Source organism: Mesorhizobium atlanticum (genome assembly GCF_003289965.1).
Taxonomy (GTDB): domain Bacteria; phylum Pseudomonadota; class Alphaproteobacteria; order Rhizobiales; family Rhizobiaceae; genus Mesorhizobium; species Mesorhizobium atlanticum.
In genome coordinates this window covers 677011-900380 of record NZ_QMBQ01000002.1, presented here as the reverse complement: position 1 = coordinate 900380, position 223370 = coordinate 677011, and the positions used below count along the sequence as shown (strand labels likewise).

Genomic DNA, 223370 nt, shown 5'->3' with positions numbered 1-223370 from the left:
GTCGCGTCATAGGTGCGCCAGCTCTTCTCGTCCGGTCCGAGATATTTTTCGAACGCCGGGCGCGACCAGCCGGCCGTGGAGGGTTGCACGATCGGCGCGAAAGCCGAGCAGCTTTTGAACCGCTCAGGATTCTGCAGCGCGATCGTCAGCGCGCCATGCCCGCCCATCGAATGGCCGAAGATGGCCTGGCGCGACATGTCGACGGGAAAATTGGCGGCAACGAGCGCCGGCAATTCCTCGGCGATGTAGGAATACATCCGGTAGTTCTTCGTATAAGGCTCTTGCGTCGCATCGAGGTAGAAGCCGGCGCCGCAGCCGAATTGCCAATTGTCCTTCTCGTCCGGAACGTCCGGTCCACGCGGACTGGTGTCGGGACATACGACGACGAGCCCAAGCTCGGATGCCAGGCGCCGGTACTCGCCTTTGTCCATGACGTTGGCGTGCGTGCAGGTCAGGCCCGACAGATACCAGACGACCGGCAGCGGCCGGTCCTTGGCCTGCGGTGGCACGAACACCGCGAAGGTCATGTCGCAGGCGCAGACCTCCGAAACGTGTGAATAGACGCCCTGGATGCCGCCATGCGATCTGGAGGTGGAAACGACCTTCATCGGCTGCCTCTTGTCTGGAAAATCCCGGACCGGCATAGCCGCCGGCTAGGGCTCGCGCAACCTCGCGTTTCGCAAAGCTGGACGGATGGCCAACGGAGTCGTGCCGGTGCCGGTCAACCCGACGGAGCGATCAAGTCCGGGCCAATCTCTTGGAAACTCGGCACCCCGGAAAGCTTCAGACCCGTCGCGATCTCGTCGAGCAAAATATCCAGCACCTGCTCGACACCGGCCTGTCCCATCACCGCGCCGAACAGGGCGGCGCGGCCGACGGCGGAGGCTATCGCGCCACGCGCTTTTGCCTTGATGACGTCCATGCCCGTGCGGATGCCGGAATCGATCAGGACCGGAACCCCATCGCCAACGGCTGCATGCACGGGCCCGATGGCGTCGATGCTCGCGACCGCGCCGTCGAGCTGGCGGCCGCCATGGTTGGACACCCAGATCCCGTCCGCGCCCTCCTCGATCAATCTCGCGGCATCGTCCAGATGCAGGACGCCCTTGACGATCAGCGGTCCTTTCCACCAGTGGCGGATCGTCCGGAAGTCGTCCCAGTCGAAACCCGCATGGAGGTTGCGGCCGACGCGCGCCGCGATCGTGAGCCCGGCGCTGGTGTCGCCGAGATAGCCACGGACATTCTCGAATTGCGGCAAGCCGCCGCGAAGCAGGCGAAACGACCATCCCGGATGCGCGATCCCTTCGATCATGTGTCGCAGCGAAGGCCTGAGCGGAATCGAAATTCCGTTCCTGAGATCCTTCTCCCGCTTGCCGCCCGTCTGCAGGTCGACGGTGACGACGAGCGCCGAATAGCCAAACTCTTCCGCCTGCCGCACCAGCCGGCGATTGAAATCGAAATCCTTCAGCACATAGAGCTGGAACCAGAGCGGGCCCTCGACCGCCCTTGCCATCCACTCGATGCCGGTCGTCGCCATGGTCGACAGCGTGTAGGGAATGCCGCGCGCCGCCGCCGCTTTGGCGATCGCGATGTCGGCGCCAGGCCGCACTAGCGCGCAGGAACCCATCGGGCTAATCACCAGCGGCGTCGGATGGGTCTTGGACCATAGCGTCGTGGTCAGGTCCGGCCGGGATACGTCGGTCAGAACACGCGGCAGCAGCCGGATGCGTTCGAAGCCGGCACGGTTGTCGCGCAAGGTCAGTTCCTGGCCCGCCCCGCCATCCACGAATTCGAAGACCGATTTCGGCAGCCGGCTGCGCGCCTGCTGGCGAAAATCCTCCACCGAAACGCAGCGATCGAGCCGCCCCATCGCCTCAGGCCGCGAGCCGGTCGCAGACGTTCCCGGTGATCTCGGCGGTCGATGATTTTCCCTTCAGATCTGCGCTGAGCAGCCCATTCGCTAGGCAAGCCTCCGTCACGCGACGGATCTGTTCGGCGGCCCGCGGCAGCCTTTCGTCGCCATGTCCGCGGCCGAGCCAGTCGAGCATGGCCGCCGCCGACAGGATCGTCCCGTAGGGATTGGCGATCCCCTTGCCGGCAATATCCGGCGCCGATCCGTGCGCCGCCTGGAAGAAGCCATTCGCGTCGCCGACCTCCGCCGACGGCGCCATGCCCATTCCGCCGACCGTCGCCGCCGCCAGGTCCGACAAAATGTCGCCGAACATGTTCTCGCTGACGATGACGTTGAAATGGCCGGGCTTCAGCACGAGGTGCATGGCCATGGCGTCGATCAGCGCATGTTCCGTCGCGATGTCGGGATAGTCTTTCGCCACCTCGTCGAAGACGGAGCGGAAAAACGCATAGCTGCGCAGCACATTGGCCTTGTCGCAGCAGGTCACCCGCCGCACGCCGTCGCGCGGCGCGCCGCTCGACTGGCGCGCCAGCTCGAAGGCCTTGCGCACGATCCGCTCGATGCCGGCGCGCGTCTGCACGAGCGTGTCGACCGCCACCTCGCCGCGCAGCAGCGCCCCTGCCCCGCGCGCGGCGTAAAGCCCTTCGCTGTTCTCGCGCAGGATGACATAGTCGATGTCGCCGGCCTTCACCCCGGCGAGCGGGCTCGTCACCCCTTCGAAGAGCCTGATCGGGCGGATGTTGGCGTAGAGGTCGAGCTCGAAACGGAGCCTCAGCGTGAAGTCGAGCCCGGCCTCCGTGCCGTCCGGATAGACCACGCCCGGCAGGCCGCCGGCGCCGTGCAGGATCGCATCCGCCGCGCGGCAGGCTTCGAAGGTCGGCTGGGGAAAGCTCTGCCCCGTCTTCAGAAAATGCTCGGCGCCGGCCGGATATTCGGTGAAGCGCAAGGGGCAGCCCGGCCCGAGTGCTGCCTTCACCACCTCAACGGCAGCAGCGCACACTTCGGGGCCGATGCCGTCGCCGTGCACGACCGCGATCTGGTAGACATCCTTCATCGCCAATCCCTCAGGAACCGCAAATATTCAGATGCATTTGCCGCCGTCGACATTGAGGTCGACGCCGGTGATCATGCTGGCTTCGTCGGAGCACAGGAACGCCGCGGCGTTGCCCATGTCCTGCGGCGTCGACAGCCGGCCGATCGGAATGGTGGCGACGACGCGGGCACGGTTTTCCTCGCCGGAGCCGATGAAGGTGGACAGAAGCGGCGTGTCGCCGGCGACCGGGTTGATCGCGTTGACGCGGATGCCGAAAGGCGCGAGTTCCACGGCCATGGCGCGGGTGGCGGCGATCGCCCAGCCCTTCGAGGCGTTGTACCAGGTGAGGTTCGGGCGCGGCGAGACACCGCCCGTGGAAGCGACATTGAGGATGGCGCCGGATTTGATCGATTTGAAATGCGGCACCACGGCCCGGGCGCCATTGTAGATCGAGCGCATATTGACGTTGGCGATGCGGTCGAACAGGCCTTCGTCCATCGTCTCGAGCGGCAACGGCGGCTGCGCGACGCCGGCATTGTTGACCAGTATGTCGAGCCCGCCGAAGGCCGAGCGCGCTAGGTCGGCGGCCGCGACAAAGCTCTCCAGCGTCGAGACGTCGCCCGTGATCGGCCGCACCTTGTCGCCGGCCTCGCCAGCAACACGCGAAGCCGCGGCTTCGTCACGGTCCATCAGCACGACCGATGCGCCTTCCTCGACGAATCTCCTGACGATGCCTTCGCCAAATCCCGACCCGCCACCGGTGATGATGGCGATCTTGCCAGCAAGTCTCATATCTGTTCCTCCGTTGCCGGCACCATCGGGGAAGACGCGCGCGTTGCACAGTCCAATTATCTGAACGCCCTTTTAGCTTTCCTTGTTTGAGGTCGCCCGAGGCGGGAGTAATAGTCGCGTCGGAATTCGTGAGGAGGAGACGATGACGCTGAACTTCGACCCGAGGGCGAAGGCCACGACACTCTACCATGGCGAATTCCGGCCGATGTTCATCGGCGGCAAGTGGGTCGCGGCGCAGTCCGGCGAGGTCATGCAGGCGCTGAACCCGGCGACCGGCGAGGTGCTGGCGACTGTGCCGCGCGGCGGAGTCGCGGATATCGACGCGGCGGTGGCCGCTGCGCGGGCCGCGTTCGAGGGGCCTTGGTCCAAGTTTTCGCCCTACGAGCGGCAATGCGTGCTGCTCAGGATCGCCGACCTCTTCGAAAAACATTGGGAAGAGCTCAGCGTTTCCGACACGCTCGACATGGGGCTGCCGATCACGCGCACGCTCGCCAATCGGCGCCGGGTCATCGGCATGCTGCGTTTCTATGGCGGCATGGCGACAGCGCTGCATGGCGAGGCGATCGACAATTCGATCCCCGGCGAGATCGTCACCTTCACCCGGCGCGAGCCCATCGGCGTCGTCGGCGCGATCATTCCCTGGAATGCGCCGACCGCCGCCTCGATCTGGAAGATCGCGCCGGCTCTCGCCACCGGCTGCACCATCGTGCTGAAGCCGTCTGAGGATGCGTCGCTGACGCCGCTCCTGATCGCGAAGCTGATGCAGGAAGCCGGCGTGCCCGACGGCGTCGTCAACATCGTCACCGGGACCGGCGCCGAGGCCGGCGCGCGGCTGGCCGAACACCCGGACGTGAACAAGATCGTCTTCACCGGCTCGACGTTGACCGGCCAGGCGATCGCCCGGGCTGGTGTGACCAACCTCAAGCGCGTCTCGCTGGAGCTCGGCGGCAAGTCGCCGATCATCGTCTGCCGCGATGCCGACATCGACAAAGCCGTGCCGGTCGCGGCGATGGCGGTGTTCGTGCACTCCGGCCAGATCTGCATTGCCGGCTCGCGTCTGTTCGTGGCGCGCGAGATCCATGACGAATTCGTGCGCCAGGTCGCCGACTTCGCCGGCAAGCTGCGCATCGGCCACGGCATTGAGGCTGAGACCGAGATCGGGCCGCTGATCAACGCCAGGCAGGCCGGCAAGGTGGAAGGCTACATCAAGGCCGGCAGCGACGAAGGCGCCAAGCTTGTTGCCGGCGGCTCGAGGCTGACGGGCGCGCTTTATGACGGCGGCAACTTCATCGCGCCGACCGTCTTCGGCGCGGTCTCGGACAAGATGACGATCGCGCGCGAAGAAATCTTCGGGCCGGTGATCTCGGCAATGCCCTTCGACACGCTGGACGAGGCCGTCGCGCGCGCCAACGCGACGCCCTATGGCCTGGCGGCAGGCATCTTCACCACCAATCTCGGCACCGCGCACAAGCTGGCGCGCCGCGTCAAGGCCGGCTCGGTCTGGGTCAACATGTACCACGCCATCGATCCGGCCGTGCCGTTCGGCGGCATGAAGATGTCCGGCTATGGCCGCGAAGGCGGCGTCGAGCACCTGCACGAATATCTGGAGACCAAGGCGGTCTGGATCCAGACAGATTGATATTCAGGTGAGGCCGGCCTGACCTGAAGCTCGACGTAGCCCGGCACCGGTTAGAGCAATTCCAGGAAAAGTGTGAGCGGTTTTCCGTCCGGAATTGCTTCAAAAACAAAGAGTTAGAGCGGTTCGCCGTTTCCGTGAAACGTTGAAACGTCTAAGTCAGTGAGCCAGCTCGCGCAGATTGGTGCGGATAAGGTTCATCAACTGTTCGGAAAACGAGTGGTGCACGTAGCCGCGCGCGGTGATGATGCCGACGGCGCGGTGGGCGTCGCGATGGTCGATCGGCACTACCCGCATGCGCTCGTCATTGCGCGAGATGGCGATGCCGGGCACGACGCAGACGCCCAGCCCCGACGACACAAGCGCGACCGCCGTCTGCGCGCTTTCGACCTCGTATTGCGGCTTGAGCTCGATCCCTTCCGCCGTCGTCAGCCGGTCGAGCAGGCCGCGCACCGCCGTCTTGCGGTTGAGCAGGATCAGCGGGAAGCGCTTGAGGTCGGACAGATTGAGCTTCTTCTCGCCGCCATAGGTCTCCACCGGGATACAGGCCATCAGCGGATCGTCGAGGATCGACTCGAACTGGAAGTCGTTGAGGTTCGGCAGTTCGGGCCCGATGTAGAACTCGACCTCCTGCTGCTGCAACAGCGCAAGCGCTGCCTGCGGCGGGGTCTCGATGACCTCGACGATCGAGCGCGGATAGCGCAATTTGAACGTCGCCAATATGTCGCCCAGCCGGCTCGCCGCCAACGTCGGCGCGCAGGCGATCTGCACCTTGCCCTTGCGCCGCGCGGCGATCTCGGTCAGCCGGTCGAGGCTGGTCTGCACCTGCGACATCGCATTGGCGATCTCCTCGAACAGCACCTGGCCTTCCGGCGTCAGGCTGGCGCGCTGCGCGGTGCGGATGAAGAGCGAGATGCCTATCTGCTCCTCGAGGTCGCGTATCTGCATGGAGACGGCGGACGGCGAACGGTTGCTCTCTTCGGCCGCGCGCCGGAAGCTGCCGTTTTCGGCGGCCAGCAGGAACGTCTGCAGAAGTTTGAGGTTGATGCTGGACATGTCCGCTCGGGCAGGTGATCTGAACCTCCTGACCTATTCAGACGCGGAAGTGTTTGCAAGGCAATAGGGCCGTTCCAGGCGCCGGTCGGGTTCAGCCAGCAAATCTGTTCCTGTTCAGTGGACTGCGGCGAACATGACGCGTTCCTCGGTTGCGTCAGACAGCATCATCTCCTCGACCACGCGGCCGCGTTTCACGACCAGGATGCGATCGGAAACCGCAAGGATCTCCGGCAGATAGGACGAGATGACGACTACGGCCATGCCCTGATCGGCAAGGTCGCTGATGAGCTGGTGGATCTCGACGATCGCGCCGACATCGACGCCGCGCGTCGGCTCGTCGAAGATCACCAGCTTGGGCTTTTGGATGAGCGACTTGGCGATCACGACCTTTTGCTGGTTGCCGCCGGAAAGCTCGATCATCCGGGCGCGGTCGCTGATCGACTTCAGCCTCAGCCGCTCGCCCCATTGCTTGGCGAGTTCCCTGGCGCGGGCCAGGGACACGATCGACACCGGGTTGGACTTATCCGTCAGTTCGCCGATCTGCAGGTTCTCGCCGGCCGTCATCGTCTCGAAGAAGCCGTCGAACTTGCGATCCTCCGTCACATAGACGATGCCGTCGCGCACCGCCGGCCGGGGCACGCGATAGCGCACCGACCTGCCGAGCAGGCGGACTTCGCCGCCATGGAAGATGTTGCGCTTCAACAGGCCGGCAACGACCTTGGCCATCTCGGTGCGGCCGGCGCCGACCAGGCCGAACATGCCGGTGACCTGCCCCGAAAAGACAGAGAAGGACGAATTGCGCACCAGGCCGGCGCAGGAGAGGTTCTCGACCGAAAGCACCTTGTCGCCATAGGGGCGCGCGGTGCGTTTGACCTCGCCATGCAGCGTTTCGGTGAGCGTGCGGCCGACCATGGCCTGCACGATCGAGGCGCGGGTGAAGCCCTTGGCCTCGCCCGAAGCCACGATCTCGCCGTCCCGCATCACGGTGATGCGGTCGGCGACGGCGAGCGCCTCTTCGAGCGCATGGGTGATGAAGATGATGGCGATGCCTTCCTTCACCAGCCGCTGCAAGAGGTTGAAGAAATGGCGCTTCTCTTCCGGCGTCAACGTCGCGGTCGGCTCGTCGAAGATGATGACGCGGGCCTTGTGATGGACGGCGCGCGCGATCTCCACCATCTGCTTGTGCGCGGCGCCGAGCGTGCTCACCTGCGCGGTCGGATCGACCTGGAACCCCATGCCGGCGAGGAACTGGCGCGCCTGGATGTAGAGGCCGCGCAGCCGGTTGAACATCTTCTCTTCGCCAAGATAGAGGTTCTGCGCAACCGTCATGGCCGGCACCAGATTGGTCTCCTGGAACACCATGGCGATGCCGGCGCGCAGCGCCTCGGCAGGCGTTGCGAAAGACATCTCCTTGCCGTCGAAGAACAGCTCGCCCTCGGTCAGCTTGAACACGCCGGCCATGACCTTGGTCAGCGTCGATTTGCCGGCGCCGTTTTCGCCCAGCAGCGCGTGGATCTCGCCCCTGCGCAGGTCGAAATTGACGTTCTTGAAGGCCGGGATGCGCGAGAACGCCTTGGTCGCGTCCTTCAGTTCGATGATGTTTTCCGACATCGCTTAACCCCGCTTGCCGCTGGCGGCCTTCGCCACGCGCACGATCCGCGACCCGCCGCGCGAGGCGACGAGCAGGTCGTCGTCGACCTCGCAGGCGCTGATCGTGCCGTGCACCGTGCCGTCGGCGCGCGAATGGAAGCTCGACAGCGGCTTCATGTTCTGGTCGCAGTGGACAACCAGCCCGTAGGACCGGGTGACCGCGTAAGGTTTGAGCACATTCATCTGCTTGAGCTGGCTGCCCTGCATCGGCTCGCGATAGTCGCGCCAAGAGCCGAGTGACGGCGCCATCCAATAAGCCTCCGGCACCTCCGCCAGCATGCGCTTGCGATAGGTCTCCTCGCGCAGGATGAACTCCACCAGCTGGTTGCGCACGGAATAGAAGGTCAGCCAGTAGCCGGCGTTGAACGCGGGTGCGATGCGCGCCGGATAGGCCGGCAGATGTTCCAGCACCGGCAATGTCGCCTTGCTGGCGAGGTCGATCGCCAGAACGCGATGGCGCCAGGCTTCGGTGACATAGACGCGGTTCGAACCCGTAGTGGCGATGCCGGCCGGCCAGGAGAGGCTGTCGCGGATCAGTTCCAGCCGGCCGCTTTTCAGGTCGAGGCGCCAGAGCGAGCCCGAAGCGTTCTTCTGCATCAGGTCGCGGCGCCAGGCGCTCGCCGGCAGGGAGGCCGAGCCGTTGGCCACCAGCAGAGTGTTGCTGTCCAGGAAGGTGAGAGCGGTGACGCAGGACAGCCTGCGGGCCTCGTCGCCCGTCGCCTCCCGCCCGTCATGCAGGCCCCCTCGGATGACCACGCCCTTGCCGTCGATGGCCAGCGCGGTCATGCCGCGGGCATGGGCGAGCGCGGTGATCTCGCCCGGGAATTCCTGCAGGACCTCGGCCTTGCCGTCGGCGTCGAACCGCATCAGCCGGTTCGCGCTGCTCGCCAGCATGCCCTTTTCGGTCCGCACCAGATTGTCGGCGTCGGCGAGGCCGGCGAAAGCCTCCGCCTCCTCCAGCTCCTGGTTCGGCAGCAGCGGTCCGTCGAGCGTCGGCACGGTCACCGCCCAGTCGCCACGGCCGAGGAAGCGATCGAAAAGCCGGCTCACGGCGCTCATGGCTTTTTGCCCCAATAGGAATCCGAGCTGAACCAGCTGGGATCGGCGCCCTTGAGCGGCAGCGTTCCCATGCGGTTGTTGAAGATGCCGCAAAGATAGAGGACGCCCTTGTGCTCCCGCATCGAGGTGATCATCGGGTGCTTCTCCCCGCCCTGGTCCCACAGGCTCTCGAGGATCTGGCCCTTCTCGTCGAAGCGCAGCACGCAGCCGGTGTTGAGGTTAGGCATCAGCCAGGCGTCTTCCGACACGCGCCGCGCCATGCGGCGGCGGAAGCCAGGCATTTCCAGCGACAGGTCGAGCGCCGGCGTGCGCATGCCCATCAGCGCCAGCCAGTAAGTGCCGTCGGAGGCGCGGTTGATGTTGTCGGGATAGCCGGGCAGTCCCTCGATGACTCCCTCCACCTTGCCCTTCTTCGGCCCGTCGAAATAGTAGCGGCTGATGCGGCAGGCCCAGCTTTCCGCGAACAGCACCGACTGGCCGTCGAAGGCCGTGCAGATGCCATTCGGAAACACCAGGTTCGACAGCAGCGTGCGCGTCGAACCGGATTTGGGATCATGGACGATGATGCGCCCATTGCCGCGGCTCTCCAGCGCGTCCGCGTACCAGTCGTGCATCTCGAAACGCACCGTGGCCTCGGAAAAGACGATGCGGCCGTCTGGGAGGATGTCGCAGTCGTCGGCGAGCTTCATGGTCGAGTCGTCGACCACCGATGTCAGCGAGCGGTTGGTCTCGGCGGTGAGCAGCTTCACCTCGCCGTCCGGCGAGACTTGGTAGAGACCCATGCCGGCGACGCAGATGACGAGATTGTCGTTGCGGTCGAAGGCCATGCCGAGCGGCGAGCCGCCGATATGGGCGAACACCTCGCTCTGCGTGTAGTGCGGCGGCTGGAAGCGCAATATGTCGCCTTGGCGGCTGCCGGTATAAAGCCGGTCCTGCCGGTCGAAGATCACGTCCTCGGCGCCGTCGAGGAAGCCAAGGCCGATGACGCCGACGTCTTTCAGCCGATCGTTCACCGCCATCGGCGCGCCGGGCGCGGTCGAGATCGACTGCGGCATCTTGGCGAAGGTCGGAGAGATATAGACGCCGCGCAGGATCTTGTGGCGGTTCTTCACCCAGCGCACATCGAGCAGCACCGACAACAGCAGCACGAGGCCGAGGATCAGATAATTGACCGGGCCGGGCACGGCGAGTGCAAGCAGGCTGTTCGACAGAACGAGCACGAAGAGCGTGCCCATCAGAGCCTTGGCGACAGAGCCGCGTCCGCCGCCGAGCGAGATGCCGCCGAGCACGGTGGCGGTCAGCACCTGCAATTCGAGCCCGGTGCCGATGTCGGAGGCGGCGCTGCCGATGCGGGCCGAGAAGAAGAAACCTGAGAGCGCGACCAGCACCGAACAGAGAACATAGGCGCTGAACAGGGTGAAGCGCACGTTGATGCCGGCATTGTAGGCGGAACGGCGCGCGCCGCCGACCGCGAACAGCCGCCAGCCATAGCGGGCGCGCGACAGCACCAGGTGGATCACGATCGCGATGACCACGAACACCGCGAAGGACGTCGGAACGCCCCAGACCGTGCCGAAGCCGAGAAAATCATAGGCCGGCGAATCCGGGCCGCTGGTGACGATCGCCGTCGAGACATGCGGGAAGATGATGTCGAAGGTGGACCGGTAGATGATGAGCGTGACCAGCGTGGTGAGGAACGCCCGCATGCGCAGGAAGCCGACCAGGAAGCCATTGATGGCGCCGCAGACGACGCCGAGACCCAGGCAGGCCAGCAGGCCGGTCCCAAAGCTCCACTGCTCGACATTCATGCCGTAGAGCGTGACGAGCACCGCCAGCGCGAAGGTCGAGCCGACCGAGAGATCGATGCCGCCTGACACCATCACGATGGTCATGCCGAGCACGACCAGGCCGAGCTCGGCGGTCTGGCCGCTGAGATTGGTCAGCGTCGTCACGTCGAAGAAGCCCGGCACGATCGAGCCGAAGATCGCGCACAGGATCACCAGCGCGGTGAAGGGAATGACGCTGTCGATCCATTTCTTGGTCAGGATCTCCCCGACCACATGGTCGGGGAGCAGACGATAGCGCCAGCGCACAAGGCTTTCGGCCATGCTCATCGGAAAGTCCGTTTACTTGATGTCTTCGGGCTTCCAGCAGTTCCGGCCGGTCGCATTGGTCTTGTCGACGCGGGTGATCGGGCCGAAGAAGATGGTCTTCTCGCTGCCGGCCTTGCGATCAGGGTGCTGCAGCAGCTCGGAGATCTGCTGCGCGGCGATCTCGCCCTGGATCGGGGCATTGAAGTTGAAGATCACGTCGAGCAGCCCGTTCTTGATGCTCTCGCAACCCGTGGCGGCGCCAGCACCATTGGTGACGATGGTGACCTGGTCCTGCTTGCCGGCGGCCGCGACGGCCGCGCCCGCGCCGACTTCGGCATTGTCCCAGATGCCCATGATGCCGCAGAGATCGGGATGCTGCTGCAGCACCGTCTCGGTGATCTGGCGGGCCTTTTCGCTGATGTAGTCGGCCGGCTGGTCGGAGACGAGCTGCAGCTCGGGATTGGCCTTCAGCACCTCGTCGATGCCGGTGCGCATATAGATGTTGGCGGCGCCCGTCTGGACGCCGGCGAGCCACACCACCTTGTGCGAGACGGCGTTCGGTCCGGTGCAGTGCTTGGCCAGTTCGCCCATCTCCAGGCGGCCCATCTCGATCCAGTCATTGCCGACATAGGAGTCGGTCTGGGTCGCCGACTGCATGTTGACCTGCAGCACCTTGATGCCGGCGGCCTGCGCCTGCTTCAAGAGGCGCGCATAGGTCTGCACGTCCGGATTCTGCACGATGATCAGGTCCGGCTTCTCGGCGATGGCGCCCTGCATGGCGCGGATGCCGGCATTGGTGTCACCGTTGGGATCGCGCACCTCGAGGGTGAAGCCGTAGCGGGCGGCGTGTCGCTGCCAAACCATCACCCAGGCCTGGTTGAGGTCCATGCCCTGCGAGATCGGCACGAAGATGACCTTCTTGCCCTTGACGCCGTCGATATAGGCGGCCCGGCCGACCTGGTCGGTTTCCTGCGCGCTCGCAACCTGCGCGGCGCCTAGAAACGCGAGCGCGGTCATGCCCGCCAACAGGCATTTCTTGAATAGTTTCATAGGTTTCCTCCCTGATTTGATGGTTCGGGTTCTTTTTTCAGATGTCGCCGCTCTGCGAGGTCTGCTCGTCGCGCGGATTGATGATGGCGTCGATGGCAAGGGCGCCGAGCAGGATCACACTCTTGATCAGGTTCTGGCTGGTGTAGGAGAAGTTGAGGATCGTCATGCCGTTGGTAAGGATACCGACCAGGATGGTGCCGGCGATCACGTTGCGCACGCCGCCCTGCCCGCCCGACAGGCCGATGCCGCCCAGCACGACCACCAAAAGCACGTCGTAGATCAGGCTCGAATTGTAGAGGCGCGTGTCGATGCCTGTGACCAGACCGGTCATGATGATGCCGGCGGTAAACGCGATGAGCGCGCTGATGACATATTGCGTCACGATGATCGGACGCGTCGGCAGGCCGGTGGTGCGGGCAGCGTTCGGATTGTCACCGGTCGCATAGACCAGTCGGCCGAAGCGCGTCTTTCGCAGGAAGAGCCCCATCAGGGCCGCCACCGCGCCGAAGATGACGACGGACATCGGTATGCCGAGCACGCTGCCATTGCCGACGAATTTCAGCCAGGCGATGTCCGGCGGCGCATAGAGCACGTCCGAGGCGAAGACGATGCGCCCCGAGCCGTAGACCGAGGAGGCGATGGCCAAAGTCGCGAAGATCGGCGGCACTTCGGCGATCGCCACCATGACGCCGGTGAACAGGCCGATGGCCGCGACCAGTATGGCGCCGCAGATCACTGCAAGCGTGAAATCGATGCCCCAGGTGGAAATCCAGATGCTGAAGGCGACGCCGACGACCATTACCGCCACCATGGTGAGGTCGATGCCGCGGCCGACGACGACGAAGCCCATGCCGACGGCAAGCGTGCCGAGGATCGACACGTTCTTGAGAATGGCGATGATGTTGCCCTGGCTCAGGAAGTTGTTGAGTGTCGCCGAGAAGACGACGAACAGCACGACCGAGATCGCGACGACGACGACTTCCTGCGACGCCTTCAAGCCAAGGCGCCTGTCGTTCGATTGGCCCGAACCAGGCATGTTCCTCCTCCCAGGCGGCCGGTGGTCAGCGCCTTGCTCAGGCGACCAGCTGCTCCGGAATCCTCCCAAGAAACCCAGCCGTTCGCCTGGTTCGGACAATTACGGCTGGAGCGTCGGCGGACAATTTCGTTTTTCTGATACGCTGTGCAGTTTGCCTCCGAGGTCTCAGGCCCGCGGCGGCTCGCCGGCATAGGCACGCGCGATAAGGGCGCGGATCGGTTCCCGTTCCAGCGCCCGCGGATTCCAGTAGGGATTGGCCAGCGCGCGATCCGTCGCGATATCGATCCCGTCGGACGGCATGCCGATCTCGGACAGCGCCCGTTTTGCGCCGATCCGGCCGGCGAGATCGTAGAGCGCCATGGCAGGATCGTCCGTCTTCAGCACGGCCCGCAGGGTTTGCATGACGGCCGGAACGGCGGGGGCGTTGTAGGCCAGCGCATGCGGCAGCACGATCGTATGGGTCTCCGCATGCGGCAGATCGAAACTGCCGCCCAGCGTGTGGCAAAGCTTGTGGTGCAGCGCCATGCCGACGGAGCCGAGGCAGATGCCGCAGAGCCAGGCGCCGTAAAGCGCCTCGGAGCGCGCATCACGGTCATGTGGGCTCCCGGCAATGACCGGCAGGGCGCTCACCAACGCGCCGATGGCTTCGGTCGCCATCAGGTTTATCACCGGGTTGCTTTCCCTGGCATAGAGCGCCTCGACGGCATGGGCGATGGCGTTCATGCCGCTTGTTCCCGACAGGGAAGCTGGAAGCGTCATCGTCAGGTCGACGTCGTAGATCACCACTTCCGGCAGCACCTTCGGGCTCGATTGGGTGACCTTCACGCCATCCTTCGTCTCGCCGAGGATCGGCGTCATTTCCGAGCCGGCATAGGTCGTCGGCATCACGATCTGGGGCAGGTCGGTGCGCAATGCGATCGCCTTGGCGAGACCCGTCGTGGAGCCGCCACCGACCGCAACCAGCCCGTCGGCCTGAAGCTCCGCCACGACCCGCAGCGCGTCCTCGGTCACCGACACGGGCGTGTGCATCGTCGCGCCGGCATAGACCCCGGCTGCCCTGCCGCCGAGCGACCCGGCGAGACGCCGGGCATCGGCCTCTCGCGGCGGCGTTGCGAGCACGAGCACGCGTTTCAGCCCCAGCCGGTCGATCTCTTCCGGAAGCCCTGCGATCGTGCCCGATCCGAAGACGACGCGTGCCGGCTGGCCGTTGTAGACGAAGCTTTTCATGCGAGCCTCTCCCGTCAGCCGCGACTATATGCCCTCGGCATGAAAGTTAGCGACGAAGAGGCGCGCGCGTAAGTGCGCTTGCCGACGATATTCGGCAGCCGAGATCTATTCGCCGTCGGAAGCGGTATCAGTTAATTGCGCCGGGCCCATCGGCGCTGCTGAGGATCGCGGTGGCGTTAGGCGATCCTCTGCTCGAACTGCATCACGCTCGCGCTCTTGCGCAATCCCGTCGCGACGACCGACACACGGAACTTGCCGGCCAATGCCTGATCGAAGATGGCGCCGACGATGATGTCGGCATCGGCGTCGACCTCTTCGCGTATCCTCGTCGCGGCCTCATCGACCTCGAACAACGTCATGTCCATGCCGCCGCTGATCGACACAAGCAGGCCCCTGGCGCCCGTCATCGACGCTTCGTCCAGCAGCGGATTGGCGATCGCCGCCTCTGCTGCCGTCCTTGCACGTCCCTCACCTGAGGCCTCGCCCGTTCCCATCATCGCCGGGCCCATGTCCCGCATCACCGACTTCACGTCAGCGAAATCGAGATTGATCAGCCCTTCCTTGACGATGAGATCGGTAATGCAGCCGACACCAGCGTAGAGAACGCGGTCCGCCATGGCGAAGGCGTCGGCGAAGGTGGTCTTGGCGTCGGCGACCCTGAAGAGGTTCTGGTTCGGGATGACGATCACGGTGTCGGCGCTCTCGCGCAGGCGTTCTATCCCCTCCTCCGCGGCCTGCGTCCTGCGCTTGCCTTCAAAGACGAAAGGCTTGGTGACGACGGCCACCGTCAAAATGCCGGCATCGCGCGCGGCACGCGCAATCACGGGCGCCGCACCCGTCCCGGTGCCGCCCCCCATGCCGGCGGTGATGAAGCACATATGCGTTCCCGCCAGATGATCCATGATCTCATCGATGGATTCCTCCGCGGCCGCACTTCCGACCTGGGGCAGCGATCCCGCGCCCAGACCCTCGGTCACATGAGCGCCCAATTGGATCAGCCGCGACGACTTCGACATGGTGAGGGCCTGAGCGTCGGTGTTGGCGACGACGAACTCGACGCCCTGCAGCCCCTCGGCGATCATGTTGTTGACGGCGTTGCCGCCGGCGCCGCCGACGCCGACGACGGTGATCTTGGGTCTCATCTCCAGGATTTCCGGCTTGGCGGTCATTTTTTCATCTTTCTACGATAGCGCCTGCTGCTCCGCCGCACGGCGATGCGAACCGGAGCAACGAGCACACGAATCAGGTGATCCCCACCACCTGCAGGGAATCAGAGCGGGCGCCTCCCTGCAAGGTCCGCCGAACATATGCAAGCGCGATGCCCTGCGTTCGAACAGAAAGCTTCCGGTGCCTGAGTGCTCCAGGCGAGGCCGTTGCAGGACGTTCTACTGCTTCACAGAGGTCGAGGTGCCCCATGTGTCCGACAGCACGTAGCCTTGCGGATACGGATCCGTCGGATCGAGATAGTAATTGTGCTCGCCCGTGATCCAGGCGCGGCCGGCGATTTGCGGCACGATCGCCTTGCGCCCGGCGACATCGGTGAGTTCGAGGATCTTGCCGGTGAAGCGCGAGCCGATGATCGATTCATGGATCAGGACGTCGCCGACGCTCATCAGGCCACGCGCCTGCAGCACGGCCATGCGTGCCGAGGTGCCGGTTCCCGTCGGGCTGCGATCGGAGCGCCCGGGCGAGACGATGCAGGTGTTGCGCGTGACCTTGCCCGGTCCCTGGAACGGCATGGCGAACTGCACGATCGACACGCCGCGCACATTGTCAAACTCAGGATGAACGACATCGAGCTGCTCGCGCGCGGCGCGGCGCACCTTCTCGCCGGCCACGGCAATCTCCCGGGCCTCGTCGGGCGTGACCGAGAAGCCGAGCGCCTTGGCGTCGACGATCGCGTAGAACATGCCGCCATAGGCGATATCGACCTTCAGAGTTCCCAGCCCCTCGACCTCGATAGCCGCGTCGAGGCGTTCGGCGAAGGCGGGAGCGTTGCGGAAGGTGATCGACAGGCATTTGCCGTCTCGGCATTCGGCACGCACCTCGATGACGCCGCCCGGCATATCCAACTTGAAGCGTGTCTCCGGCTCCTGCATCGGCACCATGCCGGTCTCGAGCAGCACGGTGGCGACGCAGATCGTGTTGGAGCCGGACATGGGCGGGTATTCCGTCGGCTCCATGATGATCGCGCCGGCGGCGCAATCCTCACGCGTCGAGGGCACCAGGAGATTGACATGCCGGGCAACGCTGCCGCGCGGTTCGCAGATCAGCATGCGCCTTACGTGATCGTGGTCGCGCTCCATCGTGATCATCTTTTCCATCATCGTGCGGCCTGCCGGCGGCAGCACGCCGCCGACGATGACGTCGCCGATCTCACCCTCGGCATGGCAGCCGACGACACGAATGCTGGCTTTGGTACGCATGATCACTCCCTGTGGCCGCGACTATCCGCTTGGCAAGCGGTTCTTTGCGGGACAAACTGGCCAATGTGCGTGCCAGCCTCAAGGAGAATCCGAAATGACCGCCAATGTTTTTTCCGGCTGCATGCCGGCGCTGATGACGCCTTGCACCAGTGACCGGCTTCCCGACTTCGACGCGCTGGTGCGCAAGGGTAAGGAACTGATCGCCGCTGGCATGTCGGCCGTGGTCTATTGCGGCTCGATGGGCGACTGGCCACTGCTGACCGACGAGCAGCGCATGCAAGGCGTCGAGCGCCTGGTGAAGGCCGGCGTGCCGGTGATCGTCGGCACCGGTGCCGTCAACACGGCCAGCGCCGTGGCCCATGCCGCGCATGCCCAGAAGGTCGGCGCGCGCGGCCTGATGGTGATCCCGCGCGTTCTGTCGCGCGGTCCGTCGGTCACGGCGCAGCGCCATCATTTCAAGGCGATCCTTGCCGCCGCGCCCGACCTGCCGGCGGTTATCTACAACAGCCCCTATTACGGCTTTGCCACGCGCGCCGACCTCTTCTTCGCGCTGCGCGCCGAACATCCGAACCTGGTCGGCTTCAAGGAATTCGGCGGCCCGTCGGATCTGCGCTACGCGGCGGAAAACATCACCAGCCGCGACGACGAGGTCGCGCTGATGATCGGCGTCGACACCGCCGTCTTCCACGGTTTCGTCAATTGCGGTGCTTCAGGCGCCATCACCGGCATTGGCAATGTGCTGCCCAAGGAAGTGCTGCATCTGGTAGGGCTCAGCCAGGCGGCGGCGAAGGGCGACGCCGAGGCGCGCCGGTTGGCGCAGGAGCTCGATGCCGCGCTCGCAGTGCTGTCCTCCTTCGACGAGGGTCCGGACCTGGTGCTCTATTTCAAGCACATGATGGTGCTCAAGGGCAGCCCGGAATACAGGCTGCACTTCAACGAGACCGATGCCTTGACCGACAGCCAGCGCGGCTTTGCCGAGGCGCAGCTCAAGCTCTTCGACACCTGGTACGCCCAGTGGTCGAGACAGCCGGTGATGGCGAGATACGCGGCCTGAACTCGCGGACCTGAGGCCGCCAGCCAAATCCAAATCTGGCGGCCCCTACTTAGATCACCGCTTCTTCGAGGAACGGCTCATTGCGTGGCACGCGCTCGTAGCAGAAGGGCGACAGATCGAGCGTCTGGAAGGCGCCGTGGACGATGAGTTCCGACACCGCCCTGCCGACCGCCGGCGACTGCTGCAGGCCGTGGCCTGAGAAGCCGTTGGCAAACATGAAGTTTCTCACCTCCGGGTGGAAGCCGACGATGCCGTTGTGGTCGAGCATGTTGTATTCGTAGTGGCCGGTCCAGCTTGTCTGAACTTTCAGCGCGTCGAAGGCCGGGATGCGGTGCCAGAGCGCCGGCCAGATATAGTCGTCGAATTCCTCGAAATGCATCTCGAAGTCGTCATAGTCGGCCGGTCCGTCGCCCTGCGGCGTATTGCCCGTGAGGAAGAGCTCGCCTTCCGGACGCACGAATGTCCCGGAGAGATCGATGACGTTCGGCATGCGGCCCGGGATCGGATTGGCGCTGGCGAAGACGAAGCTGTAGCGCTTGTAGGGCGCGACCGGGATGGAGAGACCGGCCATGGCCGCGACCTGCTGCGCACGCGGGCCGGCAGCGTTGACCAGCGTGCCGCAGGCCACCGTCTCGCCGGTCGCCAGCCGCACCGAGACGACCCGCCCGTCGGCTAGATCCAATCCCGTCACGGCATTGTCGATATATTCGGCGCCGCTGGCGCGTGCCGCGCGGCGGAAGCCGTTCAGCAACCCCATGGAATCGAACCAGCCTTCGTCCCGCGAACCCCACGAGCCGCCGCCGAGGTCGTCGACATTGAGCCAGGGGAAGCGTTCCTTCAGCGGGCCCGGCTTGAGGAACACCGTGTGTGCGCCGAGGCTGCGCTGCAACTCGACCCGTTCACGCGCCGCTTCCACGCCCTCGGGCGAGCAGCAATAGAGATATCCGTGCTCCTTGAAGCCGAGATCGGGGGCTGGCTCGTTCGCGTAGAACGGGGCCATCCGCTCCCGAAAACCGCGGATGATCTCGATGCCGAACTGGCTGATCTTCACATTGATCGGATTGGAATATTGCTGGCGGATCGCGCTGGTGGAAAGCGCGGTCGAAGAGAACTGGTAGCTTGAATCACGCTCGACCACGAGGATCGAGGCGCGATTGCCCAGCGCCTGGCTCAACCAATAGGCTGTCGAGGAGCCGATGACCGCGCCGCCGACGATGACGATGTCATAGGCGTTGCGCGACGGTGCTTTGTAAAAGGGGATTGCCATGACTTTTCCTACCGGTTGAACGAGGCGATCAGCGCGTCCGAACCCCGCGCCAGCAGGCCGAGATCGGAGCCGACGGCGACCATGGTGAAGCCGTCGGCGAGGTAGCGGTGCGCGTCGGCCTTCACGGGAGCCAGAATTCCGCTTGCCCTGCCCGCCGAGGCGGCAGCCTTGCGCACCGCCGATATCGCTTCCTGCACATGTGTGGCGCCGGGATTGCCCATCGCGCCCATATTCGTGGAAAGGTCGCCCGGCCCCACGAAGAGAACGTCTACACCATCCACCGCCGCTATTTCGGCGGCATTGGTGACACCGGTCCCGTCCTCGACCTGAACGGCAAGCAGCTGCTGCTCGCGCGCCGTGGCGTGATAGCCGGCGATCCGACCGAAGGCGTTGGCGCGGTGGCCGACCGAGAAGCCGCGAAACCCGCCCGGTGCATAGGTCATCGCGGCGACGATGGCGCGTGCCTGCTCGGCCGTGCGCACATTCGGGATCATCAGGCTGCGGGCGCCGACGTCCAGCGCCTGCTTGATGAGATTCGCGTCGTCCGATGGCAGTCGCACCACGGCTTCGCAAGGAAACGCCGCCGCGACCTGGAGCTGCGCCATGATGCTGCGCAGGTCGTTAGGGCTGTGCTCGCCGTCGATCAGCAGCCAGCCCGCCCCCGAGCCTGCTACGACTTCGGTGGTAAGCGCCGAGGCCAGCGAACACCAGAGGCCGATATGAGCCCGGCCGGCCTGGATGGTCGCCTTCAGCGAATTGACGCGCTCCTGCATTTGCGATCGCTCTCCAGTTCGGAAGGATGACACGTTGAAATTTGTATGATGTCCTATATCATACGCCTTACTTGGGCTGCAAGGCGCTCCGACGGCGCACGGGAGTTTGCCTATGAAAATTGGTTTCATCGGACTTGGCGTCATGGGCGCGCCGATGGCGCGGCATCTCGCCGACGCTGGCCACGAGATCGTCACGGTGCTCAATCGCTCGCCCCTTCCGAAATATCTGAAGGCATCGGTGGTCGCCTCCCCTGCCGAGGTCGCGCGGGCATCCGAGATCGTCATCACCATGTTGCCCGACACGCCCGACGTCGGGCGCGTCCTGATCGGCCCGGGCGGCGTGCTCGAAGGGATCTCAACCGGCAAGCTGGTCGTCGACATGAGCTCGATCAGCCCGATCGCCACGGCCGAATTCGCAGCGAAGTTCAGGGCGGCCGGCGTCGGCTATCTCGACGCGCCGGTCTCCGGCGGCGAGGTCGGCGCCAAGGCGGCTAGCCTCACCATCATGGTCGGCGGTCCGGGCGCCGAGTTCGAGCGCGCGATGCCGATCTTCGAGAAGCTCGGCAAGAACATCACCCTCATCGGCGAAAACAACGGTGCCGGCCAGACCTGCAAGATTGCCAATCAGATCATCGTGGCGCTCAACATCGAAGCCGTCGCCGAAGCGCTTGTTTTTGCAAGCAAAGCGGGCTGCGACCCGGCGCGGGTGCGTGCAGCGCTGATGGGCGGCTTCGCCTCGTCCCGCGTGCTTGACGTGCATGGCGAGCGCATGATCGCCCGCACCTTCGCGCCGGGTTTTCGCGTCCGGCTGCATCAGAAGGATCTCAATCTCGCGCTGGAAAGCGCCCGCACGCTCGGCGTTGCGCTGCCGGGCACGGCAACGGCCCAACAGCTGATGAATGCCTGTTCCGCCCGCCCAGGCGGCGCGGAGGCTGACCACTCATCGCTCGTTCGGGCTCTCGAAATCCTCAGCGACCATGAACTGTCAAATGGAAAGGAATAGACCGATGCGCGGAACCGGCAAGGCCGATGTGTTCGTCATGCTGGCCCATCCCGTGGGTCATGCCAAAAGCCCTGGCATCTTCAACGAGATCTTCGAGCAGAAAGGGCTCGACAGCCTGATGGTGCCGCTGAGCTGCCGTCCGGAGGATTTCGACACGTTCTGGGCCGGCATCACGGCGGCGGAGAACATCAGGGGCGTGATCATCTCGGTGCCCTACAAGGTCCCGGTCTTCCACAAATGCGCCGCCGCCCATGATCGGGCCGCGCGCGTGCAGAGCGCAAACTCGGTGCGCCGACAGGTGGACGGCACCTGGTATGCCGACAATTTTGACGGCGTCGGCTTCATCGAGGGGCTGAAGGCGGGCGGACACCAGATCGCGGGCAAGCGCATCCTCCAGGTCGGCGCCGGCGGCGCGGGCGCCTCGCTGACCTATTGCCTTGCCGAGGCAGGCGCGGCGGAAATCCGTCTGGCCGATCTCGACAAGGAACGCGCGCAAAGACTGGCTTCGCTGGTCAGCAGGACTTTTCCCAGCTGCCGCATCGAGGTCGGAGAACCCGATCCGTCGGGCATGGATATGGCGATCAACGCCACGCCGTCCGGCCTCAAACCCGGCGATCCGCTGCCGATGGATGTGAGCAAGCTGACGCCGGAGATGACCGTGGTCGACATCATCATGGAGCCGGCCGAGACGGCGCTGCTTAAGGCGGCCAAGGCGATCGGCTGCCGCATCCAGCCCGGGCGCCCGATGATGGATTTCCAGGTCGAGGCGATGGCCGAATTCTTCGACATCGAGCGGAAGGATCGCCGCAATGGCTGACGCCAAGACCGCGGTCGTCATCGGCGGCACGTCCGGCATCGGGCGCGCGATCGCCGAACGCTTCGCGGAGGACGGCTATCAGGTGGTCGTCGCCGGTCGCGATGCTGTTCGGGGCAAGGAAGCGGCCGGCGCCTGCGAGAGCGCCGGCGCGCCGCGCGCGCTCTTCGTGCAGACCGACGTCGCCGCCCCCTCTTCCGTCGAGGCTCTGGCCGCCGAAGTCGTAAGCGCGTTCGGCACGCCGCATGTCGCGGTCAACTGTGCCGGGATCCTGCAGAGCGGCAAGCATGTGCTCGACCAGGATCTCGACGAAGACGAGCGGATGTGGCGCATCAACTATCGCGGCACGCTGCTTGGCTGCCAGGTGTTCGGCCGGCTGATGTCGGCGGCCCAGCGGGGCGCAATCCTCAATGTCGGCTCGCTTGCCTCTTTCGCGCCGCTCTCGCTGCCGGCCTACACGCCGGGCAAGCATGCGGTGCTGGCGCTGACGCAAATGCTGGCTGCCGAGCTCGGGCCGCATGGCATTCGCGTCAACGCCGTGGCGCCCGGCTACACGCTGTCGGACGGATTGAAGGCGAAGATCGCCAAGGGCGAGCGCAACCCCGATGCGATCCAGGCCACGACCGCGCTGCGCCGCTTCGTCGAACCGCGCGATGTCGCGGAGGCGGCCCTGTTCCTCTGTTCCGACCGCGCCGCTTCGATCACCGGCGTCACGCTTCCGGTCGATGCCGGTTGGCTCGTCCAGGCGCCCTACGCGCAATATTTGCAAGGCAATCCCATCCGGCAGACGCCGGCAATTTGAGAGAGAGACAGTGAGCGAGATCCAGCGCTTCGACTTCGACACCCGCATCCATCACGGCGTCATCCACAACGGGACGCTCTACCTGACCGGCCAGGTCGCGCGGCCGGGCCAGTCCGCGGCAGACCAGATGCGCGAGGTGCTCGGCAAGATCGACGCGCTGCTCGCCAAGGCAGGCACGGACAAGACCCGCATTCTCCACGTCCAGATGTGGCTGGACGACGTGCGCGATTTTGACGAGGTCAACACGGTCTGGGACAGCTGGATGCCGAAGGAGCACGCACCGGCGCGGTCCTCTGGCGAAGGCCGCATGGCCAAGCCCGGAATGCTGGTGGAGTTGATCGTCACCGCTGCGGTTTGAATGGTCCTGCCGGTTCGGGCATCATCCCGAATCTGAACTCGAACGGAAGCCCTGAATGACGAAGCGCAAGCCGCTTTCCACCATTGTGGCTGAGAGCCTGTCCGAAAAGATCCGCTCCGGATCGCTGCTCCCCGGCGCGCAACTGCCGACCGAGGCGGAGCTTTGCGCCGAATACGATGTCAGCCGCACGGTCGTGCGCGAAGCAGTTGCGCGATTGCGCTCCGAAGGCATGGTGGTGCCGCAGCAGGGGCGCGGCATGTTCGTCAGCGAGACGCCGACACCGCGCAATTTTTCGATACCGGACGAGACGCTCAGGACGCTGCCCGAAACCATTGCCCTGCTGGAACTGAGGCTGAGTGTCGAAGTCGAATCCGCCGGTCTCTGCGCGGAACGGCGAACCGACAAGGAGGCGCGCGACATCCGCGCCATGATGGATGAGATCGACGCCCGGCACCCGGATCCCGCCGCCGTCCAGATCCACTACGACTACGACTTCCACCTCGCGATCGCCAAGGCCGCGCGCAATGAATTCATCCACGGCTTCTTGAGCTATCTCGGCCCGATGATCGTGCCGCGATTCCAGCTCGGCTATGTCGTCGCGCCCGCGCTCAAGGACAGTTATTACGCGCGCATCCACGGCGAGCACAAAGCCATCGTCGACGCTATCGAAAGGCAGGACGGAGGCAAGGCCCGCCAGGCCATGCGCAAGCATCTGCAGAACAGCTTGGGACGCGTGCGCGCGCTGGCCAAAGCCTCGGGCATCGAGGCGACCGAAGCAGAACAGAAAGCCGCCGCCGCCTCGCTTTTCACCGAGCTGAAGAAGCCCTTGCCGACAGTGGGATAGGTCCGCCGGCTTCAATGGCGTTCGCCTGCGCCGCCCCGCCCGCCGCCGGCCGTTTGCGAAAGCCGTGTTTTTTCTCAATCTGCGGCCGAGAACCCCTTCTCGCGCGCTGAACGCGTTGTTTTCCTTGGGCCCGGCCGCGTTCGCTGGCGCACGGGCATGCCGGAATATTCCAACCGGCCGCAAGGCTTTCGAAAGTTTATCTTTCCTTTTTGCTGGTTTTCTTGGTTTCGCGACGCCGGCCCGCGCCGCACACTGAAATCCAGGCAAATGGGGAAGCCGCAAATGGGAAAGCCCAAGTGACGACAGCCTTCATCACCGGAGCGACGAGCGGCATAGGACGGGCGATGGCGATCGCGCTCAGCGACGCCGGCTACGACGTCTATGCGGTCGGCCGCAGCCAGGCCGCGCTCAAGGAGTTGCAAGCCGAGCGTCCGGGCATCCTGCCGATTGCCGTCGACGTCACCGACCGCGAGGCGCTGGAATCGGTGCTGGCGGATCTCACCATCGATGTGCTGATCAACAATGCCGGCATCATGCCGCCGCTCGGCAATTTCGCCGACATGAAGATCGCCGACATCGACGCTGCGCTGGAGGTGAACCTCAGCGCCGCGATCCTGCTCACCCGCCTCGTCGTGCCGCAGATGCGCGAACGGCAGTCGGGTCACATCTTGTTCACCGGCTCCATCGCGGGCCACGCGGCATTCTCCAACATTGCCGTCTACGCGGCCACCAAGGCCGCGATCTCCGGCTTTGCCGGCGCACTGCGCGCCGACCTTTCCCCGTCCGGCATACGCGTCACCGAGATCGTCGCCGGCCGTGTCGAGACGCAGCTCTACCAGGACATCCTCGACGCCAAGGCGCGCGCAGCCATGTACGCCAGCAAAGTGGTGCAACCCGATGACGTGGCCAGAATGGTCGTCGCCGTGCTCGCGCTGCCGGCATGGGCCGACGTCACCCGTTTCGACATCATGCCGACATGGCCGACCTCGCCGAGCGGCACCAAGTAAGGGATATTGGAATGAAGGATCTTTCCGTTCTGATCGTTGGCGGCGGCGCCGGCCTCGGCGCGCTCCTGGCCAAGATGGCTGTCGAGGCCGGGGCGGCAAAGATCGGCATCATCGACATCAATCAGGAAGCGGCGGAGAGCGCGCTCGAGGCGGCAAAGGCCAAAGGCCTGCCGACAGCGGCTGCCGCATGCGACATCCAAGTGGGCCCGCAATGCCACGCCGCCTTCGATGCCATCGTGGCCAAGCTCGGGCGCGTCGACACGCTGATCAATTGCGCCGCTATCTATCCGCGCCGCCCGCTCCTCGAGATCACCGATACCGAGTGGGACGCCTCGAACGGCATCAACATCAAAGGCACCTACCACATGATGGTGGCGGCCGTCCGGCATATGCAGGCACAGGAACCGAAAGCCCAGGTGCGCGGCCGCATCGTCAATCTGACCTCGGTCGACGCCTTCAAGGCGCATCCCCAGAACGCCCATTATGCCGCGACCAAGGCAGCCGTCGTCAGCCTGACGCGGTCCTTCGCGCATCACGTCGCCAGGGACGGCATCCTGGTGAACTCCGTGGCGCCGGCCGGCATGGCTACCGAGAAGGCAAAGGCCCTTGGCTTCCTGGAGGAACTGGCCAAGGCAAGCCCGCTCGGTCGCGGCGCCGAGCCGACCGAGATTGCCGAATGGGTGCTGATGACCGGAGGTCCGAAGAACACCTATATGACCGGCGAAAACGTAATTGTTTCAGGTGGTTACATCTACGCCTAGAATCGTTGCGGCAGCCAGCGGCTGTTGAGGTTCGGCAGTGCATGATCAACGGCGTCTCGAACGGAAGGGAGGCGGATTTACGATGAGCGGCAAGCTTCGCCTTCCTTCGCTCAATGCGCTTCGCGTCTTCCACGCCGTCGCGCAGCACAAGAGTTTCAGGCAGGCGGCCGACGAGCTTCTGGTCACGCCGCAGGCCGTCGGCCAGCAGATCAAGCTTCTGGAAGACACGCTGCAGGTGACGCTGTTCGAGCGCAAGGGCCGCTCGATCGAACTGACCGAGTCGGCGATCCTTCTTTCGCACTACGTCAAAGCCGGCTTCGACGAATTTTCCGAGGGCGTTCGCCGCGTCACCAAGTCGAACTACCGGGACCGCATCAACCTCAACGCCAGTCCATACTTCGCCACGCATTACCTGCTGCCGAGGCTGTCGCTCTTCCGCGAGATACTGCCAGGCGCCGATCTGCGCCTGACGACGATGGTCGACCTACCCGACTTCGGTCGCGACGACATCGATATGACGGTGCAGTGGGGCTACGGCAACTGGCCCGACTACGAGGTGACACTCCTGGTGCCGGACCCGAAGATCATCTGCTGCACGCCGGCGATCGGCGAGAAGATCAAATCGGCGCAGGACCTGACACGCTTCACGCTGCTCGACACCGTAAAGTCGAAGCGACTGTGGCCGGACATATTGCGGCACCTGGGCGTGGAGCTGACCGACGGCGACCGCAGCGTCAGCTTCGACGACGCGGCGACGATGCGCCGGGCGACCCTGCAAGGCATCGGCGTGGGCCTGGTCTCCGTGATCGACGCCGAGGAGGACTTCCGCTCCGGCGCGCTGGTCGCGCCGATCGGCCGCGACGCCATTGCCGATATGAGGCCGGAGGAAGTCCCCGGCTTCTACCTTGTGGTCCCGCGGGGACATCTGCGCGTCAAGGCCGTGGCCGCGCTTCATCGATGGCTGGCCCAGCAAGACTGGCGAAGCGACCTCAAGATTTCCCTGCCGAAACCGACCCCGCTTTCCGACTGAGAAGCGGCTTCGAGACCGGGTCCCGAAAGCCATCCTGCGGGGCTCCAACAACAAGAAACGGAACAACCTCAACAGTGGAGACGATAAACATGAAAATGATCAAATGGGGGGCCGCCGCCATGGCCCTGGGTTTCGTGCATCTGGCTGCGCCGGCGCAGGCTGCCGGCGGCAAGACGCTCGAAGCCGTCAAGGCGCGCGGCGTGCTCAACTGCACCGGTCATGACGGCTCCTATCTCGGCTTTGCCGAGGTGGACGACAAGGGCAACTGGAAGGGGATGGACATCGACCTTTGCAAGGCGGTGGCGACCGCCGTGTTCGGCGACCCGGCGAAGCTGAAGGTCGTGCCGATCAGCTGGGCGCAGCGCTGGCCCTCGCTTCAGTCGGGCGATATCGACATCATCATCAAGGCCTCGGGCGGCACGCTCGGCCGCGACACCGAGCTCGGCCTGCAATTCTCCAATTCCTACTACCTCGGCACGACCAAGGTGATGGCGCATAAGGAGCTCAATCTGAAGTCGCTCAAGGACGCCAATGGCGGCACGATCTGCATCCCCGCCGGCACCTCGCAGGAGCAGCAGGTTGCCGCCTACGCGCAGAAGCTCGGCATCAAGCTCGAGCCGGTGCTGATCGAAAAGACCGAGGAGCTCGAACAGGCCTATTTCTCCGGCCGCTGCGACCTCTATGCGCAGTGGGGTCCGACGCTGGCCATCGCCCGCATCGCCAAGAGCAAGGTCGAGGACCATGTGATCCTGCCCGACGTGCTGGCGGTCGAGCCCGAAGTGATGATCATGCGCCAGGGCGACGACAATTGGGTCGACATCGCCAACTGGACGCTGAGCACCCTGGTCTTCGCCGAGCAGGAAGGCATCACCTCCAAGAATGTCGACGAGATCAAGGCCAAGCCGACCTCGCCGCAGGTGGCGAAGTTCCTCGGCGTCACGCCCGGCATGGGCAAGGGTCTCGGGCTCTCCGACGACTGGGCCTACAACGTCATCAAGAAGGTCGGCAACTACGGCGAGATCTTCGATCGCGATCTCGGCAAGGACTCGCCCTACAAGATGGATCGCGAGCTCACCAATCTGTGGAACAATGGCGGCGTCCTGTTCCCGCTGGTGATCGACTGACCCACATCCAAAGGTAACCACCCTGGGCTCCGCCTGGCTTGCGCCGGGCGGAGCCGGCGGCAATTCGAGAAAGATCGGTCGATGGTCAGCCTGCTGAGAAATCAGAAGGTCCGCAACGCGCTGTTGCAGGTCCTCTATGTCGGTTCGCTCGCCGCCCTTGTGCTGGCCGGCATCGTCATCGCGCGGCGCAACCTCGCGGAGCAAGGGATCACCTCGGGCTTCGACTTCCTCTACAAATCGACGGGCTGGGACGTGAACTTCTCGCTGCTCCCCGCCACGGCCAACGATCCCTATTGGTGGTTCTTCCTCATCGGCATCATCAACACGCTGTTCCTGGGCAGCGTCGGGTTGGTGCTGGCGACGCTCGTCGGAACCATCGTCGGCCTGGCGCGCACTTCGTCGAACGAACTGGCGCAACTTCTCGGCCGCACCTATGTCGACATCTTCCGCAACATCCCGCTGATCCTGCAGGTCTTCTTCTGGTACGCCATCATCACGCACCTTCCGACGCCGCGCGCCGCGCATGAAGCCTTAGGCATGTTCTTGACCAGCCGCGGCCTCTACGTCCCGTTCCCCAATGTCGGGGGCATAGCCTTCGCGGCGGCGATACTTGCCGTGATCGCGGCAATCGCGCTTCCGATCTGGATAGGCCGGACCTCGCGCCTTAGCCAACCATTCGGCGAGCGGCTCGGCATTCAACTGGCCGCCGCGGCGACGGCGCTGACCACGGCCGCCGTCATCCTGGCGCTTGGCCGCTTGCCGGATTTGCCGCTGCTCGACTTCCCTGCCTTGCAGGGCCTCAATCTGAAGGGCGGCCTGCGCATCCCGCCGGAGTTTTCCGCGCTGGCGATCGCCATCGCCATCTATGGCGGTTCCTACATCGCCGAGATCGTGCGTGGCGGCTTCAAGGCGGTCGGCAAGGGCCAGATGGAGGCAGCCCTTTCGCTGGGCTTGAGCCCCTGGCGCGTTTTCACCCTGGTCAGGCTGCCGCTGGCGCTGCGCGCCATGCTGCCTATCCTCGCCAACCAGTATGTCTGGCTGATGAAGGCAACCACGATGGGCATTGCCGTCGGCTTCACCGATTTCTTCATGATCGTGGCGCTGACGATCAACCATTCCGGCCAGACGCTGGAAGCGATCGGCATCCTGATGGCAGGCTTCCTCGCCATCAATCTCAGCCTCGCCGCGGTGTTCAACCGCATCAACAAAGCCATCGCGCTCAAGGGCAACCAGCTGAGGGGATGAGAGATGGAGATGGTCGTTGTCGCTCCCCCTGCCCCGGGCAGGCTCGAGAACCTCAAGCGCCGCTTCTTCGCAACGCCGCTTCAGGCGTTGCTGTCGCTGATCTCCCTGGCGATCATGGCTTTCATCGTCTGGAAGCTACTCGACTGGGCTGTCTTCTCGGCCGTGTTCACAACGAGCGGCGGACCCGAGGCGTGCCAGGCGGCGGCCGGTGCCTGCTGGTCGGTCATCGCGGCAAGGTGGCGCATCATCCTCTTCGGCCTTTATCCCTTCGAGGAGCAGTGGCGCTCGGCGCTGGCATGCGTCGCCGTCGTTGTGATGACGGCGCTGAGCTGCATTCCCGCCTTCTGGACCGGTCGCCGCATCGCGCTCGTCTGGGGCGCCGGGACTACCCTCTACTACCTGCTGATGAAGGGCGGCGTGCTCGGTCTGCTCTATGTCGGCGAGGAAGCCTGGGGTGGCCTGGCGCTCACCCTCTTCATATTCATCACCACCTGTTTGATCGGCTTCCCCTTGGCGATCTGCCTGGCCCTGCTTCGCCGCTCGGAACTGCCGTGGATATCGCGAACCACCGGCATCGTCATCGATGGGGTCCGCTCCCTGCCGCTGATCTCGATCCTGTTCACCTTTGCCATCGTCCTGCCATTCGCGCTGCCGCAATGGCTGGTCGGCGACAAGCTATACAGGGTGATCTTTGGATCGGCGCTGTTCTTCTCCGCCTATCAGGCGGAGATCGTGCGCGGCGGCATGCAGGGCGTACCGGCGGGACAGGAAGAGGCCGCCATGGCGCTCGGCATGAGCTATTGGCAGCGCATCGGCCGCATCCTGTTGCCGCAGGCCATGCGCAATGCCTTGCCGGCGACGATCAACCAGTTCGTGATCTCATTCAAGGAAACCTCGCTGGTGGTCATCGTCGGCTTCTTCGAGATCCTGGCCTCCGGCAACGCCGCCTACGGCACCGGCGAATGGCGCTTTGCCTATGTCGAGGTCTATGCCTTCATCGCTTTCATCTATTTCGTCTTCGTCTTCAGCCTGTCCCGCTACGGCGCCTTCCTCGAGCGCCGCATGGCCGTCGGCGAACGGTAGGGAGACGCACATGACAGCCAATTCCACCAAACCGCACAGGCCTGCCGTCCGCCTCGAAAACCTCGACAAATATTACGGAACGTTCCACGCGCTGCGGAAGGTGAACCTGTCCGTCGAGCGCGGCGAAAGGATCGTCGTTTGCGGTCCCTCCGGCTCGGGCAAATCGACCATGATCCGCTGCATCAACCGGCTCGAGCAGCACAATGGCGGCAAGATCACCGTGCTCGGCACCGAGCTCAACGACGATGTCGCCAACATCGAGGGGATCAGGCGCGAAGTCGGCATGGTCTTCCAGCACTTCAACCTGTTCCCGCATATGACGGTGATGGAGAACTGCATGATTGCCCCCATGATCGTGCGCAAGCGACCGCGCGCGGAAGCCGAGGCGACCGCACGACAATATCTGCAGAAGGTCCGCATTCCCGAGCAGGCGATGAAGTTTCCCGGCCAGCTCTCCGGCGGCCAGCAACAGAGAGTCGCGATCGCGCGTGCGCTCTGCATGCGGCCGCAGGTCATGCTGTTCGACGAGCCGACCTCGGCGCTCGATCCGGAAATGATCTCTGAGGTGCTGGACGTCATGGTGACGCTTGCCTCCGAAGGCATGACGATGATCTGCGTCACCCATGAGATGGGCTTTGCCCGCCGGGTCGCCGACCGGGTGATCTTCATGGACGGCGGCGAGATCGTCGAGGAAGCGCCGCCGGAGGAATTCTTCACCGCCTCCCGCAACGAGCGCACGCGGCAGTTCCTGTCGCAGGTGCTCGGCCATTGAGCCGAACGCCGCTACTGTCTATACGCGGTTCATCCGGGCATTTCAGGTACCCCATGGCAGATCCCGTTAGTGCGTTGCAGGCAATTCTCGGATCGAAAGGCTGGCTTTCGGGCGCCGACGCTGAACCCTACCAGCGCGACTGGCTGAACCGCTATGGCGTCGCGCCTCTGGGTGTCGCCCGGCCTGCGAACACGGCCGAAGTCGCCGCGCTGGTGCTGGCATGCCGGGAGGCGGGAGTGGCGGTGATCCCGCAAGGCGGCAACACCGGGCTCTGCGGCGGCGCTGTCGCCGGGCAGCCGAACGCGGTGATCGTCTCGCTCTCACGAATGACGGCGATCGGCGAGCCGGATCTGGACAGCGGCTCCATTGCCGTGGAAGCAGGCGTCGTGCTCGCCGCGCTGCATGAGGCGCTGGAACCGCATGGCCTGATGTTTCCGATGCATCTCGGCGCCGAAGGCAGCGCCAGGATCGGCGGCCTGATCGGCACCAATGCCGGCGGCAGCCATGCGTTCCGGTATGGCATGATGCAGGATCTGGTGCTCGGCCTCGAAGTCGTGATGCCGGACGGCACGGTATGGGACGGCCTCCGCGCGGTGCAGAAGGACAATGCCGGCTATCAGCTGCGCAAGCTGTTCTGCGGTTCGGAAGGCACACTCGGCATCGTGACGCGCGCGATCCTCAGGCTCTATCCCACGCCAAGACAGCAGGCGAGCGCGCTGCTCGTGATGTCCGACTTCGCCGGCGCCGTTTGGTTCGGCGCCTTCCTGCGCGGCGAAGCCGGAGAATTCCTGGCCGGCCTCGAATTCTTTTCGGACGTCGGCCTCGGGCTGGCGCTCAAGCATGTGCCAGACCTAGCCTATCAATTGGAGACGCGAGGCGATGTCTATCTGCTTGTGGAACTGACATCGGGCTCGCAACGCGTTCCCCTCGACGACATCCTGGCTTCAGCGCTGGAATGGGGCATGGAGCACGGCCTTGTCGTGGACGGCGCGCTGGCTACGTCGGGTGCGCAACGGGCACAGTTCTGGCGCCTGCGCGAGGAGCAGCCGGAAGGCCAGCGGCTGGAAGGCGAGCAGCTCAAGCACGATATCTCCGTGCCGCCAGGCGCCATCGCGCGCTTCATCGAAGCCGGCGCAGAACTCTGCCACGACATTTTGCCCGGCACGCGGATCAATCCGTTCGGGCATCTCGGCGACGGCAACATCCACTACAATCTCTCGCCGCCTGAGGGCCGCGCCGATTTCGACGGCAAGGCGGGAGCGTTCGCCGACGCGCTGTCGGCTCTTGCCACGGAAATGGGCGGCAGCTTCGCCGCCGAGCATGGGCTTGGCCGCGCCAAGATCGCCATGGCGGACCGCAATCGTGGCCCGGTGGAGCGAGAACTGATGGCGCGGTTGAAGAATGCGCTGGATCCATCTGGCACGATGAACCCCGGCGTTCTGGTGCGCTTGTCACAGTAAAGAAAAACTTTCGAATGGACCGCATTTCTTGATTTCGCCTCGACCGGCCACAGTGCAGGTATAGTTGCGAAGGGCAGGCTCGGTCCGCTTGCCGCAATTGCAAGAGGATGTCGAAGCATGGTCCGCAATGGCGGTCGCCTTCTTGTCGAGTGCCTGATCGCTCTCGGCGCGGCCAAGAGCTTCGGCGTTCCGGGCGAAAGCTATCTCGCCGTGCTCGATGCGCTGCACGACACCCGCGGCAAGCTCGACTACGTGCTCTGCCGCAATGAAGGCGGCGCGGCCTTCATGGCCTCCGCCTATGGCAAGCTGACCGGCACGCCCGGCATCTGCTTCGTCACGCGCGGCCCCGGCGTGACAAATGCCAGCATCGGCGTGCATACGGCGATGCAGGACTCCTCGCCGATGATCCTGTTCGTCGGCCAGGTCGGCACCGACATGAAGGGCCGCGAGGCCTTCCAGGAAATCGACTACCGCGCAGTCTACGGAACGGTCGCCAAATGGGCGGTCGAGATCGACGATGTTTCGCGCCTTCCCGAGATCGTGGCGCGGGCGTGGACCACGGCCGTGACCGGAAGGCCTGGCCCCGTCGTCGTCGCGCTGCCCGAAGACATGCTGACCACGGTGACCGAAGCCGAACCGCTCAGCGGTCCGGCGACGATTTTCGAACCGGCGCCAACTGCGGATGCGGTCGCTTCGGCACACAAGCTGCTGGCGGGTGCGGAGCGGCCGGTCCTGCTGATCGGCGGCGCCAACTGGACGGCGGATGGACGCGCGGCGCTCCAGACCTTCGCGGAGGCCTCCGATATCCCGGTCGTCGCGGCGTTCCGCTATCAGGACCAGTTCGACAACCACTCGCCGGTCTTCGTCGGCGAGGCCGGCGTCGGCATGGTCGCGCATGTCAAGAAGCTGATCGGCGATGCGGACGTGATCCTGGCCGTCAATGTCCGTTTCGGCGAGATGACGACGGACGGTTACACGCTGCTCGACGTTCCGATGCCGCGCCAGAAGCTGATCCATGTGCACGGCTCCGACCGCGAGATCGGCAAGATCTATGTGCCCACGATCGGCATCCATGCCGGCCCGAACGCCTTCGCCAAGGCCCTGACTCCAGTGAAGGCCGCTTGGGCCGACTGGCGCACGGCGGCGCGCAAGGCCTATGAAGGAACGTTCGCCGCGCCGGTGCAGCCCGGTCCGGTCGACATGGTCGCGGTCAGCGCCTGGCTGCGCGAGACCTTGCCCGCCGACGTCATCCTGACCAACGGCGCCGGCAATTTCACCGTATGGCCGAACAAGTTCTTCAAGTTCGGGCCGCAGGCGCGGCTGCTCGCCCCGCAATCCGGCGCCATGGGCTATGGCCTGCCGGCGGCAATCGCCGCGAAAGTCGCTTATCCCGGCCGTACGGTGGTCTGCTTTGCCGGCGACGGCGACTTTCAGATGAATTGCCAGGAGCTCGGCACGGCCATGCAGGCCGGCGCGCAGCCGATCGTGCTGATCATCAACAACGGCATCTATGGCACGATCCGCGCGCATCAGGAGCGCAATTATCCGGCCCGCGTCTCCGGCACCTCGCTGGAAAACCCGGACTTCGTGGCGCTGGCGAAAGCTTACGGCTTCCATGCCGAGCGGGTCGAGTCGACCGAAGATTTCGCCGCGGCGTTCCAGCGGGCGCTGAACTCCGCAACCGGCGCCGTTCTCGACATCGCCATCTCGCCCGAAGCGCTCACGCCCCGGCAGACGCTCTCCCAGATGCGCGACGCAGCGCTCGCTTCGCAGAAGGCCAAGGCATGACCTCCAGATCAGACGACATCCGCCTCGGCGCGGACATCGGCGGCACCTTCACCGACATCGCGCTCGATGTCAGGGGAGAGATGTTTTCGACCAAGGTGCTGACCAATTATGCCGCGCCCGAGCAGGCGATCCTCGACGGCATCGACGTGGTCATCCGCGATGCCGGAATTTCAGCGGCGGACATCGGCATCATCATCCACGGCACGACGCTTGCCACCAACGCGCTGATCGAGCGGCGCGGCGCCAGGACCGCGCTTGTCACGACCGAAGGTTTTCGCGATGTGATTGAGATGCGGACGGAAAACCGCTTCGAGCAATATGATCTCAACCTGCAACTGCCGACGCCGCTGATCCCGCGCGAGGACCGTTTTACCGTCAAGGGTCGCATCGGCGCCGAGGGCCAGGAGCTGCAGCCGCTCGACGAAGCCGGCCTCGAAGTGATCGCCGACCGGATCGCGGCGGGCAATTTCGGCTCGGTGGCGATCGGTTTCATCCATGCCTACGCCAACCCGGACCACGAACGCCGGGCGCGCGAAATCCTCTCGCGAAAACTCAGCATCCCGATCTCGATCAGCGCCGAGGTCTCGCCGCAGATGCGCGAGTTCGAGCGCTTCAACACCGTCTGCGCCAACGCCTATGTGCGGCCGCAAATGGCCGACTATCTTGCGCGCTTGCAGACACGACTGAAGGACATGGGGGCCGAATGCCCGGTCTTCATGATCCATTCGGGCGGCGGCCTGATCTCGGTGGAGACCGCTTCGGAATTTCCGGTTCGCCTGGTCGAGTCCGGCCCGGCGGGAGGTGCCATCTTCGCCGCCGACATCGCCCGTCGCTTCGGCCTGGAAAAGGTCGTCTCCTACGACATGGGCGGCACCACCGCAAAAATCTGCCTGATCGAGGATTTCGCGCCGCGCACGGCGCGGACCTTCGAGGTGGCGCGCACCTATCGCTTCTCGAAAGGCTCGGGCATGCCGATCTCCATTCCGGTGATCGAGATGATCGAGATCGGCGCCGGCGGCGGCTCCATCGCCTGGGTCGACGCCATGGGCCGCATCCAGACCGGGCCGGAGAGCGCCGGCTCGGAACCCGGTCCTGCTTGCTACGGCCGCGGCGGCAAACGCCCGGCAATCACCGACGCCGACCTGGTGCTCGGCAAGCTCGACCCCGACAATTTTGCCGGCGGCGCGATCAAGCTCGACACCTCCGCGTCCGAACAGGCGATCCTGCGCGACGTCGGCGAGCGCCTGTCGCTGAATGCCATGGCGACCGCCTTCGGCATCTGCGAGGTGGTGGATGAGAACATGGCGAACGCCGCCCGCGTCCACGCCGTCGAGAACGGCAAGAACATTTCCGACAATCTGATGATCGCCTTCGGCGGCGCGGCACCACTGCATGCCGCAAGGCTCTGCGAAAAGCTCGGCATCGACCAGTGCATCGTGCCCAAGGGCGCGGGCGTCGGCTCGGCGATCGGCTTCCTGAAAGCGCCGTTCGGCTACGAGGCGCTGGCGTCGAAGCTGACGCGCCTGTCCCGGTTCAATCCGGCCGAGGTCAACGCACTGCTCGCCGACCTCAAAGCCTCGGCCGAAGGTTTCGTGCGCACCGGCGCCAGCGGCAATATCGTGTGCGAGATCACCGCTTTCATGCGCTATGCCGGCCAGGGCTGGGAAATCCCCGTGCCGCTGTCGGACGAGCCGTTCGGCGACGATGCGGTGGCAAAACTCAAGGCGCTGTTCGAAGAAAACTACCAGCGCTTCTTCGGCCGCGCCATCGAGGGGCTCGACGGGCTGGAGATCGAGATCGTCACCTGGTCGGTCAAGGCGACGGACGTTCGTCCGGCCGTGACGCGGCATGAACTCACCACCGGCAGCAAGACGAGCGAACCGACAACGACCCGCGCCGTGTTCGATCCGGCGACCGGCGCGCAACAAACCTATGGCATCGTCGAACGCGACGCGCTTCGTGCCGGCGACAGGGTGGCAGGCCCCGCGGTCATCGTCGAGCGCGAGACATCGACCGTCGTCACCACCAGCTTCGACGCCGTCATCCAGAGCGACGGCGCCATCCTCCTGATCCGCAAAGGCAGCCAGGCATGAGCGACATCAGCGAAATCCGCATGCAGGTCATGTGGAACCGGTTGATCTCGGTGGTCGAGGAGCAGGCGCTGACCTTGCTGCGCACCGCCTTCTCGACGTCGGTGCGAGAATCCGGCGACCTGTCTGCGGGCGTGTTCGATCCGCGCGGCCAGATGCTGGCGCAGGCGGTGACCGGCACGCCAGGCCACGTCAACACCATGGCCGAAGCCGTGCTGCATTTCATGAACGCAATCCCGCGCGAGGAGATGTTCGAGGGGGACACTTACGTCACCAACGATCCGTGGCTCGGCACCGGTCACCTGCATGACATCACCATGGTGTCGCCGTCCTTCCTCAACGGGGAGCTCGTCGCCTTCTTCGCCTGCACGGCGCATGTCGTCGATGTCGGCGGCCGCGGCTTCGGCGCCGATGGCAAGTCGGTCTATGAGGAAGGCATCCAGATCCCGATCATGAAGTTCGCGGAAAAGGGCAAGGTCAATCTCGACCTCGTCCGCATCCTGCGCGCCAATGTCCGCGAGCCGAACCAGGTCGTCGGCGATTTCTATTCTTTGGCCGCCTGCAACGAGGTCGGCCATCGCCGCCTTGTCGACATGATGAGGGAAACCGACCTCACTTCGCTCGACGGTCTCCGCGACTTCATCTTCTCTCGCACCCGCGACGCCATGCTCGAACGCATCAAGGCGCTGCCCAAGGGAAGCTGGTCCAACGAGCTGGTGACCGACGGCTACGACGCGCCGGTGAAACTGGCGGCGACTGTTTCGGTCCGCGACGACCACGTCGAGGTCGATTTCACCGGCACCGACCCGATGAGCCGCTGGGGCATCAACTGCCCGATCATCTACAGCAAGGCCTATGCCTGCTATGCGCTGAAATGCATGGTGGCGCCTGATATCCCCAACAACGCGGCATCGCTTGCCTTCTTCACCGTCTCGTCGCCGATCAACATCCTGAACGCGGTGCGTCCGGCGCCGGTGGCGCTCAGGCATATTTTCGGCCACATGGTGCCCGACCTGGTGCTCGGCGCCTTCTCCAAGGCGCTGCCCGGAAAAATCCTCGCCGAAGGCGCCGGCGCGCTGTGGAACATCCACATCTCGGCGCGGCCCGCCGCAGGTGGCCAAGGCCGCCGTGCCGAAGTGTTGATGTTCAACTCCGGCGGCATGGGCGCCCGCCCCGAACTCGACGGCCTGTCGGCGACGGCCTTCCCATCCGGCGTGCACACGATGCCGATCGAGGCGACCGAGCATACCGGTCCGATCGTCATCTGGCGCAAGGAGCTGCGGCCCAATTCCGGCGGCGACGGCGAATTCCGCGGCGGCCTGGGACAGATCATCGAGATCGCCGCCACCGACGGCCACGAATTCGACTTCTCGGCGATGTTCGACCGCGTCAATCATCCGGCGCACGGCCGCGAAGGCGGCAAGCCGGGCGTTGCCGGCGTGGTCAAGCTCGATGACGGCACGAAGATGCGCCCGAAAGGCTGGCAGCATGTGCCGGCCGGGCGACGGCTGATCCTGGAACTGCCGGGCGGCGGCGGCTATGGCGATCCGACCAGGCGCAGCGCCGCCGCGCGAGCCAATGACCGATCCAAGGGTTACATCACGGAGGACGACCGATGAGCTATGTTGCCTCGCGCCTATCGGTGGTGAAGCCCTCCGCATCGATGGCAGCTTCGCAGGCCGCCAAGGCGCTGCGCGCGAAGGGCGTCGACGTGATCGACCTCGGCCTGGGCGAGCCCGATTTCCCGACCCCGCTGCACATCATCGACGCAGCGCATTTCGCCGCGAAGGCCGGACAGACGCTCTATACGGCCGCTGCCGGCACGCCTGAAGTGCGAGAAGCGATCGCGGGAAAATTCCGCCGCGAGAACGGGCTGGACTACACAGCCGACGACATCGTCGTGGCCAACGGCGCCAAGCAGATCATCTTCAACGCGCTGATGGCGACGCTGGAAACCGGCGACGAGGCGATCCTGCCGGCGCCCTACTTCGTCTCTTACCCGGAAATGGTGAAGCTGCTCGGCGGCGTGCCGGTCGTCGTCGAATGCCCTGAGACCACCGGCTTCCGGCTGACGCCGGTGCTCTTGGAAAAGGCAATCACGCCGCGGACGAAGTGGCTCTTCCTGAACATGCCGGGCAACCCGTCCGGCGCCGTCTATTCCGAATCCGATCTGGAGGCGCTCGGCGCGGTGCTGGCAAGGCATCCCCAGGTGCTCGTCCTTTCCGACGAGATCTACGAGCACATCCTCTTCGACGGGCGCGAATTCGTCTCTTTCGGCAAGGCCTGCCCCGAGCTCAAGGGCCGCACGCTGATCGTCAACGGCGTCTCGAAATCCTATGCGATGACCGGCTGGCGCGTCGGCTATGCGGCAGGGCCGGCGCCGCTCCTCAAGGCCATGTCGACGGTCCAGAGCCAGTCCTGCACCTCCGTGTGTTCGATCGCCCAGGCTGCGACCGTCGCCGCGCTCAACGGCCCGCAGGACGAGGTCGCGCGTTTTCGCCAGGCTTTCGAGAGGCGCCGCGATCTGGTCGTCGACGGGATCAGGAAGATCAACGGGCTGACGCTGTCGCCGCCGGAAGGCGCCTTCTATGCCTATATCGGCTGCGCCAGCCTGATCGGGCGCAAGACGCCCAAGGGCGTCGTGCTTGAGGACGATACAGCCGTATCGAATTATCTTCTCAACGAAGGCAGGGTGGCGTCGGTGCCCGGCGTCGCCTATGGACTGTCACCCTATTTCCGCATCTCGACCGCGACCAGCGAAGAAGTGCTGACCGAGGCGATCGCGCGGATCAACGCCGCCGTCGCGCAAGTGGAGTAAAGCATGCCGCAATACGAACGTATCCTGATCACGGGCGCCGCCGGCCGGCTCGGCTCGCAGTTGCGCAAGGGGCTGGTGCCGCTCGCCAAGACGATCCGCCTGGCGGGTCGCGAGCCCTTCGGCGATCTTGCGCCGCACGAGGAAGAAGCGGTCTTCGATCTCGCCGACATGGAGGCGACGATCGCGGCCACCAAGGACTGCGACGCGATCGTGCATTTCGGCGGCGCGCCCCTCGAATGCGAATGGCAGACCATCTTGGATTCCAGCATCCGCGGCTCCTATCACATCTATGAAGGCGCCCGGAAACACGGCGTGAAGCGCGTCATCTACGCCTCGTCCGTGCACGCCATCGGCTATCACGAGATCGAGGCGCATATCGGCGTCGACGCGCCGGTGCGGCCGGACAGCCTCTATGGCGTTTCGAAGAATTTCGTCGAGAGCCTGAGCCGGCTCTATTGGGACAAATTCGGTATCGAGACCGTGTGTCTGCGCATCTTTTCGTCCTTCCCCGAACCGGCCGATCGCCGCATGCTGTGGTCGTATCTCTCCTTCGCCGACTGCGTGCGCCTGGTCGAGGCTTCGCTTACCGCGCCGCGCGTCGGCCACACGATCTCGTTCGGTATATCCGACAACAAGCTGAAGATGGTCGACAACAGCGGCGCCGACCATCTCGGCTTCATCCCGCAGGACAGTGCCGAGCCGTTCCGCGCCGCCGTCGAGGCGAAGACCCCTGTTCCCGATCCGAAGAGGCCCTCGGTGAAATATCTCGGCGGCTGGTTCTGCGAGCTTGGCCACCCGGACGACAAGCCGGCAGAATAGCGAGCCATTCAGCCAGCAGGAGGCAGGCTGGCCTGAATGAAGCGATGCCAGGCGCCGCCGAGCACGAGGGATGTTCCCGTCTCGTCGAAGCCCGCCGCGAGCAGGCCTTGCGAAAGCCCTGGAAAATCGAGGTTCGATCCGAACCAGGACGGCTGAGCCGGAAAGCTTGCAGCGGCCTGGGCCTCGCGAGTCCAGCGGCCCTCGCGCATCCAGCGCACGACGCCGTCGGGCTGGCCCTGGCAGAGATCCGAGCCGATGCCGAGATGCTCCGCCCCCATGATTTCAGCCGCTTCCCTGGCCATCTTGCCAAATTGATCGAGTGTCGTGTCCGAGCCATTTGGAAGATGCAGCGGATAAAGCGAGAGGCCGAGCAGCCCTTCCCTTTCGCGCAGTGCCTGCAAAACGTGCTTGGACACATTGCGATTGCTGTCGCGCAGCCAGCGCGGGTTGGCGTGGCTGATGACCACCGGGCGCTCTGAGAGCGCGATCGCCTCCAGCGCGGTCCGCTCGCCCGCATGCGACAGGTCGATGATCATGCCGAGCCGGTTCATCTCGGCGATCGCTTCGCGTCCCATGCGCGTCACGCCGCTGTCCTCCTTTTCCATCCAGCCGCAACCGAGCAAGGACTGGTTATTGTAGGTGAGCTGCATGAAGCGGATGCCGAGATCGAAGAGCATTTCGATCAGGCCGATATCGTCTTCCATCGGCATCGGGTTTTGCAGCCCGAGGAAGATCGCCGTCCGGTTCGTGGCTTGCGCCCGCTTGATGTCGCCGGCGTCGCGCGCCAGAAGGATCAGGTCCTCATTGTCGCGGAAGCGGGTACGCCAATCGACGAGATGCCGCACCGTCTCGCGAAAACCTTCATGGTAGCCGACCGTGGCGTGGACGGCGGTCAGCCCGCCCCGGCGCATCTCCTCGAAAATTTCGCGCGACCAGTTGCAGTATTGCAGCCCGTCGATGAGAACTTGCGGCGCGTCGCTGGTCATTCGGCCGCGCCCGCGTGGATGTATGACGTCTTGACCTGGGTGTAGAACTCGACCGCCGAACGTCCCTGCTCGCGCGGGCCGTAGCTCGAGGCGCGAACGCCGCCGAACGGCACGTGATAGTCGGTGCCGGCGGTGGCCAGGTTGACCATGACGCAGCCCGAACGGGACGCGTGGCGGAATTTCGTGGCGCGCGCCAGCGAGCGCGTGGCGATGCCGGCCGTCAGCCCATAGGGCGTGTCGTTGGCAAGGAAAATCGCCTCGTCGAGATCGTCGGCCGGAATGACGCAGGTGATCGGCGCGAACATCTCCTCCTGGTTGATGCGCATGCGCGAACGGCCGTTGAGGAACACGGCCGGCGCCATGTAGTGGCCGCGATGCGCCAGGTCGAGCGCTTCGCCGCCGGTCGCAAGCTCGGCGCCCTCGCTGATGCCCAACGTCACATAATCGAGATTGGCCGAGAGCTGCTCGGCGCTCACCACCGGTCCCATCTGGACGCCGGCCTCAAGCGCATGGCCGACCTTCAGGGCCCCGGCTTTCGCCAGCAGCTTCTCGACGAAGGCATCATGGATCGGCCGATGCACGATCAGGCGCGACGAGGCTGTGCATTTCTGCCCGGTGCCGCCAAAGGCACCGTTCACGGCAAGATCGACGGCGCGATCGATGTCGGCGTCATCCATGATTACGAACGGATTCTTCGACCCCATTTCGAGCTGCAGCTTCACGAAGCGTGCCGCCGCCAGCGCCGCGATGCCGGAGCCGACATCGCCGGAGCCGGTGAAGCTCAGGCCTTGTATGTCCGCATTGGCGGCAAGCTCGCGGCCGATCGTCGACCCCGATCCCATGACAAGGTTGAACAGGCCTTTCGGGATCGCCTGCCGGCTGATGATCTCGGTCAGCGCCCAGGCGCTGGCCGGCGTGATGCTGGCCGGTTTCCAGACCACGGCATTGCCGAAGGCCAGCGCCGGCGCGATCTTCCAGGACGCGGTGGCGATGGGGAAATTCCAAGGGGAAATGATCGCGACGACGCCGAGCGGCTCGCGCTCGGTCAGGACATCCACGCCGGTCCGGACCGAGTCGGCGGACGCGCCGAGATTGCGCAGCGCTTCGGCGGCGAAATAGGTGAAGAACTGCCCGGCGCGATAGACCTCGCCGACACCCTCGGGAAGGGTCTTGCCCTCCTCGCGCGAAAGCAGTTCGCCAAGCTCCTTCGAGCGGGCCATCAACTCGCGCCCGATGGCGTCGAGAACAGCGGCTCGCGCTTCGAGGCCCGCCGCTGCCCATTCGCGCTGCGCGCCTTGCGCCGCCGCAACGGCGTCATGGATGTCGGACGGCCGCGCCTGGACAAAGCGCCCGACGACATCGGTCACGTCGGATGGATTGATATCCTCGATCCAGTCGGCGCCGTCGCGCCATTCGCCTGCAACAAAGTTCCGACCGTTCAGCATCGTGTTCGACCTGCATCAATTCGGTTGACAACGACCTAACCAATGCTGTGAACTTCAATCAAGCTCAATTTTTGGCACAAATGTTCAGGCAAGCTTAACAGTGACCAAAACCATCAGCCTGACAGGCATGCGCAGCTTCGTCGCGGTCTGCGAGACCGGCGGCGTGCGCGCCGCCGCCGATCAGATCGGCCGAACGCCCTCAGCCGTGTCGATGACCCTGAAGCAACTGGAAGACGATATCGGCGCCCCACTGTTCGAGAGCGAGCGCAAGGGCGCGCTTTCGCCGGTCGGCCGCATCGTGCTCGACGAGGCGCGCGCCATGATCGCGCACTACGATCGCGCCTGTCTGGCGATGACCAGCTACGCCGCGGACCGGAAGGGCCGCTGCGACGTGGCAAGCGTTCCTTCGGTCGCGGTGACCCTGCTGCCGCGCGCGATCGCCCAGCTTCGCGCCGAGGGCAGCCGGTTCGACATCCACGTCCGCGACAGCGATTCCAGTGCTATCGTTGAGGCGGTCGAAAACGGCATGGTGGAGGTGGGCCTCTGCGTGCTTGCCGCCAGGCGACCGCAGCTCAGTTTCGAGCCGCTGTTCCACGAGCCGCTCGATTTCGTCTGTCCGGTCGACCATCCGCTGGCGAAATCGAAGCGTCCGTTGAAATGGGCGCAGCTGGAAGGCGAGAACTTCATCCGCAATGGCGCGGCCGAAGCACTCGGGCTTGCCGAGATCGAGGCGCTTGCCGCCGGCTCGAAGCTCACCGCGACCAATGTGAGCTCCAATCTGGCGATGGTGGAGGCCGGGCTGGGCGTCACCATCCTGCCCCGGCTCTGCCGCTGGAAGTGCGGCCATGCCGTGCGCTTCGTTCCGCTTGCCGATCCACGCTCGAGCCGGACGGTCGGCTGGATCGCCAAGGAAGGCCGGAACCTGCAGCCCGCGTCGCTGCGCTTCATCGAATGCATTCGCCAGCAGACCCAGACGAGCGAGGGAGAGTTCGGCTATGCCGCGGCATGATTGGTGGTTGACCGGATGACACGCCTGACGCAAGCCCGCATCGAAACGCTCGCCCGGGAAGCACTGACGCGGCATGGCGCAAGCGAGCGGCAGGCCGAGGCGCTGGCTGCAGCCATCGCGGCGGCGGAACGCGACGGATTGAAGTCGCACGGGCTGATGTATCTGCCGACCTATTGCGAGCACTTGACCTGCGGCAAAGTGCTGGGACTGGCCGAGCCGCGCCTGACCCGGCCGGCGCCGGCCGTTGTCGCCGTCGATGCCGGCAACGGCTTTGCCCATGCGGCCATCGCCGCCGGCCTGCCGCCGCTGATCGAAGCGGCCCGCTCGCAAGGCGTGGCAGCGCTCGCCATCCGCAATTCCTACAATTGCGGGGCGTTGGGCTATCATACCGAGCGGATCGCCCAGGCCGGCCTGGTCGGGCTGGGTTTCACCAACGCGCCGGCCTCGATCGCGCCCTGGGGCGGCGGCAAGGCGGCCGTGGGCACCAATCCCTGGTCGCTCGCGGTCCCGGATGGACAGGGCGGCGCGCGCTTCGTCATCGATCAGAGCGCAAGCGTCGTCGCCAAGAGCGAGGTCATCAAGCGCGCCCGCGCCGGCGAGCCGATCCCGCCCGGCTGGGCTTTCGACGCGAGCGGCGAGACGACCACCGATGCCGGCGAAGCGTTGAAGGGCACCATGGCGCCGGCGGGCGGCTACAAGGGCGTCGGGGCGGCGCTTTTGGTGGAGGTCTTTGCCGCATGCCTGACAGGGGCGAATCCAGGACTTGTCGCGAGCCCGTTCTCCGGCACGACCGGAGGGCCACCCGGAACCGGCCAGTTCTTCCTGGCGGTCTCGCCCGACGCCACGTCGGGTGGGCTGTTTGCGGGCAATCTGGAAACCGTCGCCGGCGCCTTCATCGGCGAGGCGAGGCTCCCGGGCACAAGGCGTTTCGGCGCGCGCGAGAACAATGTCCAAGGCATCGAGGTGGCTGCCGAGACGCTCGCCACGCTGGAAAAACTTTCCGGGACCGCCGCATGACGGCGATCGCGCTGCGCCCGCCGGAGGTCGTCATGCGCCTGCAGCGGCTTGGCGCGGCGCATCCGACGCGGCTCAGCTTCCTACGCCAGTTGATCCGCCGCGCCACCAGGGAGAGATGGCGTGTCCGCAAGCACCTGTTCGACCTGGACGACCATGGGTTCGGGCGCGTGGTCTATGCGGTCGAGACGCCGGCGAGGACCTACAGCCTGGTGGCGTTCTCGACGCCGCTCGACGACGAGAAGCGCTCGGACCGGGTGATCGCGCAGGCCTGGGACACGAGCTACGTGCTCTACGACGGCTTGCCGGACGCCGCCGACATCGCCCGGCTGGAGGCAAATGCGCCGCTGCAGGAGGCGGGCCGCTACACCAGCCGCGAACTGGTGCTGGCGCGCGCGAACAAGAGTGTCAGGCTCTTTGAGGACGTCGCCACGGCGCTGGCGCAGGGACAACAGCCGGATGAGGAGCAACTGCTCGGCGTCGGCTATCTGCTTCGCACCACGGCGGTCTACGGCAACGGCAAGTTCGGCATCGCCGATCGCGACGAGATCGCCGCGCGTCCGGAGCTTGCCGGATCCTTCCAGGCCGAAATGCTCACCGTCTGGCTGATCCGGTCCTTCACCCTCGATCTTGTTGATCATATCGCCCATTGCCGCAATCCGGCCGGCGCGGCAAGGCTGGCGCCGGATTTGCGCCGGGCGCTCGGGGTGGGCAATGCGACGGGGCTCGGCATGGCGCCCTTCCTCGTGCGCCATCCGCTCCTGACGCATAGCTGGTTCCTGGCCCGCGAAACCGCGCTGGCGCGGGTGCGCGCCGAACCACAGGCCGGCGAGGCGGAACGAGACGCCTTCTCGAACGCGCTGACCGATCTGCGCCGACGCGTCGCCCGCTGGCACAGCGACGACAGCCGCCAGGCCGCCGCGACCCGGCTGCTTGCCGACGATCTCGACACGCTGACGGAAAGTCTCGATCAGCTTCTGGCGAAGCCGCGCCCATGGGATGCGCTCTATCGCTTCGCTGAAGATCACTTCTCGCTGGAGGCACAGGAAGCCTGCGTCTCCCTTATCCTCGAACCGCATGGCGCCTTGATCGACGAACTCGGCGACACGATGAAGGCCGACGAGACGCCGGGCCATACCGTCGACGGCGGCATGAACTGCGGCTCGCTGCGCCACGCGCTCCTCGACTGCTATTCCTGGGCGGCGGATATCGACTTCGCCCACCCGGCCGCCAATGCGCGCTTCTGGTATGTCTCGGCGGAAAAGCTCGAGCCTAGGCTTGGCGAGCGCTTCGAGGAGGACGGCGCCGAGCTCGAACAGCCTTTGGCCACCGCGCGCGACGCGCTCGGCCTGGCGGCCGCGCTGGCTCAGGAGCCGTCCTCGGCCAGTGTCGCCGATTTCCTGCTGCGCCGGCCGGAATGGCGCCATGCGGTGCGACGCGCCCAGATCGTCGCGAAGTTTCCCTATGCGGAGATCCACGACAATATGATCGGCGCCGAATTGCGGCCCGTCGACATATTGCGCGCCAAGCTGGCGTTCTTCGGCGCGCGCAGCTTCGATCCGCGCTCCGACCGCTGGCTGCGCATCGCGCTGTTCAGCGGCGAGCCGCTGATCGAGGATGTCGCCACGATGGCAGGGGAGCCCGCGTGATCGACCTTTCGCTCAACGAGGTGGAAACACTGTGCGCCAAGGCGGCGCGGGGCGCCGGATTTTCATGGGGATTGGCCGAGGATATCGGCCGCGCGGCGCGCCGGATCGCGGTCGAAGCCGACAATTGGGGCCTGGCCATGCTGAGCCTTGCCGAACACGCGCAATCCTTCGAGCTGCCCGATGCTGCCCGCGCGGCGCGCTGGCGGAGCGGCGAGGTCGACCAGCGCACCGGAAGGCCGCTCTGTCCGATCCGAACCGCGGCTCTGCTGCTCGATGAACCGCTTCCAGCGCACGCTATGCCGCTGGCGATCCTTGATGTCGGCCTGCCGATCTGGCTCGACGCCATGCTGCGCCGCTCGGTGATGGGCGTGGCGCGGCCCGTGGGGCCGGCGACGCGCGCCGATGTCGTCATCGAACGCCGCGCCGAAACCGAGCTGCCGGCAACAAGGCGGCGCGGCGCGATCGACGAGCCAACGCTTGCGGCGCTCAATTCCTTCGCCGCCAGGACCTATGTGCCGGAAAGCGAAAGGTCGCGTGCGCGCGGCGCCGGCGGCGGCCGTGTGGACGATGAATAACAAGGGGAAAAGAAAATGAGCGCAGCCGACGGCCAGAAGATCGCCATGCGCGGGGCGGGTTATTATTCGGCCAACACCGTCGGCGCCAAATACGTCATCGACAAGGTCGGCGATCTCGTCGTCGAGGCTGTCGCCAGGATGCCCCGACTGGCCGACGGCCTGCCCTTCGCGATCGCCGATTTCGGCGCCGCCGATGGGGGCACTTCGATGGATATGATGCGGCGGCTGGTCGGCGCCGTTCGGGAGGCGGAACCGGACCGAGCGATAACGATCACCTACACCGACCTGCCCCATAATGATTTCTCGACTCTATTCCGGCTGAGCCAGGGACTGCTGGGAACCTCCACGGACGTCCCGCTGGCCGAGACGCCCGGCCTCTACATCTTCGGCAGCGGCACCAGCTTCTATCGACAGATCCTGCCGGACGATTCGCTCTCGTTCGGCTTCTCCGCGACGGCGATGCACTGGATCAGCAAGCGGCCGTGCATGATCGCCGATCACGTCCAGGCAGTCGGTGCAAGCAATGCCGAGCGCGAGCAGTTCCGTGCGCAGGCGCTGCGCGACTGGGAGACGATCCTGCTTGCCAGGGCGCGCGAATTGCGATCGGGCGGGCGGCTTGCGCTGGCCAATTTCTGCGTCGACGAGGATGGCCGCTATCTCGGACATACGACGGGCACCGACATGTTCGACAGCTTCGCGCGCCATTGGCGCGACCTGCTGCGGGCTGGGCGGATCAACGAGACGGAATACGTCAACGCGACGTTCCAGCAGTTCTACAAGACACCTGAGGAGTTTGCCGCGCCTTTCCGCGATCCCGCTTCGCTGGTGTCGCAAGCCGGACTTAGGCTGGAGACGATGTTCACCATGGTGACGCCTTGCCCCTATGCCGAAGCCTTCCGCACCCACCGCAATGCGCAGGATTTCGCCAGAGCGTATGTGCCGACTCTGCGCTCCTGGTCCGAGACCGTTTTCGCCAACGCGCTCGATCCCTCGCGACCACCAAGCGAACGCTCCGCGATCATCGACGATTTCTACGGCGCCTATGAAGCCGACGTCGCACGGGCTCCCGAAGGCCATCGCATGGACTACGTCCACTGCGTGACGGAAATCGTCAAGTCTTGACGGGACCGGCCGGTTTTGTCGTTGCGGGTCCGTTATCGGCGCGATGTCTCCCGATGCCGCCGATTGATCGGACAATGATCGGACGCATCATTTTGCGATGCCACGCCGCGCTGCCGCCCGCTCCAGGTCTTGACGAAAACAGGCGCGCCTGTTTCAGACTCGGGATCAAGGGGGGAGACATTCGCTCCCGAGGAGATGAGCAGGCGGTGAGCAAGCTTTGAAGCGCGTTTTTCGATGGCTTGCCGCTGCGATCATGGCGTCCGGCGTGACCGGATGCACCAGCATTTCCTACTATGCGCAGTCTTTGGAGGGCCATGTGCAGATCATGGCGGCGCGCAAGAATGTCGCGAAGCTGATCCGTGATCCATCGACGCCGGCGCCATTGCGCGCCAAGCTGACGTCGGCCAGCGCCATCCGCCGCTTTGCCACGGAAGAACTGGCGCTGCCCGACAACAGCAGCTACCGCAGCTATGTCGACGTCGGCCGCAACGATGTGACCTTGGCGGTCTTTGCCGCGCCGCAATTCTCGCTCGCGCCGATAACATGGTGCTTTCCGGTGTTCGGCTGCGTTCCCTACAAGGGTTACTTTTCGCGCAAGGACGCGCTCGAAAATGCCACCGCGCTGCAGCGGCAAGGGCTGGACGTCTATGTGACAGGCATCACGGCCTATTCCACGCTGGGCTGGTTCAGCGACCCGCTGCTCAGCACCATGCTGCGCCAGAACGACACCTATCTCGCCAGCCTTGTCTTCCATGAGCTGGCGCATCAGAAAGTCTATGTGAACGGCGACTCCGCGTTCAACGAGGCCTTCGCGGTTGCCGTCGAAACCACCGGCACGAGGAAATGGCTGCGCGCCACCGGCAACCGCGCCGGATTGCGCAGCTACGAAGCCGATCGCAAGCGCAAGGCGGATTTTCTCGGACTGATCTCGAAGACCCGGGACGAACTGAAACAGGTCTATGGAAGTCCCCGCACCCCGGCGCAGATGGCGGCCGCCAAGGTCGCTACGATCGACAGGCTGCGGGCGCGCTACCGGCAGATGCGCGACAAGCGCTGGGCCGGATACCGGGGATACGACGCCTGGTTCGACAGCCCGATCAACAACGCGAAGCTCGCCGCCACTGCCGTCTACGGCGAACAGGTCCCGGCGTTTCTTCGCTTGTTCGACCTGTGCTCAGGCGACTATCCGAAGTTCTACGCCTCTGTTCGACGGATCGGAAATTTGCCCGCGTCTTCCCGTGCCGAGGCGCTCAAGGCTGCGGCTACGTGTGATTGAGGCGACCAATCGGAGATCGCTGGCGGCCGGAGTTGCGCAAAAACAAAGAGAGCGGTTCGCGTGCCCGTGACGCGGTGAACCGCCCTATTCAGCCGCCAGCGCCGTCACCTCACGCCGGAAGGGCAAGGCATCGCCGATATCGGCTTCGTCCAGCTCGCGGGCAAAGCGGTGACCGGCATAGGTGGCCCAGGCGATGGGCCCTGGCGCCTCGGCATCGCCGATGACCTTGATCGAACGGATGCCGTTGCCGGCCCACTCGCTCTCCCGGGCTTTCAGCTCGCGCCAGACCGCGTCGTCCTGATTGCGCGACGTGACGAGAACGATGGCATCGGCCGCCAGTTCCTGCCGCGCTCCGGTATAGGCGCAGGCCGTGACGACGCCGCCCGACACGATGCTCGTGACGGTCCTGTTGAGAACGATATCGACGCCCAGCTCCGCCAGACGGCGGTGGATGGCCCCCTGCTCCAGCGTGTTGCGGGTCCAGTCCGAGACATAGGCCGACGGCGTCACCAGGGTCACCTTCGCGCCCTGCCGCGCCATCAGCTCGGCCAGCACGCCGCCCATGTAATAGTGGTCATCGTCGAACAGCACGACATTGCCGGAAGGCACCTTGCCGTCCATCAGATCGTCGGGCGTGTAGACCGGCATGGCGGCATCGATCGGCATCGGCACGACATGGGCGCGCGCCACCCCATCGCGTCGCCAGGTCGACCCGGTCGCAATGGCGACGTGCTGGAAGCCGAAGGACAGGATGTCGTCCGCCGACAACCGGCTTTCGAAATAGATGTCGACATTCGGCATCTGGCTGAGCTGGTATTGGCGATAGTCTCGCACCCTGCCCCAGGCCGAGAGGCCCGGCAGCTGGCACTCGCGCGCCACGCGGCCGCCAAGTGCGGTGCCGGCTTCCGCTATCGCCACCTGGTAGCCGCGCAGGCCGAGCGCGCGGGCAGCTTCCAGCCCGGCGGGCCCGGCGCCGACGATCAACACGCTGTCGCTGTCGCCCTTGGCCTGCATGCGCTCCGGGTGCCAGCCCTTGCGCCATTCCTCCATGAAGGTCGGGTTCTGCGTGCAGCGCGAGATCGACATCGTCATGTCGCCGGTGATGCAGATGTTGCAGCCGATGCATTCGCGGATGTCCTCGATGCGGCCCTCCTCGACCTTCCTCGGCAGAAAGGGATCGGCGATCGACGGGCGCGCGCAGCCGATGAAGTCGAGCGTGCCCGACTTGATCATCCGCACCATCACGTCGGGCGAGGTGAAGCGGCCGACGCCGACGACCGGCTTCGAGGTCAGCTTCTTGATTCCGGAGACGAGGCTCTCCTGCGCCGCCTCTTCCTTGAAGCGCGAGGGCCCCGAGCAATCCTCCCAGGCGCCATGGGCGAGATCCCAGAGATCGGGCAGGTCGGCGTGCATCTCGATCATGTCGCGGACTTCCGAATTGGCGAAGCCAAGCTCGCCGATCATCTCGTCCAGCGACAGCCTGAGCGTCAGGCCGCAGGTGTGACCGATCGCGTCGCGCCCTTCCTCGATCAGCTCGCGCATCAGCCGCGAACGGTTTTCCAGCGAGCCGCCGTATTCGTCGCTGCGCTGGTTGGTGGCGGTGGACAGGAAATGCTGGATGATGCCGAAGCCATGCGCGCCGTAGAGACAGACCAAATCGAAACCTGCCTGCTTCGCGCGCTTGAAGGCATTGCGGTGCCAGCGGCGCAGGTCGCGTATGTCCTGCTTGTCCATGGCGCGAGCCTGCACCGGATCGTTGGTGAAGGTGCGGATCGGCAGGGCCGACGGCCCGCGCGGAACCTCCTTGGTGTAGAGATTGGGACCGTTGATGCCGGAATAGGCGAGCTGGATGCCGGCGAGCGCGCCATGTTCATGCATGGCTTTCGCCATCTTGGCCAGGGCCGGAATGTCGGCGTCGTCCCACAGCCTGAGCTCGATGAAGGGCGTGATCTCCGAAGTGTGGTGCATCTCCGTCTGCTCGGTGAAGATGACGCCCCATCCGCCTTCGGATTTCATCCGCCGCATCTCTGCCGCGGCCGAAGGATCGCGGTAGCCGCCGCCATTGCAATGCGGAACCTGATAGAAGCGGTTCTTGGCGGTCACCGGACCGATCTTCATCGGCTCGAACAGAATGTCGTAGCGTGGGTCGCGCATTGATAGCTTCCTTCATGCAGGCTCGGTCCTGCCGATCCCGCCGAGATTACTCATAAGTTGGCGCCGGCACGGGAAAACTACGGAATTCTTCTGTGCGGATTAGGATGCGCCTAATCGCGTATCCGGGGATTAGCCTGCGATGAACCGGGGCTGAGCCAAATGCGACTTCAGCGCCGCCGCGCCGCGATGCTACACACCCGGTTGCGGCAATGGGAAAAGAAAAATGGGCAGCATCAGGATCCTCGAACGGCTGATCGCCTTCCCGACGGTGAGCAGTGACTCGAACCTCGACCTCATCGGTTATGCGGTGGACCTGCTCGAAGGGAGCGGCATCGCCAGCCAGATCATCCGCAGCGCGGATGGACATAAAGCCAATCTCTTTGCCACGATCGGCCCGGCCGACAAGCCCGGCATCATGCTGTCCGGCCACACCGATGTCGTCCCGGTCGACGGCCAGAACTGGACGCTGCCGCCATTCGAAATGACCGCGCGCGACGGCAAGCTTTATGGGCGCGGCGCGGCGGACATGAAGGGCTTCGTCGCCTCAGCGCTCGCCGCTTGCCTCAAGGCCTCGAAAATGCCGCTGCGCACCCCCTTGCATCTCGCGCTCTCCTATGACGAGGAGGTCGGCTGCCTCGGCGTGCGTGACCTGATTGAAATGCTGAGCGCCGTACCGCAACGCCCGCTGCTCTGCATCGTCGGCGAGCCGACCAACATGCAGGTGGCGACGGGGCACAAGGGCAAGCTCGCGGCACGCGCCGTCTGCAAGGGACGCGAAGGCCATTCGGCGCTTGCTCCGCTGGCGCTCAACGCCATCCATCTCGGCTGTGATTTCGTGCGCGCCTTGCGCGACGAGCAGGACCGGCTGGCCCGCGACGGCGCCCGCGACGGCGACTACGACATTCCCTATACGACGGTGCATGTCGGCAAGATCAATGCCGGCGTAGCGCTCAACATCGTGCCCAACCTTTGCGAGGTGGAATTCGAGATCCGCAATGTCGCCGCGGACAACGCCGCCGGCATTCTCGACAGGCTTCGCGCTGCCGCGGCTCGCATTGCCTCTGACGCCGCTTCGATCGCCTCCGAAGCCGCAATCGACATCGAGATCACCAACACCTATCCCGGGCTCGACACGCCGGCCGCTTCGGAAGCGGTCGCCTTCGTCAAATCGCTGACCGGCGCCAACGACACCATGAAGGTCGCCTTCGGCACGGAAGGCGGATTGTTCAGCCGCGATCTCGGCACGCCTTCCGTCGTGTGCGGTCCGGGCTCGATGGCGCAGGGCCATAAGCCGGACGAATTTGTCAGCATCGAGCAATTGCGGCGCTGCGACGAGATGCTGGAGCGGCTGCTGTCGCGGCTCGCCGACGGCTGGCCGTGAATCTTACTTGACGATGCGTTCGGTGCCGAAGACGCCTTGCTCGACCACGAAGCGGCGGCAGTGGTCGATGAAGGCCTGCACCGTCAGCGTGCGGTGCTCAGCATTGGGCAGCGCAATGCCCATGGTCAGCGGCCTGATGTCGCCCAGCAGGGGAACGAAGACCAGCAATTTACCGTCCGGCGACATGGCGTTGAGCGGCCGCATATTGGCGATGCCGTAGCCGAAGCCGTTGGCGACCATCGAGCGCATCACGGCGATGTCGCCGGTGCGCTCGGCGATCCTGGGCCGAAGCCCCTGGAACGCTGAGAGGAAGTATTCCCGGCTGTAGGGCAGATCGAGCAGCACCATCGGCTCGTCGACCAGCTCCTCGGGCGTGATCCCCGCTCTCCCCGCCAGCTGATGCGCGGCCGGCAGCATCACATAGGCCGGCAACTGCATCAGCGGTTCGAACGTCATGTCCTGCGACAATTCGAGATCGTAGGTAAGCGCTGCATCTATTTCGCCACGCTGCAGCATCTCGAACAATTGCCCCTGGTTGCGCTCGAACTGGCGGACCCGCACATCCGGATAGGCGTCCTCGAACTTTCTGCGCAGCGCCGGCAGCACGATTTGCGCGAAAGTCAGCAGGCAGCCGACCGCCAGCGGTCCGCGCACCTTCTCGGCGATATCGCCGGCAATGTCGTGCAGCGCGTCGGCATCGTTGAGCAGGCGCGCGGCCTCCTTGAGGAACAGGCGCCCGCCCGCCGTCAGCGCCAGCGCATGCGAATGCTTGCGCACGAAGAGCTGGACGCCGAACTCCGCTTCGAGCTGCGCGATCGATGCCGAGATCGAGGGCGGCGAGACATTCACCTGCTCGGCCGCCTTGGCGATCGAACCGGCTTCGCCAACGGCGACGAAATATTCGAGCTGTCTGAGCGTGAAGCGGAGCGGCATGGGCGTCTATGATGCCCGTTTGGTCGCTGCAATCAAGTCGGGGCCGCTCCTCAGTACTTGATCCAGGTGGTCTTGAGCGCCGTGTATTTGTCGAGCGCGTGCAACGACAGGTCGCGGCCGAAGCCGGACTGCTTGAAGCCGCCGAAGGGTGTCATCGGGCTCAACGCATCGACGGTGTTCACCGAGACCGTGCCCACGCGCAGTCGTTCCGCTATGCGGTGCGCCCGCGACAGGCTGTCGGTCCACAGCGAAGCCGCAAGGCCGTAGACGCTGTCATTGGCAATCCGCACCGCCTCCTCTTCGCTATCGAAGGCGATCACCGACAGGACCGGGCCGAAAATCTCGTCGCGGGCGAGCGGATCGTCGGGCGAAACATTGTCGAAGATGGTGGGCTGCACGAAGCTGCCGCGTCCATCGACGGCGACCCGGTCGCCGCCGGTCACAAGCCGGGCCGACTTCCTGCCGCCATCGATGAAGCGCATCACGGTCGCGGCGTGCCGCGCATCCACCATCGCGCCCATCCTGGATTGAGGGTCGAGGGGGTCGCCCGGCTGCGACGCCGCCGCGCGCTCCGCCAGTTTCTCCACCAGCGCGTCCTTGATGCCGCGCTCCACCAGCAGCCGGGAATTGGCGGAGCAGACCTGCCCCTGGTTGAAGAAGATGCCGAAGGCGGCCATATCGGCGGCCGCATCGAGATCGGCGCAATCCGCGAACACCAGATTGGGGCTTTTTCCCCCGGTCTCCAGCCAGACCTGTTTCATGTTCGACTGGCCGGAATATTGCAGGAACATCTTGCCGACGGCGGTCGACCCGGTGAAGGCAAGGCAATCGACATCCATATGCCGGCCAAGCGCCTGGCCGGCGGTCTCGCCGAGACCTGGCACGACGTTGAGCACGCCGGCGGGCAGGCCCGCTTCCATGGCGAGCTCTGCCAGCCTGAGCGCCGAGAAAGGCGATTGCTCGGCCGGCTTCAGCACCACCGAATTGCCGGCCGCCAGCGCGGGCGCGCATTTCCAGGTCGCCATGTCGAGCGGGAAATTCCACGGCACCACGGCGCCCACCACGCCAAGCGGCTCGCGCCGCACCAGAGCGAGATCGCCCTGCCCGGTCGGCGCCACCTCGTCATAGACCTTGTCGATCGCCTCGGCATACCACTGGAAGATCGCCGCCGAGCCCGGCACGTCGATGGTGGCCGCGTCCTTGACCAGCTTGCCCATATCGAGCGATTCCAGCAGCGCAAGTTCCGGCAGGTTCTCGCGCAGCAGCTCCGCCAGCCGCAGCAGCACCTGCTTGCGATGCGCGGGGGCCGCTCGCGACCAGACGCCAGCCTCGAAGCTGCGCCGGGCTGCGGCAACCGCAAGATCGATGTCCTCTTCCCCGCAGGAGGCAACCTCGGCAAGCGTCGCTCCCGTGGCTGGATTGATGCTGGCGAAAGTCCGCCCGGAGCGCGCCGGTACTGCCTTGCCGTCGATGAACGCCTTGTCGCGGAAACGGATCGCGGACGCCTTGCCGATCCAGTCCTTATGACTGAGTTCGCTCATGCTGGCTCCAGACTGCCGGTATTACTCGTCACCGGGCACGCCGTAGCTCGGCGCGTCGGACGGGTTGAGGGCGCGGGTGACATAGGCATCGAGCTGGGGCTTGTAGATGTCCCACAGCGCAGCCAGCTGCTCGATCGGGCAATCCTCGGTCCAGTCGCAGCGCAGGTCGGCGACCGGCCACGAGACATCGCGCACCAGCTTCATGCCCGCGGAGTGGACAGGCCCCCCTTCGCCGCCGGCTTTGAGCGCGGCGCGCATTGTGAAGATCAGCCGGTCGCCGAGGTCGCCCTCGGACGCGAGAAAGGCATCGACCATGGCTTGCGGAATGCCGCCATTTGCGAGCAGGTTGCCGCCGCAGGCGACGTCCTCGCCGCGCGCCTCGGCCCAGATGCCGAGCGCCTTCGGTCCAGAATGGATTGCGCTGCCGCCGGCCGTGTCGACCGCCAGCACCTGACGGTATTCACTGAAGGCTGTGCGCTTGATGATCGCGACGGCCTCGGTGGCGGAGGCGCCGCGCGCCATCAGCTCCAGCGCCCGGACCCCGAGCGTCGGGTCGGTGACGTTCTGACTGGCGACCGCGCCGACGCCGGCCTGCGCATAGGCGCAGCGTGCCGCGACCGCGGGGGACGACGAGGACACCGCCACCCCGAACATGCCCGTGCGCCGGCAGCGCGCGACGATGGAAAAGGTCATGACGCTCAGTCCGGAATGACGGCGGTGCCGTCGATTTCGACCAGCCATTCCGGCCGCGCCAGCGCCGACACCACCAGCCCGGTCGAAACCGGATGCACGCCCTTGATGTACTCGCCCATCGTCCGATAGACCGCCTCGCGGTGGCGGACGTCGGTGATGTAGACCACCACCTTCACCAGATGCTCCATCGTGCCGCCGCACTCCTCGATGAGCTGCCTGATGTTCTGCATGACCTTATGCGTCTGCTCGGCCGGATCGTGGCTGTCGATGTTCTTTGCCGTGTCGAGATCCTGCGGGCACTGGCCGCGCAGATAGACGGTGCGGCCGCCGCGCGTGACGACGGCCTGGCAGAGATCATTGTCGAGCTTCTGCTCGGGATAGGTTTCCTTGGTGTTGAATTTGCGGATTCGCGTATGCGCCATCTTGGTCTCCATGAGGGTCGGGCTCGCAGCTTGGGTCAGGCGTCCACGGGCTCGCGCTTCGCGGCGGCGTGGTAGGCCAGATATTTGCGCTGCGTCGAAATACGGTCCGCCACATGCTTGGCATCGTGCCAGACGCCCCAGATGAAGCTCGACCCCCTGCGCGACTGCCAAGGCAGTCCCAGGAAATAGATCCCCGGCTCGGTCGAGACGCCGCGCTGATGCCTTGGCCGGCCCTTCTCGTCGAAGGCATCGACCTTCAGCCAGCTATAGTCAACGGCGAAGCCCGTCGCCCAGATGATCGTCGTCACGCCGGCTCCGGCAAGATCGAGATTGAGGATCGGATTGGTCACGCAGTCCGGATCGGGGTCGATCTTGCGGAGAGCGGGTTCTTCCGGAAGGTCGAGGCCGTTGCGCACGACATAGGCGTCGGCTTCGTCCAGCAGCGACATCAAATTGGCGTCGCCTCGGGCAATGTTCTTTGCAAGATCCGGCGCGAAACTCAATACGCCATCCTGGTACGCCTTCGCCATACCGACCAGCGTAAGCCCCTGCGCGGCCAGGCGACGGAAATCGATCGTCTCGCCGCCGCGCGCGCCGCTTACAGCGATCGTGACATGTTCCGTGCCGGGCCCTGGTGTTTCGAGGTCCCATTTGCCGAGAACGCCGAGCCACCAGCAGAAGTCGCGCCCGCGATAGGAACGCGGCGGACGATCATGTGGGCCGACCGAGAGATAAACGCGCCTTCCGGCGCGCTGGAGCTCATCGGCAATTTGCACGCCCGAAGATCCCGCTCCGACCACCAGCACCGCGCCCTTTGGCAATTGCGCCGGATTGCGGTACGCGCTGGAGTGGATTTGCAGGAGGCCGGCATCAGCAGGAACGAGAGAGGGGATGACGGGGACCTGGAAAGGTCCGGTCGCGGCGACGACACTGTTGGCCTCGATCACGCCATCCGACGTCTCGACGCGAAATCCCGGACGGCCGACATTCCTCTGCACGAGCTTGACCTCGACGCCGCAGCGGATCGGCGCGTTGATCTGCTTTGCATAGGCGACGAAATAGTCGGCGACCTCCTCCTTCGAGGGAAAGCCGTCGGAACCCGTCACGGGAAACTCCATGCCCGGGAAACGGTCATGCCAGGCCGGACCGTTGGCGACCAGGGAGTCCCATCGCTGCGAGCGCCAGCGCTCGGCGATCCGGCCGCGCTCGAGGACGAGATGGGGCACCCCGCATTTGCTTAGGTGCTCGCTCATGGCCACCCCGGCCTGGCCGCCGCCGACGACGAGCGTGTCTATCTTCTCAACCGACATATCCACGTCTCTTCCGATGGGGCTTTCGCCGCTGCGATGAAGGTCCGGTTTGCTTTTAGTGACGGGCCGCAGGAGCGAAAATTATGATTTCATGTGTCAGTGCTTAGCTTATCCCTAAACGCTGAGACGGGATCGCGGAGCGGAGTCCCACGACAAGCCGATGGCACCACCTGCGAACATCGAGCAGGCTTAGGCAAACCCTAAGCACAGCTACCGGAAAAAGTTATTCTTCCGCCCGGGATTTGATGGTTCCTTGCCCTCATCACCCGCATGAGAGCGACGACCGCAGAAAGTCAAATGGCGAGAGAGACCCTTTACGCAAACGGCGCGCTCTATACGGTCGATGCGGCGAACCCTCGCGCCGAGGCGATGCTTGTTCGAGGCGACCGGATCGCCGCCGTCGGCCCCTGGTCATCCGTCAGATTGCAGGCCTCATCGGATGCCGAAATCGTCGATCTTCAAGGCCGGTTCGCGATGCCGGCCTTCATCGATTCCCACCTCCATTTTGCCTGGGGAAGCAAATATCTCGATGAAGTTCGCTTGCGTGAAGCAAAGACCTTCGGCGAAGTCCTCGCCCGCTTGAAGGCCTATGCGCAAGCGCATCCCGACCGGGCGTGGATCGTGGGCAGCGAGTTCAGCTACGGCTATCCCGATCTTCCGGAAGGCGGCTTCCACAAATCGCTTCTCGATCAGGTTGTGGCCGATCGCCCCGTCTTCTTCCGCTCCGGCATGGCGCATGCGGCCTGGGTGAACAGCAAGGCGCTGGACCTTGCCGGCATCACCCGGGACACGCCCGACCCCGAAGGCGGCGAGATCGTCAGGGACGCGAGCGGCGAGCCGACCGGATGGCTGAAGGAGAAAGCTTGGTCCGGGCTCGAAGAACTGGTCCCTCAGCCCTCGACGTCGGATTTGCGAGCAGCACTACTCCGCGCCATCAGGGAAGCCAACCGCCTCGGATTGTCGCGGGTTCAAAGCGCCGGGATGGATGACGAAGCGGTCCCCTTGCTGGCTGAGATATTCGCGAATGGCGAGCTCAGCCTGCGCTTCACGCTTTCGAGCATCGTCAATCCGGGTTCGAACCTCGACGAGGTGATTGCGCGCGTCTCCGGGTGGCGGAACGACCTCGACCCCGATTTTCTCGACGGGCGCGTCATCAAGTTCTTCCTGGATGGCGTCCTGGAATCCCACACCGGCTTCATGCCCCAGGGCTACGCCGACAAGCCGCGCGAAACCGGAACCTGCCTGTGGAAGGCGTCGGCCTACGACGCGGCCGTCAGCCGTGCCCAGCAGGAAGGCTTTCAGGTCTGGACGCACGCAATCGGCACGGGCGCCATCGAAATGGCCCTTGACGCCTATGCCGCGGATGGAGACCGCTCGCGGCAGCGCCGGCCGCGGGTGGAGCATTGCGAAATACCCACCTCGCGCGACATCGAGCGTTTTGGCGAGATAGGAGCGATAGCGAGCTTCCAGCCCGCCATGATCTACCCACGCGACCAATGGCTTGGAATGGAAGGGCTTTGGGAAGTGCGGGTCGGCTCCGAATCCTTGCCGCGAGCCTTTCCCGTCCGCTCCATCCTGGAAGCCGGCGGCCCCGTCGCGTTCGGAACCGATTGGCCAATCGTCGATCTCAATCCGCTCATCGGCATACGCAATGCGGTGCTGCGCCAAAGCCGGGACCACCAGCCGAAAGACGGCTGGGTCCCGCGGCAGAGGATCAGCGTCGCGCAGGCGCTCCATGCCTATACGCTGGGCGCAGCCTTTGCTGGCCACCGTGAAAACGATGAGGGCAGCCTGGCGGCGGGGAAGCTCGCCGACTTCATCGTCCTTTCCGACGATCCGCTGCAGGTCGAGCCGGACAAGATCGCGGATATCAAGGTGCTGAAAACAGTGGTCGGCGGACAGTCGGTTTGGGAAGAGCCCGCGATCTAGCATCGCGTCTTTTGGGGGTTGGCATGGAAGCGCCGGTATATGATTACATCGTCGTCGGCGCGGGTTCGGCCGGTTGCGTGGTCGCCAATCGGCTGAGCGCCGATCCATCGGTGAAAGTGTGCCTGATCGAGGCCGGCGGCAGTGACGACAGCCTGCGGGTCAAGGTGCCGGCCGGCATCCTGTCGCTCTATGGCAATCCGAACTACGACTATTGTTTCGTCGGCGTGCCGCAACCGCAGCTCAACAACCGCAGGATTCCGGTCAACCGCGGCAAGGCGCTGGGCGGCTCGAGCTCGATCAACTCGATGGTCTATATTCGCGGCGCGGCCGAGGACTATGACGAGTGGGCAGAGCTCGGCTGCGCCGGCTGGGCCTATAGTGACGTGCTGCCGGTGTTCAGGAAACTGGAGCGCAATCTGCTTGCCCAGGATCCGCGCTATCATGGTGCCGACGGTGAGCTGCTGGTCGACAATCCGCGCGATCCGAACGTGCTTTCAAGCATGTTCGTCAAGGCCGGGAAAAACGCCGGCCTGCCCGCCAATACCGACTTCAATGCCGAGAGCCAGTTCGGCCTCGGCATCTACAACGTCACGCAGGATCGCGGGCAGCGCTTCAGCAGCTTCAGCGCCTTCATGCGTCCGGTGCTTCATCGCAGGAACCTGACGCTGCTCAGCCAATGCGAGGTGATCGATCTTGTCATCGCCGACGGGCGCGCCACGGGGCTGCGCGTGCTGCATGACGGCCGACAAAAGACACTCTCGGCCAGCCGCGAGATCGTGCTGTCGGCCGGCGCCATCAACTCGCCCAGGATCCTGATGGCCTCGGGGATCGGTCCCGCTGCGGAACTCCAAGCGATCGGCATCGCGCCGGTCCTCGACCTGCCGGGCGTCGGCAAGAACCTGCAGGACCATGTCGACGGCATGATCACCGTGCGCTCCAAAAGCACCAGGACGCTCGGCCTGTCGCTTGCCAATCTGCCGCGCATCGCCGCCGCGCCCTTCCAGTATTTCGCGCGCCGCAGGGGCATGCTCACCACCAACTATGTCGAGGCCGGCGGCTTCGCCAAGACCAGGCACGCGAACGGGCTTCCCGACATCCAGTTCCACTTCGTGCCGGGCTATCGCAGCCATCGCGGCAGGCTGATCGAATACGGCCATGGCTATGCCATTCACACATGCGTGCTCAGGCCGAAAAGCGCAGGCGAGATCAAGCTGTCGCGGAACAGTGCTCGCCGGGATGTTCTGATCGACCACCGTTTCTTCACGCATGAAGACGACGCCATGGTGCTGGTCGAAGGCATCAAGATCGCGCGCCGGATTTTTGCCTCATCCGAATTCGACGCGATACGAGGCAAGGAGATGCTTCCGGGCAAGGATGTCCGCAGCGACGACGAGATCCTCGCCTATCTGCGCGCCGAGGCGCTGACCGTCTATCACCCGGTCGGGACCTGCAAGATGGGAACGGACGACATGGCCGTCGTCGATCCGGCAACGCTGAAGGTGCGGGGCGTCGAAGGGCTTCGCGTCGCGGATGCTTCGGTCATGCCGAAGCTGATCGGCGGCAACACCAATGCGCCAAGCATGATGATCGGGCAGAAAGCTTCCGAGATGATCCTTGACTCGGCGCGCAACGGCCAAAGGTAGGTATCCTCCGCTTTCAAACGTTGAGGGCAGTTCAACGTTTTGCCCGCCGAACTGCCCTCAACTGTTTCCTTGAGGTCGCTCTCAGTGATCCTCGTCGATCTCGTCGTGCAGGAGGCCGAGGATGCGGCGCTTGAGCGCGATGAAGTCGGGTTCGAGGATCACGTCCATCGAGCGCGGCCGCGGGATGTCGACCTTGATCTCGGCCTTGATCTTGCCGGGTCGCGCCGTCATCACCAGGACGCGATCGCCCAGCACCAGCGCCTCGTCGATGTCGTGAGTGACGAAAAGCACCGTCTTCTGCTGCCGCTCCCAGACACGCAGCAGCAGCTTCTGCATGGTGCCGCGCGTCTGGCTGTCGAGCGCGCCGAACGGCTCGTCCATCAGCAGCACGGCCGGATCGTTGGCAAGGGCGCGCGCGATCGCCACGCGCTGCTTCATGCCGCCGGAAAGCTGCGCGGGATAGTGATCCGCGAAGGGCGCGAGGCCGACCTCGTCGAGATACTGGTCGACGATCTGCTTGCGCTGTTCCGCCGGCAGGCCCTTGCGCTTGGGTCCATATTCGATGTTGGCGCGCACCGTGAGCCAGGGAAACAAGGTGTAGCTCTGGAACACCATGCCCCTGTCGGGACCCGGTTCGATCACTTCCCTGCCGTCCACCCTGATGCTGCCGGAGGTCGCGTCGTTGAGACCGGCCGCGAGATAGAGCAGGCTGGATTTGCCGCACCCCGAAGGGCCGACGATGACGCAGAATTCGTTCTTGGCGACCTTCAGCGACACATCGTCCAGCGCCAGCACGCCGTTGGCGTCGCCATAGCGCAATGTCACGTCCTCGATGGCCATCGTGGTGCCCGCCGAACGCTGGTCGCCGGCTGCATGGGCAATGCCGTCCGGATTGTTCGCCTTGATGGTTTCGGTCATCACTACCCTTGATCCGGCTGCGGTTTGCGAGGATGCGTTCATGATCAAGGTGCCCATGGCGCGACCCTTGCCCTCAGAATGCGGAATGCCGTGTCGGTGATGAGGCCCAGAAGCCCGATCGCCGCGATCGCCATGAAGATCACATCGACCTGGAAGCCGCGCATCGCCTTGAGGCTGATATAGCCGAGGCCGCTCGAAGCCGCCACGAGTTCGGCCACGACGAGGTATGTCCAGGCCCAGCCCATGGTGACGCGAAGCGTGTCGAGGATCGCCGGAAGCGCGGCTGGGAAAATGACGTGCCACACCGCTTCCGAGCGTTTGGTGCCCAAAGTATAGGAGGCGTTGACCAGGTCCCGCGAGACGCTGCGCGCGCAGTCGGAGATCATCACCAGCTGCTGGAAGAAGGTGCCGAAGAAGATGACCGCGATACGCTGCTCGATACCGATGCCGATCCACAGGATGAACAGCGGCACGAAGGAGGTCACCGGCAGGTAGCGGATGAAGTTGACCAGCGGCTCGAGCGGCGCCTGCACCGCCCGGTAGGTGCCCATCCACAGCCCCAGCGGCACCGCGATCAGCGAGGATACGATGAAGCCGAGGATCACCACCTTTGCGCTGGTGAAAGTGTGATAGAAAAGACTGCCGTCGAGCGACATGCGATAGGCAGTTTGCAGCACGGTTCCGGGCGTCGGCAGGAACATGTTCGGCACGACGCGCCCGTAGGACAGAAGGGCCCATCCGCCGATCACGGCTATCCACATCGCTAGTGCGAGCGTGGTTGCGGTGGTGGCGGGAATGTTGGCGAAGGGGGTCGTCAGGCGTGTCCACGCCGTCCGCCTCTGTGCCATAGGATGGCCTCCGTTGATTTAAGCGCGAAACTCTGGCTTTCGAGAAAACAGGGCCGGCCCCGAGGGGACCGACCCTGTCAGTTTCGAAGGCTCACTGTTCCTTGATGAAATCGGTGTCGAGGATGGTCTTCGCGTCGATCGTCATCTTGAGCTTGCCGGCCTTGCCCCAGATGTCCTGGGCGAAGTTCACCAGGTCGGACGCCTCGCTCTTTTCCGGCGTGCCGAAGAATTCCAGGTTGCGGGCGCGGTCGTAGTAGCGCACGCCCTGGGCGCCGGCCGCAAAATCCTCGGGCTTCTCGAGATAGCCGCCGATGCCCTTGGCCATGACCTCGTAGGCCTTTTCCGGATTGGTCTTGATGTATTCGACCGCCTTGTAATAGGCCTTGATCAAAGCCTTCACATCTTCGGGATGCTTCTCGATCAGGTCGCATTTGAGCGCGATCACGTCGACGATCAGGCCAGGCGTCGTCGTGGAGTCGATCAGCACCTTGCCCTTGCCGCCCTTGCGGACTTCGGTCAGGTGCGGCTCCCAGGTCACGGCGGCCGGAACCTGGCCGGCGATGAAGGCCGTCGCGGCATCGTCGGCGGTCATGTTGGTGACGCTGACATCGTCCTCTGTCATGCCTTCCTTTTTCAGGAGCACGTTGAACCAGAATTCGGAAACGGAGCCCTCGTTCAGGGCGACGGGCTGGCCCTTCAAATCCTTGAGCGACTTGACGTCGGCCTGCGTGACGACGCCGTCGCCGCCGTGGCTGTCGTCAAGCGCCACGACATATTTGAAGCAGAGGTCGTCGGAGCGGTACTTCATCAGTTCGTCGACTGTGGATGCCGCGCCATCGAGATCGCCGCCGGCGACCGCCGCCATATAGAGCGCCGATTCTTCGATCACTTTCAGATCGACATCGACGCCGGCCTCCTTGAAGTAGCCGAGGTCGCGGGCAAGAAACAGCGGCCCGTAGCCCACCCAGGTGGTCATGCCGAGGCGAATGGCGCCGGCGTCGGCAGGAGCGGCAAGCCCCAAGCCCAGCAGGCCCGCGCTGACCGCGGTCATCAGGCAATTTCGGAATGTCTTCATTGTCGTGGTTCCCCATGGCTGTTGCTGCTGGCATCGGCCCATTCAAGTGGCCTAAGCCAGGCGGTGTTTCGCAGCCGCTCTCTTGTTATGCGTCGCCTCCCAGGCGGGCCTAGCGTGTTCTAGGTCCCGCAAAAAAGCATCCGGACCGGGTTCGCCAAAAGAAGTCTTTTTCTGTCCTTTGCTTCGCCGAAACCGAAGCAGCAGCCCTTTCCTTGCCGATGAACTCGAATTGACGGCGCCAGGCGATTGCGGTTCCGGCGGATATCCAACGACCGCGGCCGGTGCCGCCCTGAAGACGCAAAATGGCGACAGGGATCGGTCTGCTCGGCATTTCCGCCGCGCAAACGGCGGCCGGCATATCGCTCAAGGACATCCCGGACAGCGTGATGATGGCCCGCGCCTGCGGCTGGGCATTCGTCAACCCTGCGCGCAAGCTGGGGTGCAACATGAGGATCACCGCCGCTTCGGCGGATGTCGCCGTATTCCTGATCAGAGACAAACTCAGCTGCAAGGCGGAATGTCGTTGGCTGCCTCAAAGGCAGCCTGAGCAACTTCAGCTACGTCGTCGTCGGAAATTTTCGGTCTCGGCGGCTAGTGCGTCTCACCGTTTCACGGAAACGGTGAGACGCACTAGCTACTTGTTTTTGCGCAATTCCGGACGGAAAACCGCTCACACTTTTCCTGGAATTGCTTTAGTGCCTGACCATCCCGGCGTCGACATTCAGCGTCTGGCCGGTGATCCAGCGAGCGTCCTCGCTCGCCAGGAACGATACGACGTCGGCGATATGCTCGGGCTGGCCCTTGCCCTTCACCGCCTGCAGCATCTCGACGAAGCCGAACGCCTCGTTGTGCCGGCTCGCCTTGACGCCATCGCTGCGGCACCGCCGTATGACTATTCGGCGGCCACCCTGGCACCCGATTTATCGGCAAGCAGAACGGCGATCCCATCGACGGCCTGCGCCGCCCGCTTCAGGATAAGATCGGACCGGAGCACGCCATCAGTAAAATCCTTATCGGTGGCATAGACAGCCGTCGGCAGCGTGAAGGCTTCGAAGAAGCCGAACAGCGGCCGCAGTTGGTGCTCCACGACCAGGGCATGTCGCTCACCGCCTCCGGTCGCGGTCAGCAGCACGGGCTTGCCCCTCAGCGCCGACGGATCGATCAGGTCGAAGAAATGCTTGAACAGCCCGGTATAGCTGCCTTTGTAGGTCGGCGAGCCGACCACGAGCACGTCGGCTGCAATGACCTGCGTCAGGATCGCCTGCCCCCGGTCATCGAGATCGCGCGACCATTTGGCTGCGCCTAGCGACGGGCCGACATCGTCGATGTCATAGGTGTGCCCCGTCAGGCCATGGCGCGTGGCGATGTCCTGGACGACGAGATCGACGAAGCTGCGCGTCTTTGACGGTCGGGTGATGTTGCCAGAAAAGCCGACGATTGCTGGGCTGGACATGGAACGGACCTCCAAGGGTGCTCCGGATTGACATTTGGGCGGCCCTGCCGGCCGCCGCTTGGCGAAAGCGTGGCCGAGGCCTGCCGGCCTCGGCGGGCCGGCGCGATCAGCTCCAGGCGTGCAACGGCGGGTTCTCGCCGTTGAGGAAATACTTGCCGAGGATCGAATATTTCCAGCGCACCGGATCGTGCAGCGTGTGGGTGCGCGCATTGCGCCAGTGGCGGTCGAGATTGTGCTCGGCGAGCGTCGAGCGCGTGCCCGCCAGTTCGAACAGCTTGTTGGTCGCCGCGATCGCGATCTCGGTCGACAGGATCTTCGCTTCCGCAGTGACGATCTGCGCATGCGCGACGCTCTCGGCTGTCGGCTCGGCGACTGCGCGGTCGATGGCGTGGCCGGCCTTTTCCAGCAGCGCCTGGGCCGCATGCAGCCGGAGCGTCAGGTCGCCGATGGCCTGGATCGTGTAGGGATCGTCCCAGGCATTGTCGACGCCGCTGTCGATCCAGGCGCGGCTCCTGGTCCTGACGAAGTTGACCGTCTCGTCGATCGCCGCCTGTGCTATGCCGGTGTCCACCGCCACCTGGATAATCTGGAAGATGGCGCCGTCTGCGGTCGGCTTGTCGTAACCCTTGTAGCCCGGAACGAGATGCGTCTTCGGCACCTTGACGTTGTCGATGATGACGGTGCCCGACAGCGTCGTGCGCTGGCCGAAGCTCGACCAGTCGTCGATCACCGTCAGTCCCGGCGCGCCACGATCGGCGATCGCGTACCAGGCGCGGCCCTCGTCGTCGAGCGCCACGATCGGCACCAGATGGGCAAGCAGCGCGCCGGAGGAATAGAATTTCTGGCCGTTGACGATGACATGGTCGCCGGCGTCGGTGAACTTGGTCTCGAAATCGGCGGCGCGCTTGGAGCCGAATTCGGAAAAGGCGTTGCCGAACCGCGTCCCCTTCAGCACTTCGGCGAACAGCAGCGCCTGCTGGTCTTTGTCGGAGACGGTGCGGATGGCCGCGACGACACCGAGGTGGTTCTGTGCGATCTGGCCGATCGAGGAATCGGCCGCGGAGATGATCTCGACCACCTTGGCCAGGGTCGCATAGGACACTTCGGGGCCGCCGAACGCCTTCGGCACATTGATCGACCACAGACCGCTCTGCGAGAACTGGTCGAGCTCGGCCACCGGCCAGATCCGCTCGCGATCGCGCTTGGAGGAATCCTTGACAAACTCGGCCGCAAGGCGATGCGCGACCGCGATCGCTTCGGCGTCGTCCTTTATGATATGCGCGGCGGTAGCCGGACGCGGCACCGGTGGAACGGCGGCCGCTGCTTTGTCGGTCTTGACGTTTGACACAGTCATTTCATGGCTCCTTGGGATTTCGGTTCACACGACGGCGTGGAGATGGGTTGGTTGGGCGGGCGAAGGCTGTTGTCCGAGATAGAAGGCGCGCACATCCTCGCGCTGGCGCAGGCTGGCGGCGGCGCCGGAGAGAACCGAGACCCCGTTCTCGAGCACCGTCGCATGGTCGGCATAGCCAAGCGCGACCGCCGAATTCTGCTCGGCGACCAGAATCGACAGGCCGGCCTCTCGGTTCAGCTTTCTAAGCGTCTGGAAGATGTCCTGGACGATGAGCGGGGCAAGCCCCATCGACGGTTCATCGAGGACAAGCAGGCGCGGTCGCGACATCAGCGCCCGGCCGATTGCCGTCATCTGCTGTTCGCCGCCCGAGGTCAGCCCCGACAAGGTCCGGCGCTTTTCCCGCAGGCGGGGGAAATAGGCATAGACCCGTTCCAGATCCCGATTGATCTCGGCGCGGCTGCCGCTGCGGCCGATGCCACCGGAAACCAGGTTCTCCTCGACGCTCAGGCTCTTGAAGCAGTGGCGGCCTTCCAGCACCTGGACGAGCCCGGCGCGCACCAGGTCGCCCGGCTTTCGCCGCGAGACGTCCAGGCCATCGTAGCGGATGGTGCCTGCGTTGATCTGGCCACGCTCGGCCGGCAGCAGGTTGGAGACAGCTTTCAGCGTGGTGGTCTTGCCGGCGCCGTTGGCGCCGAGCAGCGCCAGCATCTCGCCTTGCCTGATCTCGAAGCTGACGCCGTGCAACGCCGTGATGGCGTGATTGTAGGTGGCGTGGATATTGTCCACGGCGAGGATGACGTCATTGCCCGGCATCGCGCGCTTCCCTGATGTCTGCGAAGTGGATGACCGGGCGTCGCAGTATAGTCCGGCGCCCGGTCCGTTGGATCAGTTGGTGGCGGCCACCGCTTCGGCATCGGCTGCGGTGCGCGGCTTGATGCCCTTCTCGGCCGCATAGGCTTCGGCCGACTTTTCGATGATCGGCCTGAGCAACGCCCAGTCGGGGGCGATCCAGTCGGAGACGACGTTCCACTTCTTGCCGTCCCACTGCTGGAAGGTCACGTAGCCCTCGCCTTCGTGGTTGTCCCAGCTGACATTGATGGAGTGGAACAGGTCCTTGGCGCCGAGCGCCTCGACCTTGGCAGGGTCGAGCTTAAGGTGCTCGAAGCCCCAACGCACCTCGTCGCCGGTCAGCGTGCGGTGGCCGAACTTCTCCTGCGCGATGCGGATCGCCTCGACATTGAGGATGCCGTTGACGATGCCGAGGTTATGATAGACCGAACCGATACGCGACTTGTCCTCGAGGTTGCCCTTGCCGGCGCCGTAGACGGTCTTCACGATCTCCTGCACCACCGGATAGGTGTTGCCGGAAGCCTGCGTGGTGATGGCGGTGTAGCCCTTGGCCGCGTCGCCGGCCGGGATGACGTCTTCTTCCGAATTCGACCAGACATTGCCGATGATGTGGTCGACCGGATAGCCGACCTTCACCGCCGTCTTCAGCGCCACCGGGTTCATCACGCCCCAGCCGCGCAACACAACGAAGTCCGGCTTGGCCCGACGGATCGTCAGCCATTGCGACTGCTGTTCGTTGCCGGGGTGCGGCACCTCGATCTGCTGCACGGTGAAGCCGTATTTCTGCGCCAGCAATTCATAGATCGGGATCGTCTCCTTGCCATAGGGCGAGCCGTGATAGAGCACGACGATCTTCTTGCCCTTCAGCTTGTCGATGCCGCCTTCCTTGGCGGCGATGTAGTTCACGATGCCGGACGTCTCGCTGTAGGGATTGAGCAGCAGCGGGAAGACATAAGGGAAGACCCGCCCGTCGGTGGAGTCGGTGCGGCCGTGATTGACCGTGATCAGCGGCACCTTGTCGGCGGTGATGCGGTCGATCATGGCGTAGGCGATGCCTACCGACAGCGGATTCCAGGCGGCCGCGCCCGCGTGGCTCTTCTGACGCTCGTAGCATTCGACGCCGCGCTCGACCTCATACTGGGTCTCGCACTCGTCCCAGGTCAGCTTGACGCCGTTGACGCCGCCGTCGCGGATGTTGATCAGGTTGAGATAGTCGATGAAGCCGCCGAAGAAGCCGGTGCCGCCGGCCGCATAGGGCCCGACGCGATAGCTCTGCAGCGGGAAATATTGCTCGTCGGCATGGGCGGCCGGCAAGGCCACCGACACCGCCAGCGCCGCCGAGATGGCAATCGCCTTGACTGTGCTGAGGAAGGTCATGGTTCGAGGTTCTCCAGTATGGGGCTTTTGCCCGGTTCATTCTCTGAATGCTTGCAGTGTTGGAGCGCGCGGCTGCCAACCGGTCTCAGCTCGATTGCCAGGCGAGCGTGAGCCGTCTCCGGACCCTGTCCCAGAGGGCGACCAGCCCGTCCGGTTCCAGGATCAGAAAGAGGATGATGAGCGCGCCGAGCACGATGCGCTGGCTCATGTCGAGCACGCCGGAATCGAAGAGGTCGCCGAGCAGGAAACCGCCGAGGCGCGACAGCACCAGCGGGAAGACGACGATAAGCGCTGCACCCAGGAAAGCGCCGCGTATCGAAGCGAGCCCGCCGATGATGATGATGAACAGGATCTGGAACGAGCGGTCGAGGTCGAAGCCCGCCGGCTCCACGGTCCTCAGATAGGCGAACGCCCAAATGACGCCGGCGACGCCGATGATGAAGGACGAGATGGCGAAGGCGAGCAGCTTCGTCTTCAGCACCGGAATGCCGATGATGCGCGCCGCCGTGTCGTTGTCGCGGATGGCGATGAAGTTGCGCCCGGTCTGCGAGGTGACCAGCCGGTGGGCAAGGAAGGTGAGGACGACGACGACGGTAAGCGCGAAGAGATAACGGCCGACCGCGCCGTCGAACTCGAAGCCCGCGATGGAAAGCTTCGGCGCATCGATGACGCCTGACGCCGAGTTGTTGGAGAACCAGCTGAACTTGGTCAGCGCCCATTGCACGAAGAACTGCGCGGCAAGTGTCGAGACCGCCAGATAGAAGCCTTTCAGCCGCAGGCTGGGCAGGCCGAAGACGATGCCGATCGCGGCAGCCACGAGGCCGGAAAGGATGATACTGGCGACGAGCGGCAGGCCTTCGATACGCAGGTTGAAATTATAGGCGGCGAAAGCGCCGGCCGCCATGAAGGCGGCGCTGCCGAGCGACACCTGGCCGGCATAGCCGGTGAGGATGTTCAGCCCCACGCCCGCCAGGCTGAGCGCCAGGAAAGGCAGCAGGATCGCCTCGAACAGGTAGGAGTTGCCGATCAGCGGGATGACGACATAGGCGAAGGCGATGAGGAGCAGCGGCGCCAGCCATTTCGGCAGCGCGGCGGCCGGAGACAGTTGCGTGGCGATGGCGCTCATCGTCAGACCCTTTCGACAAGCTTCTGGCCGAACAGGCCGGATGGGCGGACAAGCAGGAAGACGAGTGCCACGACGTAGGCGAACCAGCTTTCGATGCCGCCGCCGAAATAGTCGCCGATATAGACTTCGGCGAGCTTCTCGCTGGCGCCGATCAGAAGCCCGCCGACAATCGCGCCGAGGATGGAATCGAAGCCGCCGAGCACCAGCACCGGCAGCGCCTTGAGCACCACCAGCGACAGCGAGAACTGGACCCCCAGGCGCGCGCCCCAGAGCAGTCCAGCCACCAGCGCGACGAGGCCGGCGGCGGCCCATACGCTGGCCCAGATCAGCGGCAGCCTGAGCCCGACGGCTAAAGCGGCGAACTGGTCGTCGGCCACGGCGCGGAAGCTCAAGCCGATGCGGGTGTAGCGGAAGAACAGCGACAAGAGCAGTACCATGGCCGCGGCCACCGCGGCGGCGAAGATGTCGAACTGGCTGATCAGCACGCCGCCGACTTCCAGCGGCACGTCCTCGATGCCGAGCTCGAGGCCGTGGACTTGCGTGCCCCAGATGAGCTGGGCTGCGCCCTCGATGATATAGGAGAGGCCGAGCGTGGCCATGAACAGCGTGATCGGCGGCTTGTTGGTCAGCGGCCTCAGCACCGTGCGCTCGATGCCGATGCCGAGCGCCACCATGATGGCGAAGGTGACGGCCAAGGCCAGCGCGAACGGGACGCCGCGCTCGACGAGGCTGACGAAGGTCAGCGCCGCAAACAGAAGCAGCGCCCCTTGCGCGAAATTGAGCACGCCGGAGGTCTTGTAGATCAGCACGAAGCCGATCGCGACCAGCGAGTACATGACGCCGGAGAGAAGGCCGCCGGTCAGCACTTCGAGGAAGAACTGATAGTCGAAGTCGCCGATCATATGCCTGCCCCCTCTTCATTGTCGGAGGCGACGCCGAGATAGGCGTCGATCACGCGCTGATCGTTCCTGACCTCGTCCGGCGTGCCGTCGGCGATCTTGCGCCCGTAGTCGAGTACAGCGATGCGGTCCGACAGGCCCATGACGACGCCGACATCGTGCTCGATCAGCACGACGGTGGTGGCGAAGCGGTCGCGCGCCGCACGCACATAGGCCGCCATCTCGCTCTTCTCGCCCGCCGTCATGCCGGCCATGGGCTCGTCGAGCAAAAGCAGCCGCGGTTCGGCGACCAGCGCCCGGGCAAGCTCGGCACGCTTCTGCAGGCCGTAGGGCAGCGTGCCGGCCAGCCGGTCGCGGACATCGGTCAAGTGCAGGAATTCGAGAACCTGGTCGGCGCGCCCGCGCTGCTCCTGCTGCTCACGGCGGGTGCGGCCGACACCGAGGATCTGTCCGGCGAAGTTGGATCTTGTCCTGTAGGCAAGGCCGGACGCGACATTGTCGAGAACGCTGAGCCCCTTGAACAGAGCGAGGTTCTGAAAGGTGCGGGCGACGCCGAGATGCGCCAGCCGTTGCGTCGGGACTTGGGCATAGCGCGCGCCATAGAGCCGGACGTGGCCGCGATCAGCCCGATAGACGCCGCTGATGACATTGATCAACGAGCTCTTGCCGGCACCGTTCGGGCCGATGATGGCGCGTATCTCACCCGGTCGAACCGACAGATCGACATCCGCCAGCGCCACCACGCCGCCGAAAGACAGGCCTATCCCCTCAAGGGCAAGAAGCGGCGCGGCATCTTCCGCGGCAAGCTGTCGAGGCCTGTCGCCGTGAGCCTGTCGCTGAGCGGCCGGCAGCCCTTGCGCGAAGATTTCCGGCGCATAGACCGAAGCCTCGATCGTCCCGAAGGCATGGTTGGATATCGGCATTCCATCGTCCCCAACTGTAGTGAAGGCACGCAGCATCCCGGCCGCGCGCCCGATCGGGCGTGCGGTTCATGACCATGGGCTGGCCGGACGATCTCCGGCCGGCGGCTGGCGTTGCTATTCGGCGGCGAGCGCCGCCGCGGCTTCCGCGTTTTCCAGCTCGCGCACGAGCGGGATGACATGCTTGCCGAAATACTCGACCTCTTCCTGGAAATGCAGGAAGCCGAGCAGGATGAGATCGGCGCCGGCACGCTTGAGGTCGACGATACGCTCCGCCACCTGTTTCGGCGTGCCGATCAGATTCGAGCGGAAACCGTCATTGTACTGCACCAGATCGTCGAAGGACGACTTCGCCCAATTGCCCTCGCCTTCCGGCGAAGCCTTGCCGGCATTCTTGACCTCGTGACCAAAGGCATTGACGGCCTCGGGATTGGCCTTGGCGATGATTTCGGCCAGCACCGCTTTTGCCTCTTCCTCGGTCTCGCGCACGATGGCGAAAGCGTTGACGCCGACCTTGACCGAGTGGTTGTTGGCTTTGGCCTTTGCCTGGATGTCGTCGACCTGCTTGGCGATCTCGGCGGGCGTGTTGCCATTGGTGAAGTACCAGTCCGAAACGCGCGAGGCCATGTCGCGCGCGGCGCGCGACGAGCCGCCCTGGAATATCTCCGGCAACGGCTTCAGCGGCTTCGGCTTCAGCGAATACTGGTTGAAGCGGTAGAAGTCGCCACGGAAGGTGAAGCTGTCCTCGGTCCAGATGCCGCGCAGCGCGCGGATGAATTCTTCCGACCGCCGGTAGCGCTCGTCATGGTCGAGCCAATGCTCGCCGATGGCGTGGAATTCGCCGCGGAACCAGCCGGAGACGAGATTGATGGCGACGCGGCCGTTGGTGAGATAGCTGATAGTGGCGAGCTGCTTCGCCGCCAGCGCCGGGTTCCACGGCCCCGGCAGGATCGCCGCGATCACCTTCAGCGTCTTGGTGGCTGCGAGCAGGTCGTGGCTGAATGATACCGACTCATGCTGCTCGTCGGCGCCATAGCCGGCCGTGAAGCGTATCTGGCTGAGCGCATAATCGAAGCCCGCCTGCTCGGCGATCTGCGCCAGCTTGCGGTTGTACTCGGCCGAGTGGTTGGTCCTCTGCTCGATGTTCGAGATGACAAGGCCGCCCGAGACGTTCGGCACCCAATAGGCGAATTTGACTGCGTCGCGATCATTCTGCGGCATGGAGATCTCCCGGTTTGGCCTGTCCCAACGATTGATCCGGCCGTGGCCGGATTTCGTCGCCAATTATTAGTCTACTGAGTATATATACAAAGTAGGATTTTCCGTTTTGATGGCTCTGCCCGGACGGAAATACCAATTTTGCGTGGCTGCATTCGCCGCCGGTTTTCAACGAGCCGCTTCGGTCGCCGCAAAGGCGCCAAGCTGGCTGCCGATCTCGGACGCGACGGTCTGCGCATAGCGGGCTACTTCCGGCAGGCCCATCAGTTCCCCGAACGTGCCGCGCGCCAGCGGGCCGGCGATGAACAGCCCGGCAAGCGCTTGGCCGTCCGGACCGATGGCACGGCCGTCGAGCCCGGTTTCGATGCCGAGCCCATGGCGATCCACCCTGATCAGGCCGGCGTCGGCGAGCGAGCGAAGCGCTGGATTGCTTTGCAAAACCTTTCCATGCGCTGGGCCCGTGGTGTTGATGACGACATCGAAACGCCTGGTCTCGGCCTGCCTTCGGCCACGCCGCCGCAGGCTGACGATCAGGGCGTTTCCTTCGCGGCGCGACCCCATCGGTCTTGCCGCGATGTTCTCGAACGTGCCTTCGGCGTGCCGGCGGTCGAGCACGCGCTCGACCTGCGGCGCTATCCTGAAACGGTGCACGTCCCAGAAGGCGCGCAGCCGCCGCACCAGCCGCGTTCGCTCATCGAGGCCGAAAGCCGACCACAGCGAGGGGCCCTGCAGCCGCAACTGGTCGAAGACCGACTGCCAATTGACGCCGGTGGCGCTTGCCGCCGCCAGGGTCGAGCGTATGTTCTCGAGCAGGGCGAGCGCGGTGGTCGCCGGCGTCGAAACGAAATCGCCGAAGGGCGCGCCGCGCACATCGGGATGCCCGCGCGAGCGAAGTCCGTGGCGAGACACCGCCAGGATGCGGCCGCGATGGCCACGACGGTCGAGCTCCGCCACCGTGTCGGCCGAAGTCAGCCCCGAGCCGACGATCAGCACGGATGCATGGGGATCGATCGCGGCGAGCGCGCCGGCGGCATAGGGATCGGCGATGAAGCCGGCGGCATCCGCGATCGGCGCAAGGGCGGCCGGGACATCCGGCAAGGGATGGGTCATGGCAACCACGACGATCTCGGCCGACAGCCGCCGCCCAGGCGTCTGGACGGACCAGCCTCGACCGTCGGCGGCTCGTGTCACCCCGATCGCCCTATCCCGGACATGGTCGATCACGCCGGCCGCGACGAAGGGTTCCAGATGCTCGGCGACATAGCGGCCGAACACATGTCGCCTCGGATAGATGTCATCATTGTGCCAGACGGCGTCCGGGTCGCGCTCGACCTCGCCGCTGGCGCCCAGCCAGCGCAGGAAATGCTCCGCGTCATCTGGCGCGAGGCTCATCCGGGCCGCCGGCACGTTGATCCGGTGCGACGGCTCTTCGCTGGAATAGGCCAGTCCTCCGCCCAGCAAGGCGCGCGGCTCGATCACGCTGATCAAGGGGCGCGCCGGTTGTCGGGCAAGATGCCAAGCCACGGCTGCGCCGGTAAAGCCGCCGCCAAGAATGACAACATGGCTTCGCGGCCGGGGCGGCAGCGCGTTCACGAGGCGCTGGCGAGCGATTTCGGGCGATGGTCGCCGGCGATCGTCTCGCCGAAAGGACCGGTGTTGACGGACGAGCCGGGCGCCTTGACCGGATGTTCGGTCGGCAAATGCGGCAGCACCAGCTCGCCGAAGCGATAGGCTTCTTCAAGATGCGGGTAACCCGAGAGGATGAAGGTATCGATGCCGAGCCGCCTGTATTCGTCGATGCGCTCGGCGATCGTGGCGGGATCGCCGACCAGCGCCGTGCCGGCGCCGCCGCGCACCAGGCCGACGCCGGCCCATAGGTTCGGCGCGATCTCGAGCTTGGACCGGTCGCCGCCATGCAGCGCGCTCATGCGCGCCTGGCCGACCGAGTCCATGCGGGCAAACACCTTCTGCGCCGAGGCGATGGTCGCGTCATCGAGCCGGCTGATCAGCCTGTCGGCGGCGGCCCAGGCTTCCGCGGTGGTCTCACGGGCGATGACGTGCAGGCGGATGCCGAAGGAGAGCTTGCGGCCGGCTTTTTCGGCGAGCGCGCGCACGCCGTCGAGCTTGCGCGCGACATCGGCGGGCGGCTCGCCCCAGGTCAGATATTTGTCGATCTCCTGCGCCGCCACGATCGATCCTGCATCGGAAGACCCGCCGAAATAGAGTGGTGGATAGGGCGTCTGCACCGGCGGGAACAGGAGGCGGCCATCCTCGATGCGGAAATGCTTGCCCTGATGCTCGACCGTCTCGCCGCTCAGCACGCGCTTGTAGACCTGCAGGAATTCCTGCGTCACCTCATAGCGCTCGGCATGCGACAGGAAGATGCCGTCGCCCTTGTTCTCAAGCGGGTCGCCCCCGGTGACGACATTGATCAGCAGCCGTCCGTTCGAGATACGATCGAGCGTTGCCGTCATGCGCGCCGCGAGCGTCGGCGACTGCAGGCCGGGCCGCACCGCCACCAGGAAACGCAACCGTTGCGTCAGCGGAGCCAGGGCCGATGCGATAACCCAGGAATCCTCGCAGGACCTGCCCGTCGGCAGGAGCACGCCGTAATAGCCAAGCGTGTCGGCCGCCTGCGCCACTTGCGTCAGATAAGGCAGGTCGACCGCCCGGCCCCCTTCCGAGGTCCCAAGATAGCGGCTGTCGCCATGGGTCGGCAGGAACCATAGGACTTTGATGCGGTCGGGGGTTTCGTGAACCATGCCTGTTTGTTCCTATGGCGGCAAACTGCCTCGACGTGGCCGTGAAGCATCGCCCTATAGGGTATTATTCCACTAAGTCTGTAGAGATAGATTATTCCAATTCGGCCGCCTGCTTCGGAATTTTTTCTCGGGCAGGCAAACCGCGCGACCTGATACGCTCACCCAGTGGCGCGAACTTGCCTTTTGTCGGCGCGATCCCTTGGCAGGTCCGCTCGGCTCCGAGAGGGCGAAACGCGAGCTGCGGTGTCTCGAGGCTCTGCGGAACGTCGGCGGTCATCTCCCTATCTCTCGGCAGAAGCGCGATCAAGTGAGCGATACCTCGAAGCCATACTGCGGCAAGTCATCTCCTCCAAACGCACGAAGACGCGCGGAGAGTCTTGTGTTTTAGTTTTTCAAATCCGCTCCAGCCCGCCCGTCATCGCCGGGGCTGACGCGATCACGACACGATACTTCAACGATTGCGAGCTCTTGCGCACGAAGGATAACATGAACGCTGTCGTTCAATGCGGCGGGAAGGGAACGCGCTTACAGCCGCTTATATCCATTTTGCCAAAAACCTCTGATGCCGATCGGAGCGCGGCCCGTCCTCGAGCTCGTGCTCAAATGGGCTCCGGCGCGATGGCATCGGAGAAGTTTACATCACGACCCACCTCATTCGCAGCGTTTGCGGCGATGGGAACCAGTGGAACATGCGGATCAACCGCACGCAGGAGCTGGAGCCGCTCGGAACGATCGGGTCGTCGTCACCGCTGCGCGAACACCTCGATGAGCCATTCCTGGGAGGCGGGCAGATGTCGAATGTAGATGACATGAGCCGGCCGTATGGTGATTCTAGGCAGGGTCTTCACCTCCTTCATGACGATCCAAATGGGACACTTACGGAGGGACGCGCCCCCTGCAGCCCCATCTGCTCTATATCGGCGGCGAAGACCATTATGTTCGTATTCCGGCAATGTCCCTCCTGCGCGATCACGGCTTTCGCGTAACCGCGGCTGGAACGGGTGAACCCGCCCCGTTTGCGCGAGCAGGCATCGACTATCGGCGCTTCAATTTCGACCGTTTCGTCAGTCCGCTGGCCGATTGGGCCGCAGTCAGGAGCATTTCGAAGATCCTTGTCGAGGTGCAGCCCGATCTCGCGCAGAGCTTCGACACCAAACCATCCGTGTTTCTTCCTTTGGCGGCGCGAAGCACACCTGGCGTGCCGGTCATTCGCACGATCAACGGACGGGCTTTCCTCTATTCGTCGCGATCTCCCATGGCCTTGACGTTGCGTCCAGTCTATCGCGCGCTCCACAAAATTGCGGCTCGCACTGCCGCTGCCACGGTTAGGACATCCCATCACTGCTCGCGCTCGCGAATGTATTCGCGTTTCCGACCGAGTATCGGGAAGGTGTGCCGCGGGTGCTGCTCGAGGCGGCACTCGCCGGTGTGCAGATCGTGACCAGGACCATGCCCGGCGCAGAGGTCATTCGCGACGGATGGAATGGCTTCCTGGTTCCGCCCGGAGCACCCAGCATGTTGGCTGCAAAAATTCTCGAGCTGCTCGGCAATCGAGAAAACGGGCGAGTCGTGGCCGGTCGCGCGGCCGAGCGCGTCAGGAAGGAATTCTCCGTCGAACACGTCGTCGCTTGTCAGGCCGCTGTCTACAGGGACCTCATTGACAGCTCGCGCGGGACTCGGCTCAAGGATGACAAAAACACGCGCGAGGAACGAGCTCACCCATGCGGCGCGCCACAGTGATGAATGCCCGGTCCCAGTCTATCAAACCTTTGGCGGCGGCAACTGGGTCGATGACGGCGGCAGTCGGTACACTCTGCCGACTGTCAGCCGGCTAGAGCAAATTATGGCCCGTTGGGACGCGCGCCGGCTCTAACCATTGAGCTACAGGCCCCACGCGGGCTGGCTTGGTGTTTTTCGCTCGTCCGCGCAAGGCTTTCGAAAGCGATGGCGCAGACCGCCAAAATCAGCCCATATTCGCTGCGTAGAGCGGCTTGCGTTCATAAGGCGCGTGAAGAGGTCCCGGCCGATGCGCCGCATTGCAGGGAATCGATGCCTTTTGCAGGGTCGATGCAAGCGCGGCACCGGGCTGCGGACCGCAGACATCGAGGAGTTTTCATGACCAGACATCTTTTGCCTATCGCGCTCGCTGCCGCGGTCGCGTTCCCGGCGCTGGCAAGCGCCGCCGACACGCAGCCCCCGCCTCGCATCATCGTGTCCGGCGAAGGCGAAGCGACCATGGCGCCCGACATGGCGATCCTGTCGCTGAGCGTCATGCGCGAGGCAAAGAGCGCGCGCGAAGCGCTCGACGCCAACAACGACGCCATGGCGGCGGTGATCGCGGCGATGAAATCCGCCGGCATTGCCGAGCGCGACCTGCAGACGACGGGCATACAGATCAACCCGCGCTACAACTACACCAACAAGGCCGACGGCAGCCAGGAGGCGGAACTCGTCGCCTATCAGGTGACCAACACGCTGTCGGTGCGCGTGCGCGACGTCGACAAGACCGGCGAGATCCTCGACAAGGCGGTTTCGCTCGGCGTCAACCAGGGTGGCGGCATCGCCTTCACCAATGACGATCCGAAGGCGACGATCACCGAGGCGCGCAAGAAGGCCGTCGCCGACGCGATGGCCAAGGCAAAGACGCTCGCCGAAGCCGCCGGCGTCGGCCTGGGCAAGGTGCTCGAGATCACCGACCAGAATATTGCGCCGGTGCCGATGCCGATGGCGGCCAAATCGTTCGATGCCGCCCGTTCCGCCGTCCCGGTGCAGGCCGGCGAGAATTCCTACAACGTCCAGGTCACGGTCACCTTCGAGCTGAAATGACGCCCGACGAGCGCCGCAGGCGCCACCGACACGCAAAAGCCCCGGAGGATCGTTTCCTCCGGGGCTTTTTTCAACCACGCCTCATCGTGAGAGGCTCACAGGCGATCCTCACAGAGGATCGTCCTCTCAACCTCAGCGATAGATGATCGGGCAGCCGCGCTCGTTGGCGAACACCACCACGACGCGATCGCCATACTGGCGGCCGACCACCTTCACGGTGCGGCGGCTCATGTCGACGATGCGGGCGCGGTGCAGGCCCATGCGCTCGGCCTTGTCCAGGGCGCGCTCCGGCGAGCAGCCGCGCCAGTCGCGGTCACGGCGCCAATCGCGGCGGTAGTAGCCGTCATCGTCGCCCGTATAAACGCCGAAGCGCGGATCCTGGTTGTTGCCGAAACCGAGATAGAGGCTGTCCGCATGCGCCGGAATCGCGGCAAGCGTGCCGAGCCCGACAAGCGCCGAAAGGGCAGCCGTCTTGATCGTGTTGAACATCGTCTTCTCTCCTTGTTGTGGGCTTTCGCCTGTAGAACCGATGATTGGAAAATGCCTTTTTGTGTCTGAACTTTCCGCGAACCGCCCGTTCATGTCCGGTTCATATAAGCGCGAACCCGCCAGGGTTCGTCGCTCGTAACCAAAAACGCTGACCCTCACCGCTCTAAACGCGAACCCACGGAACCGGCTACGGTTCGTCATCCAATATATAATCAAAGTAGTCGTCCGGCTCGGCCAGATCGGTTTCCTTGGCCTTCACCCGGCCCTGGATCGAAATGCCGGCTTCATGCACGGTCGCAGCACTTCCCGAAACAAGCCTGTGCCACCAATAGAGATCATGGCCCTCGGCGATCAGCCGGTAGGCGCAGGTTTTTGGCAGCCAGGTGATGGTTCGTACATTCTGCGGCGTCAGCCCAACGCAGTCGGGCACCCGCGTCAGGCGGTTTGCATAGTCGGAGCAGCGGCAGCTTTCGGCGTCGAACAGCCGGCAGCCAACGCTTGTCCAGAAGATCTCGCCCGTATCCTCGTCCTCGAGCTTCGACAGGCAGCATTTGCCGCAGCCGTCGCAAAGTGATTCCCACTCGGCCGGGGTCATCGCCTCAAGCGTTTTGGTTTTCCAGAATGGCGCGGTCATTTCGATGGATTTGGCCCTCCGCGACCTTCCGGTCAAGCACTGCTGTCACACAGACTTACTATCAACATTAGAAAAACACGAAATTGCCTTCAAAAGGCCGGCCAGGCATCCTTGGCTGGCGTCAATGCCTGACGGAACCAATTGCGGTCGATGAAAGTTTGGGCAGGGATGGGACCCCACTAGGAGAAAATTGATATGAAACGCCAACCACGGATTCTGGCGGGCACGGCAATCGGCCTGCTTATGGCATCCGCGCCGTTGGGCGCGTACCCGCTGCAGGGGGGTGCCGCTTTCGGCAGCCTGCATGGTGCGCCGCTCGTGCTGGCTCAAGCCGCTTGCGCCGAAGGGCAGTCGGCCGAGGAATGCGCGCAGGGCGGAGCCGAACAGCCGAAGAAGAAGAAGCGCGAGCAGCAGCAAAGCGAATCGGCCCCGGCAACCGAACAGGCCGCCCCTGCCGAGACCGAGCAGAAGCCGCGCAAGAAGCGGCAAGAGCAGCAGCAGATTGATAATGGCCAATCCGGCGAAGCCGCCCCGGCCGAGCAGCAATTCAAACCGCGCAAGAAACGCGACCAGCAGCAGCAGATCGAGGCCGCACCCGCCGATCAAGGCGGCCAGCCCGCGACCGACGAGCAGCAGTTCAAGCCGCGCAAGAAGCGTGACCAGCAGCAGCAGATCGAGGCCGCGCCCGCTGACCAGGGCGGCCAGCCTGCGACCGACGAGCAGCCGCGCAAGAAGAAGCGCAACCAGCAGATCGAAGCAGCGCCAGCTGACCAGCAGCCCACGGAACAGGTCGCGCCTGCCGCCGGCGACCAGCAGCAAGGCAACCAGGGTAAGAAGAAGCGCAAGCACGATCAGCAGCAGGGCGAGCCAGCCGGTCAGATAGGCGAGCAGGTCGCGCCGACCGACCAGACCGCCCCTGCAAACGACAATCAGCAAGGCGGCAACCAGTTCAAGAAGAAGCACAAGCAGAACCAGCAGGGCGAGACCGCCCCGGCTGAGCAAACGCAGACCAACGAGCCGGCAAAAAAGCCGGCGCAGGCAGGTGAACCCGCGCCGCAGGCCGAACCGTTGCAGACCGGCGAGCAGCCGGCCCAGGGCGGAGAGACCCAGGACAAGAAGAAGCGCGGCAAGAAGCTGAGCGAGCAGCCTGCCACGGGGCAGCAACCGGCGACGGGCGAGCAGCCAACCACGGGTGAGCAAACCCAGGGTGGCAAGCAGTTCGGCAAGAAGCCCCTGACCGAACAACCCACGACTGGAGAGCAGCCGGCGACAGGCCAAAAGCCTGCTACAGGTGAACAGCCGGCCAACAACAATCAGCCCGCCAATGGCGGCAACGCCGCGCAAGGCGAAGCGCCCGCGAACCCGAACGAGGCGCCTATCCTGGACAGCCAGAAGGACGTCATACGCAAGCACAAGGGTCGCAACGATCTCGGCCAGAACGGCGGTGGCCAGGCAGGTGCCGCTCAAACCGAAAATGGCCAGAACGCTAATCAGGCCGGACAGCCGCAGGGTGGTGAGCAGGCGCAGAAGCCGGCTCCGGTCGATCAAGGTCCGCCGCCCGCCGACGACAAGTCGGCGCAGCAGGCGATCAAGCCCGAGAAGATCGTCCCGGTGGACCAGGAGAAAGGCAAGCGCATCGACCTTACGCCCGAGCAGGTTATCCGCGAGCGGCGCCGGCCGCAGGGCGCGGATGTCGTGAAACAGTTCGGCGACCGCGTCATCCTCCAGTTCAACAACCAGACCTTCGTGGAAAGCAACGAGGCGCCTCGCATCACCCGCGGCGCCAGGGACGTCTACTACGAGGATCTATCAGGTGGCCGCACCCGCGAAATCGTGGAGCGCGACAACGGCGTCAGGATCATCACCATCCGCAACCGTAATGGCGACGTCATCCGGCGATCGCGCATTACACCGGATGGCCGCGAGTATGTGCTGACCTATGTCGACGAGCGCTACTATAACGATGTCGACGAGTGGCGCGATCCCGGCGACGAGCTGCCGCCGATGCGGCTCGACATCCCGCGCCGGGACTACATCCTGAACTCCGAGGATGTCGAAAGCGACGACGACTACTACACCTTCCTCGAGCAGCCGCCGGTGGAAAGGGTGCAGCGCCTCTACTCGATCGACGAGGTGAAGCGCTCGGCCCGCGTGCGCGACATCGCCCGCCGCATTGATCTCGACACGCTGAACTTCGACTTCGGCTCGGCCACGATCTCGGATGCCGAAGTGCAAAAGCTCGAAGGCGTCGCCAACGCCATGGAAAAGCTTTTGAAGAAGAACCCGGCGGAAACCTTCCTGATCGAAGGCCACACCGACGCCGTGGGCACGCCGGAGGCAAATCTTGCCCTCTCGGATCGCCGTGCCGAAGCCGTTGCCGAGGCACTGACCAACGCCTTTGGCATCCCGGCCGAGAACCTCACCACGCAGGGCTATGGCGAGCAATATCTCAAGGTGAACACGCCCGGTCCGAACCGTGAGAACCGGCGTGTCGCCATCCGACGCATCACCTCGCTGGTGGCGCCGGTGGCGAGCAACAGCGACCAGCAATGAGCGTTTGATTTCAAGATCCTGAGCGGATTTTTGGAATCAGCGCTTGAGATGAAGGCCCGTCCGCGTCGGACGGGCCTTTTCTTTTCCTGGCTCAAGAAGATTTGTCCTGTCGATTCGAGCTAACTCATTGAATTGCCGCATTGCGACACCCAGATTCCAGGCAGGGCGTTCCCTGCCCTGTCCCGACTCCAGCGGGACATGACTGAGCCCCGCCGGTCCCCCTCTCCGGCGGGGTTTTTTGTCTTGAAAACCGGCCCTGTCTGGCCGAAATACCCTTTATCGCAACCTGACCGGAACCCTTCATGAAGCGTCTCGAACTCGCCATCGAATCCGTCATCCTCGCCTCGCGCTGGCTGCTGGTCGCCTTCTATCTCGGGCTCGGCGTTGCGCTCGCGACCTATGCCCTGTCCTTCGGCAAGAAACTTTACGAGTTTGTGATCAGCGCCTTCACGCTCGGCGACACCGACACGATCCTAAAGATGCTCGGCCTGATTGATGCCGCGCTGGTCGCCTCGCTGGTGGTGATGGTGATCATCTCGGGCTACGAGAATTTCGTCAGCCGCTTCGACGAACAGGACGGCGAGGTCCATTGGCTGGGAACGATCGATGTCGGCTCGCTGAAGGTCAAGGTCGCCTCGACCATCGTCGCGATCTCCTCCATCCACCTGCTGCAGGTCTTCCTCAACCACGCTTCCTACACGACGGAACAGTTGATGTGGCTGACCATCATGCATCTGGCCTTCGTGCTTTCGGCGCTGATGCTGGCCTATATCGACCGGGTGATGGCGCTAGCCAAGGGCAAGAAGGCGTAGGAATGACTTCTGAAGAGAACGAAAACCGTTCGAGGCTCGACCGGCTTTGCAAGGCGATAGATGAAGGCGACGGATCGGGCGTCCCCCAGCCGTTTGATCTGGAGGGCTTTATCGAGATGAAGAAGCGCTCGCGCGATTTGCCTCAGTAGATATTCCTGATCTGCGTTTCGGTTCTCGCCAACACCTCGTCCGGCACGAAAAAGTCGCCAGCCAGCGGCCCGGTTGCGCCCGGAGCGTAAACCGAAAAATCGGTCACGCCTTCGGCGCGCAGCACCTCTTCGTCGATATAGAAATTGCCGGTCGCCTCGCGCGAGGGACGCAGGAAGATCGCATGCGCGGCATCGGCCATGATGTCGGGCGAGCGGCTCATCGCCGCCACCGTGGCACCGCCCAGAAGATTGCGCACCGCGGCAGTATCGATGGTCGAGATCGGCCACAGCGAGTTGACGGCGATGCCCTCCTTGGCAAACTCCGCGCTCATGCCAAGCGTGCACATCGACATGCCGAACTTCGCCATCGTATAGGCGACGTGATTCTTGAACCATTTGGCCTTCATGTCGAGCGGCGGCGCCAGATTCAGGATGTGAGGGTTCTTGGCCAACTTCAGGTGCGGAATGCACATTTTGGAGACCAGGAAAGTGCCGCGGGTGTTGATCTGGTGCATCAGATCATAGCGCTTCATGTCGGTCTCGAGCGTGCCGGTGAGTTGGATGGCGCTGGCATTGTTGACGCAGATGTCGATGCCGCCGAACCGCTCCACCGTCTTGGCCACCGCCTCGGCGACCTGCGCCTCGTCGCGGATGTCGCAGAGCACCGGCAGCGCCTTGCCGCCCGCCTGCTCGATTTCTTGCGCCGCGGTGTAGATGGTGCCCGGCAGCTTCGGATGCGGCTCGGCCGTCTTGGCCGCGATCGTCACATTGGCGCCGTCGCGCGCCGCCCTGAGCGCGATCGCCAGCCCGATGCCGCGCGATCCGCCCGAGATGAACAGCGTCTTTCCGTTCAGCGACATTCTTCGCCTCCCTCTTCGATGTGGAGGCAAATTGCGCGGCGCACAGCCGTGGCGCAAGACCCAAGGAGCCAATCAGAGATTACGCAGCGTCGTGCTGTAGAGAGCTAGACCAGCACCAACCCCTGTCGCATCGCTATCGCGATCGCGTCCGTCCGGTTGGCGGCGCCGAGCTTGATCAGGATGGCGGCGACATGGAACTTCGCCGTGTGGACCGAAATATTGAGCCGCCTGGCGATCACCTTGTTCGGCGCGCCTTCGGCGAGCAGCGCCAGCACCTCCGCCTCGCGCGGCGACAAGGCGGGGCGCGCCTGGTTGTCGTCCGGTGCGTCTTCTTCGGCGAGCCCGTCATGGAAATCGCCATGCGCGACCTCCGATGGCCCTGCCCTGTCAATGCGATAGCCGGAGGCGGCCAGCCGCGCCGCCGCCGCGATCAACAGGCCATCGGCCGACGACGGCAGCACGGCGACCACATTGCCGGGAAGCCGCTCGTGCCCGCTGCGGCGGGACAGCAGCACAACAGGCATCGTCGAGCCGACGGTCCGGCTTTCCAAGGCCGCATCGTCGGTCACCGCGACATCCGCTGACTGGCCAGTGCTGCTCCCGGCCAGTGTCGGCAGCAGATCGTCGCTGGCGGCAAGCGCATCGGCAAGCTGCTCGGCGCGCTGGGCATCGCCGAGCGCCACCAGCACCGTCAGCCGGTGGGCTGACGGTTCCGGTCGTGCGATCGCTTGCGCCGCGCTGCTTGCCATCGATCCTCTCAGCTCAGCGGCTTTTCGCCGATGGTGATCGAAACGTCCCGTTGCGTGCCGCCGCTCGAGATACCAAGCGTCACGGTCGTGCCCGCGCTATCCGGGCCGAGCTTGCGGATCAGCTCGCGCGGGCCATGCACGGCCTCGCCGTTCCAGGAAACGACGATGTCGCCGATATGCAGGCCGGCGGCCTTGGCCGGACCGTTGTCGTCAAGGCTCATCACCATAGCGCCTTTGGTGTCGCCGTTGCGGATCGGATGCAGCCCGGCGCCCAGATAGCCGCGCGCGACATGACCCTTCTCGCGCAGCGTGGCAACCGCGCGCTCGATGGTCTCGTATGGCATGACCAGCGCCCGCCGGCGCGGCCCGAACAACAGCATGCCGATCAGGCCGCCCTTCGCGTCGAGCACCGGACCGCCCTCGAAGCGTCCGCCGGTATTGATGGCGAGGTTGATGCGCCGGTCGATCGTGCCGCCGCGCATCGAGCGCCAGGCCGGCCCGACCTCGCCGACCGTGCCGAACACGGCAAGTGCTGCGCCATCACTGTTGCCCACCGCGATCGCCAGATGGCCAGGGCGCACCGCGCCGGCCTGAGTGAGTTGCGGCAAACCGGCAGCGCCGGAAGCCGGCTTCAGCAGGGCAACGCCCGTCGACGGATCGCGGCCGACGAGTTCGGCCTTGGCGGTTTCGCCGGAGGCCAGCGTCAATTCGATCTCCTCGCCGGCTTCGACCGCTTCCTCGGCGGTTACGAAGTAGCCGTCGTGCCAGTGGAAGGCGCTCGCGGTGCGGTGATGGTGCGTAACGAAACTCGCCACCACGGGGGCAGCGGTGGCCGCGACATCGGCGATCGCGTCAGAAAAGGCACTGAGGTTGAAGTCGCTCATAAGACTGTCTCCTGGGTTCGGTGACCCAGATATCGCTCGCTAGCGCGGCCGCGGATACTCGCCTGACGGCTAGTCGGCCGGCGGACTGGCCATGTGGTCAGGTCGCGGCAATTGGGGCCGCTTCGCACATATAGTCATCATTCTACGAGGGAACACGCCCATGGCTTTCGCAGCCGAAAAACTTCCGTCGGACGACACCTTGCTCGACGCTTACTCGGTATCCGTGGCCGATGCAGTCGACCGCATCGGTCCGGTCGTGTGCCGCATCGAGCGCATCGGCGCCGGCGGTCACGGCTCCGGCTTCGTCATCGCGCAGGACGGGCTGGTCGTCACCAACTTCCATGTCGTCGGCGATGCGCGCACCGTGCGCGTCACCATGCCGGACGGAGCCTCGCGCGAGGGCCACGTGCTCGGCCGCGATCCAGACACCGACATCGCGCTGGTGCGCGCCGACGGCAGTTTCGCCGATGTCGCGCCGCTTGGCGACTCCAAGCGCCTGCGCCGCGGCCAGATCGCGATCGCGATCGGCAATCCGCTCGGTTTCGAATGGACCGTAACCGCTGGCGTCGTCTCCGCGCTCGGCCGCTCGATGCGCGCCTCGACAGGCCGGCTGATCGACGACGTCATCCAGACCGACGCCGCGCTCAATCCCGGCAATTCCGGCGGGCCGCTGGTGTCGTCGGCGGGCGAGGTGATCGGCGTCAACACCGCCATGATCCACGGCGCGCAAGGCATTGCCTTCGCGGTCGCCTCCAACACCGCCAATTTCGTCATCTCCGAGATCATACGCTTCGGCCGCGTGCGCCGCGCCTTCATCGGAGTCTCCGCCGACACGACCAACCTGCCGCGCCGCGCGGCGCTCCTGTCGCAGGTGACCACGAACACGGCGGTGCGCCTGCGCAGCGTCGAGAAGAACGGTCCCGCCGCCAAGGCCGGCTTGAAGGAAGGCGACATCATCGCGGCGATCGACGGTCGGCCGGTGACCGGCGTCGACGACCTGGTGCGCATGCTCGACGCCGAGCGCATCGGCCGCGAGACGCTGTGCACCGTCGTGCGCCGTACCGGCGTCAGCCAAGTGGCAGTGATGCCGGTGGCGCGGACAAATTGAGACGAGACCCGTGGTCCGGTTTAGCCGCCGACCGCGCCTTCCGCATATTGCGCCAAAATTCCTTGCTCGGAGGGATCGACTTGATGATGTCGAAAGGGCTGGTCGCCGCGATGCCGGCGCAAGCGATGACCAGATTGCCGGCCGAGGCGCTGACCGCACTTCTGGCGGGCGCCTTCGATCGGGCGCTTTGGCAATCGAGGCCGGCTCGCCAGCCGAGGGCTATCGGGCGGTGCTGATCGCCCTCATGGACGGCTTGTCTCCGGTCCCTCCTCCGCCCACACGCCCGGCTCCATCTCGTTGAAGCAACCCAGCTGCCGCCTGAACTCGTCGATAAGCCAGGTCGCCGCCGGCTTGGGGCTGCGGTCATTGCGGTGCATGGCGTACATCGGCGAGCGGACTTCGCGGTAAGGCTCGAGATCGAGCTCGACCAGCCTGCCGCTGGCAAGGTCGTCGGCGATCAGCCACCGCGGCAGGCCGCCCCAGCCGAGGCCATCGCGCATCAGCGCATGCTTGGTGCGCACATCCGTCAGCCGCCAGGTTCGATAAGCAAAGACGCCATAGTCGCGGCCACGCGTCCGCTCCGACTGGTCGGTGACGACGAGCTGGATATGCTCGCGCAGATCCTCAACCGCAACCGGCTTCGGCAGTTTTGCCAAAGGATGGTCGGGCGCCGCCGCAGGCACCATCGAGGTGAAGCCGATGCGCAGCAGGTTGACGTCGGCATCGCCTTGCAGGCCGCCGAAACCAAGATCCGCCTGGCCGTTGACGACCTGGTCGACGATGAGGCCGAGCGAGCCGATATAGAGCCGCAGCATGACCGCCGGGAACTGCGCCTCGAAGGCCTTGAGCACGCGTACCAGCGCCGGCGAAGGCAGCGCCACGTCGACCGATATCGCCACTTCCGCTTCCAGCCCTTGCCGGTAGCCGTCGGCACGCGAGCGGATGCGCTGCAGCACGCCGATCATGCGCCGCGCATCCTCGAGCATCGCCTTGCCGACATCGGTCAGCTGCGGCTCGCGCACGCCCTCGCGCTCGAACAGCTTCAGGCCAAGCTGCGCTTCGAGATTGGCAATGCCGTAGCTCACCACCGACTGCGCCCGGTTGAGCTTGCGCCCCGCTGCCGAGAAGCTGCCAGTATCGGCCACCGCCACCAGGATTTGGAGCTGATCCAATGTCGGGTTCGGCTGCATGACTGTGTGCCATCCATTTTGTTGATGGATTGTATGCATATTATACCAGTTATCCAGATGGAGCGGCAATCCCATATTGGCGTGGAAAGTTTCACTCCAACCCCAAGGGGACACCGCCATGTCTATTCTTCTCGTTACCTCCAGCCCGCGCGGCGCCGCTTCGCACTCGACCCGCGTCGCCACCGATCTCGCCCGGAAGCTCGTTGCCGCCGATCCGTCCAACACGCTTGTCGTGCGTGATCTGGTTGCCAATCCGCTGCCGCATATCGACCCTGATTACGCCACCGGCATCTACACGCCGGCCGAAGCCCGCACGCCGCGCCAGGCCGAAGTCGTGGGCGTTTCCGACGCCGTGCTCGACGAGCTTTTCGCCGCCGACACCGTGATCCTCGCCACCGGCTTCATCAACTTCAACATCTCCTCGACGTTGAAGTCCTGGGTCGACCACGTCGCCCGCTCCGGCAAGACCTTCGCCTACGGCGAGAACGGTCCGAAGGGCCTCGTCGCCGGCAAGAAGGTCTACATCGTGCTCGCTTCCGGCGGCATCTATTCGGAAGGCGCCGCGGTGCAGATGGACCATGCGGTTCCCTATCTGCGCAGCGTGCTCGGCTTCCTCGGCATGACTGATGTCGAGGTCATCCGCGTCGAGGGTGTCGGCATGGGTGCCGATGCCGTCACGGCGGCGCTCGCCAAGGCCACCGCCAAGGTCGACGCGATTGCCGCCGCCACGGCCGACCAGGTCGCCATCGCGGCCTGATTGCCGATGGCAGAAATGAAAGAGGCAGGCGCCCGCCGGCGCCTGCCTCTTTTTGCATTTGGCTCCCGGCCGGCGCCGGTCATCGTGGCGATCCAGAACGCGGTGCCGATCTGGAACGACTTTTTCTTCCCGCTGGTGCTGATCACCTCCGATAATTTGAAGACACTGCCGCGCGGGCTGACCGTGTTCGTCGGCGAATTCACCACCGACTGGGGGTGTTCACCGGGCTGACACCGGCGGCGCTGCCGATTACCTTGCTCTCTATCGTGCTGTCGAAGCAGTTCATCTCCGGCATCACGCAAAGGGCGGTGAAATAGCGAAGAGATCGAGGATCATAAGTGGCGAACCAGAACAAGATCATCATCACCTGCGCGGTAACAGGCTCGATCCATACGCCATCGATGTCGCCGCACCTGCCGGTGACGGCGCAGGAGATAGCCACTGCCGCCATCGAGGCGGCCGAGGCGGGCGCCGCGATCGTCCACCTCCACGCCCGCAATCCGGTCGACGGTCGCCCCGACCAGTCGACCGAGGCCTTCGCGCCTTTCCTGCAGGTGATCAAGCAGCGCTCCAATTGCATCGTCAACATCACCACCGGGGGTGCCGCGACGATGAGCGTGGAGGAGCGCGTCAGGCCGGCCAAGGTGTTCGCGCCCGAGGTCGCCTCGCTCAACATGGGCTCGATGAATTTCGCGCTGTTCCCGATGCTGGAGCGGTTCAAGACCTTCGAGCATGACTGGGAGCGGCCTTATCTCGAATCCTCGCGCGACCGGATCTTCCGCAACACCTTCGGCGACATCGAGCACATATTGCGCACCTGCGCCGACAACGGCACCCGGTTCGAGATCGAGTGCTACGACATCGGCCATCTCTACACGCTGGCGCATTTCGTCGAGCGCGGCCTGGTCAAGGCGCCCTTCTTCGTCCAGAGCGTGTTCGGCATCCTCGGCGGCATCGGCACCCATCCCGAGGACGTCGCCCACATGAAACGCACCGCCGACCGCCTGTTCGGCACCGATTATCACTGGTCGGTCCTGGGCGCCGGCCGCCATCAACTGCCGATCGCCACGCAAGCGATCGCGCTCGGCGGCAATGTGCGGGTCGGGCTGGAGGATTCGCTGTGGATCGGCAAGGGCAAGCTCGCCCGCTCCAGCGCCGAACAGGTCACCAAGGTGCGCCAGATCATCGAAGGCCTCGGCGCCTCGATCGCCACGCCAGACGAGGCGCGCCAGATCCTGCAGCTCAAGGGCGGCGACAAGGTCGCGTTCTGATCAAGGAGAAGCTGGCCGGCGCGGCCGAAGTACCGCTAGCCGAACATCCTCTCGCCCTGCTCGTCGACGAGCTGGATGCCTTTCTTGATCGAGATGTCGACGGCATCGTCCAGCCCGGCGAAGCGGTCGGCGCGGATGAAGCGGTGCTCCTTCAGCACGCCGTCCACTTCCTTCGAGACGATGCCGCAGGTCTGGTACTGGCCCTCGGCCTTGTAGGGCGTCGCGCTGATCAGAAAGCCCTTGTGCTCGACCTGCTTGGCCGGCTTGGCGCTGCCGGCTTCGGGTGCCTCGCCACCACCGCCGCCAAAAAGCTTCTTCAGAAAAGACATTTCTCGAAACTCCCGTTCATGCCCACACACAGGAGAAATCACGGCATCCCCTATTCATGCAGGGCCCCTGTTCACGCAGGCTTTGTCTCAGCATGCGCGAATGCGCCGCCGTGTTCCAGTCCCTTGACGAAAACGCCGACCAGCAGCTCGATCTGATGCCAGATCTCTTCGGCCTGCCGGCTGTCGGAATTCGCCACATAGCCGCTGGTCACGATGCCATGCACGCTTGACCACAAGGTCCGGGCTGCAAGCGCGCGGCGCTCGTCGTCGAGGCCGAAATCGCCTGCCTTGAGCACACCGGCGACAATGTCGAAGAGCGCGTCGAGGAGAGCGTCATAGGCATCGGGGCCCGGCCGCGTCGCGCGGCGGCGGTTGAAGGCAAGCACCGCCGGCCAGCTGCCGGGATGCGCCTCGACGAAACGCACATAGGCCGCCGCCATGGCCAGGATGCGGTCCTGGACATCGGTCACCCCTTGCCTTTCGAGATCGGCCATGGCCGCGAGGCCTGTCGCGCCGAGCCGGTCGAGCAGCCGCATGTTGACGGCCCGATGCACCTCGTCGAGATCGGCGAAGAGGTTGTAGACCGATCCAACCGAAATGCCGGCCTGCTCGGCGATGGTGCGCGCTTTCAGGTTCTCGGCGCCGCCCTCATTGAGCAGCGCCTCGGCGATGGCGAGCACCTTCTCGCTCATTTCTTCCTTGTCCAGCGCCATGCTCTTTCCTGTCGCTCTACCCGGGTGGCCGCCATGCCACGTTCATTCCGTTTGCCTGCGTTTACCATGTCCGACGCCCCATGAACAGCGTTCAAAATAGTCCTTGAACAATGTTCATTTCCTGTTATGTTGACTTCGTGAACAACGTTCACAGAAACAGGGAGAAGACTCAATGCTTAGCCTGATCAAGACATTGCTGGACGGCGCCAGCGCCCGGGCCGAGGACAATCTGAAGGACCGTTTCGCCATCGACCTTCTGGCGCAGCGCATCCGCGACGCGGAGGCGGGCCTCGGCGCCGCCAAGCAGACGCTCGCCTCGCTGATCGTGCGCCAGCGCGCCGAGCAAGCCAGCCTCGACCAGCTCGACCGCCGCATCGCCGATCTGGAAACCCGTACGCTGAGCGCGCTTTCCGCCAACAACCAGGCGCTTGCCGAAGGCGGCGCCTCCGCGATCGCGGAACTCGAGAACGAGCGCGAAGTGCGCCGCGCCACCGTGAAGAGCCTGGGCGAGAAGACCTTGCGGATGCGTCTCTCCGTCGAACAGGCGCATCGCCGCATCATCGGCCTCAACCAGGGCATGATCTCGGCCAGGGCGATCGATGCCGAACGCAAGGCCCAGTCGCGCCTCAACCGATCGATCGGCCGCACGGCGAGCATCAACGAAGCGGAGGAATTGCTCGACCGCATCAGGGAAAGCAGCGACCCTTTCGAGGAGGCCGGCATCCTCGACGAGATCGACGGCGAGCTGCGCCACGAGGCGATCCGCGAGCGCCTCGCCGAAGCAGGCCACGGACCGGCCACCAAGGTGCGCGCTGAGGACGTTCTGGCGCGCCTGAAATCCCTCAACTGAACCCCGCAATTTTCCGAAACAGATCAAATCCCGAAACAAGCCAAATCCAAGGAGCAATCCAATGAACGGCAATCAGACCTATATCCTCTTCAACACCGTGTCGGTGGGCGCCGCCTATTTCATGCTCGGCCTGTCGCTGTGGCTTGCCCCGGTCGACCTCTCGACCAAGGGCTACTGGGCCATGGGCATCCTCCTGCTCACCGGCAGCCTGGTGAACCTGGTCAAGTACCGCACCGACGAGCGTATCGCGGCCGAGACCACCGCCAAGATCGAGAAGGCGCGCAATGAGAAGCTGATCAGCGAGTATGTCGGCAAGGATTAGAGCAGTTCCAGGAAAAGTGTGATCGGTTTTCCGCCCGGAACTGCGTAAAAACAAAGAAATAGAGCGCTTCGCCGTTTCCGTGAAACGGTGAAACACTCTAGTCCCCGCCCCTGTCGACCGCTTACTGAATGCGAAAAGCCCGGATCGCTCCGGGCTTTTTTGGCTTTCCTTGTGAAAGAGCTTAGCGCCGCGCCAGCGCCTCGATCGCCTCGGCTGCGTCTTCGAGGATGCTGATCGCCTCGGCCTGCTTGTCTTCCGGCGCGTCGGCGATGTCGCCGAGCGCGGCGCGCAGACGATGTCGCAGCGTGCGGAACTGGTCGCGCTTTTCCGAACGGCCGCGGCGCCCCTCGTCCTTGTCGTCGCCCCAGCCGAACCATTCGCGCGCCGCCGCCATCTTGCGGCCGAAGCGCTCGAGATGGTCGAGCACGCCGTCGATCATCTCGCGGTTCTCCTCGAGATGCGCCTTGCCGGCCTCGGTGATCGAAAACACCTTCTTGTTGCCCTCGCTGGACGACACCGCATAACCAGCCTCTTCGAGGAAGGTCAGCGTCGGATAGACCACGCCCGGGCTCGGGCTGTAGACGCCGCTGGTGCGCTCTTCCAGCGCCTTGATGATGTCGTAGCCGTGGCGCGGCGCATCGGCCAGCAGCGACAGCGTGATCAGCTTGAGATCGCCGTCGGCGAGCATCCGGCCGGCGCGGAACATGTCGCCCGGGCCGCGGCCGCCGCCCCTGCCCCCAAACGGACCGAAACCGCCGCCCCCTCTGCCACCAAATTTGCCGAACTTACCGGCCATATGCATGAACATGCGCTCACCGAAATGGTGCCCGGAATGATCGTGTCTGTGCATGAATTGCTCCCTGAATTATATCTTACGATACATCTTAAGTAAGGCGCCCCTCTCATCGAGTCAAGATATATCTTACGATGTATCGCAGGATGCGCCAAGGCCCCGGCATGCTGCTATTTTGGGTGGAGTTGCCGCCTACCAGCGGCCCTTGCGCCGGTTCCAGGTGTAGAGAAGGTCGGCGAAACGGTCGTAGGCGATGCGCGTCAAAGGCAGCGCGATTACGTTGCCGAACAAGCTCGCCAGCCACCCCTCGCCCGGCGTCAGCCGCCAGACCGCGATCGCCACGTCGGCGCCGACCAGCAGCCGGCCTTCGCTATCGGTCGCGTGCAGGCGCCGGCGGATATCCTCGAGCGAGGCGCCGAAGGCTGAAAGGGCTTCGGGTTCGAAATTGATGTCGCGGAATGCGACGCGGCCCGCCTTGACCGCCTCGATGAGCCGCCGCCTCTGGCGATTGATGCCGGCGTCGCACACCGGACAGCGCGTGTTGTACCAGACGGTCAGCAAAGGCTCGGACATAGCGCGACTATCGGGACTACGGCGCGGCTTCGCAACAGCCGCGCCGGTCCCGGCTTCAGCCGCCTCCTAGCCGAGCGAACTGATGATCTCGCGATAGGCGAATTCCGGAAACGCCTTCAATGTCCGCGTCCGCACGCTGCCACCGGACGACAGCATGAGAGCAAAGCGCGCCAGCACCGCGTCGTCAGGCGCTTCGACGACTGCCACCATGTCGCATTCGCCCATGGTGAGATAGAACGCCTTGAACGACCCGCCCATATCCCCCAGTTGCTTCTTGGCGGCATCGAGCCGCTTCGGCGACTCTCGCACATTCCTGGCGCCCTGCTCGGTCCAGTTGAGAAGCAAGATGTAAGTCGTCATGGCACACCTCCCATCGGAGCGGGGTGGCCGGGGCATCCGGCCAACCGTCCGGAAATGCGTTCGACATTGAGTATCCTACCGCCTGCCGTTCCCGGCAAGCGCGGATGGAAACGAAAAAGGGCGCCGGAGGGCGCCCTTTCGATCTCGTATGGTTGCGTTTGCGCTCAGCTGTCGAGGAAGCTTCTCAGCTTACGGCTCCTGCTCGGATGCTTGAGCTTGCGCAGCGCCTTGGCTTCGATCTGGCGGATACGCTCGCGCGTCACCGAGAACTGCTGGCCGACTTCCTCAAGCGTGTGGTCGGTGTTCATGCCGATGCCGAAGCGCATGCGCAGAACGCGCTCCTCGCGCGGCGTCAGCGAAGCAAGCACCCGCGTGGTGGTCTCGCGCAGGTTAGCCTGGATCGCCGCGTCGATCGGCAGGATCGCCATCTTGTCCTCGATGAAGTCGCCGAGATGCGAATCCTCCTCGTCGCCGACCGGCGTTTCGAGCGAGATCGGCTCCTTGGCGATCTTCAAGACCTTGCGCACCTTTTCCAGCGGCATAGCGAGCTTTTCCGCCAGTTCCTCTGGGGTCGGCTCGCGGCCGATCTCGTGCAGCATCTGGCGCGAGGTGCGCACGATCTTGTTGATCGTCTCGATCATGTGCACCGGAATGCGGATGGTGCGCGCCTGGTCGGCGATCGAGCGGGTGATGGCCTGCCGTATCCACCAGGTGGCGTAGGTCGAGAACTTGTAGCCGCGGCGGTATTCGAACTTATCGACCGCCTTCATCAGGCCGATATTGCCTTCCTGGATGAGATCCAGGAACTGCAGGCCGCGGTTGGTGTATTTCTTGGCGATGGAGATGACGAGACGCAGGTTCGCCTCGACCATTTCCTTCTTGGCGATCGCGGCCTCGCGCTCGCCCTTCTGCACCTGGTTCACGATCTTGCGGAATTCCAGGATCGAGATCGCCGTTTCGGTGGCGAGGTTCTGGATCTCGGCGCGCAGCTCCTTGATCGCGTCCTTCTCGTTCTTGGTGAATTCCTTCCAGCCGCGCGAGGTCAGGTTGGCGATCGAGCGGGTCCAGTTTGGATCGAGCTCCGAGCCCTGGTACTCCTTGAGGAATTCCTCACGGCGCACGCCATAGCTTTCGGCCAGACGCAAAAGCTTGCCCTCGTTCTGCACTAGGCGCTTGTTGATGTCATAGAGCTGCTCGACCAGCGCTTCGATGCGCGCGGCATTGAGCGACAGCGACTTCACCGCCTTGATCAGCTGGTCCTTCAGCTCCTTGAGCCTGCGGTCCTGGCTGGGCGAGAGCGTGCCGGCGGCGGCCAGGCGGTTCTCGACCTGCTGATCCTGCAGCTTGCGGAGCTTCTTGTAGGTGTCGGCGATGACGTCGAGCGTCTCCATCACCTGCGGGCGCAGTTCCGCTTCCATCGCGGCCAGCGACAGGCTGGCCTCGTCCTCGTCGTCTTCCTCTTCCTCCAGCCCGCGCGTATCGCCGCCGACATTGGTGATGTCGTCTTCTTCCTCGCGTGCCGCCGCGCGGCCGCGCGGCTTCTCTTCGGGCTTGGCCGCTTCCTCGACGCGTTCGACCACCGGCGCCTGCTTGGCCTCCGGGCCGGCATAGGTCGCCTCGAGGTCGATGATCTCGCGCAGCAGGATCTTCGATTCGTTGAGCTCGTCGCGCCAGATGATGATGGCCTGGAAGGTCAGCGGGCTTTCGCACAGACCCGCGATCATCGTCTCGCGGCCGGCCTCGATACGCTTGGCGATGGCGATTTCGCCCTCGCGCGACAGAAGCTCGACCGAACCCATTTCGCGCAGATACATGCGCACCGGGTCGTCGGTGCGATCGGTCGGCTCTTTCTTGGTCGTCGTGGCGGCCACGGCGGTGCCGGTCTGCTCGGCAAGCTCGTTGGCGTCTTCCTCGCTGTCGCCGGCGGGCTCGGCCTCGGCCTCTTCGCCCTGCTCGTCATCCTCGACGACGTTGATGCCCATGTCACTGAGCATCGCATTGATGTCTTCGATGCGGTCCGGATCCGTCTCTTCCGAGGGCAGCACCGCGTTGAGCTCGTCGAGCGTGACATAGCCGCGTTTCTTCGCGGCCTTGATCATCTTCTTGACAGCATCGTCGGAAAGGTCGAGCAGAGGGCCATCGGTGGCGCCTTCGCGTTCGGTCTCGACCTCTTCCTTTTCCTTTGTCGCCATTCTTTGTCGTCTCCAAGCGGCCCAATATCGAGGCCGCGTAAACTGTCGGACCGGTTACGCCGGATGTGCTCCTACCGGAGTTTTTTTACCGGCCCGGCAACCGCGTCATCTCTTTTGTTTTGTGCATCTCGTTGCCCCAAACCGGTTTCCACTTTTGGGCGACATGCATTAAGTCCAGATTAACCCTGATATCTGGAGCAGGCATTTTGCCTGTCCAGCCGTCGCCGGCACCTCACATCGCTCAAATTTCCCGCCGATGCCGGGGCACGGTTAACGTTTCGAATCGTCCTGATTCCGCCAATCTGCCAGAAGGTCAAGCGCCTCTGGCATGATTCGCATGAAAAAAGCGAATCAATTACCCGACTTAGAGGCGTCGATTCGACGCGCTGCGCATTTCCACTTCACTTCCAATGGGTGGTGTCCGGCCCTAAACGCGGCCAACCCTGCCCGACGAAACGCCGAACCCTTCGATCAGCGCTTCCGTTGCCTGCACATCGTTGAATTGCGCTTGAATCTCGACGAGATGCCGGAAGTTTTCGTCCGAAGGGTCTGCATCGAGCGCCGCCTGCGCCTGTTTCAGCTCTCTATGTAAGGTGCGGGCGCTGCGCTGCAAGTGCATCGCCTGGTTGAAGGCGTCGCGGGCATCGTCGAGCGCGGCGGTCTCCAGCGCCGGCCATTGCCGCGCGCGCTTGATCAACTCCACCGCCCGCTCCCAGATGGCGCCGCATCGGGCGCGCTCGATGGTGGCGATGACCGCGCCGCGCTCGTCGGCCGCGTCATGCGCCATGGCGTCGAGGATGGCCGCGTGGAGCTTGCGCAAATCAGAATTGGCCAGGTCGAGGAATTCGACATGCGCGAAATTCTCGTCGATCAGCGCCGGATGGTTGACCAGCGCCACGATGATCGTCGCCTCACGCACGGACATGCCTTCGCCGCCGCGCTTGACCAGCGCCGACTGGCCGAGGCTTTCGGTGATCGCGATGCGGCCGCTTCCGCCCTTGGCGAACTGCCCGCCGGGCGCCGCGGCCTTGCCCTGGCCGCGCTCCCCCGGCCGGCCGCCATCCTGGCGACCCTGCCTGGTGTCGCGCTGGGTGCCGAAAAAGCTCCGCACCCGTTCGCGCATCACCTGTTGATATTCGTAGCGCACACTCTCGTCGCGGATACGGCTGGCGAGCTCATTCAGCCTCTTTCCCAACTCGGCGCGACGTTCCGGCGTTTCGAAGACGCCGCCGGCGGTCTCGCGCATCCACAGGAGATCGACAAGCGGCCGCGCCTCCGAAAGCACCGCCCGGAACGCATCCGGCCCATCGGCCTTGACCAGATCATCGGGGTCCTTGCCTTCCGGCAGCAGCGCGAACCGTGCCGAGCGTCCTGCCTGCACCGAAGGCAGGGCCAGATCCGCGGCACGCCATGCCGCTTTCAACCCGGCCTTGTCGCCGTCGAAGCACAGCACCGGCTCCGGCGCCATGCGCCACAGAAGCTCGAGCTGGTTTTCGGTGAGCGCCGTGCCGAGCGGCGCCACGGCATTCTCGAAGCCGGCCTGGGCCAGGGCGATGACGTCCATATAGCCTTCGACCGCGATCACCGTGCCGCCCTTGGCGAGTGCCTTGCGGGCGCGGGCGAAGTTGTAGAGCACGTTGCCCTTGTGAAAGAGCTCTGTCTCCGGCGAGTTCATGTATTTGGCCAAGGCATCGGGCGCCAACGCCCGCCCGCCGAAGGCGATGATCTTGCCGCGCGAATCCGGGATCGGGAACATGATGCGGTCGCGGAACCAGTCATAGGAGACCGGAATGTCGTCGCCATGCCGCACCAGCCCACAGGCTTCGATATCGGCCTTCGGCACGCCCTTGGCGGCAAGATGCTCCTTGAGCGCGTTGCGGCTGTCGGGCGCATAGCCCAGCCGGAAGGATTGCTGCGTCGCCGGTGTCAACCCGCGGTCGCGCAGATAGGCGCGTGCCTTGGCGCCGTCGGCGCTCTGCAGCCGCTCCTGGAAGAAGAGGGTCGCCATCTCCATGACGTCGGTCAGGCTGGCGCGTTCCTTCTCGCGCCGCTCTTCCCGTTCATCACGCACCGGCATCGGCACGCCGGCCATCTCGGCGACCTTTTCGACCGCCTCGGGAAAACTCATGCCGTCGAGCTCCGTGAGGAACTTGAAGTGATCGCCCGAAACCGAGCAGCCGAAGCAGTGGTAGCGGCCCTTCTTGTCCTCACAGTGGAAGGATGGGCTTTTCTCTCCATGGAACGGGCAGCAGGCCCAATAGTCGCCGCGTGACGTGTTGGTCTTCTTCCTGTCCCACGAGACGCGCTGGCCGATGACCTGAGAAATCGGCACGCGGTCGCGTATCTCGTCGAGGAAGGCGGGCGGAAAGCGCATCGGAGAAACTCGTTTGCCCTCCATATAATCAAGCCGCCCGGGCACGGCGACTCTGTCCGGCGCATCGTACCCGCTTTTCACAGACGAAAAGAAGGCGGCCGAGGCGGCCGCCTTCTTTCCGCACTAGCGGTTGTCGCGGATCAATGCGCGGCGATCGCGCCGAAGATGATGCCGGACAGGATGCTGACCAGCACATAGTCGTTGCCGACGCGGATCCACTCCTGGCCGGGGCCGGGGCGGCGCAGGCCATAGCGGTTCCAGTCGCGGATCGGCTGATGGCGCTTCCAGTTGGAATATTTCTGGCCGTTGCGCCAATGGCTGCGCTTCACGACGACCTTCTTCTTCACGACCCGCTTGTCGACATGCCTGCCGGGCTTCTGCCAGTCGACCTGGGTGTAGTTCGACTGCGGCGCGCTCGGCTGGGCGAGTGGCGCGGCCTGGCCCGAGAGGGCCGAGGCGGCCAGCATCGAGGCGGTGACGGCGCAAAGTATGAGACGCTTCATGGTCGGTACTCCTTGTTGTCGATAGGCAGAGGGATACCGGCCGACGGATGAACCGAAACTGAATGTTTGAATTACAATTCTGTAATGGTTTCCGATGCTTGCGCCGACTGCCTCAACAACGGTTCGGATTGCGCTCGGCCTCGCGGCCGAGCAACGCTTCATTCCGGGCGAAGCGCCGCCGCAACACGCATGCAACCAATGCTTCCTCCGTTCATTTCCGACATGGTCCGTCGAGCCGAGACGATCGTCGCATCACAAAATCTATTACCCGGCTAATCTTAATTGATGTATTTCCAGGCCTCGTGATGGCTAAGATTCGTACGTCTCTCCGCGCCGCCAGAGCCACCCCGCGGGGTGGGCTGTGAGCGGCTCCGTCGTCCTCCTGCACCTTGCCGGCGCGGTGGCGCTGATGCTGTTCGCCACCCGCATGGTGAAGACTGGCGTCGAGCGGGCCTATGGCGACGTGCTGCGCCACAGGCTGCGCGCCACCATGCGCAATCCGATCATGGCGGTGCTGGCCGGCTGCGGGCTGTCAATCGCGCTGCAGAGCTCAACCGCGGTGACGCTGCTGGTCGGCTCCTTCGCCGGCGCCGGCATCGTTTCGGGCGCCGCCGGCCAATTGGCAGTGCGCGGCGCCGAGATCGGTTCGGCACTGGTGGTCAAGCTGCTTACCTTCGATCTGACGCTGCTGGTGCCGCTCTGCCTGATCGCGGGAACGGTCATGTTCATGGCCACGGAGCGGCGAGACTGGCGGCAGTTAGGCCGTATCCTGATCGGCATCGGCCTCTTGATCCTGTCGCTGGAGATGATCGGGCAGGCGTCGGAACCGTTGCGCCAGAGCTCGCTGATGCCGCTGATCATCAGCTATTTCTCCGGCGATTTCGTCACGGCCTATCTGCTTGCAGCGCTGGTCACCTGGCTCTTCCATTCCTCGATCGCCGCCGTGCTGCTTCTGGTGACGCTGGCGGGGCGCGGCTTCATCCCTCCGGAGCTCGGCATCGTGCTGGTGCTTGGCGTCAATCTCGGTTCCTCCGTTATCGCGCCCTTGCTCACCCGCAATGCCGATCCGGGCATTCGCGTCGTGCCGATCGGCAACCTCTTGATGCGCGGCATGGGATCGCTGTTGATGCTGATCCTGTTCATGACCGTGAAGCCGCCGATCGGCTTCCTTGGCGCCACGGTCCCCGACCAGATCGTAAACGCGCACATCCTGTTCAATGTGGTTATCCTGCTCGCCGGCCTGCCACTTGCCGGTCTTGTCTACCGCGTTTCCGAGAAGATCGTGGCTGTCGGCGCCAAGCCGGACCCGGCGGCGGAGCTCGACGTCATCGAACTTTCGGCGCTGAACGACAGTGCTCTCGACACGCCGAGCCAGGCTTTGGCCAACGCAACGCGCGAAGTGGTGCGGGTCTGCGAGACGGTCGAGATCATGCTGAAGCGCATCATCGAGCTCTACGAGGATGCCGATCCCGCCAAGATCAAGGCGCTTGCCGCGCTCGACGACCGCGTCGATAGGAAGCACGCCGCGATCAAGCTCTATCTCGCCAAGATCACCAGGAATCCGCTGACCGAGGACGAGGCGTTGCGGTGCCAGGAGCTGATCGGCGCCTGCGTCAAGCTGGAGCAGGTCGGCGACATCATCGTGCGCAACATGCTGGTGCATGTCAGGAAGAAGCTGGAGCGCGGCCTGGAGTTCACACCGGAAGGCTGGCAGGAGCTTTGCGCCTTCCATTCCTCCGTGCTGGCCAATGCTCGGCTCGCCTTCAATGTGCTGGTCTCGCGCGACCCCGAGACCGCGCGCCAGCTGGTGTTGGAAAAGGATCTTTTGCGAGAGCGCGAGAAGGAAACCAGCGCCAGCCATTTCCTGCGCCTGCGCGAAGGCACCGCCAAGAGCGTCGAGACGAGCTCGATCCACCTCGACACCATCCGCGACCTCAAGCAGATCAACTCGCTGCTGGCCTCGATCGCCTACCCGGTGCTCGAGGAGCGCGGCCTGCTCGGCGGCTCGCGGCTGAAGGCCAGCTAGCCCAACGCTCAAGAAAAGCTAAAGTGGCGTCGACAATTTCTGCATTGCCGCGCCCGCCCGGGCGTGGTTTGAGGCGTGTATTCCTCGCATATGTTTGAATCATGCTGCCGCTGATTGCCCTTTTCCTTGCCGCCTTCGCCTTCGGCACCACCGAATTCGTCATCGCCGGCGTGCTGCCGGAGGTGGCGCAGGGTCTCGGCGTTTCGGTGCCGACCGCCGGCTATCTCGTCTCCGGCTATGCCTGCGGCATAGCCGTCGGCGGCCCGCTGCTGGCGCTCGCGACCAGCAATGTCTCGCGCAAGTCGCTGCTGATCGGGCTGACCATCGCCTTCACAATCGGCCAGGTGGCCTGCGCGCTGGCGCCCGATTTCACCGCGATGCTTCTGCTGCGTATTGCGACCGCCGTGGCGCATGGCTGTTATTTCGGTGTCGCCATGGTGGTGGCCGTCAGCCTGGTGCGCGAGGACCAGCGCGGCCGGGCGGTCGCGATCATTCTCGCGGGGCTGACGGTTTCCAATGTCATCGGCGTGCCGGCCGGCACCGCGATCGGCAGCCTGTGGGGCTGGCGCGCGACCTTCTGGGTGATGGGCGCGCTCGGCCTCGTCGCGATCCTCGCCATGCTGGCGCTGCTGCCGCGAACAGCTGGCGCCGCCAACCGGCCAGCCGGCCTGGCGCGCGAGGTTCGTGTGCTCGGCCGCCAGCAGGTTTGGACCTCGCTGATCCTGATGCTGATGCTGATGATCGGCCAGTTTGGGCTGTTCACCTACATCACGCCGTTGCTGCTCGAAGTAACCGGCCTCGACGAGAGCCTGATTCCATGGGTGCTGCTGCTCAATGGCGTCGGCGCCACGATCGGCGTCCTGGTCGGCGGCAAGCTCGCCGACTGGAAGCTGATGCCCTCGCTGATCGTCATGCTCGCCCTGCAGGCGGTGGCGCTCGGCGTCGTCCATCTTGTCAGCCCCTACCCGGTGCCGATGATCGTCGCCATCGTCATCTGGGGCGGTCTCAACTTCGCCATCGGCGCGCCGATCCAGACGCGCATCCTGGCCTGGACGGCCGACGCCTCGAACCTTGCTTCCGCGTTGATCCCGTCCGGCTTCAATGTCGGCATCGCGCTCGCCGCGTCGCTGGGTGCTGCGATGCTCAATGCCGGCTACGGCTATCGCAGCCTGCCGCTCGCCGGCGCCCTGGCCATGCTGGTGGCGGTGGTGGTGGCTGTCGGCTCGCAAGCCTGGGAATGGCGCAGCCGCGCGACGCCGCCGCTGCCGGCCGCGGCCGAATAGCTGGCGTCAGACCTTCGGTCGCGAGGAGCCTGGCGCTCCCGAAAGAATGGAAGCCAGGCTTTGCAGGCCTTCCTTCAGCCGTTCGCGGTTGGGGGTGGCGCCCAGCGCCAGGCGCAAGCCATTGGCGAAGTCCGGCCCGACGGCAAACTCTTCCGCGGGGCTGATGGCCAACCCGCGACGGCGAGCAGTATCGGCGAGTTCGGCCGAGCGCAATTCGCTCTTCAGCGGATACCAAAGATGCAGGCCGGCATCCGTTGCGGTGAAACCCTTGGCGAGGATGTTGCGGGCAATCTCTTGCCTGGCCTGCGCTTCGGCACGCACGCCGGCGGTGATCTCCCCGGCAAGGCCGCTTCTCAGCCACTCGCAGGCGAGGCCAGTCATCAGCGGCGGCGCCATCATCGTCGTGCCGCGTATCGCTGCCGCTATCCGTTCGGCGGCTTGCGCGTCGGGCGCCGCCAGGAAAGCCGTGCGCAGGAAAGGCGAGATGCATTTCGCCAATGTCGCGACATGGAAGGTCCGCTCCGGCGCCAGGGTCAGGAACGCCGGCGGCGGCGCGGCGAGCAACCTTCTGTAGGGATCGTCCTCGACGATGGTCAGCCCGAGCTTGTCGGCCATGCGGGCGAGTTCGCGCCGTCTGGCTTCGGGCATGACGGATGCGGTCGGATTTTGCAGCGTCGGATTGAGGTAGAGGACGCGGGCGCCATGCCGTCGCGCCGCCTCTTCGAGATCGTCCGGCCGCATGCCTTCGTCATCGTCTCCGACGGCGGCGAGCTTGCGTCGCGTCGCCCCGGCCAGCCCGATCAGCCCGGGATAGGTGAGCGCATCGGCAAGGATCGTGTCGTCCTCGCGCGTCTCTGACAGGACGACGGCCGTGAGCAGTGCCTGCGCGCCGGAACCGACGATGACCCTGTCGACCGGCAGCCTGTCCCCCGCTGCGGCAAGCCATGAGGAGCCGGCGGCGCGCTCCGCGGGCGAACCTGGGCCGGGATGATAGGAAAGCAGCGCTTCCGCGCTGGAGCGCTTGAGCAGCCCTTCGACACCCGTCCTGATCAGTCCCGGCAGGTTGATGCCCGCGGGCGCCGGCGGAATGTTCATGCTGAGATCGAGGACGGGCTCTTCCGGTTCGCCCGGCGTGACGAAGGTGCCTCGGCCCGCCGTCGCGTCGATCAGGTTCCTCCGCCTGGCTTCGGAAAACGCCCGCGTGACGGTCGTAAGGTCGACCCCGAGCAGTCGGGCAAGCTCCCGTTGCGGCGGCAACCTGTCGCCCGGCTGCAACCGGCCGTTCGAGCGGGCATCTGCCAAGGCATCGACGATCTTGAGATAGACCGGTCCGGGCCACGCCTCCAAATCCGGGAGCCAGCTGATGTCACCTGCACCGGTCACTTATCGCTAATCCATACATTTTGTCGCATTGTCTGCATACAAGAATGATATATGTATGTATCCAAGATCTCAAGGTTGGCTTGGCCTCACGCGAGATCCACTGGAGCGACGATCATCATGGAAGACCTTGCGCATTATCCACCCCTGGTGCCCTGGCAGGTGGGAATCCGGGGCCGCTGCCCGCGTTGCGGTGAGGGCCACCTGTTCGAGGGATTCTTGAAACTGGCGCCGAAATGTGATGTCTGCGGGCTCGACTATTCCTTTGCCGATCCCGCCGACGGCCCGGCTTTTTTCGTCATCTGCTTTGCCTGTGTGCCTTCGGTGCTGTTCGCCGTCTGGGCGCAGGTGACTTTCGAGCCCTCCATGTGGTTCCACGCCTTCGTTTCGATCCCGATCGTTCTCGCGACCTGCATTCCGCCGCTCAGGCCGCTCAAAGGCTGGCTCGTGGCGAGCCAGTTTTACCACAAGGCGGAAGAAGGAAGGCTGGCCAGGCCCGGCGAGTGACCTGGGCTCGGTTTCGATCGTGGTTCGTCTCGATTCCGTGTCCGTCGACATTAAAGTTAAGGTCGAGACCGGCATGACCGCCGCGTGGATCGCTCTCAAGTCGCCTGGAACCGGATCTCGCCCTTGTTCAGGAAACAGGCTTTGTCGAACAGTGACAGGTCGAGCGGGTTCGGCAGTCGGATATCGCCCATATCCGGGAATGGTTTTCGAGCGGGATCAAACGCCCTGTCGACCTGGGAGATGAAGACCAGCACCAGCCCGCGTTCCCGGGCGAACGACCTCAGCGCGCGTATCTGGACCATGAGCTCAGGATTGTCCCGCTTCTGGTCGAGCAGCTGCAAATAGTCGATCACCGCCAGCGTGCCGCGCGGCGCCGACCGCAACGCCTCGATGATGTAGGCGGCGCTGATGGCGTAGGAATTGTCGAACTCGAACAGATGGTCGAAATCGGCAGGGTCGGCGCCGATGTCCCGGAACCGATTGAGGATGTCGGCATGCATATATTCCAGGGTGAAGAACACGGCGCGATTGCCTTGCTTCATGGCCGCCACGGCAAGTTCGAGGCTCATCAGGGTCTTGCCCTGGCCCGGCCGCGCCGCCACGAGGACCATGTCGCCGGGCAGAAGCCGCTCCAGTAGGCTGTCGGCGGGCGTCGCCTCGGCGGCTTTGGCTGCAAGCAGGCTCCAGCTGGCAAAGCCCTCCTTGGCGGCCATGCGGTCAAGCGCCTCGTGGAGCGGGACTTTTTCCCGGCGGGACAGAAGCCTCGCCCGGCGTTTCAGTTGATAGACGGGTGCGGAAAGCCGCATCGAAAAACCTCCTGCCACGAGCAGTCTTGGCAACCCCTCCTTATGCGTGGCTCGAACAGTTGGCTGGTGATGGACTGCCCTGCATGAACGATGCTTCCCGATGGAGGGAGGAGGCGTGGGCGCGCCGGGAATCAGATGATAGCTCAATCGAAGCGGACGGAAAATCCGACCTCCAAAAGGCGTCGCTAAACTAGAAGTGTTTCGCCGATGCGTGCGAGACCTTCTATGATCGGCCCGGGTGATTCACGGGTACGAGACATTTCGACAGGAGGGGCAAAACGGTGCGGTTGAGATCTGTTCCGCGGGGTGTGGCCATCTTTTGCCTTGTCGCAATCCTGGCCGCGCTGACGGCATCGGTCAGCTCATTTGCCGCCTTGCGGCCATCCAACATCCCAGACTGGCTGCAGCGTCATGTCGGCGACGGCGAGGGCCAGATCTCTGAGGTCGTGCTGGAGCGGGCGCGCGCGCTCTACCAGAAGAAAGTCAGCGACGGTTCGGTCAGCAACCCCTGCTATTTCGCCATGGATGCCACGCGCCCCGGCGACTTGGGCAACAGCGTGCTTGGCCAGCGTTACTACATCATCTGCGAAGCCAAGCAGCTCTTCCGCGCCGTTTCCTCGGGCCATGGCGGCGGCCGCAACCTGAAAGGCGTCGCCGATTTCTCCAACGGCAGGCGTTGCGCGAAGAACTTCGGCAACGCGATGGATTCCGAGCTGACGGCCGGCGGCGCCTATATGACGGCGGAGACCAAGACCTCGTTCAAGGGCTACTACCGCGTCGGCGCGCAGAACGCGGTGTTCATGCGCACCTTCATCCAGTTCGACGGCGAAGGCGAGACGGCGAACGCCAGGCAGCGCGTCATCGGCGGGCATCCGGCGGCCATCCTGAAGGGCTTGTGCATGCGCAAGAACCCGCAAAGCTCTTACGCCGACCACGACGGCTTTGTGCCCTACGGCAAGCTGGTGAATTACGCCGGCGGCCGCAGCAATGGCTGCACCAGCTGGTCGCCGGCCGATGCCGAGCAGATCATCCCCCTGGTGAAGGACAGCCCGACGACGCTCTACATCTATCCGGAATCGCGCGACATCGCCGCCGTCGCCCGCGCCAAGTCCAGTGGCCAGGCGCTCTCAGCCGCGGGAGCCTATTGGAACGCCTCCTGCCTGAAGGAGATCGGCACGCCCAAATTCTGGCCGAAGAAGACGCTGGAGCCGATCATCGCGCAATACAGGAAGGACCATCCGGCGCCGCCGCCGCAGCCGGTGCCGATCTGCAAGGACTGAAGCAATTCCAGGAAAAGTGTGTAACGGTTTTCCGGCCGGAATTGCGAAAAACAGGGAGATAGAGCGGTTCGCCGGTTCCCTGAAACGGCGAAACGCTCTGAGGCTGTCGTCTACTGCAGCAGCCCCTTGATGATGGCGCTCGCCTTGGCGAAGTCCATCTGGCCGGCATATTTCTGCTTCAGCGCGCCGATCACCTTGCCCATGTCCTTCTGGCTGGCGGCGCCCGTCGCCGCGATCGCCTCGCGCGCCGCAGCCGTGATCGCCGCGTCGTCGAGCTGCGTCGGCAGGAATTCGCGGATGATCTCCATCTCGCCGCGTTCCTGCGCCGCCAGTTCCGGCCGCTTGCCGTCTTCGAAAGCCTTGGCCGATTCCTCGCGCTGCTTCACCATCTTGGCGAGGATCTGCAGGATCTCCTCCTCGCTCGCCGGTGGCTTGCCGGCGCCGCGATTGGCGATGTCGCGGTCGTGGATGGCGGCCTGGATCAGCCGCAGCGTCGGCAGACGGTGCTTGTCCTGCGCCTTCATCGCGCTCTTCATGGATTCGGCGATTTTCTCGCGCATCGTGCTTCTCCTTCGAATGCGGCGGACAATAGCTTTGCCGAACGGGCAAGGCAAATTCCGGCAAGCCGCTGATATTGCTGGACGAATGGAAAACAGAGCTGGCTGGCGGTGTCCGCATTGACCGTTCGGGTGCCTTCGCCTATGTACTCGGTCCTGCATGAGACAATGAGTTGACGCGCGGAGGTTGGGAAATCCTGCTTCGCGCGCTTTGCTGCGCGAGTGGTCCCGCCGACCAGTCGCAGCGCCTGACAGGAGTGCCGCCATGGCCACGACCACCGCCCCCTGGGCCACCGAAAAGCCGACCGCCCTTCTGGTGCTCGCCGACGGCACGGTGATCGAAGGCCGTGGCCTCGGCGCCACCGGATCGGCCGTCGCGGAAGTGTGCTTCAACACCGCGCTGACCGGTTACGAGGAGATCCTCACCGATCCGTCCTACGCCGGCCAGATCGTCACCTTCACCTTCCCGCATATCGGCAATGTCGGCACCAATGACGAGGACATCGAGGACTTGCATCCGGCGGCCCGCGCCGGCGCTGTCGGCGCCATCTTCAAGGCCAATGTCACCGACCCGTCCAACTATCGCGCCGCCGGGCATCTCGACCAATGGCTGAAGCGGCGCGGCATTGTCGCGCTGTCCGGCATCGATACCCGCGCGCTGACCGTCCTGATCCGCGAGAAGGGCATGCCCAATGCCGTCATCGCGCATGCGCCCGACGGCGTTTTCGACATCGAGGATCTGAAGCGGCGGGCGGCTGCCTGGTCGGGCCTGATCGGCCTCGATCTCGCCAAGGAAGTGACGTCCGGCCAGTCCTCCGTGTGGCGCGAGACGCCCTGGATCTGGAACGAGGGCTATGGCGAGCAGGACGCGCCGTCTTTGCATGTCGTGGCCATCGACTATGGCGTCAAGCGCAACATCTTGCGCTTGCTGGCGGGCCTCGGCGCCAAGGTCACCGTCGTGCCGGCCCAGACCGGCGCCGAGGAGATCCTGGCCATGCAGCCGGACGGCATTTTCCTGTCGAACGGCCCCGGCGACCCGGAAGCGACCGGCGAATATGCCGTGCCGGTGATCCAGAGCCTCTTGAAGACCGACATTCCGGTGTTCGGCATCTGCCTCGGCCATCAGATGCTGGCGCTGGCGCTCGGCGGCAAGACCGAAAAGATGCATCAGGGCCACCATGGCGCCAACCATCCGGTCAAGGACCACACCACCGGCAAGGTCGAGATCGTCTCGATGAACCATGGCTTCGCCGTCGACGCCGACTCGCTGCCCGAAGGCGTCGAGGAAACCCATGTCTCGCTCTTCGACGGCTCGAATTGCGGCATCGCGCTGACCGGCCGACCGGTCTTCTCGGTCCAGCATCATCCTGAGGCCTCGCCCGGTCCGCAGGATTCGCACTACCTCTTCCGCCGCTTCGTCAACCTGATCCGCGAGCGGCGCGGCGAGGAAGCGCTGGCGGAGCGGGCCTAATCCTTTTTTGAGGTTCTGTGATGCGTGCAGCAGAAGGAGCTTCCGAAGACGCTGCGGATGTGGCGATATACGATGAGCGGAAGACCGCGCTTAAAACGGAAAGGCTCTGCCTGCCGACGTAACCATCGATATCCTGCGCGGCTCCAGTCGACTCAAGGCGCTGCGCAACTGGCGAAAGCTCACCCAAGCCGAACTGGCCGCAGCGATCGGTGTCAGCCAGGGTTTCCTGTCGGACCTCGAATCCAATCGCCGTAAGCCGTCAGAGCAAACCAGCGCAATGCGGGCGAAGGCACTCGATATCCCCGGAGAATGGATCGAGCCCTAAAGCATGTCTCCCGAAAGTGGGAACCGGTTTCGGGGCAAAGACATGCGCAAAATCAAAAGCCTAAAGCGCAGGGAGCGAATCTGAAAGATCGCGACGCGCTTTAGTCGTTCTCAGGCCGCGTCCGTCACCGCCGCGTCCTGCGCATGCATGCGCTCGACTTCCTTCGGCGTCGGCCTGGCCACTTTCGTCACGAAGACGATGACCGCCAGCGTCAGGAAGATCGCACCGAGCACATAGGGCGCGCCGCCGAACACAACCGGCGCGGTCGGGCTCGTGAACCAGGAGAAGATCGCCGTATAGAGCAGCGGCGTGATGATCGAGGTGATCGAGAAGATCGAGGTCATCGCACCCTGCAATTCGCCCTGCGCCGAAGGCGGCACCTTGGCCGCGGCAAGACTGCGTAGCGGCGGATCCGCCAGCGCCTCCAGGCAGCCGGCCACGATCACCGCGTAGATCATCCAGCCTTGCGTCGAAAACGCATAGCCGAAGGCGCTGAGCGCGGTGAAGGTGAGCCCGATCGCCGCCGTCCTCCATTCGCCAAGCTTCGGAATGATCCGCGGCAGCACCGTCGCCATGATGATCGCGCCGCACAGGCCGAAGGCGCCCAGCGAGAAGCCGATCTGCTGCTGGTTCCAGCCATAGCGGTAGTTGGAGACGAACGCCCAGACCGCCGGGTACATCATGTGGCCAAGCGTCATCAGGAAGAACACAAGCCCGATCCAGCCGATGCCCGGATAATTGCGCATCTGCATCAGCGTGCCGACCGGATTGGCACGCTTCCACTCGAAGGGCCGACGGTGCTTCTCGTCCAGCGTCTCGGGCAGGAAAACCATCGCGATCAGGAAATTCACGAAGGCGAGCGCGGCGGCGAAATAGAACGGCACGCGCGGCCCGAACGTGCCGAGCACCCCGCCCAGCACCGGGCCGATGACGAAGCCGACGCCGAAGGCGATGCCGAGCAGGCCGAAATTCTTCGCCCGGTTCTCGTCATTCGAGATGTCGGCGATGAAGGCCGATGTCGTCGAATAACTGGCGCCGGAAATGCCGGCGAGCACGCGGCCGATGAACAGCATCGGATAGGACCAGGCGATGGCGCAGATCAGATTGTCGATCGAGAAGGTCAGCACCGAGGCCAGCAGGACCGGCCGGCGCCCGAAGCGGTCGCTCAACCCGCCAATGATCGGCGCGAAGAAGAACTGCATCGCCGCATAAACGAAGAACAGCCAGCCGCCCTCGATCGCGGCCTCGCTGACGCTGAGGCCGCTCAGTTCCTCAAGATAGGCAGGCAGCACCGGCATGATGATGCCGAAGCCGATGATGTCGAGCAAAAGCGTCGTGAAAACGAGCGCAAGGCCCCGCTTGGCGGTTTTAGGGTCGATCATGATGATAAGCTCCTCATCCGCCTTGGGGCACGGCGGGACGGACCTTATAGGCGAGGTTAGCCGCGGGAACAATCCGCGAACGAACGCAAATGCCTTATGCTGACATCACTTGCCAACTGTCGCCGATCGCGGATCGTCACCCGAAAGGGAGCGGAAACGCCACCCTCAGATCGGACCGCTCATCGTGTTGCAGTCGGACAGCTTGCCGCTCTTGAAGCCTCGCGCCAGCCAGGTTTGCCGCTGCTGCGAAGTGCCGTGGTTGAAGCTTTCCGGCACGACATAGCCCTGCATCTTCTTCTGCAGCGTGTCGTCGCCGATCTGCTTGGCCGCGTTCAACGCGCTTTCGATGTCGCCCTGCTCCAAAATGCCCTTCTGCTGCGTGTAATGCGCCCAGACACCGGCGAAGCAATCGGCCTGAAGCTCGATGCGCACCGACAGCTGGTTGGCGTCGACCTCGCTCATGCCCTGCCGCATCTGGTTGAACTTGTCCATGATGCCGGTGAGGTTCTGCACGTGATGGCCGACCTCATGCGCCACCACATAGGCGCGCGCGAACTCGCCTGAAGCGCCGAACTGCTGGTCGAGTTGCTGAAAGAAGGTCATGTCGAGATAGACCTTGTGATCGCCCGGGCAGTAGAAGGGCCCGGCCGCCGCCGAAGCGAAGCCGCAGGCCGAACGAACCTGGCCGCTGAACAGCACCAGCTTGGGATCCTCATAGGTCAACCCCTGCGATTTGAAAATGCCGGTCCAGGTGTCCTCCGTGTCGGCAAGCACGGTCGCGACGAACTGCTTCATCTCGTCATTGGCGGGCGCGTTGCCATTGTCCTGCGTCTCGGTGATCTGGCCGCCGCCACCGGGCAGCAGGCCGCCGTCGCCGCCACCCAGGATCTGCGAGGGATCGAAGCCGAAATACCATCCCGCGAGCACAACCAGGATGACCAGCAGGATGCTGCCGCCACCGCCAGTGCGGCCGCCGATAGGAACGCGGAACTGGCCGCCGCCGCCCAATCCGCCGCCAAGCCCGCCACCGCTGTCGCTGCGGTCATCCTCGATATTGTCGCTCTGACGACGGCCTCTCCAAAGCATGGCAACTCCTCGCAATGCGAATGTCCTGGAGGGGCTGGCCCGCGACCGCCCCCGTGCTGACAACTATCGCAACGGCCAGCCTAAGTCACAGAATTTTTCGCGTCCAAAAGATGCGCGGGCCGGAGGAACTCCGATCGGCTGGTTAATTTTCACGCCCGATAAACCGGCTGAAAACCTCAGCTTTTCTGCTTGGCACCGGCGCTTTTGCCGTCCGAACTTTTCGAACGTTCCTCGAAACGCGCGGCGCCTTTCTTCAGCGGATGGCCGGTCTCGGCCTCGGTCTTGCGCTCGTCCCTGGCTGCAGCCTGGCGCAACCCCCTGGCCGCCTGCTTCCCCTTGGCGGTCGGTGCCTGTTCGATACCCATTGCTTCCTCCCTAAGCGCGATGATCGCGCGATGTGGGAAGTAATGCGGCGAAGATCGGTCGGTTCCGTCTCAACGCGCTCGGATGGATCAAACGCCTATGCCTGGCGATGCGTCATCGCCCGGCGGAAGGCGTCCAGCGTTTCGGCGCTGACATGGTGTTCGATGCCCTCAGCATCGATGCGCGCCGTCTCGGCGCTGACGCCCAGCGAGCGCAGGAAGGCCTCCACCGTCTGGTGGCGGATGCGGCTTTCCTCGGCGACCTTGCGGCCGGCCTCGGTCAGGAACACGCCGCGATAGGGTTTTCGCGAGACCAGCCCGTCGGCGCACAGCCTGGTCAGCATCTTTGCCACCGTCGGCTGCGCGACGCCGAGCCTTGCCGCGATATCGACCTGCCGCGCTTCGTTGCCGTCCTCGATCAGATCGGCGATCAGCTCGACATAGTCTTCCACGAGCGCGCTGCGGCGCGCCTGGCGCTGTTGCCGGAATCCTTCCGAATGGATTTCGGCATCGGGAAGCGGCTCCTCGCGTCGAACCGGTTTGTTCCTCAGCGCCAATACGCGCCCCTCCTGCCTGTCCTAGAGCATGATGCCGAAAAGTGAAGCGGTATTCCGGACGACGTCGCGCTCTATCTCCTCGACTGAATCGGCATCGCATCCATAGCACGAAACCCCTGATGATCCGGCCGTTTATTTGCATTCCCGCGCGGGCGCAACCGGCGTTTGCCACCGCCCGCCCTGGAACTTGCTCCCGCGGATCACGAAAGCATGATCAATGAAATATAGCCTATTGCATAATGTTGAGCCATGGCATAGGTAAAAGGTACTTCGATAGTTCCAGCGGAAATCCCATGTCCGATGCCGATGCAGCAACCGTAGCCCGACCCGCGTGGCGATTCGACAGGCCGGACGACGAGCAGCCCAGCCTGCGCGAGGTGAACGCCTCGATCGCGGTGCCGCGGACCGGCGTCTGGTTCCGCCGCCTGTTCGCCTTCATGGGACCGGGCTACATGGTTTCGGTCGGCTATATGGACCCAGGCAACTGGGCGACCGACCTCGCCGGTGGCGCGCAGTTCGGCTACACGCTGCTTTTCATCATCATGCTGTCGAACCTGATGGCGATCCTGCTGCAGGCGCTGGCGGCACGTCTTGGTATCGCCACCGGCCGCGACCTCGCTCAGGCCTGCCGCGCCTACTATCCGCGCCCCGTCAATCTGATGCTCTGGATCGCCTGTGAACTGGCGATCATCGCCTGCGACCTCGCCGAGGTGATCGGCACGGCGATTGCGCTGCAGCTTCTGTTCGGCATTCCGCTGGTCGGCGGCGCCATGCTCACCGCGCTCGACGCATTCCTGGTGCTATTGCTGATGAACAAGGGCTTCCGCTATCTCGAGGCCTTCGTCGTCGCGCTGCTGATCATCATATTCGGTTGTTTCGCCATCCAGATCTTCGTCGCCGCGCCGCCGGCCGGCACCATCCTGCACTCGATGTTCGTGCCGTCGTCCGAAATCGTCACCAATCCGGCGATGCTCTACATCGCCATCGGCATCATCGGCGCGACGGTCATGCCGCATAACCTCTATCTGCATTCCTCGATCGTGCAGACCCGCGCCTATGAGCGAACCGATGCCGGGAAGCGCGACGCCATCAAATGGGCGACGGCGGATTCCACCATTGCGCTGATCCTGGCGCTGTTCGTCAACGCTTCGATCCTGATCGTCGCGGCGGTCGCCTTCCACGATACCGGTCATCACCACGTCGCCGAGATCGGCCAGGCCTTCGAGCTGCTGTCGCCGCTGCTGGGCTTGAGCATCGCCTCGATCCTGTTCGCGGTCGCGCTGCTTGCCTCCGGCCTCAACTCGACGGTCACCGCGACGCTCGCCGGCCAGATCGTGATGGAAGGCTTCCTGCGCCTGCGCATCCCGCAATGGGCACGGCGCCTGTTGACGCGCGGCATCGCCATCGTCCCGGTGGTGGCCGTCACCGCGCTCTACGGCGAAAAAGGAACGGCCGAGTTGCTTGTGTTCAGCCAGGTTGTGCTATCGATGCAACTGCCCTTCGCGGTCATCCCGTTGGTGCAATTCGTGTCGGACAAGAAGAAGATGGGCAGCTTCGCCATACCGCGTGCCGTCGCGATCTTGGCCTGGGTGGTGGCCACCGTCATCCTCGCTCTCAACGTCAAGCTGCTCTACGACACCTTCGCCGGCTGACCGCGACATTCCGGCCGGACGCGCTATCTTGGCGCTATGGTCGAACCCGACGAAGCCCGTAGATTTTACGCCAGGCTGATGGCAGCGCAGGCGCGGTCGGCCGATCCGCGCATCGAGGAGGTCTTCGCCTCGGTGCCGCGCGAGGCCTTTCTCGGCGCGGGGCCATGGACCGTCTTTGCCGGCGAAGGCCGGTTCGAGACGCCGAGCGCCGATCCGAGCTACATCTATCAGAACGTGCTCGTTGTACTCGATGCCGACAAGGGCATCAACAATGGCGAGCCGCTTCTGCATGCCATGTGGCTCGGCAAGGTCGAGCCGAAACCGGGCGAGGCCGTCACCCATGTCGGCGCCGGCACGGGCTATTACACGGCGCTGCTGGCGAGACTGGTCGAGCCGGGCGGCAGCGTCACCGCCGTCGAGATCGAGCCCGACCTTGCCGCGCGCGCCAAAGCGAACCTTTCAGCCTACGACAACGTCGAAATCGTCCAGGCCGACGCCGTCGTCAATCCGTTGCCGCGCTCCGACATCATCTATGTCAATGCCGGCGTCGTCGCCCCGCCCGCCGCATGGCTGAAGGCGTTGAAGCCCGGCGGTCGCATGATCTTTCCGTGGCGCCCGTCCGAAACGGTCGGCCTCGCGGTCCTCATAACCCACCTGGGAAACGGCTTCGCGTGCCGGCCCTTCATGGGCTCCTGGTTCATCCCTTGCGTCGGCGCCTCCGCTGTCGAGCCGGGCGCGAAAATACCGAACCGCGAGCGCGCCGCGCGCACCCGCTCGATCTGGCTGGCGGCGGACAAGGCTCCGGACCGCACGGCGACCGCTGTCTTCGAGCAGGTCTGGTTCTCGTCGCGCCGCATCACGGGCCCTAAACCCAGAAAAATTTGATGGCGCATGTCGTGAAGCCCCTCGCTCGTTCGTCGTTACGTTGAACCCGCTGTGACGGCGGAGGAACAGCAGAGGAGAAGAGCACATGCGCAAGATCATCGCCGCCACCTTCGTCAGCCTCGACGGGGTCATGCAGGCGCCGGGCGGGCCGGAAGAGGATCCGGTCGGCGGCTTCAAGTTCGGCGGCTGGACCTTCCATTACTTCGACGAGGTGGCGGGCACGGCAATGGAGGAACTGTTCTCCAAACCCTTCGACCTGCTGCTCGGCCGCAGAACCTACGACATCTTCGCCGCGTACTGGCCGTATCAGAAAGATTCGATCGCGGATGTTTTCAACCCGGCGACCAAATACGTGGCGACGCACCGGCCGGATTCGCTGACCTGGGAGAACACCCGGTCGCTTGGACCCGACATCGTCGCCAGGCTTAAGGAACTCAAGCAGGAAGACGGGCCTGACCTGCTCATCCAGGGCTCGGGCGATCTGATCCACACCTTGCTCGCCAATGGGCTGATCGACGAGATCCGGCTGATGATCTTTCCGCTGCTGCTGGGCAAGGGCAAGCGGCTGTTCGGCGACAATGCGATGCCGGCCGCCTTCAAGCTCGTCAAGTCGCAGGCTACCACCACCGGCGTCATCATGGCGACCTATGAGCGCGCGGGCGAAATCCGCACAGGCTCGTTTGCCCAGCAGGAGCCTTCCGAAGCCGAGCTCGAACGGCGCAGGACCTGGAAGTAGCAATGGATGCGGGCGGGGCCGGCCTCGCCGCCACCTCGCCCGCGACCGATGCCTTTCCCGGAACGATGAGACATTCGACGCCATCTCAAGGACCATGCCGATGATACCCACCATAACCGCGTTCGAACGATCCCCCGATGGCGGCAGGGGGCTGGCGCGCGACATGCAGGTGCGCTGGGCGCTCGAGGAAGCCGGACAACCTTACGACGTTCGTCTCGTCTCGTTCGCTGCGATGAAGCAGCCGGCGCATCTAGCGCGCAACCCTTTTGGCAGTATCCCGACCTATGAAGAAGGCGATCTCGCTCTGTTCGAGTCAGGCGCGATCGTCCTCCACATCGCGGTGCGTTACGCGGGCCTGTTGCCCGACGACGCGAACGCCCGGGCGCGCGCGGTCGCCTGGATGTTCGCCGCGTACAGCACGGTGGAGCCCCCGATCCTCGAGCGAGCAACCGCCGTGATTCTGGAGCGCGATGCGCCGTGGCACGATGAGCGCTTGCCCCTGGTCGACGACCGGATCCGCAAGCGGCTGGGCGAACTCTCTCGCCATCTCGGTGATTCCGACTGGCTCGATGGCGACTTCAGCGCCGGCGACCTTGTCATGGTGGGCGTTCTGCGCCGGCTGCAGAGATCGGGACTGCTGAACGAGTTCCCGAACCTTGCCGCCTATGTCGCCCGCGGCGAGGCGCGGCCGGCCTTCAAGCGCGCATTCGACGCGCAATTGGCGGTCGCCCTAGCTGCGTCGAACAACTGAACAGCGCTCGCGTCACGCCGCCTGGCGAGGGCGTGAAAGACCCTCGCGGATATGGCCGGCAAAAGCCTGCGCGGCCGGCTGGGCGGCATGCTTTGGCAGATGCAGATTGACGGAGAAATTCGGCAGCGCCGGGAGCCCGGCATCGGACAGGATGTCGAGATCGGCAGGCACCGTCGACGCAAGCCAGGTGGTCACCGCCAGGTCCGACCGCACCGTGGCGGTCGTGGCATCGATGTTGCCGTTTTCGAACACGGTGCGCCAGTCGAGCCCATGCTCGGCGAGCGCCGCCAGCACCGCCGGCCGGAAGGCGCAAGTGTCGGCGACGATGGAGACCGGCAACGGCCGCTTCAGGCGTGCCGCGCCACCCCTGGCGCCGACCCAGACCAGCCGGTCGACGAGCAGGCATTCGCCGGCGCTGGGACCGACGCGCTCCTCGATGACGGCAAGGTCGATGGTGCCCGCCGCCAGGGCCGCCGCGAGTTCCGGCGAAGAGGCGCAGACCAGCGAGATCTCTACCTGAGGATAGGCTTCGGCATAGGCTTTCAGCACGGGCGCGAGCAGCGTGCCGACAAGATCGTACGGCACGCCGATCCGCACCTGTCCGGCGACCACCCTGCCCTTGATCTCGGTGAGGATCTCGTCATTGAGCTGCAGCAGGCGCCTGGCCTTGTCGAGCAGCCGCTCGCCGGAACGCGTCAGCTTCAGGCCGCGGCGATCGCGCTCGAACAGGCTTTGCCCCAGCACCTCTTCCAGCCGCTTCACCTGCTGGCTGACGGCACCCTGCGTCAGATGAAGCGCATTGGCCGCCGCCGTCATGCTCGCCTTGTCGGCGGTGGTGACGAAGGTGCGGATGAGGGTCGTATCGAGATCGCGGATCATGGTCTTCCATTATAGTTCCTAATGCAAATCATATCAAACATTTCATTTACTGATGCCGTGAAGCGCCTAAGCATGCCGGCTTCCTCAACTGGGAAGACCGCATGTCCGAAACCATCCTCCCGCTGGTCCTGTTCGCGCTGATCTCGACCGCGACGCCCGGCATCGCCACGACATTGTCGACCGCCTCCGGCGCGCAATTCGGCTTTCGCCGTTCGGTGCCGCTGATGGCCGGCAGCGCCGCGGGATTGGCTACCGTGGCCGCCGCGGGCGCAGCCGGCCTCGCCGGCCTGCTTGCCGCGGTGCCGTCCCTGCAGCTCGCCATGAAGATCGCCGGCTCGCTCTATCTGATCTGGCTGGCGATCAAGATCGGCCGCAGCGGCCCACCCAATCTCGACATCAGCATGGCCAGGCCGAACAGCTTTTTCGGCGGCGCCGGCATCCAGTGGATGAACCCCAAGGGCTGGGCGATGGGACTGGGCGCTGCGGCATCCTTTGCCGCGCTCGCCGATGGCCCCTTGCAGCTTGCGCTGCTTCTCGGCGCCGTATTCGGCCTGGCGGCTGCCTTCTCGCTGTCGCTGTGGTGCGCGGCGGGAACCCTGCTTGCCCGCCTCCTCAAGACTGAGCGCCAGTGGCGCGCGCTCAACATAGTGCTCGGCCTGCTGCTGGCCGCCTCGATCCTTCAGATGTGGCGGCCGGTATAAAACGCTGGTTCCTCGCCCCCACCAAGGTGGGGGAGAGGTGGCTCGGCGAAGCCGAGACGGAGAGGGGGACTGGCGCCGCCTTGACCAAGGATCCAGCGACGACCTCGCTCTACGAAGACCCCCTCTCCGGGCCGCTTCGCGGCCACCTCTCCCCCGCTTTGCGGGGGCGAGGAACCTAGTGCTAGACCGCGTAGCGCGCCGCCGGCTTGCCGGAGAACAGGCTGCCGAAGAACTGGTCCCTGGCGCCGAGATAGGTCGTCAGCCCGGCCGCATCGGCAAGGCCGGGCGCGGTGACAGTCTCGCCCTGGGCGAAGCCGGCAAGTGCCGCGTCGACCAGATCCTCGGCGCTCATGATCCAGTCCGGATTGATCCTGTCGAGGCTGATACCGGAGACGTCCCACAACTCGGTGCGGATCGGTCCGGGCACGACGGACTGGACCTTCACATTGGTGCCGGCGACTTCCTTCTGCAGCGCTTCGGTGAAGTTGGCGACATAGGCCTTGGTGCCGCTGTAGATGCCGCCGACGGCGATGCCATAGGCAACGACCGAGGCAATGTTGATGATGCCGCCGCGATTGCGCGCAAGCAGGCCCGGCAGCACCGCGCGGGTCAGCCTGGTCAGCGCAATGACATTGACCTTGATCATGCGCTCCGCCGTGTCGGCGTCGGCGTCGGCAATCGTCTCCAGGCCGGCCACGCCGGCATTGTTGATCAGCAAAGTCACGCTGTCGTCCGTCGCGACCGCCTGCTCGACGCGGTGCAGATCGGCGTCAACGGAGAGATCGGCGACGATCGTCTTGACCTTGCGGCCATAGGCATAGGCGAGCCTGTCGGCTACGTCCTGCAATCGATCGGCGCGGCGCGCCACCAGCACCAGATCGTAGCCCTGCCCCGCTAGCCGGTCCGCGTAGACCGCGCCGATGCCCGACGATGCGCCGGTGATGACTGCGGTGCCCTTGTTGTCCTTCGTGCTCATTGTCCTGTTCCTTTTGTTCGCTTCGCTTGGTTCGGCGCCGATGACCGCATCGTCCGCCGCGCCTTTGATTTCTATTAGTGGCATATGCCACTTTCGCCGAAATAGGTATATGCCACTATCTTGTCAACGGCAGCCACGAAAACTATTTTCGCAGTAGGCCGACGCGTCGATGCGCCGGCAAGGAGTGATGATGACCGAAGCTCGGAAGCCGGGATTTAGCGACTGCAACAACGCCACGCTGCGCCGCGCCGCCCGCAGCCTCGGCCGCTTCTATGATGACGCGCTGGGGCCAACAGGTCTGAAGAGCACGCAGTTCGGGCTGCTCTTTCAGATCCACATCAGCGATGAGCCGGCGATGGGCGCCATCGCCGAGGCGCTGATCATGGACCTCTCTGCGCTCGGCCACACGCTGAAGCCGCTGATCCGCGATGGTTATGTCGAGACCTTTGCTGACAAGGACGACCGCCGCGTCAAGCGTGTGCGCCTGACGCCGCAGGGTGAGGCCAAGCTCGACGAGGCGCTCAAGCTCTGGAGCATCGCCCAGCGGCAATTCGAGGACAAGGTCGGCGTGGAGCAGGCGGCGAAACTGCGCGCGGCACTGGACGCCGTGGCCGATCTCGATCTGGAAATGCCGGCGGCCGCTCCTTCGAACTGAAAGAGCGGCCGCCGATCAGGATTTGACAACAGTTACTCTGCCGGCATCGCCACCGGCCGGGCAAACACCCTTCCCGCCAACACGATGCCGAGCCCGATGATCGGGAACACCGCGGCGATCAGGCCGAGATCGGCAGGGGCGCCGAAGCGCAGCACGGCGGCGCCGACCACCGCGCCCAGCGCGACGCCGAAGTAGAGCGCCGAAGCGTTGAGCGACAAGACGATCGGCGCGGCGTCCGGAGCGATCTTGAGGATGCGGCTCGCCTGCGCCGGCGGGAAGGCCCAGCCGACAATGCCCCACGGCACCATCATGGCCATCAGCGCTGGCCCGGCGATCGAATGCGGCAGGAAGGTCGGGATCAGCGAGAAGGTGACAAGCATCGCGGCCGACAGCGTCAGCGACCAGGCGACGGTGCGGGTCGCGCCGAAGCGGTCGGCGGCCTGGCCGCCGGCGATGTTGCCGATGACGGCGCCGACGCCGAAGGCGAGCAGCATGCCCGGCAGCGCGATCGGCGAGAGCCCGCCACCCTGAATGGCCAAGGGCGCGATGAAGGCAAAGACGGTGAACGCGCCGATCAACGCAAGCGCCGTCGTCAGCAGGATCGGCATCACGCCGGGGCGCACGGCCGCCGCCAGCCTGCGCATCAGCGGCAGCCTGGTGCCGATGATGCCGCGCGGCAGGCGCCACCACAGGATCGCGCCTGACAGGGCCCCGAGCGCGGCGATGGCGAAGAACGTGCCGCGCCATCCGGCAATCGCCGCGACCAGCGCGCCGAGCGGCGCGCCGACCGCCACTGCCACGGTGGTGCCGCCAACGACGACGGCGATGGCGCGCGCCCGGTGATGGTCGTCGACCAGCGCCACGGCCGTGCCTTGCGCGGTCGCCGCGAACAGGCCGGACGACAGCGCCATGACGATGCGCGCGATCAAAAGCAGCTCGAAGGACGAACTCACCGCCGCCACCAGGTTGCCGATGACAAAGAACACCAGCGTCCACAGGATGACGCGCCGCCGGTCCCACTCGCCGGTCAGCGTCGCCAGCACCGGCGCGCCGATTGCGTAGGCGAGCGCGAAGGCGGTGATCAGCGAGCCGGCGAGCGGCACGGAAATGCCGGCGTCGGATGCGATGTCGGGAAGAAGGCTGGAAATGACGAAGCCTTCGGTCGAGATCGCGAACGATCCGAGCGCCAGCCAGAAGATTCGCTTGTCCATGGGATTTGTCCTTAGTTCAAAAGTTATTGAACAATTGGACATAGCAGGGCATGATGTCAACCGAGCCGGGACAAAATAGCTGAACCCTGCTGACAGCCCTGTGTCAGGACGGGGCCGAAAGAAGGAGGCTGCGTCTACCGGCAGGGAAAGGAGCCGCGTTGAAGTTCGTTCAGTTTGTGCTTAATTCTGGGTCATGACCTTGCCCCATCCAACCACCGACCAGATCAGCCTGCCGATCGTGCTTGCCGTGCTCGGCGACCCGACCCGGCTTTCCATCGTGCGCTATCTGGCTCGCAAGGAAGGCGTGCCGATGAACTGCAGCAAGTTCCTCGACCTCGCCTCCAAGACCAATCTCAGCTACCACCTCGCCAAGCTGCGCGAGGCGGGCGTCACCCGCAGCGAAGCGGTCGGCACCAGCCGGCTTATCACGCTGCGCCGCGACGATCTCGACAAGCGTTTTCCGGGCCTGCTCGACAGCGTGATCGCCGCGGCTGACGGCGACAAGGATCTGCCGGCGGTCGGCACCGCAGAAGCCGAGGTTTCGGCCTGATCCATGCGCATCGCGGTTATCGCCGACATCCACGGCAATGTGCTGGCACTGGATGCGGTGCTGGACGATCTCCGGTCGCGCGGCGGCGCCGATCTCACCGTCAATCTCGGCGACTGCGTCTCCGGCCCGCTCTGGCCGCGCGAGACGATGGAACGGCTGCAGGCGCTGAACCTGCCGACGGTGCGCGGCAACCATGACCGCCGCGTGGCGCAGGATACGGCCGACGAGACCATGTGGCCGTCCGACCGCTACGCCCAGGAGCGGCTGACCCCGGCGCAGCGCCAGGCGCTGCTCGCCTTGCCGCTGACATTGGAGATCGCGCCCGGTGTCACCGCCTTCCATGCCCGGCCGGATCATGACGAAAAATATCTCGCCGACGCCATTGTCGATGGCCAGCTGGTGCGTGCACCATTGACCGCGATCAGGCGCCGGCTGAAGCCGCTCGATCCGGCCTGCCGCTTGGTGCTGTGCGGCCACAGCCACCGCAACGAGCTGATCCACATCCCCGGCGGTCCGATCATCTTCAATCCCGGCAGCGTCGGTTGCCCGGCCTATGACGACGACACGCCGCCGGCGCACGTCTCCGAACAAGGCTCGCCGCACGCCCGCTATGGCATTGTCGAACTGGGCAAGGACGGCAGTCCCAGCCGCTTCGAGAGCATCGCCGTCGACTACAACCATGAAGCCGCCGCAAAGCAGGCCGAACAAGCGGGAAGACCGGAATGGGCGCAAGCGCTGCGGACAGGTTTTATAAAGGATTGAGCGAAGCTCATATCCAGGATTGAGCGAAGCTCGTATCGAGCGCAACGATTTGAAGTGCATGGCCGAGGGATGAAGCGCAAAGTTACGCTCCGATCGACGCTGCTGATCGCCGCTCCCTTGTGTCTGGCCGCCCTCCCGGCCCTGGCTCAGGATGCGCCAGGCACAATCATCTCGGTCATCGGCGGCCTCGCGCCGGATGACTTGCTCAACATTCGCGCTACCGCTACGCCGGGCGGAAAGATCGAAGCGCGCCTGCCCAATGGCGCGGCGCTGAAGAATTACGGCTGCAAGACCGTCAACAACTATCCATGGTGCAAGGTCGAGGACACGCAGGACGCCCACATAACCGGCTGGGCGCCCGCACGCTATCTCAGCCCCAACAACCCAGCGTCGCCTCCTGAGGACACCGCCCCGCCGGCGGCTGCGGCCGCCGCGCCTCAGCCATCTCCCGAAGAGCCCCAGGCTGACATCGCGGCGCGCCTGGGCGGCGGCGAGCCGGCCAATCCGCCTTCCGCGACCGAGATCGTCAGGACCGCCATGCTGGACGCCTACGGTCTCGCTTTCGTGACCTCGGCGAGCACCGAATCCGATGCCCCGGACGCGGCCGGCGGCATTCCCTGCGCGCGCCACATCGGCCAGCCGATGACCCGCTGCGCGGTGACTGTCGCGCGCAAGGATGGCGACAGCGATGTCACGGTGACTTGGCCGGATGGCGGTGTGCGCATCATCACCTTCCATGGCGGCCAGCCGAGCAGCTCGGACTCGTCCGAAGAATTCCGCTTCACCCGCGAAGGCACGCTCAACATGATCCGGATCGGCGTTTCAGAGCGCTTCGAGATCACGGATGAGTTGGCGCTGGGGGAATAGCGGGCCAACCAATAACCCGCATTTTCGGGGTTACATCCCGCAAAACTCTTCCCTATAAGGCCCTCCTAGCCTGATACCAGAATCGCAAGCACAACCGGCCGGGTCCTCCCCCCGTCCCGGTTTTTCGTGCAAGCCGCTCGCCGAACGGATTTTTCGAAGATGCCAAGACGCACCGACATCAAGTCGATCCTGATCATCGGGGCCGGCCCCATCGTCATCGGCCAGGCCTGCGAGTTCGACTATTCCGGCACCCAGGCCTGCAAGGCGCTGAAGGAAGAGGGCTTTCGCGTCATCCTGGTCAACTCCAATCCGGCCACCATCATGACCGATCCGGAGCTGGCCGACGCCACCTATATCGAGCCGATCACGCCCGAGGTGGTGGCCAAGATCATCGCCAAGGAGCGGCCGGACGCGCTGCTGCCGACCATGGGCGGCCAGACGGCGCTCAACACGGCGCTCTCGCTGCGCCGCATGGGCGTGCTCGACCGCTACAATGTCGAGATGATCGGCGCCGACGCGCATGCCATCGACAAGGCCGAGGACCGCGCGCTGTTCCGCCAGGCGATGAGCAAGATCGGCCTTGAGACGCCGCGCTCGATGCTGGCCAACGCCACCGACGTCAAGAACGCCGACCGCAAGACGCATGAGGCCGAGCGCGCGGCGCTGAAGGCGGAGAATCCGGAAAACCTCGACGCCGCGCTCGACGCGCTGGAAACGCGCTGGAACCTCGGCGAGGGCGACCGCAAGCAGCGCTATATCAGCCACGCCATGGCGATCGCCGCCCAGGCGCTCGACCATGTCGGCCTTCCCGCCATCATCCGCCCCTCCTTCACCATGGGCGGCACCGGCGGCGGCATCGCCTACAACCGCGCCGAATTCTACGACATCGTCCAGTCCGGCCTCGACGCCTCGCCTACCACCGAGGTGCTGATCGAGGAGAGCGTGCTCGGCTGGAAGGAGTATGAGATGGAGGTCGTCCGCGACAAGGCGGACAATTGCATCATCATCTGCTCGATCGAGAACCTCGATCCGATGGGCGTGCACACGGGCGATTCGATCACCGTCGCGCCGGCGCTGACGCTGACCGACAAGGAATACCAGATGATGCGCAACGCCTCGATCGCGGTGCTGCGCGAGATCGGCGTCGAGACCGGCGGCTCCAACGTACAGTTCGCCGTCAACCCCGCCGACGGCCGCCTGGTCGTCATCGAGATGAACCCACGCGTTTCGCGCTCGTCCGCCCTTGCCTCGAAAGCCACCGGCTTCCCGATCGCCAAGGTCGCGGCCAAGCTTGCCGTCGGCTACACGCTGGACGAGCTGGAGAACGACATCACCGGCGGCGCGACGCCGGCCTCCTTCGAGCCGACCATCGACTACGTGGTGACGAAGATCCCGCGCTTTGCCTTCGAGAAATTCCCCGGCGCCGAGCCGGTGTTGACCACCGCCATGAAGTCGGTGGGCGAAGTGATGGCCATCGGCCGCACCTTCCAGGAATCGCTGCAGAAAGCCTTGCGCGGATTGGAAACCGGCCTGACCGGATTGGACGAGATCGAGATTCCAGGCCTTGGTCACGGCAGCGCGCCCGCCAGCCACGTCGACGACCGCAACGCGATCCGCGCCGCGCTGGGCACGCCGACGCCGGACCGGCTGCGCATGGTGGCGCAAGCGATCCGCATGGGCACCTCGCTGGAAGACGTGCACGCCATGTGCAAGATCGACCCGTGGTTCCTCGAGCAGATCGCCGGCATCATCGCGATGGAGGAGCGCATCCGCGAGCACGGCCTGCCGCAGGACGCCGTCAACCTGCGGATGCTGAAGGCGATGGGCTTTTCCGACGCCCGCCTCGCCTCGCTGACGAAGACCGACGCCGAAGCCGTCCAGAAGGCCCGCGAAAAGCTCGACGTCCATCCGGTCTACAAGCGCATCGACACCTGCGCCGCGGAGTTCGCCTCGCCGACCGCCTACATGTACTCGACCTATGAAGTGCCTTTCGTCGGCGAACCCGCCAACGAGGCGCGCGTGTCGGCGCGCAAAAAGGTCGTCATCCTCGGCGGCGGCCCGAACCGCATCGGCCAGGGCATCGAGTTCGATTATTGCTGCTGCCATGCCGCCTTTGCGCTGCGCGACGCCGGCTATGAAGCGATCATGGTCAACTGCAACCCGGAGACGGTCTCGACCGACTACGACACCTCCGACCGCCTCTATTTCGATCCGCTGACGGCGGAGGACGTGCTGGAGATCCTGCGCGCCGAGCAGGCCTCGGGCGAGCTGGTCGGCGTCATCGTCCAGTTCGGCGGCCAGACGCCGCTGAAGTTGGCCGACGCGCTGGAGAAGGCCGGCATTCCGATCCTCGGCACCTCGCCCGACATGATCGACCTGGCCGAGGACCGCGACCGCTTCCAGAAGCTGCTGCACAAGCTGAACCTCACCCAGCCGAAGAACGGCATCGCCTATTCGGTCGAGCAGGCCCGCCTCGTCGCCGGCGAGCTCGGCTTCCCGCTGGTGGTGCGCCCGTCCTATGTGCTCGGCGGCCGCGCCATGCAGATCATCCATGACGAGAGCATGCTGCAGACCTACCTGCTCGACACCGTGCCCGGCCTGGTGCCGGAGGACATCAAGCAGAAATACCCCAACGACAAGACCGGCCAGATCAACACGCTGCTGGGCAAGAACCCGCTTTTGTTCGACACCTATCTGTCGGGCGCCATCGAGGTCGACGTCGACTGCCTTTGCGACGGCAAGGAGACCTTCGTCTCCGGCATCCTGGAGCATATCGAGGAGGCCGGCATCCATTCGGGCGACTCGGCCTGCTCGCTGCCGACCCACTCGCTGCCGTCCGACCTTGTCGACGAGCTGGAGCGCCAGACGGCGGCACTCGCCCGCGCGCTCAACGTCGGCGGCCTGATGAATGTGCAATACGCGATCCAGGACGGCACGGTCTATGTGCTGGAGGTCAACCCGCGCGCCTCGCGCACCGTGCCCTTCGTCGCCAAGACCATCGGGCGTCCCATTGCGAAGATCGCGGCCCGCATCATGGCCGGCGAGACGCTGGAAAACGCCTTCGCCCATTACGGCGCCATGCCCGATCCGCGCAATCCGGGCCATATCGCGGTCAAGGAAGCCGTTTTCCCCTTCGCCCGCTTCCCCGGCGTCGACATATTGCTCGGGCCGGAAATGCGCTCGACCGGCGAGGTCATGGGCCTCGACCGCGATTTCGCCTTGGCCTTCGCCAAGAGCCAGTTAGGGGCCAATGTCGACCTGCCGCGCTCCGGCACGCTGTTCGTCTCCGTGCGCGACGAGGACAAGAAGGGCATCCTGCCGGCGGTAAAACGCCTGGCCGGCCAGGGCTTCAAGGTGCTCGCCACCTCCGGCACCGCCCGCTTCCTCGCCGAGAACGGCGTGGTCGCCGAAAAGATCAACAAGGTGCTCGAAGGCCGCCCCCACATCGAGGACGCCATCCGCAACCGCCAGGTCCAGATCGTCTTCAACACCACGGACGGTCAGAAGGCGGTGTCGGACTCGAAGTCACTGCGCCGGGCAACGCTGATGCAGAAGGTGCCGTATTACACGACGCTGTCGGGTGCTGCGGCCGTGGCGGAAGCGATCGCGGCGTTGAGGGCGGGGAACCTCGAAGTGCGGCCGCTGCAGGAGTATTTTGGGTGAGAAACGATCCCTGCCCTACCGCATATTCACAGGTAGTTTCCCGAAACGATAGCCGACTCTATTTTAGTTCTTGTTCCCGCATCCTTAAAAAACCTGTTCAGCGAGAACAGAGGATCGATGCTTTTCTCATTCCTAACAAGATTCTTCGTGATCTCAAAAGCGAGGTCAACTTTGCTTAACGCATTAGTAACGTCAAATGGATCAGAGGAATCGTTGACGCAAAGCCTTTTTACTGAAAAGAGCACATGATACGCTCCATCGATTATAAACAAATGGTCAGGGTCAACCGGAAGCTTCTCACGAATACTTTTTTGAATCGCCTTTTTTCGACGTTCTATTTCTTCAAGCACTCTAACTGGAGTTATTAGATTCAAGGGATCGAGGTCTTCAGAGAAAACAGTATCAAATAGATCACCGAACGTCCTCCCTCTATCCTTCTTTGCAATTTCTGGCATATCCAGACCGTAGGCCAAATAGGCTTGACCAGCGAGAAGCGCGTCGATCCTTTTTTGTCTATCGACGGAGCGATACTGATCCTTTTTGCGTTCGTAGAATAGCCCATTCGCTCTAAGGGCCTGCTCGATCTTTCTTTGGACAGCTGTATTGGCTCTGAGATCGCGGCTCTTTATAGGCGTCTGACTATTCGTTGTCTCCGACACCTTTTGTCCGATGTCGTCTGCCTTAGCTTCTATAATACGAACTAGAACCAACACGTCATCAAGCTTGTCAGCATCTTGACGATTCGCCTCAAATAAGGCGTTAGATGTTTGCCCGCCGTTAACAATCTGAACGTTCTGAAGACTCACAAGGGGTCCCCGAGAACCTTTCGCATAGGAGAACGAGCTACAGGTAATAGTCAATCCGTTGTTCAAGTACCAGAAGAAGAACCTGTCTTCCGATAAGGCGGTCGCTATAATCTCTCGGTTGATAGGATTCAAATGGCTCTGGTATATACGAACATTCTCATCAAATATCGGCGTATACACTTTTGTTTCGTCGTTTGGATCGGTAATCATCTTCACAATTTGCTTCGCATCAACGCTGCATATCAGCGCCCGCGCCTTTCCATCGGTCCTTTCGAAGTAGTCCTTGTCAACGACGTATATGTCCCGGTCTATTAGGGGTTTATCTGCCTCAACAAAAAACTGGACAATTTCCTCCAGCGAATGGCCAACAGCTCTTACGTACCTGTATTTTGCAAACGCATCATCCACTCTCTTTTTGTCGAGGAGCGTTAATGGTAGCATATTACCACAAAAATGAACCTCTATGCGAGGACCCTTCTTGTCAAGTGCATCCCAAATTTCTTGTACTTTATCCCATAAGAGCGGATTGGACGTCTGCTTCAACTTAAAATCTTTATCTAAAACATCTGAAAGGAACGATAGAACTTTGTCTATCTCTCCACCAGGAAAGTTATTCTTCGTCTTTTCGAATGATGTTGTGTATTTAAACTGAAAAAGATGTATTGTGTTGTCACCATCTCGCTGATCGACATATACTCCATCGATTCCGCGATCGTTTCCTCCGTCCACTATCGCATCGTATGCTTCTTCGTCACTGACGCTCAGAACGGTGCCCACCATCAAAGCAGCGAAGGCCCGGGACGGAGTTTCAAAGCCAGCAGACGGATCCAGCCATTCGGAAACTTTGTGACTAAGAGTGTTGAAATCCAAAAGCGTTGCCATAGACCTCCCATAAAAAGCTCAAGCTATGTATCTGCAGGGCAGCTCGCTAAACTGACCTCACACCAAATCCCCGCCCATCAAGCCAGCAACGGGCAGTCCCTAACCTATTTTCTCGATAGGCGCATTCATTGCAGCTTGCAATTGCGCTAAAGAACCCTTTTGGCCGAGCCGAAAGATGTTCCAGGCTTTAACTATAATCGATGCGCGAACAAGCTCATGTATCCTACCATTATTGTTGACTTTCTGCGAATGAAGAAGCGCCTGCATCGTGTCTATTATCTGATAAGGTCCGTTTCTTTTTCCGGTCATCCAGGCACCAAAGAACTCAGAACATTTACTGCCGTCTGATTTCGAAAATTTGTAAAGAAGCGCCGCCGCTTGTCCAGCGGGGTGTGCATATTGCTTATTTATAGCGCGACCCTTCGACAGGAAAGGTTCAATATCCGGATACTTTTCTCTAACGAGGCCAAGTACAAAATCGGGGCCTAGCGTGTCACGATTATAAGGATTAGTATCAATCAGATAAGCCCAGCGAACAGCCGAAGCGAGCGTCGACGCATACTTATAGCCCGCTATGTGAAGCACATCTGCCGCATTCCTCGGTTTACCTATGTCCATTCGGCCGAACAGCGCGGGATCAATGTTAAACACGACGTGTGTTAAGATATTCCGATCAGCTCTGATGCATGCCGCTAGGCGGTTCTGACCATCTAAAAGTCGTCCATCGCTGCCAAACTTGATGGTATCGCCGGTAAGTCCCCATCTGCTTGAGGTTATATCGGCGGTAAATTGCTGAACCTTATTTGGCTTTGGTGGTCTGTTCCCCTTGTTTCTCTCCTCCAAAAGAACCTTAGCGGTCTTCGGGTCGATCTCGATAATCCGGCTTGTCTCTGGAGGGTGTTTAATCAGTCTTTCGATTTCCCCAAGCGCCTGCAGACTCTGACCTGCTGTCATTTCGTCCTCCCACCCATCCGGTGAGTGTACACAACGCCGCCTATGTACACAACATGTAGACGAAGACACCTGGAACCGACACACCGCACGGCATAGCTATTCATAAATGCGCTGGTTTGTTGACTCAGAGTGGGCACCGTCTGTTGATTCCCGTTCTTATATTGCCCCTAAACGCCGCATTCTAAGCGAGTTGATGGTTCCGCCCGTCCCGGATAAGCCGTCCCATGCTTATGCAAAAACTACCCGTCCGCGTTCGGGCTCACGATGTCGATCTCGGAGCAGGTGATGACATTCTTCGGATTGCGCGATCCGACTTCCAGGTAGCGCGCCGTCACCGATGAGCGGTTGATCATGTGACGGCCGCTTCCCCTGTTCTTGGCGAAGGTGGCGCAGTCGCCAGCCTTGAGCAATGGTTCTCCTCTATCGCCCACCCAACTCAAGCCACCGCCACGCATTCAATCTCGATATCGAACTCCATCGGCCACGACGCCACCGGCACGAAACTGCGCGCCGGCGGGTTGGTCGCAAAATACTTCGCATAGACCCGGTTGATGGCGTTGTAGAAGCCGGAATTGACGGCGTAGATGCGCACCATCACCACCTTCTCCAGCGATGTGCCGGCCGCTTCCAGGCAGTGCTTCAGCGCCTTGAGCGACGCCTCGGTCTGGACCTCGATGTCGCCGCGCACCATCTCGCCGGTCACCATGTCGACCGGCGGCGTCGCCGAGATGAACACGAAGCCGTTGGCCCGCACCGCCGTCGAGCACGGCAGCCCGAGCGCGCGCACCTTTGCCGACATCACCGGCACTTCGATGACTTCCTTGTCCATGGTGGTCCTCCCTTTGTTTGGCGGGGAGCTTATCGCGGCGGCGAGGGAACGCCAGCCTTCCCCTTCTCCCCCTTTGGCGGGCGGTTCGGCATTTTGCCAGGGTTGGTGGAAAGCGGGGAACGTAGCGTTCCTTCGCGCCGGCGCAGGCCGGTTACCTTCCCCCAAAACCCTCACTGATGCGCGACCGCCAGCTCCTTCACGTGCTTTTCGTGCATCTTCAGCGCCGGCAGCGTCTTCTTGGCGAATTCCTTCATCGCCGGGTCGTCGCCGGAATTGGCGTAGGTGGAAAACAGCGCGACAGCTTCCTTATGCGCGTCGCTCTGCATCTTGATGTATTTGGCGTCGAAATCCTTGCCGTTGGCAGCCTTCAGTTCGTCGAGCATCTGCTGCTCCTTCGGCTGCAGCGCCGGACCGGCCGGCTTGATCGACGCAGTGGTCTGGCCCTGGCTGAGCGCCGCCTTGAAGTCCTCGCCCGCCTTGCCGTGATCCTTGATCATCTCGGCGGCGAAAGCCTTGACGTCGGCCGACGCCGACTTCTCTTGCGCCAGCCTGCTCGACTCGATCTCGAACATGTTGGCATTCGGCACCGTTGTGACGAAGGTCTGGGTGTCGACCTTGTTGTCGGTCACCATCGGTCCCACGGCGTCTGTGTTGGTGTCGTTCGATTGGGCGAACGCGGCGGGCGCGCCGGCAAGAAGCGCGACGGCGACCAGGGGCAGCAGCGTTTTCATCTCAAAACTCCGATCCGAACAGCCCCTCCGCCTTCCCCAACGCGGCACCGGCCGCGGGGTTGCCTAAAGCTTGCCTCGAAAAGCAGGCGGAACACCTCCGGCTTTGCCGCATTGCTTCGCGTCAGCTAGAACCACTCGGGAAGGGGAGCAAAAATGACCGACAGCGACGAGATCGACCTGCGCTGCCCGCAGATCGTTGCCGACAACGCCGCCAAGGGCCTCAGGCTGCGCCAGCAGTTCGGCCGTGGCGGCACCGAGATCGGCGTCGCGCGCGCCACCGAGCTCAAGAACCGCAGGAACCTGTCACCCTCGACCATCCGGCGCATGGTCAGCTATTTCGCCCGCCACGAGGTCGACAAGAAGGGCAAGAACTACGGCAACGAGGACAATCCTTCCGCCGGCTATATCGCCTGGCTGCTGTGGGGCGGCGATGAGGGGCGCGCCTGGGCGCTGGATATGAAGAAGAAGGTCGGCAACGCGCCGGATATCTGAGAGCAATTCCAGGAAAAGTGTTCAGCGGTTTTCCGTCCGGAATTGCGTCGGGCAAATAGCCTTATCCCTTCACCCCGCCAGCGGTGAGGCCGGAAACGATGCGGCGCTGGAAGATCAGCACCAGCGCCACCAGCGGCACGGTGACGATCACCGAGGCGGCCATGATGTTGCCCCAGGGGATCTCGAACTGCGAGTTGCCCGACAGAAGCGCGATCGCCACCGGCACCGTGCGCTGCGTGTTGGTGGAGGTGAAGGTGAGCGCGAACAGGAACTCGTTCCAGGCGCTGATGAAGGCGAGCAGGCCCGTGGTGGCGAGCGCCGGCCATAGCAGCGGCAGGAAGATGCGCGTCAGGATGGTCCACGGTCCGGCGCCGTCGAGGATCGCCGCCTCCTCGATCTCGACCGGCAGGTCGCGCACGAAAGTGGTGAGCACCCACACCGTGAACGGCAGCGTGAAGATCATGTAGGACAGGATGAGCGCCAAGAGCGAATTGTAGAGATGCAGCGCCCGGACGATCTCGAACAGCCCGGCAAGGGCGGCGACCTGCGGAAACATCGAGACGGACAGGATGGCGAGCATCAGCACCGAACGACCGCGGAAGCGAATGCGGGCCAGCGCATAGGCCGCGGTGACGCCGAGCAGCAGCGAGACCGCGACGACCGCGCCGGAGACGACGAGCGAATTGACGAGATTGCGCAGGAAGGGCCCTTCGGTCAGCACGTTGCGGTAATTTGCCAAGCTGAACGATTGCGGCCAAAGGCCCGCCTGGAACAATTCGGTCCCTGATTTCAGGCTGGTGACGATGGCGTAGTAGAACGGAAACACCGCGACGAAGACGATCGCCAGAAGCAGCAGATAGAAGGCAGTGCGCTTCAGCATTTTCATCTCAGCGCCCTCCCTCGAAACTCAGCCGTCCAAGCCGGATATAGGCGATGGTGAGCAGGCCGATGATCAGGAACAGCAGCGTCGAGGCGGCCGAGCCATAGGCGAACTTGTCGAACTCGAACAGGTTCTCGCGCGCGAAGATCGACATCGACTTGGTCTGCACGTTGTTGGGCGTCAGCACATAGATCAGGTCGAAGATACGCAACGCGTCGAGTGCGCGAAAAATCACCGCCACCATCACCGCCGGGCGGATCAGCGGCAGCGTCACCCGCCAGAAGATCTGCCAGGGATTGGCGCCGTCGAGCTTCGCCACTTCGAGGATCTCGCGCGGCAGCATCTGCAGTGCCGCCAGGATCAAGAGCGCCATGAACGGCGTCGTCTTCCAGATGTCGACGATGAGCACAGCGACCATCGCGGTGTCGGCGCTCGCGGTCCAGGCGATCTTGCTATCGATCAGGCCGAGGTTGAGCAGCACGACATTGATGATGCCGAACTGGTCGTTGAGCATCCACTGCCACATCTTGGCCGAGACGATGGTCGGGATCGCCCAGGGGATGAGGATAGCGGCCCGCACGATGCCGCGTCCCGGGAAGTCGGCGTTGAGCGAAAGTGCGACAATCATGCCGAGCACCGTCTCGCAGGCCACCGAGATAACGGCGAAGCGCACCGTGTTCCACACCGCCCGCCACCAGACCGGATCGACCAGCAGCCCGTCATAGAGCAGCCGCCCGCTCGGCAGGGTGAGCACCGAGAAATAATTGTCGAAGCCCACCCATTGCCGCGCGTCGAGATCTGCCAGCGAAGCATCGGTGAAGCTGTAATAGACCGTGCGCAGGAACGGCCAGCCGGCGACGACGCCAAGAACAAAAAGCATCGGCGCCAGGAACAGCCAGGCCGTGCGAACGCGCCGGCGCGCCAGCGGCGATGGCCTTACGCTGGCCGCGCTCACCAGCCCCTGCCTTTCAGCCTGGTCAGCCGCGCCTCGAGATCGGCGAGATTGTCGGCGGCGGTTCCATTCCCCGATATCGTGTTGTGGACCGCGGTCCAGAACTGGCTCGAGGCCTCATTGTATTTGATCCTGGCGGTTGCCGAGGGGCGCGGCTGCGCGTTGAGGAAAATCTTTTTCCAGCGCGGCACGATCGGCTGTTGCCTGGCGATATCGGCGTCGTCATAGAGCGCCGCGATGGTCGGCAGGTTGGCCGTCTTCAGCGTCCGGTATTTCTGCATTTCGGGCGAGGCGATGAATTTGACCAGGTCGATCGCGGCATCCGGATGTTTCGAATATCTGGACACGGCAAGGTTCCAGCCACCCAGCGTCGCGACCGGATGCCCGCCTTCGCCGGCCGGCAGCGGCGCCACGTCGAACTTGCCCTTGACTGGCGAATTCTCGCTATTGCCGAGAGCATAGGCATAGGGCCAGTTGCGCATGAAGACGGCGTTGCCGGTCTGCCAGACGCCCCGCGCTTCCTCCTCCTGATAGGCGAGCGCGCCCGGCGGCGCGATCGTGCCGATCCAGCCCTTGACCCTGTCGAGCGCCGCGGCCGCCTTTGGATTGTTGATGGAGATGCGGCCGTCCGGCTCGATGATCCCGCCGCCGCCATTCGACATGACCCATTCGAGCGCGTTGCAGGTCAGCCCCTCATAGGCATTGCCCTGGAAGACATATCCCCAGATGTCCTGGTTGCCGGCAGCCCGCTCCTTGTCCATGACGAGCTTTGCGGTGTCCTGCAATTCCTGCCAGGTGGCCGGCACCTTGAGGCCATATTTGTCGAGCAGATCCTTGCGGTAATAGAGCGCCGGCGCGTCGGTGAAGATCGGCAGCGCGACCAGCCTGCCGTCGACGGTCTGCGACTGGATGATCGACGGGAAATGCTCGCCCACCACGTCCCTGGTGGCCTCGGTCAGGTCGACCAGTTGGCTGGCCAGCTGCGGCGCCCAGATGACGTCGGTCTGGTAGACGTCGATATCGCTGCTGCCGGCGGCAAGCCATAGCCTGTATTGGCCGAACTGGTCGGTGGTCGAGGGCGGGATGACGACGATGCCGACCTTGTTGCCGCTCTTTTTCTCATAGAGGTCAAGGATCTCGCGCAGCACCTTGATGCCGTTGCCGGTGTCGCCCGACACGATCGACAATTCCACGGCTCGCGCCTGGACAGCGCCCAGCAGGATGAAGACGGCCAGCGCAAGGAACGCGTAAACAGGCTTCACGGGATTGCGGGCCTCCCTCAGCGGCCGGCGGCGCCAACTCGGCGTCGCGGCTCATCAAGGCCCCTGCGATGAATGCACGATGCGGCTTAGGGTTCCATGTGCTCTTGCGCGCCGGTTCAGGCCGACAGGTCGGTGAAGCCGCCTCGGTCGGCTCGACCGCGTCGGCGTCCTGCTTTCCCTCACCCGCTTTCACGAAAGCGGACGGGCTCCGAAACCCCCGCCCCGGAGCCCGTCTGGGAGTGGCTGACGCATGCCGGCACAGCCGCCTCCGACGCCTTGCCAGCGTCGATCCGCCGATCGGCCGCCCGGCACGACGACGCATTAGCATGACCTAACGTCAGCCTATGTGAAGGAGTTCACAATGCCGGGACGCCATTAACCTTCCCAGTCGACCGGGATCATGCCGAGCCGCTCATAGAGCCTGAAGGCGGCGGTGTTCTTCACCGTGTTGGTCTTGAGATCGACATAGGCCGCGCCCCGCTCGCGAAACGTCAGGAACACGTGCCGCATCAGCGCCTCGCCGATGCCCTGCCTTCTGGATTCCGAATGGACGGCAAGGTCCTTGACGAAACCGGATGTCCAGCACAGCGCCGCGCCCGCAAGCAGACCCTTGCCGTCGATGACGAGGAAACAGAGAGCGGGATCGAACTCGGCGTCGCCGGCAATGCGCGGCCACCAATCGTCGAACGGCCCGTCGGCGCCGTCGTCGAACACCTCTTCCAGCAGCGCGTGCAAAGCCTGCGCATCACGATGTTCAAAAGCGCGCATGACGAAGCCTTCCGGCCAATGCGGCGCGGTGAGCGTGTCGTCGAGCAGCTTACGCAGGCGGATGTCGTTGGCAGCCGGCGGACGAGGCGTCGTGTTCTCACGCATGGCGCTGTCTCGAAACGCCGCGCGGACCGTCCGCTCAGGCGTCGGGTTGCAGGCGGTGGCGCTTGCGATCGACGCCAAGTCCCGTCGCCTCGAGCAGGCCCTTGCGCTTGGCGTCGTAGTAATAGCCGGTCTGGTAGAGCGTATCGGCCCGCTTGGCGTTGCCGCCCGAGACCAGCCAGGCGCCGCGCAGATATTTCACGGCATATTTGAGATTGGTCTCGGCGTCGAACAGGCCGGTCGCCGGGCCGTCGTAGCCCATGCCGCGCGCCGTCGCGTGCTTGATCTGCATCAGTCCCCAATGGCCGTGATTATAGGCTTTCGGGTTGAAGGTGCTCTCGCGGTTGACGACATGCCGCACCAGCTCGACCGGCACTTCATAAAGCGCAGAATATTTCTCGATCAGCCGCTCGATCTCGCCGCGCGGGCCGCTGGCGTGCTGCTCGGGCTGGCCAGGTGCCGCCAGCAGAGCGGGGTTGTCCGGCGCCACGTAAGCAACCTGCTGGACACCGGGCATCGGGGCGATTTTCGCCGATTGGCCGGTGACCGGCATGGCGACGCCCGCGGTCGTATAGACCGCCGCTTGCTTGATGGATCCCGCCTGTTTGATCGATCCTGGGCCGGTCGGCGAGCCGCCGGCCGTCAGCACCGGCGGCGGCGGAAACTTGCCGGCCATCGGCGTCGCTCCGGCGAAGGCCGCGGGCTGAGCCAGCGCCGCCCCGGGTTGAGCAGGCGGCGGCAAAAGTGCGCCTTGCGTCGCAAGCGCGTTTTGCGTCGCGAGCGCGCCAGGCGTGGTCGGCGCGCCGGGCACGGTCGCCATGGCGACGACATCGCCGGCAAGCGCGGCGGTCTGCACCTGCGCGAGGCCGGAAGGCTCGGGCAACACGGCCACCGTTTCGGGCAGCGCGACCGTCGGCGTGTCGTCGGCCACGACAGGCGTCGAGGCTTCCGCAAGCGCGGGCGCGGCCTTCATTTGCGAGGTCGAGGTGCAACCGCTCAGACCAGCAGCGGCAACGAGCACGCCGATCGCGGTGAATATGATTTTAGCTGGCAAGCCGTGAGGGTCCGGTTTGTCTATTGTTAAGGAGTCCTTACACCAGCGATTCACACCTCGCAATCGGGGCCACCAGGCGGTTTTCGGGTGGCGGGAACAGGGCGGAAATGCCATATTGTTCTGGATATGTACTCGTTTTTCGCGGTTTTGCGGAAGGAAAACGCCATGAAACCCCTATCCGAGATCACGGCCGGCCACGCAGTGTTAGAAACAGTGATCGGCTTCATGGGCATCGCCTGGAACGAGAAGGGCCTGATCCGGCTCTGCCTGCCCGAACGCAGCCGCGAGGCGGTCGAGCGCCGGCTGTTCCGTCATCCCGGTGTTTCGACCTCAACCGACCAGCCGCAATGGGTGGTCGAACTGATCGCCTCGATCAAGGCCTATGCGGCTGGCGAGGACGTCGATTTCTCCGACGTGCCGGTCGATCTCGACGGCATCGACGATTTTCGCCTTGCCATCTACGATGCCGCGCGCAAGCTCGGCTTCGGCGAGACCACCACCTATGGCGAACTGGCCAAGCGCGCCGGCCATGCCGGGCTCGCCCGCGAGACGGGTGCTGCGCTTGGCGCCAATCCGGTGCCGCTGGTCATCCCCTGCCACCGCATCCTGGCGGCCGGCGGCAAGATCGGCGGCTTCTCAGCGCCGGGCGGCTCGGCCACCAAGGAAAAGATGCTGGCGATGGAAGGCGTTCGCGTCGGCCCGCCGCCGGCCGCGCAGGCCTCGTTCGGGTTCTGAAATCCCGCGGGATTATCAGTGCCGGCGCGGAAAAAATCGCCGGCGGAAATGGTCAAAGTCCGGCCGCTTGCAGACATAGACGGCGCAGGACCTTGTGTCGGCGCTCGGCACATAGGCGCGCGTCCTCACCTCGCCCGCGTTGCAGAAGCGCTCGTCGCGCACATAGCGGTCGTAAAGCGGCAGCCCCGGCACGCGCGTCGACTGATAGCGCAGAATGACGGCGCCCTGTCTGGCGATCGTCGCCTGCACCCGGTCGCAGCTCATGCGCGTCGGATCGTAGCGCGATGCCGCCTGCGCCTCGGCGGCCACCAGCAGCAGGCAGGCGGCAAGCAGAATGATCCTCATGGCTTCTCTCCTCGCAAGGGCAGGCATTCCATCCCTCCACAACGCGTGGCCGCTGTCAAAACTTCCATGCACGACTGTATTCCGCTCGATCCGGCATGCCGGCAGTGTCCAAGCACCCGTCTTGTTTTCCTGCTCAAACTATCCTATATCCGCAACATTGAATTTGGCCGATCGATCGGGCCGCGATCTTCGCGTTTGCTGACGTCTATCTCCAAAATTTCGATACCGCCGGCCGGACATTGGTTCGGTCAAACAAAAGCAAATGCGAAGGGCATTCTATATGGCAACTGGTACGGTCAAGTGGTTTAACGCCACCAAGGGCTACGGCTTCATCCAGCCCGACAATGGCGGCGCGGACGTTTTCGTCCATATCTCCGCTGTCGAGCGCGCTGGCATGACCACCCTGGCTGAAGGCCAGAAGATCAACTTCGAGATCGAGCAGGACCGCCGCACCGGCAAGTCCGCCGCTGGGTCTCTGAGCAAGGCAGCCTGATTTGGCTTGAGCGTTTTGCGGCCAGGCTTAACCGCCCGGCATCGCGAAATGCGGATAAGTAAGGCGCGCGCCGGACGAAGGTTCGGGGCGCGCGGCAAGTCACGGATGTACTGACGGTCGCGCGATAAGCGCGCCGGAGCGGAAAGACCGACAAGCTGGAACAGCAGATAGCTGCCAGCCCGGGCCGGACGCTCCCAATCAGGCTACCGGCATAGGAAGGCGGGCAATGCCCGCCTTTTTTGTTGTCTGGATTCTGGCGATTGGCTTCCTTCTCCCCGTTCACGGGGAGAAGTGCCCGGCAGGGCGATGAGGGGCAGCGCCGAGGTTTCAGAATTGCCATTTTGGCTGGTGCATTTCACCGTTTCAGGGAAACGGCGAACGCCCTAGCTCTTTGTTTTTTATGCTAGCTTAGCAAGGCTGGCGCCGCCCCTCATCTGGCTGCCGCCATCTTCTCCCCGTGAACGGGGAGAAGGAAGCCGTCGCCCGGCTTTTCGCCAATCGTCGGCGTCAGTCAGGCACCCACTCGATTGGCACATGCCCTTTGTCCGCCTCGACCCGCTTCAGCCAGGCGGCGACGGCCGGATAGGCGTCGAGCTGAAAGCCGCCCTTCTCGGCGCTGTGGGTGTAGGCGTATAGCGCGATATCGGCGACGCTATAGGCGCTGCCGGCAAAGAATGCGTTCCGCTCCAGATGCTGGTTCATGACGCCCAGCGCCTTGTTGCCGCGCTCCAGCGTCTGCGCCAGCCTTTCCGGCGTGGCGTCCTTCGCCCGTTCCGGGAAGGTCAGAAGCGCCTTGCGCACCGCGATATAGGGCTCATGGCTGTATTGTTCGAAGAACAGCCATTGGTAAGCCAGCGCGCGCTCGTATTTGTCGGCTGGGACGAAGCGCGTGCCCTCGGCGAGATAAAGCAGGATGGCGTTGCTTTCGGCGATGCGCCTGCCGTCGTCGAGCTCCAGCATCGGCACCATCGCGTTCGGATTCTTGGCGACGTAGTCGGGCTTGCGCGTCTCGCCGGTATGCGAGCTCACCTCGACCCGGGTGAAGGGAATGCCGAGCTTGGTCATCAACAACCGCGGCTTGTAGCAATTGCCGCTGTCGGCCATGTCGTAAAGGATCATGCCTCTTGCCCTCTCCGGTCTCCTGGGAACGATCTAACGCGCGTCGCGATCCTTCGGATTCGCTCCATGCGCTTTAGGTCTTTGATTTTACGCATGTCTTTATCCCGAAACCGGTTCCCACTTTCGTGAGACATGCTTTAACGCGCGCGGCTAGGTCCCATCCAGTGATTTGTTTTTGCGAAAAACCATCAGCGATGCTGATAGGTCTTCTTGAGCATCAGCGTTGCTGGTGCAGGGGCACAACCTTGTCGCCGGCGTCGAGCAGGGCGTCGACGGAAAGCGGCTCTTCCTTGAAGATCGTGCCTGCGAGCGCCGGGCGGGCGAGATGGAAACCCTGCAGCAGGTCGGCGCCGCCCTCGAGCGCGACGCGCAAGTGCTGCGCATTCTCGATGCCCTCGACCAGCACTTTGGCGCCGCGCTCTTGCAGCATGCCCACCAATGGCCGGAAAAAGCGCTCGGCGGCGGCATGGCGGCAGAGCGCGCCGAACCAGGCGCCGTCGATCTTGACGATGTCGGGCGCGAGCAGATTGATGCGCGCCTCGGTGGAATGTCCGGTACCGAAATCGTCGATGGCGATGCGGATGCCGTCGCGCCGCATTTCGCGCACCAGGCTGGCAAGAACGTGATCGTCGGCCGCCTGTTCGGTGATCTCGCAGACCAGCAGGCCAGGCTCCAGCTCGAAATCGCCGAGATGCCTCGTCATGAGCCGGATTTCGGCCAGCGCCCGTCCGAGATGATCGTTGATCATCGGATTGTAGTTGAAGAACAGCGTGAGCCCCTCGAGGCCGATGTTGCGGTAATTGCCGAGATGCAGCATCCGGCACATCGTTTCGACAAACAGCCGGTCGGATGCGGGAATGCCGCCGAAGAAGATCGCTGGAGCCACCGGCTCGGCGATGCGGCGCGGCTCGATCAGCCCCTCGACGGCGACCGGCCTGAGCACCCTGTCCTCCGGGGCGAAAATCGGCTGATAGACGCTCCATAGCCGGAATTCGCCATAGATGCCGAACTGAAGACCGATCTCGTCGGCGAAGATCGCCTTGGCGACATTGCGCCGCCTCTCATCCCTTTCGTTCATGGCGCGACCTTGCGCCCGAATACCCTTGCCGGCCGCGACCGCGTGGCCGGAGCCGCGGGGCTTGCGGCAGCCGTGCTCTCTTCGGCCGGAGGCTGCACGCCCTGGCCGAAGACGCGAAAGCTGGTGGGGGCGAGTTCGGGCCGGGCAAGCACATAGCCTTGCACCATCGAAGCGCCGGCTTTCTCGGCAAGCTCCAGTTGCCAGCCTTCCTCGAGGCCTTCGAAGACGGTGTGGATACTCTGGGTTTCGAAGCCCTTCACCATGGCCGTCAGCAACGCGAAGCCGGCGCCGGACTCCATCAGATGCGTGATCCACTGCGCATCGAACTTGACGATGTCAGGCTTCAGTTCCTTGATCCGGTGGATGTCGGACTCATCGGCGCCATAGTCGTCCACCGCGATGCGGAAGCCATTGGCCCGCAGCGCCTCGACAAAATCGTAGAGCGCTTCCTGCGAGGCCGACTTCTGCTCGGTAACCTCGCAAACGATGCGGCGCGGATCGATACCGGCTTCGTGCAGCACCAGCCGCATATCGCGCAATGCCTTGTCGGCAATGCCGCGATCGGTGAACACCGACGGGTCGAAATTGATGAAGATGGACGCCTCCTGCGGCAGGCAGGCACCGGCGTTCAAAAGATGCAGCGTGCGCGTCAGCGCCTCGATATGCAGCCGGTCGGCCGCCGGGCAGGTGCCGAAGAACGCCGCCGGCGACTGCGGCTCGCCGTCGCGGAACGGCCGGATCAGCCCCTCGAAGGCGGCGACCGAAAGCTTGCCTTCCTTGAAGGCGAAGATCGGCTGGAACGCGCTTTGCAGCGTATAGATGCCCCAGACACCGGTCGAGGTGCCGTCATCATGACGGATGATGTGGGCAAGCCCGATACTGCGCGACAAGGTTTCTCGCTCCGCGAATTGGCGCAATCCGATCTGCGATCCTGCCAGCCAAGGGTTTACCGGCCGTTGATGAATTTAGCGTTGCCGCTCACGCAGGCTTGACCTTGGTCACGCCTCCTTGACCTCTGGCTCATCGCACAATGCTTGCGCTCCGCGCCATGATGCGACATGAGAGGCGCCGCGGCCGCTCCTGGCCGCCTTTCCTAGGAGACATTTTGTCATGGCCTTTCTCGCCGACGCCCTTTCCCGCGTTAAGCCTTCCGCGACCATCGCGGTGACGCAGAAAGCGCGCGAGCTGAAAAATGCCGGCCGTGACGTGATTGGCCTCGGCGCCGGCGAGCCGGACTTCGATACGCCGGACAACATCAAGAACGCGGCGATCGAGGCGATCCGCCGCGGCGAGACCAAGTATCCGCCGGTGTCGGGCATTGTGCCTCTGCGCGAGGCGATCGCAAAGAAGTTCAAGCGCGAGAACAACCTCGACTACCGGCCCGAGCAGACCATCGTCGGCACCGGCGGCAAGCAGATCCTGTTCAACGCCTTCATGGCAACGCTGAACCCCGGCGACGAGGTCATCATCCCCCGCCCCTACTGGGTGAGCTACCCCGAAATGGTGGCGATCTGCGGCGGCACGTCGGTGTTCGTCGACACCTCGATCGACAACGGCTTCAAGCTCACGGCCGAGGTGCTGGAAAAGGCGATCACGCCGAAGACCAAATGGCTGCTGATGAACTCGCCGTCCAACCCGTCGGGCGCCGCCTACACGGAGGCCGAGCTGCGGGCACTGGCCGATGTTCTGCTCAAGCATCCGCATGTCTGGACGCTGACCGACGACATGTATGAGCATCTGACCTATGGCGACTTCGTCTTCAAGACCATCGCCGAGGTCGAGCCCAACCTCTACGAGCGCACGCTGACGATGAACGGCGTGTCGAAAGCCTATGCCATGACCGGCTGGCGCATCGGCTACGCCGCCGGCCCGGTGCCGCTGATCAAGGCGATGGACATGATCCAGGGCCAGCAGACCTCGGGCGCCTGCACCATCGCGCAATGGGCTTCCGTCGAGGCGCTCAACGGGCCGCAGGATTTCATCGCCAGGAACAAGGCGATCTTTCAAGGGAGGCGCGACCTCGTCGTCTCGATGCTCAACCAGGCGCGCGGCATCTCCTGCCCCTCGCCCGAAGGCGCCTTCTACGTCTACCCGTCCTGTGCCGAGCTGATCGGCAAGAAGACAAAGGCCGGCAAGGTGATCGACACCGACGAAGCCTTCTGCTCGGAACTGCTGGACGCCGAAGGCGTGGCGGTGGTGTTCGGCTCGGCCTTCGGCCTCGGTCCGAATTTCCGCATCTCCTACGCCACGTCGGAAACCTTGCTCGAGGAAGCCTGCACGCGCATCCAGCGCTTCACCGCATCGTTGACCTGAACGGCGCAAGAAGCACCGAACGCGAAGAACCCGGCGTGACGCCGGGTTTTTGTCGGGTTCGTCCTAACCGCCATATTGCTCGTCGGAAACCTGCTCAAGCCAATCGGCATGGACGCCGTCCAGTGCCTCCTGCATGGCGATATGGGTCATGGCAGTTTTCCATCCGGCGCCGTGCCAGTGTTTCTCGCCCGGCGCGAAAGAGATGACGTCCCCTGCCCTGATCGTCTGGATCGGCTCGCCCCAGGTCTGGGCAAGTCCGGCGCCGGCCGTGACATAGAGCGTCTGCCCGAGCGGATGCGTGTGCCAGTAAGTGCGCGCGCCGGGCTCGAAACTGACCAGTGTCGCCCTCAGCCGCGCCGGCGCTTCTTTCTCGATGATCGGCGTCTGCAGCACCCGCCCGGTGAAATAGGCCTCAGGTGCGATGATCGTCGGCACACTGCCGCACGCAATGATCTTCATGTTCATATCCTCGAACTCGTTGGTCGAACAGGGGCCGCATACGACCTCTCGTGGAGCAGTCTCATCCTGTCGAGAGGCCATTGCAACGGCTTTAGGATGTTGCCGGCGTGGCAGCTCCGATTGTGCGCTCAGGCACCAGGCAGTTTCTATATTAGAATGTCTGAATATCGTCATAAATCATTGCTTTTTAAACATAAAATCGCCGCCTCGATCTAGCCGCGAAAGAACAGGCCAAGACAATCGCCGCGCTCAGCGTTTGTTAACGGCTGAGATCCTAGCCAAGGCGCGTGCTGTGGGGGCGCGGACATGAGTATCTTGGCGACAATCAAGGATCATAGCGGCCGTATCTATCGCGGCATCCAGGCTCTGCTTGTGATGAGCATCGCCGCCACCGGGCTAGCGGCTTTCGCGCTGACGGAGAACGCTTGGAAGCACTGCGCGGCCTCGGCTTCCACATCGCGCTCGACGACTTCGGCACCGGACTTTGCGGTTTCAACTATCTGAAGTCGCTGCCCATCGACAGCGTCAAGATCGACCGCTCCTATATCCGCAGCCTCGCCCACGACCAGGTGGCGCAGATCTTCGTTTCCGCACTTGCCCAGATCGACCGCATCCAGGAGATCGCCATCGTCGCGGAAGGCGTCGAGACCGAGCAGGAATTCACCCTCGCCCGAACGGCCGGCTGCAGCCGCTTCCAGGGCTATTTCTTCGGCAAGCCGGCACCACGCGACAAGGCAAGCGCCTTGTGTGTCGCCGGCCGCGAGTCGCTCGCCCTCACGGCCTGACGAACAACAAATGACGGCCTGACAAACCCAAGCCGGCGAACATCCTATTTTTCTTGCCCTCCCGGCGAACCCGTGTGACGATGGCCTTGGGAAGGGGTGGATAAACCCCGCCCGCGACGGCCGAACAGGCCGGCCGCCGCTCTGCACAGGGTGCGATCGGACGCAAAAACCGGTTTCCACTTTTGCTGATCGCTCTCTGGGGAAACGCCTGAGTGGAGGTCAGCCATGGGTACTCGCGCCGGAGGACGACGCACGGGACCGAAATGCATAGCCATAGTCGGTCCCTTTGCAAGCGGTAAGACGACACTTCTCGAAGCAATCCTCGCCCGCACGGGCGCCATTCCACGCCAGAATCCCGTTTCATCGGGCAACACCGTTTCCGATCATTCGCCCGAGGCCCGCGCCCACGCCATGAGCGTCGAGGCGACCTTCGCCACCACCGATTTCATGGGCGAGCAGATCACCTTCGTCGATTGCCCCGGCTCCATCGAATTCGCCTTCGAGGCCGAGCCCGTGCTTGCCGCTTGCGACCTTGCGGTCGTCGTCGCCGAGGCCGACGAGAAGAAGATTCCGGCGCTCCAGCTCATCATGCGCAAGCTCGACGATCTCGCCATTCCCCGCATCCTGTTCCTGAACAAGATCGACAAGGCGATCGCGGGCGTGCGCGAGACGCTGAAGATGCTGCAGCCGGCAAGTTCGGTGCCGCTGCTCTTACGCCAGATTCCGGTGCGCAAGGACGGCATCGTCATCGGCTCGATCGATCTGGCGCTGGAACGCGCCTACATCTATCGCGAGTACGCCGAAAGCCAGGTCGCCGAGATTCCGAACGACGACAAGGCGCGCGAGCTGGAAGCGCGTTTCTCCATGCTGGAGACGCTTGCCGACCACGACGATCACCTGATGGAGCAGTTGCTGGAGGAGATCGAGCCGCCGAAGGACGCGATCTTCGACGATCTCTCGGCTGACCTGCGCGCCGGCGCGGTGACGCCGGTGCTGATCGGCACGGCCGAGAAGGGCAATGGCGTGCTGCGCCTGTTGAAAGCCATTCGCCACGACGCGCCGGACGTCGAGGCGACGAGGAAGCGCCTCGGCGCGCCGGAAGGCCAGACGGTGGTGCAGGTGATGAAGACCATCCACACCGCGCATGGCGGCAAACTTTCGGTGTCGCGCGTGCTTTCAGGCCAGTTGGCCGACGCGGCCGAGCTTTTCCTTTCCAACGGCGACACGACGAAGGTATCCGGCATCTACAAGATGCTCGGCAAGGACCAGATCAAGCAGACATCCGCCAAGGCGGGTGACACTGTCGCGCTCGGCAAACTCGACAACGTCAAGACCGGCCAGACGCTGAGTTCGGCCAAGGGCGGCATCCGGCCATTGGTCACGCTCGAGCCGCCGCAGCCTGTCTTCGCCTTCGCGCTTCGCCCCAAGGAGCGCAAGGACGAGGTCAAGATGTCGGCCGCGATCCAGCGGCTGGCCGAGGAAGACCCCTCGCTCAGCCTGCGTCACAACCAGGACTCGGCCGAGACCGTCCTGTCGGGCCACGGCGAGATGCATCTGCGCGTGGTGCGTGAGCGCCTTGAGGGCAAGAACCAGATTCCGATCGAGGGCCATGCCCCGGCCGTGCCCTACCGCGAGACCATCCGCAAAGGAACGCAGCAGCGCGGCCGCCACAAGAAGCAGTCCGGCGGTCACGGCCAGTTCGGCGATGTGGTGATCGAGATCAAGCCGCTGCCGCGCGGCTCCGGCTTCCAGTTCTCCGATACCATAACCGGCGGCGTGGTGCCGAAGACCTATATCCAGTCGGTCGAGACCGGCATCCGCGACTATCTGAAGACCGGCCCGCTCGGCTTCCCGGTCGTCGACGTTGCCGTAAACCTGTCGGACGGCTCCTACCATGCCGTCGACTCCTCGGACATGGCCTTCCAGATGGCGGCGAAGCTCGCAATGAAGGAAGGCATGGCCGCTTGTTCGCCGGTCCTGCTTGAGCCGATCATGAAGGTCGAGATCGTCACGCCTTCCGACGCGACCTCGAAGATCATCGCGCTGATCCCGCAGCGGCGCGGCCAGATCCTCGGCTATGACGCGCGGCCAGACTGGCCAGGCTGGGACGTGGTCGAAGCGACCATGCCGCAGGCCGAAATCGGTGACCTGATCATCGAGCTGCGCTCGGCCACCGCCGGCGTCGCCAGCTACAAGGCCGCTTTCGACCATATGGCCGAGCTCACCGGCAGGCTCGCCGACGAGGCGATGAACGCCAACGGCAAGGCTGCCTAATGCATGCCGCCCAGAAGTGCGCAGCGGTTCTGGGACAACGACATGCATCAAAACAAAGGCTTAAAGCGCGTCGCCTGAATTCGGTTCAGCGCGACGCGCTTTTAAAGCAATTCCAGGAAAAGCGTGAGCAGTTTTCCGTCCGGAATTGCGTAAAAACAAGGACACAGTGCGGTTCGCCGTTTCTGTGGAACGGTGTACCGCACTGCAGGTCGGCCTGCCTGACAGACTTTCTGTTGGAGATATGAAAACGGCGTCCGGATGATCCGGACGCCGTTCCTATTGCGGACCGTTTTCCTGGGAGGCAACGGCTGGTCCGCCGCATCCGGAAAAAATGGTTCGGACGCGGTAGCTGCCTGAGCCCGGTCATTTCGAGTGATGCCCCCATCTCTCGAACCGACCAACCGCGTCCTATGATTTACTTAAACCTTAGACTGTGTCTGCGACATGTTACCCGATGTTACATGTCACTGTTACGTGGGGGATTCGGTCGTGCTTTTGCCGGCTCGAAGGCGTGCGGGCAACAAAAAAGCCGGATCAATAAAGATCCGGCTGAGTTTGATTGGAAGTGCCGATTAGGGCTAACCTCCAGAGGGGAACACTCGAGGGCGCTAATGGGAGGAGAACGCGCCCCGGAGATGTGACTATATATGTGCTCATCATGCCCAAGAAACAAGCATCTATTTTGCAACACACGCATGCAAAAAGACGGAGGCTGTGGTCCAACCTATTCGAGGAAGCCATAGGACCAGGAAAATAGGGCGATTCCGCCGTATTTTTCGGATCAAACGCGACTGCTGAAATGCAAAATGCAGTGAATTTTGCTCTGAACTGCGTAAATCGGCGAAATGATGCCGACTTCGGCAGGCCAAGTTTATTTTTGCGGCAGAGGTCCCTGGATGCGTAGTTTTTCAGCAATCGCCGGCAGCGCGCTGTTTCTGGTCGTCGCGCCGGGCGTCGTTGCCGGGCTGGTGCCGTGGCTGCTGACCGATGGCTACCACACGCCACTGTCGGTGGTACCGGGCTCCGTGACTGCCGGCTCGATCCTGGTGGTCGTGGCGACCGCGATCCTGCTTCATGCCTTCGCCCGCTTCGCGCTTGAAGGTCTAGGCACGCCGGCGCCGGTGGCGCCTACGGAGAAGCTGGTGGTCGGCGGCATCTACCGCCATGTCCGCAACCCCATGTACGTGGCCGTGCTGGCGATCATCCTCGGCCAGGCACTGATCTTTTCGAGCTGGGCGGTCCTGGTCTACGGCCTCATCGCCGCCGCGGCGATGATCTCCTTCGTCAAGTTCTATGAAGAGCCGACGCTCGCCAGCCGCTATGGCGAAGAATATGAAGCCTACCGCCGCGCCGTGCCCGGCTGGCTGCCCCGCTTCACACCCTGGCGCGGGAAGTAGTCTCGACCGGCCATTCAGTAAGACCAGCTGCGTGCCTTCGCGATGACAAAATCGCGAAAAACGTGCAGCTTCGCCTGGTTCTTCATCGCGTCGGGATAGGCGAAATAGGTGTCGAAGGACGGCACCTCGGTCTCCGGCAGCAGCTGCACCAGATTCGAGTCCTTGTTGATCACGTAGTCCGGCAGCATGGCAATGCCCGCGCCGCCCTGCACCGCCCGCTTGATCGACAGGATGTCGTTGATCTGCAGCGTCGGTACCCGCTGCGCGCCCTCGAAATCGCCCACCGTCTCAAGCCAGTTCAGCTCCGACAGATGCGAAGGCACCGGCACGCCGAAAGTGACGATGCGATGGTTCCTGAGCTCCGCGGTCGAGGTCGGCCTGCCGAACTTGGCGATGTAGGACGGCGCCGCGTAGAGGTGGAAATGCACCGTGAACAGCCGCCGCTGGATAAGGTCGGGCTGCTGCGGCTGGCGCAGCCGGATCGCGCAATCGGCCTGGCGCATGGTCAGGTCGAGCTCCTCATTGGCCAGGATCAGCTGCAGGCTGATCTCGGGATAGAGCTCGATGAATTCCTGCACGCGCTCGGTCAGCCAGCCGGCGCCCAGGCCCACCGTGGTCGTTACGCGGAGCACGCCCGACGGCCGGTCCTTGGTCTCGGTCAGCCGCGTCTTGATGGTTTCCAGCTTCATCAGCACGTCATGCGCCGTGCGGAACAGCATCTCGCCCTGCTCGGTCAGCACCAGGCCACGCGCATGACGGTGGAAGAGTGCTACGCCGACATCATGCTCCAGCGCGCTGACTTGCCGCGAAATGGCCGATTGCGACAGATGCAGCGTCTCGGCGGCATGGGTGAACGACCCAGCCTCCGCCGCTGCGTGAAATACGCGTAATTTATCCCAGTCCAGCGCCATGATTCCCCTCGCGTTTCATTTGGCGTCTGAATGAAAAATCAGGCTTTTAAACGGCTTTTTTCAGCCGATTTGTTACTCCGCCGCTTCGCGGTGAACCTCGATGCCCGCCAGATATTTTTCCGCCTCCAGCGCCGCCATGCAGCCAAGCCCCGCGGCCGTCACTGCCTGACGGTAGACATCATCGGTGACATCGCCGGCGGCGAACACGCCGGGCACGTCGGTGCGGGTCGAATCCGGCGCCGTCCACAGATAGCCGTTCGGCTTCTGCTTCAGCTTGCCGACGAACAGCTCCACCGCCGGCGCATGGCCGATCGCGACGAACACGCCGTCGACCGGCAGTTTCGATTCCTGGCCGGTCACGACATTGCGCAGCGTCAGGCCTTCGACGGAAGGCGGCAACGGCGCCTTGCCTGGACGTCCGGTGATCTCGTCCACCACCGTGTCCCAGATGACACGGACATTGTCCTTCGCAAGCAGCCGCTCGCGCAGGATGCGCTCGGCGCGGAAATCGCTGCGCCGATGGATGACGGTGACGCTCTTGGCGAGGTTCGACAGATAGAGCGCTTCCTCGACCGCGGAATTGCCGCCGCCGACCACCGCGACGTCCTTGCCGCGATAGAAGAAGCCGTCGCAGGTGGCGCAGGCCGAAACGCCGAAGCCCATGAAGGTCTGCTCCGACGGGATGCCCAGCCACTTGGCCTGCGCGCCGGTGGCGATGATCAGTGCATCGGCCGTGTAGACCGTGCCGGAATCGCCGGTGGCGCGGAACGGCCGCACATTGAGGTCGACCTCGGTGATGATGTCGTTGATGATATCGGTGCCGACATGCTCGGCCTGCGCCAGCATCTGGCTCATCAGCCAGGGGCCCTGGATCGGATCGGCGAAGCCCGGATAGTTCTCGACGTCGGTGGTGATCATCAATTGGCCGCCCTGCTGAAGGCCGGCGACCAGCATCGGCTTCAGCATTGCGCGGGCGGCATAGATCGCCGCCGTGTAGCCTGCCGGGCCGGAACCGATGATAAGAACGGGCGCATGTTTGATGTTCATGAAAGTCCCCTGCGGCACGCGGCCGTGGTTTTGTCGCGGTTAATGTAAGGGTTGCAAACCATGGCAGCAAGACGAACGGACCGTCGTCCCCGGAAAGCTGCCGTCAGTTGGATATTCGCAAAACCGCAGCTTTTGTTACCTCTAAAAAACGCGCCGATAAGGGCTGGCGCGGACACAAAAGTCGTTTAATTACAAATTCGCGAAAGATTCTTGCGCAAGAGCCGAGACAGCCATGCCGCTCAAAGCCGACCTCGACGCCATCGACTGGAAGATCCTGCGCGAGTTGCAAAGCGACGGGCGCATGACCAACGTCGAATTGTCGAGCCGGGTCGGCATCTCGGCACCGCCCTGCCTGCGCCGCGTCAGGCGGCTGGAAGAGGCCGGCATCATCCGGGGTTACCGAGCGCTTCTTAATGCGCCAGCGCTCGGCATGGATGTCGTCGCCTTCTGCCTGATCGGTCTTCATCACCAGGCCGATGCCGAGTTGAAAACCTTCGCCGAACGCACGCGCGGCTGGCCGATCGTGCGCGACGCCTGGATGGTCTCGGGCGAATCCGATTTCCTGCTGCACTGCGTGGCGAGCGACCTCGGCACCTTCCAGACCTTCGTCATCGAGGAACTGGCTTCGGCCCCCAATGTGGACACGGTGCGCACCGCCTTGACCATCCGCCGCGTCAAGGATGAAGGGCTGGTGGCCTTCCCGACTTGATGTGCCGGCTTCCGGAAATTCACCGGCAGAAACAACGGGCTTAGCTTTAGATTTTGAATCAACCTGCGATCAAAGCGACCGTATCGCAGTGAGCAGTCCACCAAGGTCCGTTGCGTCGCGCATCGGCAACATCGAAAGCCCATTCCTCGTCGAGGCTTCGCCGTCAACGAGCCAGCCGCGCTCAAGGCCGGCGCGCTGCCCTGCTTCCATATCGGCCGGCTTGTCGCCGACGATCAGCGATCGCTTCAGGTCCAGGCCGAGTCGCCGGCCCGCCTCCAGCAGCATGCCCGGATTGGGCTTGCGCATCGGATGGTCGGCAATCGCCAGCGGGCCGGTGCCGGCCTCGTGATAGGCGCACGCGAGCACCATGTCGACAAACGCGTTTTGTTCAGCCAGCAGATCGAGCACACGCCCGTTGACCCTAGCGAACGCATCCCAGCCGAAATAGCCGCGCGCGATGCCTGACTGGTTGGTGACGACGACGACCGGAATGCCGTGCTCATTCGCGGCCTCGATGACAGGCGCGATGCCGTCGCGCAGCGCCATGGCCGACGGATCGCTCGGATAGCCGGTATCGACATTGATCGTGCCGTCGCGATCGAGGAACAGCGCCGGCCGGCCGGCTGGAAAGCTCCGGTCGCTAACCCGCTCGACCCAAAGGCCCGGCTCGGCCAGCGGAAAGCCTTCGCTCTCAGCCATTGCTGAGACGCGCTTCGACCGCCTCGCACAGATGGTGATAGAGGCATAGATGCCCCTGCTGGATGATCGGCGTCGAGGTCGACGGCACATTGAGCAGGATGTCGGTCAGCGGCTTGAGCTTGCCGCCGGTCTCGCCGGTCAGGCTGATCACCGTCATGCCCATCGCCCGCGCCTGCTCGGCGGCGGCAAGGATGCTCGGCGAATTGCCGCTGGTCGAGATGGCAAGCAGCACGGCGCCTTCCGATCCGTGCGCCTCGACCTGGCGAGAAAACACTGTGTCGAAGCCGTAATCGTTGCCCCAGGCGGTCAGCACCGCGGCGTTGGCCGGCAGCGCGATGACGTTGTAGGCCTTGCGTTCCTTAAGGAAGCGGCCAACCAACTCGCCCGCGATATGGATGGCATCGCTGGCCGAGCCGCCATTGCCGCAGATCAGCAGCGCCTTACCTTGCGAAAGCGCGGTCACGACCGTGCTCACCGCGCGCTCCATCTCACCGGTGAGGTCGCGCTCGACCATCGCCGAGATCGCCGCAGCGGAGCGGACCAGATAGTCGTTCAAATCGGACATGAGACCCTCAGTTTGTGGCACGCAGCTTGCCGATGGTGTTCGTCGTGCTCTTGCCGGCGACGAGATCGACTAGCACCACGCGTCCGCCCGCCTTCTGCACCACATCGGCGCCGACCACGGTCTCGATCGTGTAGTCCGCGCCCTTGACCAGGATGTCGGGCAGTAGCGCCTCGATCAGCTTGAGCGGCGTATCCTCCTCGAAGACGACGACGGCGTCGACCGAGGCAAGTGCCGCCAGCACGCAGGCGCGGTCATGCTGGTTGTTGACCGGACGTCCGGGTCCTTTCAGCCGGCGCACCGAGTCGTCGCTGTTGAGGCCGAGCACCAGCCGGTCGCACTGGCTGCGCGCGGCATGCAGCAGGCTGACATGGCCGGCATGGAGGATATCGAAACAGCCATTGGTGAAGCCGACGGTCAGCCCCTCTTCCTTCCATGCCGCCACCATCCTGGCCGCGGCATTGGCGTCAAGAATGGCATCCGTGTGAGCCGTCGGCCCATGCGAGCGGAACAGCGCGCCGGACAATTCCTCGACGTTGAGGCGCGCGGTGCCGCGCTTTCCCACCACGACGCCGCCGGCCGCATTGGCGATGACGGCGGCATGCACGCGGTCGGCGCCGGCGGCGAGCGATAGCGCGAAGCTCGCAATGACCGTGTCGCCGGCGCCGGAAACGTCGAACACTTCGCGCGCCTGGGTGGAGATGTGGCGAGCGTCCTCGGCGGAGACCACGCTCATGCCCTTCTCGCTGCGCGTGGCGACGATGAATTCGAAGTCATGCTCGGCGATCAGGTCGCGCGCGGCGGCCACGATCTCGTCGTCGCCGAATACCTTGCGCCCGACGGCCTCGCCGAGCTCCTTGCGGTTCGGCGTCACCGCCGTCGCACCGGCATAGCGTGCGTAGTCGCGCCCCTTCGGATCGACCAGCACCGGCTTGCCGGCGTCGCGACAGATCGCGATCAGCTCGCCGGCGACGCCGTCGAGCAGGATACCCTTGCCGTAGTCGGAAAGGATGACGATGTCGGCGCGGCCAAGCGCGGCCTGGAAATGATCGATGAGCTTCGCCCGCTCGGCGGAGCTGAGCGGCTTGATCTCTTCCTCATCGAACCGCAGCACCTGCTGGTTAAGGGCGCTGAAGCGGCTTTTCGACGAGGTCATGCGGTCCTGGCGCTGCAGAAGCCCGTCGGTGTCGACGCCGATCTCGCTGAGCATGCGCATCAGATTGTTGCCGGCGTGGTCGGCGCCGATCACCGAGACGGGTATGGCGGCGGCACCCAGCGAAACGATGTTGGAAACGACATTGCCCGCGCCGCCCATGTTCAGCGTCTCACCTCGTCCATGCAGCACGGGGATAGGGGCTTCCGGCGAGATGCGCTCGATCACGCCGCTGACGAAACGGTCGAGGATGAAATCGCCCACGACCAGCACGGTGACCTCGCCGAAGCGGGCGATGGTGCGATGCAAAGGTTCCGGAGAGGGCGGATTGTGCTTGATCATCTCACTGGTGGGCGCCTGAGGGCGGATCTGGTCGGTTTGAAGCGCCGGAAATGCAGCGCCTGTCATATTTGCGATGCCGATATACCGCAATTCGGGCCAGCGCAACGGCAGGCTGCGAACCAGGCAGACGGAACGGGCGCGAGTGAAGCGGGAGCTTTGCGGCGCGACTATGGCCAAGCATTGCCGGCCTTGGCCGCGAACGTGCTTTATCGACACTCCCGCCCGCCTCCCCTATAAGAGCCGGAATCGCAAGCAGCTAGAGGCCATCATGATCATCGTCACGGGCGGCGCCGGCATGATCGGCTCCAATATCGTCGCCGCGCTCAACGCCGAGGGGCATGACGACATCGTCGTGGTCGACGATCTCACCGACGGCCACAAGATCGCCAATCTGGCCGACCTTCGCATCGCCGACTATCTCGACAAGGACGATTTTCTCACCCAGCTCGAGAATGGCGCGCTCGGCCGCATAGAGGTCGTCTTCCACCAGGGCGCGTGCTCGACCACCACCGAGTGGAACGGCAAGTTCATGATGGACGTGAACTACACCTATTCGAAGCGGCTGCTTCACGCCTGCCTCGCTTTGCGCGTGCCCTTCCTCTATGCCTCCTCCGCATCCGTCTATGGCGGCGGCAGCGAGTTCCGCGAGGAGCCTGCGTTCGAGCGGCCGCTCAACGTCTATGCCTATTCGAAGAAGCTGTTCGACGACTACGTCCGACGTAACGTCGACGCCGACCATTCGCAGGTGACGGGCCTGCGCTACTTCAACGTCTACGGACCGCGCGAGGCGCACAAGGGGGCCATGGCCTCGGTCGCCTTCCATCTCTTCAAGCAGGTCGAGCGCGGCGAAAATCCGAAGCTATTCGGTGCTTATGGCGACTTCGGCCCGGGCGAGCAGAGCCGCGACTTCATCCATGTCGGCGATGTCGCCGACGTCAACCTCTGGCTTTGGAAAAAGGGCCTGAGCGGCATCTTCAACTGCGGCACCGGTCGTGCGCAGCCGTTCCGCGCCATCGCCGAGACGGTGATCGACACGCTTGGCAAGGGGGAGATTGAATACATCCCCTTCCCCGACCATCTCAAGGGCAGCTACCAGAGTTTTACGCAGGCTGATATGTCCCGCTTGCGCGCGGCCGGCTACAATGGCCAATTCCGCACAGTCGAAACCGGCGTCAGGGACTATGTCGAATGGCTGAAGGCCCAACGATCCTCGTGATCGGCCCACGCTGGGTGGGCGACATGGTCATGGCGCAGTGCCTGTTTGCGGCGCTGAAGGAAAAACATCCGAACGCGGCCATCGATGTGCTGGCGCCGGCCTGGGCGGCGCCCTTGGTCAAGCGCATGCCCGAGATACGCAGCCAGATCGACTTTCCGCTGATGCCGGGCGCGCTCGAATTTCGCAGCCGCAGGCGCTTCGGCCGCCTGCTGCGCGGCCGCTACGACATGGCCTATGTGCTGCCGGGGAGCTGGAAATCGGCGCTGATCCCCTTCTTTGCCCGCATCCCACAGCGTGTCGGCAATCTGCGCGAAATGCGCTATGGCCTGCTGACCGACATTGTGCCGCTGCCCGAAGCGCTGAAGCGGCGCACGGCGCGCGCCTATTTCGGCCTCGCGCGCGGCGGCACGTTTCGCCCGCCGCAGCTCACCGTCGACAAGGCCAACCAGGCCGATCTGCTCGCGCGGTTCGGGCTGACGGGAAAGAAATTCGTGGCGCTCATGCCCGGCGCCGAATTCGGTCCGGCAAAACGCTGGCCGAGCGATCACTATGCCGGGCTTGCCCGGGATATGATGGCAAAGGGTCTGGGCGTCGTGCTGCTCGGCTCGAAGAACGACGCGGAGGTGACCGGCGAGATCGCAGCACTAGCACCGGGCGCCATCGACCTCGCCGGCAAGACGCGGCTTGAGGATGCCATCGATCTGATCGGCGCGGCGAAGCTTGCGGTCTCGAACGACAGCGGCCTGATGCATGTCGCGGCCGCCGTCGGCACGCCGATCGTCGCCGTCTACGGTTCGACTTCGCCGGAAAACACGCCGCCGCTCAGCGAACGCTCCGAGCTGATCTGGCTTCATCTGTCCTGCTCGCCCTGCCACAAGAAGGTCTGCCCGCTCGGGCATCTCAACTGCCTGAAGACGCTCGATGTCGCGCGCGTCACCGCCGCGGCCGACCGCCTGCTCAAGGTCCCGGCGGCCGCATGAAAGTGCTGATCGTCAAGACATCGTCGATGGGCGATGTCATTCACACGTTTCCAGCCGTCGAGGACGCGATCCGCAATCGTCCCGATATCAGCTTCGACTGGTGCGTGGAGGAGCCGTTTGCCGGCATCGTGGCGCTGCATCCAGCGATTGGAGTGATCCACAAGGTGGCAGTCCGGCGCTGGCGCAAGCGTCCATTTGAAAGCGGCACATGGCGCGAGATGGCCGGCTTGCGCAGAGCGTTGCGCGCCTCTCGCTACGATCTTGTCATCGACGCCCAGGGCTTGTTGAAGTCGGCCCTGGTCGCCATGCAGGCCGGCGCGCCGATTGTCGGCTTGGACCGGACGAGTGCCCGCGAGCCCTCGGCGACGCTGTTCTATCAGCGGAAATTCCCCGTGCCGCGCGACCTGCACGCCATCGAGCGCACCAGGCGGCTGTTTGGCCTTGCGCTTGGTTACCAGCCTGACCTGTCGACGCTCGAGTCAGGCATTGTGCCGCCGGCGGGGAACCTGCCCGGCGTTGAGGGCAAAACCGCCTTCCTGCTGCACGGCACCAGCCGCGAAGACAAGAAATGGCCGGTCGAGGATTGGATCGAAACCGCGCGCCAACTGGCTGACCGGCAATTCACGCCGGTGGTCACCTGGTCGAATGAGGTGGAAAGGAAAGTGGCGGAAGCCATTGCCGGAGCCGTGCCAAAGACGGCGCTGGTCGCGAAATCGCCGCTCGCGGATGTCGCAGCGATCCTCGGCCGCTCGACGCTCGTCATCGGCGCCGACACCGGGCTCACCCATCTTGCCAGCGCCTTCGGCCTGCCGACGGTCGCCATTTTCCTGGCGACGGAACCCGGTCTCACCGGCCCGCGCGGGAAGTTTGCATCGACCTTGCTTGCGCCAGCCGGCGGCAAGATCACGCCGGCTGAGGTGATGGCGGAAGCGGAACAGCTCATGAAACGCCAGGCACTCGACAAGGTAGCCGCCAAGCGCTGATTGTGTAATCAATTCAATTGGAAAGGCTGGCGCCGCCCTTCCTCCACCTTTAGCGAGCGAAACCATCAATGAGAGCGTCCTTCCCCCGTTTACGGGGAGAAGATGGCGGCAACCAGATGAGGGGCAGCGCCGGCGTTTGGAAATTGAAACCAAGGCCGAAGCCCCAGCTTTCAATACCTCAGATGAACTGCACCTGGACGATCTCATACCCCCGGGCGCCGCCCGGAGCGTTGACCTCGATGGCGTCGCCGACTTCCTTGCCGATGAGCGCTCGCGCGATCGGCGAGGAGATCGAGATGCGGCCGGACTTCACATCCGCTTCCTGGTCGCCGACGATCTGGTAGGTCTTCTTTTCCTCGGTGTCCTCGTCGACGAGCACGACGGTCGCGCCGAACTTCACCTTGTCGCCGGACAGCTTGGAGACGTCGATGACCTCGGCGCGCGCGATCAGATCCTCGAGCTCGTTGATGCGGCCTTCATTGTGGCTCTGCGATTCCTTCGCCGCGTGATATTCGGCATTTTCGGACAGGTCGCCATGCGAGCGCGCTTCGGAGATCGCCTCGATGATACGCGGACGCTCCTCTTGCTGGCGCCAACGCAGTTCTTCCTTCAATGACGCGAACCCCTCGCCTGTCATCGGGACCTTGATCATATGCCTGACCTTTCCTGCCGCCACCCCCGCTTTTCGGGAGCAGCCTTGTCAAATGGGTACAAAAAGAAAACGGTCCGGCAGCCTCGGGCTAACGGAACCGTTTCACCACAATTTCCCTGAATATAGCGATCTTGGCGCGATTTTCACGTGCAAAAATGAAGTTGGGCAAAATGATCACCGCTTTCGCGGACGCCGGCTGGAGGCGAACAACAAAAAGCCGGCTACGATTGCTCGCAGCCGGCCCGAAGAGCTTGAAGCCTGTTCAGCTCCGCAGGAAATGATCGATCTGCTCGGACAGCATGCCGTATTCGCGCGAGCCCTTGCCGGTCCGCTTTTCGATTTCCTGGAGTTGCTGCTGCGCGCCGGCGAGATCGCCGATCTGCAGATGCGCTTCGCCCAGATATTCGCGCACCAGCGTGTAGTTCGGGTCGATGCGCAGCGCTTCCTCATAGTAGCCGAGGCCGACCGTGACGCGGCCCGAATGGCGATGCGAATAGCCGAGATAGTTGAGGATGCGCGGATCCTGCTTGTTGGCGGCGAGCGTCAGCACCGAGATCGCCTCGTCATAGCGCCCGGCCATCGCCAGATCGTGGCCGGCCTCATAGATGCTGTCGTCATCCAGCATGCCATATTGCGGCTTCACGCATTTGTTCTTCTTCTTGTCCCAGACCTCGCCCTTCTTGCAGGTGGTGGTCGTCTGGCCACCGCTGCCGCCACTTTCACCGGCCGTATAGGCCGGCGCAACGAACAGCGGCAGCGCCGCAAGAGCCATGACTTGAACAAGCAATCGTCTGCGCATCGAAGCCTCCGTGAGCGTGACAATGGCAGACTAACGCCGCTCTGGCGCGGTTTCATCCCGAAATGCGGGCGGCTGCCGAACTATTTTGCGCGGCCCGAAACAGAGCCTTGCCTCCGGACGTGACGCGCGCTGCAAATCCGCTATCATCGGGCCAAGCGCATCACGTGGAGAAGGACCGTGCAGCAGCGCCTCGAGAAAGAATGGGAGCTTTCCATCGACCCGGACACGGTGCGCCTGTTCATCCTCAAGGCCAAGGCGCTGAGCGCCGCTGTCAACGAGGACTATGACGACGGCGCCGAGCACGAGGTCGAGTTCGACGGCGACGCGCATGCCAGCCATCACCATGACGGCCTTGTCGAGGAAGCCTCGGAAGACCTCACCGAGGAGGAATTCCGCGAGTTGATCAACGATCTCAATATCGACGAAGCGGCCGAACTGATCGCGCTCGCCTGGGTCGGGCGCGGCGACTATGACGCATCCGAATGGGCGGACGCGGTGGCAGCCGCTAGGGAGCGTCCCAGGAAGCGGACAGCCAAATATCTGCTCGGCCTGCCGATGCTCGCCGATTGGCTGGAGGAAGGCCTTGAAGCCATAGGCGCGTAACGTGCCGGTAACCGATTGTGATCGGCAAGGCCGGCGGTGCAGGCAACTTCGCGACACGATTGCCGTTTCCGGGCGATGGCAACGCTGAGCCTTTCACGACTTTGCAGACTGGCGCTGCCTGTGGCGGCCGCGATCCTGTTGGTTACGCCGGCCCTGGCCAAGCACCATCATCGGTACAAAGGACACCTGCCGCCACCGAGCCAGAGCGCCGCTCCGGCACCGGAAACGCCCCCGGCGACACCGGTTCCAGGGCCGCGTCCCCAGGACATGGAGAACGGTACTGAGAAGTCGGGGCAAGGCAAAAGCCGCCTCGACAGCAATGACGATTTCCTCAACCAGGAGAAGTCGCATCCGAAATGGGACGCCCGCCCGCCCCGCTCGAAGGGCGCTCAGTCCGCGCCGCGGACGGATTCCGAGCCCGAGACGCCGGATGTCGTGCCGACGCCCCCGGAGAAGCCCGCCGAATTGGAGCCGGAGCCGCCGGAAACCGCGCCGCAACCGCCGGAAAAGCCGGCCGATGCCGGCGAGGAAAAGATGCTTCCCGATCCCCGCTCGGCCGATGTGCCGGCCGACAAGATGCCGGCGGAGGAAACCGCGTGTCGTGAGCGGCTAAGGGCGCTTGGCGTCGAGTTCGCGGAGCACAAGGCCGAGCACGATCCCGAAATCGGCTGCTCGATTCCCTATCCGATAATTCTGAAGACGCTCGGCAAATCCATCAGCGTCAGTCCCGGCACCGAGCTCAATTGCCCGATGGCCGAGGCAACTGCTCGCTTCATGGCCGATGTCGTCCAGCCCACGGCAAAGGCCGACCTCGGTGCCGATTTGAAGGCGGTCAACCAGGCCTCGGCCTTCGTCTGCCGCCCGCGCAACGGCACCCGCAAACTGTCGGAACACGCCTTCGGCAATGCGCTCGACATCGCCAGCTTCACCTTGTCGGACGGGAGCAAGATCGAGGTCGGCCCAGTGCCTCCGGAGAAGGATGCGAAATTCCTCGACGCTGTACGCAAGGCTGCCTGCGGGCCGTTCAAGACGGTGCTTGGGCCGGGCGCCGACCCCGACCACGCGCTGCATTTCCATCTCGACCTGGAACCGCGACGTCACGGCGGCACATTCTGCCAGTAGGCACGATCTCGGAAGTTTCGGTCGCGTACCGGCAAGAACAGCGCCGCATTTCCGCCCCATGCATGAATGCCGGCGCTGATCTTTCCTTTACTGTTGAGGGTTAACCTTGTGTCATTCGGGGACAAGGACGCCTTTCAATGGCTCGAAGACTTGGCGCTGTGCTGGTGGCGGCGCAACGAAACAAGTGCGCGCGGATCGCGTTCGCCGGGCTGGCGGCGGGCGCCATCGCGACGATATCGGCCTGCACGACCGGCGATGTCTTTGCGCTGCAGCCGGCCGTCGATGTCGGCAGCCAGACGGCGGCCGTGCCGCAGCCCGACGCGCCGCAATATGCCGGCATGCAGCGCCTTGTTCCGTCCAATCCCTACATGACCCAGGCCGCCTATCCACGCATGGATGAGCCGATGTCGCCTCTCGAGCAGATGCCGGCCAGCGAGATCGACTGTCGCAACGAGCTGAAGCGGATGGGCGTCGTCTATCAGGACATCCAGCCGATCCATGAAGGCCAGTGCGGCATCGACTATCCGGTGAAGGTGACGGCGATCGGCAGCGTCGCGATGAAGCCGGCAGCGACGCTGACCTGCAATATGGCCGCCACCTTTGCCGCCTGGACCAAGAACGAGCTGCAGCCGGCCGCCCGCTGGCGCTATTTCTCCGGCGTCAAGGCGGTCCACCAGGGCTCCAGCTATTCCTGCCGCAACATCGCCGGAGAAGGTGTTTTGTCCGAGCACGGCAAGGGCAACGCGCTCGACGTCATGAGCATCGAGCTCAACAATGGCGACGACATCGACGTGCGCAAGCCCGGCCTGTTCGCCTTCCGCACCCGCGGCTTCCTCAACAATGTGCGCGCCGACGGCTGCGAGTATTTCACCACGGTGCTCGGCCCGGGCTACAATTACGACCACCGCAACCATTTCCATTTCGACATCAAGAACCGCAAGAGCGGCTACCGCGCCTGCCGCTGACTTGAGGCGGCAAAACAACCCGCTTTGGCTCCATCTGCCCAAAAACGGCCAACACCGCGTAAAATGGTCGCGCGTGGATTTAGGAGCGGGTTGTCGTGGGTGAGCGAAGCCTTGGGCGGCGAGCGGCGATCTGGCTTGCGGCGGTTTGCGCCTTCTATCTGGCGCTCGCCTATGTCGCCGCGCCGGAATTCTGGACCTGGCAGGAGCGCGGCTTCCGTACCCGCCCCTTCGAGATGGTGACGCATACGCCTCAGGGCATTCCCGGCGATCCGATCAATGTCGGCCTTGTCGGCACCGAGAAGGAGGTGGTCCACGCCTTCGCGGTCGCGGGCTGGGATACGGCCGATGCCGTGACGCTCAGGACCGCGATCGACATCGGTGAAAGCGTCCTGTTTTCCCGCCCCTACCCCGATGCGCCGATGAGCCGCCTGTTGTTCGAGGGCCGCGCCCAAGACCTGGCCTTCGAAGAGCCCGTCGGCGACAGCGCCGACCGGCGCCACCATGTCCGCTTCTGGCAGACCAACACGGTCGGCGACGATGGCCGCCCGCTCTGGCTGGGCGCCGCGAGCTTCGATCGCGGCGTCGGCCTCAGCCACAACACGGGCGCCGTCACCCACCATATCGGCCCCGACATCGACGCCGAGCGCGATTTCCTGATCGGCGACCTGAGGGCCGCCGGCCTGCTCACATCCACCAGCGAGATACCGGGGATCGGCGCAACGAAGTCTGGGCGCAATGGCGGCGGCGATCCCTATTTCACCGACGGCATGGCCGTGATCGGCGTGTTGAGCCCACGGGAGTGACGGCACGGCCGAGCCAAGCGGCGGCACAGACCGTCACGCGGACGGAGGCCCGGTCGGTGGCTTGAGGCTGTCCCTTATGGCTTTCGCTTCCCGGACCAGTGACGACCAATTCGATCCGAGCAGCGCGATCAACTCCAGCGCCTGCGCCTCGGTAATGCCGGTCTCTTCCAGAAGCTTCTGGACAAGGCCACGTTTTGGTTCGAGCGCCAATGGGCAACCCCCAACGAGCTATCCTAACTATATCATTTGATATTGGTTCCACTCTATCCCTTTGATTTTTAATAGGGCGCTGTCGCTGAATTGAGCCCTTCGCGCCGATGTGCGGTTTGCACACTCCAGGCCGATGCCAACTTCGCCCGAAGCCTCTCAAGGCACCTGCCTTGCTCCGGCCTGTCATCCGCCAAAAATACCGGCAGGCTATTTTCGAATGCACTGCAGCAATGCTATTGACCGCCCATGCTTTACGTTGAGATCGCCGTCGTTGCCGTCCTCATCCTGGTGAACGGCCTTTTGGCAATGTCGGAGCTTGCCATCGTCTCGTCGCGGCCGGCCCGGCTCAAGGCGATGATCGACCGCAACGTCCGGGGCGCCGGACGCGCGCTGGCGTTGGGCTCGAATCCCGGCAAGTTCCTGTCTTCGGTGCAGATCGGCATTACGCTCGTCGGCGTCCTCTCGGGCGCGTTCTCGGGCGCCACGCTCGGTGAAAGGCTGGCGCAATATCTGGCCTCCACCGGCATCCGCGAAAACATTGCCGACCCCGTCGGCGTCGGCATCGTCGTCGCCGTCATCACCTATGCCTCTCTGATCGTCGGCGAACTGGTGCCGAAGCAGATCGCCTTGCGCGATCCCGAGCGGGTCGCGGTTCGAGCCGCGCCCGCAATGACCATCCTCGCCACCGTCTCGGCGCCGCTGGTCTTCCTGCTCGACCTCTCCGGCCGCGCCGTGCTGTGGCTGCTCGGCCAGGCCGGCGAAGCGGAAGAGAAGGTCACCGACGAGGAGATCAAGATGCTGGTCGCAGAGGCCGAGCATCACGGCACCATCGAATCCGACGAGCGTCGCATGATCGCCGGCGTCATGCGCCTCGGCGACCGCGCCGTGCGCGCGGTGATGACGCCGCGCACGGAGGTCGACTGGCTCAACCTGCAATCCGACGAGACGGTGACCCGAAAGCTCTTGATGGAAACGCAGCACTCGCGATTGCCCGTCGGCGACGGCAATGTCGACGCCATGGTCGGTGTCATCCAGACGCGCGACGTGCTGGCCGCCCTTCTGGCCGGCAGGGTCTTGGATCCGCGCCAGCACGTGCGCGCCGCACCTATCGTGCATGACCAGGCCGACGCGCTCGACGTGCTCCAGAAGCTCAGGGAATCGGACGTGCCGATGGCGCTGGTCCATGACGAGTATGGCCATTTCGAAGGCATCGTCACGCCGGCCGACATCCTGGAAGCGATCACCGGCGTGTTCCGCTCCGACCTCGAGGCCGGCGAAGAGGAAAATGCCGTCAAGCGCGATGACGGCTCATGGCTGCTCGCCGGCTACATGCAGGCCGACGAGATGGCGGAGGTGCTGGGCATCGACCTGCCCGAGAACCGCGACTACGAGACCGTGGCCGGCTATGTGCTGTCGCACCTCCACCATCTGCCGACGACAGGCGAGTGCGTCGACGCGCAAGGCTGGCGGTTCGAGGTCGTCGACCTCGACGGGCGCCGCATCGACAAGCTGATCGCCACCCGCCTGCCCGACGGGCATCGGCCCGTGGCGCGCTGAGCGGAACTTTGATCGCCTGCTTGCAGTTTCAGGACATGGGGAAAGATCCATGGCCGAAGACAAGCAAGAACGCGACGCGCGACTGAAGGCGGAGAAGGAATTCCGGGTCCGGTTTCTCGTGCAGGAAACCGGGATCACCGAGGCCCAGGCCCGCGACCTCGTCGACATGATCGGCATCGACGCCAGTTCGCTGCTTCGCGAGGCGCGGCTGCTGAAGAAGAAATAGGTGGATTTCACCCTGCGCAAATTGACTCGTAACGGTCACATTTCGAGCGTAACCTTCATTCGTCGTCCGTACCGAATAGAGGCAAGCGGACGCTTGAAAGCGGCTATCATGCTTTCGCCCCTGTCAAGGGAGGGCAAGCATGCCAGCATGCGGTGTGGCGGATTCCGCCGAGCTCGACATTCTCACAAAAGCCTTGAACGACTACTGCGCAAGGCACCACATCGCCGACAAGGATGGTCGCGAACGAATCGCGATCAGGATCATGATTCTTTTCGGCCGTGGCATTTCCGACCTTGTCCAGTTGTCGGTGGAGCTTGAACGCGGTTCCGTTTGATTGGCCCCGGCTAGGGCGTGCACCGACTATCGATTGCCAACGTTAGCTGCCAAGGGCGAAGCTAACCACGTGTTGCCCTGGGCGGCCAAGCCGCAGGGCAAGGTCCGGCCCGCAAATCCCGTGTCACCGTGATAAGCGGCCGGACCGCCCGGGTTCCGCGCTGTCCAGGTCGCCAGGCAATCCGACACGGGCTGGCGAGGCAATTGCAGGGGGCATGCGTGAGAACCGTCGGCGGCCGCAGCAACTGTGGGGAGGCCTCGGTTTTGGTGGCTCGCTGAGCTGGGCTGACGACCGCTATTCCGTCCATGGCGAGCTGCTGGCGCGCACCAGCTTGGAGGATTTCGGCGACAGTCGTTCCTTCTGCGGCTCGGTCGGCTTCAGCGCGAAGTGGTAGGCTGGCGACAATAGGTCGAAAAAGGCAACCAGCGGTCGCTGGAAACTTTCCGACGCGTATAGGAATTTAATCCTTGGATGGGACGATTCTCGCAGGAGATCGCGGTGGTTCGGCGCAACAAGGCAAAGCAATTATCGGAGTCGGAGCTTGAGCGGTTCATGAGGGCGGCGGGAGAGCTGCATCGCAGTATCGTGGCGCCGTTGATATCGACGCAGTGCGATCACTACCGCTCCATGCAAACCCTGCACGAGGCATTGCTGAAAGCAGTGAAGGACATCACCGGCAAGGACGCTGCTTTTATCCGCTGGTTTGGGGCGGGGTCGCAGTAAACTGCATCGCCCGCAGCACTTGCGCGCCTCTCAATGCGCGTCCGGCGGCGGCGCCTTCGGCATCACGTTGCGCAGGAACGGCACCAGCGCCGTGGCGATGACGAAGGCCACCATGATCACCAGGAACGCGTCGGCATAGGCCATGGTGGAAGCCTCGCGATAGGTGAGTTGCCAGAGCTGCTTCAGCGAAGCGGCGTGGCCGTCATCGATGGCGCCGGGCAACTGGCCGTAGCGATGCGCGACGTTGTCGAGGAGGCGCATGGCCGCCTCGTTCTGCGGCGTCAGATGCGAAGCGATCGTCAGGAAATGGAAATTGGTGCGGTTGTTGAGGATCGCGCCGCAGATGGCGATGCCGACCGCGCCTCCGAGATTGCGCATGGTGTTGAACAGGCCGCTGGCATATTTCAGCCGTTCCGGCGGCAGGCTGCCCAGCCCGAGATTGACGCTGGGCGCGACGGCGAAGACCTGCGGGAAGCCGCGAAAGATCTGCGGCAGGAGAAGCTCGGCTGAGCCCCACTGGCTGGTGATGGCGCTGAAGCTCCACATCGATGCGCCGAAGGAGGCCAGCCCGAACATCATCAGCCAGCGCGTGTCGAAGCGCTTGGCAAGGAAGATGTAGACCGGAACGCCCACCATCGAGGCGACGCCGGTGGAGAACACCGCGAGCCCCGTCTCGAACGCGTTGTAGCCGCGCACATAGCCGAGAAACAGCGGCGTCAGATAGATCGTGGCGAAGATGCCGATACCGGTGATGAAGGAGAGAAAACAGCCAATGGCGAAATTGCGGTTGCCGAAGGCGCGGAAATCGACCACCGGCTGCGCATAGGTCAGGCTGCGGACGACGAACAGGATGAGCGTGACCACGGCGACGACGGCGCCATTGCGGATGGTGGCGTCGTCGAACCAGTTCCAGCGCGAGCCTTCCTCCAGCACATATTCCGCCGTGCCGAGGCTGACCGCCATCAGCGCCATGCCGATATAGTCCGCGCCCTTCAGCAACGACAGATCGCCCTTGTCGATCTTGACCAGCAGCGCAACGAGGACGGTGATGACCACCCCGGGGACGACATTGACGTAGAACAGCCAATGCCAGTTCAAGGTGTCGGTGATCCAGCCGCCGATGACGGGCCCTAGCGTCGGCGCGATCGAGGCAATGCTGCCGACGACGGCGGCGGCATAGACGCGCCTCGGGCCCTGGAAATAATGGAAGGACGAGGTGAACACCGTCGGGATCATCGAGGCGCCGAGCAACCCCTGCAGCGCGCGGAACACGATCATGCTTTCGATGTTCCAGGCGAAGCCGCACAGCATGCTGGCAAAAGTGAAACCGGCGGCCGAGATGGTGAAGAGCCACCTGGTCGAGAAGACGCGTGTGAGCCAGCCCGACAGCGGGATGACGATGATCTCCGCCACCAGATATGAGGTCTGCACCCAGCCGATCTGGTCCTGCGCGGCCGACAGGCCGCCGCCGATGTCCTGCAGCGAGGACGCGACGATCTGGATGTCGAGCAGCGCGATGAACATCCCCACGCACATCACCATGAACGGCAGGATGCTGGCGAGGAAGGATTGCGGGGCGGCCGGCGCTGACATGGCGCCCTCAGCGCGATCCGGTATCGACGGTGACGACAGTGGACAGGCCGGGCCGCAACGCGACCTTGCCCGCCTGGTCGGCATCGATCGCGATTCTCACCGGCACACGCTGAACGATCTTGGTGAAATTGCCCGTCGCGTTCTGCGGCGGGATGACGCTGAAGATCGCCCCCGTTGCCGGCCCCAGGCTGGTCACATGGCCCTTGAGCGGCCGGTCGGGCGCGATATCGGCATAGACCGTCGCGGCCTGGCCGTCGGCCATCGCCCGCAACTGGTCTTCCTTGAAATTGGCGTCGACCCACAGGCCCGAGGCAGGCACGATGGTCAGCAGGTAGCTGCCCGGCGAGACATAGGTGCCGACCTGCGCCAGCCTGTTGCCGACGATGCCCTCGATCGGCGAGCGGATTTCCGTGAAGCCGAGGTCGAGCTGCGCAGTGTCGAGATCCGCCTTGGCGGCCGCGACTTCCGCGGTCGCTTCCGAAATCTGGGTGTCGAGGACGTCGAGTTGCTGCCTCGATGCCGCAAGCGCCGCCCGCGCGGCGACGACGGATGCCTGCGCCTGGCCATCGGCCGCGGCGCTCTTTTGCGCATCCTGCTGCGAGCCGGTCCTGGCGCTGGCAAGCACCGCGTAGCGCTTGGCGTCCTGCGCGGTGAACGCCGCGGCGGCGCTCTTGGCCTCGAGATCGGCGCTGGCCTGCTCGATCAGCGAGTTCTGCAGCGATATCTGGGCACGCAGATTGTCGAGCGCCGACTGCTTCTGCTGCACCGATGCCTGCGCGCGTTCCAGCGCCGCCTTGAACGGCCTGTCGTCGATGCGGATGATCGGTTGGCCGGCGCTGACGTGCTGATTGTCCCCGACGAGCACCTGGTCGATATGGCCGGCTACGCGTGGCGCCAGCGGCGTGACATTGCCGCCGACATAGGCATCGTCGGTCGTCACCATGAAGCGGTTGGCCTGCCACCACTTGGCGCCATACCATCCAGCGGCAGCGATCGCGATCAGCGCGGCGCCGAGCAGCAGCGGCTTGCGCCGCTTCCTCGCAGGCTTCGGGGCTTCAACGACGGAGGCCTGCAGTTCAGCCGGGGAAAGAGCCTTGTTCATCTGCTTCCCGCCTCTTCCTGGCCCAGCGCGTTCTCGACGAGCGGCAGGCCCGAGCCCTCGCTGCTGAAGCGGTAGCGCTGCCGCATGCGCTCGCTGGCCCTCGGTCCGGTGGCCAGGGTGAAGCCACCGCTGTCGAGTTCCCTGCCGGTCTCCTTGTCGACCAGGACGGGATCGGCCCAGCGCCCGTCAGCCGTGTCCACCACAACGAGGCTCGGGCCTTCCGGCGCCAGATGCCGGTTGCCCCAGGCCAACAGGGTAAGCAGCACCGGCCGGAAATCGCGAGCCTTGGCCGTCAGCACATATTCATGGCGAAGCGGCCGCTCGCAGTAGGCGCGCTTCTCGAACAGCCCGCGCTCGACCAGGCTGTTCAGCCGCCGCGTCAGGATGTTGGGCGCGATATCGAGGCTCTTCTGGAACTGGTCGAAGCGTGTGAGGCCCTGAAATGCGTCGCGCAGCAAAAGGATGCTCCACCACTCGCCGACCTCGTCGAGGCTGCGTGCGATGGGGCATGGGCGCGTTTCGAAGCTCGTCCTGGCAACCATTCTCGTAGCTCACTTTCAATATGCAAGTCACAAATAGCCGAGTTGATTGCATAATGCAAGTCACTCTGCGCGCGACTTTGGAATCGGCCGACACGAAGTCGTGAGCGGCGCCTCCTGGGCTGCCGGATAGAAGCGCGAGATTCTATCGCGTCGAGGTAAGCGGAGAGAAGGTCAGGCCGCCCGTATGGTGCAGGCGATGGTGCGGTTCCTGGCGATCAAAAATGGCGCGCAGTGTCTGCTGGCGGTTTGGCTATTCTCGGACGAAGGTGTCGAGGCTGGTGCCAAAGGCACGCCAGGTTCCGACCTGCTTGCGGGACGCGATTTCGCCCTCCTTGCCGGTGATGGTGCTGCCCGCCACCGTCAGCCACATCGTCTCCAGCTTGCCGTCCCGCAATATGCCGGTGTAACTCACGGCGGCCGGGCCCGCCGCGCCCTCGCCGGCGGCCGTTACTCCAATCACATCGCCATGCGCCATGCCGAATATCGGCACCGCCTGTCCATAGAAGCTGCTGTCTTCGAGCGCCGTGCGGAACGTGCCTTCGATCCGGCCGCCGTCCTCGCCGGTGATGTGAAGGACAGATCCATATTGATTACGCCATATGCCGAGCCAAGGCATTCCGCTCCTCCACGACTATACCGTCTTCGTCTTCGGCGGATTGGAGCCTGCATCTAACGCGTCATTCCGGGCGGTCAAGTGACCGTCAAAACGGGCCGGGACCAAGCCAGGCACGCAGCTTGGGTTCCCGCAAATTGAAAAAGGGGCGGCGCGGGCGCCGCCCCTTCTCACTGGGAGGACAAACTCGACCGACCGCTCAGGCGGCCTGCGCTTCGCCGGCGATCGCGTCGGCGGCACGCGCCGCCTTCAGCACCTTCGCCCACCAGGCGACGTCGTTGATCAGAGCGGCGGCGGCCTGGTTCAGATGCTCGATGTCCTCGAGCTTCTTCTCGCCCTGGCGCACCGCAAGGAAATCGCCCCAGGCGATGTGGACGGCCGACTTGACCGGCGCCATCTGCAACTCGACGGCGATCAGGCGGAGCTGTTCGACCGCGCGTGCGCCGCCCACCGAGCCATAGCCGACAAAGCCGGCCGGCTTCTTGTTCCATTCATTGGCTGCGTAATCGATGGCGTTCTTCAAGACACCGGTCGGAGCGTGATTGTATTCGGCGGCGGTGAAGATGAAACCGTCGAACTCGGCAATCTTCTTCTGCCAGCGCTGCGCCACTTCGTTCTGCGACGGCGCCCAAGCGGAGGAAGCGACTTCGTCGAAGAAGGGCAGCGGCCAATCGCGCAGATCGACGATCTCGACGTCGATATCGGCATGGGTCTTGGCGATCTTGGCGATCCACTGCGTCGGCGCGTCGGCGAAGCGGGCGGCGCGCGTCGAACCGACGATAATGGCGATTTTTGGCTTGGACATAAGGGGCTCTCCTTGCGGGAATTTCTGGTATCGTTTGGATACCGGCGCTATATGTGATACTGACAAATCAGCGCGCAAGGGGGCACGTTTATGTTACCGAGGCACCCGCATATCACCGAAGACTGCCGAGCCGTGTCGGAAATCCTGCAACGGGTCGGCGACAAATGGACCGTGCTCGTGGTCGGCAAGCTGGGCGACGGCGCGCTGCGCTTCAACGAATTGCGCGCCGCCGTGGGCGGCATTTCGCAAAAGATGCTGACCACCACCTTGCGCGGCCTGGAACGCGACGGGTTCGTGACGCGAAAAGTGTTTCCGACCATCCCGCCACGTGTCGATTACGAGCTGACCGAGCTCGGCCACGAGCTGCTGGTGCCGGTCGGCGCGCTCGGCGAATGGGCGCGCAAGAACACCAATCGGGTCCGCGAGGCGCGGGCGAGATTCGACAGCCAGCAGGCTTGAAACCCTTGTAGTTCAAAGGTTTCTGAACCATTGGATGACCCGTGCGGCCCGGCACCGGACCTATCGTACCTTCCCGGCTTTGATCGGATTTGCCGCGGCTCCGCAGCCAGCCTCGCAGGTGTCTGCGTGCATCCGTCTCGATAAGGATGACTGTCTTCAGCCGGCCACCGATCAGGCGCTTACAGCGGTAGTGTTGCAGCACACCGTCGAGCAGTTCTCCTGCTGCGCGGCCTTCTTGTCGATCGCCTTGTGGTCCCTCACGCAGGCGACGCGTGGAAGGTCTCTCCTGACCTCCACATAGGCCGTTATTCCGAGCAGGCAGACCAGCGCGATAAGGGCTGCCACGAGCCAGCCGTTCAGCATGTGTTGACGCATTGTTTTCCCCCTCGCGACCTCAAAATGGGGCGCGAAGGCAACCATTGGATGTCGCGAAGCGCATGTCCCGCGCGAGCGTTGTTACAAAGCGCAAGCTGCCGGAGAATCGGAGACCTGTCAGCTCTCGGCCGGAACCGGCTTCGGCTTGCCTTCGCCGTCGAGCGCCACCATGACGAAATCGGCATGGGTGACCTTTTCCATCAGGTCGGAAAGGTAGCGCTGCGCCCAGGCCTCGACCTTGAGCACCATGGAGGTGCGGCCGACTCGCTCGACATGGGTGTAGATGCAGAGCGTGTCGCCGATCTTCATCGGCTTGGCGAAGGACATCTCCTTGACCGCGGCGGTGACCACGCGCCCCTTGGCGCGCTCGGCGGCGCGGATGCCGCAGGCAAGGTCCATCTGCGCCATAACCCAGCCGCCGAAGATGTCGCCGGCCGCATTTGCGTCGGAGGGCATGGCGAGCGTCCTTAAAGTGAGATCGCCAAGCGGTTTTCCGTCCGCGTAATGCACCATGAGGAAACCCCTTCAGCCGCTGCTTTCCTGAACCCGTACCAATGCGGTTGCGATGTCGCAAGCTTTGCTGAAAGCGAAAACCACGCCGCCAGAGCAGTCGCTTTTTTCACAAGCGATGCCGGAAGGTCCGGCGACGACGTGAACCGGCAATGTCTAGGCTAGGCCGCGAATTTCGGAGCGTGCCCGCCCATCATGCAGACTTATGACTTCATCATCGTCGGCTCCGGCTCGGCCGGTTCGGTCGTGGCCGACAAATTGTCGGCTTCCGGCCGCTTCTCGGTGCTGGTGCTGGAGGCCGGCGGGACCGATCGGCGCTTCTACGTCCAGATGCCGCTCGGCTACGGCAAGACCTTCTTCGACCCGGCCGTCAACTGGAACTACAAGGCCGAGCCGGACCCCGGCTTAGCGGGCAATGCCGACCACTGGCCGCGCGGCAAGCTGCTCGGCGGCTCGAGCTCGATCAACGCCATGGTCTTCATCCGCGGCGCGCGCGAGGATTTTGACGCCTGGGCCGCCGCCGGCAATCCGGGCTGGAGCTATGACGACCTGCTGCCCTCCTTCAAGGCGATGGAGGACAATGCAGCCGGCGCCGATCGATGGCGCGGTGTCGGCGGACCGCTGCATATCACCGATTGTTCGCGCGCTGTGCACCCGCTGACCAAGCGCTATCTGGCGGCCGCCGAGCAGGCCGGCCTGCCCTTCAATCCGGACTTCAACGGCGCTTCCCAGGAAGGCGTCGGCGTGTACCAGATCACGACCAAGAACGGCCGCCGCATGTCGGCCGCCCGCGCCTTCCTGCGGCCGGCGATGAAACGCGGCAACGTTCGCGTCGAGACCAACGCGCTGGCGACAAGAATCCTGTTCGAGGGCAAGCGCGCCGTCGGCGTCGAATACGAACAGAACGGCGAGAAGAAAACGGCCCGCGCCGGCCGCGAGGTGATCCTTTCGGGCGGCTCGATCAACTCGCCGCAGTTGCTGCAGCTGTCCGGCGTCGGCCCCTCGGCGTTGCTTGGCAATCTCGGCATCCCGGTGGTCCACGCCAACGACAATGTCGGCGCCAATCTGCAGGACCATGTCGGCATCAACTACACGTTCAAGGGCAAGCTGCCGACGCTGAACCAGATCCTGCGACCCTGGTGGGGCAAGCTTCTGGTCGGCATGCAATACATCCTCTTGCGCTCCGGTCCGCTGTCGCTGTCGATGAACAATGCCGGCGGCTTCTTCCGCACCGACGCCTCGATGACGCGGCCAAACATGCAGCTCTATTTCCAGGCCTTCTCGACCGTCATCCCGAAGAACGGCGAGCGTCCGATCCTGACGCCCGACCCCTGGCCGGGCTTCTCGATCGGCCTGTCCAACTGCCGCCCGTCCAGCCGCGGCGAGATCATGATCCGCTCGAGCAACCCGCGCGACTATCCGAGGATCACGGCCAACGCCTATTCGACCAATGCCGATGTCGACGAAATGCTGGCGGCGGTGAAGTTCGTGCGCAAGATCGCCGCGATGCCGGCCATGGCCGAGATCATCGAGGAAGAGGTTCTGCCTGGACCGTCGATACAATCCGACGCCGACCTGATCCAGGATTTCAGGAAACGCTCGGGCACCGTCTATCACCCCGTCTCGACCTGCCGCATGGGGCCGGACGTGTCGCGCGCCGTCGTCGACCCACGGCTGAAAGTGCATGGGCTGGACGGCCTGCGCGTCATCGACGCCTCGATTTTTCCCGACAACATCACGGGCAACACCAACGCCGCCTCCATCCTGACCGGATGGAAAGGCGCCGACTTGGTTCTGGAGGATCACACATGAAAATCACCGACGTGAAGACCTGGGTTGTCGGCAACCCGCCGCCCGGCATCGGTGGCAAGTATTTCATCTTCGTCAAGCTCACCACCGACGGCGGCGTGGTCGGCTACGGCGAAGCCTACAACGCCACCTTCTCGGCGCATGTCACCGCGAAGATGATCGAGGACATGGCCGAGCGCTATCTCGTCGGACGCGACCCGCACGACATCGAAAACCTGTTCCGCCGCATCTATTCCTCCGGCTTCACGCAACGCCCCGACGTCTCCGGCATGGGCTGCTTTTCCGCGCTGGAAATGGCCTGCTGGGACATCATCGGCAAGGAGGCCGGCAAACCGGTCTACAAGCTGCTCGGCGGCCAGGTGCACGAGACGCTGCGCTCCTACACCTATCTCTACCCGCACACCGGCAGCGTTCACTCCGAGGATGCCCGTGGCAAGAACGTCTACAACGACCCCGACATGGCCGCCGCCTGCGCGCTCGAATATGTCGAGCAGGGCTTCAACGCCGTGAAGCTCGACCCTGCCGGCCCCTATACCGCCTATGATGGCCACCAGCCGCGCTTGATCGACATCGACCTTTCGGCGCGCATGATCAAGGCGATCCGTGAGGCTGTCGGCACCAGGGCCGACATCCTGTTCGGCACGCACGGCCAGTTCACCGCATCCGGCGCGCTGCGCCTGGCGCGCGCCATCGAGCCTTACGATCCTCTGTGGTTCGAGGAGCCGGTGCCGCCGGATATGCCCGAGGTGATGGCGCAGGTCGCACGCGGCACCTCGATCCCGATCGCCACCGGCGAGCGGCTGACCACGAAGTTCGAATTCGCCCGCGTCATCGAAAACCGCGCCGCGACCATCCTGCAGCCGGATCTCGGCCGCTCCGGCGGCATCCTCGAGACCAAGAAGATCGCCGCCATGGCCGAGGCCTATCACATCCAGGTCGCGCCGCATTGCTATTGCGGCCCAATCGTCGGCGCCGCCAACATCCAGCTTGCCGTCACGCTGCCCAACTTCCTCATCCTGGAATCGCTGAAGCAGTGGGACGGTTTCCATGCCACCCTGCTCAAGAAGAAGATCGAATGGCAGGACGGCAACGTCATTCCGTCGAAGGAGCCCGGCCTCGGCGTCGAGCTCGACGAGGCAGTCTGCGACGCGCACCCCTACAGCGGCAAGGACCTGCATCTGCAGATGATGCAGACGCCGCTGATGCCGTGACCCTCGCTTACGCCTTCATCGGCCTTGGCCATCTCGGCGGCAACCTTGCCGCCAGCCTGTTGCGCAACGGCTTCGCCGTCACCGTGGTCGACCGCGATCCGGCGGCGGTCGAGCGCCTCGTCGCGCTAGGCGCCACGGCGGCGGCGAGCCCAGCCAAGGCCGCGGCCCGCGCCGGCAATGCGATCACCTGCCTACCCTCGCCAAAGGTCAGCGAAGCGGTGCTGGCCGGCCCAGACGGATTGCTCCAGGGCCTGCCCAAGGGCGGCACCTGGATCGAAATGTCGACCAATGGCCGCGACGAGATTGTGCGGCTCGCCGCACTTGCGTCGGCAAAAGGCATCGAGACGCTCGAATGCCCGGTCACTGGCGGCGTGCATCTGGCCGCGGTTGGCAAGATCACCGCCCTCGTCGGAGGCGACGCCGCGCTCTACGAATGGCACCGGCCGGCGATCGAAGCGATGTGCGCAAAATCCTTCCTGATGGGCCCGATCGGCTCGGCGGCGGTGATCAAGGTGATCACCAACATGCTGGCCTTCATCCATCTGGTCGCCGCCGGCGAAGCGCTGATGCTCGCCAAGCAAGGGGGTCTCGACCTTGCTCAGGCCTACCACGCCATCGTCGCCTCCTCCGGCAACAGCTTCGTCCACGAGACCGAAAGCCAGCTCATCCTGAACGGCTCCTACGACATCGGCTTCACCATGGACCTGGCGCTGAAGGATCTCGGCTTCGCGCTTGCCATGGGCCGGGATTGCGGCGCGCCGCTCGATCTGGCGACACGCGTCAACGCGATCTTCGAGGAAGGCAAGCGTGCCTATGGCGGCAACGCTTGGTCGACGCAGATCGTCAAGCTGCTCGAGGATGCGGTCGGCACCGAGCTTCGCGCGCCGGGCTTTCCGGCCAGGCTCGAACTGTAATCCGACAAAAATTTAGCCAGCTGTTTCAATCGCCTGACAGCACCGGCTGAATCAAACCGTCAGCCAGTTGATTCAACCTCTCAAGGTTAGCGCGCCGGGCAGGATTTCGAATGTCGCCGGAATCCGGCCTGGCGACTCCCCGTCTATGTCGACCAGCGCGCCATTCTTCTCGGCATCGCCCAGAGGCTCGACCAGCACCTTGCGGCCACGCAGGATGGTGATGGCCGGATGGTTGCGGTGGCGTCCGCCATAGAGCAGGCGGATGTCCCTTATCAGCCCGAGCTTGCCGGCGGCGCGCAGGATGACGATGTCGAACTGACCATCGGCGAGCTCGGCATCCGGCGCGATCATCATGCCGCCGCCGAAGAATTTGCCGTTGGCCACCGCCACCAGCGCCATGCGCACCTCGACCGGCTCGCCGTCGTCGATGGTGATCCGGACATCCTGGAAGCGATAGCGGACGAACTCCAGCACCGTGCGCCAGAAGAACAGCGTCTTGGCCGACACCCTGCCCTTGCGCTTGTCGGCATTGACGGCGCGATCGGTGGCGCCGGACAGGCCGAGGCTGGCGATGTTGATGAAATGGCGGCTGGCCAACGCGCCATGATCGTCGATATAGCAGACGCGCCCGGCGTCGATTTTCCGGCTCTTGGCATCCGCGATTTGCTTGACCGAGGCGCCTATGCCGCGCGGCAGGCCAAGCCCGCGCGCGAAGTCGATGCCGGTGCCGCAGGGCAGAAGTCCAAGCGCGCTTTCATGACCGATCTCGTCCTGCGCCTGCAGCAGCCCATCGGCCACCTCGCTGGCGGTGCCGTCGCCGCCGGCCGCGATCACCAGCTCGCATCCGTTGGCGGCGAGGTCGATCGCCAGCCGCTCGGCGTCGCCGCTGGCTTGCGTCTCGCGCAGGTCGAAATCGCCGAAATTCGCTTTGAGCGATGCCGCCGCCTCCGCCCAGTGCCGCTTGAGACTGCCGCCTCCGGCAATCGGATTGAGAACCACCCCGACCTTCAATCCGACCTCCCCCGAGGCACATCGCGCAAATGCGCGGCAGAGTCCGCGCTGGAGCCCAAACTCTTTTGCCGACATTCAAACGCGGACGGGTCGGCGGAGCAAGCCTCCAACATCCAAGGTCGCTAAAAAAGCAGGGCAGGCTGTCTAAGGGGTTCGGCCAGCGAATTCCGAGGCTTTTGCCGTTGGTCCCCGATAATCCCGCTATCCACAGGCGTGCCGGCATTCCCCAAACCGCTTACCCGACGTACATTCAACCCATCTCAGGCGGCCACTGAACGCCCCAGCCGAAAGGCAAAAGCGCAAGGCGGATTTCCTGAGGCCCGTACGGCCCAGAACGAGAGCAGGTTCGCCTGTTGGAGGGACGGATGCCGAGACCTACGGGTGCCGCGGAAAGCGTGCCAACGCCGACGGCGGACCGATGCTGCCATGAAGGCCGGGAAAAACCTTCGATGGCACGCTGGGCGAAGCCCGCAAGGGTGGAGATCGGCGTGGTCTGGAACGGGCGCTGCCCTCGGGTGGCGACTGGCAGGACCGTCAAAATCAAGGCTGGCCTGGCGCGACGACTTTACGGAAGTTGCTGCCTTAACCGGTTCTGATCTGACAGGGAGGCGCTGGGAGAAATCCCAGCGCCGACTGTCTTTTTGGGACGGCCAGGCCTGCCTGAGGCATTTCGGTCACAGTCGCTGCCTGAGCAACCTTCGCAACCGCCCCGTCATCCACATTTCACAATCGCGGCCAAATCCCGCCTTGTTCAGCGCGGATTGATGCAAGTGGAATGGGTAGCGATTTCGAAGGGACAAGACCGTGATCAAGACCGCCCTTGTCGCCATGACCATCGTCGGCTGCGACTGCGATGCGAAGCTGTGCGAATATATCGGCGAGACGCCGGCCAAATGGGCGACGATCGCCGACTGCGAGGCGGCGATGAAGAGCCAGATGCTGCACCAGCGCAATTTCAACTATCCGCTGGTTTCAGGCATCTGCCGCGTCAAGGGCTCGGCCTCTTCCTCCGAGCTTGCCGCGAAAGCCTCCAGGCCGGATCTGAAGCCCAGGAACCGCGTGGTCGAAACCATCGCCCCGCTGCCGCCCGAGCTCGACCATCGCCCAAGCGTTCCGGTCGGCGGAACGGTGACGGCCAGCGAAACCGAAGCCGCGAAGCCGGTCGCCTTCGATGGATCGGTCGATGGCGGCCGCGCCATGCTTTACCGCACCAAGGCCGGCTATGCCGTGGTCAAGACCGATCTCAGCCGCGCCGCCGGCGCGACCGTGGACGCGGCGAAGCGCTCGGCAAGCTGGCTGGCCGGTCTGACCGGGCTGTAAGTCCGTCCCAGGCGCGTTGAGATTCAGGTCAGGCCGGCCTCACCTGAATATCGAAACGCCTTACAGCTTGATCTTGAGAGTCTCCCAGAACTTGTCGATCAACGGCTGTTCCGTCGCATTGTCCTGATCGCCGATGCGCGTGATGAAGAGCAGCCCCTGATCGGCCGTGCCGAAGCCGACAATCTCGAAATCCGCGCTGTCGGTACGCGTCTTGACGGTGGCCTTGAGGCCGGTCAGTTCCTTGCCGTCGGCGAGCTTGCGGGTCGTCGGCTGCTGCGTCAGTTGCCCGCCCGCCTGGACCGTTTCCTTCGTCATCTCCTGCAGCATCAGCTGGTTGAGCGAGACCGGGTTCATCTTGTCGTATTTCTGCACCACGACGAGGGTGCCCAGCGCCGAAGCCATGAGATATTGGGCGATGCCGTCGCCGAGATCGGTCTTGGTGACAGAATAATTGCTCGGATGGACGAAGGAGAACGTGCCGCCGGAGAAGGTGGCGAAGTCGTTGTGCTCGAGCCTCACCTTGCTGGTCTTGCCGCCTGGAAGCGTCACGTCGATATCCTCGCCCGGATCGATGTCGACCGTCACGCCGTCGATGGTCAGCTTGAAGGCCTTCGGGTCCTCGGCACGGGCAAGCCCGGCGCATAGCATGATCGCGACGAATGCCGCAGCCGCCAGTCTCAGTCGCATGTCCTGTCCTCTCCGCGCGGTTCCGACGTAGCGCTTATCATTTTTTGATGGCGGTTGGCGTGGGTCACTTTGCAAATCATCTGGTTGATCACGTCCCCGCGATGCGGAAAGATAGCGGCCTTTCTGAAATGGGGGGCATTTCGATGACCTTGGCTGTTCGCGCCGCACTGTGTCTTGTCTCTGTGTTGGCCTCGGCGACGGCCGGCGCGCAGGCTACCGATCCGAATGATGATCGCGTGACCATATTCGCCCCGGGCGATCCGGAAATGGCAGCCGCGACAAAGCAGGCGCTTTCCAGCCTCGACGAGTTCCTCGCGCTCGCCGATAGCCCTCCGGCCGGCACATCGCGCTTCAAGCTGAAGGTGAAGGTAAAGGACGGCAACATCACCGAGCATTTCTGGGTTGTGCCCTTCCGCCGCACCGAAGCCGGATTTGTCGGAATCCTGTCGAACCAGCCCGCAGAGGTGCATAACGTAGTGCTCGGCCAGAACATCGAATTCACCAGGGATGACATTTCCGACTGGGGCTACACCAGGAACGGCCATCAGGTCGGCAGCTTCACCGTCTGCGTGATGTTCAAAAGGATGTCGAAGGCGGAGGCCGACGACTTGCGCACCAAGTACGGCTTCGACTGCTGAGCTTAACCAGCCGCCTCGTCTTTCGCGCCGATCTTGCGCACCAGCGCCGCCGTCGCCAGCATAGCGCCGAGATCGGCGATCATCGGCGCGACGTGCCTGTTGTAGTCGATCGGTTCCGAAATATCCGGCAGCTCGAAGAAGTTCTTCGAGCGCGGCATCAACAGAAAGCCGTCGCTGCCGCTGAGCGCCACCCTGGCCTGGTCGTAGGGCCATGTCTCGCGCAGCCAGGTCAGCGCCTGCGCTAGGCGGCCGGTGACCAACGGCCGTGCCGCCTCGACATTGTCGGTGCGAAATTCATAGGTGGCATCCAAGTCCTCGACCCCGGACGACAGCTCCTGCATCTTCGAGGCGAACATGCCGCGAAAGAAGTGCGTCACCTTGCCGGCCTTGCGCGCCGCAACCAGCGTTCCCGGGAACGGCTCGATGGTCTCGAAGGCGACGATGACGCCCTTGAAAGCGGTCGTCTCGCTCTTGCCGGAGCCTTCCCAGAGTTTCGCCTCGTAGAGCTCGAACGGAAAATCCTCGTAGCGTCCGGAAATGATGTCGTCGAAGCTCTGCCGGCTGAAGGCGGCGACCGTTTCGCGCGGCATCCTGTCGAAGGAGTTCGGCCGCATGCCGTGCTGGTAGCGCACGTCGCGCACGAAGCCGAAGATCATCGGCAAAAGCGTATCGCGGAAGGACTGCTGCAGCCGGGTCGCCGGCCGCAGCGCCTGGAAATAGAGCAGCACTGCGACGACCATGCCGCCGAGATAGAGAAAGACATGCGGTGTCGAGAGCCATTGCTCGTGGGGGTCGGCAACAGCGTTGAACAGCCAGGCTATCACCGCGACGAAGACGACGACCAGGCCGACGAACACCGGCACCCGCCAGCGGACCTGTCTCTGAACCGACGCCCGTTTCGCCTCATACTCCTCGATGCCGCGCCTGATGCCTGCGATCACCGCCTCGCTGGGCATGAAATCCGCTGCTTCCATGGCCACCCCCGGCCGCCGCTGAGATCGGCTTATGATAACGGCTTTTGCGCGAAAGTCGCCTGTGCCTACGGCGATCGGCACCTAGAGCGTTTCACCGTTTCACGGAGACGGCGGACCGCTCTAACTCTTTGTTTTAACGCAATTCCTGATGGAAAACCGCTCACACTTTTCCTGGAATTGCTCTAGTTCCGGGAGCAGGAAAAATCGCCTCCAGCCGCGCCGCGACCCTTTGCTTGAGCGGGCCATCCAGCGCCTCCACCGGCACCAGCCACTCATGGTCTTTACCCGCGAGGCGCATGAAGAAATGCTGCCGGTAGGCGGCGATCATGCCGCGCGTGGCCGGATCGGCACTGACGTCGACCACGAATATCGAGCCGATGCGTGCCGGCCATGGCGGCCTGGCGAAGGCAGTGCCGAGAAAATCGCCGAGCCCATAAGCGGTGAGGCTGCCGCCGACGCGCTCGACCGGTTGCACGACATGGGCGTGATGCCCGACGATCAGCCCGGCGCCCTTCTCCGCCAGCTGTCTCGCCAGCGCCCGCGTCGCTTTCCGCGGAAAATGCCGGAACTCCCAGTCCCAGTGCGGCACCGCGCAGGCGAAGTCGATGTCGGAAACGGCGTCGCGTGGCCATTCGGCGGGACGCATCGAGATGCGTTTTTCGAACGGCGCGGGGTCGGTGTTGCGCCAGAGCGTGAGGGCAGTAAAGCCGATGGTCAGCTGTCCGCCGGCATGACGCTGGACCGGTCCGCCGGCAAGCGTGCCGATGGTGCGGATCCCGAGCCGATCGAGCGCCGCGACCGTTTCTTCGAAACCGGCAATCCCCTGGTCGAGCACATGGTTGTTGGCCAATGACAGCACGAGCCTGTCGCGCGCGACGCCGACAGCGGCAAGCGCGTCCACGAGAAAGCGCTCGCTCATCGCATGTCGCGTGCCGAGCCAAGTCCCCACCAGCGCGCGTGGCCGTTCCACGATCGGGCTTTCGCAATTGCCGACCACGAGGTCAGCGGAGGAGAGCAGCGCGGCGATCGCCGGATCGCATTCCGGCGCATCACGGTTGGCGACCGCCGAAATGTCGCCGACAAACGCCAGCCGCACGGTCCGCATCGGCGGCGGATCGATCAACGTCGCCGCCGGCGCCACAAAACCGCTTCGGTCGCCACCGAGAGACGGTCTCAGCAGGCGCGGCAGCCAGGACAGCTTGTAGGAAAGCGGATAATTCGACACGGGCACGTCCAGTTTTGCCCTCTGTAGACTGTCTGCCCGGCCGGTTGAAGCCGGGCGCTCTTGCGAAAGCGCGCCCGTCGGTCGGCGCGGGCCGCGCGACGCCTCAAGCCAAATACGTGTATGCTCGCGACATGACGCAGTGGAGGGCGATGACGATGCGTAGAGCGATCCTTGCAGCAGCCTTGTTGGCATTCCTGCCGGCGTCCTTCTCCTGGGCGCAGATGCCGGACGCAGCCAAGTCCCTGTTCGAGGCGAAGAGCGTGGCCGACCGCAACGCGGCGCTGTCGACGCTGGAGGCGGTGGCGGCCAAGGACCCTGCCTCGGCCTACGCCGCCGGCGCCGGCGAGTTCTTCACCGCGCTGGAACTCCTCGCCGGCGGCTTGCATCGCCATGGCTTCGAGAGCCCGAAATCCTTCATGTTGCCGCTGATGCAACTGCCCGTGCCGGACAATCCCAGCCCGCAGCCGCTCACCTATGAGGAATTCCGAGCCATCCTGGTCTCTTTCCGCGACCGGCTCGAAAAATCCGCCGCAACACTGGGCTCGGTACCGGCCAACGCCGACATCGGCATGGAGGTCGACCTCTCCCGTGCCGGTATCGACCTCAACGAAGACGGCACGATCGCGCCCGACGAAAGCTTCGCCGCGATCATGGCCTCGCTCGCGCATGGCAGCATCGACACGAGCGCTGCCGCGCCTTCGCTTACCTTCCGCTTTGATCGCGCCGACGGTTTCTGGCTGCAGGGCTATGCCGAGTTCCTCATGGCGCAGGCCGATTTCTGGCTGGCGCATGATTTCAGGGCCATGTTCGACGGCTCCTTCCACATGCTGTTCCCGCGCGCGAAACTGCCGCTGCAGGATGCCTTGGTGCCGCCCGATGGCGGCATGAGCGGCAGCATCTTCGCCTCGGAATGGCGCTTCGCCGACTTCGTCTCGCTGGTGCATCTCGTCAACTGGCCGGTGGTCGAGCCGGAGCGCAGACAGGCCGCGCGCCGCCACCTGCTGGAGATGATCCGGCTGTCGCGCGAGGACTGGAAGGCGATCCTGGCCGAGACCGACAATGACCGCGAATGGCTGCCGGGCCCGCAGCAGAAAGGCGCCAATCCCCTCACCGGCCTCGAGGTCGGCCAGGAGCAGGTCACCGCCTGGCTCGCCACGCTGACCATGGCCGAGGACCTTCTCGAAGGCCGAGTGCTGCTGCCGCATTTCCGCATCACCGGCAAGGGCATCAACATGAAGCGCTTCTTCGATGAGCCGAAACCTTTCGACCTCGTCCTGTCGATCACCGGCCCGGGCATCGCACCCTATCTCGAAAGCGGCAAGATCCTCACCAGCGACGATTTCGACCAGATCCGGCGCGAGTTCGGCGGCGCCGGGTTTTTGACGTTCGCGCTGTGGTTCAATTGAGGGTCGCAAGTCTTGTGTTCCTCGCCCGCATGAAATGGGCGAGAGAACCTGGTCGGCGTTAGCCTTCCCAATCGGTCATGACGCCCCTCCTGACAGCCTTCTGTCAGCAGCGTCCGCGCCAAGCCGGCGCCCATTCACTCGGCTCTTTCCATTTCGGCCGAGTCCACCCATATTCGAGCCATGGCCAGACATCCTGACAAGAAGACGCCTTCGCAAGACGGCGCGCCGAAGCGGCGCAGCCCGCTGACCGACTTCCTCGACGCCGCCGAGCCGTTGAATCCCGGCGGCTTTGCCGAGGCGCCGCAGGCCGACTTCACCGGCGCGCCGCTGACCGGCTCGATCTCCGATTGGGCCGGGCAGATCGAGCGCGAGGCGGAAAAGCAGCCGAAGGCGAAAGCCCCGAAGAAGATCCCCGAGCGCTCGTCGGCGCCGGGGCGGACCGCGCGCGGCACCTCGATGGGCGGCGCGGCGTCGGCCAAGGAACGCGCGGCCGCCGGCCTCAACCCGGTGGCCGGCCTCGACATCAGCCTCGAGGACGCCGAGCAGGTTTCGTCCAGCGGCGTCACCGCGACCGTTGCGGCACTGTCGGCGCTGATTGAATCCGGCAATCCGCTGCACAAGGACGGCCAGCTCTGGACGCCGCACCGTCCGGCCCGCCCGGAGAAGTCGGAAGGCGGCATCGCCATCAAGATGGTCTCGGATTTCCAGCCCGCCGGCGACCAGCCGACCGCCATCAAGGACCTCGTCGAAGGCGTAGAGCGGAACGACCGCACGCAGGTGCTGCTCGGCGTCACCGGCTCGGGCAAGACCTTCACCATGGCCAAGGTGATCGAGGAGACGCAGCGCCCCGCCCTGATCCTGGCGCCCAACAAGACACTGGCCGCCCAGCTCTATGCCGAGTTCAAGAAGTTCTTCCCCGAGAACGCGGTCGAGTATTTCGTCTCTTACTACGACTATTACCAGCCGGAAGCGTATGTGCCCCGGACCGACACCTATATCGAGAAGGAATCCTCGATCAACGAGCAGATCGACCGCATGCGCCACTCGGCGACGCGCTCGCTACTGGAGCGCGACGACGTCATCATCGTCGCTTCCGTGTCCTGCATCTACGGTATCGGCTCGGTCGAGACCTATACGGCGATGACCTTCCAGATGCAGGTCGGCGACCGGCTCGACCAGCGCTCGCTTCTCGCCGACCTCGTCGCCCAGCAATACAAGCGCCAGGACATCAATTTCGTGCGCGGCTCGTTCCGCGTGCGCGGCGACACGATCGAGATCTTTCCGGCCCACCTCGAGGATCGCGCCTGGCGCATCTCGATGTTCGGCGACGAGATCGAGTCCATCACAGAATTCGATCCGCTGACCGGGCAGAAGACCGGCGAGCTGAAGAGCGTCAAGATCTACGCCAACTCGCACTATGTGACGCCGCGCCCGACCTTGAATCAGGCCATCAAGTCGATCAAGGAAGAACTCAAGCATCGCCTGCAAGAGCTTGAAAAGGCTGGACGCTTGCTGGAGGCGCAGCGGCTGGAACAGCGCACGCGCTTCGACCTGGAGATGCTGGAGGCGACCGGCTCCTGCGCCGGCATCGAGAACTATTCGCGCTATCTCACCGGCCGCGCCCCGGGCGAGCCGCCGCCGACTTTGTTCGAATATGTGCCCGACAACGCGCTGATCTTCATCGACGAAAGCCATGTCACCGTACCGCAGATCGGCGGCATGTACCGCGGCGACTTCCGCCGCAAGGCGACGCTGGCGGAATACGGCTTCCGCCTGCCCTCCTGCATGGACAACCGGCCGCTGCGCTTCGAGGAATGGGACGCCATGCGCCCGCTCTCCGTCGCCGTTTCAGCCACACCGGGCGGCTGGGAGCTGGAGCAGTCCGGCGGCGTTTTCGCCGAGCAGGTCATCCGCCCGACCGGCCTGATCGATCCGCCGGTCGAGGTGCGTCCGGCCAAGAGCCAGGTCGACGATGTCGTCGGCGAGATCCGCGAGACGACAAGGCTCGGCTACCGCACGCTGGTCACCGTGCTCACCAAGCGCATGGCCGAGGACCTCACCGAATATCTGCATGAGAATGGCATTCGCGTCCGCTACATGCATTCCGACATCGACACGCTGGAGCGCATCGAGATCCTGCGCGACCTGCGCCTCGGCGCCTTCGACGTGCTGGTCGGCATCAACCTACTGCGCGAAGGCCTCGACATTCCGGAGTGCGGCTTCGTCGCCATCCTCGACGCCGACAAGGAAGGTTTTTTGCGCTCGGAAACCTCGCTGATCCAGACCATCGGCCGCGCCGCCCGCAATGTCGACGGCAAGGTCATCCTCTATGCCGACCAGATCACCGGTTCGATGGAGCGGGCGATGGCGGAAACCAATCGCCGCCGCGAGAAGCAGATGGAATGGAACGCCGCCAACGGCATCACGCCGGAATCGGTCAAGTCGCGCATCGCCGACATTCTCGACTCCGTCTACGAGAAGGACCACGTCCGCGCCGACATCTCGCAGTTCACCGACGATGCGGGTGCGATGATCGGCAACAACCTCAAGACCCATCTCGAGGCGCTCGACAAGCAGATGCGCGATGCCGCCGCCAATCTCGACTTCGAGAAGGCGGCGCGCATCCGCGACGAGATCAAGCGGCTGCGCGAAATGGAGCTTGCCATCTCCGACGACCCGCTGGCGCGCGAGGTGGAAAGCCAAAGTCCTGCCTCGGGCCGCGAGAAGGGCAAGCACAACAAGGGCGTTGCCAGGCATCGCACGGCCGAGGAGCAGGAGCGTTTCCGCAGGCTCGACGAGGCACGCGCCGCGGAGGAAGCTGCCAAGGCTGCCCGGCCCAACCTGTTCCGCAAGCCGCATCTCGACGAGATGGGCGCCGACGGCGCCGTGCCGGTGAAGAAGCCGCTCTTCGCCAAGCCGTCGCTCGACGACATGGGGCCCGGCACGGACATGGCGACGCCGGCCGGCGCGGTGTCGCGCTCGCTGTTCAAGAAGCAGACGGCGCAGGAAGCGCATGGCTCCGACTTCGGCATTCCCGGCGACCGCACCAAGCCGTTGTTCAGAAAAAACTCGCTCGACGAGATGACGGTGCGGCGAACGGAAAAGCCGGTCGAGGGAAAAGTGCCGGCGAAGCCAAAACCGATTTCTCCTGCGCCGGAAGGGCGCGACGACAAGCCGATTGTCCGCCAACGTTCGGGCATCGGCTCCTACGAGGACCCGGCCGACGAGCGCCGCCAGAAGCGGCGCCCGGGCAAGACAGGCCGGCCTGGGCAGTAGCGGACTCTCCTTCTCCCCTTGTGGGAGAAGGTGGATCGGCGCGTAGCGCCGAGACGGATGAGGGGTGTTCCAGCGGAGTGAGAGGCTAGCAAACTTGCCGTCTCCTCCGGCGACGCCAAGCTGGAACACCCCTCATCCGTCGCCTTCGGCGACACCTCCTCCCGCAAGGGGAGAAGGGAAGTACTCCACCGGCCCCTTGCCATCCGCCCTTCCGCCGGTGTACCCAATCTCCAACTCGAACATCTGGAAAGGAGGGCTGCGTGTTTATCGATCACCATCGTCAGCGTGGCCCGATTTGCGCCCTGCGAGCTTGCTTGCAGGGCTGAGCGGACGGTCCGGGTTTTTCCCGTCTCGATTTTTGGTCTGCCCTTCGTGGTGCCGCTAAGCTGATCCGATGATCGGCCAGCGCACCGTCAAAGTGCATCAGCTGGACTTTCCGGCAAGACCAGAGAAATCGACATGGCCTTGATCAGCCTCAAATCCCTCGGCGTCACCATGAGTGCGCCGCTCTTCTCCAATCTCGATCTCACCATCGGCGCGGGCGACCGGCTCGGCATCGTCGCGGCCAATGGCCGGGGCAAATCCACACTTCTCAAATGCCTGGCGGGCGCGTTCGAACCCACCGCCGGCGACATCACCCGGTCACGAGGCCTGCGTGTCGGCCATGTCGAGCAATCCGTTCCCGAGGCGCTGCTCGATCGCAGCTTTCATGACGTCGTCGCCGATGCCTTGCCGGCCCAGCAGCGCGACAGCGAGCTGTGGCGGGTGGACGTAGTGCTGGATTCGCTCGACGTGCCGGAAGACATGCGCGGCCGTCCGATGCGCGCGCTCAGCGGTGGCTGGCAGCGGCTGGCGCTGATCGCCCGCGTCTGGGTCACCGATCCGGATGTGCTTCTGCTCGACGAGCCGACCAATCATCTCGATCTCGCCAGGATCAGCCAGTTGGAGGACTGGCTCAACGCGCTGCCGCGCGAGGTGCCGGTGATCATCGCCAGCCATGACCGCGCTTTCCTCGACGCCACCACCAACCGCACGTTGTTCCTGCGTTCGGAGGAGTCGCCGGTGTTCGCTCTGCCCTATGCGCGCGCCAGGCAGGCGCTCGACGAGCTCGACGCCTCGACGGCGCGCAAGTTCGAGCGCGACATGAAGATTGCTCAGCAGCTGCGCAAGCAGGCCGCCAAGCTGAACAACATCGGCATCAATTCAGGCAGCGACCTTTTGACGGTGAAGACCAAGCAATTGAAGGAACGGGCAGAGAAGCTCGAGGACGCGGCGGTGGCCGCGCATCGCGAGCGCTCGGCCGGCGCGATCAAGCTGACGAACCGCGGCACCCACGCCAAGGTGCTGATCACGCTGGAGGACGCGACAGTCGAAACGCCGGACGGCGCGGCGCTGTTCAAGACCGGCAAGCGCCATATCTGCCAGGACGATCGCATCGTGCTGCTTGGCCGCAACGGCGTCGGCAAGACGCGCTTCATCGCCATGATCCGCAACGCCATTGCCGAACCGGGTTCGATCGCGAACATCAAGGTGACGCCGTCGACCGTGCTCGGCTACGGCGATCAGGCGCTGTCGGGCATCGATGGCGGCGACACGCCGCTGGCGATGCTTTCGCGCCGCTTCGAGGTCGGCGAGCAGCGCGCCCGTTCGCTGCTCGCCGGCGCCGGGGTGGCCATCGAAATGCAGGAGCGGAAGATCGGCGTTCTGTCCGGTGGACAGAAGTCGAGGCTGATGATGCTGGTACTCCGGCTCATCCACCCCAATTTCTATCTGCTCGACGAGCCGACCAACCATCTCGACATCGATGGCCAGGAAGCATTGGAGGACGAGTTGCTGAAGCATCAGGCAAGCTGTCTGCTTGCCTCGCACGACCGCTCCTTCATCCGCGCGGTCGGCAACCGCTTCTGGCTGATCGAGAAGCGGCGGCTGACCGAAATCGACGACCCGGAAGCGTTCTTCCGCTCCGTCGCCGAAACGCCCAACTGAGAGACGATACACCCGCCAGGCCGCCACCGCCGGCCTGGCGATACTTTTCCATCTGCTAAAAAAAGCGCATGCTGAATTGCTTAGCCATGGAGGGAACGGGCCATGCGTGCAGTGGAAATCGTCAGCAATCTCTACAAAGCCTATGCGGACCGCGACATCGAGGGCGCCTTGTCGCAGTGCGCCGAGGATGTCGTGTTCCGCTGGATTGCCGATCCCCGGCAATCGCGTCATGCCGGCACCGCGCACGGCAAGCAGGAATTCCTCTCCAGGCTGCTGGCGCTCGACGATGACTTCGAATACCGCCACTTTGTCCCGGTCGAGATCATCGATGGTGGCGACAAGGTTGCCGCACAGGTCGAGATCCACATGACGCGCCGCGCCACCGGCGAGGAGTTCATCATGCGCACCGCCAATTTCTGGACGGTGCGCGACGGCGAGATCATCGAGATGGTGGAATATTACGACACCGCGCTGGCGGCGTCGGTGTTCTGAAAAAGATTGGAGCGATCTGTCGGATCGCCTCTTGCCGCCTCGTCCTTGGGATGCCGACATGATGATGCCGGCATCAACCAGGGAGAACGATCATGTCGGTACTGTCGTCCATTGGCCGCCTCGCCAACCGGTATGCCCAGGCGCGTGCCCGTCACCGCAGCGAGCGCATACTGCTCTCGCTGCCTTCGGAGCTGCGCAAGGACATCGGCTTTCCGGAGATCTTCGAAACGCGCGAAAGCCGCCGCGCCTCCACCTTTTCGGCGAAGGTCATATAAGGGCGCACCTTCAATGCGATTGTTCTCCGGTCACCTGGGCTGCCGGGAGCCGGTCCGTTAAAAATTCTTCGCGAGGCATGTAGGATCGCCGCCGCTGCATCCGTCCTTTGGCTCGCAAGCCAGATCAAACCCCGTGAAGAGGAACACGAGAATGAACGACCAGACCCCGCCCCGCGCCAAAGTCCTTGGCGGTTTGACCCCCTACCTGCAGGTCGACGGCGCCATCAAGGCCGCCGAATTCTACAAGAAGGCTTTTGGCGCGGAGGAAGTGTTCGCCTATCCGCCGGACGACAAGGGCCGCACCATGCACATCCATCTCTACGTCAACGGCTCGACGCTGATGCTGGGCGACGCCTATCCGGAACACGGTCACCCGCATCAGCCGGCGCAGGGCTACACGCTGCAGCTCCATCTCGGCAGCGACGACATCGATGCCTGGTGGCAGCGCGCGGTCGATGCCGGCTGCGAGGTCGTCACCCCGCTGCAGGTGATGTTCTGGGGCGACCGCTGGGGCCAGGTGAAAGACCCCTTCGGCATCGCCTGGGCGATGAACGCGCCGGTGAAGTGAGCCGTCCACCTCTCCCCCTGTGAGGTCGGATTGCCCCGATTTGCCCTTCGCAAAATCGGCTGGCAATCCGGGTGAGGGGTAAGCCTGGCGCCAAGCTGGAGTACCCCCCTCATCCGTCTCGGCGCTGCGCGCCGATCCACCTTCTCCCGCAGGGGGGAAGGGAAAGCCGCGCCCAACCATGGAGTTTCGTCATGTCCTATGTCGACGGTTTTGTGATTGCCGTGCCGAAGGCAAATCTCGACGACTACAAGAAGCTGGCCAACACCGCGGGCCCGATATGGATGGAGCACGGCGCGCTCTCCTATGTCGAATGCATCGGCGACGACGTGCCCTATGGCGAGCTGACCTCGTTCCCGCGTGCCGTACAGGCGAAGGACGACGAGATCGTCATCTTCGCCTGGGTCGTCTACGAATCCAGACAGAGCCGCGACGCGGTCATGGCCAAGGTGATGGCCGATGAGCGTCTCAAGATGGACTGGTCCGCCATGCCGTTCGACGGCAAGCGCATGATCTTCGGCGGCTTCCAGCCATTTATCGAGCTTTGAGGAACTCGGCCTCGCGCTGGGTTGAGATTGAGGTCAGGCCGAGTCGAGAATGGTGGTTTCCGAGAACCGGAGCGGAGCGTACTTAAAGTACGTGAGCACCGGAAGCGCAGGGAACCGCCGTTCGCAGGCCGGCCTCACCTCAATATCAGCCTAGCTTGTCCAGCAGCGGCTTCAGCCTGTCCCCATAACGCTTCCACAGGTCGACAGAGCCCTGATACATAGGCTGCCGAACCTGCGCGGCGGAAGCGGTACGCACCGGCCGGTCCGTCTCGTGGAACGACAGAACCTTGTCGTCCCAAGGCAGGCCGAGATACGCCATCAGCGCCCGCGTCTGCCCTTCCTGGTCGGCGACGAAATCCTCATAGCGCACATCGTGCACGACGCCAGGCAGCACCTTGCGCCAATGCGCCATGATGTCGGTGTAGAGGTTGTGGAAATCGGCGAGCTCGCCGAGGTCGTAGCCGTAGCGGTGGCTGTCGCCGCGGAAATGCACCTTGAAGATCGACAGGCAGGTGGCGGCCGCGTCGCGGGCGCAATGGACGATCTTGGCCTTCGGCAGCATCATGTGCAGGAATCCGACCAACATGAAGTTGCCCGGCATCTTGTCGGTGACATGGCGGTAGCCCGGATAGCGGCTATGCAGCATGTCGAGATAGCCCTGACCGGCTTCGGCGAAGGCCTTGTCGGGCATATCGGCGATCCCGGCGGGAAATCCACCCGGCATGCTCATCGGAAACTGCTTGCCGACGGCCGTCTTCAGGATGCTCAACTCGCCGGCGCCATAGACTTGCGGATGGCTGGCGATGATCTGCTCGACCAGCGTGGTGCCTGAACGCGGCATGCCGACGACGAAGATCGGCGTGTCGTCTGAAATATCGCTCGTCCGGTGCTTCTCCAAGAAGGCCTTGTCGAAGGCCGCCTTCATCGCCTCGAATTCGCCGCGCGTGCGGACCGGATCGTAGTCGATGCCCTGGCGGCGGATGGCATTGCCCTCGGCGAAATAGTCGAAAGCGCGGCCATAGTCCTTGAGGTCGTCATGGACCTTGCCGAGACCGAAGGAAAGCTGCATGCGCGCCAGGCTGCCCTGCGGGGCCTTGGCATGCTCGGCCTCCATGCCGGAAAGCTCCTTGTCGCGTTCGGTCTGACGCTTGACCTGGGTCAAAAGCAGCCAGGCCTTGGCCATGCCGGGAACAACCGTCACCGCCTGTCGGGCAAGATCGGCGGCTTCGCCGAGCTTGCCCTTCTCCATCATGGCCACGCCCAGCCCGTAGAGCAGCTCAGCGTCTTTCGGCCGGATCGACAGGGACTCGCGGAACAGCTTGATCGCCTCATCCAGCCGCCCGGCCTCCTGCAGCGTTTCCGCAAGCCCGATGCGGGCACGGACATGGAACGGGTTGCGGCCGATCGTGCCGCGATAGATCTCCTCGGCGGCGTCGAACTGGCCGAGCTGCTTCAGCGACGAACCGAGATTGTCGCGCGCGGCCAGCTGGTCCGGCTTGATATCCACCGCGCCGCGAAAGAAATCGACCGCGGCGGCGAGGCGACCGAGGTCGCGCATGACCGTGCCCATATTGTTGAGGAAGTCGGCGTTCCTAGGCTGCAGCGTCACCGACTGTTCGATGAGCTCGAGCCCCTCCTCGCTGCGGCCGGTCTGGTGCAGCAGCAGTCCGAGGAAATGCAAGGCGGCGGCATGGTTCGGCTGCTGCCCCAGGACCTGCCGGTAGAGCGCCTCGGCTTCCTGACGGCGCCCGGCCTGGTGCAGTTGCAGCGCCCGCTGCACATAGGGATCGAGCGGGCTGGCCGTTCCCGACTTGCCGCCCGCATTCGCCGCTCTTCTTTGATCTCTGTTAATGGGAAACCTGCCGTGTTTGTTGGTCCGTCGGACCTAAGCCATGCGGGCAAGAGATTCAAGGCTAAGCAACACCACGCGCGTTGCTGTGTCTACACCCGCCTGTTGGGACGGACACCGCGTTGCTTCTCAGCACGGCCCGTCGCCGACGATGCGATAGTCCGCCGCGCGGGCCTCGCATGCATTCGGGAAGGTGCGCACTTGCCCTTGGCGCCTGGCGCAGACAGGGGCGTATTCGCGCGTGCAGAATGCCTGCTCGCCGCCTCCACCACCGCCGTCGCGGCAAGGACCGTCACGCATGATGCGGTAGCCTTCCCTTTCAGCCAGACAGGCATTGGCGAAGGTCTGGCGCTCGCCGTCGCGTCGGGCGCAGACCGGTTGGTATTGCGTGGTGCAGAGCTGCGGATGCGGCCTGGGCGGTCGCGGCCGGGGCCCGTCGTCGACCACCACGGTACAGGCCGCGAGCAACGCCGCGAGAATGAAAATGACCGGGCCCTCCCGAGTGATCGCCAGCAAGCGCATGTGTCCTCCTCCGTCCGGCGCCCCACGTCAACTCCCGATATCCTCGCATTCCCCGCGGCGAACGCAACCACCGTTTGTGGTGCCGCCAAGCCCTTGGCCGACAGCCTCGCTCTGGCCCATGCTTGGCTCTTCTCTGGCCGATGACCCATGCCGGCACGGGGTCTATCGAGGCCCAGCGTTGGACGCGCCGCAGGCCGCCCGCGACCGTCGTCTTGCAACCATCACGTTTCCGTGTAATAAATTTCCCCGTTCGGGCATTTGCGACCCGGAGAGCGGAACGTTTTGGACGACCTTTCCCCGATAAGTGTGAATCTCTGACAGCCCCGTTTTTCGGCGGGGGGTTTGACCATGCGCGAATGCATGACCGCCGAAGCAACCACCGGGATTTGCCCAAGGCGCGAGGCAGCGGGCAAACCACAAGACTGACACGGGTGAAGGAGTTTCCCCAATGGCCCAGACCGGTACCGTAAAGTTCTTCAACGCCACCAAAGGCTTCGGCTTCATCACGCCGGACGGCGGCGCCAAGGACGTGTTCGTCCACATTTCCGCGATCGAGGCATCTGGCCTGCGCACGCTGGTCGACGGCCAGAAGGTCACCTTCGACGTCGAGCCGGACCGCATGGGCAAAGGCCCGAAGGCGGTCAACCTGCGCGCCGCCTGATCGGCGCAACCGCCTGTCCTTGCGGATGCAATGATGCGGCAGGATCATAGACGGGCTTTTGGACAGGCTCGAAATTGCGAAGGCGCGACTGAACCGTCGCGCCTTTTTTGCGCGCAAATCCTTGGATCGGCAGGCGAAAACTTTCTCTTGCCGATAGCGCTAAAATAAAGGACAAATTTCCTCTCGGGCAATTTGCCGGCCCGAGACTTGACTTGATGGGATCAAAGGAGTTTCCCATGCCGCAGACCGGCACCGTCAAATTCTTCAACCATGCCAAGGGCTTCGGCTTCATCACGCCCGACGATGGCGCGAAGGATGTCTTCGTCCACATTTCGGCTGTGCAGGCGTCGGGCCTTCCCGGTCTTGAGGATGGGCAGAAAGTGACATTCGACACCGAGCCGGACAAGCGCGGCAAGGGTCCGAAGGCCGTCAATCTGTCGATCGGCTAAGCCGGCTCACGACGGATCCGACGGAGGCTTTTCAGGCGGGACCGCTCCCGCCCGGAACGGGTTTGTGCCCGGACTTTCGAAAAATAACCGGCCTCGAAAAAATCGATTGCGCCGATTTCCGTTCAGCCTCCGTTCAGCCACGGTCTTCTATTAACTTTTGCTAAAGCCGGTCCGCATCCCCCGAAAATGCGCGGGCCGGCGCGAAGGAGACCGAAAATGAACCGTTTTCTCAAGACCGCCGCCCTGACCGCAGGCATCGCCGCGACCACTTTGGCCACCTTCTCGTCGGCCAATGCTGATGACTGGCGCTGGCACCATCATCGCCATCATGGCGGCGACGCCCTTGCCGCCGGCGTTGTCGGCCTGGCGGCCGGCGCCCTGATCGGCAGCGCGCTCAGCAACCCCGGGCCGCGCTATTACGAACCGGCCTATGGTGACGACTACTATGTCGACCGGCCGGTGCGCCGCTACTATGTGCAGCCGCGCGTCGTCTATGCCGACCGCTATGCCGAGCCGTGGACCAGGGCCTGGTACGAATATTGCTCGGACCGCTATCGCACCTTCAATTCGCGGACCGGCACCTACACCGGCAGCGATGGCGACCAGCATTTCTGCGTCGCCAATTGATCTGATCCGGGTTCCCTGCCCTAAAGAGCGCCGCGTCCAGCGGCGCTTTTCTTATGCGGTCAGGTCAAGAACGGATTGCTCCGCCGCTCGTCGCCGAAACGGCTGCCCGGCCCATGGCCGCAGATGAAACCGATATCGTCGCCAAGCGGCAGAAGCTTGTCCTTGATCGAGGCGATCAGCGCGGCGTGGTCGCCGCCGGGCAGATCGGTGCGGCCGATCGAGCCGCGGAACAGCACGTCGCCGACATGCGCGAATTTAGCTGCGCGGTTGTAATAGACGACATGGCCCGGCGCGTGCCCAGGGCAATGCAGCACTTCGAACACGTGATTGCCGAAGGACACCGTCTCGCCTTCGGTGAGGAAGCGGTCCGGCACGCAGTTGCGCACCGGATCGGTGAGGCCGAAGCGCTTGGCCTGGTTCTCGAGATTGGCAAGCAGCGGCCTGTCGGCCTCATGCGGGCCGATGATGTCGATGCCAAGCGCCTCCTTCAGCTCCATGGCGCCGCCGGCATGGTCGATATGGCCATGCGTGATCCAGATCGCGCCGGCCTTGATGGCGTTGTCCTTCAGCGCCTTGAGCACCTGGTCAATATCGCCGCCGGGATCGACGACAACGCCGTTCTTGTCGTCCATGTCGAACAATATGGTGCAGTTCTGCTGGAACGGCGTGACCGGCACGATGCCGGCATTGAGCTGACCCATGGCTTTCCTTTCTCGAGCAATTCCAGGAAAAGTCTGAACCGCTCCTGTTGTCGCCCTGATGTAGACAGGCGGGCAAACGCCGTCCACTGCCGGCCAGCGCAAATATCCTGGAAACGAAAATGGGCGGCCGAAGCCGCCCACCTGAAAACTTGAAGCGAGGGGCCTTATTTCTTCATCGCGTTCATGACCGCGCCGATGATGCCGGTCAGGATGGCGCCGCCGCCGACGCCGCCGAGAAGGTTCTTGAGGTCGAGCGCGCTGCCGATTCCGCCCGCCGCCGCCGCCGCGTCGACACCACCGCCGCCCAGCAGACTGCCAAGGATGGCCGCACCGCCGACGCCGCCGATCGCGCCGCCGAGGATTTTGGTAAGCTGGCCCATCGCCGCCTGCTTCAGCGCCGCGCCAACCGCCTGGCCGCCGATAACGCCGGCAATTACCTGTACAACGATCTGAATAATCGTGTTGCTGTCCATGTAACTATTCCCTCCATAGCCGCCTGCCTCCAAGGGCCGACACCATCATGAGACGCCGAACCGTTTGAAAGTCAAATGCATGAAAGCTTAAATAAAAAGGGCGGCCCGAAAACCGCCCCTATTGCACAAAAAAGCTGTGACTATCGCTATTCTGCGGCGATCGCATGCTTTGGTTGCACTGCAGCAGAATAGTCGTTCATCAAGGTCTTGGCGATCTCGCCAACCTCGAATCGGTATGGACCGATCTCCGAAACCGGTGTCACCTCGGCCGCGGTGCCGGTCAGGAAGCACTGCTCGAAACCTTCGAGCTCTTCCGGCATGATGGCGCGCTCGATCACTTCGAAACCGCGGTCCTTGGCCAGGCCGATCACCGTGCGCCGGGTGATGCCGTCGAGGAAACAGTCGGGCGTCGGCGTATGGATCTTGCCGTCCTTGACGAAGAAGATGTTGGCGCCGGTTGCTTCCGCCACCTGGCCGCGCCAGTCGAGCATCATGGCGTCGGCGTAGCCCTTGGCCTCGGCGGCGTGTTTGGACAGCGTGCAGATCATGTAGAGCCCGGCGGCCTTGGACTTGGACGGCGCGGTGCGCGGATCGGGCCGGCGCCATTCGGCGACATCGAGGCGGATGCCCTTGAGCTTCTGCGCGGGGTCGAAATAGCTCGGCCACTGCCAGATGGCGATGGCGCAATTGATGCGGTTGTTCTGCGCCGAAACGCCCATCTGCTCGCTGCCGCGCCAGGCGATGGGGCGCACATAGGCATCCTGGAAGCCCTGCTTCTTCAAAAGCGTCCGGCAGGCCTCGTCGATCTCCGCGACCGGATAGGGGATCTTGAAGCCCAAGAGGCGTGCCGATTCATGCAGACGCTCATTATGCTCGGTCAGCTTGAAGATCTGGCCGCCATAGGCGCGCTCGCCCTCGAAGACGGCGCTGGCATAGTGCAGGCCATGGGTCAGCACATGGATCTTGGCGTCGGCCCATTTGACGAACTCGCCGTTCATCCAGATGAAGCCGTCCAGTTGATCGAAGGGAACGGATGCCATGGAAACCTCCCGCGGGCGGGCGCCCGCAAATCGTTGTGTTTTATAGCCTTCATGCCGGCCCCGTCACAGGGTCCGAAACGCCGGCCAGTGCTTGAAAGCGTAGGCGGATATTCAATTCGTGGCAAACTCAGGAAGTTCCGGAAAAACGGCTTCCTCTTGCCTTTTCGTTCGCAATCCGCCGAAAAGCTTGTCAAAAATTATCATTGCCCGGAAATTACGTCAATAGTACTGACATAATTCCCGCCTCGCATGGAGAAATGATGACGAGCCCCGCAGCCGGAAAACCGATCAGGACTGCCATCACCGATGAGGACGGCATCGACTTCGCCATCATCGAACTGTTCTTCTTCGCCTATCGCGACTTTACCTCCGACCCGGACCAGATCCTCGCCGATTACGGCTTCGGCCGCGCCCATCACCGCGTGCTGCACTTCGTCAACCGCAGGCCGGGCCTCACCGTCGCCGAACTGCTCGATGTGCTGAAGATCACCAAGCAGAGCCTTGCGCGGGTTTTGAAGCAGCTGATCGATACAGATCATATCGTCCAGGTGCAGGGGCCGCGCGACCGCCGGCAGCGCGAACTCTACCCGACCGCCAAGGGCCGCGCGCTGGCCTTGGCGCTGGCGCGGCCACAGTCGCGCCGCATCCGTGCGGCATTGGAGGATTCCGGAGCCACCGAGCGCGCCACGATCGAACGTTTCCTGGAAGCGATGGTCAATCCGGAACTAAGAGCGCAGATCGACATTGTGCCTGCGCAAACATCGGGGAAGAACCATGGAGACCATTGAGAAGGTTGATCATCCGGCCGCGCCCGACGATGACGCGCCGCATCTTCTGGTTGTCGATGACGACACGCGTATCCGCAACCTGCTCAAGCAGTATCTGTCCGAGAATGGCTTTCGCGTCACCGTCGCCGGCAATTCCGGCGAGGCCAGGCGCAAGCTCGCCGGTCTCGACTTCGACCTGCTGGTGCTCGATGTCATGATGCCGGGGGAAACCGGCGTCGACCTCACCAAGGCGCTGCGGGCCGAGAAGAACGTGCCGATCCTGATGCTGACGGCGCTGTCCGAGACCGACAGCCGCATCACCGGGCTGGAAGCCGGCGCCGATGATTACCTGCCGAAGCCGTTCGATCCGCGCGAGCTGATCCTGCGCATCAACAACATCCTGCGCCGTGGCGGCCCGGCCGCGACGCCGAAGGTGGAACAGCTGGTGTTCGGGCCCTACACGTTCCAGATCGCCAAGCGCGAATTGAAGCGGGGCGGCGAGGCGCTTAAGCTGACCGACCGCGAGCAGGAGATCCTCGCGATTTTCGCCGCGCGAGCGGGCGAGACCATACCGCGCCATGAATTGGTGGGCGATGAATCGGATGTCGGCGAGCGCACCATCGACGTGCAGATCAACCGGCTGCGCCGCAAGATCGAGCGCGATCCGTCCAACCCGGTGTGGCTGCAGACGGTGCGCGGTATCGGGTATCGGCTCAGTGTAGAATAGCCGCCCGATGAATCTGGAACGCAGCTTTCGCCTCACACGGGAAAACCCGCCTTTGCGAAGCCTGACGCGAAAAGTTCGAGGGCGGTTTGGTCGGCGAAGGGGAGACCTGAAATCAGCCGGACAGTCAGGTCGTGCTTTCTCGTGAATGCTTCCTCGACCTCGGCGCGCGCCTTCTCCGTCTCGCCCAAATGCGCGTACGACGCTGCGAGGAAGGCATGGATGAAGAAATGGTCGCCGGCCTTCTGATATGAGCCGACGGCTTCCGAGTACCTCCCGAGCAGGAAAAGGGAGCTACCCTTCACCTCCCAGAACCAAATCGGTGGTAACGGGTCGCGCAGGAGCGCAGTTTCGAGCACGTTGAGCGCCGTCTCGGCCCGTCCGCCGTAGTTGAGCCAGCTTGCGTAGTCCCCCGCTATGTTCACGTCCAGCGGGTTCAGCGAACGCGCTTGCTCGAAATGCAATCCCGCATCGCCATGTTGGCGCATGTGCGTAAGGACCAGCCCCATACTCTGGTGACAGACGCCATCGCTCCTGTCGAGCGCGAGCGCCGTATGTGCTGAATTCAGGGCCTTCTGTAGCGTCAGCGGATCGTTGTCGTACCAAAATCTGCCCACGAGGGCCTGCGCCAGGAAGGCATGGCCTTGAGCGAATGTCGAATCGAGCTCGACACACCGCGCGAAGAGGCGCTCGGACTTATCCAACTCATACCGATGAAAGTGTGCCCGCCCCTGCAGGTAGTAGTCGTATGCGTCCCAATCGGCCGGACGCTTGCGTCTGCTGCGGCTCGCCGAATCGGCCTCCGCTTGGCCTTCCACCATTGAGGCGATCAGAGCCGCAACCTCGTCTTGCAATGCGAAGATGTCGTTGAGGGCTCGGTCGTACCGTTGGGCCCACAGGTGAGTGCCGGTGGCGGCGTCGATCAATTGCGTGGTGATGCGAATGCGATCCCCGAGCTTTCGTATGCTGCCTTCGACGAGGTAGCGAACTCCGAGTTTGCGATGTGCTTCCGCAACGTCCAATGTAGGATTGCGAAACTGAAATGATGAATTGCGCGCGATAACGAGCAGGGAACGGAACCTGGCCAGCTCTGTAATGATGTCCTCTGTTATTCCGTCGCTCAGGTACTGCTGATCCCGATCGCCGCCCAAATTCACAAAGGGCAGCACCGCAATCGACGGCTTGCCGGATGGCGGTATCTCTCTGAAGGATGCGCTGGCCGCCGGTTCGACAGTCCCGGTGAAGCGGTAGCCGACGCGAGGCACCGTGGCGATCCACTCACCGCCGTTGTCAGTCTGGCCCAGTGCCTTTCTCAATGTCGCGATTTGGACGGTAAGGTTGCCTTCCTCGATGGCGGTGCCCGGCCAGGCCGCGTCCATCAGCTCGGCCTTGGTCAGGATCTCACCTGGCCGTGCGGTAAGTGCAGCAAGCAGCGTAAGTCCACGATGGCCAATAGTAATCGGGACCTGGCCTTTCAGAAGGGTCCCAATGTCTGGATCGAGTACGAACGGACCGAAGGCGATGCGCGACCCCTGCATTTGGGCATATTAGATGTTCCCAAGTTGTCGGAACAGGGACCGCGCAAATTCTCTGGGGCAATCTCTCTCGAGCGCGCACACCGGCGAAATGAGGCGCAAAGCTGCCGGCACTCTGCGCACAGCCTAACTGTTTGCACTCTCAGCAATGCAGCGGCGGCCCAATTGCCTCGATCTCGGCTGGCCTCGCTTGTGTGTTCCTGAAAATGGCCTATTTCGAATCTAGCCTGCCCCGTTCTGGCGATACCGAACCCGATGGTTTGACAATTTTGAGAAAAGCCCTTTGTTATCAATGCCGAACAATGGGCTGTTTGACGTCCTAACTGTCTGAACTGTCACGGCTATTCCAGAACGGCTCGGCGTCTAGTAGATTACCGTCGAAGGCCCTTTGCTGAACAGGCCATCGACGAGCGGAAGGGCGAATGGCGACCACGCAACTGGAAAAGCCCAACGGCGGCGGCCCCGGCGATTTCGCAATGCGGACGCTGAGGGCGATGCCGCGCGCCTGGAACCGGTTCTGGCGCCTGGTCGCGCTCTATATGCCGAAGCGGCTCTACGCCCGCTCGCTGATCATCGTGATCGCGCCGATGATCCTGCTGCAGTCGGTGGTCGCCTTCGTCTTCATGGAGCGCCATTGGCAGACGGTCACCCAGCGCCTGTCGCAGGCGACGATCGCGGATATCGCCGCCATCATCGACATGATGGAGACCTACCCGCACGACGCCGACTACGCCAACATCATCCGCATCGCCCAGGACCGCATGCAGCTGAAGGTCGACCTTCTGCCGCCCGACCCGCTGCCCGCCCCCGGGCCGAAACCATTCTTCTCGATTCTCGACACCGCGTTGTCGTCGGAGATTACCAGGCAGATCAATCGCCCCTTCTGGATCGACACGGTCGGCAACTCCAATGTCGTCGAGGTCCGTGTCCAGCTGGAAGGCAAGGTGCTGCGCGTCTTCGTGCGGCGCAGCCAGGCTTATGCCTCCAACACCCATATCTTCCTGATCTGGATGGTCGGCACCTCGCTGGTGCTGTTGATGATCGCCGTTCCTTTCCTGCGCAACCAGATAAGGCCGATCCTGACGCTGGCCGAGGCCGCCGAGAGCTTTGGCAAGGGCCGGCCGATGCCGCGCGATTTCCGCCCGCGCGGCGCCGAGGAAGTCCGTCGCGCCGGCTTCGCCTTCATCCAGATGCGTGAGCGTATCGAGCGCCAGATCGAGCAGCGCACCGCGATGCTGACCGGCGTCAGCCACGATCTCAGGACCATCCTTACCCGCTTCAAGCTGCAGCTGGCGCTGGCCGGCGGCAAGGCCGAGACCAAGGCCGCGCTCAACCAGGACATCGACGACATGCAGTCGATGCTGGAAGGCTATCTCGCTTTTGCCCGCGGCGAGTCCGCGGAGGACGCCGGACGCTTCGACCTCGAAACCTATTTCCAGAAGCTTGGCGAGGAGGCGCAATTGCGTGGCTGCAAGCTCACGACGACGCTGACCGGCGACCCGACCGTGCATGTGCGGCCGAACGCCTTTGCCCGTTTGCTTTCGAACGTCATCGGCAATGCGTTCCGCTATGCCAAGGCCGTCGAGGTCCACGCCAACCACGGCCATGGCTCGCTCACCGTCACCATCGACGACAATGGGCCGGGCATCGCGCCCGACAAGCGTGAAGAGGTGTTCAAGCCATTCCTGCGACTGGACGAGGCGCGCAACCTGGACGCCAGCGGCACCGGACTTGGCCTGTCGATCGCCCGCGACATCGCCCGCAGCCATGGCGGCGACATCAGCCTCGAGGACAGCCCGCTCGGCGGCCTGCGAGCCGTGATCAAGGTGCCTGCGTAAGCAGAGCCAAGACAGGCTTCATCCGCCCGTCATGAAATCATGGTGAAGAGCGCGCATGAAGCGCGCGACCCTTGTTGATTCGGCTCTGCCGCCCCGCTTCGATCCCGCCCCTGCCCGGGTGCGCTGGAGCGAGGCGCGAGCTGCCGCCTGGCTGCCGTTCCGGCACCGAGCCGGCGCGCTCAGGAGCCATTGCAAGTGGCCGTCATGCGTACCGGGATCGCCATGCGCATCCTGATGGTCACCGACGCTTGGCGGCCGCAGGTCAATGGCGTGGTGCACACGCTCGAACGCCTCACCGAGGCGCTGAAGCCCTTCGACGTCGAGCTCGACTTCCTGACGCCGAACCTCTTTCGCACCTTGCCGATGCCAACCTATCCCGACATCCGGCTTGCGCTGACGACGCCAGGTCGTGTCGCGAGCCTCATCGAAACGCGCAAGGCCGACCACATCCACATCGTCACCGAGGGTCCACTCGGCATCATGGCGCGCCGCTACTGCCGCAAGGCCTGCCGCCCCTTCACCACCAGCTACCATACGCGTTTTCCCGAATATCTCAGCGCCCGCCTGCCGGTGCCGGAGAGCTGGGCCTACAACTGGCTGCGCGACTTCCACAATTCCGGACAGGGCACGCTTGTCGCCACGCAATCGCTGGCGGACGATCTCGCGGCGCGCGGCTTCAACAAGCTGAGGCCCTGGACGCGCGGCGTCGACACCGACCATTTCCGGCCCGACAAGCGCAAGGAAACCGGATTTCAGCGTCCGGTCTTCCTGTGCGTGGGCCGCGTCGCGATCGAGAAGAACCTGACCGCCTTTCTCGATCTCGACCTGCCCGGCAGCAAGGTGATCGTCGGTGAAGGGCCGGAACTGGCGAAGCTCAAGGCGCGCTATCCCAACGCGCATTTCCTTGGCCACCGCCCGAACGACGAACTGGCCGAGATCTACGCGTCGGCCGATGTGTTCGTGTTTCCAAGCCGCACCGACACCTTCGGCAACGTCATCATCGAGGCGCTGGCCAGCGGAACGCCCGTCGCCGCCTATCCGGTGACCGGACCGATCGACATTGTCGGCGATGGCATCGGCGGAGCCGTATCGAACGACCTGGGCGAGGCGGCGATGAAGGCGCTTGAAGTCGATCGCGCCGAAGCGCGTCAGCGCGCCATGCGCTACAGCTGGAAGGCCTGCGCCGAAATGTTCCTCGACGTGGTCGACGAAGCACTGGGCAGGACGCGTAAACTGGCAGCCTGATACAACGCGGCGATTAGGATGCGCCGAGATTCAGGTCAGGCCGAGCTGAGAATGGTGGGCTCCGAGAACCGGCGCGGAGCGTACCTGAAGTACGTGAGCACCGGCAGCGCAGGAGACCGCCATTCGCAAGCCGGCCCCACCTGAAATATCGACGCATCCTAGAATAGGCGCCCGCCATCCGGCACCCTGCGCTCTATGGCACCAAGCACGACAGCGCCTTCCTCATCGGGGAAGCCAAGCGTCAGCACCTCGGACATGAACGGGCCGATCTGGCGCGGTGGAAAATTGACCACCGCGAAGACCTGGCGGCCGACCAGCGTTTCCGGCGCGTAGTATTTGGTGATTTGCGCCGACGACTTTTTAATTCCGATGGCCGGGCCGAAATCGATCTTCAGCTTGATTGCCGGCTTGCGCGCTTCCGGAAACGGTTCGGCCTCGACGATCGTGCCGGCACGGATATCGACACGGTCGAAATCGGCAAAGCTGATCTCGGGCTTGCGCTCGCTGCTGGAACTCATCGGCAATATTGGCTTGGTTCAGGCGTTTCCGTGGGTCTCGAAGAGCACGCTGGACAGCGCGTCCTTGGCCGATGTACCCGACCAGACGACGAACTGGAAGGCCTGGAAATAGCATTCGCAGGCCTCCAGTGCCGAAGACAGAAGCACCTCGACCTGCTGGCTCGATGGCTCGACCCCGCCAGCAAGCAGCAGCGACTGCCGGAACATGATCGCGCCTTCCTGCTCCCACAGATCGAAATGCCCGAACAGCATCTGCTCGTTGATCAGCGACAACAGCCGCATCACTTCCAGCGCGCGTGTCTCCGGCACTTTGATGTCGAAGGCGCAGGCCAGATGCAGCGCCTCGAAATCCTCCATCCAGGAAAAGGAGACATGGTAGTCGGTCCAACTGCCGGCCACCGAAATCGAAATCTCGTCGTCGCCGGCGCGCTCGAAGGACCAGTCATTGTTGTGGGCCACCTGCTCGATGACATCCACCGGGTGGATTTCGCGGGAGAATTCGAGTTCGAGGAGTTCCATGAATGCTTCCTGTGTTCAGGGGAGCGCCACACGCTCCGCGGGGCACACACGACGAACAATCTTGTCTAGAACTCGGACGGTCAGGACTTTCCAACGCAAAGACCCAACCGGACCCCACCGCCCGGCGCATGACCCTGCTTCGAATCATGCAACAAATTCAGTCTATTGATCGGGAGTCGCGTGAACAGCCCAATTTTTCGCACTGCGTCATCCGCATGTGGAAAGGTGGCTGTCACGAAGATTCATGCAATGCCGGTAAGCGATTCACGGCAAAGCGATTTTTCGGATCGCGCTATGTGGAAAAGTTTAACGATTATTTTTTTGCGCGGGGCTTCGCTGCACCCGCAGGTGCGGCCTGTCCGGTCAGTTCGGCAAGCTTGGCCTCGAGCGCCTCAACGCGCGTCGCCAGCTGGATGTTGTCTTCCCTCGCCTTGACCGCCATCTCTCGCACAGCCTCGAATTCTTCGCGCTGCACCACATCCATGGAATTCAGCATGCGCTCGGCCTGCGCCCGGAACGCCGTCTCCACCTCGCGCCGCACGCCCTGCGCGGCACCCGCGGCATCGGTCATGATCTTTGCGAATTCGTCGAGAATGCGGTTCGGTCCGGTCGCCATGGCAGATCCTCGCTTTGTCATTTTGACGTAGTGGCGCGCGGCGCGGAATGCAAGAACGTTAAGGGCCAATGCGCCCCGTGCGTTGCTATGGCGCATAGCGCAGCAGTGCCTTTGCGCGGCTGTACTTGAAGGCGCCAAATCGCCTAGTGTGTTGCATTGCTTCAGCACTCTTCAGTCAGGGTCAACCAATGGCAACCACCCCGCGCCGACCGACAGATCCGATGGCCGCCGCAGAAGCCGCCTTCAAACCGGTCAAGAAACCAGCGGCCGCGATTCGCGAGCCCGCCAGCGCACCGAACGTCAGAGAGCTTGTTTCGATCAGAATCGATCGAGCCGTGCTGGACCACTTCCAGGAAGATGGTCCAGGCTGGCAGGACAGGATCAACGACGCTCTAAAGCAAATTGTCGCAGGCAAACCGCCGGTTTGAAAACCGCCATCTGTAGCGATCAAGGCAATCGCCACCTTGCCTTGACCCCGCCAAAACCCTGCCGCATGGTCCGCGCGCACTCGTGACCGTCACCGGGATCCCCGTTTTGAGCGAATATTTCCTTTTGCCGCTGGCCTCCCTGCCCTTCCCCAACATCGACCCGGTCATCGTCAACATCGGACCGCTGGCGGTGCACTGGTACGGCGTCGGCTACATTGTCGGCATCCTCTTTGCCTGGTGGTATGCCAAGCGGCTGGTCACCAACATCCGCCTCTGGCCGGACGGCCATTTGCCGATGAAGCCCGAGGATCTCGACGATTTCATCGTCTGGGCGGCGATCGGCGTCGTGCTCGGCGGGCGCACCGGTTACGTGCTGTTTTATGATCTGCCGCGCTACATCGCGCATCCGCTCGACATTTTCGCCGTCTGGCAGGGCGGCATGTCGTTCCATGGCGGCCTGCTCGGCGTCATCCTTGCGATGACGCTGTTCTCGCTCAGGCGCCGCATTCCCACCTGGACACTGTTCGACGTGGTGTCGGCGGGCGTGCCTGTCGGGCTCGGCCTTGTGCGTGTCGCCAACTTCATCAATTCTGAGCTTTGGGGCCGACCCTCGAACGTGCCATGGGCGATCGAGTTCCCCAATGGCGGCCCGTTCACACGCCACCCAAGCCAGCTCTATGAGGCCTTGCTCGAAGGCCTGGTGCTGTTCCTGGTGCTGCGCTTCCTCACCCATTCGCGGCTCAAGCTGAAGACACCGCGCTTCGTCGGCGGCGCCTTCATCTGCGGCTACGGCCTGTCGCGCATCTTCGTCGAATTCTTCCGCGAGCCCGACCAGCAGCTCGGCTATCTGCTTGGCACCAACTGGTTGACCATGGGCATGATCCTGTCCACACCGATGGTGCTTGCCGGCATTTGGGCGATGGCGACTGCAAAGCCGGCGCCGCAGCCGCGGGCGGCATGAGCACACTGAAGCAGCGCATCATTGGCCTGATCGGCGCGGCGGGGCCGATCCCGGTCAGCGAATATATGGCGCTCTGCCTGTTCGATCCCGACGAGGGCTATTACACGACGCGCGAGCCCTTCGGCGCCGCCGGCGACTTCATCACTGCCCCTGAGATCAGCCAGATGTTCGGCGAGCTCGTCGCTGTCTGGCTCTACCAGGCCTGGCAGGGTGCCGGCCGTCCCCAACCCGCCACCTTTGCCGAGATCGGACCCGGCCGCGGCACGCTGATGAAGGACATGCTGCGCACCTGGTCCCAGCTAGACCCGGCGCTGGTGGCCGGCGCCTCCTTTGCCATGATCGAGACCAGCCCGCGCCTGGCTGAAATCCAGAAACAGACGCTCGCCGGTCATAGCGATGCGCTTGTCTGGCACCAGACCATCGACACGCTGCCCCTACAGCCGCTCTTCATCGTCGGCAACGAATTGTTCGACGCGGTGCCGATCCGGCAGTTCGTCTATGTCGGCACGGGCTGGCGCGAGCGCGTGATCGGCCTCGATGGTGCCGATGAACTGCACTTCTTCGCCGGCGCGGGTTCCGTCGACCCGGCGCTGCTGCCCCCCGGCGCCGCCGACGCGCCGCAAGGCGCCGTCGTCGAGGTGGCGCCTGCCCGGTCGGCGCTGATGGCGCGGATCGCCGAACGCATAGCCGGCCAGGGCGGCGCCGGCCTTTTCATGGACTACGGCCATCTGCAGCCGGGCATCGGCGACACTTTCCAGGCGCTGCGCCGTCACCAGCGCGAGGACGTTTTGGCCAATCCAGGCGAAGCCGACCTCACCGCCCACGTCGATTTCGCAGTTCTTGCCGACATCGCGCGCGCCCACGGTCTCGACGTGCAATTGTCGACCCAGGGCGAATTCCTGCTCGGCATGGGCCTGCTCGAACGCGCCGGCACACTCGGCGCCAATGCCGATGCCGAAACACGTCAAGCCATCTCGGACGCGGTCGAACGTTTGGCCGGCCCCGAGGCAATGGGTGATCTGTTCAAGGTGATGAAGGTCCTGCCGGCGGCGAAAGCCGCCTGAAATCGGTGAACGGCCTCCCCGGCTGGTCCGCTTCGTTCTCCGAACTTCGCCTTGACGAACCCGCCTTGCACGGACGACAACCCAACCATGCTGAATCAGACAAGACCCGATCCAGTTCGCTCGCCGCAGCTCGAAAAGGCGCAAGGCATACGCCACGGCTACTTCACCCGCATCGGCGGCGTCTCCGACGGCATCTATCGGGGCCTCAACATCGGCACGGGCTCCAGCGACGACCAGACATTGGTCGCCGAGAACCGGCGGCGCGTCGCCGACTGGATGGGCGTGCCCGCGGACCATCTGCTGACCGCGCACCAGATCCACTCGCCGGATGTCGTTGTCGCCAGGAAACCATTCGCCGGTTCTCGTCCGAAAGCCGACGCCATCGTCACAGACCGTCCGGGCATCGCCATCGGCGCATCGACCGCCGATTGCGGGCCGGTGTTGTTCGCCGATGCCGAGGCGCGCGTCATCGGCGCCGCGCATGCCGGCTGGAAGGGCGCCTTCACCGGCGTGCTCGAAAACACCGTCTTGGCGATGGAAGGCCTCGGCGCCCGCCGCGACCGCATCGTCGCGGTGCTTGGCCCCTCGATCGGCCCCGACAATTACGAGGTCGGGCCTGAATTCGTCGCACGCTTCGTCGAGGCCGACGCCGGCAATGCCCGCTATTTCAGGCCGTCCAAGACGGTGGGCCACTCGATGTTCGACCTCAACCAATATACGGTCGACCGGCTGCGCAAGGCCGGCGTGACCGCCGAAGGCCTTGGCCGCTGCACCTACGCGGAAGAAGATCTTTTCTATTCCTACCGGCGCACCACCCACCGCAAGGAAGCGGATTACGGGCGTCAGGTTTCGGCAATCGTACTGGAGAAAGAGTAATGGCGCTGCATTTCGAACGTTCGGAATTCGACGCGCGGCGTGACCGGCTGCTGATCGAGATGGCCGAAAAGAAGCTCGACGCCGTGCTCTTGTTCGCGCAGGAGAGCATGTACTGGCTGACCGGCTACGACACCTTTGGCTTCTGCTTTTTCCAGTGCCTGGTGGTGAAGGCCGACGGCTCGATGGTGCTGCTCACCCGTTCGGCTGATCTCAGGCAAGCGCGCCATACCTCGACCATCGAAAACATCGTGCTGTGGACCGATCGTCAGGGCGCCAACCCGGCGATCGACCTGCGCAACCTCCTCAACGACCTCGACCTGCTCGGCGCCCGCATCGGCGTCGAATACGACACCCACGGCCTGACCGCCTATAACGGCCGCCGCCTCGACGAGCAGTTGCAGACCTTCGGCCAGATCGCCGATGCCTCAGGAATCGTCGGCCGGCTGCGCCTGTTCAAGAGCCCGGCCGAGATCGCCAAGGCGGAAAAGGCCGCCAATCTTTCCGATGACGCGCTGGACGCGGCGCTGCCGCTGATCAGGCAAGGCGGCGACGAAGGGCTCATCCTCGCCGCCATGCAGGGCGCGGTCTTTGCCGGCGGCGGCGACTATCCCGCCAACGAATACATTATCGGCTCAGGTGCCGATGCCCTGCTCTGCCGCTACAAGGCCGGCCGCCGCAAGCTCACCAAGAACGACCAGCTGACCCTCGAATGGGCCGGTGTGTTCCACCACTATCATGCCCCCATGATGCGCACCATTTTGACGGGCAAGGTGTCGAAGCGCCATCAGGAACTGTTCGACGCTTCCCAAGCCGCGCTGCTCGCCGTCGAAAAGGCGATGACGCCTGGCAACACTTTCGGTGACGTCTTCGACGCGCATGCCCGCACGCTCGAGGCGCACAATCTGACCAAGCACCGGCTGAACGCCTGTGGCTACTCGGTCGGCGCCCGCTTCACGCCGTCCTGGATGGACATGCCGATGTTCTATCAGGGCAACCCGGAACCGATCGCGCCCAACATGACGCTGTTCGCGCATATGATCATCATGGACTCCGAGACCGAGACAGCGATGACGCTCGGCCGCACCTACCTCACCACGGAATCAGCGCCGAAGCCGCTATCGCGCCATGATCTCGACTTGATCGTGCAGTGAATCCATAATGGTTCGTTCACGCGGGGGCGTTCGCCAGTAGGGAGTTTTCAAGCAAATGAGACGATCGCGGGTGACGACCGTGTCATTGCTTGCGGCGCTGGCGCTCGGCGCCTGCACCAACGCCAAGGACGTGCTGGAACCTTCGGCCATCACTCCGCCGACGAGTTCGGCCCAGTCCTCGTCCGCCCCGCAAGGCACATCGACGACGGCCACAACCCCGACCGCGACCGCGCCTGCCCCTTCTCCCGCGCCTTCCGCCGCAGCCTCGCCCATGACATCCTCACCCACCACTTCCAGGACACCGGCCCAGACCGCTGTTCTCGCGAAGACGCGCCTGCAGGTGGCGCCGATCGTCGGCGCGTCGGTAGACGCGGCGGCACCGTTGACGGCGGAACTGCAGACCCGCGCCAAACAGCGTGGCCTGACGCTTGTCGGCAGCACCGACCAGACGGCGACGCACGTGCTGAAAGGCTATTTCTCGACGATGTCCGAGGGCAAGGACACCACCGTTATCTACGTCTGGGACATTTACGACCCCTCGGGAAACCGCCTGCATCGCATCAATGGCCAGCAAAAAGCGCCAGCGGTCGGCAGCGGCGAGGGCTGGCCGACGGTGGCGCCCGCGACCATGCAGGCCATCGCCGACCAGACGATCGATCAGTTCGCCGCGTGGCTCGGCAGCGGCGGCGCCGGTTGACCGGACCATGCCGGCCGAACTGTTGCCGGCTTGCGATGTTTTCCGTGTTTGTTGCGGTCGCCGGATGGATTCCCCACAACGAGGCTTGCAATACCGGCGCGGGCCGCTAAAAGCCCGCTTAAAAGGCTCATGAGAGTCTGTCGGGTCTCTCCATCCTTCACCAGGAACGGTGCATGAAGCTTTTCGCGGGCAATTCCAACCGGGTGCTGGCCGAGGCGGTCGCTCGCTATCTCAACATCCCGCTGGGTAAGGCCAGCGTCAGGCGCTTCGCCGACCAGGAAATCTTCGTCGAGATTCAGGAAAACGTGCGCGGCGAGGATGTCTTCATCCTGCAGTCGACCTCTTATCCGACCAACGACCACCTGATGGAATTGCTCATCATGATCGACGCCTTCATGCGCTCCTCGGCGCGGCGCATCACGGCGGTCATCCCCTATTTCGGCTATGCAAGGCAGGATCGCCGCGCCTCCGGCCGCACGCCGATCTCGGCCAAGCTGGTCGCCAACATGATCACCCGCGCCGGCGCCGACCGCGTGCTGACGCTCGACCTGCATGCCGGCCAGATCCAGGGTTTCTTCGACATCCCGACCGACAATCTGTTCTCGGTGCCGGTGATGGCTCGCGACGTGAAGGCCAAATACAAGCAGCTCGGCAATGTCGTGGTCGTGTCGCCCGACATCGGCGGCGTGGTGCGGGCGCGCGCGCTGGCCAAGCGTTTCGACGCGCAGTTGGCCATCGTCGACAAGCGCCGCGAGCGCCCCGGTGAATCGGAAGTCATGAACATCATCGGCGCGGTCGCCGGCAAGGACTGCCTGCTGATCGACGACATCGTGGATTCCGGCGGCACGCTGTGCAATGCGGCCGACGCGCTGCTGGCCAACGGCGCGACCTCCGTCACCGCCTATATCACCCATGGCGTGCTGTCGGGCGGCGCCGTCGCCCGTATCGCCAGCTCGAAGCTGCAGGAGCTGGTGATCACCGATTCCATCCAGCCGACGCAGGGCGTGCTCGACGCACCGAATATTCGCGTCATTTCCATCGCGGACCTGATGGGCGAGGCGATCTCGCGCACGGCGACGGAAGAGTCGGTCTCGAGCCTGTTCGACTAGAGCGTTTCACCGTTTCACGGAAACGGCGAACCGCTCTATCTCCTTGTTTTTACGCAATTCCGGACGGAAGGCTACGGCGAAGTCGCCGAGCCTAACCGCCCAGACTTTTCCTGGAATTGCTCTAATCGATTTCCACGGGCGCGTAACGCAAGAGCGTGACGCCTTGCGCAAGGCGCTCTGTGCCGAGCGGCTTCAACGCCAACGACAGGCCGGACTGGAAATACGGCTTGCCGCCACCCAGCACGACCGGATGCACATAGAGCCGGTACTCGTCGATCAGGCCCGCGCGCGCAAGATGGGAGGCCAATTCCGCCCCGGAGACGGAAATCTCGCCGGTTGCTTCCCCCTTGAGCGACTTTGCTACCGCCTCCACGTCATTTCTAACCAGACGGGCATTCGGTCCAACCTCTTCAAGCGTGGTCGAAAACACGATCTTCGGCGTTTCACGCCAGGCGCGCGCAAAATCCCGCTCGACGTCTTCAGCGCCAATCTCCCGTTCGGGGCTGTCCCAGAAGCGCATGGTCTCATACATCCGGCGTCCGCAGAGCACGATCGAAGTCCGCCTCATCTCCTCGTTGAAATGCCGGTGCAATTCTTCTTCAGGAACCGGCAGGTCGATGTTTCCGCTCGGCCCGGCAATATAGCCATCCAGCGATGTCAGCATGGCATAGACGATCGTCGCCATAGGGTTTCCTCCGATTTCACGCTCCCGCAAAGGAATCATATCTGATTGCAATTTGCAATCAGAAGTCTGGATGGAACCCAGTGAGGCCGCGCATCGGCCGGATGCCGCGGCGCGGTTTCACGCGGCGAGCGGACCGCCTCCACGCCGCGGGCTTTCACCGGCATCGCGCGCGCCGCGCATGTAGCCGCGCGGCGAAGCGCCGAGCATGCGCTTGAACATGGTGGTGAATGCCGGCACGCTGTCGTAGCCGAGATCGAGCGCCACCCTGGTGATCGGCTCGCCATCGGCAAGCCTGGGCAGCGCGGCGAACAGGCAGGCCTGCTGGCGCCAGGTCGACAGCGACAGGCCGGTCTGGCGCTGGAAAGCGCGGGTGAAGGTGCGGCGGCTCATGCCGGCTGCGTCCGCCCATTCGTCGATCGTCGCATGCGGCGAAGGGGCAGCCACGAAGCGCCGGCAAAGCGCCGCAAGCTTCGGATCGGATGGGAACGGCAGGCCGAGCGGGCGTTCCGGCAGGTTCGGGATCTCGTGCAGCAGAAGTCCCATCACCAGGGCTGCCCGCCCTTCGAGCTCGCCGCCTTGCGGCAATTTCTCCGATTCAACGATTAGGCTGTGCATCAGCTCGGTGATGCCGACGACGCGCAAGCCCTCCGGCAGGCCAGCAATGGCGTTCGGCATCACATAGACCGAGCGCATCGAGACATCGCCCAGCATCTCGACCGAATGCTCGATGCCGGCCGGTATCCACATCGCGTGATCGGGCGGCACCATCCAGCGGCCGTGTTTCGTCGTCACCAGAACCACACCGACCAGCGCGTGCAGCAGCTGGCTACGGCTGTGGCGGTGGCGCGGCACGTGGTAGCCGTCGGGATATTCGGTCGGCAGCGCCACCGCCGGTCCAACCGCCTCCTCCAGCCACTGCCAGCGACTTTCATGCAGCCGGCCCAGCTCGGCGGCGTCGCCTCTGAAGATTTCCCGGCCATGCGGCATTAGATATGTGGCCCACTTGCGAAACTATTGGACCAAACCACGAAAGAAGTCGCCATTCAAGCCGATTATAAGGCAAGCGTCCTATCCCATGAGACTGCTGCGGTTCGCCGCCAAAAAGACTACGGAGCATTTGCCTTGACCGATACGACCGCCAACTCCGTCGCCGCGCCGGCGACGGCAAGCAGCACCTCGGCGCAAGCGACGGTCTTTGCCGTCATCCTTTCGGTGAGCTTCTGCCACGGCATCAACGACATCATGCAGTCACTGCTGCCGGCGATCTACCCGCTCCTCAAAGAGAATTACGGTCTCGATTTCTGGCAGATCGGCCTTCTGACCTTCACCTTCCAGGTCACGGCCTCGTTGCTGCAGCCGGTGATCGGCATGATCACCGACAAGCGGCCTATGCCCTATTCCTTGCCTTGGGGCATGGCTTCGTCGCTGGTCGGCCTGATCGTGCTGGCTTATGCCGGCCACTATGTGCTGCTTCTGGTCGGCGCCTCGCTGATCGGTATCGGTTCGGCGATCTTCCATCCGGAATCCTCGCGCATCGCCCGTTTCGCCTCGGGGGGCCGCTTCGGCCTGGCGCAGTCGCTGTTCCAGGTCGGTGGCAATTTCGGTCAGGCCATGGGCCCGCTGCTCGCCGCCTTTATCGTCGTGCCGTTCGGCCAGGCCAGCATATCCTGGTTCGCCGTCGGCTCGTTGATCGGCATCTTCGTGCTGTGGCAGGTCGGCGGCTGGTACAACCGCATGCGCGCCTCGCAGGCCACCCGCAAGCAGGCTGCCCATGTGTCGCCCTTTCCGCGCAAGAAGGTGATGGGCGCGCTCGCCGTGCTGACGCTGCTGGTGCTGACCAAGAACGCCTACATCGCCTCGCTCTCCAGCTACTACACCTTCTATTCCATCCATAAGTTCGGCGTCTCGGTGCAGACGAGCCAGGTCATGCTCTTCCTGTTCCTCGGCGCCTCGGCGCTGGGCATCCTGCTTGGCGGCCCGTTCGGCGACCGTTACGGACAGAAGGCGATGATCTGGTTCTCGATCGTCGGCGTGCTGCCCTTCACGCTGGCACTGCCTTACGCCAATCTGGAATGGACGATGGTGCTCACCGTGATGATCGGCCTGATCCTGTCGTCGGCCTTCTCCAACATCGTGGTGTTCGCGCAGGAGCTGGTGCCGGGCCGGGTCGGCACGATCGCCGGCATCTTCTTCGGCTTCGCTTTCGGCATAGGCGGTATCGCCGCCGCCGTGCTCGGCGTCATCGCCGATATGAAGGGCATCGATTTCGTCTTTCAGGTCTGTTCCTACCTGCCCTTCCTCGGCCTGTTGACGGTGTTTTTGCCGAATATGAAGGAAGCGCGGAAGGCCTGAACTGGCCGGATCAGCGGCTAACAACGATCGTCGCCGGGTTCGGAACCTTGACGGTTCCGAACCCGGCGGCATCTCCATGGCGCAACGCCCCAAACGCCGGTTCCTCAGCGCCCGCCGGTAAGCGAAATCAGCTTTTTCTCCACAAGCCCATGCGCCGCAGCAGGCCGGGCAGAAAGCCGCCGGAACCATCGACAGCCGCCGCCTGGCGCTGGCGCCTCGGCAGCGCCGCGAACTGCGCCGGAAGCTTCTGGAGCGTCGCGGTCCAACGCAGCGTGTCGAGCTTTGCGATGTCTGCTGGCGTCAACGCTTTCGGTTCGCTTCTGAGCGCCCGCACGAGCAAATCCCGAAAATCTTCCGGCCTGTCCGCCAGCCAGACATTTTCCCAATGCTTGAATTGCTCGTAGCCGCGAAACGCGAAGCTCGTCGCCACGACCGGTTTGCGGCTATACAGTGCTTCCGCGGTCTTGATGTTGGTGCCGCCGCCTTCGACAATCGGAAGCATCACGGCATCGGCAAGCTCGATCAGCGCGCTGAGGGTCGCGCCGTCCTGCACGCCGAGCAGCTCGATCCGGGCGTTGTCGGCACCGTGGTAGCGCCGGAATGCGGGATCGTTCCGAATCTGGTCGGCAACGCCGCCTACCACGACGATCCGCTCCGAGGCTGAGAGGAAACCGAGGTCCGGACCCGCCATCTGAAGAAAACCGCGGACGTTGGGCGGATGGCCCGACCCGACGAACAGCGCGGTGCGCAGACCGGCGAAGCGCAACGCCCAATGATCGAAGCCGGCGGGTATTTCGCGCGGCCATATGCCGTTGGCGGCGACCACCACGCTTGGATTGAGCTTGCGAAAAAAGGCTGCATCCTGCTCGCTGACGGTGACGACCAGGTCTGCCTTTGCGGCGAGATCGGACTCAATATCCGCCGCGCGTTGCACACTCCAGAAGTCCGTTCCCGCGCCGGCTATCGCAGCCTCTTGCGCCAGCAATTGCTGTTCGACGTTGTGCGAACTGTACACGATTGAAAAGCGTGCCTCCGGCGAGCACGTCTCAACATACTCACGCAAAGCCGGCCAAAGCCAGCATTGCTCGAGGGCGATGACATCCGGCCTGAAGTCATCGAGGAATTTTGCGATTGCGCGGCGATGGAATTTGCTGCGCGCCATGAATTCGGCGGTGGCGACATCGGAACGCCATTTGCGCCTGGCCATCTTCTTGCGAAAGCTGCGGGGCATCTCGATGAAAAGATCGCCGATTTCCATTTCCCGCCTGGCGCCGCGGTGGGGAGTGACGACGACATGGCGTGTTTCCCATCCAGAATCCCGCAGCACTTTGTGGATGGCGTTTACGCGTAACTGACCGCCCTGGACCGGTCGCCGGATCGAATAGGTTCCCAGCGAAACGTACCTCATTGGGTCAACCTGACGCTAAAACCGCTAGCGTCAGGCAGCAGTCCCAAGCCGACACTCATTCTGTTGCCCCTCTTCGGACGGGACACTACCATTTTCGGCGCCGAGTCTGGATATGATATTGGCGGGTGGGGCGCCGCTTCTCGCCGATATCGAAAAGAACGGCATAGGGGACAAGGTCGAGCGTCCTGTTCAGTCGAGCACGATGGTCCTTCACTCGTGCAGCACCCGCCCGAGGGCGGGTGCTTTCACGGTTTCGGCAGGCAAGCTCAGGCCTTGAAGAAGGCCAGCAGGTCCGCGTTGATGACATCCGCATGGGTCGTCGCCATGCCGTGCGGGAAGCCCTTGTAGACCTTGAGTTCGCCCTTCTTGAGCAGCTTGACCGAGAGCAGCGCGGAGTCCGCGATCGGGACGATCTGGTCGTCGTCGCCATGCATGACCAGCACCGGCACGTCGATCTTCTTGAGGTCCTCGGTGAAGTCGGTTTCCGAGAACGCCTTGATGCAATCGTAGTGCGCTTTCGCGCCACCCATCATGCCCTGGCGCCACCAATTGTCGACGACGCCTTCGGAAACCTGGGCGCCGGGACGATTGAAGCCGTAGAACGGGCCGGCCGGAACGTCGTGGAAGAACTGTGCGCGGTTGGCCACCAGCGCCGCGCGGAAACCATCGAACACCTCGATCGGCAGACCGCCGGGATTGGCCGGCGTCTTCAACATGATGGGCGGCACCGCGCCGATCAGCACGGCCTTGGCGACGCGACCGCCGCCGCCATATTGCGCGACGTAGCGCGCAACCTCCCCACCGCCCGTCGAATGACCGACATGGATGGCGTCCTTAAGATCGAGATGCGCGGCGAGCGCCGCCACGTCGGCGGCATAGGTGTCCATCTCGTTGCCGGTGTCGGTCTGGCTGGAACGCCCGTGGCCGCGCCGGTCATGGGCGATGACGCGGTAACCTTGTGCCTGGAAGAACAGCATCTGGGCGTCCCAGTCGTCACTGCTCAGCGGCCAGCCATGGTGGAAGACGATCGGCTGGCCAGTCCCCCAATCCTTGTAGAATATCTGCGTTCCGTCCTTGGTGGTGATCGTGCCGCTGCCCGAGCCTGTCTTGGTCTGCGAGGTCATCTCAATCTCCTTCGGTTGATACCACGATAAATAATATCGCGATAATTGCCTTGGTAACGGAGATCGGAAGCCCTGTCTACGGAAATCTGTATCGCAATATCATTTCTCGTGGTATACACAGATGCTCAGTCGGCAAAAGGAATGCGCCGTGCCTCTCCCGTTGGACAATCAGCTCTGCTTCACGCTCTATGCCAGCTCGATGGCGATCAACCGCATGTACAAGCCAATGCTGGACGAGATGGGGATCACCTATCCGCAATATCTCGTGCTCAATGCGCTAGGAGAGGCTGACGGCATGTCGGTGGGCAGCATCGCGCATCGGCTCGCTTTGGAATCGAGCACCATCACCCCGCTCGTGAAGCGAATGGAGCAGGCCGGCCTCGTCACCCGCCGGCGCAGCCAGGCTGACGAACGCCTGGTGCAGGTCGACCTGACCCCCAAAGGTCGAGCTCTGCTCGTCCAGTGCAATTGCCTGAACGAGACGCTGATAGAGCGGTCAGGAATGAAATTGGCTGAACTCGATGCCTTGAACCGACAAATCCAGACGTTGCGCGATGCGCTGAACGGCGGCCAGACGACCGACGCCTAGCGCAATTCCGGGAAAAGCGTGAGCGGTTTTGAACCGCTCTCGCGCAACTCCTGGAGGAATGAGGCTCCCGTCCGGAATCGCGCAAAAGCTGGGTCACGCCTCGATCCTGACCGGCGGCAGTTGCGGCGCCTCCAGCCCGTGGAACGGGTCGCGCCAGGCGTCGATCGCCTCCAGCCGGCCGTACCACCGACGGATCGACGGGTAGTCGTCGAGCGGCAATCCGGCGACATCATTGAAAGGCAGGAACGTCGCCATGCGGAAGTCCGCATAGGAGATGGAATTGCCGACCAGCCACTCCCGTTCGGAAAGCTCAGGCTCGAGGACCGCCGCGGCCTTGTGGAACTGCCTCAGCCCTTCCTCCACCAGCGCCTGATCGATGGGACCCAGCCCGTAGCGCTGCTTGGTGCCGCGCTCGAAATGCACCATGTCGCAGGCGAAGGCGAACCGTTCCTTGCCCCAGCTGATCCAGCGGATCATGTCCGGCTCATCGTCCCCACCGCGCCAGAAATCCGAACGCATCTCGCGCGAAAGCCGGCAGGCGATGGCGTCCGTCTCCCAGAGGCTCCATCCCGCGCCGACCAATATCGGCAAGGTCAGATTGGGGTTGAGCGCGCGGTAGCGCTCGGTCTGCCCCGGCGCCATGGGCGACGCGTATTCGAACGCGATCTCTGTCTTGAGATAGCGCGCCGTCGCGACTGCGAGGCGAGGATTTGGATTGCGGCTGAACAGAAGCTTCATAGTGGTCCCCACGAGTCTGGTTGCACGCCGCAGGACGGCTGGGAACCACCCGATCCTACATTTGTCGCAAATGGGATTTCCGGTTTATGCTCGGCGCTGAAAACCAACCCTGCAAGCCTTCCAGCCCGACCGCTTGCGCCGTCGTCCGCCTTCCGCTATAGAGCCGCCACCCGCGTAGACACCCTTGGAGGCAACGCGGAGGAAGGCCGGCCAGGCCTGCATGATCCCCAAAAGCATTTGGACAGCCAAAGCGTTTGGACCGACCGTGCAAGGCCGCGACGGCTTTCGACGTTTACGGACGGGTTTGCCGGCCGTGGACGCTCCACAACACGCGAAAGGAAATGCCATGAGCCACGATGCTTATGAGCTCAAAGCCGAAGCGCGCGAACAGGTCGGTAAGGGGTCCGCCCGTGCAGTTCGTCGCAACGGTAAAGTGCCTGCAGTTATCTACGGCGACAAGCAGCCTCCCCTGGCGATTGCGCTGAACTACAAGGACATCTTCTACAAGATCCATGGCGGCGGGTTCCTGACCACGGTTGCCACGATCGATGTCGATGGCAAGAAGATCCAGGTCCTGCCGAAGGATTTCCAGCTCGACCCGGTCAAGGATTTCCCTGTCCATGTCGACTTCCTGCGCATCGGCAAGGACACCGAGGTCAATGTCGACGTGCCCGTCCACTTCATCAATGAGGACAAGTCGCCCGGCATCAAGCGCGGCGGCGTGCTCAACATCGTTCGCCACGAAGTCGAGTTCCACTGCCCGGCCAACGCGATCCCGGAATTCATCACCGTCGATCTCGCCGGCACGGACATCGGCGACTCGATCCACATTTCGGCGGTCAAGCTGCCGGCCGGCGTCAAGCCGGTCATCTCCGATCGCGACTTCACCATCGCGACCATTGCCGGCTCGTCGGCGATGAAGCCGGAGACGGAAGCCACCACCGAAGCGGCGGCGACCGAAACGGCGGCCCCGGCGGCCGAAGAGAAGTAATTTCTCTCAAGCGTCCGGAGGCGGCGATGCCAGAGAAGACAATGCTTGTCTTTGCAGGCCTCGGCAATCCGGGCGCGAAATACGAAAACAACCGGCACAATGTCGGCTTCATGGCGGCGGACGCGATTGCCCACCGCCATTCCTTTTCGCCCTGGTCGCGAAAATTCCAGGGCCTGATCTCAGAAGGCACGCTCGGCGGCGAGAAGGTGCTGCTGATCAAGCCGCAAACCTTCATGAACCTGTCCGGACAGTCGGTCGGCGAAGCGCTGCGCTTCTACAAGCTCGAGCCGTCCGCGCTCACCGTCTTCTATGACGAGATCGACCTCGCCGCCGGCAAGCTCAGGGTCAAGGTGGGCGGCGGCTCCGGCGGCCACAACGGCATTCGCTCGCTCGACCAGCATGTCGGCAACGCCTATCGCCGGGTGCGCATCGGCGTCGGTCATCCCGGCGTCAAGGAGATGGTGCACGGCCATGTGCTTGGCGATTTCGCCAAGGCGGACCGCGAATGGCTGGATGTCCTGCTGGACGCGATCGCCGACGACGCCGCGCTGCTCGCCAAAGGCGACGACAGCTCGTTCATGAACCGCGTCACGCTCGCCTTGCGTGAAAAACTCGTCCCGACCGGCGATGACGACCGCCCGCCGCCCAAACCGCCGAAGCAGCAAAGCCATGTCCGCCAGGCGCGCCCGCAGCAGCCGGCGGCAAAAATCCCCGAAAGCGGTCCGATGGCCGCCATGCTGAAGAAGCTGTTCGGCAAGGAGTGAGCGTCGAAGGAACGATGCTCGGGGCTTGACGTTCGTCACCCCTATCGCCCATAGCCCTCACCAAAATCGAATTCCGACAGGACTGGACGAACATGGGTTTCAAATGTGGCATCGTTGGCTTGCCCAACGTCGGCAAGTCGACGCTGTTCAACGCGCTGACCAGGACGGCGGCCGCGCAGGCCGCCAACTATCCCTTCTGCACCATCGAGCCGAACACCGGCGAGGTGGCAGTGCCGGATCCGCGCCTGCAGAAGATCGCCGCGATCGGCAAGTCGAAGGAGATCATCCCGACCCGCATCTCCTTCGTCGACATTGCCGGCCTGGTGCGCGGCGCCTCCAAGGGCGAAGGGCTGGGCAACCAGTTCCTCGCCAACATCCGCGAGGTCGACGCGATCGTGCATGTGCTGCGCTGCTTCGAGGATGACGACATCACCCATGTCGAGGGCCGCATCGATCCGGTGGCCGACGCCGAGACGGTCGAGACCGAGCTGATGCTCGCCGACCTCGAAAGCCTCGAGCGCCGCATCGTCCAGGTTCGCAAGCGGGCCGCAGGCAAGGACAAGGAAGCCATGGCCGTCCTGCCGATGATGGAGGCGTCGCTCGAATTGCTGCAGGCCGGCAAGCCGACGCGATTCCTGCTCAACGGCATCGCGCCGGAGGATCTGCGCATCCTGCAGGGGCTGAACCTGCTCACCTCGCATCCCGTTCTCTATGTCTGCAACGTCGCCGAGGCGAACGCCGCCACCGGCAACGAACACACCAGGGCGGTGGAGAAGATGGCGGCCGCGCAGGGCGCCGGCACGGTGGTGATCTCGGCGGCGATCGAGGCGGAAGTCGCCCAGCTTTCCGACGAGGAGGAAATGGAGTTCCTTGCCTCGATCGGCCTCGACGAGCCCGGCCTCAACAAGGTGATCCGCGCCGGCTACGAGCTCTTGCATCTGATCACCTACTTCACCGTCGGGCCGAAGGAGACGCGTGCCTGGACGATCCACAAGGGCGATAAGGCGCCGCAGGCGGCTGGAGTCATCCACACCGACTTCGAGCGCGGCTTCATCCGCGCCCAGACCATCTCCTATAACGACTTCGTCACGCTGGGCGGCGAAGTGGCCGCCAAGGAAGCCGGCAAGGCGCGCGACGAAGGCAAGGAGTATGTCGTCCAGGACGGCGACATCATGCTGTTCAAGTTCAACACCTGATCCTTCAGGAGACCCGGCGATGATAAAAACCTTCGTCGTGGACAATGACCGCCTGCGCCTCACCGAGGATCTTGCGGCGGATGGCGACAGGGTCGTCTGGGCCGATCTCTTCAACCCGACCAAGGAGGAAGAGGCACGCATCGAGAGCTGGCTGGGCATAGCGATCCCGACCCGCGAGGAGATGGAAGAGATCGAGATTTCGAGCCGCCTCTACATCGAGGACGGCGGCTACTTCATGACCGCCGTGCTGCCGGCGCAGACCGAGGCCGACGATCCTCTGATGTCGCCGGTGACCTTCGCGCTTGCCGGCAATCGGCTGATCACCATCCGCTACCACGAACCGAAGGCCTTCAAGACCTTCCCGCTGCGCGCCGAAAAGGTGGCGACCGGCTGCACCAGCGGCGACACCATCCTGATCGGCTTGCTGGAAGCGATCGTCGACCGCCTGGCCGACATCCTCGAGCGCGCCGGCCGCGATGTGGAAGCGATCTCGCGCGACATCTTCGAGGCGCGCTCGACCAAGGCCTCAAAACGCAACCGCGATTTCCAGGAATTGCTGAAAGGCATCGGCCGCAAGGAGGATCTCGCTTCTTCCGTTCGCGACAGCCTGATCTCGTTGCAGCGCCTCGCCGGCTTCCTTGCCCATGTCGCGGGGCAGACCAAGATGAGCAAGGATGTGCGCGCCCGCATCAAGACGCTGTCGCGCGACGTGCTCTCGCTGGCCGACCATGCCACCTTCCTGTCGCAGAAGATCTCCTTCCTGCTCGATGCCACGCTCGGCATGATCTCGATCGAGCAGAACGCCATCATCAAGATCTTCTCGGTCGCCGCCGTCATCTTCCTGCCGCCGACGCTGGTCGCCTCGATCTACGGCATGAATTTTGACATCATCCCCGAGCTCAAATGGGAGTTCGGCTACCCCTTCGCCATCGGCCTGATGGTGGTCTCGGCGATCTTGCCCTTCTGGTATTTCCGCCGCCGCGGCTGGCTCTGACAGCGTCGGCCGGCGACGGCTGGCTTACCAGAAATCACTTGACCAAATTGCCTTGGACCTTCATCCGGGAATGCCCGATTTGGGGATCACGCATTCGTCAACCGGATTGCCAGCATGACCGGAAAGACCTGGGCCTATGAGGATTTCGCGGAGGGCGCCTCGCTCGACCTCGGCAGCAAGGACGTAAGTGCGGCCGAGATCATCGAATTCGCCTCGGAGTTCGACCCGCAGCCGATGCATCTCGACGAGGAAGCCGGCAAGGCGAGCATCCTCGGTGGGCTTTCGGCTTCGGGCTGGCACACCTGCGCGATGTTCATGCGCATGCTGTGCGACGCCTTCCTGCTTGATTCGACCTCTCAAGGCTCGCCCGGCATCGAGCATGTGAAATGGAAGAAGCCGGTTCTGGCAGGCGACCGGCTGACCGGCAAGGTCACCATACTTTCCAAGCGCCAGTCCAAATCGCGGCCCCAGCTCGGCTTGATCACCATGCGCAGCGAGCTCCTCAACCAGCGCGGCGAATGCGTCTTCGAGCTTGAGAACACCGGTATGTTCCTCGCGCGTGATGCCGCACAAGGCCAATCATGACACTCGACGAATACTTCCTGATCGGCGAAACCGTCACGCTGGGCTCGCACAAATTCGAGGCCGACGAGATCAAGGCGTTTGCCAGAAAATACGACCCGCAGATATTCCATGTCGATGAAGAGGCGGCAAGGAAGAGCGTGCTCGGCGGGCTTTGCGCTTCCGGCTGGCACACCGCAGCCACCTGGATGAAATACAATCTCGAAAAGCGCATGGAGACCGAGGGCGTGCGCTGGACCGGCCCAGGCCCGCAGCCCGAATTCGGCCCCTCGCCGGGCTTCCGCAACCTCAAATGGCTGAAGCCGGTCTATGCCGGCGAGACGGTGACCTTCACGCGCACCGCGCTTGCCCACCGCCCGCTCGCCGGACGCCCGGGCTGGAACCTGCTCACGCTGCGCTCGGAAGGTTTTGACTCCACCGGCGACAAGGTCATCGAATTCGACAGCGCCGTGCTGGTGAAGGTGGAGTAGTGAGTAGTGAGTAGGGAGTAGTGCTCGACCACACCTTCACTATTCACTATTCACTATTCACTATTCACTACCGACTAATGCCCCTCATACCCGATCAGCGTCCTGACCGGCACCCCGAGCGCCTCCAGCTTCTTGCGGCCGCCGAGGTCCGGCAGGTCGATGACGAAGCAGGCGGCGACGATGTCGGCGCCGATTTGCCTCAGCAGCCTGACCGCTGCTTCCGCAGTGCCGCCGGTGGCGATCAGGTCATCGACCACGATCACCTTCTCGCCGGGCGAGACGCCGTCCTTATGCATCTCCATCTCGTCGAGGCCGTATTCGAGGCTGTAGGCAACCCGCACCGTTTCGTAGGGCAGCTTGCCCTTCTTGCGGATCGGCACGAAGCCGGCAGAAAGCTGGTGCGCCACCGCACCCCCAAGGATGAAGCCGCGTGCCTCGATGCCGGCGATCTTGTCGATCTTCAGCCCGGCATAGGGATGCACCAGCTCGTCGATGGCGCGGCGGAAGGCGCGGGCATCGCCAAGCAGCGTGGTGATGTCGCGAAACAATATGCCGGGCTTGGGGTAATCCGGAATGGTGCGGATGGCCGCAAGCAGCGTGTCTTCGAGGGAGGATTTCATCGAGGCTTTCCGCGTGTCCGGCTGTCGGATTTGGCGGCGTCGGCCATTGCTGCCCGACGCGACCGACAAGGGCTACCGCGATGTCGCGCCAGAGACAAGCACATCCGGCAAAGCATCGGCGCCGACCGGCCTCGGCCGTAACGAAAAGGGCGCCTGCGCAGGCGCCCTTCGAAAAGCGGGCGCTTACCTTGCAACTACATGCCGAGGTCCGAGCGCAGCTCGGAGCGCGCCACTTCGTACTCGGCCTTGAAATCGGGGCGGCTAAGCAGGACCGCGGCAATCACGCTGCCCGAAATCTTGCCCATCTCGATGTCGGACGGATAGTGGATGCCGCCGACCACACGGTTATGGGCATATTCGGCGGCGCGGGCCATGATCTCGGCCCGCTTTTCCGGCACCATGTTGGACAGGATGATGCCCATCATGGTGCCGACCGTGGCATGCCCAGACGGCCAGGAGCCGGAATTCGACAGCTTGACGACCGGCTTGACCAGGTCGCTGAGCTGGTGCGGGCGCGGACGCTTCCAGATGTCCTTGGCCGGGTCGACGACCGCGCCTTCGGTCGCCACCACGCGGTCGAAGAAGGCGCTGAACTTCGGCAGCGTCTCCTTGTTGAATTTCGGTCCCATGACATCAGCGAAGCGCCAGACATCCTCTTTGGCATCGGCGATAGCGCGCTTTTCCATTTCGGGCGTGCGCGTCACCTGCAGGGTCAGCACCTCACCGAGCTCGGCCTTGGTCTCGGCCGAATCGTTGGCCGGCGGCGGCGGCAGGATCATCGTCAGGTCGATGTCCTTATTGGTAACGAAAGGTTGGGCGTCCTCGGCGCGGACGGCCGGGCTGGCGACAAGAAGCAGCAACACGGCTGCGAGCGGCGCGAATCTTTTCATGGCTACGATCCTTTGAGGTAGGGGCAAGCCAGGATCGCCATGCGCAATGACGGCCATGTGACATTGCCGGATCGACGCGGTCCCGGGAAACAAAAAAGGGCGCCACGGGGCGCCCTTTGAAACTTTGCGATTTGACCGCGGCTCAGTGCGCGACGTCTGCCCACACGCGGCGCTTGGTCATATAAACCAGCGCGCCGAAGAGCAGCAGGAAGACCATGACGCGGAAGCCGGTCTTCTTGCGGTCCTCGAGATGCGGCTCGGCGGCAAACATCAGAAACGCCGAGACGTCACGGGCATACTGGTCGACGGTCTGCGGCGAGCCGTCGTCATAGGTCACCTGGCCATCCGAGAGCGGCTTCGGCATCTTCAAGGACACGCCGGACAGGAAGTACGGATTGTAGTGCGTGCCTTCCGGGATCACCATGCCGGCCGGCGGCGTCTGGTCGTAGCCGGTGAGCAGCGAATGGATGTAATCCGGGCCGCCCTGCGCATACTGGGTGAAGATATCGAAGATGAAGCGCGGGAAGCCGCGCTCGACGCCGCGCGCCTTGGCGAGCAGTGACATATCCGGCGGGGCGGCGCCGCCATTGGCGGAAGCCGCGGCCTGCTCGTTCGGGAACGGCGCCGGGAAATGATCCGACGGCTTGCCGGGGCGGTCGAACATGTCGCCGGCGTCGTTCGGGCCGTCATGGATGGTGTATCCAGCGGCCAGCGTCTTGATCTGCGCTTCCGAATAGCCGAGCCCTTCGAGCGTGCGGAACGCCACCAGGTTCATCGAATGGCAGGCCGAGCAGACTTCCTTGTAGACCTTGAGGCCGCGCTGCAGCTGCGCCTTGTCATAGGTACCGAACGGGCCGGCGAAGCTCCAGCTCATTTCCTTCGGTTCGTTGATCGGGAAATGCGTCGGCGCGGCCGGGTTCTGCTCTTCCGCAGCGATGGCCGCGGTGCCCGCGACCACCAGGCCGAGCAGCGCCAGCGAGGTGAGAATCTTTTTCATACCCAAAATCCCCTCAGATTCTCAGCCCTTGGTTTCCGGCGCGGCGGTCGCGCCTGCCGGATGACCGCTGCCGCCCTTGTTCTTTTCCAGCACCGCCTCGGTGATCGAGTTCGGCAGCCTCCGCGGCGTCTCGATCAGGCCGAGCACCGGCATGACGACCAGGAAGAAGGCGAAGTAGAACAACGTCGCCATCTGCGCCATGAACACGTAAGCGCCTTCCGCCGGCTGCGAGCCCAGCCATCCAAGCAGGATGGCGTCCGCCACGAACAGCCAGAAGAACAGCTTGTACCACGGGCGGTAGACCGCCGAGCGCACCTTGGAGGTGTCGAGCCACGGCACCAGGAACAGCATGGCGATGGCGCCGAACATGCACAGCACGCCGCCGAGCTTGGAGTTGATCGGGCCGATGTTGAAGGTGATGGCGCGCAGGATCGCGTAGAACGGCAGGAAGTACCATTCCGGAACGATATGGGCCGGCGTCTTCAGCGGGTTGGCGACCGTGTAGTTGTCCGGGTGGCCGAGATAGTTCGGCAGATAGAAGACGAAATAGGCGAAGAAGAACAGGAACACGATCATGCCGAACGCGTCCTTGAT

Annotated in this window: 226 protein-coding genes and 2 pseudogenes (2 of these 228 only partly in view); 114 read left to right on the top strand and 114 right to left on the bottom strand. The window is 63.9% G+C overall.

Annotated elements, in window-relative coordinates; all coding sequences use genetic code 11:
* The 4 genes from fghA to DPM35_RS09350 all read right to left on the bottom strand — a co-directional run.
* A protein-coding gene (gene fghA / locus DPM35_RS09365; RefSeq protein WP_112126960.1) for an S-formylglutathione hydrolase crosses the window boundary here: on the bottom strand, positions 1-608 show its 5' portion. 226 nt of this gene lie to the left of the window's left edge; only the first 608 of its 834 coding nucleotides appear in the window; it begins with the start codon at positions 606-608; its stop codon lies off the left edge, out of view.
* Between the two features lie 113 nt (positions 609-721).
* On the bottom strand, positions 722-1870 hold the full coding sequence (locus tag DPM35_RS09360) for an alpha-hydroxy acid oxidase (RefSeq protein WP_112126959.1): 1149 nt from the start codon (positions 1868-1870) through the stop codon (positions 722-724).
* A 4-nt stretch (positions 1871-1874) separates the two neighbouring features.
* Positions 1875-2966, bottom strand: a complete 1092-nt coding sequence (locus DPM35_RS09355; RefSeq protein ID WP_112126958.1) for an isocitrate/isopropylmalate dehydrogenase family protein — start codon at positions 2964-2966, stop codon at positions 1875-1877.
* Positions 2967-2993: 27 nt separating this feature from the next.
* Positions 2994-3737 carry a glucose 1-dehydrogenase gene (locus tag DPM35_RS09350; protein WP_112126957.1) on the bottom strand — a complete coding sequence of 248 codons (744 nt, stop codon included), beginning with the start codon at positions 3735-3737 and terminating at the stop codon, positions 2994-2996.
* Between the two features lie 142 nt (positions 3738-3879).
* On the opposite strand from DPM35_RS09350, the gene DPM35_RS09345 reads away from it, so the two are divergent.
* Entirely contained in the window at positions 3880-5376 is a 1497-nt protein-coding gene (locus tag DPM35_RS09345) for an aldehyde dehydrogenase family protein (protein WP_112126956.1), read from the top strand.
* A 156-nt stretch (positions 5377-5532) separates the two neighbouring features.
* Here the strand turns inward: DPM35_RS09345 and DPM35_RS09340 are convergent, their stop codons facing one another.
* The 9 genes from DPM35_RS09340 to DPM35_RS09300 all read right to left on the bottom strand — a co-directional run bounded on the left by DPM35_RS09340 (position 5533) and on the right by DPM35_RS09300 (position 16970).
* Positions 5533-6429, bottom strand: a complete 897-nt coding sequence (locus DPM35_RS09340) for a LysR family transcriptional regulator (protein WP_112126955.1) — start codon at positions 6427-6429, stop codon at positions 5533-5535.
* 114 nt (positions 6430-6543) lie between these two features.
* The gene (locus tag DPM35_RS09335) at positions 6544-8040 is read right to left on the bottom strand and encodes a sugar ABC transporter ATP-binding protein (protein ID WP_112126954.1); all 1497 of its coding nucleotides are present in this window, start codon (positions 8038-8040) and stop codon (positions 6544-6546) included.
* Positions 8041-8043: 3 nt separating this feature from the next.
* Positions 8044-9138, bottom strand: coding sequence for an NHL repeat-containing protein (locus DPM35_RS09330; RefSeq protein ID WP_112126953.1), 1095 nt, complete (start codon positions 9136-9138; stop codon positions 8044-8046).
* Positions 9135-11252, bottom strand: a complete 2118-nt coding sequence (locus DPM35_RS09325) for an ABC transporter permease (protein WP_112126952.1) — start codon at positions 11250-11252, stop codon at positions 9135-9137. Before DPM35_RS09325 ends, DPM35_RS09330 begins: the two co-directional genes overlap by 4 nt.
* A gap of 12 nt (positions 11253-11264) precedes the next feature.
* On the bottom strand, positions 11265-12281 hold the full coding sequence (locus tag DPM35_RS09320) for a sugar ABC transporter substrate-binding protein (RefSeq protein WP_112126951.1): 1017 nt from the start codon (positions 12279-12281) through the stop codon (positions 11265-11267).
* A gap of 37 nt (positions 12282-12318) precedes the next feature.
* The gene (locus DPM35_RS09315) at positions 12319-13317 is read right to left on the bottom strand and encodes an ABC transporter permease (RefSeq protein WP_112126950.1); all 999 of its coding nucleotides are present in this window, start codon (positions 13315-13317) and stop codon (positions 12319-12321) included.
* 165 nt (positions 13318-13482) lie between these two features.
* Positions 13483-14544 carry a maleylacetate reductase gene (locus tag DPM35_RS09310; RefSeq protein WP_112126949.1) on the bottom strand — a complete coding sequence of 354 codons (1062 nt, stop codon included), beginning with the start codon at positions 14542-14544 and terminating at the stop codon, positions 13483-13485.
* A 176-nt stretch (positions 14545-14720) separates the two neighbouring features.
* Positions 14721-15713, bottom strand: coding sequence for a cell division protein FtsZ (gene ftsZ / locus DPM35_RS09305; protein ID WP_112126948.1), 993 nt, complete (start codon positions 15711-15713; stop codon positions 14721-14723).
* A gap of 216 nt (positions 15714-15929) precedes the next feature.
* Positions 15930-16970: a proline racemase family protein gene (locus DPM35_RS09300; RefSeq protein ID WP_112127128.1), complete on the bottom strand. Its 1041-nt coding sequence runs from the start codon at positions 16968-16970 to the stop codon at positions 15930-15932.
* Positions 16971-17064: 94 nt separating this feature from the next.
* Here DPM35_RS09300 and DPM35_RS09295 point away from each other — a divergent pair, with 94 nt between their 5' ends.
* On the top strand, positions 17065-18024 hold the full coding sequence (locus tag DPM35_RS09295) for a dihydrodipicolinate synthase family protein (RefSeq protein ID WP_112126947.1): 960 nt from the start codon (positions 17065-17067) through the stop codon (positions 18022-18024).
* Between the two features lie 49 nt (positions 18025-18073).
* Here DPM35_RS09295 and DPM35_RS09290 read toward each other — a convergent pair whose 3' ends face one another.
* Together DPM35_RS09290 and DPM35_RS09285 are read right to left on the bottom strand one after the other, a co-directional pair.
* Positions 18074-19291, bottom strand: coding sequence for an NAD(P)/FAD-dependent oxidoreductase (locus DPM35_RS09290; protein ID WP_112126946.1), 1218 nt, complete (start codon positions 19289-19291; stop codon positions 18074-18076).
* Positions 19292-19299: 8 nt separating this feature from the next.
* Complete coding sequence (locus DPM35_RS09285) at positions 19300-20064, bottom strand: HpcH/HpaI aldolase family protein (protein ID WP_112126945.1); 765 nt, start codon at positions 20062-20064, stop codon at positions 19300-19302.
* A 112-nt stretch (positions 20065-20176) separates the two neighbouring features.
* Between DPM35_RS09285 and DPM35_RS09280 the strand changes: the two genes are divergently transcribed.
* The 18 genes from DPM35_RS09280 (at position 20177) to DPM35_RS09195 (ending at position 39882) form a co-directional block, all read left to right on the top strand.
* A complete protein-coding gene (locus tag DPM35_RS09280) occupies positions 20177-21067 on the top strand; it encodes a 2-hydroxy-3-oxopropionate reductase (RefSeq protein ID WP_112126944.1) in 891 nt (296 codons plus the stop codon).
* 4 nt (positions 21068-21071) lie between these two features.
* Positions 21072-21884, top strand: a complete 813-nt coding sequence (locus tag DPM35_RS09275) for a shikimate dehydrogenase family protein (protein ID WP_112126943.1) — start codon at positions 21072-21074, stop codon at positions 21882-21884.
* Positions 21877-22683 (top strand): SDR family NAD(P)-dependent oxidoreductase, encoded by an 807-nt coding sequence (locus DPM35_RS09270; protein ID WP_112126942.1) that lies wholly within the window; start codon positions 21877-21879, stop codon positions 22681-22683. Before DPM35_RS09275 ends, DPM35_RS09270 begins: the two co-directional genes overlap by 8 nt.
* A gap of 10 nt (positions 22684-22693) precedes the next feature.
* Entirely contained in the window at positions 22694-23041 is a 348-nt protein-coding gene (locus DPM35_RS09265) for a RidA family protein (protein WP_112126941.1), read from the top strand.
* A gap of 55 nt (positions 23042-23096) precedes the next feature.
* Entirely contained in the window at positions 23097-23885 is a 789-nt protein-coding gene (locus tag DPM35_RS09260; protein WP_112126940.1) for a FadR/GntR family transcriptional regulator, read from the top strand.
* 296 nt (positions 23886-24181) lie between these two features.
* The gene (locus DPM35_RS09255; RefSeq protein WP_112126939.1) at positions 24182-24892 is read left to right on the top strand and encodes an SDR family oxidoreductase; all 711 of its coding nucleotides are present in this window, start codon (positions 24182-24184) and stop codon (positions 24890-24892) included.
* Between the two features lie 11 nt (positions 24893-24903).
* Positions 24904-25653, top strand: coding sequence for an SDR family NAD(P)-dependent oxidoreductase (locus DPM35_RS09250; protein ID WP_112126938.1), 750 nt, complete (start codon positions 24904-24906; stop codon positions 25651-25653).
* An 82-nt stretch (positions 25654-25735) separates the two neighbouring features.
* Positions 25736-26683 carry a LysR substrate-binding domain-containing protein gene (locus DPM35_RS09245; protein WP_112126937.1) on the top strand — a complete coding sequence of 316 codons (948 nt, stop codon included), beginning with the start codon at positions 25736-25738 and terminating at the stop codon, positions 26681-26683.
* An 89-nt stretch (positions 26684-26772) separates the two neighbouring features.
* Positions 26773-27807, top strand: a complete 1035-nt coding sequence (locus tag DPM35_RS09240) for an amino acid ABC transporter substrate-binding protein (protein ID WP_112126936.1) — start codon at positions 26773-26775, stop codon at positions 27805-27807.
* Positions 27808-27888: 81 nt separating this feature from the next.
* Positions 27889-29052 (top strand): ABC transporter permease subunit, encoded by a 1164-nt coding sequence (locus DPM35_RS09235; protein ID WP_112126935.1) that lies wholly within the window; start codon positions 27889-27891, stop codon positions 29050-29052.
* Positions 29053-29055: 3 nt separating this feature from the next.
* Positions 29056-30135, top strand: coding sequence for an amino acid ABC transporter permease (locus DPM35_RS09230; protein ID WP_112126934.1), 1080 nt, complete (start codon positions 29056-29058; stop codon positions 30133-30135).
* 10 nt (positions 30136-30145) lie between these two features.
* Positions 30146-30907, top strand: a complete 762-nt coding sequence (locus tag DPM35_RS09225) for an amino acid ABC transporter ATP-binding protein (RefSeq protein WP_112126933.1) — start codon at positions 30146-30148, stop codon at positions 30905-30907.
* A gap of 53 nt (positions 30908-30960) precedes the next feature.
* Positions 30961-32367, top strand: coding sequence for an FAD-binding oxidoreductase (locus tag DPM35_RS09220; protein WP_112126932.1), 1407 nt, complete (start codon positions 30961-30963; stop codon positions 32365-32367).
* Positions 32368-32484: 117 nt separating this feature from the next.
* Positions 32485-34155 carry a thiamine pyrophosphate-binding protein gene (locus DPM35_RS09215; RefSeq protein WP_112126931.1) on the top strand — a complete coding sequence of 557 codons (1671 nt, stop codon included), beginning with the start codon at positions 32485-32487 and terminating at the stop codon, positions 34153-34155.
* Positions 34152-36248 carry a hydantoinase/oxoprolinase family protein gene (locus tag DPM35_RS09210; protein WP_112126930.1) on the top strand — a complete coding sequence of 699 codons (2097 nt, stop codon included), beginning with the start codon at positions 34152-34154 and terminating at the stop codon, positions 36246-36248. The genes DPM35_RS09215 and DPM35_RS09210 overlap by 4 nt, the downstream gene beginning before the upstream one ends.
* Entirely contained in the window at positions 36245-37864 is a 1620-nt protein-coding gene (locus tag DPM35_RS09205; RefSeq protein ID WP_112126929.1) for a hydantoinase B/oxoprolinase family protein, read from the top strand. Before DPM35_RS09210 ends, DPM35_RS09205 begins: the two co-directional genes overlap by 4 nt.
* On the top strand, positions 37861-39063 hold the full coding sequence (locus DPM35_RS09200) for a pyridoxal phosphate-dependent aminotransferase (protein WP_112126928.1): 1203 nt from the start codon (positions 37861-37863) through the stop codon (positions 39061-39063). Before DPM35_RS09205 ends, DPM35_RS09200 begins: the two co-directional genes overlap by 4 nt.
* Before the next feature lie 3 nt (positions 39064-39066).
* The gene (locus tag DPM35_RS09195; RefSeq protein ID WP_112126927.1) at positions 39067-39882 is read left to right on the top strand and encodes an NAD-dependent epimerase/dehydratase family protein; all 816 of its coding nucleotides are present in this window, start codon (positions 39067-39069) and stop codon (positions 39880-39882) included.
* Positions 39883-39890: 8 nt separating this feature from the next.
* Here DPM35_RS09195 and DPM35_RS09190 read toward each other — a convergent pair whose 3' ends face one another.
* Positions 39891-40868: a membrane dipeptidase gene (locus DPM35_RS09190; RefSeq protein WP_112126926.1), complete on the bottom strand. Its 978-nt coding sequence runs from the start codon at positions 40866-40868 to the stop codon at positions 39891-39893.
* Positions 40865-42313: an aldehyde dehydrogenase family protein gene (locus DPM35_RS09185; RefSeq protein WP_112126925.1), complete on the bottom strand. Its 1449-nt coding sequence runs from the start codon at positions 42311-42313 to the stop codon at positions 40865-40867. Before DPM35_RS09185 ends, DPM35_RS09190 begins: the two co-directional genes overlap by 4 nt.
* Before the next feature lie 100 nt (positions 42314-42413).
* Here DPM35_RS09185 and DPM35_RS09180 point away from each other — a divergent pair, with 100 nt between their 5' ends.
* The 6 genes from DPM35_RS09180 (at position 42414) to DPM35_RS09155 (ending at position 48958) form a co-directional block, all read left to right on the top strand.
* Complete coding sequence (locus DPM35_RS09180; protein WP_112126924.1) at positions 42414-43322, top strand: LysR family transcriptional regulator; 909 nt, start codon at positions 42414-42416, stop codon at positions 43320-43322.
* 15 nt (positions 43323-43337) lie between these two features.
* Positions 43338-44339, top strand: coding sequence for an Ldh family oxidoreductase (locus tag DPM35_RS09175; RefSeq protein ID WP_112126923.1), 1002 nt, complete (start codon positions 43338-43340; stop codon positions 44337-44339).
* Complete coding sequence (locus DPM35_RS09170) at positions 44336-45985, top strand: hypothetical protein (RefSeq protein ID WP_112126922.1); 1650 nt, start codon at positions 44336-44338, stop codon at positions 45983-45985. Before DPM35_RS09175 ends, DPM35_RS09170 begins: the two co-directional genes overlap by 4 nt.
* A complete protein-coding gene (locus DPM35_RS09165; protein WP_181591969.1) occupies positions 45982-46560 on the top strand; it encodes a DUF3726 domain-containing protein in 579 nt (192 codons plus the stop codon). The genes DPM35_RS09170 and DPM35_RS09165 overlap by 4 nt, the downstream gene beginning before the upstream one ends.
* A gap of 15 nt (positions 46561-46575) precedes the next feature.
* Positions 46576-47682, top strand: coding sequence for a class I SAM-dependent methyltransferase (locus DPM35_RS09160; RefSeq protein ID WP_112126920.1), 1107 nt, complete (start codon positions 46576-46578; stop codon positions 47680-47682).
* A 253-nt stretch (positions 47683-47935) separates the two neighbouring features.
* Entirely contained in the window at positions 47936-48958 is a 1023-nt protein-coding gene (locus DPM35_RS09155) for an aminopeptidase (protein WP_112127127.1), read from the top strand.
* Positions 48959-49042: 84 nt separating this feature from the next.
* Here DPM35_RS09155 and DPM35_RS09150 read toward each other — a convergent pair whose 3' ends face one another.
* On the bottom strand, positions 49043-51112 hold the full coding sequence (locus DPM35_RS09150; RefSeq protein WP_112126919.1) for an oxidoreductase: 2070 nt from the start codon (positions 51110-51112) through the stop codon (positions 49043-49045).
* A 223-nt stretch (positions 51113-51335) separates the two neighbouring features.
* Here DPM35_RS09150 and argE point away from each other — a divergent pair, with 223 nt between their 5' ends.
* Positions 51336-52493 (top strand): acetylornithine deacetylase, encoded by a 1158-nt coding sequence (argE, locus tag DPM35_RS09145; RefSeq protein WP_112126918.1) that lies wholly within the window; start codon positions 51336-51338, stop codon positions 52491-52493.
* Positions 52494-52496: 3 nt separating this feature from the next.
* Here argE and DPM35_RS09140 read toward each other — a convergent pair whose 3' ends face one another.
* The 5 genes from DPM35_RS09140 to DPM35_RS09120 are packed head-to-tail and all read right to left on the bottom strand — an operon-like array spanning position 52497 to position 57392.
* A complete protein-coding gene (locus DPM35_RS09140; RefSeq protein ID WP_112126917.1) occupies positions 52497-53426 on the bottom strand; it encodes a LysR family transcriptional regulator in 930 nt (309 codons plus the stop codon).
* A 50-nt stretch (positions 53427-53476) separates the two neighbouring features.
* A complete protein-coding gene (locus DPM35_RS09135) occupies positions 53477-54967 on the bottom strand; it encodes an aldehyde dehydrogenase (protein ID WP_112126916.1) in 1491 nt (496 codons plus the stop codon).
* 21 nt (positions 54968-54988) lie between these two features.
* Positions 54989-55660, bottom strand: coding sequence for a DUF1028 domain-containing protein (locus DPM35_RS09130; protein ID WP_112126915.1), 672 nt, complete (start codon positions 55658-55660; stop codon positions 54989-54991).
* Between the two features lie 5 nt (positions 55661-55665).
* On the bottom strand, positions 55666-56082 hold the full coding sequence (locus DPM35_RS09125) for a RidA family protein (protein ID WP_042647582.1): 417 nt from the start codon (positions 56080-56082) through the stop codon (positions 55666-55668).
* Positions 56083-56117: 35 nt separating this feature from the next.
* Entirely contained in the window at positions 56118-57392 is a 1275-nt protein-coding gene (locus DPM35_RS09120) for a flavin-containing monooxygenase (protein WP_112126914.1), read from the bottom strand.
* A gap of 297 nt (positions 57393-57689) precedes the next feature.
* On the opposite strand from DPM35_RS09120, the gene DPM35_RS09115 reads away from it, so the two are divergent.
* A complete protein-coding gene (locus tag DPM35_RS09115; protein WP_181591968.1) occupies positions 57690-59321 on the top strand; it encodes an amidohydrolase in 1632 nt (543 codons plus the stop codon).
* Positions 59322-59344: 23 nt separating this feature from the next.
* Complete coding sequence (locus tag DPM35_RS09110; RefSeq protein ID WP_112126912.1) at positions 59345-60964, top strand: GMC family oxidoreductase; 1620 nt, start codon at positions 59345-59347, stop codon at positions 60962-60964.
* Positions 60965-61045: 81 nt separating this feature from the next.
* On the opposite strand, the gene DPM35_RS09105 is transcribed toward DPM35_RS09110, so the two are convergent.
* The 3 genes from DPM35_RS09105 to DPM35_RS09095 all read right to left on the bottom strand — a co-directional run bounded on the left by DPM35_RS09105 (position 61046) and on the right by DPM35_RS09095 (position 63805).
* Positions 61046-61804, bottom strand: coding sequence for an ABC transporter ATP-binding protein (locus DPM35_RS09105; RefSeq protein WP_198419715.1), 759 nt, complete (start codon positions 61802-61804; stop codon positions 61046-61048).
* Positions 61805-61926: 122 nt separating this feature from the next.
* Positions 61927-62730, bottom strand: coding sequence for an ABC transporter permease (locus DPM35_RS09100; protein WP_112126910.1), 804 nt, complete (start codon positions 62728-62730; stop codon positions 61927-61929).
* Between the two features lie 91 nt (positions 62731-62821).
* A complete protein-coding gene (locus DPM35_RS09095; RefSeq protein WP_112126909.1) occupies positions 62822-63805 on the bottom strand; it encodes an ABC transporter substrate-binding protein in 984 nt (327 codons plus the stop codon).
* A gap of 302 nt (positions 63806-64107) precedes the next feature.
* Here DPM35_RS09095 and DPM35_RS33300 point away from each other — a divergent pair.
* Positions 64108-64233, top strand: a pseudogene (locus DPM35_RS33300) (HoxN/HupN/NixA family nickel/cobalt transporter); the annotation flags it as partial.
* Positions 64234-64497: 264 nt separating this feature from the next.
* On the opposite strand, the pseudogene DPM35_RS33095 reads toward DPM35_RS33300, so the two are convergent.
* The 12 genes and pseudogenes from DPM35_RS33095 to DPM35_RS09030 all read right to left on the bottom strand — a co-directional run.
* Positions 64498-64680, bottom strand: a pseudogene (locus DPM35_RS33095) (SDR family oxidoreductase); the annotation flags it as partial.
* Positions 64681-64697: 17 nt separating this feature from the next.
* A complete protein-coding gene (gene msuE / locus DPM35_RS09080; RefSeq protein ID WP_112126907.1) occupies positions 64698-65258 on the bottom strand; it encodes an FMN reductase in 561 nt (186 codons plus the stop codon).
* A 106-nt stretch (positions 65259-65364) separates the two neighbouring features.
* Positions 65365-66612: an SfnB family sulfur acquisition oxidoreductase gene (locus DPM35_RS09075; protein WP_112126906.1), complete on the bottom strand. Its 1248-nt coding sequence runs from the start codon at positions 66610-66612 to the stop codon at positions 65365-65367.
* 24 nt (positions 66613-66636) lie between these two features.
* Complete coding sequence (locus DPM35_RS09070; RefSeq protein WP_112126905.1) at positions 66637-67425, bottom strand: ABC transporter ATP-binding protein; 789 nt, start codon at positions 67423-67425, stop codon at positions 66637-66639.
* A gap of 72 nt (positions 67426-67497) precedes the next feature.
* Positions 67498-68838 carry an ABC transporter substrate-binding protein gene (locus tag DPM35_RS09065; RefSeq protein WP_112126904.1) on the bottom strand — a complete coding sequence of 447 codons (1341 nt, stop codon included), beginning with the start codon at positions 68836-68838 and terminating at the stop codon, positions 67498-67500.
* An 85-nt stretch (positions 68839-68923) separates the two neighbouring features.
* Positions 68924-69964: a branched-chain amino acid ABC transporter permease gene (locus tag DPM35_RS09060; RefSeq protein WP_112126903.1), complete on the bottom strand. Its 1041-nt coding sequence runs from the start codon at positions 69962-69964 to the stop codon at positions 68924-68926.
* A gap of 2 nt (positions 69965-69966) precedes the next feature.
* The gene (locus DPM35_RS09055; protein WP_181591978.1) at positions 69967-70863 is read right to left on the bottom strand and encodes a branched-chain amino acid ABC transporter permease; all 897 of its coding nucleotides are present in this window, start codon (positions 70861-70863) and stop codon (positions 69967-69969) included.
* Entirely contained in the window at positions 70863-71786 is a 924-nt protein-coding gene (locus tag DPM35_RS09050) for an ABC transporter ATP-binding protein (protein WP_112126901.1), read from the bottom strand. The genes DPM35_RS09055 and DPM35_RS09050 overlap by 1 nt, the downstream gene beginning before the upstream one ends.
* 114 nt (positions 71787-71900) lie before the next feature.
* The gene (gene sfnG, locus DPM35_RS09045) at positions 71901-73004 is read right to left on the bottom strand and encodes a dimethylsulfone monooxygenase SfnG (protein WP_112127126.1); all 1104 of its coding nucleotides are present in this window, start codon (positions 73002-73004) and stop codon (positions 71901-71903) included.
* Between the two features lie 165 nt (positions 73005-73169).
* Positions 73170-74594 carry an FAD/NAD(P)-binding protein gene (locus DPM35_RS09040; RefSeq protein ID WP_112126900.1) on the bottom strand — a complete coding sequence of 475 codons (1425 nt, stop codon included), beginning with the start codon at positions 74592-74594 and terminating at the stop codon, positions 73170-73172.
* Positions 74591-75763 (bottom strand): FMNH2-dependent alkanesulfonate monooxygenase, encoded by a 1173-nt coding sequence (gene ssuD / locus DPM35_RS09035; RefSeq protein WP_112126899.1) that lies wholly within the window; start codon positions 75761-75763, stop codon positions 74591-74593. Before ssuD ends, DPM35_RS09040 begins: the two co-directional genes overlap by 4 nt.
* Before the next feature lie 91 nt (positions 75764-75854).
* Complete coding sequence (locus DPM35_RS09030; RefSeq protein ID WP_146767930.1) at positions 75855-76040, bottom strand: hypothetical protein; 186 nt, start codon at positions 76038-76040, stop codon at positions 75855-75857.
* A gap of 675 nt (positions 76041-76715) precedes the next feature.
* On the opposite strand from DPM35_RS09030, the gene DPM35_RS32810 reads away from it, so the two are divergent.
* From DPM35_RS32810 to DPM35_RS09015, 3 genes are all read left to right on the top strand, one after another.
* Positions 76716-77204, top strand: a complete 489-nt coding sequence (locus DPM35_RS32810; RefSeq protein WP_245431480.1) for a glycosyltransferase — start codon at positions 76716-76718, stop codon at positions 77202-77204.
* Positions 77096-77503: a glycosyltransferase gene (locus tag DPM35_RS32805; protein WP_342633670.1), complete on the top strand. Its 408-nt coding sequence runs from the start codon at positions 77096-77098 to the stop codon at positions 77501-77503. The genes DPM35_RS32810 and DPM35_RS32805 overlap by 109 nt, the downstream gene beginning before the upstream one ends.
* A 375-nt stretch (positions 77504-77878) precedes the next feature.
* Positions 77879-78589, top strand: a complete 711-nt coding sequence (locus DPM35_RS09015) for an SIMPL domain-containing protein (protein ID WP_112126897.1) — start codon at positions 77879-77881, stop codon at positions 78587-78589.
* A gap of 132 nt (positions 78590-78721) precedes the next feature.
* Here the strand turns inward: DPM35_RS09015 and DPM35_RS09010 are convergent, their stop codons facing one another.
* Together DPM35_RS09010 and DPM35_RS09005 are read right to left on the bottom strand one after the other, a co-directional pair.
* Positions 78722-79078, bottom strand: a complete 357-nt coding sequence (locus DPM35_RS09010) for a hypothetical protein (RefSeq protein WP_112126896.1) — start codon at positions 79076-79078, stop codon at positions 78722-78724.
* A 187-nt stretch (positions 79079-79265) separates the two neighbouring features.
* The gene (locus tag DPM35_RS09005; RefSeq protein WP_095817408.1) at positions 79266-79712 is read right to left on the bottom strand and encodes a YcgN family cysteine cluster protein; all 447 of its coding nucleotides are present in this window, start codon (positions 79710-79712) and stop codon (positions 79266-79268) included.
* A 195-nt stretch (positions 79713-79907) separates the two neighbouring features.
* Between DPM35_RS09005 and DPM35_RS33295 the strand changes: the two genes are divergently transcribed.
* The 3 genes from DPM35_RS33295 (at position 79908) to DPM35_RS33290 (ending at position 83226) form a co-directional block, all read left to right on the top strand.
* On the top strand, positions 79908-82265 hold the full coding sequence (locus DPM35_RS33295; RefSeq protein WP_112126895.1) for an OmpA family protein: 2358 nt from the start codon (positions 79908-79910) through the stop codon (positions 82263-82265).
* A gap of 302 nt (positions 82266-82567) precedes the next feature.
* Positions 82568-83077, top strand: a complete 510-nt coding sequence (locus DPM35_RS08995; protein ID WP_112126894.1) for a TIGR00645 family protein — start codon at positions 82568-82570, stop codon at positions 83075-83077.
* Positions 83078-83079: 2 nt separating this feature from the next.
* Positions 83080-83226: a type II toxin-antitoxin system ParD family antitoxin gene (locus tag DPM35_RS33290; RefSeq protein ID WP_112126893.1), complete on the top strand. Its 147-nt coding sequence runs from the start codon at positions 83080-83082 to the stop codon at positions 83224-83226.
* Here DPM35_RS33290 and DPM35_RS08985 read toward each other — a convergent pair.
* From DPM35_RS08985 to DPM35_RS08975, 3 genes are all read right to left on the bottom strand, one after another.
* Positions 83220-84086: an SDR family oxidoreductase gene (locus DPM35_RS08985; RefSeq protein ID WP_112126892.1), complete on the bottom strand. Its 867-nt coding sequence runs from the start codon at positions 84084-84086 to the stop codon at positions 83220-83222. The two genes, DPM35_RS33290 and DPM35_RS08985, sit on opposite strands and share 7 nt — an antisense overlap.
* A 104-nt stretch (positions 84087-84190) precedes the next feature.
* Positions 84191-84835: a helix-turn-helix transcriptional regulator gene (locus DPM35_RS08980; RefSeq protein WP_112126891.1), complete on the bottom strand. Its 645-nt coding sequence runs from the start codon at positions 84833-84835 to the stop codon at positions 84191-84193.
* An 8-nt stretch (positions 84836-84843) separates the two neighbouring features.
* Positions 84844-85719 carry a S1C family serine protease gene (locus DPM35_RS08975; RefSeq protein WP_112126890.1) on the bottom strand — a complete coding sequence of 292 codons (876 nt, stop codon included), beginning with the start codon at positions 85717-85719 and terminating at the stop codon, positions 84844-84846.
* A 160-nt stretch (positions 85720-85879) separates the two neighbouring features.
* Between DPM35_RS08975 and DPM35_RS08970 the strand changes: the two genes are divergently transcribed.
* Together DPM35_RS08970 and DPM35_RS08965 are read left to right on the top strand one after the other, a co-directional pair.
* Complete coding sequence (locus DPM35_RS08970) at positions 85880-86827, top strand: S1C family serine protease (RefSeq protein WP_112126889.1); 948 nt, start codon at positions 85880-85882, stop codon at positions 86825-86827.
* A gap of 80 nt (positions 86828-86907) precedes the next feature.
* On the top strand, positions 86908-87063 hold the full coding sequence (locus tag DPM35_RS08965; protein ID WP_245431476.1) for a hypothetical protein: 156 nt from the start codon (positions 86908-86910) through the stop codon (positions 87061-87063).
* Between the two features lie 6 nt (positions 87064-87069).
* Here the strand turns inward: DPM35_RS08965 and DPM35_RS08960 are convergent, their stop codons facing one another.
* Positions 87070-88017, bottom strand: a complete 948-nt coding sequence (locus DPM35_RS08960; protein WP_112126888.1) for a LysR family transcriptional regulator — start codon at positions 88015-88017, stop codon at positions 87070-87072.
* Between the two features lie 118 nt (positions 88018-88135).
* Here DPM35_RS08960 and DPM35_RS08955 point away from each other — a divergent pair, with 118 nt between their 5' ends.
* From DPM35_RS08955 to kce, 3 genes are all read left to right on the top strand, one after another.
* Entirely contained in the window at positions 88136-88774 is a 639-nt protein-coding gene (locus tag DPM35_RS08955; protein ID WP_112126887.1) for an FMN-dependent NADH-azoreductase, read from the top strand.
* Between the two features lie 15 nt (positions 88775-88789).
* Positions 88790-89005 carry a hypothetical protein gene (locus tag DPM35_RS08950; protein WP_245431475.1) on the top strand — a complete coding sequence of 72 codons (216 nt, stop codon included), beginning with the start codon at positions 88790-88792 and terminating at the stop codon, positions 89003-89005.
* Between the two features lie 107 nt (positions 89006-89112).
* Positions 89113-90045 carry a 3,5-dioxohexanoate:acetyl-CoA acetone transferase gene (kce, locus tag DPM35_RS08945; RefSeq protein WP_112126886.1) on the top strand — a complete coding sequence of 311 codons (933 nt, stop codon included), beginning with the start codon at positions 89113-89115 and terminating at the stop codon, positions 90043-90045.
* Positions 90046-90080: 35 nt separating this feature from the next.
* Here the strand turns inward: kce and DPM35_RS08940 are convergent, their stop codons facing one another.
* Together DPM35_RS08940 and DPM35_RS08935 are read right to left on the bottom strand one after the other, a co-directional pair.
* Positions 90081-90374, bottom strand: coding sequence for an HlyU family transcriptional regulator (locus DPM35_RS08940; RefSeq protein WP_112126885.1), 294 nt, complete (start codon positions 90372-90374; stop codon positions 90081-90083).
* 71 nt (positions 90375-90445) lie between these two features.
* Entirely contained in the window at positions 90446-91087 is a 642-nt protein-coding gene (locus tag DPM35_RS08935; RefSeq protein ID WP_112126884.1) for a TetR/AcrR family transcriptional regulator, read from the bottom strand.
* 172 nt (positions 91088-91259) lie between these two features.
* On the opposite strand from DPM35_RS08935, the gene DPM35_RS08930 reads away from it, so the two are divergent.
* The gene (locus DPM35_RS08930; RefSeq protein WP_112126883.1) at positions 91260-91937 is read left to right on the top strand and encodes a PspA/IM30 family protein; all 678 of its coding nucleotides are present in this window, start codon (positions 91260-91262) and stop codon (positions 91935-91937) included.
* A gap of 61 nt (positions 91938-91998) precedes the next feature.
* The gene (locus DPM35_RS08925) at positions 91999-92259 is read left to right on the top strand and encodes a YiaA/YiaB family inner membrane protein (RefSeq protein ID WP_112126882.1); all 261 of its coding nucleotides are present in this window, start codon (positions 91999-92001) and stop codon (positions 92257-92259) included.
* Positions 92260-92440: 181 nt separating this feature from the next.
* On the opposite strand, the gene DPM35_RS08920 is transcribed toward DPM35_RS08925, so the two are convergent.
* From DPM35_RS08920 to DPM35_RS08895, 6 genes are all read right to left on the bottom strand, one after another.
* Entirely contained in the window at positions 92441-93109 is a 669-nt protein-coding gene (locus DPM35_RS08920) for a PadR family transcriptional regulator (protein ID WP_112126881.1), read from the bottom strand.
* 135 nt (positions 93110-93244) lie between these two features.
* On the bottom strand, positions 93245-93625 hold the full coding sequence (locus DPM35_RS08915; protein ID WP_181591967.1) for a thiol-disulfide oxidoreductase DCC family protein: 381 nt from the start codon (positions 93623-93625) through the stop codon (positions 93245-93247).
* A gap of 66 nt (positions 93626-93691) precedes the next feature.
* Complete coding sequence (locus DPM35_RS08910; RefSeq protein ID WP_112126880.1) at positions 93692-93985, bottom strand: GYD domain-containing protein; 294 nt, start codon at positions 93983-93985, stop codon at positions 93692-93694.
* Positions 93986-94149: 164 nt separating this feature from the next.
* Positions 94150-96177 carry an RNA polymerase sigma factor RpoD gene (rpoD, locus tag DPM35_RS08905; protein ID WP_112126879.1) on the bottom strand — a complete coding sequence of 676 codons (2028 nt, stop codon included), beginning with the start codon at positions 96175-96177 and terminating at the stop codon, positions 94150-94152.
* A 427-nt stretch (positions 96178-96604) separates the two neighbouring features.
* The gene (gene dnaG / locus DPM35_RS08900) at positions 96605-98551 is read right to left on the bottom strand and encodes a DNA primase (RefSeq protein ID WP_112126878.1); all 1947 of its coding nucleotides are present in this window, start codon (positions 98549-98551) and stop codon (positions 96605-96607) included.
* Positions 98552-98691: 140 nt separating this feature from the next.
* Positions 98692-99054 (bottom strand): RcnB family protein, encoded by a 363-nt coding sequence (locus tag DPM35_RS08895; protein WP_112126877.1) that lies wholly within the window; start codon positions 99052-99054, stop codon positions 98692-98694.
* A 361-nt stretch (positions 99055-99415) separates the two neighbouring features.
* On the opposite strand from DPM35_RS08895, the gene DPM35_RS08890 reads away from it, so the two are divergent.
* Positions 99416-101080 carry a Na/Pi cotransporter family protein gene (locus DPM35_RS08890; RefSeq protein ID WP_112126876.1) on the top strand — a complete coding sequence of 555 codons (1665 nt, stop codon included), beginning with the start codon at positions 99416-99418 and terminating at the stop codon, positions 101078-101080.
* Positions 101081-101178: 98 nt separating this feature from the next.
* On the top strand, positions 101179-102363 hold the full coding sequence (locus DPM35_RS08885) for an MFS transporter (RefSeq protein WP_112126875.1): 1185 nt from the start codon (positions 101179-101181) through the stop codon (positions 102361-102363).
* A gap of 6 nt (positions 102364-102369) precedes the next feature.
* Here DPM35_RS08885 and DPM35_RS08880 read toward each other — a convergent pair whose 3' ends face one another.
* Entirely contained in the window at positions 102370-103746 is a 1377-nt protein-coding gene (locus DPM35_RS08880; RefSeq protein ID WP_112126874.1) for an aminotransferase-like domain-containing protein, read from the bottom strand.
* 117 nt (positions 103747-103863) lie between these two features.
* Here DPM35_RS08880 and DPM35_RS08875 point away from each other — a divergent pair, with 117 nt between their 5' ends.
* Positions 103864-104250, top strand: coding sequence for a DUF983 domain-containing protein (locus DPM35_RS08875; protein ID WP_112126873.1), 387 nt, complete (start codon positions 103864-103866; stop codon positions 104248-104250).
* Positions 104251-104345: 95 nt separating this feature from the next.
* Here DPM35_RS08875 and DPM35_RS08870 read toward each other — a convergent pair whose 3' ends face one another.
* Positions 104346-105056 (bottom strand): DNA helicase, encoded by a 711-nt coding sequence (locus DPM35_RS08870; RefSeq protein ID WP_112126872.1) that lies wholly within the window; start codon positions 105054-105056, stop codon positions 104346-104348.
* A gap of 281 nt (positions 105057-105337) precedes the next feature.
* On the opposite strand from DPM35_RS08870, the gene DPM35_RS08865 reads away from it, so the two are divergent.
* Positions 105338-106336, top strand: coding sequence for a hypothetical protein (locus DPM35_RS08865; protein WP_112126871.1), 999 nt, complete (start codon positions 105338-105340; stop codon positions 106334-106336).
* A gap of 110 nt (positions 106337-106446) precedes the next feature.
* On the opposite strand, the gene DPM35_RS08860 is transcribed toward DPM35_RS08865, so the two are convergent.
* On the bottom strand, positions 106447-106896 hold the full coding sequence (locus tag DPM35_RS08860) for a GatB/YqeY domain-containing protein (protein WP_112126870.1): 450 nt from the start codon (positions 106894-106896) through the stop codon (positions 106447-106449).
* A 262-nt stretch (positions 106897-107158) separates the two neighbouring features.
* Here DPM35_RS08860 and carA point away from each other — a divergent pair, with 262 nt between their 5' ends.
* Positions 107159-108364: a glutamine-hydrolyzing carbamoyl-phosphate synthase small subunit gene (gene carA / locus DPM35_RS08855; RefSeq protein WP_112126869.1), complete on the top strand. Its 1206-nt coding sequence runs from the start codon at positions 107159-107161 to the stop codon at positions 108362-108364.
* A 106-nt stretch (positions 108365-108470) separates the two neighbouring features.
* The gene (locus DPM35_RS33285; RefSeq protein WP_112127124.1) at positions 108471-108689 is read left to right on the top strand and encodes a helix-turn-helix domain-containing protein; all 219 of its coding nucleotides are present in this window, start codon (positions 108471-108473) and stop codon (positions 108687-108689) included.
* 110 nt (positions 108690-108799) lie between these two features.
* On the opposite strand, the gene DPM35_RS08845 is transcribed toward DPM35_RS33285, so the two are convergent.
* The 4 genes from DPM35_RS08845 to mntR form a co-directional block, all read right to left on the bottom strand.
* Complete coding sequence (locus tag DPM35_RS08845) at positions 108800-110071, bottom strand: TCR/Tet family MFS transporter (protein WP_112126868.1); 1272 nt, start codon at positions 110069-110071, stop codon at positions 108800-108802.
* Between the two features lie 165 nt (positions 110072-110236).
* Positions 110237-111157 (bottom strand): KPN_02809 family neutral zinc metallopeptidase, encoded by a 921-nt coding sequence (gene ypfJ / locus DPM35_RS08840; RefSeq protein ID WP_112126867.1) that lies wholly within the window; start codon positions 111155-111157, stop codon positions 110237-110239.
* Positions 111158-111333: 176 nt separating this feature from the next.
* A complete protein-coding gene (locus DPM35_RS08835; protein WP_041002355.1) occupies positions 111334-111522 on the bottom strand; it encodes a hypothetical protein in 189 nt (62 codons plus the stop codon).
* Between the two features lie 95 nt (positions 111523-111617).
* Positions 111618-112076: a manganese-binding transcriptional regulator MntR gene (gene mntR, locus DPM35_RS08830; RefSeq protein WP_041002353.1), complete on the bottom strand. Its 459-nt coding sequence runs from the start codon at positions 112074-112076 to the stop codon at positions 111618-111620.
* Positions 112077-112369: 293 nt separating this feature from the next.
* Between mntR and DPM35_RS08825 the strand changes: the two genes are divergently transcribed.
* The 4 genes from DPM35_RS08825 (at position 112370) to DPM35_RS08810 (ending at position 116100) form a co-directional block, all read left to right on the top strand.
* Positions 112370-113728, top strand: coding sequence for an Nramp family divalent metal transporter (locus DPM35_RS08825; protein WP_112126866.1), 1359 nt, complete (start codon positions 112370-112372; stop codon positions 113726-113728).
* Positions 113729-113764: 36 nt separating this feature from the next.
* Positions 113765-114613 (top strand): protein-L-isoaspartate O-methyltransferase family protein, encoded by an 849-nt coding sequence (locus tag DPM35_RS08820; protein ID WP_112126865.1) that lies wholly within the window; start codon positions 113765-113767, stop codon positions 114611-114613.
* 85 nt (positions 114614-114698) lie between these two features.
* Complete coding sequence (locus tag DPM35_RS08815; protein WP_112126864.1) at positions 114699-115349, top strand: dihydrofolate reductase family protein; 651 nt, start codon at positions 114699-114701, stop codon at positions 115347-115349.
* A gap of 100 nt (positions 115350-115449) precedes the next feature.
* Positions 115450-116100, top strand: coding sequence for a glutathione S-transferase family protein (locus DPM35_RS08810; protein ID WP_112127123.1), 651 nt, complete (start codon positions 115450-115452; stop codon positions 116098-116100).
* 12 nt (positions 116101-116112) lie between these two features.
* Here DPM35_RS08810 and DPM35_RS08805 read toward each other — a convergent pair whose 3' ends face one another.
* A complete protein-coding gene (locus DPM35_RS08805; protein WP_112126863.1) occupies positions 116113-116979 on the bottom strand; it encodes a LysR family transcriptional regulator in 867 nt (288 codons plus the stop codon).
* A 101-nt stretch (positions 116980-117080) separates the two neighbouring features.
* On the opposite strand from DPM35_RS08805, the gene DPM35_RS08800 reads away from it, so the two are divergent.
* A complete protein-coding gene (locus DPM35_RS08800; protein WP_112126862.1) occupies positions 117081-117680 on the top strand; it encodes a LysE family translocator in 600 nt (199 codons plus the stop codon).
* 181 nt (positions 117681-117861) lie between these two features.
* Here the strand turns inward: DPM35_RS08800 and DPM35_RS08790 are convergent, their stop codons facing one another.
* Complete coding sequence (locus tag DPM35_RS08790; protein ID WP_112127122.1) at positions 117862-118656, bottom strand: SDR family NAD(P)-dependent oxidoreductase; 795 nt, start codon at positions 118654-118656, stop codon at positions 117862-117864.
* Positions 118657-118846: 190 nt separating this feature from the next.
* On the opposite strand from DPM35_RS08790, the gene DPM35_RS08785 reads away from it, so the two are divergent.
* Positions 118847-119311 (top strand): MarR family winged helix-turn-helix transcriptional regulator, encoded by a 465-nt coding sequence (locus DPM35_RS08785; protein ID WP_112127121.1) that lies wholly within the window; start codon positions 118847-118849, stop codon positions 119309-119311.
* Between the two features lie 32 nt (positions 119312-119343).
* Here DPM35_RS08785 and DPM35_RS08780 read toward each other — a convergent pair whose 3' ends face one another.
* Positions 119344-120522, bottom strand: coding sequence for an MFS transporter (locus DPM35_RS08780; protein ID WP_112126860.1), 1179 nt, complete (start codon positions 120520-120522; stop codon positions 119344-119346).
* Positions 120523-120715: 193 nt separating this feature from the next.
* On the opposite strand from DPM35_RS08780, the gene DPM35_RS08775 reads away from it, so the two are divergent.
* From DPM35_RS08775 to carB, 4 genes are all read left to right on the top strand, one after another.
* Complete coding sequence (locus DPM35_RS08775; protein ID WP_112126859.1) at positions 120716-121072, top strand: ArsR/SmtB family transcription factor; 357 nt, start codon at positions 120716-120718, stop codon at positions 121070-121072.
* A 3-nt stretch (positions 121073-121075) separates the two neighbouring features.
* Positions 121076-121834: a metallophosphoesterase family protein gene (locus tag DPM35_RS08770; RefSeq protein ID WP_112126858.1), complete on the top strand. Its 759-nt coding sequence runs from the start codon at positions 121076-121078 to the stop codon at positions 121832-121834.
* Between the two features lie 69 nt (positions 121835-121903).
* Positions 121904-122701 (top strand): SH3 domain-containing protein, encoded by a 798-nt coding sequence (locus DPM35_RS08765; protein ID WP_112126857.1) that lies wholly within the window; start codon positions 121904-121906, stop codon positions 122699-122701.
* Positions 122702-122860: 159 nt separating this feature from the next.
* Positions 122861-126364 (top strand): carbamoyl-phosphate synthase large subunit, encoded by a 3504-nt coding sequence (carB, locus tag DPM35_RS08760; protein WP_112126856.1) that lies wholly within the window; start codon positions 122861-122863, stop codon positions 126362-126364.
* 26 nt (positions 126365-126390) lie between these two features.
* On the opposite strand, the gene DPM35_RS08755 is transcribed toward carB, so the two are convergent.
* The 5 genes from DPM35_RS08755 to DPM35_RS08740 form a co-directional block, all read right to left on the bottom strand.
* Positions 126391-128052: an AIPR family protein gene (locus DPM35_RS08755; RefSeq protein WP_112126855.1), complete on the bottom strand. Its 1662-nt coding sequence runs from the start codon at positions 128050-128052 to the stop codon at positions 126391-126393.
* Positions 128053-128151: 99 nt separating this feature from the next.
* Positions 128152-129006 (bottom strand): hypothetical protein, encoded by an 855-nt coding sequence (locus DPM35_RS32160; protein ID WP_146767929.1) that lies wholly within the window; start codon positions 129004-129006, stop codon positions 128152-128154.
* Positions 129007-129245: 239 nt separating this feature from the next.
* On the bottom strand, positions 129246-129416 hold the full coding sequence (locus DPM35_RS08750; protein ID WP_342633668.1) for a cupin domain-containing protein: 171 nt from the start codon (positions 129414-129416) through the stop codon (positions 129246-129248).
* Positions 129417-129442: 26 nt separating this feature from the next.
* Positions 129443-129835, bottom strand: a complete 393-nt coding sequence (locus tag DPM35_RS08745; RefSeq protein ID WP_112126854.1) for a Rid family hydrolase — start codon at positions 129833-129835, stop codon at positions 129443-129445.
* A 170-nt stretch (positions 129836-130005) separates the two neighbouring features.
* Positions 130006-130566, bottom strand: coding sequence for a DUF4142 domain-containing protein (locus DPM35_RS08740; RefSeq protein ID WP_112126853.1), 561 nt, complete (start codon positions 130564-130566; stop codon positions 130006-130008).
* A gap of 153 nt (positions 130567-130719) precedes the next feature.
* Between DPM35_RS08740 and DPM35_RS08735 the strand changes: the two genes are divergently transcribed.
* Positions 130720-131058 (top strand): hypothetical protein, encoded by a 339-nt coding sequence (locus tag DPM35_RS08735; RefSeq protein ID WP_112126852.1) that lies wholly within the window; start codon positions 130720-130722, stop codon positions 131056-131058.
* Positions 131059-131119: 61 nt separating this feature from the next.
* Here DPM35_RS08735 and DPM35_RS08730 read toward each other — a convergent pair whose 3' ends face one another.
* The 5 genes from DPM35_RS08730 to DPM35_RS08710 all read right to left on the bottom strand — a co-directional run bounded on the left by DPM35_RS08730 (position 131120) and on the right by DPM35_RS08710 (position 136076).
* The gene (locus tag DPM35_RS08730; RefSeq protein ID WP_112126851.1) at positions 131120-131944 is read right to left on the bottom strand and encodes a carbohydrate ABC transporter permease; all 825 of its coding nucleotides are present in this window, start codon (positions 131942-131944) and stop codon (positions 131120-131122) included.
* Between the two features lies 1 nt (position 131945).
* A complete protein-coding gene (locus DPM35_RS08725; protein ID WP_112127120.1) occupies positions 131946-132818 on the bottom strand; it encodes a carbohydrate ABC transporter permease in 873 nt (290 codons plus the stop codon).
* Positions 132819-132889: 71 nt separating this feature from the next.
* Entirely contained in the window at positions 132890-134152 is a 1263-nt protein-coding gene (locus DPM35_RS08720) for an ABC transporter substrate-binding protein (RefSeq protein ID WP_112126850.1), read from the bottom strand.
* A gap of 375 nt (positions 134153-134527) precedes the next feature.
* Complete coding sequence (locus tag DPM35_RS08715) at positions 134528-135025, bottom strand: GNAT family N-acetyltransferase (RefSeq protein ID WP_112126849.1); 498 nt, start codon at positions 135023-135025, stop codon at positions 134528-134530.
* Positions 135026-135059: 34 nt separating this feature from the next.
* The gene (locus DPM35_RS08710; RefSeq protein ID WP_112126848.1) at positions 135060-136076 is read right to left on the bottom strand and encodes a lytic transglycosylase domain-containing protein; all 1017 of its coding nucleotides are present in this window, start codon (positions 136074-136076) and stop codon (positions 135060-135062) included.
* A gap of 165 nt (positions 136077-136241) precedes the next feature.
* Between DPM35_RS08710 and DPM35_RS08705 the strand changes: the two genes are divergently transcribed.
* A complete protein-coding gene (locus DPM35_RS08705; RefSeq protein WP_112127119.1) occupies positions 136242-136811 on the top strand; it encodes a methylated-DNA--[protein]-cysteine S-methyltransferase in 570 nt (189 codons plus the stop codon).
* 15 nt (positions 136812-136826) lie between these two features.
* Here DPM35_RS08705 and DPM35_RS08700 read toward each other — a convergent pair whose 3' ends face one another.
* The gene (locus DPM35_RS08700; RefSeq protein ID WP_112126847.1) at positions 136827-137156 is read right to left on the bottom strand and encodes a hypothetical protein; all 330 of its coding nucleotides are present in this window, start codon (positions 137154-137156) and stop codon (positions 136827-136829) included.
* Positions 137157-137436: 280 nt separating this feature from the next.
* On the opposite strand from DPM35_RS08700, the gene DPM35_RS08695 reads away from it, so the two are divergent.
* Positions 137437-137649, top strand: coding sequence for a cold-shock protein (locus DPM35_RS08695; protein ID WP_112126846.1), 213 nt, complete (start codon positions 137437-137439; stop codon positions 137647-137649).
* 507 nt (positions 137650-138156) lie between these two features.
* On the opposite strand, the gene DPM35_RS08690 is transcribed toward DPM35_RS08695, so the two are convergent.
* From DPM35_RS08690 to DPM35_RS08680, 3 genes are all read right to left on the bottom strand, one after another.
* The gene (locus tag DPM35_RS08690) at positions 138157-138768 is read right to left on the bottom strand and encodes a glutathione S-transferase family protein (protein WP_112126845.1); all 612 of its coding nucleotides are present in this window, start codon (positions 138766-138768) and stop codon (positions 138157-138159) included.
* 217 nt (positions 138769-138985) lie between these two features.
* Positions 138986-139846, bottom strand: coding sequence for an EAL domain-containing protein (locus DPM35_RS08685; RefSeq protein ID WP_112126844.1), 861 nt, complete (start codon positions 139844-139846; stop codon positions 138986-138988).
* Positions 139843-140736, bottom strand: coding sequence for an EAL domain-containing protein (locus DPM35_RS08680; RefSeq protein ID WP_112126843.1), 894 nt, complete (start codon positions 140734-140736; stop codon positions 139843-139845). The genes DPM35_RS08685 and DPM35_RS08680 overlap by 4 nt, the downstream gene beginning before the upstream one ends.
* Positions 140737-140956: 220 nt before the next feature.
* On the opposite strand from DPM35_RS08680, the gene DPM35_RS08675 reads away from it, so the two are divergent.
* Positions 140957-142159 (top strand): pyridoxal phosphate-dependent aminotransferase, encoded by a 1203-nt coding sequence (locus DPM35_RS08675; RefSeq protein WP_112126842.1) that lies wholly within the window; start codon positions 140957-140959, stop codon positions 142157-142159.
* 63 nt (positions 142160-142222) lie between these two features.
* Here the strand turns inward: DPM35_RS08675 and DPM35_RS08670 are convergent, their stop codons facing one another.
* Positions 142223-142618: a (R)-mandelonitrile lyase gene (locus tag DPM35_RS08670; RefSeq protein WP_112127118.1), complete on the bottom strand. Its 396-nt coding sequence runs from the start codon at positions 142616-142618 to the stop codon at positions 142223-142225.
* Between the two features lie 425 nt (positions 142619-143043).
* Between DPM35_RS08670 and DPM35_RS08665 the strand changes: the two genes are divergently transcribed.
* The 3 genes from DPM35_RS08665 (at position 143044) to DPM35_RS08655 (ending at position 147074) form a co-directional block, all read left to right on the top strand.
* The gene (locus tag DPM35_RS08665) at positions 143044-143403 is read left to right on the top strand and encodes an EAL domain-containing protein (protein ID WP_342633667.1); all 360 of its coding nucleotides are present in this window, start codon (positions 143044-143046) and stop codon (positions 143401-143403) included.
* A 225-nt stretch (positions 143404-143628) separates the two neighbouring features.
* Entirely contained in the window at positions 143629-145677 is a 2049-nt protein-coding gene (locus DPM35_RS08660; protein WP_112126841.1) for an elongation factor G, read from the top strand.
* Positions 145678-146573: 896 nt separating this feature from the next.
* On the top strand, positions 146574-147074 hold the full coding sequence (locus DPM35_RS08655) for a methyltransferase family protein (protein ID WP_112127117.1): 501 nt from the start codon (positions 146574-146576) through the stop codon (positions 147072-147074).
* Between the two features lie 14 nt (positions 147075-147088).
* Here the strand turns inward: DPM35_RS08655 and DPM35_RS08650 are convergent, their stop codons facing one another.
* The gene (locus DPM35_RS08650; protein ID WP_112126840.1) at positions 147089-147985 is read right to left on the bottom strand and encodes a LysR family transcriptional regulator; all 897 of its coding nucleotides are present in this window, start codon (positions 147983-147985) and stop codon (positions 147089-147091) included.
* 72 nt (positions 147986-148057) lie between these two features.
* Entirely contained in the window at positions 148058-149032 is a 975-nt protein-coding gene (gene trxB / locus DPM35_RS08645) for a thioredoxin-disulfide reductase (RefSeq protein WP_112126839.1), read from the bottom strand.
* Positions 149033-149264: 232 nt separating this feature from the next.
* On the opposite strand from trxB, the gene DPM35_RS08640 reads away from it, so the two are divergent.
* Entirely contained in the window at positions 149265-149741 is a 477-nt protein-coding gene (locus DPM35_RS08640; RefSeq protein WP_095817346.1) for an Lrp/AsnC family transcriptional regulator, read from the top strand.
* A gap of 69 nt (positions 149742-149810) precedes the next feature.
* On the opposite strand, the gene DPM35_RS08635 is transcribed toward DPM35_RS08640, so the two are convergent.
* From DPM35_RS08635 to rfaE1, 3 genes are read right to left on the bottom strand one after another with little or no spacing between them, the layout of a single operon-like run.
* Positions 149811-150440, bottom strand: a complete 630-nt coding sequence (locus tag DPM35_RS08635; RefSeq protein ID WP_112126838.1) for a D-glycero-alpha-D-manno-heptose-1,7-bisphosphate 7-phosphatase — start codon at positions 150438-150440, stop codon at positions 149811-149813.
* On the bottom strand, positions 150433-151005 hold the full coding sequence (locus tag DPM35_RS08630; RefSeq protein WP_112126837.1) for a D-sedoheptulose-7-phosphate isomerase: 573 nt from the start codon (positions 151003-151005) through the stop codon (positions 150433-150435). Before DPM35_RS08630 ends, DPM35_RS08635 begins: the two co-directional genes overlap by 8 nt.
* A 7-nt stretch (positions 151006-151012) precedes the next feature.
* Positions 151013-152497 carry a D-glycero-beta-D-manno-heptose-7-phosphate kinase gene (rfaE1, locus tag DPM35_RS08625; protein WP_112127116.1) on the bottom strand — a complete coding sequence of 495 codons (1485 nt, stop codon included), beginning with the start codon at positions 152495-152497 and terminating at the stop codon, positions 151013-151015.
* A gap of 268 nt (positions 152498-152765) precedes the next feature.
* Here rfaE1 and rfaD point away from each other — a divergent pair, with 268 nt between their 5' ends.
* The 3 genes from rfaD to waaC are packed head-to-tail and all read left to right on the top strand — an operon-like array spanning position 152766 to position 155676.
* On the top strand, positions 152766-153713 hold the full coding sequence (gene rfaD / locus DPM35_RS08620) for an ADP-glyceromanno-heptose 6-epimerase (RefSeq protein WP_112126836.1): 948 nt from the start codon (positions 152766-152768) through the stop codon (positions 153711-153713).
* On the top strand, positions 153686-154693 hold the full coding sequence (gene waaF / locus DPM35_RS08615; protein ID WP_112126835.1) for a lipopolysaccharide heptosyltransferase II: 1008 nt from the start codon (positions 153686-153688) through the stop codon (positions 154691-154693). Before rfaD ends, waaF begins: the two co-directional genes overlap by 28 nt.
* Complete coding sequence (waaC, locus tag DPM35_RS08610; protein WP_112126834.1) at positions 154690-155676, top strand: lipopolysaccharide heptosyltransferase I; 987 nt, start codon at positions 154690-154692, stop codon at positions 155674-155676. Before waaF ends, waaC begins: the two co-directional genes overlap by 4 nt.
* Before the next feature lie 178 nt (positions 155677-155854).
* Here waaC and greA read toward each other — a convergent pair whose 3' ends face one another.
* Together greA and DPM35_RS08600 are read right to left on the bottom strand one after the other, a co-directional pair.
* Positions 155855-156328 (bottom strand): transcription elongation factor GreA, encoded by a 474-nt coding sequence (gene greA / locus DPM35_RS08605; RefSeq protein WP_027168132.1) that lies wholly within the window; start codon positions 156326-156328, stop codon positions 155855-155857.
* A gap of 262 nt (positions 156329-156590) precedes the next feature.
* Entirely contained in the window at positions 156591-157127 is a 537-nt protein-coding gene (locus DPM35_RS08600; protein ID WP_112126833.1) for a tetratricopeptide repeat protein, read from the bottom strand.
* A 177-nt stretch (positions 157128-157304) separates the two neighbouring features.
* Between DPM35_RS08600 and DPM35_RS08595 the strand changes: the two genes are divergently transcribed.
* The 4 genes from DPM35_RS08595 to DPM35_RS08580 all read left to right on the top strand — a co-directional run bounded on the left by DPM35_RS08595 (position 157305) and on the right by DPM35_RS08580 (position 160620).
* Entirely contained in the window at positions 157305-157730 is a 426-nt protein-coding gene (locus DPM35_RS08595) for a DUF3775 domain-containing protein (protein WP_112126832.1), read from the top strand.
* A gap of 75 nt (positions 157731-157805) precedes the next feature.
* Entirely contained in the window at positions 157806-158852 is a 1047-nt protein-coding gene (locus tag DPM35_RS08590) for an extensin-like domain-containing protein (RefSeq protein WP_112126831.1), read from the top strand.
* Positions 158853-158989: 137 nt separating this feature from the next.
* On the top strand, positions 158990-159817 hold the full coding sequence (locus DPM35_RS08585) for an extensin-like domain-containing protein (RefSeq protein ID WP_112126830.1): 828 nt from the start codon (positions 158990-158992) through the stop codon (positions 159815-159817).
* 95 nt (positions 159818-159912) lie between these two features.
* Entirely contained in the window at positions 159913-160620 is a 708-nt protein-coding gene (locus tag DPM35_RS08580; protein WP_112126829.1) for an LssY C-terminal domain-containing protein, read from the top strand.
* Between the two features lie 33 nt (positions 160621-160653).
* On the opposite strand, the gene DPM35_RS32380 is transcribed toward DPM35_RS08580, so the two are convergent.
* On the bottom strand, positions 160654-160830 hold the full coding sequence (locus DPM35_RS32380) for a hypothetical protein (RefSeq protein ID WP_181591966.1): 177 nt from the start codon (positions 160828-160830) through the stop codon (positions 160654-160656).
* Between the two features lie 246 nt (positions 160831-161076).
* On the opposite strand from DPM35_RS32380, the gene DPM35_RS08575 reads away from it, so the two are divergent.
* From DPM35_RS08575 to DPM35_RS08560, 5 genes are all read left to right on the top strand, one after another.
* On the top strand, positions 161077-162387 hold the full coding sequence (locus tag DPM35_RS08575; protein ID WP_112126828.1) for a hemolysin family protein: 1311 nt from the start codon (positions 161077-161079) through the stop codon (positions 162385-162387).
* Positions 162388-162436: 49 nt separating this feature from the next.
* Positions 162437-162613 (top strand): hypothetical protein, encoded by a 177-nt coding sequence (locus tag DPM35_RS32375; protein WP_181591982.1) that lies wholly within the window; start codon positions 162437-162439, stop codon positions 162611-162613.
* Positions 162614-162767: 154 nt separating this feature from the next.
* Positions 162768-162947: a hypothetical protein gene (locus tag DPM35_RS08570; protein WP_146767928.1), complete on the top strand. Its 180-nt coding sequence runs from the start codon at positions 162768-162770 to the stop codon at positions 162945-162947.
* A gap of 214 nt (positions 162948-163161) precedes the next feature.
* Positions 163162-163341 carry a hypothetical protein gene (locus DPM35_RS08565; RefSeq protein WP_112126826.1) on the top strand — a complete coding sequence of 60 codons (180 nt, stop codon included), beginning with the start codon at positions 163162-163164 and terminating at the stop codon, positions 163339-163341.
* Positions 163342-163418: 77 nt separating this feature from the next.
* Positions 163419-163670 (top strand): hypothetical protein, encoded by a 252-nt coding sequence (locus tag DPM35_RS08560; protein ID WP_112126825.1) that lies wholly within the window; start codon positions 163419-163421, stop codon positions 163668-163670.
* A 30-nt stretch (positions 163671-163700) separates the two neighbouring features.
* Here the strand turns inward: DPM35_RS08560 and DPM35_RS08555 are convergent, their stop codons facing one another.
* From DPM35_RS08555 to DPM35_RS08535, 5 genes are all read right to left on the bottom strand, one after another.
* On the bottom strand, positions 163701-165263 hold the full coding sequence (locus DPM35_RS08555; RefSeq protein WP_112126824.1) for a DHA2 family efflux MFS transporter permease subunit: 1563 nt from the start codon (positions 165261-165263) through the stop codon (positions 163701-163703).
* A gap of 7 nt (positions 165264-165270) precedes the next feature.
* Positions 165271-166365 carry an HlyD family secretion protein gene (locus DPM35_RS08550; RefSeq protein WP_112126823.1) on the bottom strand — a complete coding sequence of 365 codons (1095 nt, stop codon included), beginning with the start codon at positions 166363-166365 and terminating at the stop codon, positions 165271-165273.
* Positions 166362-166907 carry a winged helix-turn-helix transcriptional regulator gene (locus DPM35_RS08545; RefSeq protein WP_112126822.1) on the bottom strand — a complete coding sequence of 182 codons (546 nt, stop codon included), beginning with the start codon at positions 166905-166907 and terminating at the stop codon, positions 166362-166364. The genes DPM35_RS08550 and DPM35_RS08545 overlap by 4 nt, the downstream gene beginning before the upstream one ends.
* 250 nt (positions 166908-167157) lie before the next feature.
* On the bottom strand, positions 167158-167523 hold the full coding sequence (locus tag DPM35_RS08540; RefSeq protein ID WP_112126821.1) for an avidin/streptavidin family protein: 366 nt from the start codon (positions 167521-167523) through the stop codon (positions 167158-167160).
* A gap of 196 nt (positions 167524-167719) precedes the next feature.
* Positions 167720-168325, bottom strand: a complete 606-nt coding sequence (locus DPM35_RS08535; protein WP_112126820.1) for an NADPH-dependent FMN reductase — start codon at positions 168323-168325, stop codon at positions 167720-167722.
* 90 nt (positions 168326-168415) lie between these two features.
* Here DPM35_RS08535 and DPM35_RS08530 point away from each other — a divergent pair, with 90 nt between their 5' ends.
* Positions 168416-168784 (top strand): winged helix-turn-helix transcriptional regulator, encoded by a 369-nt coding sequence (locus DPM35_RS08530; RefSeq protein WP_112126819.1) that lies wholly within the window; start codon positions 168416-168418, stop codon positions 168782-168784.
* Between the two features lie 171 nt (positions 168785-168955).
* Here DPM35_RS08530 and DPM35_RS08525 read toward each other — a convergent pair whose 3' ends face one another.
* Positions 168956-169159 carry a hypothetical protein gene (locus DPM35_RS08525; protein WP_112127115.1) on the bottom strand — a complete coding sequence of 68 codons (204 nt, stop codon included), beginning with the start codon at positions 169157-169159 and terminating at the stop codon, positions 168956-168958.
* A 117-nt stretch (positions 169160-169276) separates the two neighbouring features.
* Positions 169277-169672 (bottom strand): acyl-CoA thioesterase, encoded by a 396-nt coding sequence (locus DPM35_RS08520; RefSeq protein ID WP_042646168.1) that lies wholly within the window; start codon positions 169670-169672, stop codon positions 169277-169279.
* Between the two features lie 192 nt (positions 169673-169864).
* Between DPM35_RS08520 and DPM35_RS08515 the strand changes: the two genes are divergently transcribed.
* Genes DPM35_RS08515 through DPM35_RS08505 form a run of 3 tightly spaced genes read left to right on the top strand, consistent with a single transcriptional unit; the run spans position 169865 to position 173603 of the window.
* The gene (locus DPM35_RS08515) at positions 169865-171481 is read left to right on the top strand and encodes a GMC family oxidoreductase (RefSeq protein WP_112126818.1); all 1617 of its coding nucleotides are present in this window, start codon (positions 169865-169867) and stop codon (positions 171479-171481) included.
* Positions 171478-172689 carry a mandelate racemase/muconate lactonizing enzyme family protein gene (locus tag DPM35_RS08510; RefSeq protein ID WP_112126817.1) on the top strand — a complete coding sequence of 404 codons (1212 nt, stop codon included), beginning with the start codon at positions 171478-171480 and terminating at the stop codon, positions 172687-172689. The genes DPM35_RS08515 and DPM35_RS08510 overlap by 4 nt, the downstream gene beginning before the upstream one ends.
* Positions 172686-173603, top strand: a complete 918-nt coding sequence (locus DPM35_RS08505) for an NAD(P)-dependent oxidoreductase (protein WP_112126816.1) — start codon at positions 172686-172688, stop codon at positions 173601-173603. The genes DPM35_RS08510 and DPM35_RS08505 overlap by 4 nt, the downstream gene beginning before the upstream one ends.
* A 72-nt stretch (positions 173604-173675) precedes the next feature.
* Here the strand turns inward: DPM35_RS08505 and DPM35_RS08500 are convergent, their stop codons facing one another.
* Complete coding sequence (locus tag DPM35_RS08500; protein ID WP_112126815.1) at positions 173676-174614, bottom strand: diacylglycerol/lipid kinase family protein; 939 nt, start codon at positions 174612-174614, stop codon at positions 173676-173678.
* Positions 174615-175418: 804 nt separating this feature from the next.
* Between DPM35_RS08500 and DPM35_RS08495 the strand changes: the two genes are divergently transcribed.
* Positions 175419-175934, top strand: coding sequence for a hypothetical protein (locus DPM35_RS08495; protein ID WP_112126814.1), 516 nt, complete (start codon positions 175419-175421; stop codon positions 175932-175934).
* Positions 175935-175994: 60 nt separating this feature from the next.
* Here DPM35_RS08495 and DPM35_RS08490 read toward each other — a convergent pair whose 3' ends face one another.
* On the bottom strand, positions 175995-176621 hold the full coding sequence (locus DPM35_RS08490) for a hypothetical protein (RefSeq protein ID WP_112126813.1): 627 nt from the start codon (positions 176619-176621) through the stop codon (positions 175995-175997).
* A 236-nt stretch (positions 176622-176857) separates the two neighbouring features.
* On the opposite strand from DPM35_RS08490, the gene DPM35_RS08485 reads away from it, so the two are divergent.
* Entirely contained in the window at positions 176858-177259 is a 402-nt protein-coding gene (locus tag DPM35_RS08485; RefSeq protein WP_245431474.1) for a YegJ family protein, read from the top strand.
* Positions 177260-177261: 2 nt separating this feature from the next.
* On the opposite strand, the gene DPM35_RS08480 is transcribed toward DPM35_RS08485, so the two are convergent.
* Both DPM35_RS08480 and DPM35_RS08475 read right to left on the bottom strand, forming a co-directional pair.
* Positions 177262-178233 carry a DUF3137 domain-containing protein gene (locus DPM35_RS08480; RefSeq protein ID WP_112126811.1) on the bottom strand — a complete coding sequence of 324 codons (972 nt, stop codon included), beginning with the start codon at positions 178231-178233 and terminating at the stop codon, positions 177262-177264.
* Between the two features lie 160 nt (positions 178234-178393).
* Positions 178394-179458: a CapA family protein gene (locus DPM35_RS08475; RefSeq protein ID WP_112126810.1), complete on the bottom strand. Its 1065-nt coding sequence runs from the start codon at positions 179456-179458 to the stop codon at positions 178394-178396.
* 155 nt (positions 179459-179613) lie between these two features.
* Here DPM35_RS08475 and DPM35_RS08470 point away from each other — a divergent pair, with 155 nt between their 5' ends.
* From DPM35_RS08470 to DPM35_RS08440, 7 genes are all read left to right on the top strand, one after another.
* Positions 179614-180864: a hypothetical protein gene (locus DPM35_RS08470; RefSeq protein WP_425373346.1), complete on the top strand. Its 1251-nt coding sequence runs from the start codon at positions 179614-179616 to the stop codon at positions 180862-180864.
* Between the two features lie 180 nt (positions 180865-181044).
* Positions 181045-184140 (top strand): excinuclease ABC subunit UvrB, encoded by a 3096-nt coding sequence (gene uvrB, locus DPM35_RS08465; RefSeq protein WP_112126808.1) that lies wholly within the window; start codon positions 181045-181047, stop codon positions 184138-184140.
* Positions 184141-184599: 459 nt separating this feature from the next.
* Complete coding sequence (locus DPM35_RS08460; RefSeq protein ID WP_112126807.1) at positions 184600-186126, top strand: ABC-F family ATP-binding cassette domain-containing protein; 1527 nt, start codon at positions 184600-184602, stop codon at positions 186124-186126.
* 102 nt (positions 186127-186228) lie between these two features.
* Positions 186229-186618 carry a nuclear transport factor 2 family protein gene (locus DPM35_RS08455; RefSeq protein ID WP_112126806.1) on the top strand — a complete coding sequence of 130 codons (390 nt, stop codon included), beginning with the start codon at positions 186229-186231 and terminating at the stop codon, positions 186616-186618.
* A 92-nt stretch (positions 186619-186710) separates the two neighbouring features.
* Positions 186711-186893, top strand: a complete 183-nt coding sequence (locus DPM35_RS08450) for a hypothetical protein (protein ID WP_112126805.1) — start codon at positions 186711-186713, stop codon at positions 186891-186893.
* Between the two features lie 151 nt (positions 186894-187044).
* Positions 187045-187461 carry a VOC family protein gene (locus DPM35_RS08445; protein WP_112126804.1) on the top strand — a complete coding sequence of 139 codons (417 nt, stop codon included), beginning with the start codon at positions 187045-187047 and terminating at the stop codon, positions 187459-187461.
* 191 nt (positions 187462-187652) lie between these two features.
* Positions 187653-188006 carry a DUF1428 domain-containing protein gene (locus DPM35_RS08440; RefSeq protein ID WP_042640215.1) on the top strand — a complete coding sequence of 118 codons (354 nt, stop codon included), beginning with the start codon at positions 187653-187655 and terminating at the stop codon, positions 188004-188006.
* 145 nt (positions 188007-188151) lie between these two features.
* Here DPM35_RS08440 and DPM35_RS08435 read toward each other — a convergent pair whose 3' ends face one another.
* Together DPM35_RS08435 and DPM35_RS08430 are read right to left on the bottom strand one after the other, a co-directional pair.
* Positions 188152-189786: a tetratricopeptide repeat-containing sulfotransferase family protein gene (locus DPM35_RS08435; RefSeq protein ID WP_112126803.1), complete on the bottom strand. Its 1635-nt coding sequence runs from the start codon at positions 189784-189786 to the stop codon at positions 188152-188154.
* A gap of 198 nt (positions 189787-189984) precedes the next feature.
* Positions 189985-190377, bottom strand: coding sequence for a Kazal-type serine protease inhibitor domain-containing protein (locus tag DPM35_RS08430; RefSeq protein ID WP_112126802.1), 393 nt, complete (start codon positions 190375-190377; stop codon positions 189985-189987).
* Positions 190378-190825: 448 nt separating this feature from the next.
* Here DPM35_RS08430 and DPM35_RS08425 point away from each other — a divergent pair, with 448 nt between their 5' ends.
* From DPM35_RS08425 to DPM35_RS08415, 3 genes are all read left to right on the top strand, one after another.
* Positions 190826-191038 carry a cold-shock protein gene (locus DPM35_RS08425; RefSeq protein ID WP_006202520.1) on the top strand — a complete coding sequence of 71 codons (213 nt, stop codon included), beginning with the start codon at positions 190826-190828 and terminating at the stop codon, positions 191036-191038.
* A gap of 236 nt (positions 191039-191274) precedes the next feature.
* Positions 191275-191487, top strand: coding sequence for a cold-shock protein (locus DPM35_RS08420; RefSeq protein WP_006202521.1), 213 nt, complete (start codon positions 191275-191277; stop codon positions 191485-191487).
* Positions 191488-191703: 216 nt separating this feature from the next.
* Positions 191704-192114, top strand: a complete 411-nt coding sequence (locus tag DPM35_RS08415) for a BA14K family protein (protein ID WP_112126801.1) — start codon at positions 191704-191706, stop codon at positions 192112-192114.
* A gap of 59 nt (positions 192115-192173) precedes the next feature.
* Here DPM35_RS08415 and DPM35_RS08410 read toward each other — a convergent pair whose 3' ends face one another.
* From DPM35_RS08410 to DPM35_RS08400, 3 genes are all read right to left on the bottom strand, one after another.
* Entirely contained in the window at positions 192174-192815 is a 642-nt protein-coding gene (locus tag DPM35_RS08410) for an MBL fold metallo-hydrolase (RefSeq protein WP_095817308.1), read from the bottom strand.
* A gap of 164 nt (positions 192816-192979) precedes the next feature.
* Positions 192980-193288, bottom strand: a complete 309-nt coding sequence (locus DPM35_RS08405) for a hypothetical protein (RefSeq protein WP_040989635.1) — start codon at positions 193286-193288, stop codon at positions 192980-192982.
* A 146-nt stretch (positions 193289-193434) separates the two neighbouring features.
* Positions 193435-194328 (bottom strand): branched-chain amino acid aminotransferase, encoded by an 894-nt coding sequence (locus tag DPM35_RS08400; RefSeq protein ID WP_095817306.1) that lies wholly within the window; start codon positions 194326-194328, stop codon positions 193435-193437.
* 257 nt (positions 194329-194585) lie between these two features.
* On the opposite strand from DPM35_RS08400, the gene DPM35_RS08395 reads away from it, so the two are divergent.
* Positions 194586-195116, top strand: coding sequence for a MarR family winged helix-turn-helix transcriptional regulator (locus DPM35_RS08395; protein ID WP_425373345.1), 531 nt, complete (start codon positions 194586-194588; stop codon positions 195114-195116).
* A complete protein-coding gene (locus DPM35_RS08390) occupies positions 195103-195822 on the top strand; it encodes a response regulator (protein ID WP_040989639.1) in 720 nt (239 codons plus the stop codon). Before DPM35_RS08395 ends, DPM35_RS08390 begins: the two co-directional genes overlap by 14 nt.
* Positions 195823-195854: 32 nt before the next feature.
* Here DPM35_RS08390 and DPM35_RS08385 read toward each other — a convergent pair whose 3' ends face one another.
* A complete protein-coding gene (locus tag DPM35_RS08385) occupies positions 195855-197357 on the bottom strand; it encodes a winged helix-turn-helix domain-containing tetratricopeptide repeat protein (protein WP_112126799.1) in 1503 nt (500 codons plus the stop codon).
* A 419-nt stretch (positions 197358-197776) separates the two neighbouring features.
* Here DPM35_RS08385 and DPM35_RS08380 point away from each other — a divergent pair, with 419 nt between their 5' ends.
* Positions 197777-199192, top strand: coding sequence for an ATP-binding protein (locus DPM35_RS08380; RefSeq protein WP_112126798.1), 1416 nt, complete (start codon positions 197777-197779; stop codon positions 199190-199192).
* A 222-nt stretch (positions 199193-199414) separates the two neighbouring features.
* Complete coding sequence (locus DPM35_RS08375) at positions 199415-200437, top strand: glycosyltransferase family 4 protein (protein WP_112127114.1); 1023 nt, start codon at positions 199415-199417, stop codon at positions 200435-200437.
* A gap of 158 nt (positions 200438-200595) precedes the next feature.
* Here DPM35_RS08375 and DPM35_RS08370 read toward each other — a convergent pair whose 3' ends face one another.
* The 3 genes from DPM35_RS08370 to DPM35_RS08360 all read right to left on the bottom strand — a co-directional run bounded on the left by DPM35_RS08370 (position 200596) and on the right by DPM35_RS08360 (position 202090).
* Positions 200596-200955 carry a tRNA-binding protein gene (locus DPM35_RS08370; protein ID WP_112126797.1) on the bottom strand — a complete coding sequence of 120 codons (360 nt, stop codon included), beginning with the start codon at positions 200953-200955 and terminating at the stop codon, positions 200596-200598.
* 18 nt (positions 200956-200973) lie between these two features.
* Positions 200974-201474 (bottom strand): type III secretion system chaperone family protein, encoded by a 501-nt coding sequence (locus DPM35_RS08365; RefSeq protein WP_040989643.1) that lies wholly within the window; start codon positions 201472-201474, stop codon positions 200974-200976.
* Between the two features lie 313 nt (positions 201475-201787).
* On the bottom strand, positions 201788-202090 hold the full coding sequence (locus DPM35_RS08360; protein WP_112126796.1) for an accessory factor UbiK family protein: 303 nt from the start codon (positions 202088-202090) through the stop codon (positions 201788-201790).
* Between the two features lie 188 nt (positions 202091-202278).
* Here DPM35_RS08360 and DPM35_RS08355 point away from each other — a divergent pair, with 188 nt between their 5' ends.
* From DPM35_RS08355 to DPM35_RS08325, 7 genes are all read left to right on the top strand, one after another.
* Entirely contained in the window at positions 202279-202518 is a 240-nt protein-coding gene (locus tag DPM35_RS08355) for a BrnA antitoxin family protein (RefSeq protein ID WP_112126795.1), read from the top strand.
* 106 nt (positions 202519-202624) lie between these two features.
* Positions 202625-203479 (top strand): prolipoprotein diacylglyceryl transferase, encoded by an 855-nt coding sequence (gene lgt / locus DPM35_RS08350; RefSeq protein WP_112126794.1) that lies wholly within the window; start codon positions 202625-202627, stop codon positions 203477-203479.
* On the top strand, positions 203476-204543 hold the full coding sequence (locus DPM35_RS08345) for a class I SAM-dependent methyltransferase (RefSeq protein WP_112127113.1): 1068 nt from the start codon (positions 203476-203478) through the stop codon (positions 204541-204543). The genes lgt and DPM35_RS08345 overlap by 4 nt, the downstream gene beginning before the upstream one ends.
* 87 nt (positions 204544-204630) lie before the next feature.
* Complete coding sequence (pgeF, locus tag DPM35_RS08340) at positions 204631-205419, top strand: peptidoglycan editing factor PgeF (RefSeq protein ID WP_112126793.1); 789 nt, start codon at positions 204631-204633, stop codon at positions 205417-205419.
* Entirely contained in the window at positions 205419-206570 is a 1152-nt protein-coding gene (locus DPM35_RS08335; protein WP_112126792.1) for a M24 family metallopeptidase, read from the top strand. The genes pgeF and DPM35_RS08335 overlap by 1 nt, the downstream gene beginning before the upstream one ends.
* A gap of 55 nt (positions 206571-206625) precedes the next feature.
* A complete protein-coding gene (locus tag DPM35_RS08330) occupies positions 206626-207267 on the top strand; it encodes a hypothetical protein (protein WP_112126791.1) in 642 nt (213 codons plus the stop codon).
* Positions 207268-207440: 173 nt separating this feature from the next.
* Positions 207441-208376 (top strand): ribose-phosphate pyrophosphokinase, encoded by a 936-nt coding sequence (locus DPM35_RS08325; RefSeq protein ID WP_112126790.1) that lies wholly within the window; start codon positions 207441-207443, stop codon positions 208374-208376.
* A 121-nt stretch (positions 208377-208497) separates the two neighbouring features.
* Here the strand turns inward: DPM35_RS08325 and DPM35_RS08320 are convergent, their stop codons facing one another.
* Together DPM35_RS08320 and DPM35_RS08315 are read right to left on the bottom strand one after the other, a co-directional pair.
* The gene (locus DPM35_RS08320) at positions 208498-209061 is read right to left on the bottom strand and encodes a dihydrofolate reductase family protein (RefSeq protein WP_112126789.1); all 564 of its coding nucleotides are present in this window, start codon (positions 209059-209061) and stop codon (positions 208498-208500) included.
* A gap of 117 nt (positions 209062-209178) precedes the next feature.
* Positions 209179-210048 (bottom strand): AraC family transcriptional regulator, encoded by an 870-nt coding sequence (locus DPM35_RS08315; RefSeq protein ID WP_112126788.1) that lies wholly within the window; start codon positions 210046-210048, stop codon positions 209179-209181.
* 135 nt (positions 210049-210183) lie between these two features.
* Here DPM35_RS08315 and DPM35_RS08310 point away from each other — a divergent pair, with 135 nt between their 5' ends.
* Positions 210184-211413, top strand: a complete 1230-nt coding sequence (locus DPM35_RS08310; RefSeq protein ID WP_112126787.1) for an MFS transporter — start codon at positions 210184-210186, stop codon at positions 211411-211413.
* Between the two features lie 127 nt (positions 211414-211540).
* On the opposite strand, the gene DPM35_RS08305 is transcribed toward DPM35_RS08310, so the two are convergent.
* Both DPM35_RS08305 and DPM35_RS08300 read right to left on the bottom strand, forming a co-directional pair.
* Positions 211541-212821, bottom strand: a complete 1281-nt coding sequence (locus DPM35_RS08305) for a glycosyltransferase (protein ID WP_112126786.1) — start codon at positions 212819-212821, stop codon at positions 211541-211543.
* 266 nt (positions 212822-213087) lie between these two features.
* Positions 213088-213945 carry an alpha/beta fold hydrolase gene (locus tag DPM35_RS08300; RefSeq protein ID WP_112126785.1) on the bottom strand — a complete coding sequence of 286 codons (858 nt, stop codon included), beginning with the start codon at positions 213943-213945 and terminating at the stop codon, positions 213088-213090.
* 148 nt (positions 213946-214093) lie between these two features.
* On the opposite strand from DPM35_RS08300, the gene DPM35_RS08295 reads away from it, so the two are divergent.
* Positions 214094-214534 (top strand): MarR family winged helix-turn-helix transcriptional regulator, encoded by a 441-nt coding sequence (locus tag DPM35_RS08295; protein WP_112127112.1) that lies wholly within the window; start codon positions 214094-214096, stop codon positions 214532-214534.
* Between the two features lie 93 nt (positions 214535-214627).
* On the opposite strand, the gene DPM35_RS08290 is transcribed toward DPM35_RS08295, so the two are convergent.
* Positions 214628-215272 (bottom strand): glutathione S-transferase family protein, encoded by a 645-nt coding sequence (locus tag DPM35_RS08290; RefSeq protein WP_112126784.1) that lies wholly within the window; start codon positions 215270-215272, stop codon positions 214628-214630.
* Positions 215273-215618: 346 nt separating this feature from the next.
* Here DPM35_RS08290 and DPM35_RS08285 point away from each other — a divergent pair, with 346 nt between their 5' ends.
* The 6 genes from DPM35_RS08285 to DPM35_RS08260 all read left to right on the top strand — a co-directional run bounded on the left by DPM35_RS08285 (position 215619) and on the right by DPM35_RS08260 (position 220269).
* Positions 215619-216263 (top strand): 50S ribosomal protein L25/general stress protein Ctc, encoded by a 645-nt coding sequence (locus tag DPM35_RS08285; RefSeq protein ID WP_112126783.1) that lies wholly within the window; start codon positions 215619-215621, stop codon positions 216261-216263.
* A 41-nt stretch (positions 216264-216304) separates the two neighbouring features.
* Entirely contained in the window at positions 216305-217027 is a 723-nt protein-coding gene (gene pth, locus DPM35_RS08280; RefSeq protein WP_112126782.1) for an aminoacyl-tRNA hydrolase, read from the top strand.
* Positions 217028-217119: 92 nt separating this feature from the next.
* Entirely contained in the window at positions 217120-218223 is a 1104-nt protein-coding gene (gene ychF / locus DPM35_RS08275) for a redox-regulated ATPase YchF (RefSeq protein ID WP_112126781.1), read from the top strand.
* A 19-nt stretch (positions 218224-218242) separates the two neighbouring features.
* A complete protein-coding gene (gene corA / locus DPM35_RS08270) occupies positions 218243-219217 on the top strand; it encodes a magnesium/cobalt transporter CorA (protein WP_095817288.1) in 975 nt (324 codons plus the stop codon).
* A 114-nt stretch (positions 219218-219331) separates the two neighbouring features.
* Positions 219332-219802 carry a MaoC family dehydratase gene (locus DPM35_RS08265; RefSeq protein WP_112126780.1) on the top strand — a complete coding sequence of 157 codons (471 nt, stop codon included), beginning with the start codon at positions 219332-219334 and terminating at the stop codon, positions 219800-219802.
* The gene (locus tag DPM35_RS08260) at positions 219799-220269 is read left to right on the top strand and encodes a MaoC family dehydratase (RefSeq protein WP_112126779.1); all 471 of its coding nucleotides are present in this window, start codon (positions 219799-219801) and stop codon (positions 220267-220269) included. The genes DPM35_RS08265 and DPM35_RS08260 overlap by 4 nt, the downstream gene beginning before the upstream one ends.
* 74 nt (positions 220270-220343) lie before the next feature.
* Here DPM35_RS08260 and DPM35_RS08255 read toward each other — a convergent pair whose 3' ends face one another.
* The 4 genes from DPM35_RS08255 to DPM35_RS08240 form a co-directional block, all read right to left on the bottom strand.
* Entirely contained in the window at positions 220344-220889 is a 546-nt protein-coding gene (locus tag DPM35_RS08255; protein WP_112127111.1) for an adenine phosphoribosyltransferase, read from the bottom strand.
* Positions 220890-221083: 194 nt separating this feature from the next.
* Positions 221084-221779, bottom strand: coding sequence for an acid phosphatase (locus DPM35_RS08250; protein ID WP_112126778.1), 696 nt, complete (start codon positions 221777-221779; stop codon positions 221084-221086).
* A gap of 142 nt (positions 221780-221921) precedes the next feature.
* The gene (locus DPM35_RS08245; protein WP_112126777.1) at positions 221922-222776 is read right to left on the bottom strand and encodes a cytochrome c1; all 855 of its coding nucleotides are present in this window, start codon (positions 222774-222776) and stop codon (positions 221922-221924) included.
* A gap of 21 nt (positions 222777-222797) precedes the next feature.
* A protein-coding gene (locus DPM35_RS08240; RefSeq protein ID WP_112126776.1) for a cytochrome b crosses the window boundary here: on the bottom strand, positions 222798-223370 show its 3' portion. 729 nt of this gene lie beyond the right edge of the window; only the last 573 of its 1302 coding nucleotides appear in the window; its start codon lies off the right edge, out of view; the stop codon is at positions 222798-222800.

What these genes read in the sequence shown, in the direction of transcription:
- DPM35_RS09360 (WP_112126959.1), bottom strand. Translation starts at nt 1,870, where the DNA reads ATGGGGCGGCTCGATCGCTGCGTTTCGGTGGAGGATTTTCGCCAGCAG.
- DPM35_RS09355 (WP_112126958.1), bottom strand. Translation starts at nt 2,966, where the DNA reads ATGAAGGATGTCTACCAGATCGCGGTCGTGCACGGCGACGGCATCGGC.
- DPM35_RS09350 (WP_112126957.1), bottom strand. Translation starts at nt 3,737, where the DNA reads ATGAGACTTGCTGGCAAGATCGCCATCATCACCGGTGGCGGGTCGGGA.
- DPM35_RS09345 (WP_112126956.1), top strand. Translation starts at nt 3,880, where the DNA reads ATGACGCTGAACTTCGACCCGAGGGCGAAGGCCACGACACTCTACCAT.
- DPM35_RS09340 (WP_112126955.1), bottom strand. Translation starts at nt 6,429, where the DNA reads ATGTCCAGCATCAACCTCAAACTTCTGCAGACGTTCCTGCTGGCCGCC.
- DPM35_RS09335 (WP_112126954.1), bottom strand. Translation starts at nt 8,040, where the DNA reads ATGTCGGAAAACATCATCGAACTGAAGGACGCGACCAAGGCGTTCTCG.
- DPM35_RS09330 (WP_112126953.1), bottom strand. Translation starts at nt 9,138, where the DNA reads ATGAGCGCCGTGAGCCGGCTTTTCGATCGCTTCCTCGGCCGTGGCGAC.
- DPM35_RS09325 (WP_112126952.1), bottom strand. Translation starts at nt 11,252, where the DNA reads ATGAGCATGGCCGAAAGCCTTGTGCGCTGGCGCTATCGTCTGCTCCCC.
- DPM35_RS09320 (WP_112126951.1), bottom strand. Translation starts at nt 12,281, where the DNA reads ATGAAACTATTCAAGAAATGCCTGTTGGCGGGCATGACCGCGCTCGCG.
- DPM35_RS09315 (WP_112126950.1), bottom strand. Translation starts at nt 13,317, where the DNA reads ATGCCTGGTTCGGGCCAATCGAACGACAGGCGCCTTGGCTTGAAGGCG.
- DPM35_RS09310 (WP_112126949.1), bottom strand. Translation starts at nt 14,544, where the DNA reads ATGAAAAGCTTCGTCTACAACGGCCAGCCGGCACGCGTCGTCTTCGGA.
- ftsZ (WP_112126948.1), bottom strand. Translation starts at nt 15,713, where the DNA reads ATGACCGCCAAGCCGGAAATCCTGGAGATGAGACCCAAGATCACCGTC.
- DPM35_RS09300 (WP_112127128.1), bottom strand. Translation starts at nt 16,970, where the DNA reads ATGCGTACCAAAGCCAGCATTCGTGTCGTCGGCTGCCATGCCGAGGGT.
- DPM35_RS09295 (WP_112126947.1), top strand. Translation starts at nt 17,065, where the DNA reads ATGACCGCCAATGTTTTTTCCGGCTGCATGCCGGCGCTGATGACGCCT.
- DPM35_RS09290 (WP_112126946.1), bottom strand. Translation starts at nt 19,291, where the DNA reads ATGGCAATCCCCTTTTACAAAGCACCGTCGCGCAACGCCTATGACATC.
- DPM35_RS09285 (WP_112126945.1), bottom strand. Translation starts at nt 20,064, where the DNA reads ATGCAGGAGCGCGTCAATTCGCTGAAGGCGACCATCCAGGCCGGCCGG.
- DPM35_RS09280 (WP_112126944.1), top strand. Translation starts at nt 20,177, where the DNA reads ATGAAAATTGGTTTCATCGGACTTGGCGTCATGGGCGCGCCGATGGCG.
- DPM35_RS09275 (WP_112126943.1), top strand. Translation starts at nt 21,072, where the DNA reads ATGCGCGGAACCGGCAAGGCCGATGTGTTCGTCATGCTGGCCCATCCC.
- DPM35_RS09270 (WP_112126942.1), top strand. Translation starts at nt 21,877, where the DNA reads ATGGCTGACGCCAAGACCGCGGTCGTCATCGGCGGCACGTCCGGCATC.
- DPM35_RS09260 (WP_112126940.1), top strand. Translation starts at nt 23,097, where the DNA reads ATGACGAAGCGCAAGCCGCTTTCCACCATTGTGGCTGAGAGCCTGTCC.
- DPM35_RS09250 (WP_112126938.1), top strand. Translation starts at nt 24,904, where the DNA reads ATGAAGGATCTTTCCGTTCTGATCGTTGGCGGCGGCGCCGGCCTCGGC.
- DPM35_RS09245 (WP_112126937.1), top strand. Translation starts at nt 25,736, where the DNA reads ATGAGCGGCAAGCTTCGCCTTCCTTCGCTCAATGCGCTTCGCGTCTTC.
- DPM35_RS09240 (WP_112126936.1), top strand. Translation starts at nt 26,773, where the DNA reads ATGAAAATGATCAAATGGGGGGCCGCCGCCATGGCCCTGGGTTTCGTG.
- DPM35_RS09235 (WP_112126935.1), top strand. Translation starts at nt 27,889, where the DNA reads ATGGTCAGCCTGCTGAGAAATCAGAAGGTCCGCAACGCGCTGTTGCAG.
- DPM35_RS09230 (WP_112126934.1), top strand. Translation starts at nt 29,056, where the DNA reads ATGGAGATGGTCGTTGTCGCTCCCCCTGCCCCGGGCAGGCTCGAGAAC.
- DPM35_RS09225 (WP_112126933.1), top strand. Translation starts at nt 30,146, where the DNA reads ATGACAGCCAATTCCACCAAACCGCACAGGCCTGCCGTCCGCCTCGAA.
- DPM35_RS09220 (WP_112126932.1), top strand. Translation starts at nt 30,961, where the DNA reads ATGGCAGATCCCGTTAGTGCGTTGCAGGCAATTCTCGGATCGAAAGGC.
- DPM35_RS09215 (WP_112126931.1), top strand. Translation starts at nt 32,485, where the DNA reads ATGGTCCGCAATGGCGGTCGCCTTCTTGTCGAGTGCCTGATCGCTCTC.
- DPM35_RS09210 (WP_112126930.1), top strand. Translation starts at nt 34,152, where the DNA reads ATGACCTCCAGATCAGACGACATCCGCCTCGGCGCGGACATCGGCGGC.
- DPM35_RS09205 (WP_112126929.1), top strand. Translation starts at nt 36,245, where the DNA reads ATGAGCGACATCAGCGAAATCCGCATGCAGGTCATGTGGAACCGGTTG.
- DPM35_RS09200 (WP_112126928.1), top strand. Translation starts at nt 37,861, where the DNA reads ATGAGCTATGTTGCCTCGCGCCTATCGGTGGTGAAGCCCTCCGCATCG.
- DPM35_RS09195 (WP_112126927.1), top strand. Translation starts at nt 39,067, where the DNA reads ATGCCGCAATACGAACGTATCCTGATCACGGGCGCCGCCGGCCGGCTC.
- DPM35_RS09190 (WP_112126926.1), bottom strand. Translation starts at nt 40,868, where the DNA reads ATGACCAGCGACGCGCCGCAAGTTCTCATCGACGGGCTGCAATACTGC.
- DPM35_RS09185 (WP_112126925.1), bottom strand. Translation starts at nt 42,313, where the DNA reads ATGCTGAACGGTCGGAACTTTGTTGCAGGCGAATGGCGCGACGGCGCC.
- DPM35_RS09175 (WP_112126923.1), top strand. Translation starts at nt 43,338, where the DNA reads ATGACACGCCTGACGCAAGCCCGCATCGAAACGCTCGCCCGGGAAGCA.
- DPM35_RS09170 (WP_112126922.1), top strand. Translation starts at nt 44,336, where the DNA reads ATGACGGCGATCGCGCTGCGCCCGCCGGAGGTCGTCATGCGCCTGCAG.
- DPM35_RS09160 (WP_112126920.1), top strand. Translation starts at nt 46,576, where the DNA reads ATGAGCGCAGCCGACGGCCAGAAGATCGCCATGCGCGGGGCGGGTTAT.
- DPM35_RS09155 (WP_112127127.1), top strand. Translation starts at nt 47,936, where the DNA reads ATGGCGTCCGGCGTGACCGGATGCACCAGCATTTCCTACTATGCGCAG.
- DPM35_RS09150 (WP_112126919.1), bottom strand. Translation starts at nt 51,112, where the DNA reads ATGCGCGACCCACGCTACGACATTCTGTTCGAGCCGATGAAGATCGGT.
- argE (WP_112126918.1), top strand. Translation starts at nt 51,336, where the DNA reads ATGGGCAGCATCAGGATCCTCGAACGGCTGATCGCCTTCCCGACGGTG.
- DPM35_RS09140 (WP_112126917.1), bottom strand. Translation starts at nt 53,426, where the DNA reads ATGCCGCTCCGCTTCACGCTCAGACAGCTCGAATATTTCGTCGCCGTT.
- DPM35_RS09135 (WP_112126916.1), bottom strand. Translation starts at nt 54,967, where the DNA reads ATGAGCGAACTCAGTCATAAGGACTGGATCGGCAAGGCGTCCGCGATC.
- DPM35_RS09130 (WP_112126915.1), bottom strand. Translation starts at nt 55,660, where the DNA reads ATGACCTTTTCCATCGTCGCGCGCTGCCGGCGCACGGGCATGTTCGGG.
- DPM35_RS09125 (WP_042647582.1), bottom strand. Translation starts at nt 56,082, where the DNA reads ATGGCGCATACGCGAATCCGCAAATTCAACACCAAGGAAACCTATCCC.
- DPM35_RS09120 (WP_112126914.1), bottom strand. Translation starts at nt 57,392, where the DNA reads ATGTCGGTTGAGAAGATAGACACGCTCGTCGTCGGCGGCGGCCAGGCC.
- DPM35_RS09115 (WP_181591968.1), top strand. Translation starts at nt 57,690, where the DNA reads ATGGCGAGAGAGACCCTTTACGCAAACGGCGCGCTCTATACGGTCGAT.
- DPM35_RS09110 (WP_112126912.1), top strand. Translation starts at nt 59,345, where the DNA reads ATGGAAGCGCCGGTATATGATTACATCGTCGTCGGCGCGGGTTCGGCC.
- DPM35_RS09105 (WP_198419715.1), bottom strand. Translation starts at nt 61,804, where the DNA reads ATGGCCATCGAGGACGTGACATTGCGCTATGGCGACGCCAACGGCGTG.
- DPM35_RS09100 (WP_112126910.1), bottom strand. Translation starts at nt 62,730, where the DNA reads ATGGCACAGAGGCGGACGGCGTGGACACGCCTGACGACCCCCTTCGCC.
- DPM35_RS09095 (WP_112126909.1), bottom strand. Translation starts at nt 63,805, where the DNA reads ATGAAGACATTCCGAAATTGCCTGATGACCGCGGTCAGCGCGGGCCTG.
- msuE (WP_112126907.1), bottom strand. Translation starts at nt 65,258, where the DNA reads ATGTCCAGCCCAGCAATCGTCGGCTTTTCTGGCAACATCACCCGACCG.
- DPM35_RS09075 (WP_112126906.1), bottom strand. Translation starts at nt 66,612, where the DNA reads ATGACTGTGTCAAACGTCAAGACCGACAAAGCAGCGGCCGCCGTTCCA.
- DPM35_RS09070 (WP_112126905.1), bottom strand. Translation starts at nt 67,425, where the DNA reads ATGCCGGGCAATGACGTCATCCTCGCCGTGGACAATATCCACGCCACC.
- DPM35_RS09065 (WP_112126904.1), bottom strand. Translation starts at nt 68,838, where the DNA reads ATGACCTTCCTCAGCACAGTCAAGGCGATTGCCATCTCGGCGGCGCTG.
- DPM35_RS09060 (WP_112126903.1), bottom strand. Translation starts at nt 69,964, where the DNA reads ATGAGCGCCATCGCCACGCAACTGTCTCCGGCCGCCGCGCTGCCGAAA.
- DPM35_RS09050 (WP_112126901.1), bottom strand. Translation starts at nt 71,786, where the DNA reads ATGCCGATATCCAACCATGCCTTCGGGACGATCGAGGCTTCGGTCTAT.
- sfnG (WP_112127126.1), bottom strand. Translation starts at nt 73,004, where the DNA reads ATGCCGCAGAATGATCGCGACGCAGTCAAATTCGCCTATTGGGTGCCG.
- ssuD (WP_112126899.1), bottom strand. Translation starts at nt 75,763, where the DNA reads ATGGTTCACGAAACCCCCGACCGCATCAAAGTCCTATGGTTCCTGCCG.
- DPM35_RS09030 (WP_146767930.1), bottom strand. Translation starts at nt 76,040, where the DNA reads ATGACCGCCGACGTTCCGCAGAGCCTCGAGACACCGCAGCTCGCGTTT.
- DPM35_RS32810 (WP_245431480.1), top strand. Translation starts at nt 76,716, where the DNA reads ATGTCCCTCCTGCGCGATCACGGCTTTCGCGTAACCGCGGCTGGAACG.
- DPM35_RS09015 (WP_112126897.1), top strand. Translation starts at nt 77,879, where the DNA reads ATGACCAGACATCTTTTGCCTATCGCGCTCGCTGCCGCGGTCGCGTTC.
- DPM35_RS09010 (WP_112126896.1), bottom strand. Translation starts at nt 79,078, where the DNA reads ATGTTCAACACGATCAAGACGGCTGCCCTTTCGGCGCTTGTCGGGCTC.
- DPM35_RS09005 (WP_095817408.1), bottom strand. Translation starts at nt 79,712, where the DNA reads ATGACCGCGCCATTCTGGAAAACCAAAACGCTTGAGGCGATGACCCCG.
- DPM35_RS33295 (WP_112126895.1), top strand. Translation starts at nt 79,908, where the DNA reads ATGAAACGCCAACCACGGATTCTGGCGGGCACGGCAATCGGCCTGCTT.
- DPM35_RS08995 (WP_112126894.1), top strand. Translation starts at nt 82,568, where the DNA reads ATGAAGCGTCTCGAACTCGCCATCGAATCCGTCATCCTCGCCTCGCGC.
- DPM35_RS33290 (WP_112126893.1), top strand. Translation starts at nt 83,080, where the DNA reads ATGACTTCTGAAGAGAACGAAAACCGTTCGAGGCTCGACCGGCTTTGC.
- DPM35_RS08985 (WP_112126892.1), bottom strand. Translation starts at nt 84,086, where the DNA reads ATGTCGCTGAACGGAAAGACGCTGTTCATCTCGGGCGGATCGCGCGGC.
- DPM35_RS08980 (WP_112126891.1), bottom strand. Translation starts at nt 84,835, where the DNA reads ATGGCAAGCAGCGCGGCGCAAGCGATCGCACGACCGGAACCGTCAGCC.
- DPM35_RS08975 (WP_112126890.1), bottom strand. Translation starts at nt 85,719, where the DNA reads ATGAGCGACTTCAACCTCAGTGCCTTTTCTGACGCGATCGCCGATGTC.
- DPM35_RS08970 (WP_112126889.1), top strand. Translation starts at nt 85,880, where the DNA reads ATGGCTTTCGCAGCCGAAAAACTTCCGTCGGACGACACCTTGCTCGAC.
- DPM35_RS08960 (WP_112126888.1), bottom strand. Translation starts at nt 88,017, where the DNA reads ATGCAGCCGAACCCGACATTGGATCAGCTCCAAATCCTGGTGGCGGTG.
- DPM35_RS08955 (WP_112126887.1), top strand. Translation starts at nt 88,136, where the DNA reads ATGTCTATTCTTCTCGTTACCTCCAGCCCGCGCGGCGCCGCTTCGCAC.
- DPM35_RS08950 (WP_245431475.1), top strand. Translation starts at nt 88,790, where the DNA reads ATGAAAGAGGCAGGCGCCCGCCGGCGCCTGCCTCTTTTTGCATTTGGC.
- DPM35_RS08940 (WP_112126885.1), bottom strand. Translation starts at nt 90,374, where the DNA reads ATGTCTTTTCTGAAGAAGCTTTTTGGCGGCGGTGGTGGCGAGGCACCC.
- DPM35_RS08935 (WP_112126884.1), bottom strand. Translation starts at nt 91,087, where the DNA reads ATGGCGCTGGACAAGGAAGAAATGAGCGAGAAGGTGCTCGCCATCGCC.
- DPM35_RS08930 (WP_112126883.1), top strand. Translation starts at nt 91,260, where the DNA reads ATGCTTAGCCTGATCAAGACATTGCTGGACGGCGCCAGCGCCCGGGCC.
- DPM35_RS08925 (WP_112126882.1), top strand. Translation starts at nt 91,999, where the DNA reads ATGAACGGCAATCAGACCTATATCCTCTTCAACACCGTGTCGGTGGGC.
- DPM35_RS08920 (WP_112126881.1), bottom strand. Translation starts at nt 93,109, where the DNA reads ATGCACAGACACGATCATTCCGGGCACCATTTCGGTGAGCGCATGTTC.
- DPM35_RS08915 (WP_181591967.1), bottom strand. Translation starts at nt 93,625, where the DNA reads ATGTCCGAGCCTTTGCTGACCGTCTGGTACAACACGCGCTGTCCGGTG.
- DPM35_RS08910 (WP_112126880.1), bottom strand. Translation starts at nt 93,985, where the DNA reads ATGACGACTTACATCTTGCTTCTCAACTGGACCGAGCAGGGCGCCAGG.
- rpoD (WP_112126879.1), bottom strand. Translation starts at nt 96,177, where the DNA reads ATGGCGACAAAGGAAAAGGAAGAGGTCGAGACCGAACGCGAAGGCGCC.
- dnaG (WP_112126878.1), bottom strand. Translation starts at nt 98,551, where the DNA reads ATGCGCTTTCCGCCCGCCTTCCTCGACGAGATACGCGACCGCGTGCCG.
- DPM35_RS08895 (WP_112126877.1), bottom strand. Translation starts at nt 99,054, where the DNA reads ATGAAGCGTCTCATACTTTGCGCCGTCACCGCCTCGATGCTGGCCGCC.
- DPM35_RS08875 (WP_112126873.1), top strand. Translation starts at nt 103,864, where the DNA reads ATGGAAGACCTTGCGCATTATCCACCCCTGGTGCCCTGGCAGGTGGGA.
- DPM35_RS08870 (WP_112126872.1), bottom strand. Translation starts at nt 105,056, where the DNA reads ATGCGGCTTTCCGCACCCGTCTATCAACTGAAACGCCGGGCGAGGCTT.
- DPM35_RS08860 (WP_112126870.1), bottom strand. Translation starts at nt 106,896, where the DNA reads ATGCGCGAGAAAATCGCCGAATCCATGAAGAGCGCGATGAAGGCGCAG.
- carA (WP_112126869.1), top strand. Translation starts at nt 107,159, where the DNA reads ATGGCCACGACCACCGCCCCCTGGGCCACCGAAAAGCCGACCGCCCTT.
- DPM35_RS08845 (WP_112126868.1), bottom strand. Translation starts at nt 110,071, where the DNA reads ATGATCGACCCTAAAACCGCCAAGCGGGGCCTTGCGCTCGTTTTCACG.
- ypfJ (WP_112126867.1), bottom strand. Translation starts at nt 111,157, where the DNA reads ATGCTTTGGAGAGGCCGTCGTCAGAGCGACAATATCGAGGATGACCGC.
- DPM35_RS08835 (WP_041002355.1), bottom strand. Translation starts at nt 111,522, where the DNA reads ATGGGTATCGAACAGGCACCGACCGCCAAGGGGAAGCAGGCGGCCAGG.
- DPM35_RS08825 (WP_112126866.1), top strand. Translation starts at nt 112,370, where the DNA reads ATGTCCGATGCCGATGCAGCAACCGTAGCCCGACCCGCGTGGCGATTC.
- DPM35_RS08820 (WP_112126865.1), top strand. Translation starts at nt 113,765, where the DNA reads ATGGTCGAACCCGACGAAGCCCGTAGATTTTACGCCAGGCTGATGGCA.
- DPM35_RS08815 (WP_112126864.1), top strand. Translation starts at nt 114,699, where the DNA reads ATGCGCAAGATCATCGCCGCCACCTTCGTCAGCCTCGACGGGGTCATG.
- DPM35_RS08810 (WP_112127123.1), top strand. Translation starts at nt 115,450, where the DNA reads ATGATACCCACCATAACCGCGTTCGAACGATCCCCCGATGGCGGCAGG.
- DPM35_RS08805 (WP_112126863.1), bottom strand. Translation starts at nt 116,979, where the DNA reads ATGATCCGCGATCTCGATACGACCCTCATCCGCACCTTCGTCACCACC.
- DPM35_RS08800 (WP_112126862.1), top strand. Translation starts at nt 117,081, where the DNA reads ATGTCCGAAACCATCCTCCCGCTGGTCCTGTTCGCGCTGATCTCGACC.
- DPM35_RS08790 (WP_112127122.1), bottom strand. Translation starts at nt 118,656, where the DNA reads ATGAGCACGAAGGACAACAAGGGCACCGCAGTCATCACCGGCGCATCG.
- DPM35_RS08785 (WP_112127121.1), top strand. Translation starts at nt 118,847, where the DNA reads ATGACCGAAGCTCGGAAGCCGGGATTTAGCGACTGCAACAACGCCACG.
- DPM35_RS08780 (WP_112126860.1), bottom strand. Translation starts at nt 120,522, where the DNA reads ATGGACAAGCGAATCTTCTGGCTGGCGCTCGGATCGTTCGCGATCTCG.
- DPM35_RS08775 (WP_112126859.1), top strand. Translation starts at nt 120,716, where the DNA reads ATGACCTTGCCCCATCCAACCACCGACCAGATCAGCCTGCCGATCGTG.
- DPM35_RS08770 (WP_112126858.1), top strand. Translation starts at nt 121,076, where the DNA reads ATGCGCATCGCGGTTATCGCCGACATCCACGGCAATGTGCTGGCACTG.
- DPM35_RS08765 (WP_112126857.1), top strand. Translation starts at nt 121,904, where the DNA reads ATGAAGCGCAAAGTTACGCTCCGATCGACGCTGCTGATCGCCGCTCCC.
- carB (WP_112126856.1), top strand. Translation starts at nt 122,861, where the DNA reads ATGCCAAGACGCACCGACATCAAGTCGATCCTGATCATCGGGGCCGGC.
- DPM35_RS08755 (WP_112126855.1), bottom strand. Translation starts at nt 128,052, where the DNA reads ATGGCAACGCTTTTGGATTTCAACACTCTTAGTCACAAAGTTTCCGAA.
- DPM35_RS32160 (WP_146767929.1), bottom strand. Translation starts at nt 129,006, where the DNA reads ATGACAGCAGGTCAGAGTCTGCAGGCGCTTGGGGAAATCGAAAGACTG.
- DPM35_RS08745 (WP_112126854.1), bottom strand. Translation starts at nt 129,835, where the DNA reads ATGGACAAGGAAGTCATCGAAGTGCCGGTGATGTCGGCAAAGGTGCGC.
- DPM35_RS08740 (WP_112126853.1), bottom strand. Translation starts at nt 130,566, where the DNA reads ATGAAAACGCTGCTGCCCCTGGTCGCCGTCGCGCTTCTTGCCGGCGCG.
- DPM35_RS08735 (WP_112126852.1), top strand. Translation starts at nt 130,720, where the DNA reads ATGACCGACAGCGACGAGATCGACCTGCGCTGCCCGCAGATCGTTGCC.
- DPM35_RS08730 (WP_112126851.1), bottom strand. Translation starts at nt 131,944, where the DNA reads ATGAAAATGCTGAAGCGCACTGCCTTCTATCTGCTGCTTCTGGCGATC.
- DPM35_RS08725 (WP_112127120.1), bottom strand. Translation starts at nt 132,818, where the DNA reads ATGCTTTTTGTTCTTGGCGTCGTCGCCGGCTGGCCGTTCCTGCGCACG.
- DPM35_RS08715 (WP_112126849.1), bottom strand. Translation starts at nt 135,025, where the DNA reads ATGCGTGAGAACACGACGCCTCGTCCGCCGGCTGCCAACGACATCCGC.
- DPM35_RS08705 (WP_112127119.1), top strand. Translation starts at nt 136,242, where the DNA reads ATGAAACCCCTATCCGAGATCACGGCCGGCCACGCAGTGTTAGAAACA.
- DPM35_RS08700 (WP_112126847.1), bottom strand. Translation starts at nt 137,156, where the DNA reads ATGAGGATCATTCTGCTTGCCGCCTGCCTGCTGCTGGTGGCCGCCGAG.
- DPM35_RS08695 (WP_112126846.1), top strand. Translation starts at nt 137,437, where the DNA reads ATGGCAACTGGTACGGTCAAGTGGTTTAACGCCACCAAGGGCTACGGC.
- DPM35_RS08690 (WP_112126845.1), bottom strand. Translation starts at nt 138,768, where the DNA reads ATGATCCTTTACGACATGGCCGACAGCGGCAATTGCTACAAGCCGCGG.
- DPM35_RS08685 (WP_112126844.1), bottom strand. Translation starts at nt 139,846, where the DNA reads ATGAACGAAAGGGATGAGAGGCGGCGCAATGTCGCCAAGGCGATCTTC.
- DPM35_RS08675 (WP_112126842.1), top strand. Translation starts at nt 140,957, where the DNA reads ATGGCCTTTCTCGCCGACGCCCTTTCCCGCGTTAAGCCTTCCGCGACC.
- DPM35_RS08670 (WP_112127118.1), bottom strand. Translation starts at nt 142,618, where the DNA reads ATGAAGATCATTGCGTGCGGCAGTGTGCCGACGATCATCGCACCTGAG.
- DPM35_RS08660 (WP_112126841.1), top strand. Translation starts at nt 143,629, where the DNA reads ATGGGTACTCGCGCCGGAGGACGACGCACGGGACCGAAATGCATAGCC.
- DPM35_RS08655 (WP_112127117.1), top strand. Translation starts at nt 146,574, where the DNA reads ATGCGTAGTTTTTCAGCAATCGCCGGCAGCGCGCTGTTTCTGGTCGTC.
- DPM35_RS08650 (WP_112126840.1), bottom strand. Translation starts at nt 147,985, where the DNA reads ATGGCGCTGGACTGGGATAAATTACGCGTATTTCACGCAGCGGCGGAG.
- trxB (WP_112126839.1), bottom strand. Translation starts at nt 149,032, where the DNA reads ATGAACATCAAACATGCGCCCGTTCTTATCATCGGTTCCGGCCCGGCA.
- DPM35_RS08640 (WP_095817346.1), top strand. Translation starts at nt 149,265, where the DNA reads ATGCCGCTCAAAGCCGACCTCGACGCCATCGACTGGAAGATCCTGCGC.
- DPM35_RS08635 (WP_112126838.1), bottom strand. Translation starts at nt 150,440, where the DNA reads ATGGCTGAGAGCGAAGGCTTTCCGCTGGCCGAGCCGGGCCTTTGGGTC.
- DPM35_RS08630 (WP_112126837.1), bottom strand. Translation starts at nt 151,005, where the DNA reads ATGTCCGATTTGAACGACTATCTGGTCCGCTCCGCTGCGGCGATCTCG.
- rfaE1 (WP_112127116.1), bottom strand. Translation starts at nt 152,497, where the DNA reads ATGATCAAGCACAATCCGCCCTCTCCGGAACCTTTGCATCGCACCATC.
- rfaD (WP_112126836.1), top strand. Translation starts at nt 152,766, where the DNA reads ATGATCATCGTCACGGGCGGCGCCGGCATGATCGGCTCCAATATCGTC.
- waaF (WP_112126835.1), top strand. Translation starts at nt 153,686, where the DNA reads ATGGCTGAAGGCCCAACGATCCTCGTGATCGGCCCACGCTGGGTGGGC.
- waaC (WP_112126834.1), top strand. Translation starts at nt 154,690, where the DNA reads ATGAAAGTGCTGATCGTCAAGACATCGTCGATGGGCGATGTCATTCAC.
- greA (WP_027168132.1), bottom strand. Translation starts at nt 156,328, where the DNA reads ATGATCAAGGTCCCGATGACAGGCGAGGGGTTCGCGTCATTGAAGGAA.
- DPM35_RS08600 (WP_112126833.1), bottom strand. Translation starts at nt 157,127, where the DNA reads ATGCGCAGACGATTGCTTGTTCAAGTCATGGCTCTTGCGGCGCTGCCG.
- DPM35_RS08590 (WP_112126831.1), top strand. Translation starts at nt 157,806, where the DNA reads ATGGCAACGCTGAGCCTTTCACGACTTTGCAGACTGGCGCTGCCTGTG.
- DPM35_RS08585 (WP_112126830.1), top strand. Translation starts at nt 158,990, where the DNA reads ATGGCTCGAAGACTTGGCGCTGTGCTGGTGGCGGCGCAACGAAACAAG.
- DPM35_RS08575 (WP_112126828.1), top strand. Translation starts at nt 161,077, where the DNA reads ATGCTTTACGTTGAGATCGCCGTCGTTGCCGTCCTCATCCTGGTGAAC.
- DPM35_RS32375 (WP_181591982.1), top strand. Translation starts at nt 162,437, where the DNA reads ATGGCCGAAGACAAGCAAGAACGCGACGCGCGACTGAAGGCGGAGAAG.
- DPM35_RS08565 (WP_112126826.1), top strand. Translation starts at nt 163,162, where the DNA reads ATGCGTGAGAACCGTCGGCGGCCGCAGCAACTGTGGGGAGGCCTCGGT.
- DPM35_RS08560 (WP_112126825.1), top strand. Translation starts at nt 163,419, where the DNA reads ATGGGACGATTCTCGCAGGAGATCGCGGTGGTTCGGCGCAACAAGGCA.
- DPM35_RS08555 (WP_112126824.1), bottom strand. Translation starts at nt 165,263, where the DNA reads ATGTCAGCGCCGGCCGCCCCGCAATCCTTCCTCGCCAGCATCCTGCCG.
- DPM35_RS08550 (WP_112126823.1), bottom strand. Translation starts at nt 166,365, where the DNA reads ATGAACAAGGCTCTTTCCCCGGCTGAACTGCAGGCCTCCGTCGTTGAA.
- DPM35_RS08545 (WP_112126822.1), bottom strand. Translation starts at nt 166,907, where the DNA reads ATGGTTGCCAGGACGAGCTTCGAAACGCGCCCATGCCCCATCGCACGC.
- DPM35_RS08540 (WP_112126821.1), bottom strand. Translation starts at nt 167,523, where the DNA reads ATGCCTTGGCTCGGCATATGGCGTAATCAATATGGATCTGTCCTTCAC.
- DPM35_RS08535 (WP_112126820.1), bottom strand. Translation starts at nt 168,325, where the DNA reads ATGTCCAAGCCAAAAATCGCCATTATCGTCGGTTCGACGCGCGCCGCC.
- DPM35_RS08530 (WP_112126819.1), top strand. Translation starts at nt 168,416, where the DNA reads ATGTTACCGAGGCACCCGCATATCACCGAAGACTGCCGAGCCGTGTCG.
- DPM35_RS08525 (WP_112127115.1), bottom strand. Translation starts at nt 169,159, where the DNA reads ATGCGTCAACACATGCTGAACGGCTGGCTCGTGGCAGCCCTTATCGCG.
- DPM35_RS08520 (WP_042646168.1), bottom strand. Translation starts at nt 169,672, where the DNA reads ATGGTGCATTACGCGGACGGAAAACCGCTTGGCGATCTCACTTTAAGG.
- DPM35_RS08515 (WP_112126818.1), top strand. Translation starts at nt 169,865, where the DNA reads ATGCAGACTTATGACTTCATCATCGTCGGCTCCGGCTCGGCCGGTTCG.
- DPM35_RS08510 (WP_112126817.1), top strand. Translation starts at nt 171,478, where the DNA reads ATGAAAATCACCGACGTGAAGACCTGGGTTGTCGGCAACCCGCCGCCC.
- DPM35_RS08490 (WP_112126813.1), bottom strand. Translation starts at nt 176,621, where the DNA reads ATGCGACTGAGACTGGCGGCTGCGGCATTCGTCGCGATCATGCTATGC.
- DPM35_RS08480 (WP_112126811.1), bottom strand. Translation starts at nt 178,233, where the DNA reads ATGGAAGCAGCGGATTTCATGCCCAGCGAGGCGGTGATCGCAGGCATC.
- DPM35_RS08470 (WP_425373346.1), top strand. Translation starts at nt 179,614, where the DNA reads ATGCGTAGAGCGATCCTTGCAGCAGCCTTGTTGGCATTCCTGCCGGCG.
- uvrB (WP_112126808.1), top strand. Translation starts at nt 181,045, where the DNA reads ATGGCCAGACATCCTGACAAGAAGACGCCTTCGCAAGACGGCGCGCCG.
- DPM35_RS08460 (WP_112126807.1), top strand. Translation starts at nt 184,600, where the DNA reads ATGGCCTTGATCAGCCTCAAATCCCTCGGCGTCACCATGAGTGCGCCG.
- DPM35_RS08455 (WP_112126806.1), top strand. Translation starts at nt 186,229, where the DNA reads ATGCGTGCAGTGGAAATCGTCAGCAATCTCTACAAAGCCTATGCGGAC.
- DPM35_RS08450 (WP_112126805.1), top strand. Translation starts at nt 186,711, where the DNA reads ATGTCGGTACTGTCGTCCATTGGCCGCCTCGCCAACCGGTATGCCCAG.
- DPM35_RS08445 (WP_112126804.1), top strand. Translation starts at nt 187,045, where the DNA reads ATGAACGACCAGACCCCGCCCCGCGCCAAAGTCCTTGGCGGTTTGACC.
- DPM35_RS08440 (WP_042640215.1), top strand. Translation starts at nt 187,653, where the DNA reads ATGTCCTATGTCGACGGTTTTGTGATTGCCGTGCCGAAGGCAAATCTC.
- DPM35_RS08430 (WP_112126802.1), bottom strand. Translation starts at nt 190,377, where the DNA reads ATGCGCTTGCTGGCGATCACTCGGGAGGGCCCGGTCATTTTCATTCTC.
- DPM35_RS08425 (WP_006202520.1), top strand. Translation starts at nt 190,826, where the DNA reads ATGGCCCAGACCGGTACCGTAAAGTTCTTCAACGCCACCAAAGGCTTC.
- DPM35_RS08420 (WP_006202521.1), top strand. Translation starts at nt 191,275, where the DNA reads ATGCCGCAGACCGGCACCGTCAAATTCTTCAACCATGCCAAGGGCTTC.
- DPM35_RS08415 (WP_112126801.1), top strand. Translation starts at nt 191,704, where the DNA reads ATGAACCGTTTTCTCAAGACCGCCGCCCTGACCGCAGGCATCGCCGCG.
- DPM35_RS08410 (WP_095817308.1), bottom strand. Translation starts at nt 192,815, where the DNA reads ATGGGTCAGCTCAATGCCGGCATCGTGCCGGTCACGCCGTTCCAGCAG.
- DPM35_RS08405 (WP_040989635.1), bottom strand. Translation starts at nt 193,288, where the DNA reads ATGGACAGCAACACGATTATTCAGATCGTTGTACAGGTAATTGCCGGC.
- DPM35_RS08400 (WP_095817306.1), bottom strand. Translation starts at nt 194,328, where the DNA reads ATGGCATCCGTTCCCTTCGATCAACTGGACGGCTTCATCTGGATGAAC.
- DPM35_RS08395 (WP_425373345.1), top strand. Translation starts at nt 194,586, where the DNA reads ATGATGACGAGCCCCGCAGCCGGAAAACCGATCAGGACTGCCATCACC.
- DPM35_RS08390 (WP_040989639.1), top strand. Translation starts at nt 195,103, where the DNA reads ATGGAGACCATTGAGAAGGTTGATCATCCGGCCGCGCCCGACGATGAC.
- DPM35_RS08385 (WP_112126799.1), bottom strand. Translation starts at nt 197,357, where the DNA reads ATGCAGGGGTCGCGCATCGCCTTCGGTCCGTTCGTACTCGATCCAGAC.
- DPM35_RS08380 (WP_112126798.1), top strand. Translation starts at nt 197,777, where the DNA reads ATGGCGACCACGCAACTGGAAAAGCCCAACGGCGGCGGCCCCGGCGAT.
- DPM35_RS08375 (WP_112127114.1), top strand. Translation starts at nt 199,415, where the DNA reads ATGCGCATCCTGATGGTCACCGACGCTTGGCGGCCGCAGGTCAATGGC.
- DPM35_RS08370 (WP_112126797.1), bottom strand. Translation starts at nt 200,955, where the DNA reads ATGAGTTCCAGCAGCGAGCGCAAGCCCGAGATCAGCTTTGCCGATTTC.
- DPM35_RS08365 (WP_040989643.1), bottom strand. Translation starts at nt 201,474, where the DNA reads ATGGAACTCCTCGAACTCGAATTCTCCCGCGAAATCCACCCGGTGGAT.
- DPM35_RS08360 (WP_112126796.1), bottom strand. Translation starts at nt 202,090, where the DNA reads ATGGCGACCGGACCGAACCGCATTCTCGACGAATTCGCAAAGATCATG.
- DPM35_RS08355 (WP_112126795.1), top strand. Translation starts at nt 202,279, where the DNA reads ATGGCAACCACCCCGCGCCGACCGACAGATCCGATGGCCGCCGCAGAA.
- DPM35_RS08345 (WP_112127113.1), top strand. Translation starts at nt 203,476, where the DNA reads ATGAGCACACTGAAGCAGCGCATCATTGGCCTGATCGGCGCGGCGGGG.
- pgeF (WP_112126793.1), top strand. Translation starts at nt 204,631, where the DNA reads ATGCTGAATCAGACAAGACCCGATCCAGTTCGCTCGCCGCAGCTCGAA.
- DPM35_RS08335 (WP_112126792.1), top strand. Translation starts at nt 205,419, where the DNA reads ATGGCGCTGCATTTCGAACGTTCGGAATTCGACGCGCGGCGTGACCGG.
- DPM35_RS08330 (WP_112126791.1), top strand. Translation starts at nt 206,626, where the DNA reads ATGAGACGATCGCGGGTGACGACCGTGTCATTGCTTGCGGCGCTGGCG.
- DPM35_RS08325 (WP_112126790.1), top strand. Translation starts at nt 207,441, where the DNA reads ATGAAGCTTTTCGCGGGCAATTCCAACCGGGTGCTGGCCGAGGCGGTC.
- DPM35_RS08320 (WP_112126789.1), bottom strand. Translation starts at nt 209,061, where the DNA reads ATGGCGACGATCGTCTATGCCATGCTGACATCGCTGGATGGCTATATT.
- DPM35_RS08315 (WP_112126788.1), bottom strand. Translation starts at nt 210,048, where the DNA reads ATGCCGCATGGCCGGGAAATCTTCAGAGGCGACGCCGCCGAGCTGGGC.
- DPM35_RS08305 (WP_112126786.1), bottom strand. Translation starts at nt 212,821, where the DNA reads ATGAGGTACGTTTCGCTGGGAACCTATTCGATCCGGCGACCGGTCCAG.
- DPM35_RS08300 (WP_112126785.1), bottom strand. Translation starts at nt 213,945, where the DNA reads ATGACCTCGCAGACCAAGACAGGCTCGGGCAGCGGCACGATCACCACC.
- DPM35_RS08290 (WP_112126784.1), bottom strand. Translation starts at nt 215,272, where the DNA reads ATGAAGCTTCTGTTCAGCCGCAATCCAAATCCTCGCCTCGCAGTCGCG.
- DPM35_RS08285 (WP_112126783.1), top strand. Translation starts at nt 215,619, where the DNA reads ATGAGCCACGATGCTTATGAGCTCAAAGCCGAAGCGCGCGAACAGGTC.
- pth (WP_112126782.1), top strand. Translation starts at nt 216,305, where the DNA reads ATGCTTGTCTTTGCAGGCCTCGGCAATCCGGGCGCGAAATACGAAAAC.
- ychF (WP_112126781.1), top strand. Translation starts at nt 217,120, where the DNA reads ATGGGTTTCAAATGTGGCATCGTTGGCTTGCCCAACGTCGGCAAGTCG.
- corA (WP_095817288.1), top strand. Translation starts at nt 218,243, where the DNA reads ATGATAAAAACCTTCGTCGTGGACAATGACCGCCTGCGCCTCACCGAG.
- DPM35_RS08265 (WP_112126780.1), top strand. Translation starts at nt 219,332, where the DNA reads ATGACCGGAAAGACCTGGGCCTATGAGGATTTCGCGGAGGGCGCCTCG.
- DPM35_RS08260 (WP_112126779.1), top strand. Translation starts at nt 219,799, where the DNA reads ATGACACTCGACGAATACTTCCTGATCGGCGAAACCGTCACGCTGGGC.
- DPM35_RS08255 (WP_112127111.1), bottom strand. Translation starts at nt 220,889, where the DNA reads ATGAAATCCTCCCTCGAAGACACGCTGCTTGCGGCCATCCGCACCATT.
- DPM35_RS08250 (WP_112126778.1), bottom strand. Translation starts at nt 221,779, where the DNA reads ATGAAAAGATTCGCGCCGCTCGCAGCCGTGTTGCTGCTTCTTGTCGCC.
- DPM35_RS08245 (WP_112126777.1), bottom strand. Translation starts at nt 222,776, where the DNA reads ATGAAAAAGATTCTCACCTCGCTGGCGCTGCTCGGCCTGGTGGTCGCG.